Here is a 226,949-nt window from a genome sequence, read left to right on the forward strand (position 1 = left end):
GTCGACTGGTACATGAGCGGCAAGATCGAGATCGACCCGATGATCACCCACAAACTGACATTGGACGAAATCAACCACGGCTTCGAGCTGATGCACCAAGGCAAATCAATCCGCGCCGTCGTGGAGTTTTGATCTAAACCACAACGACGCAAGCTACGGCACCGCTCCCGATGGGGGCGGTGTTTTTCGTTGGTGGTGTTCCATCCTTTTGGCGCAACGTTGACGCAAAGATATCTTTTGCTTCTACTGACTTCGATATTACCTGAATGGCTTATGTCATACTCAACCGCTCTATACGCCCCGGGAGGCCGTCCATGAAATTGACCGTAAATGGGAAAACGCACGAGGTTGATGTCGAAGACGACATGCCGCTGCTGTGGGTTCTACGAGACGAGCTGGGAATAACGGGCCCGAAATACGGCTGCGGCATTGCGCAATGCGGGGCCTGTACCGTCCACGAGGACGGGGTCGCTGTGCGGTCGTGCCAATTGGCGGCGGGCGATGTGGTGGGCGAAATCACCACCATCGAAGGGCTGGGAACGCCGAACACCTTGCACGCGGTGCAGGAGGCATGGATTGATTTGCAGGTTGCGCAATGCGGATACTGTCAGGCTGGCCAGATCATGCAGGCCGCATCGTTTCTGGATCTGAATTCGGAACCCACCGACGATCAGATCGATGCCGCAATGAGCGGAAATTTATGCCGCTGCGGAAGCTATCCGCGGATACGTGAGGCGGTGAAATCCGCAGCAACCAAGCTGAGAAGGGTCTGAGATGGGGCGCGTAAAAACCATTGCCCGTCGTAGTTTCCTGATCGGCTCGGCCGCCATTGCAGGCGGCGTTGCCTTTGGCACCTATCTTTATAAACGCGAGGGCGAGAACCCGTTGCTTGCCGATCTCAAGCCCGGCGAAACCGCGATCACACCTTACGTCAAGATTGACGCCCAAGGGATTACCCTGATCACCCCGCGTGCCGATGTGGGGCAGGGCGCATGGTCAATGCAAGCGCATATGATCGCCGAAGAGCTGGACATTGACCCTGCAACTGCGATCCTGTCGTCGGGGCCTGCCAGTGCAATCTACTACAACGGCGTTGTCGGGGCCGAAGCGATGCCGATTGCCGCCACATCTGACACAATACTGGCCCGCACGGGGCGCGGTGCTGCGGATGTTATGGGCAAATTGATGGGTCTGCACATTACCGGTGGGTCATCGACGGTGCCGGATATGTATGACCGTCTGCGCATGGCAGGGGCCGTCGCGCGCGAAACCCTGATCCGCGCCGCGATGAAGCAAACCGGCCTGCCGCGCAATCAGCTCAGCACGGAAAACGGCTGCGTTGTGCTGCCGGACGGGCTGAAGATCGAATATCTTGATCTCGCGGTTGCTGCGGCAGACATCAAACCGGTTCAGGACGTGACCCTGCGCGATCCGTCGCAATGGCGTTATCTGACCAAGCCGCAAAAGCGTACGGATATGGTGGCCAAATCAACAGGTACGCTGACCTATGGCATCGATATGGTGATGGACGGCATGGTCTATGCCACCACTCGAACCAACCCCGCGATTGGCGGTGGGATCATCGGCTTTGACGCCGAAGCGGCGCAAACGATGCGCGGTGTTCGCGATGTGTTGCCGATCAGCGGCGGCATTGCCGTGGTGGCCGATAACACGTGGCGGGCGTTTCAGGCGGCGCAGGCCGTTGAATGTGACTGGGGCCCGTCGCCTTATATTGGCAACACGGACGAACAGTTTGACGCGGTTGCCAATTCAATGACCGACGATCACCAAGACAGCCGCTTCAAGGATGAAGGTGACGTAACTGCCGCCCTCGATGGCGCTAAGGTGATCGAGGCCGAGTACCGCATTCCCTATCTGGCGCATGCGCCGCTGGAACCCCTGAGCGTTGTCGTGAAGATGACGGACACCCGGTTGGACATCTGGACCGGCACGCAAATCCCGCGTTTCGTGCAGGCCAACATGGCCAAGCTGACTGGCTTGGATGCGGATAATATCCACGTGCATGTCATCATGTCGGGCGGCAGTTTCGGCCGCAGGCTCGAGGATGATTACATCGCCCAAGCTGTCGAAATCGCGATGCAACTGCCCGATACACCGATCAAGATGATCTGGCAGCGCGAAGAAGACTTTACCCATGATTTCCCCCGCCCGCTGGCCATGGCCCGTGCAAAGGGTGCGGTGAAATTCGGCGCGCTGGACGTTTTTGATCTGTCGATCGCGGCACCGTCCGTGGCGGAATCCTCGCTTGCGCGGTTGGGCCAGCCTGCGATTGGCCCTGATGTGGCGATTGTGGCGGGCGCGTGGGATCAGCCGTTTGCCATCCCCAATTATCGCGTCACGGGATACCGCACACCGGCGATGGTGCCGATCAGCTCTTGGCGGTCCGTCGGGGCATCCGGCAACGGGTTCCTACACGAGAGTTTCATGGACGAGCTGTGCCATGTCGCTGGCGTTGACCCGCTGAAAGAACGGTTGCGGCTATGCTGGCACGATCCCTCGCGCAAGGTGCTCGAGGCCGTGGGCGAGATGTCGGATTGGGGCAGCGACCTTGGTCCGAACCGGGGGCGGGGGCTGGCATTCACGCTTGCGTTCGGCGTGCCCGTCGCCGAGGTGGTCGAGGTCACCAGCACGGATGACGGTATCCGCATCGACAAGGTGTTCGTCGCCGCCGATGTGGGCCGCGTGCTGGACCACATGAACTTTGAGGCACAGGTCCAAGGCGGGGTTATCTTTGGTCTGGGGCACGCGATGAACTGCGAACTGACCTATCAAGATGGCGTTGCCGAGCAGGATAATTTTCACGCCTACGAGGGGATGCGTCTGTATCAAACACCCCAGATCATCGTGCGCGGACTTGAGAACGGGGACAAGATCAGGGGGATCGGCGAACCGGCAGTTCCGCCCGCCGCACCGGCGTTGGCGAATGCGATTTTTGCGGCGACCGGCCAGCGGATCCGCGAATTGCCCCTGTCCAAATCGATTGATTTCGTTTGAGGGGCCTCGTTCTTGCAGTGCTGATCGCCGGGCCAGTGACGGCCCAAGATGCCCCGACCAAGGCACAAGGGCTGGCTGCATGGGATGACATCTATGCGGTCACCTCGCATCCGCGCTGCACGAATTGCCACGTGGGGGCGGGCGGCATTCCGATGTGGAACGGCCTGACCTATGGCGCGGATGCGGTTCATGGCATGCGGGTGCAAGCGGGCGAAAACCGCGTAGGGGCGGAAACAATGCCGTGCCGCACCTGTCATATCGGCGTGGCATCGGCCAACGCGATACCCCATGCACCGCCAATGATCGACGACGCGTGGCGACTGCCTCCACCTGAACTGGCGTGGTTGGACAAATCCAGCGAAGACATCTGCGAGCAATTGCGCGACCCCGAAACCAATGACGGTTTTACGATGGATGAATTGGCCACCCATCTTGAAACGTCGGCCTTCGTGGCATGGGGCTTTGACCCTGGTGCTGGGCGCAGTGTCCCGCCGATTGGTTTGGATGAAATGGTCGTCGCGTTAAACTTGTGGGCCGCCGCTGGCACGCCTTGCGCAAGCGATCCGTAGCGTAGCAAAACCCCTTGACCTAACGCGATGCTGATTGTTCGGTAGGTCATGGACATTTTGCACATCACCCGCCCCGCCGCCGTCACTGGTCTTTATGACATTCCCATGCCGTCCGTGGATGCGCAGGCCGCGCAAACGCTGGTCGCACGCTGCCCGGTTGCGGGGGAAACCCCGCTTGTTCAGGCCGAAGCTTTGGCCGTCGAGGCTGGCGTGGCCGAGCTGTGGGTCAAAGATGAACGGGGCCGTATGGGGCTGGGCAGTTTCAAGGCGTTGGGGGCGGCATATGTCATTGCGTGCGACAAGGAACGCGGCGATCATCGCGGGCGCACCTATGTCACGGCCAGTGCTGGCAATCATGGCATGTCCGTGGCCGCAGGGGCGCATGCCTTTGGCGCGAAATCTGTGGTGTATATCTCTGAAACCGTCCCCGAAAGCTTTGCCGCGCGGCTGGCCGATCAGGGCGCGCACGTGGTCCGCGAGGGGGCAACATACGAGGATAGCATGGCCGCAGCGCAAGCCGCCGCAGACGCGAACGGCTGGGCGCTTTTGTCCGATAGTTCGTGGCCCGGATATACCGAACGCCCGCACCGCCTGATGGAGGGCTATCTGGTCTTGATGGCCGAGACGATTGCCCAAATGTCGACCCCGCCCACGCATATATTCTTGCAGGCTGGTGTCGGCGGTCTGGCGGGGGCGTGCGCCGCATTGGCGCGGCAGGCATGGGGTGGCGCGCCGCGTATCATCGTGGTCGAACCCGATGCTGCCGCGGCCTTGCACGGATCAATCAAGGCGGGTGCCCCGACTGAGAGCACCGGACCGGTCAGCGACATGGGGCGACTGGACTGCAAAATGCCATCGCTGATCGCGCTGAAAGGGCTGGCGCGGGATGCCGATGCATTCGCCCTGATATCCGAGGGCGAAGGACAAGCCGGTGCAGGGGCGGCGATGGTTGCCGGACTTCCGTCCAGCCCGTCGGGTGCCGCAGGGATCGCTGGCCTGTTGGCACTGTCGGATGCGCAAAAGGACGATCTGGGGATCACCGCAGCATCGGTTGTCCTGACGGTGCTTAGCGAAGGTCCGGCGATCTGATGCGTGGGTTTGCGCAAAGCGAATACGAACTTCGGCTGGCCCGCGCGCAAAAGCTGATGGCCGCCCATGACCTGTCTGCAATGCTGCTGACGACCGAGGCTGAAATCAGGTATTTCACCGGATTTCTGACGCGGTTTTGGGAAAGCCCGTCACGGGCGTGGTATCTGGTGGTGCCTGCCACGGGCAAACCGGTTGCGGTGATACCGTCGATTGGTGCGGCGCTCATGGCCCAGACATGGGTGGATGACATCCGCACATGGCGCGCGCCCGATCCTGCCGATGACGGCATCAGCCTGTTGGCCGATACCCTGAACGAAATCGCAGGCACAGGCCGCATTGGCATTCCGTCTGGCCCTGAAACATATTTGCGCATTCCTCAATCCGACTGGGGTTGGATCAAGTCTGGGACATTCGGACAGTTTGTGCCCGATAGCGGGATCACGGCCCGTTTACGGGCGGTCAAATCCGACGCGGAGATTTCCAAGATCGAAACCGCCTGCACCATTGCGGGGCGGGCCTTTGCCCGTGTGCCGCAAATCGCGGCGCAAGGCCGGGCGCTGTCCGCGGTCTTTCGCGACTTTCAACGGCTGCTGCTTGAGGAAGGGGCCGATTGGGTGCCCTATCTGGCCGGCGGCGCGGATCGCGATGGTTATGGGGATGTGATTTCCCCCGCAGCAGACAGGCCATTGGCGCAGGGCGATGTGTTGATGCTGGATACGGGCGCGGTGTTTGACGGCTATTTCTGCGACTATGACCGGAATTTCGCCATCGGGCCTGCTTCGGCGATTGCGCGCGATGCCCATGCGCGGTTGATTGATGCGGTGAATGCGGCTGCGGATATTGCCCGCCCGGGCACAACAGCAGCAGAGCTGTTCCATGCGATGGACAAGGTCGTGACCGGCGGGGCAGGTGGATCGGACGCGGGGCGTCTGGGGCATGGGCTGGGCATGCAACTGACCGAAGGCATGTCGCTGATCGCCGCTGACCCGACTGTGCTGGTCGCCGGAATGGTTCTGACGCTTGAGCCGGGGATTGATACGGTTGACGGTCGCATCATGGTGCACGAGGAAAACATCGTGATCACGCCGGACGGCTGCCGGTTCCTAAGCCCGCGTGCGGGCCCCGACATGGTGGTGATCGAATGAGCTATCCCTATCAATCGGTCCCGACGTTACCTCCGGCGCTTGGTTTGATCGTCTTGCAGGCCGACGAAACGCTTGAGGGGGACATGCGCACGATGATGCCACTGGAAACCGCGTTTTACGTCAGCCGTGTGCCCAGTGGCGATGCCGTGACCACGGATACTTTGGCTGAAATGGCCGCGCATTTAAGCCGCGCGGCAGGGCTGCTGCCCCATGCGGCCCGTTTTGCCAGCATCGGCTATGGGTGCACGTCCGGGGCTGCCGAAATCGGGCCTGAACGCGTGGCTGGGTTGATCCGCGCGGGGGCAGACAGCCCGCATGTGACCAATCCGCTGAGCGCGCTGATCGCGGCGTGTCAGCATCTGGGGGTGACACGGCTGGGGCTTTTGTCGCCCTATGTCGCGCAAGTGTCTGCCAAATTGCGCGATGCCCTTGGTCGCGACGGCATTGAAACGCCGGTTTTCGGCAGCTTTGACGAGGCAGAGGAAGCCAAAGTCGTGCGCATCGACGCCGCATCCATTGTCGCAGCGGCGGTCGATCTGGCGTCGCAGGGCGGGACAGAGGCGGTTTTTCTAAGCTGCACCAATCTGCGCACGCTGAATGTGATTGACCGGATCGAACGCGAAACCGGGCTGCCGTGTCTTTCCAGCAATCAGGTTTTGGCGTGGCATATGGCGCAGGCCGCAGGGATCACCGCACTGATACCGGGGCGCTTGGGGCAATCTGAGGCCACGGTGCCCTAGGCCCACGCCTGCACCGACAAAACTAAAAATTGATCTATTTGCGAAAATTGAAGGCCATTCGGGGCATTGATCCACTTGACGATGGTCATGTGTTGGCATACCTCAGACGTCGTTGAGCGGGCGTTGTGTAATGGTTAAGACCTCAGTTTTCCAAACTGAAGATGAGGGTTCGATTCCCTCCGCCCGCTCCAACAGATTATTCCCTTAAATTCAGACTGCTATGATTTGCCGCAAGCGGTGACCCTTTGTCGGGCTTGACCCCATGCGCGGTGCAGGCGATGACACAAGTGTTTGAAAAGGAATTCTGATGGCCCGCACGCCCACGCCCGCACCCGCGCATGAAGAGCGCGAAAAATCCAAGCAGCTTGGCGCTTTGCGTGCCCTTGCCCCTTTTGTGCGGCCTTATCGCGGCCTGATGATTGCGGCGGTTCTGGCGTTGATCACCACGGCGATGATTTCGCTGATGCTGCCACTGGCCGTGCGCCGGGTGATTGATAACTTTGGCAGCGGCGAACAATTGCTGGATCAGTATTTCATCGCCGCCTTGATTATTGCCGCGTTTTTGGCAATCGGGACGGGGCTGCGCTATGCGCTGGTCACGCGGTTTGGCGAACGGGTGGTCGCGGATATTCGCAAGGCCGTGTTCGACCGCGTTATCGGGATGAGCCCGTCGTTTTACGAACGCATCATGACCGGAGAGGTTCTGAGCCGGATCACCACCGATACCACGCTTATTCTGTCCGTGATCGGATCGTCGGTATCCATCGCGCTGCGCAATATGCTGATTTTCAGCGGCGGGTTGATCTTGATGCTGTTTACCTCGGCCAAGCTGACCGGGATGGTGTTGTTGCTGGTTCCGGCCGTGATCGTGCCGATCCTTGTGCTGGGGCGCAAGTTGCGTGTGATCAGCCGCGAAAACCAGGATTGGATCGCGGCCAGTTCGGGCAATGCGTCGGAAAGCCTAAGTGCTGTGCAGACCGTACAGGCCTTTACCCACGAGGCCGCAAGCCGCGCGCAATTCGCGCAAATGACCGAAGCGTCCTATGATGCGGCGCGTCGCCGGATCAAGACGCGGGCGTTGATGACGGTCATCGTGATCTTTTTGGTCTTTGCCGGTGTTGTTGGGGTGTTGTGGATGGGCGCGCGGGATGTGCGGGCGGGCGATATGACGCCCGGTGCGTTGGTTCAATTCGTGATCTACGCGGTGATGGTGGCCGGCGGCGTGGCGGCATTGTCGGAAATCTGGGGCGAATTGCAGCGTGCAGCCGGCGCGACCGAGCGTCTGGTGGAGCTGCTGCAAACCAACGACGACGTACACGATCCGGACACGTCAGCCGAATTGCCCAACCCGGTGGCGGGGCGCATCGTTTTTGAAGATGTGCAATTTTCCTATCCTGCGCGCCCGGGTGTGCAAGCGCTGGATGGCATCAACCTGACAATCAATCCCGGCGAAACCGTTGCCTTTGTCGGCCCGTCGGGGGCAGGTAAGACAACGATCATCCAGATGATCCTGCGGTTCTATGACCCGCAATCGGGGCGGATCACCCTAGATGGGATCGATCTGCGTGATGTGGCGCGCGACGCATTCCGGCGCTCGGTCGCACTTGTGCCGCAAGATCCGGTTATCTTTGCCACCTCGGCGCGCGAGAACATCCGCTTTGGGCGGCTGGACGCGACGGATGCCGAAATCATCGCAGCAGCCGAAGCGGCGGCAGCACATCAGTTCATCAGCGAACTGCCCGATGGCTATGACAGTTATCTGGGCGAACGCGGTGTGATGTTGTCGGGCGGGCAAAAACAACGCATCGCCATTGCGCGGGCAATCTTGCGGGATGCACCTGTGTTGCTGTTGGACGAAGCCACCAGCGCGCTGGACGCGGAAAGCGAACGCGCTGTGCAGCATGCGGTCGATCAACTTAGCGCAGATCGCACGACATTGATCGTCGCGCACCGCTTGGCGACTGTCAAAAAGGCGGACCGTATCGTGGTGCTGGAAGCGGGGCGGATTGTCGACACGGGCACCCATGATGAGCTGGTCGAGCAAGGCGGGCTGTATGCGCGTTTGGCACGGTTGCAGTTCACCGACGGCATTGCTGCTGAATAAAACGCTTGTCTATCTCTGCCTAAGGTGGAAACTATCAGGCGCAAATAAAACCACAGGGAGATGATCATGGGTTTATGGAGTTTCGTTAAAGACGCCGGTAAAAAAGTATTCGGCGGCGACGAGAAAGAAGTTACAGGCGCGGCCTTGCAGGACGAATTGAAAGAACTGGGCCTTGATGCCGAAGGTCTGGACATTCAGGTTGATGGCGACAAAGTTACCGTTTCAGGCAAAGCCGTCAGTCAAGAGATGAAAGAAAAAGTCATTCTGGCCGTCGGCAACGTCGAAGGTGTTGCAGCCGTCGAAGAAGACATGAGCGGCGGTGACGGCGATGGTACGTTCCACACCGTTGAAAAGGGCGACACGCTTTGGGGTATCTCGGCCAAGACCCTTGGCAATGGCGCACGCTACGAAGAGATTTTCGAGGCCAACCGCCCGATGTTGACGCACCCAGACAAAATCTATCCGGGTCAAATGCTGCGTATTCCAGCAAAATAATCACGGCGCGGCCCCAAGCGGGCACGCCAAATCACACGATTATCAAGAGCGGCAGATCACTTCTGCTGCTCTTTTTGCATTTTGCATGGTGAAACTAGGCTGACGCCACGTTCAAAGTCCTCTCAGGCGCTTGCGAATTCTGCATTTAGCTATCATCCTGAGCAACGGGGAATAAATGAATGCGGGCAAACCGCACCATAGGGAGGACTATTATGTCATTTGCCGGAGTCGAAGACCGTAATGCAATCGAGGCAGAAATGCCGTGGGCAGACCGGGACGTCGCCAAAACCATGTGGGGCTTGCTGAGCAATACGGCGGGCAAGTTCCCAAATCACAATGCAATCAGCTATCAGTTGTTTTCCGGCCCGAAAGATTACGCCGAAACAATGACGTGGTCGCAGCTGCACGCGCAGGTCGGGCGGACAGCGAACCTGTTCCGGTCCTTGGGTATCGGACCGACCGATGTGGTGGCCTATGTGCTGCCAAACTGTAACGAGACGGTTATCACCTTGCTGGGCGGCGCGGTCGCAGGGATCGCGAACCCTATCAACCCGCTGCTAGAAGCAGAACAGATCGGCGCAATCCTGCGCGAAACCAACGCCAAGGTTGTCGTGACTTTGCGGCCCTTCCCGAAAACCGATGTGGCACAGAAAACCGCCGAGGCGGTTGCGTTGGCACCAAACGTGAAACATGTGCTTGAGGTGGACCTGTGCCGCTATCTGACCGCGCCGAAGTCGTGGATCGTTCCATTGATCCGGCCCAAGCAGACGGCCAGCAATCAAGCGACCTATCATAATTTCAACGCCGAGATCGCCAAACAGCCCGCTGAGCTGACCTTTGATGATCCGCAAGAAGACCGGGTGGCGTTCTATTTCCACACGGGCGGCACCACGGGCATGCCCAAGGTCGCGCAGCACAAATATTCCGGCATGGTCTATAACGGCTGGATTGGTCACACGCTGTTGTACACCGAAGACGACAACATCATGTGTCCGCTGCCGTTGTTCCACGTATTCGCCTGCCACGTGATCCTGATGGCTGCGGTGACATCTGGCGCGCATGTCGTGTTCCCGACACCCCAAGGGTATCGCGGCGATGGCGTGTTTGATAACTTCTGGAAGCTGGTCGAACGCTGGAAAATCACCTTTATCATTACCGTGCCCACCGCAATTTCGGCCAAGATGCAGCGCCCGGTTGATGCTGATATCTCGACCGTGAAAACCGCGTTTTCGGGGTCTGCGCCTTTGCCGTTGGAACTGTTCCGCCGCTTTGAAAAGGCCACGGGCATCACCCTGATCGAAGGCTACGGCCTGACCGAAGCAACCTGTCTGGTGTCGTCGAACCCGACCGATGGCGTGCGCAAGGTTGGCAGCATCGGGATCACCTTCCCCTATACGGATGTGAAGATTATCAAGGGCACCAATGACGGACCTGTCGAGGCCAAGATAGACGAGATCGGTGAGATATGTATCTCGAACCCCGGCATCTATGCGGGCAACACCTATACCGAAGCGGAAAAGAACAAAGACCTGTACTATTTCGACAAATACCTGCGTACAGGCGATTTGGGCCGCATCGACGAAGACAAGTATCTGTGGATCACGGGTCGCGCCAAAGACCTGATTATCCGTGGTGGTCACAACATCGACCCCGCAGAAATCGAAGAAGCGTTGCTGGGTCACGAGGCCGTCGCCTTTGCCGGTGCGATCGGCCAGCCTGATGCGCACGCAGGCGAAGTACCTTGCGCCTTTGTTGAACTGGTCGGCGGTGCATCGGTAACCGAGCAAGAGCTGATGGACTTCTGCAAGGACAAGGTTCAGGAACGCGCGGCACAGCCCAAGCACATGACGATCATGCCCGAACTGCCCAAAACGGCTGTTGGCAAGATCTTCAAGCCTGATCTGCGCAAAATGGCGATCACCCGCATCTTTAATGAATCGCTTGAGGCCGCCGGGTTACCCGCACGCGTCGCCTCTGTGGTGGATGATAAAAAACGCGGTTTGGTGGCACAGGTCACCATGAACGGCGCGTCCGAGGCCGATGTCGGTAAAACGCTGAATGCGTTCACCTTTGGCTGGGAAGCTGCATGAACCAACCCGACTATGGCGTTTTGCTGGACGATGAAATCTGGGCCTATATGCGGCGATCAGATGAATTCTATCCACCTGACGCGGTCGGGCTGACAATCGAGGACCAGCGCGCAGTCTATAACAAGATGTGCGCTGCTTTTCACCAAACCCACCCCGACGGGGTACAAACATGGGACGTTACCTTTGGTGGCGTCCCATGTCGCCGTTACGAGGTGGGCGCATCCGATATCACCGTCATCTATTACCACGGCGGCGGTTTTGTTGTGGGCGGGTTGGATAGCCATGATGACGTCTGCGCCGAGATTTGCGCAGGCACCGGATACCGCGTGATTTCGGTCGATTACCGCTTGGCCCCCGAAGTGATTTTTCCCGGTTGTTTTAATGATGCCTACGGTGCGTTCGAGGCCATCGCTGCGGGCCACCCCGGTGACATTGTACTGGCCGGGGATAGCGCGGGTGGCAACCTTGCTGCCGCTGTCGCCCATTATGCCCGTGGCCGCGTTGACGGACGTATCAAGGGGCAGGTGCTGATCTATCCGGGGCTTGGCGGGGACCGGACGCGGGGCAGCTATGTCCGCCACGCCAATGCGCCCCAACTGACGGTCGCAGATATGGAATTCTATCAGCAGGTCCGTTCAGGTGGGGAGCCGCCCAAGGGCGATCCGCGATATGCGCCCCTACACGATACGGATTTCACCGGCCTGCCGCCCAGCGTCATGATCACGGCCGAATGTGATCCGCTGTCCAGCGACGGCGAAACCTATCGCGATGCCGTTCTGGCCGCAGGCGGTCAGGCGATTTGGGTCGAAGAGCCGGGGCTGGTGCATGGCTATCTGCGTGCACGTGTGATGTCGCAAAAGGCGGCGGTCAGCTTTGATCGCATCCTACGCGCGATTTCAGCGTTGGGGGCAGGGGATTGGCCTGCCGAACTGTCCTAGCTTAGAAACGATTTTGCCTTCATGGTATCGGCCACAGGTGCGCCCAGACGTCCCAAAATCGTCGGCGCAAGCTGCAACTGGTCGATCACTGTATCCTCGGACGGGCCTTGGGCGTCGCCAAAGTAATATAGCGCTGTTTCCTGCTGCAACGGGCTGCGCCCGCCGTGGTGGCCACGCTCGTCCTGCCCGTGATCGGCGGTCACGATGACCTCGTAGCCCATGGCGCGCCAGCGTGGGATAAAGGGGGCCAGCATCTCGTCCATCACCGCGCAGGCGTGATCCATTTCCTGACAATCGTGAAAGAAACGGTGCCCCATGCTGTCGAGCGTGCAGGTGTGCAGCATCCCGTAATTCAGGTCGAACCTGTGGGCCAGATTGGTCAGGGTGCCGAAGAGATCGACATCAGACGGGGTCATCTGGTTGATCAACCCATAGCCGGTCATGGTGTGAAAACGGCCGTGGTTGATCGTGTCGCTGTCAGGCTCGTCATATTCGATGTCGCGGACATAGTCGAAAGGATGGCGGTTAAAGAACTCTGACCAAAAGGAATGGGCGACAGCGCCTGTCACACCACCAGCCGCGCGGGTTTGGGCAAAGACGTCCTTGTGTTTCAGGCGGAAAACATTGCCATTGCCAGTACAGCCATGCTGGGCCGGGGCCACGCCGGTGTGGATCGACGCATAGCACGAGGCCGAGATGGACGGCAGCACAGCACGCTGCGTCCAGACGCGGGCATCACCGCTGTCCACCCAGCCTTCGAGGTTGCCAAACAAGCGGCGGAAATTGCGGTAGGGGACACCGTCAAGGATGATCAATAGCAGTTTGTTCGTCATGGCCTGATCCTACATCAGCGGAGAGAGACGGAAAATTTCAAATTTTCCGAGCCGGATTTTTTCAAAAAATCCGTTCCCCTCAATTCCCGGCGCTTTCCATACGGCGGTGTTCGATCGTTTCTTCCAGCCAGCCAATTTTCATCTCGGGAACCGAGCTAAGAAGCAGATCGGTATAATCATCAAAGGGCGGTGCCAGCACCTGGCTTTTCGGCCCATAGCGCACAACCTTGCCTTGGTACATCACAGCGATGCTGTCGGCGATAGCACGCACCGTTGCCAGATCGTGGGTGATGAACAGATAGGCGACGTCTTCGATCTTTTGCAAGTTCAGCAACAGCTTGAGAATGCCATCCGCCACCAGCGGATCAAGCGCCGACGTGACCTCGTCGCAGATGATCAGCTTGGGCTTGGCGGCAAGGGCGCGCGCGATACACACCCGTTGCTTTTGACCGCCCGACAGTTCCGCGGGATAGCGGTCTTGGAAACCGTCGCCCAACTCGATCTCGTCAAGCAATTCTTGAATGCGCTTTTGCTTGGCTTTGCCTTTAAGGCCAAAATAAAACTCCAGCGGGCGACCGATGATCGTGCCCACGGTCTGGCGCGGGTTCATGGCAGTGTCGGCCATCTGATAGATCATTTGCATTTCGCGCAGGTCTTCGATGGGGCGCGTTGCCAAGTCAGGGCTCAACACCCGCCCGTCAAAGGTGATCTGCCCGTCACTGGGCGGCAGCAATCCGGTGATCACGCGGGCCAGTGTCGATTTGCCGGAACCGGATTCACCAACAATAGCCAGGGTTTGGCCGGAGTGTATATCGACGTTGATGTTTTTCAACACGTCGAAATTCGTACCCTTATAGCGCGCCGTCACGTTCTCGACCCGCAGCACGGGGGTGTCTGTCGGGGTCTTTTCTTCGTGGTTGATCGACCGCACGGAAACCAGCGCTTTGGTGTAGTCTTCTTTGGGGTTGTTGATGATCTGATCAACGGTGCCGTATTCGACCATATCGCCCTGTTGCAACACCATGATGTGGTCGCTGACCTGCGCCACAACGGCAAGGTCGTGGGTGATGTACAACGCGGCAACACCTGTTGCGGCAATCGCTTCCTTGATCGCGGCCAGCACGTCGATTTGCGTGGTGACGTCCAGCGCCGTTGTGGGTTCGTCGAATACCACCAGATCGGGTTCGGGGCAAAGCGCCAGCGCCGTCATGCAGCGTTGCAGCTGACCACCAGACACCTGATGCGGATAGCGGTTGCCGATGTTCTCGGGGTCGGGCAGGCCCAGCTTGGCAAACAGCTCGACCGCGCGGGCTTCGGCTTCGGCTTTGCTGAATTTGTTCTGGAAGATGGCGGCCTCGGTGACCTGTTCCATGATCTTTTTGGCAGGGTTGAACGATGCCGCTGCGGATTGCGAAACATAGGTCACTTCGGCACCGCGCAAACGCCGCAGGCTGCGCAGGTTTTCCTTGAGGATATCGCGCCCGTTGACCCAGACTTCGCCGCCCGTAATCTCTACGCCGCCACGGCCGTAAGCCATTGCAGCCAGACCGATGGTGGATTTACCGGCACCGGATTCACCAATCAGGCCCAGTACTTTGCCAGCTTCCAGATCAAAATCCACACCGTGCACGATTTTGATCGCGACGGGCTTTTCGCCGGGGGGATAGGCCGTCGCGCCGATTTTCAGCCCGCGTACCTTAAGCAGTGGTTCGGTCATCCCCGGCCCCCTTTCAGCGATGTGGTGCGGTTCAGGATCCAATCCGCAACAAGGTTGATCGAGATGCACAAGGTGGCAATTGCATAGGCAGGATAAAGTGCTGCCTGAATGCCGTAGTTGATGCCTTCTTTGTTCTCTTTCACGATGCCGCCCCAATCCGCTTGGGGTGGTTGAACGCCCAAACCAAGGAACGACAGGGTCGAGACGAACAGAACCGCAAAGATAAAGCGCAGTCCCATTTCCGCGACCAGCGGTGACAGCGCGTTTGGCAGGGTCTCGCGGAAAATGATCCAGCCGATTTTCTCGCCGCGCAGGCGGGCGGCTTCGACGTAATCCATCACGGTGATATCCACGGCGACGGCGCGGGCCAGTCGGTAAACGCGGGTGCTGTCGAGCAGGCCCATCAGGATGATCAGGATCGGCACGGTGGTCGGCATGACCGACAAGACGACCAGCGCAAAGATCAGCGATGGGATCGACATGATCAGATCAACAAAGCGCGACAGCACCTGATCGACCCAACCGCCGGACACAGCTGCAAAGAAACCCATGATTGATCCCAGCGTAAAGCTGAGGATGGTCGCAGCGGTGGCGATAAAGATTGTGGTCTGCCCACCATAAATCATCCGGCTTAGCAGGTCGCGGCCGATGCTGTCGGTGCCAAGCAGGAACTCGGACGACGAGGGTTCCCAGACATCGCCCACGATTTCAGCCATGCCGTAGGGGGCGATCCAAGGGGCAAAGATTGCCATGAGGAAATAGATGCCGGTAAAGAACAGGCCGATCATTGCGGATATTGGGATGTTCTTCATGGGCGAAACCCTTTCGATGACAGGGTTCTAAAGTTCAATGACGATGCGGCGGCCGGGTGTCTTCCCGCGCTTATGCTTGGCAAAAACGCTTGGTCGCGCACAGCGTATTCTTTCGGGGAACAATGCACTGAACTCATTTCGGATGCCTCAGCCTTGGGTTGGCAAGGATCGACACAATGTCAGCCACCAGGTTCAAGCCGATATAGACGGCGGCAAAGATCAGACCGCAGGCCTGCACCACGGGCACATCGCGTTTGCTAACGTGATCCACAAGGTACTGGCCCATGCCGGGATAGGCGAACACCACCTCGACCACGACAACACCGACGACAAGATAGGCAAGGTTCAACATCACCACGTTGACGATGGGCGCGATGGCATTCGGAAACGCGTGCTTGCGAATGATCTTGAGCATGCCGAGACCTTTGAGTTCGGCCGTCTCGATATAGGCGGATTGCATCACGTTCAGGATCGCGGCGCGGGTCATGCGCATCATATGCGCCAGCACCACCAGCGTCAGCACCATCACAGGGATCGCGATGGCGTTCAGCTTTGCCCCAAGGGTCATGCTGTCGTTGATAATGGCGACCGACGGGAACAGGCGCCACTTGATCGCCACCCAATAGATCAAGACATAGCCGATCATGAATTCGGGGATGGAAATAGTCGTCAGCGTCACCGCCGAGATCAGTTTATCCGGCCAGCGGTCTTTGTAGCGCACGGCCAGCAGGCCAAGGAAAATTGCCAGCGGGACCGAGATGGCGGCCGCCCAGAAGGCAAGGAAAAGCGTGTTTTTCAGACGTCCGCCAAGGCTTTCGGCGATGTCGCGGCCATTTGTCAGGGCTGTGCCCAGATCGCCCTGCAACACACCACCAAGCCATGTGAAATAGCGGGTGACGGCGGGTTCGTTCAGACCAAGTTCGCGGCGCATGTTCGCCAACGCTTCGGGCGTGGCAGACTGGCCTAATATGGATTGTGCCACGTCGCCGGGCAAAATCGAGGTGCCTACGAAGATCAGGATCGACGCGGCAAAGAGGAGCAGAAGGCCCAACGCTAAGCGTTGGGCGATCAGTTTCAGTATCGGGTGCATCTACGTGAACCCTTATGCGTCTTTGACCCAGCATTTGATCGGCGCTTTGTTGTTCATCAACTCGGCGTTTGGATCTTCGGTCCAGCCGCCAACGTTGCTGGCAACACCGTCAACAAAGTCGTTGAACATTGGCAGGATCAGGCCGCCTTCGTCACGCAGCGATTGACCCATTGTGGAATAGATCGCTTTGCGTTTGGCATCGTCCAGCTCGGCACGTGCCTCAAGCAGCATCGCGTCGAATTCCGGGCGTTTCCAGCGGGTGTCGTTCCAGTCTGCGGTCGACAGGTATGCTGTCGAATACATCTGGTCCTGCACCGGACGGCCACCCCAGTAGGATGCACAGAACGGCTGCTTGTTCCAGACTTCGGACCAGTAACCATCGTTGGGCTCGCGCTTGATTTCCAGCGGGATACCGGCGGCTTTGGCGGATTCCTGGAACAGCGATGCGGCATCGACAGCACCAGGGAAGGCACCATCAGCAACGCGCAGGATGATCGGGCTGCCGTCGTGACCGGATTTGGCGTAGAATTCTTTCGCCTTCTCGATGGAGTGTTCGCGCTGTGGGATGGACGCATCGAACAACGGATAGGATGCGTTGATCGGCATGTCGTTCCCGATTGTGCCATAGCCGCGTAGGATCTTGTCGACCATTTCTTCGCGGTTGATTGCGTATTTCAGCGCCATGCGCAGATCGTTGTTGTCGAATGGTGCGGTGTCGATATGCGCGATGAACACATAGTGGCCACGACCGGCTACGGATTTCACGCTCAGGTTCGGCGCGCGGTCCAGCAGGGCGGCAACCTTGGGGTCAACGCGGTTGATCATGTTGACCTGACCGGATTGCAACGCAGCGGTACGCGCAGTCGCATCGTTCAGAACCAGCACTTCGTTATAGTCGGTAAAGCCGCGGTTGTCGGCATCCCAGTAGTTTTCGTTGCGCTTAAAGCCGTGGCGCACGCCGGGCTCGTCAACTTCGAGCGTGTAGGGGCCTGTACCGATACCGGCACCGGGGTTGTCCATGCCGCCATCGGGCTGGATCATCAGGTGATAGTCGGCCATCAGATATGGAAGGTCAGCGTTGCCGACTTCGAGTTCGACGATAAAGTTGTCGCCATCGACTTTCATGTTGGAAATGCCGCGCATGATGCCCAAAGCACCCGATTGGCTGTCCTCGTTCGAATGGCGCTGCATGGTTTTCAGCACGTCTTCGGGGGTCATGTCTTTGCCGTTGTGGAACTGGATGCCCTTACGGATTTTGAACGCCCATGTTTTCGCATCGGCGGAGGCTTCATAGCTTTCGGCCATGCGTGGCTCGACCGCGCCGCTTGCGTCGACTTCTACCAGCGATTCATACAGGTGACGCAGGTTGTCCAATGGGACTTCGGATGCGGTCAGTGCCGGGTCAAGCGTGTTGGTCGATTCACCACCCGAAGAACCGATCTTGAGCGAGCCACCGCGAATCGGTGTGCCGTGCGATGCGGCGTCTGCGCTGTTGGCCAGCATTGTGTTTGCGACGGCAGCCGTTACACCTAAAGCAGCAGCGCGGCCTACGAATTCGCGGCGGGTCATCGTGCCCTTGGCCACTTGGCCCGTCATATATTTCAGTTGATCATCCATGATCATGTCTCCCTGTTTTGGTGATTTTATTATGTGTACCTACGTTCAGGCATCGCTATTTTTCTGCCTTTACGTTTGCGCATTTTCATTTGTGTCGCAAGGGTTAATACCTTGAAGTATATGACGGGTTTATTACATGAAGTGTCGCTTAATGCCATCCTCAACGTCGCGTTCATACATCAACTTATCGTCTTCATATGCCTCAAGACGTGCGGTCAGATAAAAGGTCGTGGCATCAGACCACATTTTCGAATGGGTTTCTGTGCGCAATCGAATGCCGTCCCGCTCCAGCTCCTCGGTCCAGTGGCATGTGCCGGTCGCGCTTAGCGGATCTGCGGGGTTGATGGTCCAACGCTCGCGCGCGATCGAACCTGCGATCAAGCCGTGATCGGCATCCCGAACTTTGCCAAAGTCGTCTTCGATCACCAATGATATATCGCCCGTGACCATATCGGTTTCCTGCCGCCGGATGTGGTTTTCGGGGCGCAGGGTTTCTGTTTCCCACGGGGCCGCGGCGGTGGGGGGCGGGAATGTATATTCGTCACCGCCGGTCGTGGGCCGTTGGGGCAGGGCGATTTCACCCGCCGTCAGGGTCAGCGTCGCGGCATCGGGGCTGGGCCAGATCAGCGGCCAATATGCGGTAGAAATTGACACGCGCAAGCTGTGGCCGGCCGGAACGCGGTAGGCGATGTGGTCCAGATCAAAGCTGATGTCCTCGACCTTGCCCGGCTGCATCGAAGCGGGGTGTTCGGCGCTGTTTCGATGGCTCAGGTTCAGCACGCCATAGGTAATGCGCGCACTGGCCCCGTCGGGGTGAATATGGTTCAGCCGCACGGCGATTTGGCCCTGCGGTTTGTCGCAGGACAGCCGCAAAGTGATGCGCGGCGCGCCGACGATATCCATGTTTTCGGTCAGCGGTCCGGTATCAAACACCGTGGACAGCGCATCATCCTGACGCTGGTCGCCGGGCATTTCCGGCCCCAGCCAGATCGCGCAGTATTCACCGGCGCTGGCCCCGCAATGCGCAGGCGATGCGACCGTGGCATTCAGGGGGGCAGGTTCGGCGGCAAGCCCTGCGTCTGTCAGGTGCAGCGACTTGACTGGCAAATGTGATGTGGCACCGGTTTCTTCGGCGATCCAGCGGCCGGGGCGTTCCAGCACCCATGTGGCGGGGCGCATGCCGTCCATCAGATAGGCGCGGTAATCGGGGTCGTCTTCGACGCCGGTATCGATGTCTTTTAGCCAGCGGTCCCACCAGCGCAGCGCCTCTTGCAGGAAACCGATGCGCGGTTCGGGGATCGCGAAATGGGGGTATTTATGCACCCAAGGACCGACGATGCCCTTGGCACCGGGCAGTGCTTCGACCAGTTGGGGCACCGCGTTCTTATAGGCATCGCCCCAACCACCTACAGCCAGAACCTTGGCTTTGATGGCGGTGTAGTCTTCGATTACCGACCCTTGTTTCCAGTAGGCATCACGGGATTGGTGGCGCAGCCACAGGGATGGCAGGAACGGCTCGGCCTTTAGGCGCTCCAGCCACATCTCGCGCCAGTCGGCGCGCAGGGCGGGGTCGGGGGCGCGGCTGGAATAGGCCCACATGGTTGCCCCCCAGCCAAGGTTTTCGTTCAAAAGGCAGCCGCCTTTGTAGTGAATGTCGTCTGCAAAACGGTCTACGGTCGAACACAGGGTAATGACCGCCTTGAGCGGTTCGGGCCCATGCGCAGCGACCTGCAACCCGTTGAAACCACCCCAGCTGATCCCCATCATGCCAACGCTGCCATTGCACCAGTCTTGGGCCGCCAGCCAGTTGATCACCTCGATACAGTCGGATTGTTCTAGGGGGGTATATTCGTCTTCCATCACCCCTTGGCTGTCACCATTGCCGCGCATGTCGACGCGCACGCAGGCATAGCCGCGTTCGGCAAACCACGGGTGGGTCAGCGCATCGCGCGCGGTGGTGCCATCGCGTTTGCGGTAGGGTAGATATTCCAGAATGACCGGCACTGGCGCGCCATCCGAATTCTCAGGCCGCCATATCCGGGCAGAAAGCCTGCATCCGTCTGAGAGTGTGATCCCCAGATCAGGGTCTTCGATTATCGCAAGCGGGGCGTTTGAGCTGGATGTCATGGCGGCAGGGTTGCGGCGGGGCAGCTGCTTGTCAACCGCAGGTGCTGGTGTGAAGTGATCTTTATTACACGCGTAAATAGAACTGCCTATTTTTGATCCTTGGACGGGCGGCTGACAGGGCGAATTGCCCATGCTTAGGGCGAAACTGTGGCGCCGATGCATAGGCGAAATAAGGCAGAAATAAGGCGGTGCTGTTTAAAGTTGAAGTTACATCCGTAATAAATGTAGCGTGGCTACTATCAGTATATTCACCTTAAGGGAGAATTTTTGGAACGCCCCGCACGGATTGGTTTAACGATCTGGCGGACAACAATAATAACCAAGTGATCCGCATAGAACGGACACAGAGGTAGAGCGGTAGTATTATGAAGACGATAGAATTCGTCGTTCGCGATCAAGCGGGTGGAGTGCAACGTGGTGCGGTGGCTGAAGGCACCAATTCCTATGTGATCCATGCGAAAGCTGGTCAAGAAATTTCCCTTAACCTGCGTCAGACTGATTTTCTGTCGCACACACGCGATGGAAGTGATCTGGTTCTGACGTTGTCCGATGAGACAGTCATCAGGATCGGCAATTACTTTAACGAAACAGGCGCGCCAAACCGTCTGTTTGTCTCGTCCGACGGATACCTGAACGAAGTGGGGTTCATCGCGAACGAGGGCGGCGGTCTTTACGCGCAATACGGCCCAACCGAACAATGGGGCAAATGGAGCCCCTCTGACGATCTGATCTATTTCGGTCGCACGGACACGGCAGTCGTTACTGGTGCAATGGCCGGTGACGAGGACGAAGTGTCGATGTTGGCTGCACCCTTGCTGGGCGCAGGTCTGATTGGCGGCGGTGGGGCTGTGACGGCTGCAGTGGTTGCAAGTGGCGCGGCTGTCTTGAGCAGTGGAAGTTCTGGCGGCGGTGCGGCACCATCCCCGGCTGTAGACACGTCCGACATTGCGGTTACCTTTGCCGAAGGCGGCGGTGACCAGCAGGCCACCATCACGGGCACGGGTGAACCCGGTTCTATCATTGAAGTTACTGTCGAGGGCGTCACCCGGACGGCAACGGTTGACGCAGATGGCACATGGTCAGTGAGCTATGACGCTGGCACCTTTGAAAGCGGCGAATACGAAACCGAGGTCACCGTCAAATCGACCGATCAAAGCGGAACAACCGCCACCGTAACCGACACATTGGTTGTCGATACATTGGTCAACGATCTGACCTTTAGCAATCAGGCGGGTGCCGCCGACGCGACCATCAATGCAGCCGAAGCCGCCCAAGGCGTGGTGATGACGGGCACGGTCGAGCCGGGTTCGACGGTTTCGGTTACCATGGGCGATGTCACACATGCTGCCACGGTTGACGCCGACGGCAACTGGACAGTGACCTTTGCACCGGGCGACATTCCCGCCGGTACATATTCCAGCACCATGGTTGCAACCGCAACGGATAAAGCGGGCAACACCCGCACCGTCACGCAATCCGTTTTGGTCGACAGCGAAGCAGGCGCTTTGACAATCAGCGCAGCCCCTGTCGAAGGTGACGATGTCATCAACGCAGCCGAGGCAAGCGACGGCGTGGCCATTTCAGGCACCGCAGATGCCGGGGCCGTGGTGACGGTGACCCTTGCAGGTGTGGTCACGACCGCGCGCGCAGACGCGAATGGCGAGTGGACATCCTATTACGCCGCCGGTGACGTGGCGCAAGGCGTCTATACCGCCGACATTACCGCAAAAATCACGGATGCGGCGGGCAACACCCGCACCGCAACCGATAGCGTGCAGGTCGATACCCGTGTTGATAACCTGTCGCTGAACAGCGTCGAAGGCGACAATATCGTCAGCGGGGCAGAGCGTTTGGCCAATGGCGGCGTTCTGGTCTCTGGCACCTCTGAAATCGGGTCGTCGGTCGCGGTCACGCTGGGGGATGCATCCGCCAATGGAACCGTTGACGCCAGTGGAAATTGGGCAGTGACCTTTGCCCCCGGACAGGTACCCGAGGGCACGATCAACACCACAGCTTTGGTCAAGGCCACGGATGCGGCAGGTAACGTGGCCACGGACAGCCACGCTGTGGTGATCGACACAGTCGTTGATCCACTGAACCTGAACCAGCCCGGCGGCAGCGACAATGTCGTCAGCGCCAAGGAAGCCGCAGCAGGCATCGATCTGAATGGTCAGGTCGAGGTCGGATCGCGGGTCGTGGTCAACTTTGACGGCACGAATTATATCGCCACCGTTGACGCATCCGGTAACTGGGCTGTGACGATCCCGCCAGAAAATATTCGGGCCGGCACCTATGATGCGGATATTTCTATCACGGCGACTGACAGCGTGGGCAACGTCGATTCAATCAGCGATACGCTGGCAATCGACACCTATGCGCCAGAGGGTCCGATGATCGAATCCTATACCCGTGACGGTGAAGGCATCCGCGCCATCTCGGTCGAGCAAAGCGATGATGCGTTGGCCGTGCACCAGATCAGGGCCGACACATCCATCATCGAGGTCGAGGCAAGCACGCTGGACAATGATGTCCTGAACGAGACGAATTTTTACTTCAGCTCGAATGTACCGGACGGATCTGACCTGATCGTGACCGCGACAGACACTGCGGGCAATTCGTCGGGCACATATCTTGCGCTGGATGATGAAAGCGCCAACACCCAGTTGTCGCTGACCAACCCGAACCTGGCCAACTACAACATCGAAACAGTCGATCTTCAGTTCGCAGAGGAAGCGCAACTGACCATCACAGAGGCGGCGTTGATCAATCTATCGAGCAACACCAATACCTTGATTGTAAACGGTCACACCGATGACACGGTCACAATCACAGGTGCAACGCGCACGGGGACCGAGGCCAGAGACGGCCAGACGTATGACATCTATACGCTGGGCAGCGAAGGTACCTTGATGATTGATGACGATATCAGCGTCGTCGTTTGAGCCAAGATAAGGTAGGGCGCGGGGGGCAACGACCATCCCGCGCCGATACAATAATAATCGGGCACGTTAAGGGCAGGCGCATGGGGCAAAAACGACTAAGGGCAGGAGGCATATGCGCGCTGGCGCTGGCTCTGTCCGGCTGCGCGCCTAACATCGGCGGCGGGTTTGCCCCGGCTGATATGGTTGCGCGGTTCAAGACACCCCATGCGTCGCAAGCCGTCAAACCGACCTACGCAGAATAAGTCACCGCAGAAAGCCAGATCATCCAAGGGCTATCCCTGCGGTCTTCGGTATTGCCGCAGGGCGATGTTTCTCGGGTGGTTGCGTCCTCCGTCCTTGCTGCCAACAGCCGCACGGCCGAGGCCGAGTTGCGCGCGGCGACATTACGATCCGAGGCGGCAAGCAAGAACTGGTTGCCCAAGATCGGCCCGCAGATCAGCCTGACGTCGTTGGGGTCTGTGGTGGCCAATCTGGTCGTCGATCAGGTTTTATTCGACAATGGCCGCCGCAAGGGTGAACGTGAATTCGCGGTTGCCGATGTCGAAGTGGCCGCCGTTTCACTGGCACAAGACACCAACAAACGCGTGGCCACAGCGCTTGGCCTCTATACGACTGCTGCCCAAGCCCGCGAAAATGCAACCCTCGGGCAGGCGACCCTCAAGGATATGTCCCATTTCGAATGGGTCATGCAGGAACGGGTCAAGGGTGGTGTGTCAGACATGTCTGATCTGACCATTTTGCGCCAGAAACTCTCGGAGATCCGCGCCGATTACACCGCATCGGTCGAGCGCGAAGCAACATCGCTGTCTGAACTAAACGCCATGTCTATCCAACCGCTGACCGACCTGCGAGGTGTGCCGGATATTCCGGTGACAGCATTTGCGGGCGAACCTTTGATCGTGGTGCGCGCCAAGGCAGAAAGGACCCGCAGCATCGCCGCCGCCAAGGTCGAGCGCGCCGGCAAGTTGCCGGGGTTATCTGCGGGCGGTACCATCGGAGAAGGCAGTACGCTGGGTCTGAATATAGGCTCGGATCAGTTGTTGGGGCTGGGCACCAAAGCGTCGCTGGATGCGACGGCGCTGGCCGGGGAAACCGCGAACCGCAAGCTGCGCCAATCGGTCGAGGATTCGAACCGCGATCTGCGCCGTCTGGAACAGCAGATCAGCGCCAAATCACGCCAAGCCGCCGAGGCCGCAACCCTTGCAACGCAAGCCAAGCGGAACCTGGATATCTTTCAGGAACAATACGATGCAGGGCAGCGGCAGGTCATGGACGTCGTTGGCGTCTACGAGACCTATGCCCGTCAACAGCAGTCCCAGCTGGCGTTGAAATATGATGTTGTGCGCCTGCGCATTGAAATGGCCCAGATACAGGGTGTCTTGGCTGACGGGGGCGCGATTTGACCAGCACGCCGCGCTTTACCCTGACGATCACCAACGGCAATCAGGGCCGTCTTAAAGCTGCGGATGCCATGCCGCCCAAGGCCGAAAACACCAACCGGCCCAAAGACCGCTTGATGGCGCGCGCATCTTTGGCTGCGACCTATGCGGGGGTGTTGGGCGTTGAAACCACCGCCCGCGATTTGTTCGAAACCATCGCCGCGCGCCCGACCAAAGCCGCGCAAGCCGACATTGAGGCAGACGCAATCGCCAAGGCATTGCAAAGCGTAGGTTTGCTGACCCAAGTCAGCCGTGTTGCGGGGCTGACTAAAAACTTGTGGCCCGCGTTGGCCTATATGACATCCGGTCAGGTGTTGCTGGTGATGGGGCAATCGCGCGACGAACTGATTGTGTTTGATACCACCTGCACCGACAACCGCGCCATGGTGCCGATCAGCGATTTTGAGCCGTTCTTTGCGGGGCTCGTCGTACGGGCCGAGGCCTCCCTTAAGACCGTGGCGAACACCCATAAAACCGACAGCATCCGCGCGCATTGGTTCTGGGGGCAATTTCCCCGCTATCGCCGCCAACTGATCGAAGTCGCGATGGGATCGTTTGTGGCCAACCTGCTGGCCGTCGCGGTGGCGCTGTTTTCGTTGCAGGTCTATGACCGCGTGATCCCCCACCAATCCGAGGCAACCTTGTGGGTGCTGGCCATTGGTGCTGGTCTGGCCTTGCTGATGGAATCTTTCCTCAAGATGGCGCGGGCGCGGTTGATGGACGGTGCCGGGCGGCAGATTGAACTGGCGGTCCAAGATACTTTGATGACGCGCCTTTTGGGCATGCGGTCAGACACCCGTGGCCAAGCCCCGAACCAGCTGTTTTCCGCGATGCGCGAATTCGGCTCGGTACGCGAGTTTTTTACCGCGTCGACCATCGGCACAATCGCCGACATTCCGTTTATCTTTGTGTTTCTGTTCCTTGTCGCCAGTATTGCGGGCAACGTGGTGTGGGTGCTGGTTTTGGGGGGCATCCTGATGCTGATCCCCGGTTTCTTTCTGCAAAAGAAAGCGATCCAGTTGACGCAGGAAGCCCAAGGGGCATCCGCAAAATCATCGCGGTTGCTGCACGAGGCGATCTTTGAACTGGACACCGTCAAAACCCAACGCGCCGAAGACCGTATCCTGCGTCTGTGGACCGAGCTGAACACACTGGCGGCAGTCAAATCATCCGAGCAACGCAAACTGGCGTCTTTTCTGACGTTCTGGAGCCAAGGCATCCAGCAGGTGACCTATGTGGCCGCTGTGATCGTGGGCACCTATCTGGTGTTTGCAGGGCAATTTACCGTCGGGTCGATCATCGCTGTGGGGATCCTGACCGGACGCACCTTGGGGCCGCTGACCCAGCTTTCGGGCACGATGGCACGGTGGGGCAATGTCAAAGGGGCGCTGGACGGGCTGGACGCAATTGTTGTCGCCCCCCAAGACACCGCAGAGGGTCGCACCTACCTGCGCCGTGAAAAGCTGCACGGTCAGTTCGAGCTGCGCGATGTTACCTTTCGCTACGAAGAGGACGGCGCGGCGACCCTTGATATCAAAGGTTTGATGATCCCCGCTGGCCAGCATGTGGCCGTGCTGGGGGCCAACGGGTCGGGCAAGTCGTCTCTGCTTAAAATGCTTAGCGGGCTCTACGCGCCGACCGACGGGCGCGTGCTGATTGATGGCACCGAGATGGCCCAGATCGAACCCCGCGACCTGCGCCGTTTGATCGGCTATCTGGGTCAGGACGTGCGTCTGTTTTCGGGCAGCTTACGGGATAACCTGAACCTGACCATGCTGGAACGCGACGATTACCGGCTGTTGGCGGCGCTTGAATTCGCAGGGCTTGGGCCCTTTGTGAAGAACCACCACAAGGGTCTGGACCTTGAGATTAGAGATGCAGGCGCGGGCCTGTCTGTTGGTCAGCGCCAGTCGATCGGCTGGGCGCGGCTGTGGCTGCAAGACCCTGCAATTTGTCTGCTGGATGAACCCACTGCCGCTTTGGATCAACGACTTGAGGCGACGCTGGTGTCACGGTTGCAGACATGGATGGAAGGGCGCACCGCCGTCATCGCGACGCACCGCGCGCCCATTCTGGCCCTCACAACCCGCACGTTGGTCTTGCAAGACGGCCGCATGACGGTGGACGGCCCAAAGGAAAAAGTACTGGCGCATCTGGCCGGTAAAACAGGGCATCTCGGATGAGCGACCCGGGCCCCACGCATTTGGGTGCGCAGATGAATGACACGCTGCGCGGGCCATCGCTGGTGGTCTGGCTGTGCGGTGCCACGGTACTGGTCTTTGTGCTTTGGGCGGCCTTTGCCTGGATAGACGAAATCGTGCGAGCCGAAGGCTCGATGATCTCAAGTTCGCGCCCGCAGATTATTCAAAACCTCGAAGGTGGTATTCTGGCCGAACTTGCCGTGGGCGAGGGCGATATCGTTGAAAAAGGCGATGTTCTGGCGCGGCTGCATGGCACACAGTTCCAATCCTCGGTGGATGAGCTTGAGGATCAGATCAGCGCGTTTGAAATCCGCCGCTTGCGCCTTGAGGCCGAGATGACAGGGTTGTTCGAGTTTGACGTGCCTGACGTGTTCGCGCAGCGCACCCCCGACATTGTCGCGTCGGAACGCGCGCTGCTGAAAGCACGGCAAACCGATTTTGTATCCAGGTCCGACGGGGCAAAGCGCGTGTTGACCGAAGCCGCCAAAGAACGCGAACTGCTGGAAAATATGCTGAAGAAAAAGATCGTGTCGCTGATCGAAGTCACCCGCGCGCGCAAGGTGCATGCGGATGCGCGGATCAAACTGGATGAAATTACGACGGGCACTGAGCTGAACCGCGCGCAGGAATATTCGGACGTTTTGAAAGAACTTGCGACGCTAAAACAGAACCTGAAATCCAGCACCGACCAGTTGAACCGCACCATTCTGACCAGCCCCATGCGCGGGATCGTCAACACCCTGAACGTAACAACCATCGGCGGCGTCGTGCGCCCCGGCGAGGAGATATTGCAGATTATCCCGCTGGACGAAGAACTGTTCGTCGAGGCCCGCGTAAAGCCTGAAAACATCGCAGGCGTGCGCCCCGGTCAAGAGGCGACGATCAAGTTGTCGGCCTATGATTATACGATCTATGGCACGCTCAAGGGTACGGTAAAGTTGATTTCGGCCGATACGTTCAAGGACGAGCGGTCGCGCAGTCCTGATGGTGATCCGCATTACAAGGTCACCTTGCAGGTCGATACCGAACATCTGACACCGCGTCAGGCATCGTTGCAGATCCGGCCGGGGATGCAGTCGAGTGTGGAGCTGCACACCGGATCGAAGACGGTTTTGCAGTATTTGCTAAAGCCGTTGTACAAATCCAAAGAGGCGTTTCGCGAGCCTTGAGGGGCGGACCGGGGGCTGTTTGCCCCCGAGACCCCCGAGGATTTTAGTCCATTTGGAAATTAAGGCTGGGCTGTATCTATCCAGAGCGTGCCGGGCCCGTCATTGGTGAGGGCAACGGACATTTCTGCGCCGAATTTTCCGGTTTGAACGGGGATGCCTTGGGATTTCATACAGGTGATGAAATCTTCGTAAAGCGCCTTGGCGTGTTCCGGTTTGGCGGCGCGTGAAAAACCCGGACGGGTCCCGCGCGATGTGTCCGCGGCCAAGGTGAACTGGCTGACGATCAGCGCGCTGCCGCCGGTCTGGGCAAGGCTTAGGTTCATCTTGCCCGCGTCGTCTTTGAACAGGCGCAGTTTGGCGATTTTCGTGGCAAGGGCAGCGGCGGTGGCGGGGGTGTCATCTGGCATGGCACAGATAAAGATAAGCATGCCTGCTTTGATCTGGCCAATGATCTGCCCGTCCACAGTGACAGAGGCATTGGTGGCCCGTTGAAGCACTGCGCGCATGTCAGGATTTCCAATCGATGATGTCAGTCGGGTCAGCGCGTTCGGTCCGGAACTGGTTGATCGGCGCGTCTGTGTCAGCGTAACCGAAGGAGACCGCGCAGAGGACCAGCCGGTCGTCGGGGATGTCCAGGTGATCGCGCACCAAAGGCGCATAGGCCGCGATCGCTGCTTGGGCGATGGTGGCCACGCCAAGGGCGGTTGCGGCCAGCGTAAAGGCGGTCACAAACCCGCCGCTGTCCATCGCGCCGTAGGGGCCAAGTTCGGTCGGGGCCGTGATAATCGCCACATGAGGCGCATCAAACAGGGCATAGTTGCGTAGCATCTGTGCGGTGCGGCCTTCGCGGTCGGATTTGTCGATGCCCACCGCATCGTAAAGCTGAAAGCCGCAGGTGCGGCGGCGGTCGCCATAGACGCCTGAATACCCCTTGGGCCAGTCCAGATCGGGTTCGGGCACCGCCCCTTGGCTGGCGGCGTCCATCAGGGCGGTGCGAAACCGGTCTGTTGCATCGCCTTTGGTGATGGTGACCTGCCACGGTTGCGCGTTGCACCAGCTGGGCACATGGCGGGCAGTGCGGATGATCCGGGTGATCACATCGTCGGGGACGGGATCGGCCTTGAAGGCGCGGCACGAATAGCGCGCCTGCAAGATGTCGGTGAGTGTGTCGATTTGGGTCATTGTTGCAGCGCCATATAATAGCCGACCACCCCGGCGGCCAAAAGGCCAAGGATCACGGCAAAGGTTATCTTAATCGCGGAATAGGGGCGTTCGCCCTGGACGTTGCCGGTGCGCCCATTGACCACGAAACGGTAGGTCTTGCCGCGGTATTTATAGGCGGCAAGCCAGACGGGCAGCAGGATATGTTTGAACGTCACATCGCTGACCTGTGTTTGCACATTGTGGATGCGCTGCCGGTCGCCGCCGATGTCAAAACGGACGTCGCGTTCAATCATCGCATCCATGTATTGGCGCGCCTCTCCATAGCCATCTTCAAGCGTGACGGAGTAAGCCTCGGCGCGGAAACCGGCCAAGTATTCTGGGGCATAAGGTTCCAGTGCTGACAAATCCCAAGGTGCCAGCGCATCGGTAAATTTCTTGGGCAGGGATTTTGAGGCCAGCACCAGAATGTCATCAAAGAACCGCGCCACCCGGCCCGAAGCGGACCGCCAGCGCACCTTGGGGACTTGACGTTGTTCGCGTTTGCCATCGCGCACCACGGTGACGGTCACGTAGTAGACTGTGCCGCGTTCGCCCGTGTAGCTGGATTTGGTGTCGGCGTCATAGGTCCAGTAGGGGACATAAATGCCCTCCATCCGGCGACCTTTGCGGGCATATTCCTTTAGACCGTTTGGCGCGAACCACAGGTTGCCCAGCCAGTTTGTCATCGCGTCCTTGGCCACGGTTTCCGTCAGCGCAAAGGGCAAGACACCACGGGGTTTTATATGGCGGTTCAGCCCGGTATCGACCACCACGGGGGTCGCGCAGAAGGGGCATTCGGTCGCGTGTTTGTCTTCGTCGAATTCGACCTGTGCCGCGCAATTGGGGCAGGTCGTAACGCGGGTCTGTTCCATTTCCGTCTGCGGCAATGCATGGGCCATGGCCGCGCGAAAATCCAGTTCGGCAATCGTCTGATGCGACCGGTTTCCTGATATGGCTTCGGTATTGCCGCAATGGTCACAGACCAGCTGATATTCAGCCGGATCAAACCGCAGATCCGATCCGCATCTGTCGCAGGGGAACCGGTGTTCTTCTACTGGGGCTGGCGGTGGGGGCGGCGCGGCAAAGGACGGGGTATCAGGCATCACTGCTTCCTGTGGGGTTGCCGGGGGCCGACATTGAGTGAGACCATGCGCAGGTCATTTGCGGGCAGGCTTGGCCGGGGGCAAATGGGCCACAATTCGGAGTTCGATCAAGGCACCGTCGCGGCGCAGGTCGGCGACCTCGACCGCTGTCCACGCTGGCAGGGGCAGGCCCAGCATGTCACGCATGATATGGTCGACCTGATCAAAATGATATTTCAACCCGATGTGATAGCTGGTGATTTCGACGATGCTGTCGGCGTTGCCACCCGCCGCGTCGATGATGTGCAGCGCCTTGCCCAAGGCATTTTGCACCTGCGTGGCAATATCGGGCGGCATCACGCCATCTGCATCCCCGCCCGTCGCACCGGTCAGAAACAGGAAATCCCCCGCGCGCACAGCGGGGGAGAAACCTGTTGCTTCGACAAGCTGGACCAGTTCGGGGGGAGAGACGACGTGCCGCGTCATATCAGCCGCCTTATCCGGCTGGCGGCGGTGGGGGGGGCATGACGGTAAAGAGCTGGGCCAGTTCATCCACATCGTCCGCTTTCTTCCATCCATCCTGACCCGGGGTCCAAACGAATGTTTCGCGGGTCATTGCGCCGTCTGCTGCCATACGGCCAAGGGCTGCCTTTGAAAACGGCCCCTTGGTTTCGCCATTCTCGGCCAGATGCCAGACCTTGTCGGCAATCGGTGGTGGCGGTGGAGTGTGCGCGGTGGTCGGGCGTGGGCCCCAGGGGCCGGCCTGCGCTGCGGCGGCACCGATTTGCATGCCCAATCCGGCACCCAAACCTGCCTGCATCGCCGCACCGGCACCGCCATCACGGCCCAATGCTTCGGCTGCTTGGAACTGGGTGTATTGGTTCAGATCGCCGATCATCCCCATCGAGGACCGTTTATCCAAAACCTGTTCGACTGCGGGCGGCAGGGATACGTTTTCGACGTATAGCTCGGGGATCGACAGACCGTATTCGCCAATCGTCGCGGATATTTCGGTGCTGATCAGCTTGCCCAGCTCGCGGGTGTTGGCGGCCATATCGAGGATCGGAATTTTCGACATGGCAATGCTGCGCGAGAATTCCTGCACGATGATGTTGCGGATCTGATAGCTGATCTCGTCCATGGTGAATTCGCCGTCCGTGCCGACGATCTCGGTCAGGAAATGCGCAGGATCGGACACTTTGACGGAATAGGTGCCAAAGGCGCGCAGCCGCACGGGGCCAAATTCGGGATCACGCAGGATAATGGGGTTTTTGGTGCCCCATTTCAGATCATTGAACCGCGTGGTGTTGACGAAATAAATCTCGGATTTGAAGGGGCTTTTGAAACCGTGATCCCAATGCTGAAGCGATGTCATGATCGGCATATTGTTGGTCTCAAGCATATAAAGACCGGGGGTGAACACGTCGGCAATTTGCCCTTCGTGTACGAACACCGCCGCCTGACCTTCGCGCACGGTCAGCTTGGCCCCGTATTTGATTTCGTGGCCTTCGCGTTCGAACCGCCAGACCATGGTATCACGGGTGTCATCGGTCCAATGGATGACATCGATGAATTGGCCAGACAGGAAATCGAGAATACCCATGGGGTTGGTCCTTTCGGTAAGGTGGCAGCAATCTAAAGGGGGCCGCCGGTAAGTTCGCGGGCGATGGTGCGGACGATTGGCATGGCTTGTTCGGCGCTCATGCCCGCTTTGAGGCGGGGATCATAAAGGATTTTCAGCAGATCCTCGTCGTGATGGGTCAGCAGCGCAAATTCGTCATCATCGTTAAAGATCGACGGGCGCGCCGTGGGGCTGTCATTGGCCAAGCCGAGACCTTGGGCCAGTTCTTCGTGAATACAAGACAAGCGCATCAGCGATGGATTTTCGGCGCGGATCACAGCCACGGCGGCGGTATAGGTGCTGGGATCAGGCCCGCCAGCATAGGCAGCAACGATGCAATAGGTGTCGCGGCGCAGGTTGCGCAGGGCGTTCAGGCTGGCAGGGGTGACGCCGGGAATGCGCTGCGCCGCCTGGACAAGCGCCGCCTCGCGGTCATCATCGCCCGCTATGATCACCATGAAATTTGGGGCACCGCGCAGGGTAACCGGATGGCCGGTGATCCCTGACAGCCGCCCGGCATAGGCGCGCACCGCAGCGCTGTCGGTTTCACGGGTCGAGGGCGGAACGCCGTCACCAAAAACGATCTCCATGCGCACCGGCTGGTCCCAGCGGCGCATCAACGTCTTTTCACCACGGCCGGAAAAGCTGGAATTATATTCGTTGTAAAACGCGATCTGTTCAAAGTTGCGCGCCAGCATTTCAGCCGTATAGGGCGTATCGGGTCCGCCGCCATCACTGCGCAGCAACCCTTGGCTTAACTGCGCTTGCTGCACCTGATTGAAATAGCTCCGCAGCCGCGCGCTTTCTTGGGATGTGGGTTTGGCCACATCAGGGACGGGCAGGGCAAGCGTATGAGGCCGCCCGATAGGCTTGAGGGTCGGGTCAACGCTCGTCTGGAGGGCGCAGGCGCTTAGCAGTAAACCTGCCGCCCCTGTCACCATCCAGCGTTTGAACTGACCGCCCCGCAATGCCATCTACATGCCCTTGTTTTAAGCGGCAGATTTGGATGCCGTGGCCGACGCGAGGGTATCACGCAGTTTGGCTTCCATTTCTTCCAGATCATGTTCGGCAGCGGCACGTTTGGCTTTGCCTTCATCCGCGATCTGCAGCGATTCCTCGATGGTGCCGATCAGATCGGCATTGGCCTGTTTGACCGCTTCGATATCGAATACGCCGCGCTCCATCTCGGTGCGGATGATCTTGTTGCTTTCGCGCAGGTTTTTCGCGTTCGAGGTCAACAATTCATTGGTCAGATCATTGGCTTCGCGCACGGCGACTGCCGCCTCGCGCGACCGCTGGATCGTTACCGCCTGCGCCAGTTGGGTTTCCCAAAGCGGCACGGTGTTCACAAGGGTCGAATTGATCTTGGTGACCAGGGATTTATCGTTTTCCTGAACCAAACGGATCGAGGGAAGCGACTGCATGGTCACCTGACGGGTGAGTTTCAGATCGTGGACACGACGTTCCAGATCGTCGCGTGCAGCGCGCATATCACGCAGTTCTTGTGCCTTGATCACCTGATCGTTCTCGGCGGCGGCCTCTACCGCCGCTTCCATCGCGGGGATGTCGGTGGCATCCAGCTCGGCCATCTTGGCCTCGCCCGCCGCGATATACAGCGCCAGTTCATCATAGAACTGCAACGTCTTTTCATACAGCATATCAAGGGATTTGATGTCTTTCAGCAGCGTGTGTTCGTGGCTCAGCAATTCGTCCGTGACGCGGTCAATCTGACCTTGCACCTTTTCGAACCGGGCTGTGAACTTGGCAAAGGGTGCGGCGCGGCCCAACAGGCGTTCCCACCAGCTGCGGTCGCGGCGAACGTCCAGTTCGGATACGGAAAAACCACGGATGGTGGTGACGATGTTGCGCAGGCTGTCACCGGCGGGGCCGACATCCTTGTTACGCACGTCTTGCAACATTGCCTGGCTGATCTCTTGCAACTCGGCCTGTGCGGCGGACCCGAAAGAGATAATCGACTGGGTCTCGTTCATGTCGATCTCGGCCATGCGGCTTTTGATTGCCGTGCTCATTTTGCCTTTGGCCTTGTCCAGCGGCACAATGGCGTCGGCGGGCGCGGGTTGGGCCAGCACAAGCGCGTTGACCTCGTCAACCAATGCTTCTGTTTGGGTGGCTTTTTCGCGGACTTTGTCGGACATGGGGGTATATCTCTCTATGCTGTGGTGAACGCGCGTTACTTGAGGCGCACGCCTTCTCGGGAAAGCCGCTCGCGCAGCACATCAATCTCAATGTTCAGGTCGGTCTTGTCTTCCAATAGCGATTTTTGCGTCCGCGCGGCAAAGTTTTTGTCCAAATCATCCAGCAGGGCCAGATAATCGGCGCGTGCCTGCGCATCGCGTGTATTGGCATAGATATCAGCAAACTTGAGCGTCGCATCGCGCGCACCTTGCAGATACACCGACAGGTATTTCCGCGCGCCGGTCAAATCACGGGGGTCTTCCTCGACGGTGCGGATCAGGGTGCGCGCGGTTGTCTGGAATTCCGCCAGCCGGTCCGTGACCTGACGGTCGCCCGCGCGTGCAATGGCAACGCTCATGGCTGTCAGGTGTTTTTCGGCTTCTTCGACCACACGGGCAACGCGGCCTTTTTGAAAGCTGTCGATCCCCTCCATCCCTTTGGACGAAAGCGGATCAATGCCAAAAGCCGATACATGCAGACCAAGTGCGGCCAGCCCGTAGATCACAGCGGCAGCAACGCCGGGGTCGTTTTTATAGGCGGCCAAGCCAACGCCGAAACCGGTCAGAACACTCGCGATCATCTTGCGTGGCAGGGCAGGGCGTTCGGCGACCTTGCGGGCGACATAAGCCGCCTCGGCCTTTAGCCCCTCACGCAGCATAAGTGCTGCCCCGGTAAGTGACCCGGCCGCGATCAAGCCCAAGGCCAGCCCCTGAGCGCCATCATTCAGCGACATGAAAACCAGTGGGATCGCGGGGATGAACAGAACATTCGCACGGCCCCCAACCGGGTCAACCTCGACCCGTTTTCCACCGGAGCGGTGCAGGGTGGGCTGGCCGTCGGGCTGTGCCGTGTCGCCGTCCTGACTGTATTTACCGCCGTACCGCTGGCCCATTATAGGCCCCCCAGCCAGCCCGTCGCCACGCCGAACAACAGCACGATCAACGCAGCATAAGTGATCTTTTGGAACGGTGTGGGTACCATCAGGCCCTCTTTGTTTAGTCCGTTAGGGGGTCTCAACATATTCTGCCCTGCACCCAAAATTCGCGTTACGATTGTTAATAATACGTAGCCAATCACAAGGATTAGTACAAACAACACAGCAAATAGAAACAATCGACCCATCTAAAATTCCTTCTGTCCCATATATAGGGACTCTGGTGGCGGGCCGCTAGGGATTCTGGGGGCATGCTTGGTATAACATGCCCACCACAAGCAGAATTCAGGGTTTGCGCGTGCTCTTTACACGGGTGCCGAACTTGCGCGGGGCAGGGCCGTCAGATGCGGGGCGCGCGGGCTTGGACTTGCCGTAACCGGGCTTGGGCTTGCCGGGGATGGTTTTGCCGGTCGCGGTCTTTTCGCCGGGTTCTTTGGGCAGACCGGGGCGACCGGGGCCGGGCATGCCGGGTTTGCGCGGCTTGCGCTTGACGATGTGACTGGGCTTTTTCTTGACTGCGGTGCCGGTATTGTCCTCGATCTCAAGGCCCAACTGGTCGCGCACAACCTTGCGTTTTAGCTCTTCGACTTCGCCGGGTTTCAATTCACCCAACTGGAACGGGCCATAGCTGGTACGGATCAGGCGGTTAACCGACAGATGAACGGCCTCCATCGCGCGGCGGATTTCGCGGTTTTTACCTTCGCGCAGGCCGACTGTCAGCCAGGCATTTGCGCCCTGCTGGCGGTCCAGTGACACCGTCATGGGTTGGAATTCTTCGCCATCGACTGTGATGCCTTTGCGCAAGGGTTCCAGCACCTCCTCGGACGGGCGGCCATTGACGCGAACGCGGTAGCGGCGCAACCAGCCGTTCGACGGCAGCTCGAGCTTGCGCTTTACCTCGCCGTCATTTGTCAGCAGCAGCAACCCTTCGGAGTTCAAATCAAGCCGTCCCACGCTCATCACGCGGGGCATGTCTTCGGGTAGATCATCAAAGATCGTACCGCGGCCTTTTTCGTCGCGGTTGGTCGTCACAAGGCCGGTCGGCTTGTGATACAGCCACATGCGCGGTGGTTCGGGATCGCCCACAGGTTTGCCATCAACGCTGATTTGGTCGGCCGCCGTCACGTTCAACGCGGGCGAATCGATTTGCACGCCGTTGACGCGCACGCGCCCCGCTTCGATCATGCGCTCGGCTTCTCGGCGGCTGGCAAGGCCAGCGCGGGCCAAAACTTTGGCGATACGGTCACCGGCGGGTGTGCCAGCTTGAGGGGGCTGTGTGGGTTTATCTTGGCTCATAATTCAGCGCTTACCTTGTTTCATGCCCTTGCGAAAGGCCTGCATTTGCGGCCAAGTGAGGGGATGGCCTTTACTTCATATATGTCTGCCGCGTTGGAACAAGCCCGCGCAGCCGCCTTGCGCGGCGAGGTGCCTGTGGGTGCCGTGATCGTCGGCCCGCAAGGTCAGATAGTGGCGGCGGCGGGCAACAGAACCCGCGAATTGCACGACCCCACCGCCCATGCCGAGATGCTTGCCATCCGTGCGGCCTGTGATGCTGTCGGGTCAGAGCGGTTGGGGGGACACACCCTTTATGTCACGCTGGAACCTTGCGCGATGTGTGCTGGTGCGATCTCGGCGGCGCGTATTGCGCGGCTGTATTACGGGGCCAGCGACCCCAAATCTGGCGGCGTGGCCCAAGGGGCGCGGGTATTTACCCATCCGCAATGCCACCATGTTCCCGAGGTGTACGACGGCATCGCAGGTCAAGAAGCCGAAACCATGCTGAGCGATTTTTTCGCAGAGAAAAGAAAAGGATAGCCCGATGGCAAGCCGAGATGAGTTGAGCCTTTTCATCCGTGATGCGCTGGTCGCGGGTAAAAGCCGCGCAGATATTACCAGCGCGTTGATCCATGCGGGTTGGAGCGAGCGCGAGATCACCGACGCGTTGGGCGCATGGGCTGAAACAGCATTCACGCCGCCGGTGCCACGCCCCGTGCAAACCGTGTCTGCGCGCGATTTCTTTGTTTATGCGCTGACCTTCGGGATATTGTTGGTCGGTGCCGTCAATCTGGTGATCGTGTTGCAGGTTCTTGTCGATTTGCTGTTCGACAATGACGGCTATGCGGCGGTTGGGCGGATTCGTTTTGGCGTCTCTGTTCTGATCGTCACGGCCCCGTTGTATTTGTGGCTGACGCTGCGCGAACGCCGCAGATTGGCCCGTGACCCTGCGTTGCTCCGGTCCGCAATCCGCAAATGGATGACATATATCGCGCTTTTGCTGGCCGCCGGAACGCTGCTGGGGGATTTGATCGCGACGATCTATGCCCTTTTGACAGGGGATTTCACCACGCAATTTATCCTAAAGGCCGGTATCGTAGGGCTGGTCGCTGGAGGGATATTCCTGTTTTATTATAACGCGATAGGACAAGAGGAACCGGAATGAACCGGATCTTGTTCATCGGGTTTTGTCTGGCTGTCGCCTTTGCGATCGGGGTCGGGCTTTGGGTGGTTGGCGGGCCGGAATATGCCCGCAGGGTCGAACAGGATCGCCAACGCGTGTTTGACCTTGATGTGCTGGCGGATCAGATCACCTGCGTGGGGCAGGTCAAACGCGTCTTGCCGGATAATCTGCAAGGATTGAAGCCTTGCTTTGGCCGGCAGGAAGCAAATCGGAACGATGCTGTAACGAACGCCCCTTATCGCTATACGGTTCTGGGCCCCGATACATTCGAGGTCTGTGCCGATCTTGCCATTGATCCCAAAGCCGCGCGCAGGACGTTGCCGTATAAAAACGATCTGGTCCTGCGCGGCGGCAATACTGTCTGTCTGGAGCGCCGCAAATTTATTGCGGACTAACGATCAAAGCTTGATGGGTTGCATCACCTCTGGTTCGATCACATTCACGCCCGCAAGCCCTGCGATCAGCGCCTCGGCTGATTGTTCAAGCGCGCCGAACGTCCGGTAGTGGCAGGGGATCACGGTCTTGAAATCAAAGTATTTCTTGGCTGCATAGGCCGCCTGCGCCATGTCCATGGTATAAAAACCGCCCGCGCTTAGGATGCCGATATCAGGTTTGTGGTAATCGCCCATCCATTCCATATCGGCCATAATGCCAGTGTCACCAGAGACATAGATTGTGTGGCCTTCGCCTGAAATCATGAACCCGGTTTCGGCACCCATATAAATCGGCATGTTTTCTCCCTCGACCGACGAGGAATGCGAGGCGGGCACCATGGTCACGGCCACCTTGCCGCATGTGATGGAGCCGCCTTTGTTGAAACCTGTCGTGTTTTCGACACCTTGCGCGGCGAAATACCCCATCAATTCGACCATACCCGCAACCGGCGCACCGGTTTTTTCGGCAACCATTTTCAGGTCTTGGGTGTGGTCGAAATGGCCATGTGTCACGAGAATCTGCGTGACGCCGGCAAGTGCGCTAGCGTGGTGTTCATCGCCCAGCATCGGGTTGCCGGTTAGCCAGGGATCAATCAGGATCACTTGATCTTCTAGTTCGATGCGAAAGCTGCCGTGGCCAAGCCAAATGATATTCATGTGTCGTTCCTTTGTTTGATTACCGAGAGTTTAGCGTGTGTTGCCGCTTTGGGGAGCCTCCGGCGGGAGTTTATTTGGCAAAATGAAGCTGAAGCGCAGGGAATGGGCCAATCACGGCCTGCCCAGACTTGCAGGGGGCAGCGGGGGGCGGTAAACGGCAGACAAAGAGATAAGGAGCGCCCATGTCCATTGATGAGACCACCGCCGCACGGGTGGCCAAGCTGGCCCGTATCAAGGTTGAACCAGACGCGTTGCCCGCGCTGGCACAGGAATTCAACAACATCCTTGGCTTTATCGAGCAGCTGAACGAGGTTGACGTTGAGGGTGTTGAGCCGATGACGTCTGTGACGCCTCAGGTTTTGAAGCGGCGCGATGATGTGGTGCGTGACGGGGGCCAGCAGGCCAAGATTTTGGCAAATGCGCCAGATGCACGTGAAGGTTTTTTTGCGGTTCCGAAGGTGGTTGAGTAATGGCTGATTTGAACAAACTGGGCCTTGCTGATGCACGCGATGCGTTGCGCAAAGGGGATGTGTCATCGGTCGAACTGACCAACGCATGTTTGAGCGCGATTGAAGGTGCAGGCGCGTTGAACGCCTTTGTCCACCACACGGCGGATCTGGCGGCAGATCAAGCCAAGGCGGCGGACGCGCGGATTAAGGCGGGTGACGCGCCTGCGATGTGCGGCCTGCCGATCGGCATCAAGGATCTATTCTGTACCAAGGGTGTGCCCTCGCAAGCTGGCTCGCGGATTTTGCAGGGCTTTTTGCCCGAGTATGAAAGCACCGTTTCTCAAAACCTGTTTGACGCGGGCGCTGTGATGCTGGGCAAGCTGAACATGGACGAATTCGCCATGGGATCGTCGAACGAGACGTCCGTTTACGGCAATGCGGTGAACCCGTGGCGGCGTGCTGGCGATGATGCGCAGCTGACACCGGGCGGATCGTCGGGCGGGTCGGCCGCGGCGGTTGCTGCGGATTTGTGTCTGGCGGCAACGGGTACGGATACCGGCGGGTCGATCCGTCAGCCTGCGGCGTTTACCGGCACCGTCGGGATCAAGCCCACGTATGGCCGGTGCTCGCGCTGGGGCGTGGTGGCGTTTGCGTCCTCGCTGGATCAGGCCGGACCTATGACCAAAACCGTGCGCGATGCTGCGATTATGTTGGGTGCGATGGCCGGTTACGACGCCAAAGACAGCACATCGGCCGACTTGGCCGTCCCTGACTTTGAGGCGGCACTAACCGGCGACATCCGTGGTAAAAAGATCGGCATCCCGCGTGAGTACCGCATGGATGGCATGCCCGAAGAGATCGAAAAGCTATGGCAAGACGGCATTGCGATGATGCGCGATGCGGGGGCCGAGATCGTTGATATTTCACTGCCGCACACGAAATACGCGCTTCCCGCCTATTACGTGATTGCCCCGGCCGAGGCGTCTTCGAACCTCGCGCGGTATGACGGTGTGCGCTATGGCCACCGCGCCACGCTTGACCAGGGGGATGGCATCACCGAGATGTATGAAAAAACACGCGCCGAAGGCTTCGGCCCCGAGGTGCAACGCCGTGTGATGGTCGGGACCTATGTGCTAAGTGCTGGTTTTTACGACGCTTATTACAACCGCGCACGCAAGGTACGCACGCTGATCAAGAAAGACTTTGAGGATGCATTTGCCGCCGGTGTGGACAGCATTCTGACGCCCGCAACCCCCTCTGCTGCGTTTGGCTTGGGCGAGATGACAGATGCCGATCCGGTCGCGATGTACCTGAACGACGTCTTTACGGTGACGGTAAACCTTGCCGGTTTGCCCGGGATTGCACTGCCCACGGGCACCAGCACCACGGGCTTGCCGCTTGGGTTGCAACTGATCGGACGCCCGTGGGAAGAGGCCGATCTGCTGTCTACCGCCTATGCGCTTGAGAAGGCGGCGGGCTTTGTAGCCAAGCCAGATAAATGGTGGTAAAAGACTGCCAATAAAGCAGTAAATGAAAAAGCAGGAACAATGATTAAACCTATCTCGCTTGTCACAGCTTTGGGCATGGCCCTGTCTGCGTGCCAACCTGCCATTCCCGACAGCGGGCGCGGTGCCGGGTTCGATGATTTCCAGGCGCAGCAATCCCAGCGTGATGCGGCCTTGGCTGCGCCCCCGCAAGGGGAATTCCCCGCGCCTTCCGCTGTCAGCGCATCTGCGTTGTCCGCGCCAAACGACGGGTCAGCCGCTGCGACAGCGGCGGAAACAGCCCGTATTCTAGATGCGACGCGCCCCGGCGGCCTTGGCAACGACGCTGCAACAAACTCTGGTGTCGTGCCGATCAACGCCAGCCCCGCCAACGCGGCCCCCCCGGTTCTGAACGCCGAAGGGATCTCGCAGGAAAACAACTTTGACGCTGTCGCGGGCGAACGTAGCATCGAAAGCGATGCGGCGCGCATTGCCGCAAACCGCGCGCAGTACCGCGTTGTCCAGCCCGAGGCATTGCCGGATCGTACAGACGCAGGGCCCAATATCGTATCTTATGCCTTGCAGAACAAACACGGCGTCGGGACAGCGGTCTATACCCGTCGGGGATTGAACAAGGAGCGCAAGTTTGTGCGTGCCTGTGCAGAATACAGCCACCCCGACCAGGCCCAAATCGCCTTTCTCAGCGCGGGCGGTCCGGAACGGGATCGCGCGGGCATGGACCCCGATGGCGATGGATACGCCTGCGATTGGGATCCGTCCCCCTACCGTCGGGCAATCGAGGGGTAACCACCAAGCGTGGCTAAAGTGACCAAATACCTCTCTCCAAATCAAGGGCCGCGCCGGGATGGGCTGCGGCCCTCGCTCGTTGTGATCCACTATACCGCGATGCAAACCGCCGCGGATGCGCTGGAACGTCTTTGTGACCCCGCAGCCGAGGTGTCAGCCCACTATCTGATCTCGAGGCAGGGCGACATCATCCAGATGGTCGAAGAAAACAAACGCGCATGGCACGCAGGGCAAGGGGAATGGGCGGGGCAGGGTGACGTCAACTCTCGCTCCATCGGGATTGAGCTGGACAATACAGGCAGCCACCCGTTTCCCGAACCACAAATGAGCGCGCTTGAAACGCTTCTGCGGGGCACATTAGACCGGTGGGATATCCAGCCTGATGGCGTCATCGGTCACTCTGACATGGCACCAGGCCGCAAAGCAGACCCCGGCCCACATTTCGACTGGGCACGCCTTGCAAGGCAAGGCCTCGCAGGCCAAGGCAAACCAAACCCGTCATCTGCAAACCCTTCCGCCGAAACTTTCACGGCTCACGCAAAACAAGCAGGCTTTAGCGCCGACGTGCCGCTTGAGACGCTTTTGACTGCCACACGCCTGCGCTTTGCCCCATGGCGTTCCGGCCCGCTCTGCGCTGATGACATGAACCTCTGCCACATGCCTGCTTCCAAATGGAAATAAATCCCCGCCGGAGGCATCCGAGCCCCGAAACAGATTGACGTCGCACAACGTAAAACGCTAGGCGTGCAGCGCGCGGAAGGCTGGGTGGCCGCGGTCCTGGTAACAGGGTCGAGGAAAGTCCGGACTCCAAGGAAAAACGGTGCCGGGTAACGCCCGGGCGGGGTAACCCGACGGATAGCGCCACAGAAAACAAACCGCCTCCCCGGCGGGTCGGGCAACCGATACCACCGGGGCGGTCAGGGTGAAACGGTGCGGTAAGAGCGCACCGCGGGGGTGGTAACATCTCCGGCACGGCAAGCCCCACCGGGAGCAATGCCAAATAGGGACCGCGTGCTGCGTCTGGCAACAGACAAAGCGGGGCTTTTTCTGCCCCAGCAGGTCCGGGTTGGCAGCTATAGCTCTGCAGGTAACTGCAGGGTCAGAGGAATGGTCATCCCCTGTCTTCGGGCAGGGACAAAATCCGGCTTATAGGCCTTCCGCGCATCTTTTACGGCCCCGATCGGAATTTTTTGAAAATTCCGGTACGGAAAATTCGAATTTTCCGGCTCCTTTCCGCATTGGTGAGGAAATAGCGGTTGACTCGGGGGCTGGCGTGACTAGAACCCAAATCTCAGGATTTCACGAGGCTTGGTCGAAGAGCGGCCTTCTCGTACTTGCAGGAGAACGACTATGGCGAAGCCAACCACGATCAAGATCCGTCTGAACTCGTCCGCGGGCACAGGCCATTTCTACGTAACAAAGAAAAACGCGCGTACCATGACCGAAAAGATGGTCATCAAAAAGTACGACCCCGTTATTCGGAAGCACGTCGAATACAAAGAAGGCAAGATCAAGTAAGATCTGCCCTTTAAACGGATTGCAGGACCGCACCCTTGTGTGCGGTCTTTTGCGTTTCTACCACTGTGCTTTACAGGTGCACCCCGCGCACCCGCATCCAAAGGCGATCTCATGCCCAAAGAAGGCCACTTTATAAACCGGAGCAATTGGTTGCGTGCAGCCGTGCTGGGGGCCAACGATGGCATTGTGTCCATGTCCAGTTTGCTGGTCGGTGTCACATCGGCTGGCATGGCGTCCGGGAATGTGATGCTGACGGGCTTTGCGGGGCTTACCGCTGGGGCGCTGTCGATGGCGGCGGGGGAATATGTTTCGGTGTCCGCTCAGGCTGATGTCGAAGCGGCCGATCTGGAACGCGAACGCATCGCATTGGAAGAAGACCCCGATTACGAGCTTGAGGAACTGGCAGAAGGCCTCGAAAGCCGTGGTGTCGATGCCGTATTGGCCGTCAAGGTAGCGGCCCAGATGACCGACCATGACGCCCTTGGTGCCCATGCCCGCGAGGAGTTGGGCATGTTTGGCCTAGCCGGTCAGGCGAACCCGTTGCAGGCGGCTGGGGCCTCTGCGCTGGCCTTTGGCATCGGCGGTGCATTTCCTTTGGCAGCCGCGCTTTTAGCCCCGCGTGCGGCAGACATTAGCGCAATTGCAGCGGTCGCTGTTCTGGCGCTGGTTCTGCTGGGCGGTGGTGGCGCAAAACTGGGCGGCGCGCCGTTGCGGCCAGGGATCATACGTGCCGTCATTTGGGGCGTCGTGGCGATGCTGTTCACCGCTGGGGTGGGACAGCTTTTCGACAGTGTTGTCTAGCAATTGGCTGGCCTAAAGACGGTATCCCCCTGAAATCGTCAGAACCTCACCAGTCACAAAGCTTGCATCGGCGCTGGCCAGAAACCGTACGGCGCGCGCGATATCTTGGGGCGTCCCGATCCGGCCCAATGCGGTGTCTTTCACAAACAGCTCTGTCAGCGCATCAGGGCGCGGGTTTTCCGCGATGTTGATGGCCCCCGGTGCGACGGCATTAACGCGTATGCCCCGTGGCCCCAGCTCTTTGGCCATGGCGCGCGTCCACAGGTTTAACGCGGCTTTGCTGGCCCCGTAAAGCGCGGCCCCCTTGGGTGGCAGCACCGCATTCACCGATGATATATTCACAACCGCAGCGCCACTGTGCAGATGCGGCAGGGCTGCGGCCAGCAGGTCGGCAGGGGCCAGCACGTTCACGGCCAGCAACGCATGTTGATCTGCCGCGTCAAAGCTATCCAGAGGGGTCGACCGGACAGCGCCGGCGTTGTTGACGATCACATCCAGCTGTCCGAAATGCGCGATCAGCGTTTCCACCATGTCTGCGCAGGCCCCGTCTTGGGTCAGGTCTGCTTGGATCGCGAGGATACTGTCAGGCAGCCCCTGTGGCGGCGACCTGTGCCAGACAATCGCAACGTTATGATCTTGGGCCAGATCATCGGCAATGGCGCGGCCGATGCCGATGGCACCCCCGGTGACAAGGACGGTTCTGGGCATGGGGGGGCGTTCCTTTCATTCAGTTGCTGGCCGTGTGGCCGGTCAGGAAAACATCACTGTTACCGGTCCTGAGGGGCGATATGCTTGGTCTTGGCTGTTTGTCGGGCGATGTCGTCTAAGTCGTACTTCAGGCCGCGCCGCGTGGTCGAGGCGGGCTGATACGCAAGGCTGACCTTGGCACGGCGGTCCAGCGCGGGGCGGATCGGGCGTGGGACAAATCCACCAGCGCAATTGGGGCAGACGTTTTGCAGCACATCCTCGACGCAGCTCGCGCAAAAGGTGCATTCATAACTGCATATCCGCGCGTCAGTGGCGTTTGGCGGCAGGTCTTTGTCACACATCTCGCAATTGGGTCGGAGTTCCAGCATGGTGCGGTCCTTTCTGCGGGTGGGCATGGGGCAAACAAACGCGACAGCTGGAGGGTATGCAAGGGGGCAGGGCATGAAAAAAGGCCCGCCAGATTTCTCTGACGGGCCTTTGTATTCGTAAGTGTGTCGTCGTTTATTCGCGGTTGCCGAACAGTTGCAGCAACATCATGAACATGTTGATAAAGTTCAGGTACAGGCTAAGCGCGCCCATGATACCCGACTTTGCCAGCCACTCTTGGTCGCCGTGTTGGGCGTGCGCAAGGTATGTGGCCTTGATGTTTTGCGTGTCATAGGCTGTCAGACCCGCAAAGATCAGTACGCCGATGGCAGAGATCGCGAAAACCAAGGCAGGCGAGCCCAGGAAGATGTTGACGACAGATGCAACGATCAGACCGATCACACCCATGATCAAGAAGCTACCCCAGCCCGAGATGTCTTTCTTGGTGGTGTAGCCCCACAACGACAGGCCCGCAAAGGCGATCGATGTGATCAAGAAAATCTGAATGATCGAGTAGCCTGTGAAGACCAGGAAGATCGAGCTGATGGAAATACCCATGACAGCGGCAAATGCGTAAAACAGCGTCTGTGCGGTCGCAGCCGAGATTTTATTCATGGCGGCACCAAGGCCAAAGACAAAGGCGAGTGGCGCAAACATGACAACCCACTTGAGTGGCGACATGTACAAGGCTGACCCGAACGAGGTCAGATACTTGTCAGTACCGATCTGCGCCACGGCGGCGGCAGGGTCTGTTGTGACTGCAAGACCGGAAATGGCCCAAGCAGCGGCAAAGGTGATCAACATGCCAATCGACATGGTGCCATACACCTTGTTCATATGGGTGCGCAGCCCCTCGTCGATAGCGGCGGCGCGGGATCCGGCAGCGGACCGGATTGTATTCACGTCGGCCATGAAAGTCCTCCAATTGGTAAAAGAGTTGCGGGATTGGTTTTCCTACCCCGGTATTGCATGGAATATCGGGTGACTGGCGCAGTTTTTCAAGGCTTTTCCGCTGATTATCGGTAAGTGGTTTCAATAATGATAATGGCTTACCTATGCCACGCGGGGCACCACTTGTGCAGCCCAACTGGCGGGGTACCAGTTCCTCTGACCAGAGGGGGCCGGAAACTTGGGTTTTAAATAGCCGATTTTGACGGGGAACCTGCCGGCAAATCAGCCACGACGACAAAAGCCTTGCGCAGCACATCACAATATCTGATGCTTTACATGATTTAATCACGAAAGCATATGGATGAGAAACCTTGATATCACCACGCTTAGGTCCTTTGTTGCCGTGGCGGATTCCGGCGGGGTGACACGTGCCGCGGGCTTTCTGCATCTAACCCAATCCGCCGTCTCAATGCAGTTGAAACGTCTCGAAGACCTATTGGGCCTCGAATTGCTGGATCGGTCGGGCCGCACCATCGCATTGACGGCAAGCGGCGAACAGGTGTTGGCCTATGCCCGCCGCATGATTGCGTTGAATGATGAAATGATTGGCAGACTGACGGATCAATCGCACGAGGGGGTGATCAGCTTGGGCGTGCCCCATGACATCGTCTATCCGGCGATCCCCCAAGTGCTAAAGCAGTTTCATGCGGTTTTCCCGCGGGTTCGGGTGCAGTTGGAATCCTCTTACACCCGTACGCTCAAGGAAAGCTTTGCCAAGGGGGCCTGCGATTTGATCATGACCACGGAAAGCGGTCTTGATACCGGCGGTGAAACGCTATGCGCAAAGCCCCTGATCTGGATCGGGGCACCGGGTGGCGCGGCGTGGCGCCAGCGGCCGTTGAAACTGGCCCTTGGTCGTTTCTGCACGTTCCGCCCCAAGGTGGTCGAGGCGCTGGACCAGCATAAGGTCAAATGGGATTTGATTGTCGAGACAGAAAGCGACCGCACCATCGAGGCGACGGTGAGCGCCGATCTTGCTGTGCATGCGATGATCGACGGCACCGAGCCGCCTCATCTTGAGCGGATACATCACCACGGCGCGCTGCCGGTTCTGCCGGCGCAGAACATCAATCTCTACGGTGCTTTAGCAACGCGGAATATAGTGCACGATTCGTTGGCGGGCATGATCCGCGATATGTTTCGAAAATAACCGAAAGGATAGATGGTACCCCGATTGCACCCTGCAGATACACGGAATTGCACTGTCATCGCCAGCGCAGGTTGACCATACGTCCTTTGGCCGGAGTTTTGAAACGCTGACGTCTGTCAGGTGTTTTCTCAATCAGGGCAGGAATATGATCTTTGCACTCCCGCAATGGGTAGGAGAAGTTTACTGGCGACACATAAATGCCTTTTTTCACATTTAGGTATCGCCGTGGACTCAAATGCACGTATAGGGTGTGTTGTATTTTTAGAGAATATGCACCTGCAAATGTTTAAGTGAGAAATAGAACCCCGATCTTATTAGGGTTTATATGCATTCGGACTTTATTTGTGAGCGTTTAAAGAGTAAATGAGGCCATAAGGCTGCGGAGATGGCGATTTTTAACCATTTCCGTTAGATGTAAAACGTACTGCACATGTCCGTGTGCATGCAACTGGAAAGAGTATAGCGATGCCGCACAAAGTAGATGTTCATGTAGGACAGCGTATCCGTCAACGCCGCTGGTTGGCCGGAATGACGCAACAAAAGCTTGCAGAACTGGTGGGAATAAAATTCCAACAGATCCAAAAATACGAAACGGGTGCGAACCGCGTCAGCGCGTCGCGTTTGTGGGATATTGCGGATGCACTAGGTGTAGAGGTCGCGCATTTCTTTGAAGGGCTCGAGGCTGAAAAAGGCCAGTCTGATACGCCGCTAAGAAATATTCCCGCCGACCTGATTGGCGACAAGGAGGCCATGGATCTGGTGCGTTCGTATTATTCGATCCCGGAACACCAACGCCGCCGCCTTTTTGAACTGGCGCGCGTTTTGAGTGATGTAGCCTGATACTAATCGACCTAGCCCCATAGGGGGGGTCGTCAAGGTTATTGCAACAGTAATAAGTTGATGTCACTGAAAGGGTCATGAAAATTCATGATGACCTTGATCCCGACATCCTTCGTGTCGGCCATTTATTGGCCGATGCCGCCCGAGTAGAGACACTGGCGCATTTTCGAGCGCCGGATTTGTCTGCTGATAACAAACTTTCGCAAGGCTATGATCCTGTCACCATCGCGGACCGCGCAGCGGAACGTGCCATGGTGGACATTCTGGCGCGCGAACGGCCCGATGATGCCATTCTGGGCGAGGAATATGGCGCTGTTGCGGGTACGTCCGGCCTGACATGGGTCTTGGATCCGATTGATGGCACACGGGGGTTCGTCTCTGGGACGCCGACATGGGGCGTGTTGATTGCCGTAGGTGGCAGCGACGGCCCGTTTTTCGGGATCATTGATCAACCTTATATTCGTGAACGCTTTGTTGGCGGCCCGGGTCTGGCAATGGTCACCGGGCCCAGCGGTACGCATCCGCTGAAAACCCGCGACGCGCGCGATCTGTCAGAAGCGACAGTTTTCACCACATTTCCAGAAGTTGGCAGTGCCGACGAAGGGGCAGCCTTTCATCAGGTGGCACAGAAGGCTCGGCTGACCCGCTATGGCATGGATTGCTATGCTTATGCGCTGGTCGCGGCTGGCCAGGTCGATCTGGTGATTGAATCGTGCCTGAATGCCTATGACATCCAAGCCCCTATTGCCGTGATCCAAGCCGCAGGCGGGATCGTTACCGATTGGCAAGGTGGCCCCGCACATCAGGGGGGGCGTGCCGTTGCGGCGGCGAATGCTGAAATCCACGCGCAGGCGCTCGAAATTCTTCGGGCCTGCCCCGCGTGACAGAGATCCTTGTCCGAAACGCTGATCACATCCTGACCATGGACGACACGCGCCGGGAATTGGCCGGTGCAGACATCCTGATCCGGGATGGGGCCATCGCCGAGGTCGGGCATGGATTGACTTGCGAGGGGGAGGTCATCAACGCGGCAGGATGTGTCGTGACGCCCGGCCTCGTGAACACCCATCACCATTTGTACCAGACATTAACCCGCGCTGTGCCGGGCGGGCAGGACGCATTGTTGTTCGGCTGGCTGCGCACGCTCTATCCGATTTGGGCGCGGTTCACGCCAGACCATATGTTCACCTCGGCCCAGATCGGGCTGGCCGAACTGGCCCTGTCTGGCTGCACCCTCAGCTCGGACCACTTGTATCTTTATCCCAACGGATCGCGGCTGGAGGATACCATTCACGCCGCCCGCGAAATTGGCCTGCGTTTTCAACCCACCCGCGGCGCGATGAGCATTGGCGAAAGCGACGGCGGCCTGCCGCCCGACGCGGTGGTCGAGGATGAGGCCACGATCTTGAACGATTGCGTCCGGGTGATCGACGCCTTTCATGATGCCAGCCCGTCATCGATGTGCCGTGTGGCGGTCGCCCCCTGTTCGCCGTTTTCCGTCAGCTGTGATTTGATGCGCGATGCTGCAGTGCTTGCGCGGGACAAAGGGGTGATGCTGCACACCCATCTGGCCGAAAACGATCAGGACATCGCCTATTCCCTAGAGAAATTCGGCTGCAGGCCCGGGCAATATGCCCAAGATCTCGGCTGGGTCGGCCCTGATGTGTGGCATGCCCATTGCGTCAAGCTGGACCAAAGCGAGATTGACCTGTTTGCCCGGACTGGCACAGGCGTTGCGCATTGCCCGTGTTCCAACTGCCGCTTGGGGTCTGGCATCGCACCTGTGCGCAGGCTGCGCGATGCGGGCGTGCGTGTGGGTCTGGGGGTGGATGGATCGGCCAGCAACGACGCCAGCAACCTGATCGGCGAAGCGCGACAGGCCATGTTGTTGCAACGCGTGATGCTGGGCGCTGACGCCATGAGCGCGCGCGAGGCGCTGGAAATCGCCACCCGTGGCGGCGCTGATGTACTGGGGCGCCCGGAATGCGGGCGGATCGCAGTGGGCGCGCGGGCGGACATTGCCATTTGGGATGTCAGCAGGATCGAGAGCGCGGGCAGCTGGGACCCAGCAGCCTTGCTGATGGCGGGTCCGCAGACCGTGCGGGATCTGTTGGTTGAGGGGCGCAGGATTGTCGCAGACGGGCAGGTGCAAACCATCGATCTGCAAGCACAACTGACGCGGCAAAAGACCTTGGTGCAGGGCCTGCAGGCGCAGTTGTAAATCTGTTGAGCGATCAAAAGGCGTGGCTGCGCCACATTATGTTTTTTGCGCCCGCTGAACCGTGAGCCTGCCTGAATGAGCGGCATGGGCGGTGAGGCGTTGGATGCTCCGCAGGGAGTTTATTTTGCAAAATGACTTAGGCCCACATGGTATCGGCTAGGCGCGTTTTTTGCCGCCGACCCAGACGTCCTGGATGGCACGATCATCGCCCATCATGATGGTGGCAAAGAGTTTGTCCCAGATGGTTTCGGCGTTGTCTGCCCGCTGTGCAATGGCAGGGGTGGAAGAAAGGTCGAGCACAGTTATGTCTGCCTCGAACCCCGGGGACAGGCGGCCGATTTTGTCCTGCAGGTGTAGGCTGCGGGCGGAACCGGCGGTGGCGAGCCAGATCAATTGTGCGGCGTGCAGTGGCGTGCCTCGCAATTGGCCGATCTCGTAGGCGGCAGCCATGGTGCGCAGCATCGAGAAAGACGAGCCGCCGCCGGTGTCGGTTGCCAGGCCAATGGGAATATCGCGGGCAGCAAGCCCGGCCATGTCAAACAGGCCAGAGCCGATGAAGGTGTTTGATGTCGGGCAATGGACTATCGCAGCACCGCTGTGCGCAATTTGGTCAATTTCGCGCGGTTCAAGGTGGATCGCATGGCCGAACACCGCACGTTCGCCGACAAGGCCATGCTCTTGATAGGTATCAAGATAATCACGGGCGTGGGGGACCAGATCGCGGACCCATGCGATTTCATCGACCTGTTCGCTGAGATGTGTTTGCATCAGGCAATCGGGTCGCTCGGCCCAAAGTGCGCCGAGAGCTGCCAACTGATCGGGGGTTGAGGTCGGCGTGAAGCGCGGGGTGATCGCATAGCTGGCGCGGCCTTTGCCATGCCAGCGGTCGATCAGGGCTTTGCTGTCGTCATAGGCCGATTGCGCCGTATCGCGCAGCCCGTCCGGCGCGTTGCGGTCCATACAGGTTTTGCCCGCCACGATCCGCTGGCCCCGCATTGCGGCCGCGTCAAAGATCGCATCGACGCTGTGTGGTGCAATTGTTGTATAACTACAGACGGTTGTTGTGCCATGGGCAAGGGTCACGTCCAGATACCGCCCGGCAATCTGGGTGGCGTAATCCGCATCGGACAGGCGCATTTCCTCGGGGAAGGTATAGCGGTTCAGCCAGTCGATCAGCCGCTTGCCCCAGCTCGCGATGATCGCCGTCTGTGGGTAATGGGCATGGGCGTCGACAAAGCCGGGGCAGATCAGCGCATCCCCGTAATCGGTGATCTGTGCGTGTGGATGGGCCTTGCGCAATGTATCTGCCGACCCGACTGCAACGATATGGCCATCCTTGATCAGGACGCCGCCCGCACTGTCGATTGAAACCGCATCCTCCCAAGCTTGGGAGAGGGGATTTCCCGAAAACTGCAGGGTGTGGCCAAGGAGGAGAGTGTGCTGTGTCATTACGCCATCTTAGGCCCTTGTGAGGAGAGGGACAATCGGTCGGATTGGGCTTTTCGCACCATTGTATCCCTGCTTGGCGGCGCTTATTGTTAGCGCAAATCTTTATGGGGGTGCGCTATGTCTGATGAAACGCAAGAATTGGAACTGGCACCCGAAGCAGAAGACGATTCCGAGGCTTACAAGCTGAACAAGAAGGCCGTGGCCTCGATCCTTTATGCGGTCGAGATTGACGATGCTGAGCGGCTGACCGAGCTGATGGAGCCGTTGCACGCGGCGGACATCGCCGACCTTTTGGAACAAATCAGCAGTTTCGAGCGGACCAAGCTGATCCGGCTGTATGACCGCGAGTTTGACGGGGAAATCCTGTCGGAACTTGATGAATCCATCCGCGAGGAAGTCATCGCGATTCTGACGCCGCAGGTCTTGTCTGATGCTGTGCGCGACATGGACAGCGATGATGTTGTTGACCTGATCGAGGACCTTGAAGACGCGCAGGCCGAAGCAATTTTGGGCGCGCTGGAAGATGTCGACCGCGCGGCGGTTGAACAGGCGCTGACCTATCCTGAGTATTCCGCCGGTCGTTTGATGCAGCGCGAGGTCGTGATGGCCCCCGAACATTGGACCGTGGGCGAGGCGATCGATCATCTGCGCAAAACGCCCGAAGAGGATTTGCCGGATCAGTTCTATCACATCGTGATGGTTGATCCGCGCATGCATCCGGTGGGCAATGTGACCTTGGGCAAGCTGATGCGTTCAAAGCGCGCAACGATGCTTAGCGATATTCTGGAAGACACGTTTCAGGTCATCCCCGCCATGCAGCCCGAGGGCGATGTTGCCTATGCATTCAACCAGTACCACCTGATTTCTGCGCCTGTCGTTGACGACGAGGGGCGGTTGATTGGTGTGATCACCATTGATGACGCCATGGCCGTGCTGGACGAGGAACACGAGGAAGATATCCTGCGTCTGGCGGGTGTGGGCGAGGGGTCCCTGTCGGACCGCGTGATCGAGACGACCAAGCAACGCCTGCCGTGGCTGGCGGTCAACCTGCTGACGGCGATTGCCGCATCCATGGTGATTTCCCAGTTCGAGGTCGCTATCGCGCAGATTGTGGCGCTGGCCGTGCTGATGCCGATCGTCGCGTCGATGGGCGGCAATGCGGGTACGCAAAGCCTGACCGTGGCGGTGCGCGCGATTGCAACGCGCGATTTGACCGGATCGAACGTATGGCGCGTGATCCGGCGCGAATGTCTGGTGGGGTTGATCAACGGTGTGATCTTTGCGGTGATCATGGGAATAGTTGGCGTGATCTGGTTCGGCTCGCCCGCGCTGGGCTATGTGATTGCGATAGCGATGGTGATCAATATGGTCGTGGCCGGCTTGGCCGGGACCGGTATTCCGATTGTGCTGGAACGGATCGGCGTTGATCCGGCGCTTGCCTCCGGGGCGTTCGTGACCACCGTGACCGATGTGGTCGGATTTTTCGCGTTTCTGGGCCTTGCGGCGGCTGTGTTGCTGTGACCGATCTGGCGGCCATCAAAGACGCGGCGCGCAAGGCGGGTTTTGCCCGGCGCAAAACGCTGTTTGATGCTGCCAATGATGCGCAAGCCGGTTACCTGAGCGAGGTTCTGGCGGGCTACCGCGGTGTGGCGCTGTCCGGCTTTATGCCGATCCGCACCGAAATCGACCCGGGCCCCGCCATGGCAGAGGCCTCTGCCCATGGGGTGGTGGGTGTGCCCGTTATCATGGGCCCTGGTCAGCCTTTGCAGTTTTCGCGTTGGACACCGCAAGCGGCGATGACAAGCGGCCCGTTTGGCGCGCAAGTACCTGTCCTCGAAGATTTTTTCGAACCGGAAATCCTGATCGTGCCCTTGCTGGCCTTTACCAGAAACGGCGACAGATTGGGCTATGGCGGCGGGTTTTACGATCGGACCTTGGCGCAGCTGCGGGCGCGGCGGGCGACGCTGGCGATTGGCTTTGCATTTGCGGGGCAAGAGGTCGATGACCTGCCGTTGGAACCCACAGATGAGCCGCTTGATCTGATCGTGACCGAAGCGGGCGTGATAGACATCACACGATGACGGACGTCCGGTGCGTCTATTGCGGTGTCTCGTTACGCGGCTAAACGACAACAACGCGGCGTTTCGGCGCTGCGGGCAAAATTCTGGCGCGCTGCCCCTTGCCCTTGGCCGCGTCGCGGCCTAACGCTGGGGGCATGAAAATACTCTTTCTTGGCGATGTCATGGGCCGTTCCGGCCGCCGTGCAATTAGCGAAAATCTGCCCCGTCTGCGCAAGGACTGGAAGCTGGATTTCGTCGTGGTGAATGGCGAAAATGCCACCTCGGGGATGGGGCTGTCTGGCCTGCATGCCAAAACCCTGCTTGACGCAGGGGCCGACTGTCTGACCCTCGGCGATCATGCGTTCGATCAAAAAGACATGCTTAGCTTTATCGAGCAGGAACAGCGCATTATCCGCCCTTTGAATTTCTCGAAGAATGCACCGGGCAAGGGCGCGCGCCTGTTCACGGCGCAGAACGGTCGCAAGGTACTGGTCGTTCAGGCGCTTGGTCAGGTGTTCATGAAGCGCCCCTTTGACGATCCGTTTTCGGCGTTGGAACCGGTGTTGAAAACCCACCCCTTGGGTGGCTTGGCCTCTGCCGTGATCGTCGACATCCATTGCGAAGCCACATCCGAGAAAATGGCCATGGGCCATTGGTGCGACGGGCGGGCTAGCCTTGTTGTCGGCACCCATACCCATGTGCCCACATCCGATGCGATGGTCCTGCCCGGCGGCACGGCTTATCTGACCGATGCAGGCATGTGCGGCGATTATCATTCCGTCATCGGAATGGAAAAAACCGAACCCCTGCGCCGCTTTATAACTGGCATGCCCAAAGACCGCTTTACCCCCGCCAATGACGAGGCAACCCTGTCAGGCGTCTACATCGAAACCGATGATCGTACCGGCAAGGCAACCCGTATCGTTCCGGTGCGCCAAGGCGGTAAGCTGCAACAAAGCGCCCCGTGACACGGGGTCAGGTCGCCTTTTACACCGCGTTCTTGGCGGTGCTGGGGGCGGGCTGGGGCTTTACCCAACCATTGACCAAGATTTCGGTCAGCACCGGGTATCAGCATTTCGGGCTGGTGTTCTGGCAGATGGTGATCGGTGCTGTGTTTATGACGGTGATCAGCACCATACGCCGTCAACGCTTGCCCTTTGGTCCGCTCTATCTGCGGCTTTATCTGATCCTTGCGATTATCGGCACCGTGTTGCCGAATTCAGCATCGTATCAGGCGGCGGTCTGGCTGCCGTCGGGGGTGCTATCCCTGCTGCTTAGTCTTGTGCCGATCTTTGCCTTTCCCATCGCGCTGGCCATGGGGCTGGATCATTTCAGCTATCGCCGCCTGGCCGGATTGGCATGCGGGCTGACGGGGGTGCTGTTGCTGGTGGCACCGGGCGCTGATGTATCCATGGACCTGCCGGCGTTCTGGATCGCGGTCGGGCTGATTGCGGGCCTGTGCTACGCGCTCGAGGGGAATATCATCGCCAAATGGGGCACCCTTGATCTGGGTGCCTTTCAGATGTTGCAGGGTGCCTCTATTGTTGGTGCTGTTCTGACCTTGCCGGTGGCCCTGATGACGGGCCAGTTTATCGATCCGACCCCGCCTTGGGATATCCCGCAATGGGCCCTTGTGGTGTCATCGCTGGTCCATATGGCCGTCTATGCAGGCTATGTGTGGTTGGTCGGGCGGGCAGGGCCGATTTTCGCGGTTCAGGTCAGCTATCTTGTAACGGGGTTCGGACTGCTTTGGGCCAAGGTCATTTTGTCCGAAACCTATGCGCCGACGCTGTGGGCAGCACTTGGGATCATGTTCGCAGGACTGTATCTGGTACAGCCGCGACCCAAAGCCGCGCTTGCTCAAACCGCTTCAATCGGCGAAACTGACGGCTAGCTCGTACCCCTGATAGGCTGGATAAACCCCGAATGGACCTTCTGAACCTGTCGCAAAGCACCTCTGCGACCCTTGCGCTGACGATCGTTGTGGTCATGTTCATCATGTTCCTGCGTGAAACCTTCCCGACCGAGGTGGTCGCCCTGACGGGCGCGGCGCTGATGTTGGCCCTTGGCATTCTGCCATATGATGACGCGCAGGCAGTGTTGCAAAACTCGGCCCCGTGGACGATTGCGGCGATGTTTATTGTGATGGGCGCACTGGTGCGTACCGGCGCGCTGGACGTGTTGACGCGGCTGGCCGAACGCTATGCGAAAACCCATCCGAAAACGGCTGTCGTGGGCGTGATCATTGCCGTCATGGCGGCCTCGGCGATTATGAACAACACGCCTGTGGTGGTTGTGATGATCCCGGTGGTGGTACAGCTTAGCCAGACCTTGGGCACCAAAGCATCCAAGCTGCTGATACCGCTCAGCTATGCCGCGATTATGGGCGGCTCGCTGACCCTGATCGGGACCTCGACCAACCTGCTGGTGGATGGTGTGGCGCGCAGTCAGGGCCTTGAACCCTTTGGCATTTTTGAAATCCTTCCCATCGGTCTGGTCGTCTGCGCATGGGGCCTGATCTATATGGCGATCTTCGCGCCCCGGCTTTTGCCCGCACGCGATAGCATGGCGAATATGTTGTCGGACCGCTCAAAGATGAAGTTCTTTACCGAGGCCGTGATCCCCCCTGACTCCAACCTCTTGGGCCGTGACGTGCTGGATGTGCAATTGTTCAAACGCGAAGGCGTGCGGCTGATCGACGTGGTGCGCGGCGATCAATCCTTGCGCCGCGATCTTGCAGCGGTTCAGCTTCAGGTCGGCGACCGTGTGGTCTTGCGCACGCAGATGACAGAACTGCTCAGCCTGCAAGCGAACAAAGAACTCAAACGTGTCGATCAGGTGTCTGCGGTTGAAACATCAACCGTCGAGGTGCTGATCACACCGGGCTGCAAAATGGTCGGTCGTTCGCTGGGCGCACTGCGCCTGCGCCGCCGCTACGGTGTCTATCCGCTGGCCGTGCACCGTCGGAACCAGAATATCGGGCGTCAGCTGGATGATCTGATCGTCAAAGTCGGCGATACCCTGCTGCTCGAAGGGGCGATGGCCGATATTCAGCGCCTCGCGTCCGACATGGATATGGTCGACGTCTCGCAACCGTCCGCACGCGCCTTCCGCCGTGGGCACGCGCCCATCGCAATTATCGCCCTCGCAGGCATTGTCATCCTCGCGGCCCTTAACGTGGCTCCGATCCTGTTGCTTGCGGTGATCGCCGTGGCGCTTGTGCTGGTCACAGGCTGCATTGATGCAGACGAGGCATTTACCTTTATCGACGGGCGGCTGCTTGCGCTGATCTTTTCCATGCTTGCCATCGGGGCAGGGCTTCAGAACTCAGGCGCGATCAGCCTGATCGTCGACAATATCGCGCCGTTCCTTGGCACGCTGTCGCCGTTCTATGTGATTTTCTCGGTCTTCCTGCTGACAACCATCTTGACCGAGATCGTCTCGAACAACGCCGTGGCTGTCATTATGACCCCCATCGCCATCAGCCTTGGCACCGCCCTTGGCATGGACCCGCGGCCCCTGGTGGTTGCGGTGATGATCGCCGCCTCTTGCGCATTCGCGACCCCCATTGGCTATCAAACCAACACGCTGGTCTATGGCCCCGGCGGCTACCGCTTTACCGACTTCATGCGTATCGGCATCCCGCTGAACCTGACAATGTCCTTGTTGGTTTCCTCGGTCATCCCACTCTTCTGGTAAAACGCTCCGCCCCCCGTTCTCTGGCTCAAAAATATCCCGGGGGTATGGGGGCTGGCCCCCATTTCGCGATGTGTGGAAACCGCACAACACATATTTACAACGGCCAGAACACCAAGATCGCAGGAATGGACACCGCAACCACGATGATCTCAAGCGGCAACCCCATGCGCCAGTAATCCCCAAAGGAATAGCCGCCGGGGCCAAGGATCAACGTGTTATTCTTGTGCCCAATGGGCGTCAGGAACGCACTTGATGCGGCCACCGCAACCGCCATCAAAAAGGGGTCAGGCGAGACGTCCAAGGTCTGCGCCATCTGAATACCGACCGGGGCGGCCACGATGGTGGTTGCCGTGTTGTTCAACACATCAGACAAGGTCATCGTCACAATCATCAAAACGGTCAACACCGCCCATGCGGGCAACCCGCCGGTTAAGCTGACCAAAGCCCCGGCGATAAGCTCGGTCCCGCCGGATGTTTCAAGTGCGGCACCCAAGGGGATCATGGACCCCAGCAACACCACAACGGGCCACTCGATATGGGTGTAAAGCTCGGACAGGGGGACGATCTTGGCCAGCACATAGGCCACCACCACCAACCCCAGGGCAACGGGCAGGTAGATCAGCCCGAAACTGGCGGCGGCGACGGCACCGCCGAACAACCCGATGGCCAGCCACACCTTGCTGTTCTCAGTGACAGCCAGACCGCGGTCGGCAAGGGGGAGCACGCCGAGCCATTCCACCACATGGGCCGCCGTATCGCGCGGCACCAGCAAAAGCAGGATATCACCTGCGCGCAATTCGGTTTTGCGCAGCTGCGCCGTGATCTTTTTACCTTGCCGTGAAATACCCAGCAGCACCGAGCGCTGCCGCCATGCCAAGCCAACCGTCTGGGCCGACCGCCCGTTCAGACGGGAATCGTTGGGGACGACGACCTCGATGATCTCGACCCCTTCGCCGTCTGCGTGCAGCAATTCATGGCGTGTGCTGTCTGCAACCAGCAGGCCAAGGGTGCTGCGAAATTCGTCAAGCGCATCTGGAGTTGCCTCAAGCACCAAAGCGTCGCCGGCCTGCAAGGCCACATTGCGGGCCTGCCCATAGACGCGGGCCCCATCGCGGATCATGCCCAGCATCGCCACGTCGGATTTATCCGCGGTGCCTTGCAGTTCGGCCAGACGTTTGCCGATCTGTTTGCTGCCCGCAGGTACGGTCAGTTCGGCAATATAATGGGACAGGTCCTCGGGTTTGAGGGCACTGTCGTCGCGCGCGGGGATCATGCGCCAGCCGACCAGCGCCACAAACGCCAGCCCCGCAATCGCGGCGATCCCGCCCACCGGCGCAAAATCAAACATGCCAAAGGGCGCGCCCAGCGATTCCTGCCGGATAGATGCGATAATGATGTTGGGCGGCGTCCCGATCAGCGTGGCCATCCCGCCCAGAATTGTCGCAAAGCTGAGTGGCATCAAGCTGAGGCCCGGATTGCGCCCGGCCTTGCGCGCGGTCTGGATGTCGACGGGCATCAGTAATGCCAGAGCGGCGACATTGTTCATGAAGGCGGATAAGACACCGCCGATCAGCCCCATCAGGGTGATATGCGCGCCCAAGCTTCGCGACGCATCGACCAAGGTCCGGGTGATCAGCAACACCGCCCCTGACCGCACCAGCCCCGCCGAGACAACCAACACAAGCGCCACGATCAACGTGGCGGGGTGCCCGAACCCGTCAAAGGCGTTCTTGCTGTCGACCACCCCCAATACCACTGCGATCATCAATGCGGAAAAGGCGACCAGATCATAGCGAAAGCGCCCCCAGAGCAGCATGCCGAAGACGGCGGCGAAAAGGGTGAACAGGATAATCTGGTCTTGGGTCATGGGATGGGTCACTTGAATGGAGGTGTTCGATCAAGCCCTAGCAGCCCGAATGGGGGCTGTCTGCCCCCAAACCCCCGAGGATATTTGAAAGCCAGAGAAGTTGAGCTGTGCAGAAGCGCCGTGGCTTGTTCGTGGGCAAACGCTGGCCTATAAGGCCACAGTTCAGGAATTACGCAGACGAGGTTACCATGGCAGGCCACTCAAAATGGGCAAACATCCAGCACCGTAAAGGGCGTCAGGACAAGTTGCGCGCGAAGGTGTTTTCGAAGATGTCGAAAGAGATCACCGTTGCCGCCAAAATGGGTGATCCTGACCCCGATAAAAACCCGCGTTTGCGTCTGGCGATCAAAGAGGCCAAATCGGTTTCTGTGCCAAAGGACGTGATTGACCGCGCGATCAAGAAATCAACTGCGGGCGAGGGCGAGGATTACGAAGAAATCCGCTATGAGGGGTATGGCCCCAATGGCGTTGCTGTCATCGTCGAGGCGATGACCGACAACCGCAACCGGACTGCATCGGTGGTGCGGTCAACCTTTACCAAAAACGGTGGTAATCTGGGCGAGACCGGCAGCGTCGGGTTCATGTTCGACCGCAAGGGCGAGATCACCTATCCCGCCGAAGTTGGCGATGCGGATACCGTGATGATGGCCGCGATCGAGGCTGGTGCCGAAGACGTCGAAAGCACAGAAGACGGCCATGTTATCTGGTGTCTTGATACCGATCTGAACGATGTTGCCACGGCGCTGGAAGCTGAGCTGGGCGAATCTGACAGCACCAAGCTGGTGTGGCGTCCGACCACCACGACCGAGATGGATCTGGAAGGCATGGAAAAGCTGATGAAGCTGATCGATGCGTTGGAAGATGACGATGATGTACAGCGGGTTACCGCGAATTTTGAAGCATCCGACGAGGTGATGGAGCAGCTTTAAGCCGCGCCTTTCGTATCAGCCTTGCGTTAAGACATAAAAAAGCCGCCCTCCAGTAATCGGGGGCGGCTTTTTGATGGCGGGTTGGTACGTTCTGGGCGTCTAGCCGAACATCCGCGCCATGCTGAAAAATACACCGGGCTGGCGGGGTTTATCCGCCTTTACGTGCGGCTTTTGCTGCCTAATGGTGGACAGCGCGCCTTTGACGTCGTTCAAACGCGCCAAGGCTTTTGCGCCGCCGGCGCTGGCCTGCACGGTTAGTATTTTGGCCTGCGTGTGGAGCGCAGATTCAATAAGCGCCAATTCGCTTTGGCTGATTTCCAGCTTCTGTTTTTCGTCTGACATGACATCTTTCCTTTAATCGATTTGGGTCAGATAGGTATTGTTGTCGGGTTTCGCCAGAGGATACGCATGAGATCACGTATTTGTTTCATGCGTCGTTCGCGAAAAACCGCCGTCAAGGGCGCAAACTTGCTAAGTTGCTTTTCTGTTTGTGTTTTTTTACTGCCGTGTTAGGCAGATATCCTGTTTCAACGAGGGTCTGATGAACGCTTTTTTGCCCGGCTTTGCCCTGAGTTTGACGTTAATCTTGGCGATAGGGGCGCAAAATGCCTTTGTTTTGCGTCAAGGTTTACGCCAAAGCCATGTGTTTTGGGTGTGCCTGACGTGCGCGATTTCGGACGGGATTTTGATCGCGGCGGGCGTTGCGGGCTTTGGCGCTTTGGGGCAGGCAGTGCCATGGTTCGAGCCTGTGATGCGCTATGGTGGGTCGGCGTTTCTGATCTGGTATGGCGTGCAAAATGCGCGGTCCGCGTGGCGCGGCGGCGAGGTGCTTGAGGCCGAAGGTGCCGGCCCGTTAACCTTGCGGCGGACGCTGTTGACGCTGTTGGCGCTGACGTGGCTGAACCCACATGTTTATCTTGATACGGTGGTTTTGCTTGGGTCGATTTCGGCGCAATATGACAATCGGTTGGCGTTTGGGATCGGGGCTGTGACCGCCAGTTTCGTGTTCTTCTTTGGTCTGGGCTATGGCGCGCGTCTGCTTAGCCCGCTTTTTGCCAGACCCCGTAGTTGGCAAATCCTTGACGGATTGATCGCGCTTACGATGTGGGCGATCGCGGCCAAGTTGCTGCTCATGTGATCTTGTGATTACCGCGCCGTTGGGGAATGTAGGGCGCATGGATATCAAACCCCCACAACGGCCCGTCATCGGCATTTTCTGGATGGTCATCACCGGACTGCTATTTATCTGCGTCACGGCGTTGGTGAAATACATGGGGCCGCGGTTGCCCGCAGCCGAGGCGGCTTTCATCAGATATGGCTTTGGGTTGGTGTTCTTGCTGCCTGCCATCGGGGCCTTGCGGGCCGCGCATTTGACCCGCCGCCAATGGGCGTTGTTCAGTGTACGGGGCGGGTTGCACGGGATCGGCGTGATCTTGTGGTTTTTCGCGATGACCCGCATTTCCATCGCCGAAGTAACCGCCATGAACTATCTCGCGCCGATTTACGTCACCATCGGTGCGGCGCTGTTTCTGGGGGAAAAGCTGGCGTTGCGGCGGATGATTGCGGTTGTTCTTGGGCTGGTGGGGGCCGTCGTTATCCTGCGCCCCGGGTTTCGCGAGCTGGCGATGGGGCATTACGCGATGCTGATCGCAGCCGTGGTGTTTGGCGGCGCGTATTTGCTGGCCAAGGTGTTGGCGGACGAGGTGAAGCCATCTGTTGTGGTCGCGATGATGTCGCTGTTTGTCACGCTGATGCTGGCCCCATTCGCACTGCCCGTTTGGATCGCGCCGACGTGGCAGGAGGTTGTTATTCTGGCCGCCGTGGCCTGCTTTGCGACTGCCGGACATTATACCATGACGCTCGCCTTTGCGGCGGCCCCGCTGACGGTCACCCAGCCGGTTACGTTTTTACAATTGGTGTGGGCAACGGCGCTTGGCGCGTTGGTCTTTGCCGAACCGATAGATATCTGGGTGATCATCGGGGGCTTGGTGATCTTGGGCTCTGTCACCTTTATCACGTGGCGCGAGGCGATGCTGAACCGGCACATCACCCCAGCCAGCCCCGCGACCAAGCTTTAGCCAGCGCAGAAATTTACGTGCCCAAAGGCCGGTGAAATCGGTTATTATTGACTCGCGAGTCAATAACCCTACATCTGTTCCAAGAACCGGAATCATCGAGACCGGAAACGTTGAGGAACGATAATGCCTAAACTGGGAATGGAACCGATCCGGCGTGATGCGCTGGTCAAGGCGACGATTGCCGAAATCGGGGCCGCGCAATCGCTGGATGTGACGGTCGACCAGATCGCGCGCCGCGCCGGGATGTCCAAGGCGCTTGCCCACCATTACTTCGGCGGCAAAGACCAAATTTTCCTCGCGGCGATGCGGTTTATCCTGTCGGAGTATTCAGCCGAGGTACGCCGCGAATTGCGCAAGGCCAAAACGCCGGCGGCCCGCGCCGAGGCGATCATCAGGGCCAGCTTTGACGAAAGCTGTTTTGACCCGGCGACGGTTAGCGCGTGGATGACGCTTTATGGATCGTCGCGCACCAATGTTGAAACCTACCGTTTGCTGATCGTCTATCAGGCACGGCTGCGGTCGAACCTGACCCACGCATTGCGCCCGATCTCAACTCAGCCTGAACAGGATGCTGAAACCCTCGCCGCGCTGATTGACGGGCTGTACCTGCGCGCGGCCCTGTCTGACACCGGCAGCGCACCTGCCGCCTGCGCCCAAGCACTGTCCCTTATGAACACCCTGATCGGAAGCAAACCATGACCAAACCCAATATCCTGATCCTGATGGTCGACCAGTTGAACGGCACGCTTTTTCCCGATGGTCCGGTCGATTGGCTACATGCGCCGAACCTCAAGAAACTGGCGGCGCGGTCGACGCGGTTCAAGAATGCCTATACTGCCAGCCCGCTTTGTGCGCCGGGCAGGGCGGCGTTTATGTCGGGTCAATTGCCAAGCGCCACCGGCGTCTATGACAACGCCGCTGAATTTCCATCGAGCGTTCCCACCTATGCGCATCACCTGCGTCGCGCGGGCTATCAGACCTGCCTGTCGGGAAAGATGCATTTCGTCGGCCCCGATCAGCTGCACGGATTCGAGGAACGCCTGACCACCGACATTTATCCTGCCGATTTTGGATGGACGCCCGATTACCGCAAACCCGGTGAACGGATCGATTGGTGGTATCACAACATGGGGTCAGTGACGGGTGCGGGTGTTGCTGAAACCTCGAACCAGATGGAATATGACGATGCCGTCGCGTACGAGGCAACGCGCAAGCTTTATGATCTGTCACGCGGCCTTGATGACCGTCCATGGTGCATGACGGTCAGCTTTACCCACCCGCATGACCCTTATGTGGCGCGCAAGAAATATTGGGATCTGTACAACGACTGCGACCATCTGCTGCCGCAGGTCGGTGATCTGGGCTATGACGCCCAAGATGCCCATTCCAAACGTATCTTTGATGCGAATGACTGGCGCAGCTTTGACATCACCGAGGATAACATCAAACGGTCCCGTCAGGCCTATTTCGCGAACGTTAGCTATCTTGATGACAAGATCGGCGAGATTTTGCAAACCCTAGAGGATACCCGCCAAGAGGCGATTATCGTGTTTGTGTCAGACCACGGCGATATGCTGGGCGAACGCGGCCTTTGGTTCAAGATGAGCTTTTTCGAGGGATCATCCCGCGTACCCATGATGATTGCCGCCCCGCAGATGGAACCCGGTTTGAACGAAACCCCCGTCAGTAATATCGATGTCTGCCCTACCTTATGCGATCTGGCGGGTGTGTCGATGGACGAGGTGATGGAATGGACCACGGGCCAGTCGCTGGTGCCCATGGGGCAGGGGGTTGAACGTACCGAACCTGTCGCGATGGAATATGCCGCCGAAGCATCCTATGCGCCGATGGTATCGCTGCGCTACGGCAAGTGGAAATACAACCGGTGCACGCTGGACCCTGATCAACTGTTCGATCTGGACGCCGACCCCCACGAGCTGACCAATCTAGCCGAAGAGCCCGCCCACCAAGGCACGCGGCAAACCCTGCGCGCCAAGGCCGACGCCCGCTGGGATCTGGCCGCCTTTGACGCCGATGTGCGCAAAAGCCAGGCCCGCCGCTGGGTCGTCTACGAGGCCCTGCGCAAGGGTGGGTATTACCCGTGGGATTACCAACCCCTGCGCAATGCGTCTGAACAATACATGCGCAATCACATGGATCTGAACGTGCTGGAAGAAAACAAACGCTTCCCGCGCGGCGAATAGACACCGAACGAAATTGAAATCCACCCGATAGACCGGCACCGAAAAGCGAGAGACCTATGCAAACCCAACCGACCGCCAGCCATTTTATCAACGGCGCTTATGTCGAAGACACAGCAGGCACACCCATCGACGTGATCTATCCCGCGACCGGCGAAAAGATCGCAACCGTCTATGCGGCAACGCCAGCCATCATCGAACAGGCGCTGACTGCCGCCCGCGAGGCCCAAGCCGCTTGGGCCGCAGTGACCGGCACGGAACGGGGCCGCATCCTGCGCCGCGCAGCCGATATCATGCGTGAACGCAATCACGACCTGTCGATCCTCGAAACCTATGACACCGGCAAACCCTATCAGGAAACATCTGTCGCCGATGCAACCAGTGGCGCGGATGCGTTGGAATATTTCGGCGGTATGGCCGCGACGTTGACCGGCGAACATATCCAACTGGGCGAAGACTGGGTCTATACCCGCCGCGAACCGTTGGGCGTGTGCGTCGGCATCGGCGCGTGGAACTACCCAACGCAAATCGCGTGCTGGAAAGGCGCACCCGCGCTGGCCTGCGGCAATTCGATCATCTTTAAACCGTCCGAGACAACGCCGCTATCTGCCTTGAAAGTGGCCGAGATTTTGTTCGAGGCGGGCTTGCCTGCAGGCCTGTACAACGTCGTGCAAGGCATGGGCGAGGTGGGGGCTGCCTTGGTCACCGACCCGCGCGTCGACAAAGTATCGCTAACAGGATCGGTGCCGACAGGCCGCAAGGTCTATGCCGCCGCCGCAGACGGGATGAAGCACGTCACGATGGAACTGGGCGGTAAATCCCCGATCATCGTCTTCGAAGACGCCGATATCGAAAATGCCGTCAGCGGTGCGATTTTGGGCAACTTCTACAGCTCGGGTCAGGTCTGCTCAAACGGTACACGGGTCTTTGTACATGCCGACATCAAAGAAGCATTCCTTGCGCGTCTGGCAGAACGTCTTGACGGCGCAGTGATCGGCGACCCGATGGACCCCGTCACCAGCTTTGGCCCGATGGTGTCGAAACGTCAGCTGGATATCACGCTTGGCTATATCGAAAAGGGCAAGGCCGAGGGCGCGCGTCTGGTCTATGGCGGCAATGCCATTGACGGCAAAGGCTTCTATATGCAGCCGACCGTTTTTGCCGACGTCACCGACGACATGACCATTGCGCGCGAAGAAATCTTTGGACCGGTCATGTCGGTGCTGGATTTCACCGACGAAGACGACGTTATGGCCCGCGCCAATGACACCGAATTCGGTCTGGCGGCTGGTGTATTCACCCGCGATCTGTCCCGCGCGCACCGCGTTGCGGCCAATTTTCAGGCGGGCACATGCTATATCAACACCTATAACGACGCCCCGGTCGAGGCCCCGTTTGGCGGCATGAAGAATTCGGGCGTGGGGCGTGAAAACTCCAAAGCCGCGATTGAACACTACAGCCAGTTGAAATCAGTCTATGTGCGCATGGGCGATATGGAAGCACCTTTCTGATGGTCGGTTTGCCCGAACCCGAAGCGCAACACCCGCGCATGAACCGGGTTGATGTCCTCAAATGGGTTGCGACTGTCGTCCAACTGGTTGGCTACGGGCTGACCGGAATGGGGCTGCAACCCTGGAACGTGTTCGCATTTTTTGCGGGCATTGTTTTGTGGTTCGCGGTTGGTGTGATGTGGAAAGATCGCGCGATTATGGTGGTGCATGTTGGTGCCTTCCTGTCGCTACTGATCGGATATGTGAGCGCGAATTGATGCAAGCTGAATTTATCATTGTTGGCGCGGGCAGCGCCGGTTGCGCGATGGCGTATCGTTTGGCCAAGGCCGGGCGCAAGGTGTTGGTCATTGAGCATGGTGGCACCGATGCGGGGCCGTTCATCCAGATGCCTGCGGCATTGTCCTATCCGATGAACATGAAAACCTATGACTGGGGCTTTTCATCCGAACCCGAACCGCATCTGGGCAACCGCCGTCTGGCGACCCCGCGCGGCAAGGTGATTGGCGGATCATCGTCGATCAACGGCATGGTATACGTGCGCGGCCACGCTGAGGATTATAACCACTGGGCCGAACAGGGTGCCGATGGCTGGGGCTATGCCGATGTGCTGCCCTATTTTAAACGGATGGAACATTGGCATGACGGTGGCCACGGCGGCGACGCGGAATGGCGTGGCAAGGATGGCCCGCTGCACGTGTCGCGCGGCCCCCGTGAAAACCCGCTGTTCAACGCCTTTGTCGAGGCCGGAAAACAGGCCGGGTACGAGGCGACCGACGATTACAACGGCGAAAAGCAAGAGGGCTTTGGCCCGATGGAGCAGACGGTTTATGGCGGGCGGCGCTGGTCGGCGGCCAATGCCTATCTGCGGCCCGCGCAAAAGACCGGCAATGTCGAGGTGGTTCGCGCGCTGGCACAGCGTGTGGTGATCGAAGGCGGCCGTGCCGTTGGTGTCGAAGTGCTGCGTGGCGGCAAGACCGAGGTGCTGCGCGCAAGTGGCGAGGTCATCCTTGCGGCGTCGTCGATCAATTCGCCCAAGCTGTTGTTGCTGTCGGGCATTGGGCCAGCCGCAGATCTGGCGGAACATGGCATCGATGTGGTCGCGGATCGCGCCGGTGTCGGCCAAAACCTGCAAGACCACCTTGAGCTTTATATCCAGATGGCCGCAAGCCAGCCCATCACTTTGTTCAAGCATTGGAACATCTTTTCCAAGGCCATGATCGGTGCGCAATGGCTGTTCACGAAAACCGGTCTGGGCGCGTCCAACCAGTTTGAATCAGCGGCGTTCATCCGCTCGAAGGCTGGGATCAAATACCCCGATATCCAGTACCATTTCCTGCCCATTGCCGTGCGCTATGATGGCAAGGCCGCGGCGGAAGGGCACGGGTTTCAGGCCCATGTTGGCCCGATGCGGTCGACCTCGCGCGGGGCGGTGTCGCTGCGGTCTGGCGATCCTGCGGATGCGCCGAAAATCGTTTTCAACTATATGTCGCAGGACCGCGATTGGGAGGAATTCCGCAATTGCATCCGCCTGACCCGCGAGATTTTTGCCCAAGAGGCGTTCAAGCCTTTCGTGAAGGGCGAAATTCAACCCGGCACCGATGTGCAAACGGATGATGAACTGGACGCCTTTATCCGTGACCACGCCGAAAGCGCATATCACCCCTGTGGCACCTGCCGGATGGGGCGTGCGGATGACCCTGACGCGGTTGTTGACCCCCAAGGTCGGGTGATCGGTGTTGACGGCTTGCGCGTTGCAGACAGCTCGATTTTCCCTCGGATCACCAATGGCAATCTGAACGGGCCGTCTATCATGGTCGGTGAAAAGATGTCCGATCATATTTTGGGGATCGATCCATTGGCCGCTGCGAATGACGAGCCTTGGATTCACCCTGATTGGGAAACAGCGCAGCGCTAGGCGGACAGTCGTGTTAGGAAAAAGTTAACCGAAGTTAACAAATGCCATTGATTGGGGCGGTCAAACGCTCCAGTCATGGCGCATGTTAAAATTTCGTTCACTTTTGTGCCTCGTGCTTGGCACGGCGATCCTCGGTCTCCCTGCTCAGGCGGCGGGTAAACGCATCACCGGCACCATTCAGGTCATTGACGGCGACACGTTCGACGTGGGCGGGACGCGCGTACGGCTGTTCGGCATTGATGCGCCCGAAGGTGATCAAACCTGCACGGATGCGCGCGGCGATGAACTGCGCTGCGGCAGCTTTGTGACCACGCAGGTACGCGACGCCTATCGGGGCAAGCAGGCGGTGTGCAAACAGATCGATACAGACCGCTATGGGCGCAGCGTGGCGCGCTGTGTTGTCGGCAATGTGGATGTGGGGCAAAGCCTTGTCGCCAGCGGGCTGGCCTTTGCCTTTGCCGAATATTCCCGCGATTACATTGCCGTGGAAAAGGCCGCGATCCGGGCGGGGCGCGGCATTCATGCCTATACGATGGTCCGCCCGTCCGCATTTCGCGCCCAGAAACGCGCCGCACAGACGGCAGCGGTGAAAACACCGGCGCAGGTGGGGCCGAGCGGCTGCACGATCAAGGGGAACATCAGCGCCAAAGGCGTACGCATTTTCCATGTGGCGGGGCAACGAGACTATCAAAGAACGTCGATCCGCACCGACAAGGGCGAACGGTGGTTTTGTTCGGCAAGCGAGGCCCGCGCGGCAGGGTGGCGTGCTGCGCGGCGCTAATCATTCCACCTGATAGGGCAACACATCGCGCAGGTCGGGGTCGACGACCAACTGCCGTTCAAGCGGTGGCACAGACCGCTGGTGGCAGCTTTTACGGTCGCAGATGCGGCAGGAAATCCCGATAGGTTCAAAGGCTGACGCATGGCTAGTGTCCATACCGTCGGCATAGACCATGGCCGCAGCATGGCGCACCTCGCATCCCAGCGATATCGCGTACCGTCGCACCGGCGCGCCAAAACGCCCCGCCGGTTTCGAGATGTCGCGCGCCAGTGAAATATAGCGCACCCCGTCCGGCGTCTCGGCAAGCTGGCGCAGGAAACGGCCCGGCGTTTCGAACGCGCTATGCACATTCCACAACGGGCAAGCGCCGCCAAAGCGGGCGAATTGCAGCCGTGTGGCCGAGTGGCGCTTGGTGATCGTGCCCGCCTGATCGACGCGCACAAAAAAGAACGGGATACCCTTTGATCCGGGGCGTTGCAGTGTCGACAAACGATGGGCGACTTGTTCGATCGACGCGCCGAACTGACCGGCCAGAATTTCCAGATCGTGACGGCAGTCTTGGGCCTTGGCCAGAAACGTCTGATAGGGCATCAGCGCCGCGCCGGCAAAATAGTTGGCGAGGCCAATTTTGGCGATGTCCCTCGCGGCCCCGCTGTGAAAACGTGCCAGATCAAGCGTCGCCTCGAGCAGGCTGTTTTGCCGCGTCATGGCCGTTTGGAACAGCAGCTGAAACAGTTGCGTTTCTTGCGGGGCACGTGACGAGATGTGCAAAATCCCAGCGTCCGGATCATAGCGCCGCAACGCGGCCATATCATCAAAGCTAACCTTGATGCCCACCGCCGTCAGCGCCGTAATCGTTGTTGCTTTCAGCGTTTTACCATCGCTGTTGCCACGGGCGAAATGTTCGGCGGCGCGGTCGACGGCATCAATATAGTTGTCGCAGTAATGAAAGAAATCGCGCACTTCCTCCCATGGGCTGGGCGATGCGCGGGCATCCTCGCGGCCCAATGCCTCGTCCAGATAGGCAAGGCGTTCATGGGTCTGCCGGTGGCTTTGGTGCAGTTTGATAAAGGCGCGCGCCAACCCCGGCGCGTTCGATGCGGCAAGCTGAAGATCGGCCAGCGGCAGGGTATCCCCCTCGAACAGGGGGTCCGCCAAAATTTCGCGCATGTCACTGATCAGGCGTTGGCTGTCACCGCTGGACAGTTCGGTCACGTCCATCCCGAATTCAGACGCAAGCGCCAGAACCACCGTCGTACTGACGGGACGGTTATTATTTTCCATTTGGTTGAGGTACGGGAGGGAAACGCCCAGTTTGGCGGCGAAATCCTTTTGCGTGCTACCAAGTTTGGTGCGCAATTCGCGCAGTTTCGCGCCAGCATACAGCTTTTGGGTCGCCATCCGGATCAGGGCCTTTGCAAATTTGCAGATACCCCTATGCTAGCTTTGCAAAGTGCCGCCGACAAGGCCCGTCATCAGCGAACGCCTGCCGTCAGCTAAGCCCCAGCGTCTTTTCGCGGCGGATCACGACCAATATCGATGCGACCCCCGCCACGGCTGTGCCTAACATGATCCACAGCAGCGGATAGGCCCCGGTTTCCGTGCTCAGCAGGGATCCGGCCAGAATGCTAAGGCCCGCACCGCCGCCAATCATCACAGCACCACCCAAGCCCGATGCAGTGCCCGCAAGATGAGGGCGCACCGATAGCAAACCAGCCGTCGCATTGGGGATGCACAAGCCGTTGCCAAGCCCGACCAGCGTCATCATGCCAAAGAATGATAGCGGGCTGCCATAGCCGGCCAGAAAGATCAGCATCGACACCGCACCGCCGACCGCGTTGGCCAGACACCCACACAGCACCAGCGTATTGACGCCCAACGTGGTGGCCGTGCGCGCGGTGATAAAGTTGCCCACGAAATACCCGATAGCCGGTGCGCCGAAATATATGCCAAGCTCGGCAGGCTGCATACCAAACACTTCGCTGCCGACAAAAGGCGCGCCGCCCAGATAGGCGAAAAATGCGCCCGAACAGCAGGCCGCCGCCATCGAATATCCCCAGAACCGCGGTGATTTTAACAGCTCGGGGTATTCGCTGAATTGCTGGCGCATGGTTTTGCCCGACCGAACGGATGTTTCGCCCAGATCATACCATGTTTGTGCAAAAACGAATGCGCCGACCAAGAACATGGCCCAGAATGTGGCCTGCCAGCCGAATACTTGATCCAACACGCCGCCAATTGCGGGCGTTATCATTGGCACCACTGCCATCCCCATCGTCACATATCCGATCATCGACGCGGCTTTGTCTTGGGAAAACATATCGCGCACGACTGCCCGGCTGAGCACCATACTGACGGCGATGATCGCCTGCGCACAGCGGCAAATCAGGAACACGGCCGTAGTGGGCGCATAAATGCAGCCAACCGTGGCGATCATGTAAATCACCAGCCCCCATAGCAACACATTGCGCCGTCCCAGATTGTCGGACACAGGCCCGATGATCAGCTGCAATCCGGCGCTAAACAGCAGGTAAAGCGGCACAGACAGTTGCATAACGCTGTAATCTGTCTCGAAATATTCGGCCATCGAGGGCAGGCTGGGCAGGAACATGTTCATTGCCAGCGCGCCAATTCCCGACAATAGGATCAGCGTTGAAATATGCGGAGGGCTGGTCTTGTCCAAAAATCGGACATCGTTTTCACTCTTCATGTAATTCAGTTATGCCTGTGGTCTGATATTGTCTATGACGTTCCTCACAGTTTGCATATTTGCGGTTTGCACATGCGTGGCTGAATAAAATTTGCAAATTTGCTAAAAGACGCTTTGGTTGTATCGTCGCACTGGCTAGTATGGCGAAAATCTAAAAGAGGTGCGTCATGAAAGATATCCTGGAACAGCTGGAAGACCGTCGTGAAGAGGCGCGCCTTGGTGGCGGGCAAAAACGCATTGATGCGCAACATGCCCGTGGCAAGCTGACCGCCCGCGAACGGATCGATTTGCTGCTGGATGACGGGTCTTTCGAAGAATTCGACATGTTCGTCACGCACCGCTGCACCGATTTTGGCATGCAGGCGCAAAAGCCCGCAGGCGACGGTGTTGTGACGGGGTGGGGCACCATCAACGGTCGTCTCGTCTATGTCTTCAGCCAGGACTTCACCGTTTTCGGTGGATCGCTCTCCGAAGCGCATGCCCAGAAAATCTGCAAGATCCAGGACATGGCCATTCAAAACGGCGCGCCTGTCATCGGCATCAACGATTCCGGCGGTGCCCGCATCCAGGAAGGCGTGGCCAGCCTTGCCGGCTATGCCGAAGTGTTCCAGCGCAATATCGAAGCGTCCGGCGTGATCCCGCAGATCAGTGTGATCATGGGGCCCTGTGCTGGCGGCGCTGTGTATTCGCCTGCGATGACCGACTTTATCTTTATGGTCAAAGACACGTCCTATATGTTCGTGACCGGCCCCGACGTGGTTAAAACCGTGACCAACGAACAGGTCACGGCCGAAGAACTGGGGGGTGCCTCGACCCATACGCGTAAATCATCGGTCGCTGATGCGGCGTTTGAAAACGATGTTGAGGCTTTGGCCGAAGTGCGCCGCTTGGTCGACTTTTTGCCCGCCAACAACCGCGAAAAACCACCCGTTCGCCCGTTCTTTGATGATCCCAACCGGATTGAATCCTCGCTCGATACGCTGGTGCCAGTGAACGCCAACACGCCCTACGACATGAAAGAGCTGATCCATAAGCTGGCCGACGAGGGCGACTTTTACGAAATTCAGGAAGATTTTGCCAAAAATATTCTGACCGGCTTTATCCGCATCGAAGGCCGCACTGTTGGCGTTGTGGCCAACCAGCCCATGGTGCTGGCCGGCTGTCTGGATATCGACAGCTCGCGCAAGGCCGCGCGATTTGTACGTTTCTGCGATGCGTTCGAAATTCCGATCCTGACCTTGGTTGACGTCCCCGGTTTCTTGCCCGGCACGAGCCAGGAATACGGTGGCGTTATCAAACACGGTGCCAAACTGCTGTTCGCCTATGGCGAGGCGACAGTGCCGATGGTCACCGTGATCACCCGCAAGGCGTATGGCGGTGCCTATGACGTGATGGCGTCCAAGCACCTGCAATCGGATTTCAACTATGCATGGCCCACCGCTGAAATCGCGGTGATGGGGGCCAAGGGTGCAACAGAAATCATCCACCGCGCCGATCTGAACGACCCCGAAAAAATCGCCAGCCACGCTGCTGATTACGAAGCCCGCTTTGCCAACCCCTTTGTTGCGGCAGAACGTGGCTTTATCGACGAGGTCATCCAGCCCAGCATGACGCGCAAACGCATTGCCCGCGCTTTTGCGTCCCTGCGCAACAAGTCCAAAACGATGCCTTGGAAGAAACACGATAACATCCCGCTCTGACTTCTCTGGCTCTTAAATATCCTCGCCGAAGGCATAGAATCTTTGGCGCGACAGGAGAAACGCGTGAAACCGTTCGCTGATCATAGATCATACCCGACGCCCGTCCTGGCTGGGATGGTGGCCAGATGAAACTGGCCGCTGCCCTTTTGCTCGTGGCGACGCCCTTACAGGCGCTTGATGTCCCCTCGGGGCAGCAGGTCGACCTGCAAGAGGTTCTGATTGATCAGATGGGTAATGAGACATGGCTGCGGTTTCGTTTCATAGCCCCTGATATCGCCCGCGACGGGGGGGCAATCACCTATGACGCTGCAGCACCCGATATGAAGGCGCTGTGTGATACGCTGGCCATCCCCTATATCGCACAGTATGCGCTGACGGGCGACGTGATTGTGATTTCCTTGGCGGATAGGGCGGTTGAATTTGGTGCCGTTGACCCAAGCGTAACACAGTTTTTCGAAGCATATCGCCCCGAAAAGGGCATCTGCATCTGGGAGGCATTATGATGCAACCACAATATCTTGCGTGGCGACCTGCCGACACTGGCAGAACTGCGACTTTGGCGACACATTTCCGCCGATTGAAACGCGGCCCGTATGCAACGCGCAGCAACTACAGTAATATTGAGGCAAGGAATACGCAGGTATCCCTTACCTCAAACGTGGGGTCTTATTGGCATGAGGCAGTGCCGGGCCCTTTATGCAATCACAGGAGACTACGATGTCCAAGAGCATCACAATGTTGGCCGCATTCGGCCTTGTCGCAGCTGTTTCAGCATGCGCCCCTAAGCAGGAAGAATATGTTGTTGTCGCACCCGAGCCCATCTCGGTTGAGCCAGTATACACAGGCAAGTACAAGTAAGGCTTGCCGGGGGCAGGCGGCTGCGTCTGTCCCCACACCACCCGCCTTTGTGTCACAAGGCATTGTCCCTGCAGTCTGGGGGGCATCATGCTGAAACATCGCGGTTTTCCGGGGCGTATGCCCGGTTCGGACTTTCAATTCACAATTCGTCGCGCCAACCCCAAAGGGGTCACGCCGCTTACCCGCCGCGAACGTCGTTCGGATCGTAAATCCGTCGACCGGCGCGCGGATACGGCATTCATGGCCGCGCTTTGGGAAAACTTTGGCACTGAACCGTTCGAGCGTGGCAATCTCGACGCGGGCCGTTTGTCCTGGCTGTTTGGCCGCGAGGTTGTTGCGGTCGATGATCCCTTTGATCCCGAAGACTACGAGGCATTGTTGGTGATCAACGAACCGCTTGCCCGTGCGTCTTTTGCCGACGCGTTCGAGGATTGAAACAGATGCCCGCATGGATCACATCAGCGGATAACCGCCCCGTGGCCAGCGGGTTTTTGCCCCTAGATGGCGGCAGCCTGGGCAAACATCTGGGTGCCATGGAACCATTGATCTATAAGCGCGTTAAGCCACGTAATCAAAACGTAGCGTTGAGCAGATCAAAAGGACGCCCACCATGCCCATTAAGAACATCATCCTCGCCCTCACAGCCTGTGCAGGCCTTGCCGCATGCGGCGATAACCTTGGCGAACAAGCCCTTGGCGGCGGTGTCGTTGGTGCCGGTGCTGCGGCGCTCACCGGCGGCGGTTTGCTGCAAGGTGCAGCCATCGGTGCAGGCGCAAACGTGCTTGCTTGCCAATCCGGCGCAGTGCGCTGCAACTAATCTAATCGAAGGTTCTGCCGGCAACGGCAGCCCCTCACTATATCACAATACCGACCCCGCTCAGCCTATGCTGATGCGGGGTTTTTCCGTTTCCTCAAGACCCAAAGGGACAGCCCATGTTCAATAAGATCCTGATCGCCAACCGCGGCGAAATTGCCTGCCGTGTTATCAAGACCGCGAAAAAGATGGGCATCCAGACCGTCGCCATCTATTCGGACGCAGACGCCCAAGCGCTGCATGTTCAAATGGCAGACGAGGCGATCCACATCGGCCCACCCCCTGCGAACCAATCCTATATTGTGATCGACAAGGTCATGGCCGCGATCAAGGAATCCGGTGCGCAGGCCGTGCACCCGGGCTATGGCTTTCTGTCTGAAAACGCCAAATTCGCCGAAGCACTCTCTGCTGCTGGCGTTGCATTTATCGGGCCACCCGTCGGTGCGATTGAGAAAATGGGCGACAAGATCACTTCGAAAAAGATCGCACAAGAAGCAGGTGTTTCCACCGTGCCCGGTTACATGGGTCTGATCGCAGACGCAGATGAGGCGGTGAAAATCTCGAACGAAGTCGGCTATCCGGTGATGCTCAAGGCGTCTGCGGGCGGCGGCGGCAAGGGGATGCGCATCGCATGGAACGACGAAGAAGCCCGCGAGGGGTTCCAGTCCTCCAAGAACGAAGCGGCCAACAGCTTTGGTGATGACCGTATCTTTATCGAGAAATTCGTAACCCAGCCACGCCACATCGAAATTCAGGTGCTGTGCGATGCGCATGGCAATGGCGTTTACCTAGGCGAACGCGAATGTTCGATCCAGCGCCGTAACCAAAAGGTCGTCGAAGAAGCGCCATCGCCGTTCCTTGACGAAGCCACGCGCAAAGCCATGGGCGAACAGTCCGTCGCATTGGCGCAGGCCGTTGGCTATGCGTCAGCCGGGACCGTCGAATTCATCGTGGACGGCGACAAGAACTTCTATTTCCTCGAGATGAACACCCGTTTGCAGGTGGAACATCCGGTTACCGAGCTGATCACCGGCGTTGATCTGGTTGAACAGATGATCCGCGTGGCCAATGGTGAAAAGCTGACGATCACCCAAGACGACGTAAAGCTGACCGGTTGGGCCATCGAAAACCGTCTTTATGCCGAAGACCCGTATCGCGGCTTCCTGCCGTCCATTGGTCGTTTGACCCGCTACCGTCCGCCGATGGAAATCGCGGCAGGTCCGCTGTTGACCAATGACAAATGGCAGGGCGACGCCCCCAGCGGCGACATGGCCGTGCGCAATGATACCGGCGTCTATGAAGGCGGCGAGATCAGCATGTATTACGACCCTATGATTGCCAAGCTGTGCACATGGGCCCCCACCCGCGATCAGGCAATCGAGGCGATGCGCGTCGCCCTTGATAGCTTTGAGGTCGAAGGCATCGGGCACAACCTGCCGTTCCTGTCCGCTGTGATGGATCACCCGATCTTTATCGCGGGTGACATGACAACCGCCTTTATCGAAGAACAGTATCCAGACGGTTTCCAAGGCGTTGAACTGCCAGAACCCGAACTGCGCCGCATCGCTGCGGCGACGGCTGCCATGCACCGTGTCAGCGAAATCCGCCGCACCCGCGTGTCGGGCCGGATGGACAACCACGAACGCAAGGTTGGCACCGCTTGGAATGTCGCCATTCAGGGGCAATCCTATAACGTCGATATTGCCGCCGACCACGCAGGCGCGACCGTGACGTTCGAGGACGGTCATGCCATGCGCGTTGCGGGCGACTGGACGCCGGGCGACCAACTGGCAACGATGACAGTCGATGATGCGCCACTGATCTTTAAGGTGGGCAAAATCTCGGGCGGGTTCCGTGTCCGGGCGCGTGGCGCTGACCTAAAGGTGCATGTGCGCAACCCGCGTCAGGCCGAATTGGCCCGTCTGATGCCCGAAAAATTGCCGCCGGACACATCCAAACTGTTGCTGTGCCCGATGCCGGGTCTGGTCGTGAAAATCGACGTTGCCGTCGGCGACGAGGTTCAAGAAGGCCAGAACCTGTGCACCATCGAAGCGATGAAGATGGAAAACATCTTGCGCGCCGAGAAGAAGGGCACCGTGTCAAAGATCAACGCGAACGCAGGTGACAGTCTGGCCGTCGACGACGTCATTATCGAGTTTGAATAAAGCCAATGATCGCCAGCCCACGCATCAACCCCGCCATCGGATCGGTGTCTTTCACCGCCCCGATGGGCGTGGCGGTGCGCGGGTTTAGGCTAGGCCTTCAGTCAAACAAGTGCTTTGGCGTTTCCTTGGCGTCGCGGATTTCGCGCTGCCGGATGGTCATCTTGTCGATGCTGCGCGAAATTTCGCGGACATCCCAAGGGCGCGGTTTGCGCAGCTTGATGCCACCATCCTTGCCGACCAGCACCAACATAAACCCGCGCGGGCGCATTTTTAGCCGCAATGCACTGCGTGCGGCGGGGTCTGTATCGGTCAGCACGATCACATCACGCTCCAGCAAATCTTCTTGCTGGGCCATCAGTAATTCCATCTGCGAACGGTATGCAGGGTCGTCCGGACTGTCCGCAAAGACCAAAACTGGCCTTTTTATCCAGTGGAATTCACTCAAATCTGCCATATCTGCCGGTGCAAACAGCACTGGGGCGGGTGGTTCTGTGACGGGTTGCGCAGCCGCAAAAGGTGCAAACAATCCAACAAAAACAAGGGCTATCACTGATTTCATTTTTTCTCCTACTGGGTCAGATATAGGGGTTTTACCCAAGATTGCGATGCGCAATTTCTGGCTAACGGCCATTAAGCTTAACGAAACAGGTCATCGGACATGAATAGGGCGGTTCTCTTGAATGGATCGGTTGGGACGGTTCCCTTGTTACGATTGGGCGAAAAGCTGATGGATATTATTCTGCATGTGGGCGCGCACAGAACGGCGACGACCAGCTTTCAAAGGTATCTGAGGGATAATTCCGATGCGATCAGCGCGTCCAAAACCGGTGTTTGGGGGCCATTGCGCACCCGCAAAGGACTGTTTTCAGGTATTTTCCCCGGCCCCAAGATGCAAGGCCGGTCACCCGAACGGGTAAAAGGGCGGGTCGCATTACAAGTGGCACGCGTGCGCGAAACCGGGGTGGCCCGGCTTTTGGTGTCCGAGGAAAACATGATCGGGTCGTCGCGCCACTGCGTGCGCACCGGGTTGCTTTTCCCCGCTGCGGGGGACCGGATGGCGCGCTATTGCGCGGCTTTCGACGGCAAAATTACGCGGATCATACTTAATATCCGGTCACCGGAAACATGGTGGTCTTCGGCGGCGGCATACGCAATTTCACGCGGCCACGGCGTGCCCGATCAATCAAAACTGAACAAGATCGCCACCGCGCAGCGCAGTTGGCGTGATGTAATTACCGATCTGGCCTGCGCCGTACCTGACGCAGAAATCAAGGTCGCCACATTCGAGGAATACGCGGGACGCCCCGATGCCCTGCTGGCCGAGGCGACGGGCGTAACAACCCCTGTTGACCGCGCCTATCATTGGCTTAACCGCGCGCCGGATCTGCCCGCGCTGCGCGCTATTTTGGCCGAACGCGGCCAAGACCCCGATCTGCTGCCCGATCAAACGGGCCGCTGGAAACCCTTTACCGACGCGCAAGCCACCGCTTTGCGTGAAACCTATTCCGATGATCTGTTCTGGCTGACGGCCGGCGCGGATGGTCTGGCACAACTGACAGAAAATAGCGTCCGAGAAAGAGCAGGCAAAAGCCAGCCGTCGGGCGACCCTAAAAAAGGACATCCTCATGACAGCCGACAAAGACACATGGCGCAATCTGGCTGAGGCCGAACTGCGTGGACGCCCCGTTGATGATCTGACCTGGCACACGCTGGAAGGCATCGACGTTAAACCGTTGTATACCGCCGAAGATATCGACGGTCTGGACCACATGGGCGGCATCCCCGGCGAGGCCCCCTTCACGCGTGGTGTGAAGGCGACGATGTACGCCGGCCGCCCTTGGACGATCCGCCAATATGCGGGCTTTTCCACGGCCGAAGAATCCAACGCCTTTTACCGTCGTGCCTTGGCCGCCGGTCAGCAGGGCGTTTCCGTGGCTTTCGATCTGGCGACGCACCGTGGCTATGACAGCGACCACCCCCGCGTCGAGGGCGATGTGGGCAAGGCTGGTGTGGCAATCGACAGCGTCGAGGATATGAAAATCCTGTTTGATGGCATCCCGCTCGACAAGGTGTCGGTGTCGATGACGATGAACGGCGCGGTGATCCCGATTTTGGCGAACTTTATCGTCGCGGGCGAAGAGCAGGGCCATGATAAATCGGTTCTGGCGGGCACCATTCAGAATGACATTCTGAAAGAATTCATGGTGCGCAACACCTATATCTATCCACCGGAACCATCGATGAAGATCATCGGTGACATCATCGAATACACCTCTGACTTCATGCCGAAATTCAACTCGATCTCGATTTCCGGTTATCACATGCAAGAGGCCGGCGCGAACCTGGTGCAGGAACTGGCGTTCACCTTGGCCGATGGGCGCGAATACGTGCGCACGGCCATCGCGGCTGGCATGGACGTGGATAAATTCGCGCCGCGCCTCAGCTTTTTCTTTTGCATCGGCATGAACTTTTTCATGGAGGCCGCCAAACTGCGTGCCGCCCGTCTGCTGTGGTCGCGGATCATGGATGAATTCAAACCGCAAAACCCGAAATCCGCCATGCTGCGCACCCATTGCCAGACCTCGGGCGTTTCGTTGCAGGAACAAGACCCCTATAACAATGTGATCCGCACCGCCTACGAGGCGATGTCGGCGGTCTTGGGGGGCACGCAATCGCTGCACACCAACGCTCTGGACGAAGCCATTGCCCTGCCGACTGAATTCTCGTCACGCATTGCACGCAACACCCAGTTGATCCTCCAAGAAGAAACCGGCGTGACCAATGTCGTCGATCCGCTGGCGGGCAGCTATTACGTGGAAAAACTGACCAGCGATCTGGCCGAGGCCGCGTGGAAGCTGATCGAAGAGGTCGAAGAGCTGGGCGGGATGACCAAGGCCGTGGCGTCGGGCATGCCCAAACTGCGCATCGAAGAAGCTGCAGCCACCCGTCAGGCCAAGATCGACCGGGGCACCGATGTCATCGTCGGCGTCAACAAATACCGCCGCGAAACCGAAGACGCGATTGATATTCTGGACGTTGATAACGTCGCGGTGCGCGACAGCCAGATCAAACGTCTGAAATCCGTCCGCGACACCCGCGACGAGGCCGCCTGCACAGCCGCGCTTGCGGAATTGACGCGCCGCGCAAAAGAGGGCGGCAACCTGTTGGAAGGGGCTGTCGAAGCGGCCCGCGCCCGCGCCACTGTTGGAGAAATTAGCATGGCTATGGAAAGCCAATTCGGCCGTCACCGTGCCGAGGTGAAAACATTGGCCGGCGTTTACGGCGCGGCCTATGAGGGCGACAGCGGCTTTGCCGAAATTCAAAAGTCCGTGGAAGATTTTGCCGAGGCTGAAGGCCGTCGCCCACGGATGTTGGTCGTAAAGATGGGGCAAGACGGGCATGACCGCGGTGCCAAAGTCATCGCGACCGCCTTTGCCGATATCGGGTTTGACGTTGATGTTGGCCCCTTGTTCCAGACCCCAGCCGAGGCCGCACAAGACGCCGTCGATAACGACGTGCATGTCATCGGCATCTCGTCGCAGGCGGCGGGGCACAAGACTCTGGCACCGCAATTGATCAAGGCGCTGAAGGACGCTGGGGCCGATGATATCTTGGTCATCTGTGGTGGCGTAATCCCGCAGCAGGACTATAAGTTCTTGTATGATGCCGGGGTCAAAGCGATCTTTGGGCCGGGCACAAACATCCCCAACGCGGCGCAGGATATTCTGAAGTTGATCCGAGAAGCGCGCGGCTAAGGCCGGAGGGGGCTTTGCTGCACTTTCGATCCACGCTACGTTAAAGAATGAGGGGGCTGTCTGCCCCCTCAAACTCCCCCGAGGATTTAGACCCATTTGGAAGATGAAGTGATGATGGAGTTGGATCACATTGCGATTGCTGGTGAGAGTTTGCCTGAGGCGGTCGCCTATGTTCAAGAAGCCTTGGGCGTGGCCATGCAGCCGGGTGGGGAACATGCGGTGTTTCATACCCATAACAAGTTGTTGGGGTTGGAAGACGGGCTGTATCTTGAGGCGATTGCGGTGAACCCCGACGCGCTTGTGCCGGATCGCGCGCGTTGGTTTGATCTGGACCGGTTCAGCGGGCCTGCGCGGCTGACCAACTGGATTTGCCGGTGTGATGATCTGGATGCAACCTTGCGCGCACTTCCCGATGGATTTGGAGAGCCGGTTCAGCTGCAACGCGGTGATTTAAGCTGGCGTATGGCGGTGCCGCAGTCGGGTATCCTGCCATTTGATAATTGCGCCCCTGCGTTGATCGAATGGCAGGGCGATGCGCACCCCGCGCCGCGGCTTGGGTCGGGGGGCGGCCGTTTGGAGACGTTAGAGGTGCAGCATCCTGATGCCTTGGTACTGGCGGACCTGCTGGTACCATTTTTGCACGACAGTCGGGTTTCATTTGTAGCGGGTGATCCGGGGCTGAAAGCCGCGTTCGATATCGCGGGTCGCAAGGCCGTGTTGAAATGATCCGTGCTGCACTGGCGCAAGACGCAGCCGAGATTGCCGCGATCTGGAACGGCATGATCCGCGATACATTGTTCACTTTTACCACCGACCAAAAGACCGAGACCGGAATTGCCGCCATGATCGCAGACAGGCCGGGGGCCGTTTGGGTCGCGCAGACCGACCGTATCGTTGGCTTTGTGACCTATGCGCAGTTTCGAACCGGGCCGGGGTACCGCACGAGCGTCGAACATAGCATCGTATTGGGCGATGGTGCGCGGGGGCAGGGCGTGGGGCGGGCGTTGATGGATCAGGCGTTTGTATCTGCGGCGCAGCAGGGGCGGCATATCATGGTTGCGGGCATCAGTTCGGCGAATGCAGGCGGGGTGGGGTTTCACGCGGCCTTGGGGTTTGAGCATGTTGGACGGATGCCTGAAATCGCACGCAAAGACGGGCAATGGCTGGATTTGATTTTGATGCAGAAAATGCTGAGCGCCCCCTGACTTCTGCGCTGCGGCGCATTAGGGTAACGCCATGTCGATTTGGTCACGCATCACCGAAGCTTTGTCAGCGCTCACCGCAGGTGAGGGGCTGGCGTCTGTTTTCGACCGCCTGCGCAGCCCGCCAGAGCGGTCGGTCGCCTTTACCATTGCGGTGATCGCCCTTGGCGCAAAGATGGCAAAGGCCGACGGTCAGGTCACCCGCGACGAGGTCACCGCATTCCGTGAAGTGTTCCAAATCGCCGAAGCCGACCAGCAGGGTGCTGCGCGGGTGTTCAATCTGGCCCGGCAGGATGTGACCGGGTTCGAGGATTACGCAAGCCGTATTGCCAGCATGTTCGCAGACCAGCCCGCGATACTGCGCGACCTGATTGAAGGACTGTTTCACATCGCGATGGCCGATGGCATGTATCACCCGAACGAGGACGCGTTTTTGACCCGCGTGGCCGAGATTTTTGCCATGAACGAAAGCGATTTCGCATCACTGCGCGCGCGGTTCGTGCCGGATACATCGCCGTTGCCGCATACGGTTTTAGGGATATCCCCCAATGCGACGCTGGCCGAGGGCAAAGCCGCTTGGCGGCAGTTGGTACGCGAAAACCACCCCGATGCTTTGGTGGCGCGCGGCCTGCCACCAGAGGCGATATCGATGGCGGAAAAGCGGCTGATCGACATTAATCGCGCGTGGGAAACATGGTCAGGCAAGGCGCGCTAATGCGTATCGCGACCTATAATGTCGAATGGTTCACAGGGCTGTTTGACGAGAAAGATCAACTGTTCGACGATGACGCATGGTCGGCGCGGCATAATGTGACCCGAACCCAGCAAACGCAGGCTTTGGGGCGGGTGTTTCGCGCGCTTGATGCGGATGCGGTGATGATCATCGAGGCCCCGGATACAAGTCGCAATCACGCGACCGTGGCGGCGCTACAGAACTTTGCCGCGCATTTCGGCCTGCGTACCACAGACGCGATCATGGGGTTCGCCAACGACACGCAGCAAGAGATTGCGCTGCTCTATGACCCGAGCAAGCTGACGGTCAGCCACAGCCCGGGCGGCGATGAAACCGGGCCGGAGGGGGCAGCAGGAGCGCCGCGTTTTGACGGTGTCTTGCGGATCGATCTGGATATTGACGCCAACGAAGACTTGGTCGTTTTCTCGAAGCCTCCGCTGGAGCTGAGCGTTCAGACCAACACCGGGTTCACGTTCCGGATGATCGGCGCGCATCTGAAATCAAAGGCACCCCATGGTGCCAAGACCCCCGAAGACGTGCTGCGTCTGGGCATTGCCAACCGGCGCAAACAATTGGCGCAGGCGATATGGTTGCGCCGGCGGATCGAGACCCATCTTGAGGCAGGCGATGCGATGATGGTGCTGGGGGATCTAAACGATGGTCCGGGGCTGGATACATTCGAGGATCTGTTCGGGCGGTCGTCGGTCGAGATTGTGATGGGTCACAGGGACGTGAATGCGTTGGTCGACCCACATGCAGAGCGCGCATTGGCGCAACGGATCGGTGCGATGCCCACGACCTCGCGGTTCTGGATAGCACCTGAGAAGCGGTATCTGCAGGCGCTGTTGGATTATATCATGGTCAGCCCTGCGTTTACGCAGCGCAACGCGAGCTGGCGCATCTGGCACCCGCTGGATGATCCCGATTGCTGGGCAGATACCGCATTGCGTGATGCGTTGATCGCGGCATCAGACCATTTCCCCGTGACCATCGAATTTGACGGTTGACCGGCAGATAGCGGTCTATCTTACGTCGGGCGTAAAGATATGCCGCGCCGCAAAACATCGTCTGATCGCGATCTAGGACTTAACGGTTTTAAGCTGAACCTCGGCCCCCAAGGACGCCGCGAGAGAGTTAAGGCGCGCCTCTGCGACCTCGCCAAACAGGGGAAGCATGTCATTGGTGAGCCACAGTTCGAGCTGTTTTTTCTTGGGATACCAACGTATTGAACCGCGGTCTTCATCCTTGTTCATCCACAGCATCGCACCAAAACGCATGGCCTTGCCCAAAATCTCGGCCTCGATACGGGTCTTTTCATCGACCATCTCATAGAGATCTTCAAAACGGGTGTTCTCGCGTTTGTTGGAATAGCGGTGGAGCAGGGCAAGACCTAAAAATATCCGCTCGGAGTGTTTCAGCCCGCCCAGATTGGCGCGGGTGGCATTGTCGAAACAGACCTCGGCGCGGTAATCGGGATGCGCGCGCCAGCTAACATCGTGCAGCAAACAGGCGGCTTTGACCAAGCGTTTGCGCTGTGGCGTGGCGGATTTGTAGAGCGGTAAAATGAAATCGTACAACACCTTGCCGAAACCGGGCATGCGGGCATCTTTGGCCTCGGCAAAGCGGCAGGCTTCGATCAGCGGATCGCGGTCGCGCAGCCGCTGGGGCATCTGTTCGTACAGCATTCCCTCGCGGATACCATAGCTGGAGATGGCGATGTCCTTGGGCTTGAAGGTTTTGACTAGCCGCGACAGGACCTCGGCGGCAAAGGGCACCAACGCCATCCGGCTTGAGGAAACGCCACTGATCTGGCGCAGCTCTTCAAGGTCGGAGTTCTTGATATGCTTGACGGTTTCGCGCACGGATTTGGCGGTCATGCGGTATTCATGAAGCACGTGCAGCGGATAGCCGCGCCGCACCATGTCGATACGGGCAATCGCGCGCCATGACCCACCGACCAGGAACAGGCGATCCCGCTGGGCCCCCATTTTATCGGCCAAGCCTTGCATGATTTCCCGGATATGTTCCTGCCGTGCCTTGGCCCCGCCCTTGATATCGCGCAGTTTGAGCGGCCCAAGCGCCGAGGTGACCCGTTTACCGACGCGGCCTGCGGAAATTTCCGCAAGCTCCATGGACGAGCCACCGATGTCGCAGACCAGACCATAAGCCCCGGGCCAGCCCAACAGCACGCCTTGCGCCGACAGCCTCGCTTCTTCCTCGCCATCGATGACCCAGATTTTGAGGCCGGTTTCGCGTTCGACCTCGTCGCAGAAGTCGCGGCCATCGGATGCATCGCGCACCGCCGCTGTGGCCACCACCGTCAGTTCAGCCAGCTGCATTCCATCAGCGAGTTTTTTGAAGCGTTTCATCGCAGATAAAGCGCGCGCGCGTCCTGGCGGTGAAAGATGCCCGGTTTCAGCCATGCCAGCGCCCAAGGCGCACATGATTTTTTCGTTGTAGAAATAGGCTGGCGATCGGGCGGCCCCGTCAAACACCACCAAACGGACAGAGTTCGAGCCGACATCGACGACACCAACCTTGGCCAATGCGCGGGCCGAGGGGTCTAAAAACAGCGGTTTTCCGAAAAGCCCCAGATCGGCCACGCCGGTTTCAGGGACAGGGGAGGGCGGATTGGTGTCTGGCGTATCTGCCACAAATGCTCCTGCGGGGGCCTTGGTTCGGGTCCAAATTGGCCCAGTTGTGGGGGAAAGGTCAATCGCTAACGGTACGGAGCCTGCTGTAAAAAGGAGAGGGCCTGCGGCCCTCGCGACATTTTTGGCGCGCGCGATGAGGTGGGCCCCCGCGTGGCTGCGGGCGGGATCGGGGAGGAGACATGCGCCTTCGGCGAGAGTTTAATTCGCAAAATGAAAACGAGGTCAGTCTTCGGTATGGGTCAGTTTGGGGACATCTGACGCCCCTGCGCTGCCGCGGCCCGAGAGTGACGGGTTTTCCATGAAGAAACGGTGGCAGTTGAATGCGAATACGCCTTCTTGCAGGGGCGGACGGGTGAAGCTGCCATCGGCGGACATGACCCAGCTTTGCGCCACGTCAGCGAGGTTTGCCGCCATGATCTGGCTGGTGATCTGTGCCTTGACGGTGGGGTTTTCGATTTCCACCAGCGTTTCGACGCGGCGGGTCAGGTTGCGGCCCATCCAATCCGCTGAGGAGATGAAAACGCGGGCCTTTTTATGGGGCAACCCGTAGCCATTGCCAAAGCACACGATGCGTGAATGTTCCAAGAACCGCCCGACGATTGATTTGACGCGGATGTTTTCGGACAGACCTTTGATGCCGGGGCGCAGGCTGCAAATACCGCGCACCACGAGGCTGATTTTGACGCCGGCCTGTGAGGCGGCATAAAGCGCGTCGATCACATCGGCATCGACGATGGAGTTCATCTTCGCCCAAATCTCGGCGGGTTTGCCAGCGGCGGCGTGTTTTGCCTCGGCGGCGATCATGTCGAGCAGACGGGGTTTCAGGGTCAGGGGCGAGATCGCCAGATTGTCCAAGGATTCGGGCTGGGCATAGCCGGACAGGTAGTTGAACACTTTGGTGGCGTCGCGACCCAGCTTTTGATCGCAGGTGAACAGCGACAGGTCGGTATAGATGCGCGCGGTAATCGGGTGGTAATTGCCGGTACCGTAATGCGTATAAGTGACCAGTTGATCGCCTTCGCGGCGCACCACGGTCGAGATTTTCGCGTGGGTTTTCAGGTCGATAAAGCCGTAAACCACATGGGCACCGGCCCGTTCGAGCCTGCGCGACTGGCGGATGTTTGCGGCCTCGTCAAAGCGGGCCTTGAGTTCGACAAGGGCGGTGACGGATTTGCCGTCTTCGGCGGCCTCGCACAGCGCCTCGACGATGGGGCTGTCGCGCGAGGTGCGATAGAGCGTTTGTTTGATCGCCACCACATTGGGATCGCGCGCCGCCTGGGTCAGAAAGCGGACAACCATATCGAAGGTCTCGTAGGGGTGATGCAGCAGCATGTCCTTGGAGCGGATCGCGGCCAGCATATCGCCGTCATGGTCGGTGACCCGTTCGGGCACGCGCGGCGTGAATTGCGGCCACAGCAGATCGGGACGGCTGTCGATGACCAGTTCGGACAGATCACCAACGCCGATCATTCCGTCGATTTCGATGACGTCTTGGGGGCGCACGCCCAGTTCCGCCATCACCACGTTTTTCAGCTTTTCAGGCGCACCTGCAGAGTGGGTCAGGCGTACGACCTCGCCGCGGCGGCGACGTTTCAGGGCGACTTCGAATTCGCGCACCAGATCTTCGGCCTCGTCCTCGACCTCAAGATCGCTGTCACGCAAGACGCGGAATTCAAAGTGGTCTTTCAGTTTGTAGCCGGGGAACAGGCCGGGGACATTCAGCACCAACAGATCTTCGAGCGGGAGGAAGCGCTGGCAGCCTTCGGGGGCGGGAAGAGCCACAAAGCGGTCGATCTTGGCCGGGATGGGCAGCAGCGCCTGTAGGGGGCGCTTGTCCGCCGTCCGTTCCAGTTGCAGCGCAAGCGCGTAGCCGGTGTTGGGGATGAAGGGGAAGGGGTGTGCCGGGTCAATGGCCAAGGGGGACAGGACCGCAAACACTTGGTTCAGAAACACATCTTCGAGATACACCAGATCGGCTTTGTCCAGATCAGCGGCACGTTCGAGCATGATGTTGTGCGCGTCCATCTCGGTCATGAGGTCGACCAGCGTACTTTGCTGGGTCAGCATCAGCTTGCGCGCGTCCTCGTTGATCAGCACCAACTGTTCAGCCGGAGAAAGACCATCAGCGGCGGGGGTCGTATTACCCGCCTGAGCCAATTCGCGCAGGCCCGCCACACGGACGGTGTAAAATTCGTCTAGATTATTGGCTGAAATCGACAGGAACCGCAGGCGTTCAAGCAAGGGGACACGAGGGTTTTGCGCCTCTTCCAGCACGCGCCAGTTGAAACCCAGCCAACTGAGTTCACGGTTATAGAAACGCCCCGGGCCAGACATGTCCAGATCGGGCAATGTTTCAGCTTCGGGGAAGGCGGCCTTGAGGAAATCAGCTTGGTTCATAGCGGCCTTATGGCGTTGGATTACAACAGAATTATGACAAGGGAAGTGGTAAGAGTATCGCGCGGGTTAGGCGCGATTGTCCAGCACTTGTGCAGCAAGGGCACGGGTCACCGGCTTTTTCTGCGCAAGGCTGGCGGCATCAAGGGCAGCAACCAGATCACCGGCTGCGGCAAAGGACCGGTCCATACGGAGCAGCAGATAAGGGATCAGATCGGGTTTAGGGGTCAGTTGCCGATCCGCCAAAAGCTTGGCCAGAACGGCCGTCAGCAGCATGTCGTCGGGCGGATCGAGCGCCGCGGAACCGGCAGCGCCCATGCGGCTGGTCAGGTCCGGCAGGGTCAGGTTCCAGCCGGCAACAGGGGGTGTGCCTGTCATCAGCAGGCTGTGGCCTTCGGCCAGAACCAGATTGTGAAGGTGGAACAGCGCCGTTTCCGCAGCCGCATCGCCTGCGATTGCAGGCACGTCTTCGACGGCGACGCAGCCTTGGGCGAGCTGGGGGATATCGGCATCGGGCAGATCGGCGGCATTGATAATACGCGCGCCGGACATTGCAGCCCACACATGGGTCAGGTGGGTTTTTCCCGAACCGGCAGGCCCCGTCAGCGCGAGTTTATGGCCCGCCCAGCCCTGCCAGCCGTCAATCATTGCCGCCGCAATGGCGTTCGACGGTGCCACAAAGAAATCATCGCGCCCCAGTGCGGTGCGACTGGGAAGCGCAAGGCCAAGCTGTTTTGCCATGTCAGTCGGCCCGTTCGTCCAAGGTGGTTTGCTCAACGCCTTTGTAGAGCACGCTTTCGCGGTATTGTTCCGTCGCAAAGCGCGCGACCACCCCAAGGGCGGCGGCGATGGGCACCGCTGCCAGCATGCCCACAAACCCGAACAGTGACCCGAATACTGACAATGCAAGGATCAGCCAGACGGGGTGTAACCCGACAGAGTCGCCGACCAGTTTCGGGGTCAGAAAGTTGCCTTCGATAGTTTGACCGAGCACGAAAATCGCGGCAACCAGACCGATGGAAATCCAATCGCCCCAGAATTGGAACAAGGCCAAGCCGATGGCCAATACGCCACCCAACACTGCGCCGAGATAGGGGATAAACGTCACCAGCCCGGCGATGAACCCGACAACAAGGCCGAACTGCAACCCGACCAGCATCAGCGCGATGGCATAATATGTGCCCAAGATCAGACAGACAGTGCCCATGCCGCGGATGAAACTGGCGAGGGTCTTGTCGATGTCGCGGGCAAGGCGGCGGATTACAGGCGCGTGGTCGCGGGGCAGCAAGCTGTCGATTTGCGCGACCATGCGGTCCCAATCAAGCAGCAAATAAACGGCCACCACGGGGACGATCACGAACAACAGCAAGATGTTTAACAGCGACGCAGCGGACGCCAAGGCGGTGTTCAGCAATTCTCCGCCGCGTTCTTGGATTGTAGCACCGATGCTTGTGATCGACGTGCGCATGGTTGATCCCTCGACCAGCAAGGCGGGGAAACGGTCGGTCAGGAAATCAATGAAATTGCGGGTGAGCTCGGGGGCGACTTCGATCAGGTTGATCGCTTGGTTGACCAAGGTCGGCACCACCAAAAGCGACATTACGACAAAGATCAATAGAGCCAATAACGTGATCACGGCGGTGGCCATCGCCCGGCTGAGACCCATGGTTTCCAGACGGTCGGCAACCGGATCAAGGAAATACGCAATTGCGGCCCCGATCAGGAAGGGCAGCAGAATATCCCCGGTGAACCAAAGGATCACAAGAAAGACTGCGCCGGCAATCCCCCAGTATTTCAATTGATCTCTGATAGGCAGTGCCATGGGCAACCTCCAAACGCGCGTTCCGTGTTGACATTGCGCACTGCTGCCGGATTTTCAAGGGCCGAGCGCTGCGGTGCCCCCCAAATCACGGTGATGTTTGGCGGATGTGGGGCCTCCGGCGGGGATTTTAGACCATTTGGAAAATGAGCGCCCGAATTGATCTGCGGTTCTTGGGGCTTGAGCTGCTTGACAATGGGGCGGTGGCCATTGCCACTGTGGCCAACAAGGAGACCCGATATGCGCAGTGATTTTGACCGTGAACTTGAACAGCGTTTGGTGCGCTATGCCGCGATTGACAGCCAAAGCGACGAGACCAGCCCGACCAGCCCCAGCACCGATATACAGCTGGATATGTCGCGCCTGCTGGTGGAGGAGCTGGAGGCGATGGGGGCCGCAGATATCGAGCTGACCGACTATGGCGTGGTTCTGGCCACGGTGCCTGCCACGGTCGACGGCGCGCCGGTCATGGGGTGGTGCGCGCATGTGGATACCGCGCCGCAATTTAATGCAACCGGGGTCAAGCCGGTCGTTCATCGCGGGTATAACGGCGGTGATATCACCTTTGCCGACGCGCCAGAGTTAAAGCTGTCACCGGAAGTCGCGCCCTATCTGGCCGAGAAACAGGGCGAAGATATCATCACGGCCAGTGGTACGACCTTGCTGGGCGGTGATGACAAGGCGGGCGTGGCGATTATCATGACCGCCGCGCGGCATCTGTTGGAAAACCCCGAAGTGGCCCATGGCAAGATCAGGCTCGCCTTTACCCCCGACGAGGAAATCGGCCGCGGTGTGGATGCGCGTTTGCCCAAAGATATGGCCTGCGACTTTGCCTATACTTTTGACGGGTCCAAACCCGGTGAGGTGGAGTTCGAGACGTTTTCGGCGGACGCCGCTGTGGTGACCGTAACAGGTGTTTCGGCGCATCCGGGCTGGGCCAAGGATAAGATGGTGAACGCGCTGCATCTGGCGGCGAAGATCCTGATGACCCTGCCGCATGTCACCATGACACCTGAAACGACAGACGGGCTTGAGGGGTTTATCCATGCCTCGACCATCAAAGGCGGGTCGTCCGAAGCGGAGATCAAGTTTATCCTGCGCGATTTTGAGCGCGATGGGTTGGCCCAGAAGGGCGCATTGCTGCAACAGGTGTGTGAAACGGTACGGGCGACGGAGCCGCGCGCGCAGATCACCTGCGAGATCACACCCCAGTATCGCAACATGCGCTATTGGCTGGAAAACGATATGACGCCGGTAACGCTGGCCCATGACGCGGTGCGCGCAGCGGGGATGGAGCCGGTATCGGTTCCCATTCGAGGCGGCACCGACGGTTCGCGCCTGACCGAGATGGGCCTGCCATGCCCGAATATCTTTACCGGTATGCAGGAAATTCACGGACCGCTTGAATGGATATCGGTTCAGGATATGGCCAAGGCATTGCGGGTGGCGCTGGAACTGGCCAAGCGGGCGGTGCCGACCTAGCCATTTGAGGGGCAGGGCGCGCGGGGTGGGGGCGCCATTGGGGCGCTGCCCCAAACCCCGGGATATTTAAGAGCCAGAGAAGACGGGCAGTGTTGGTGATTGTTTCCCTGATGGCTTTGGCATAATCAGGGCCGAAGCCAGTTTGAGAGGATCATCATGCGTCTGTCCCGTTATTTTCTGCCCGTGCTCAAGGAAAACCCGTCTGAGGCGCAAATTGTCAGCCACCGGTTGATGTTGCGGGCGGGCATGATCAAGCAATCCGCTGCCGGGATTTATTCGTGGTTGCCGCTGGGCTTTAAGGTGCTGCGCAAGATCGAGAATATCGTGCATGAAGAGCAGCAGCGCGCTGGGCATATTCCGATGTTGATGCCGACCTTGCAGCCAGCCGATTTGTGGAAAGAATCCGGGCGTTATGACGCGTACGGCCCCGAGATGCTGCGCATCAAGGACCGTCAGGATCGCGATATGCTGTACGGTCCCACCAACGAAGAGATGATCACGGATATTTTCCGCAGCCACGTCGGATCTTACAAGGATTTGCCGCTGACGCTTTACCACATCCAATGGAAGTTCCGCGATGAAATCCGCCCGCGTTTCGGCGTGATGCGCGGCCGCGAATTTCTGATGAAAGACGGCTATAACTTTGATCTGACCAAGGAAGATGCGCTGCATGCCTATAACCGGCATCTGGTCAGCTATCTGCGCAGCTACGAGCGGATGGGTTTGCAAGCCATTCCGATGCGTGCTGATTCCGGCCCCATTGGCGGCGATGATACCCATGAATTCCTGGTTCTGGCCGACACCGGCGAGTCGGAAGTATTCTATGACAGCCAGATCACCGACCTGAAATTTGGCGACCGCAAGATTGATTTTGATTCGGTCGATCAATGTCAGGCCGTGTTGGAAGAATTCACCTCGCGCTATGCACGCACCGACGAAACCCACGACGCCGATCTGTTTGCGCAAGTCCCCGCCGACCGCCAGCGCACCGCGCGCGGCATTGAAGTGGGGCAAATTTTCTACTTTGGTACCAAGTATTCCGACGCCATGGGCGCGACTGTCCAAGGCCCTGATGGTAAATCCACGCCGGTCCACATGGGCAGCCACGGCATTGGTGTCAGCCGTCTGTTGGGCGCGATCATCGAGGCCAGCCATGACGACAAGGGTATCATTTGGCCCGAAGGCGTGACGCCGTTCCATGTGGGGATTGTGAACCTCAAGCAGGGTGACGAAGAGGCCGATGCAGCCTGTCAGGCGCTGTATGATAGCATCACGGCCTTGGGTCTTGAGCCACTGTATGACGACCGTAATGAACGTGCTGGCGGTAAATTCGCGACGATGGATCTGATCGGTTTGCCATGGCGGATCACAGTCGGCCCGCGTGGGTTGAAAAACGGCGTTGTTGAACTCACCTCGCGCCGGACCGGTGAAAGCGAAGAAATGACGCCGGAAGCAGCCGTTGAGAAAATCGCGGCGATCTATCGCGCGATTGCCTAAGGCTGAACGCTGGCTGAATGAAGGGGGGCGGCGGCGCGAGAGCCTGCCGCCCCTTCACCGCTTGACCCGTTGCCTACAAACCAGCAGGTTGCCTGCGACCTACCTGACCGGAGCCCTTTGATGGCGAAACCAGCACAGACCACAGCACCCTTTGCCCCGTTCGAATGGATGATCGCATGGCGATACCTGCGCGCGCGCCGGGCCGAGGGTGGCGTGAGTGTCATGACATGGATCAGCCTGATCGGGATTACCTTGGCGGTGTTCGCGCTGATTGCCACGCTTTCCGTGCGGTCGGGTTTTCGGGCGGAATTCGTTGATACCATTCTGGGCGCCAACGCCCATGTGACGGTCTTTAATATGGCATCGGTTGACGAAAACGGTGTCAGTCAAACCGGGATCACCGATTACGTCGACATGGCGGCGCGGGTGGCACAGGTGCCCGGCGTGACCCATGTGGCCCCCTTGGTGCGCGGTCAGGTGATGGCCAACAAGGGTCAGGCCAACACCGGGATCGAAGTTTACGGCATCGATGGTGCCGATCTGGCCAATCTGCCGCGTATTGCAAACCCTGAAACGGCGCAGGGCGATCTGGCGAATTTCGATCAGGGCATTGCTATCGGGTCCGGCGTGGCGCAGGCGCTGCGGGTTGGGCTTGGCGACCGGATCAAGATCATCTCGCCCAATGGGGTAAAGACCGCCCTTGGCACCAGCCCGCGGATCAACGCCTATGATATCGTGTATATCTTTAGCGCCGGGCGCTATGACATCGACCGCACCCGCGCCTATCTGCCCCTGACCGAGGCGCAGTCGTTCTTTAACCGCGAGGGTATGGCCGACGAGCTGGAAGTCATGGTTGAGGACCCGGATAAGGTTGATAACCTGAGCCAGGCGTTGCTGGCTGCCGCGGGAGACCGCGCGATGGTCTGGACATGGCGCGATGCGTCGGGGGCGTTTCTGGATGCGCTGGATATCGAAGACCGCGTGATGTTCGTGATCCTCAGCATCCTTGTGCTGATCGCCGCGATGAACATCGTATCGGGCTTGATCATGCTGGTGAAAAACAAGGGCCGCGATATTGGCATTTTGCGTACCATGGGCTTGAGCGAGGGGTCAATCCTGCGGGTTTTCTTTATCTGTGGGGCGTTTACGGGCATTATTGGCACCGCCATGGGCGTGATCCTGGGCTGTTTGTTCGCGCTGTATGTCGACCAGATTTTTGGCGTGGTAAACTGGCTGTCGGGCGGCACCGCATGGGATGCATCGGTGCGCGGCATTTATTTCCTGCCTGCCAAGCTGCAATTTGGCGATGTGATGTCAGCCGTCGGCCTGTCGCTGGGCCTGTCGTTCATCGTGACAATCTTTCCCGCGCGCCGTGCTGCGCGGATGAACCCGGTCGAGGCGTTGCGCTATGAATGATCCCGTGTTGCGCCTGTCCGGCATTTCCAAGGCGTATAACGCCGGTCTTCCCAACGAAGTATCGGTTCTGCGCGGCATCGATCTGACCGTCGCCCCGGGCGAGGTCGTGGCGCTGGTCGCGCCATCTGGTGCGGGTAAATCGACATTGCTGCACATTGCGGGGCTGCTGGACACCCCAGACAGCGGGACCGTTGAAATCGCGGGCACCGACATGACCGGCCAGTCTGACCGCAAACGCACGGGCGTGCGGCGGCGCGATGTGGGGTTCATCTATCAGTTCCACCATCTGCTGCCCGAGTTTTCAGCCGTCGAAAACATCGTGCTGCCGCAGTTGGCCAATGGCGTCAGCAAGGACGCCGCCCAGACCCGCGCGCTGCAATTGCTGGATCAGGTGGGTATCGCCCATCGCGCCAGCCACCGCCCTGCCGAACTGTCGGGTGGGGAACAACAACGCGTCGCATTCTGCCGCGCATTGGCGAATGAACCGCGGCTTTTGTTGGCGGATGAACCCACGGGCAATCTGGACCCGGCCACATCGGATCAGGTTTTTGCGGCGTTGATGGAACTGGTGCGCGGCACGGGGCTGTCTGCGGTGATCGCGACCCATAACCTTGATCTGGCCGCACGGATGGACCGCCAGATACGGCTGGACGCAGGGCAGTTGGTACCGCTGTAAGCTATGCCTGCTGGGTCAGCCAGACACCGGCACACATCAGCGCAATGCCCCCCATGCGCGCAGCCCCCAAGGGCGATACCTGCGCCCCGAACAGCCCGAAATGATCAATCGCTGCGGCGCTGATCAACTGGCCCAGCAAAACATAGAACACGGCATTGCCGACGCCAAAATGCGGCGCGATAAACGTGATCGACAGCACGTAAAACGCGACGAACAGCCCGGCCAGAAACAAATGTCGGGGCGCTGCGGGCATCTTGGCAAACCCTTGCGGATTGTGAACGAGCGCGACGATCAGACTGGCCACGAATGCCACGATAAACAGCACCGTCGCCGCCGCCGCGGGCGATCCGATACGCGCCCCCAAAGCCGCATTCAGCCCCGCGAGAATTGGAATGCCGACCCCGGCCAAAAGCATAATGATCGCATAGTAGGCCATGGGAATTCTCAATTTATTCTATCCATTTGACACAGATCATGGCAAAGCATCAGATGAACAGCAAGGCTTAGTCATTGCTATGAAAAGGAAACAAAAATGCGTTTGCCCCTGATGTCGATCATGTTTGGCCCGCTGGCCCTTGCAGCCTGCGTTGAAACCGGCATGCCAGAACGGCCCGAGGGCGCGGCGTTTTTTGCCGATAACTGTACGGCATGCCATGGCACATCCGCACGCGGCGATGGCCCCTTGGCCGGGAACCTGACCACCACGCCGCCTGACCTGACCCTGTTGTCGCGCAACAATGACGGCCGGTTCCCGCAAACCAAAACGCTGGCCTATATCTATGGCGATCCGCAGGAAAACCACCTGACCCGCGTCATGCCCGACTTTGGCAAGGAAATGGCGCTGGATCTGGTGCCTGTCGAACTTGATGGCGCATGGACCCCTACACCGCGCGTGCTGGCAGGGCTGTTGGTCTATCTGGAAAGCATCCAGCGCTAGTCGCAAATCCCGCGCAATTCGACCCCGTCCCACGGCATACGCACCGCATAGGCGCGGCTTTGGGGCAGGGGGGCGACGGGCATGACCTGCGAAATCAGCGCATGCAACCGCTTGGTACGCGGCGCTTGCGGGGCAAGCGCACGGCAACAGACGAATTCCTCGACGATGGCACCCTGTTGTTCAAAGCCAAAGTCGTGGAACTGCGGTTTTGCTTGCAGATCAAACAGATAGGGGTCTGCCATTCCGCCATGTTCAAACGCCGCACGCAGCGGGGAATACCCCGTCGTCGCGCGGTTTTGCCATTGCCACACATGGGTCAGCTCGTGGCTGAACACCATCGTTTCAATAAGGCCGATCTGGTCCGGATAGTCAGGCAGATAATCGTCCAGATACCAATCTTTGTCGAACAGCACGGTGTTGAACGCGGCCATCGCAGCGGGCTTGGTCGTGATGACTTCGCCCACCTTTTCGGGGGGCAGAATACGTTCGCGGCACGTGGTGCGCGGGCGCGCCTTGCGGGTCATGGTAACCGCCTTGGACGGGGCCCCATCATGCAGCCGCACCCGCGCGACATTCAGCGTATCGCCGGTCAGGCTATGGGCAAATGCCGATTCATTATCCGTCAACGGACGCCCGCAAGAGGCAAGGAGCAACAGGAGGATCAGCGCGCGTTTCATGCGCAAACCGTGGGTGAAAGCGGGGCGGCGATCAAGGGGAATTTTTGCGGTGATGGGGGAGGTGTGTGGTTGTGTGCGTGGGTGCGCGCTTGGAGGTCGGGTACGCGTGGGTTTGGGTGGAGGTCGGGTTACGCGGTGGTCGGGTACGCGTGGGTTGCACCCACCCTACGTAGGGTGGGTGCAACCCACCAAAGCCCCATCACCCCACAAACCGGATAATTATTGGATGTGACGACGTCCATTCCCCAACCTCTGTTCCGTCGAAGCCCCTTCCCCATGGGGATGAGCGGCATTGCCGCGAACGTGCGAAGCACATGGAAGGGGCTATGCGCCAAAGGCGCATGGGATACGGTCAGGGATGTGGTTTGTGGGGTGTCGTCGTGTCGACGTGGTATTATTTGATACAGCACTCAAAAATTTGCGGTCACTAATGAGTTCTATTTAATAATATATTCAGGTTTCTCGTAAGGTGATGACATACTTCGCGCGATCACTTTGCTCCACATATTTAATACCGTAAAGTTGACCCGTTATTTCACCATCCCTATCGGTGTATTCAATCACTAGATCCAAGATTCCGTCGAATTTCTCGATCTTGCCATAATGGCGGCTATCAAGAGTACCATCATTTTTGAAATGGACGGCTGAAATAGAGCAAATCTTCTCAGTCCCAGAAACTAAGTTTGCTGAAAAATTTGATACACTTTCACCGGTATTTACAATTCTGAGATCGTGAACGAATCTATTTTGACCGGAAGAACCGCTGTTTTGAAAACTAATCTGAAGCGTTGGCTGCAGAGCCTTTTTACGTTGATTTTCCTTGAAACTAAGTACTTGCCGTTCTTGTTCTAGGGTCTCACGTGTGACCGAAACTAGCTCTTTCTGCTGGGTCACGGAGTTGGCAAGCTCCTTTGCCTGCAATTCAAGAGTCGCTACACTATTTTGCAATTCCCGTCCCTGTTGAAAAAAGCCAAGGACAATCCAGAAAATTGCGAGCGGCCCAAACGCCCCAGCAAGTAAATCCCCAAGTTCGTTCAACGAGATTGGCTTAATTTCAATCGCGCCAAGAGTTCCTAGTAGCGGAACGCCGCCAATAAGAATGATCAAATAGATCCAAGTCGCTGCCAGTCCCCGCTTGGCTAAAATATGTTGTTCTTTGTCACTCAAACATCCAACTCCTCCACAAACTGCGCGTTATCCTGAATATACTGATAGCGCAGTTCGGGCTTTTTCCCCATCAGACGTTCCACCAGATCGCCGGTCTCGCCGGGCACGTCTTCCTGCACTGTCACGCGGATCAGTTTGCGGGTGGCGGGGTCCATTGTGGTTTCTTTCAAATCCTTCGCGTCCATCTCGCCCAAGCCTTTGAACCGTTGCAGGTCGATCTTGCCTTTACCGCCCAGACCTTTTTCCAGCCACAGGTCCTTTTCCGCGTCATCGGATACATAGACGCGTTTGGCCCCTTGGGTCAGACGGTACAGCGGCGGGCAGGCGAGGTACAAATGGCCTGCGTCGATCATCGGGCGCATTTGGGTGTAAAAGAACGTCATCAGCAGCGCCGCGATATGCGCGCCGTCGACATCCGCATCGGTCATGATGATAATTTTATCATAGCGCAGATCGTCCAGCACGAATTCGCTGCCCATCCCGACGCCAAGCGCCTCGCATAGATCGCTGATCTCGGCGTTGGTGTTCAGCTTGCCCGATGCGGCACCCAGCACGTTCAGGATCTTACCCTTCAGCGGCAGCAGCGCTTGGTTCACACGGTTGCGTGCGCCTTTGCCCGATCCGCCAGCCGAATCCCCTTCCACGATGAACAATTCGGTGCCTTCGCGGGTTTTGGAGGTACAATCCGTTAGCTTGCCGGGCAGCCGCAGCTTTTTGGTCGCAGTCTTGCGGGCGGTTTCCTTTTCCTGACGGCGGCGCAGGCGTTCCTCGGCCCGTAGCACAAGGAAATCAAGGATCGCACCGGCGGATTTTGTGTCGGCCGCCAGCCAGTTGTCAAAGTGGTCACGCACGGCGTTTTCCACCATGCGTTGCGCGTCAACAGTGGCCAGCCGGTCTTTGGTCTGGCCCACGAATTCAGGCTCGCGGATGAAACACGACACCAGCGCGCAGCCGCCTGTGATCAGGTCGTCGCGGGTGATGGTGCCGGCCTTTTTATTGCCGACCAGTTCGCCGTATGCCTTGACGCCTTTCAGGATCGCAGACCAGAAACCGGCCTCGTGGGTGCCGCCTTCGGGGGTGGGGATGGTGTTACAGTAAGACTGGATGAACCCGTCGCGCGACGGCGTCCAGTTGATCGCCCATTCGACCTTGCCCGGTGCGTTGAATTTCTCGCGGAAATCCACGGTGCCGCCAAAGGGGGCTTCGGCATAGGTGGTTGATCCGCTTAGAGTTTCGTTCAGGTAATCGGACAGACCGCCGGGAAAGTGGAACGTCGCTTCGGTCGGGGTGTCGCCATCGGTCTGTCCGCATTTCCAGCGGATTTCGACGCCGGAAAACAGATAGGCCTTGGACCGCGCCATCGCGAACAGCCGCGCAGGTTTCAGTTTCAGCGCGCCAAAGATTTCGGGATCGGGGTGAAAGGTCACCGCCGTGCCGCGCCGATTTGGGGCAGCACCGATCTTGGCCAGTGGCCCTTGGGGTTTGCCGCGCGAAAATTCCATCGCGAACAATTCACGGTTACGCGCCACTTCGACCCGCAGGTGGTCGGACAGCGCGTTCACAACGGATGACCCCACACCGTGCAGACCGCCCGATGTCTCGTACGAATCGCCTGAGAATTTGCCGCCTGCGTTCAGGGTACAAAAGATGATCTCGAGCGCGGATTTGCTGGGGTCTTTGGGGTGCGGGTCAATCGGAATGCCGCGCCCGTTGTCGCGCACGGTGACATGGCCGTTCTCGTGCAGCTCAAGTTCGATCCAGGTGGCGTGGCCTGCAACGGCTTCGTCCATCGAGTTATCGACGATTTCAGCGACCATGTGATGCAATGCGCGGTCGTCCTTGCCCCCGATATACATACCGGGGCGCAGGCGGACGTGCTCCATATCCTCGAGCACCTCGATGGATGAAGCATCATATTCCTTGGCCGTGGGCTGCGCACCGGAAAGAAGATCGGACATAAGGGGGGCCTGCCTGTCTATTGCTTTTGTTAGGGTCCTACTATGCCAGAGCCCGCAAGGCGGGGGAAGGGTGGATGATGTCGCGGGTATGCGTTTTCCGGCCTTGTGGCACAGGTTCTGGTGGGCTGATAAGGCGCGCAGGGAATGGTGGTCTGGCTTGCAGCCGGTTTCACAGCCAGTTCAAAATGGCCTCTGCAACCTCGCGCGGCTTTTGATGGTGCAGCCAGTGGTCCGCGCCCTCGATGGCAACACGGGTCAGGTCCGGGGCGTATTCCTCAAGCCCTTGGGTCGATGCGGGCATCAGTGCGGTGTCGTCTTGCCCCCAAACCAGCAGATGCGGGCAGCGCACTTGCAACCGCTCGGGATCAAAGGTCAGCGCGTCGCTGATTGCTTCGCCAGTCTGGCCGATTTTCAACGGGGACGCGCGGTACCAGTTCACCATCCCGCGCAGGCCCGACGCATCGCGCCAGGCGGCTTTGTAGCCCGCAAGCGTCTCGCCCTGCAGCCAATCCATATCCATATGCGCCGAAAACAGCCCCATCAGCTTGGCAAAATCATCGGCGGCCAGAATGTCTTCTGATCCTTCGCGGCGCAGGAAATGGATGTATTGCGACGCGTCGGTTTGTGGCCCGCCTTTGGCAAGTTCGCGCTGGAACGGCGCCGGGTGGACGCCGTTCATAATGATCAGTTTTGACACCAGTTCAGGCCGCCCGATCGTCAGCGCATAGGCCACGGATGCGCCCCAGTCATGGCCCAGCAAGATCACCGGTTCATCGCCGATCAACGCGGCCATATCCGACACCAGTTGCGCTGTTTTATAGTGTTCAACCTCTGCCGGTCGCCAGCTTTGGCCATAGCCGCGCTGGTCGGGTGCAATGCAATGAAACCGCGTGGCCAACAAGGGGGCAAGATCATCCCAAGCCCCTGAGTGTTCTGGAAATCCGTGCAACATCAATAGCTTCGGCGCGTTTTTGTTGCCCCAGTGGCGCACGAAAAACGGATGCCCGTTCAGCGTAACTGTCTCGGTCCAATCGGCTGTCATCTGATATTCTCTCCGCCCGCGGTGATGCTTCGCTGTGGCGCGGGCATATACTCTAGCACGATACCAACTGACGTGCCGGGGTCAAATCCCCGCCATGTCGTGCCGTCAAGATAGGGGAGCATATCCTCGCCGCGTAAATGTATCCCCATAAAGGCGGCGGCGAAATGCTGCGCGATGTTGTTCATGCGCGATGTATCCCACACGGGATCTGCATAGTGCAGAAACGGGGGCCAGCCCAGCACATCCGACATGGCCCAGCTTTCTGCAGGGGCCGGAATAGGAGCGGCGGCATTATGACCCGCGCCTTGAAAACTCAGCAAATAGCGGTCCGCGCTTGCCCTCTCAAAGATGCGGCGCATCGCGCGATAGTTCGATACCTCGTCCGACGTGCCAGCGATCATAAACATCGGCGTGTCCAGCTGCGCCAGACCTGGTGCATCCCACATGCTCTGGCCGTTGCCCCATGGGCCGATGGGCATGATTGCCTTTAGCCGTGGATCACGCAGGGCTGCATGGGTGTCCGACCCTGCCAGATGCCGCGACAACATATTGCCCGACCCCGCCCGCGTGTGGTTCAACGCCGTCGCCGCCAGCCCGGCACCCCCCATGATCAACGCGCCATAGCCGCCCATCGAATACCCGATCAGCCCGACCTTTTCGCAATTGACCAACGCGCCCAACTCGCCGCCCAGCTCTGCCATTCCATCAATCACACCGCGCTGGTCCAGCGGCCGGTGTACCAATGTGACCTCAAACGGTTGCTGGTCCTGATAGGTGCTGCCCGCATGATCGGGGGCGGCCACGACATACCCCTTGGCGGCAAGGCTTTCCGCCAGATGTGCCAGCAAATACCGGTTACCGGGATACCCGTGAGAGATAACGATCAGCGGTGCGATCCCTTGGGCGGGCCGGGCATTGCGGCAGGCAGAGCCGTGCAAAATCGTCGGGGTTACCCCGTCGCGGATCAATGTGTCATAGCCGATGCCGGGCTCTGTATCCGCACGGGCCGGATACCAGATTTCCGTCGTCAATGTCCGGCCAGCATAGATGGTGATATCGTGGGTGGTGACCCCAACCGGATGCTGCCCTCGCGCCGCCAGACTGGGCGCATCAGGACGCACGATATCAATACGGTTATGCACAGTGCCCCCTTTAGTTAGACCCACTACTACGGCGGGAATACTGTGACAAGCGATGTTGCGATAGGCAAGAAGGTGGGCGGTTAAATTAGGTGGGGCAGATGGGTTTTTAACGCGTCAAAAGTATAGGCAATACGGCGCAACCGCGCCTGATCCTCGTGAACAATCAACCAACAAGGCATCATGTGCCGCGTCTCGGGGGACACCCGCACCAGTCCCAGACGCGCGGCCAGTTTGACCTGACATATGCCGACGCCTACCCCCGCGCGCAGATGTGCGATCTGAACCAAGGGATCATCGCTGCGCAAAATGATGTTACGCGGTTCAGGCATACCCGCGGCTGCCATGGCCGGCAGCATCCGGTTTTCACGGTCGTCCGCGATAAACGGCAGATCCTCGATCGGGCGGTCGGACAGGGGCAGCGATGGCGCGGCAAACAGCCCCAGCTCGACGTCCGGCAGACGTTTTGCAATTAACGCCTGCTGGGTGGGCTGCACAAACCGCACCCCGATATCCGCCGCCCGCCGCAGCAGGTTCTCCGTGCTGTCGGTGCCCACCAGCTCGAACCGTAGATCCTGCGCATCGCGGGTGATCCGGCCCAGAATGTCGGGCAGTACAAACCCCGCCAACACCCGGCTACAGGTGATCCGAACGGTCCCCGCCACCGCGTCTTTGTTGCCCGACGCGATGCGGCGCAAGGCTCCGGCTTCCTCAAGCACGGACGCAGCGGCTGGTATCAGGCTATGCGCCATTTGTGTCGGGGTCAGCCCGTTGGCCGAGCGTGTGAACAGTTGTACGCCCAGCTCATCCTCCAATGTTTCGATATGGCGGCGCACCGTGGGATGCGCCAAGCCCAATTGCCGTGCGGCCGCAGACAGGCTGCCGTGGGTCATCACCGCATGAAAACTGGGGATCACATCAAGAGAGGAGAACAAGCTGCTCATCAAATTATGATAGCTGACTGTACGCTTTTGACCAATTTATTTCAGCTGGGGCATATGGGAATGCTGAGGCAGAAACATCAACAAAGGATATGTGACATGCAGGGCGATCCCAAACCACATTTTGCCATTCGATATATTTTGCAAAGCGAAGGGGCGCTGATCGCCATAGCCGGCATCGGTCTGTATGCGCAGCACGGGTTCAGCTGGCTGCTGTTTGCGGTGCTGATTCTCGCCCCCGATCTGGCGATGATCGGGTATTTGCGCGGACCACGTGTGGGGGCATTCTGGTACAACCTTGCCCATAGCTATATCGCGCCGCTGGTCCTGATGGCGGTGGGGCAGTGGGCTGCCAGCGAAACGGCCATGGCGATCGGCCTGATCTGGGGCGTTCACATCGGTGCCGACCGCGCATTGGGATATGGGCTGAAATATCCGGATACGTTTAAATCCACCCATCTGGGCCGGATTTAGAATCTCTTTCCCTTGTGTGGTTGCTGGCCTATGTCATGCAACATGACTTCAAACATGACATATATCGGCCACGCCCGCGCAATTGCGGTGATGGGGCTTCCACTGGTTGGTGGCCATCTGGGACAGGTGGCCATCGGTGTGACGGACACGGTGATGATGGGGTGGTACAGCGTAGAGGCCTTGGCCGCTGTCACCCTTGCCAGCACCTATTTCTTTGTTCTGCTGATTTTCGGGTCTGGCTTTGCGTGGGGCGTGATGCCCATGGTCGCCGCGTTCGAGGCCGAGGGCGATGAAACCAGTCTGCGCCGCGCCACCCGCATGGGGCTGTGGCTGTCGCTGGGCTTTGCCTGTCTGTCACTGCCGTTGATGATCTGGTCGCGTCCGGTGATGGCGCTGATGGGGCAGGAACCGGCGCTGGCCGAGATGGTCGGCCAATATCTGGCGATTGCCGGATGGGGTATTATCCCCGCGCTGCTGGTTATGGTCCTCAAAAGCTATCTGGCGGCGTTGGAACGGACCCAAGTGGTTTTCTGGATCACCATCGTGTCCGCCATCGCGAATGTTCTGGCGAATTACGCCTTTATCTTTGGCAATTGGGGCGCGCCTGAACTGGGTATTCGCGGTGCTGCACTTGCATCGCTTGCCTCGAATTCCGTGGCGTTGCTGGCGGTGGTTTTCTATGTCCTCAAGGCCTTGCCAGAGCATCAGATTTTCGTGCGCCTGTGGCGTCCCGACTGGGATATGCTGGCGCGGGTGTTCCGTCTGGGCCTGCCCATCGGCTTTACTGGCCTAAGTGAGGTCGGTTTGTTTGCCGCCTCTGCTGTGATGATGGGCTGGCTTGGCACCGTGGCGCTGGCCGCACACGGGATCGCCCTGCAACTGGCATCAATGACATTCATGGTGCATCTGGGCATCAGCAACGTCGCCACAATCCGCGCGGGCAACGCCTATGGCCGCCGCGACCCTGAACATCTGGCCAAGGGCGCGATCACGGGCACGGCAATGTCTATCTGTATTGCCGCCCTGACGATTGTCGCCTTTGTGGCCTGGCCGGAACCGCTGATTGATCTGTTCATGCAGAAATCCGAACCGGCGCGTGCCCAAATCCTGGTCGTGGGCACCGGGCTTTTGGCGATGGCGGCGCTGTTCCAGCTTGTGGATGGGGCGCAGGCCGTGGCCCTTGGGTTGCTGCGCGGCGTGCAGGATACCAAGATACCGATGATCCTTGCCGGTATCAGCTATTGGGTGGTGGGTATCCCCGCATCCTATCTGCTGGGCTTCACCTTGGGGCTGGACGGCATTGGCGTCTGGCTGGGGCTGGTCGTTGGCCTAGGCGTGGCCGCTATTTTGCTGAACCTGCGGTTTTGGGGCCCTGCGATGCGGGGCCTGCGCAAGGCCCGCGCGGGTGCTACTGTGCAGACCTAGGGCATCCGGGCTGATTTTTTGCGCACCAGCGTGCTGCGCAGATCATGCATGGCCAGCAACAACGCATCGGTGACCTCTTCCAGCTGTTCGTCGCTGGCCTTGGATTGCACCCACTGGGTGGTCAGGTTCAGATAATCAATCGCGCGGTGGATATCGTCCATATCGCGCTGCGCCACCAATGCGGCGCGTTCTTCCATCCACGCCCGGATATGCGCGATATCCGTATCTGATAATTCCCTGTCACCTTGGGGCTTGATCTCGCCATTGCGAATATTTGCCACGGCGATCTGGTCCATTTCGATCCGGCGCTGACGGTTCGCCGTATCGATCCGAAACACCGCTGCGCCGTTGTCCCGGACGCGGAAATAGTATTCTGGCAATTCGGTTGTCATCTCAGTGGTCCTTTTGTCTGGCGTTGGCACCCCCATACCCACCGAAGGGCTAACAAATGAATACCTTACGGGGGGCAGGGTTGGCTGGCGTGGGGCTAGGTCAGCCCCGCGCAAAACCCTTGTATCCGCGTGCAGGCTTCCTTGAGCGCCGCATCCGAGGTGGCATAGCTGATGCGAAAGTTCGGGCTAAGCCCAAAGGCCGCGCCAAACACCACCGCCACACCGGTTTCCTCAAGCAATGCAGTCGCGAAAACCTCGTCGTCGGTGATCTTGGTGCCCGCCGCCGATGTTTTGCCAATCAGCCCCTTGATCGACGGATAGACATAAAATGCGCCCTCTGGCTTGGGGCAGATCATTCCGTCGATCTCGTTCAGCATATCTACTACCAGATCACGGCGGCGCACGAACATCTTGTTGTTCTCGGGGATGAAATCCTGCGGACCGTTCAAGGCCTCGACAGCAGCCCATTGGCTGATCGAACAGGGGTTCGACGTCGATTGCGACTGAATTTTCCGTATCGCCCCGATCAATTTTTCCGGACCCGCAGCATAGCCGATCCGCCAGCCGGTCATGGCATAGGCCTTGGACACACCGTTCATCGTCAAGGTGCGGTCATACAAGGCCGGCTCCACCTGCGCAGGGGTGCAGAATTTGAAATCATCATAGGCCAGATGTTCGTACATATCGTCGGTCAGCACCCAGACATGGGGGTGACGCATCAACACATCGGTCAGCGCCTTTAGCTCGTCCCAGCTATAGCCCGCACCTGTCGGGTTCGACGGCGAGTTGAAAATGAACCACTTGGTCTTGGGGGTGATCGCCGCTTCCAGCGCTTCGGCCGTCAGCTTGAAGTTGTTCTCAAGAGTTGCAGGCGCAATGACGGGCTCTCCGCCGGCCAGCAAAACCATATCGGGATAGCTGACCCAATAGGGCGCGGGAATCACGACTTCTTCGCCGGGGTTCAAGGTGGCCATGAACGCGTTATACAACACCTGCTTGCCGCCTGTGCCCACGGTGATCTGCGCAGGAACGTAGTCCAACCCGTTGTCCCGTTTGAATTTTTCGCAAATCGCTTGCTTTAATTCAGGAATGCCATCGACGGCCGTGTATTTCGTTTTGCCAGCCTTGATCGCGGCAATCCCTGCCTCTTGGATATTGATGGGCGTGTCAAAATCCGGCTCACCGGCACCCAGACCGATGACATCACGGCCAGCGGCCTTCAGTTCGGCCGCTTTTTGGGTCACAGCAATGGTGGGGGACGGTTTTACGCGGGCAAGAGTCTTGGACAGCAGTTCCATTTCGGCCTCAGTTTGATATGTGTGCGTGACACTCATAGGGCTGACCCCCGCACCGATCAAGCAACAACGGTGCCATACAGGAGAGAACCAATGAACGAGAACACAGATTGGTACGGCCCGGACGTGGCCACCTTTGGGGATCGCGTCGCTGCGGCACGTGAAAATGCCCAGATGACACAGGTCGCACTGGCCAAACGGCTGGGCGTAAAACAATCGACCCTGCGCGGCTGGGAGGACGACCTGTCAGAACCGCGCGCCAACCGTCTTGCCACTTTGGCGGGGGTTCTGGGTGTGTCGATGATGTGGCTGATCAACGGCGAAGGCGAAGGCCTCGATGCGCCCGAAGAAGGCCCCTCCGCAGATGAAAGCGCCATGGACGTGCTGAATGAGTTGCGCGATCTGCGCACCGATATGCTTAAACGGGCAGAGCAGTTGGGACGCCTTGAAAAGCGCCTGCGCAACTCACTACGGGGCACATAAAATGGCGGAACTGCGCGAACACAAGATCAAACGTCTGCACATGCGTTCCATGCGGCGCGGGATAAAAGAGATGGATTTGATTCTGCCGTCTTATGCGTCCACCCGGTTGGAAACCATGGATGATGCGGCGCTGGCGCTGTATGACGACATGCTGGCCGAGAATGATCATGATTTGTATCAATGGGTTACGGGGCAAAAGACACCGCCCGCAGAATTCGCTGCATTGATCGCTGATATCAAGACGCATATCGCGGATAACCCGCTTTAGGCCGATGGGTTAAGCTATTAAATTGCATTCGAAATAAGCATGTAACTGGTTTAACGATATATTTCTCTTTTTTGTTGAGTTTCCGACAAAGCAGTTTTTGTCGGAGAGAGATATGAGTGTCCAAGATCAAATCACCCTGCCGGGATCCCAAAAAGGGTTTATGGTCGGCTACCTCGAGGCGCTCAGCCTTGTGGAACGATTGCACAGGCTTTTGCTGGATGTGATCAAAGATGAATTTGAAAGGGTGGGCGCGCTTGAAATCAATGCGGTGCAGGCGTTGCTGCTGTTCAACATCGGCGACAACGAAGTGACCGCCGGCGAATTGAAAACACGCGGGTATTATCAGGGCAGCAACGTCAGCTATAACCTGAAAAAGCTGGTCGATATGGGGTACATGCACCACCAGCGTTGCGAGATTGACCGCCGTTCGGTGCGGGTGCGCCTCACGGAAAAGGGCCGCAATGTCAGCACCATCGTATCTGAACTATTTGCGCGCCACGCCATCGGGTTGGAAAGCAAAGGTGTGTTGGGCCCCGAAGGCATCGAAGACATCACCCATTCGTTGAAACGGGTCGAACGGTATTGGTCAGACCAGATCAGATATATCTACTGATCAATGATCGTGATGGTATGGCGGTCAAATCGTCATAGCCGTTTCGGGGCCATACTTCTGGACCTCCCCAATTTACTCACACATGATCCCGCTATTCATTTTTTGGGGATCATATTATGCAACCGCTTCGTCTCGCCTCCTTTTCCACCGATAACAAAGGGGGCAACCCTGCCGGTGTGGTGATCGCGCCGCAGCATCCCTCGGACCAAGAGATGCGCCAGATCGCAGCGGATCTGGGATATTCCGAAACAGCCTTTGCCAGTCCACAAGATGATGCCTGGCGCGTGCGGTATTTCTCCCCCGAGAGCGAAGTCCCCTTTTGCGGACATGCCACAGTGGCCTTGGGCGCGGCACTTGCTGCCCAGCATGGCAATGGCGTCTACACGCTGGTCCTGAACGAGACGACGATCACTGTCGAAGGGTATAGCGAAAACGGTCAGATGCGCGCGGCACTGCAATCCCCCGCAACGCACAGCACTCCCGCAGCACCCGAATTAGCCGCCGCAGCATGCGCCTTGCTAGGGCTCGGGGCAGATGATCTTGACCCCCGCTTTACCCCCACCTTTGCCGGGGCAGGGGCCACACATCTTATCCTTGCGCTGAACAGCCGCGATAGATTGGCCGCGATGTCCTATGATCTGGCAGCCGGGCGCGATCTGATGCGTGAACATGGCCTTGTCACAATCATGTTGGTCTGGGTCGAAAACGATCAGCTTTTCCACGTGCGCAACGCGTTTGCCTCTGGCGGCGTACTGGAAGACCCCGCAACCGGGGCGGCTGCCGCTGCGTTTTCCGGATACCTACGTGATATCTCATGGCCGCATGGCGGCAAAATCACCATCATCCAAGGCGAGGACATGGGCGCGAAATCCATCATTACCGCTGAAATCCCCGATGAAAAAGGCGCATCCATCCGCGTGTCAGGCGAGGTGCGCCAAATCTAGCCGGTTTTAGTCGGGGACCAGCTCTGACACCGCCAACATCTCTAACTCGCGCAGCAATTTACGGGTCATTGCGGCTTCGTACGCGTCAAAACCCAATGCCGTTTCCACAAAGGCATCCGGCCCCGTGATCACCTCGGCCTTGAAATACGAGGGCAACCCGCCATTTTCCGGCTGAGGTGGCGCACCGGCAACTGCGCCGATCACCAACGCATTCACGGTAATCCCCCGCGCGCCAATCGCGTCTTTCACATCGCGAGGGCGGGGGCCGAGGTTCGACATCCCATCGCCGGAGATATCCAAGGTCCGTTTCCAGCAGTCGGGCTGTTGATCCAGATACTGCCCGCCCAAGATCATCGCCGTACCCAAAGCCGTACCCGGCGACACATCGCGCCGCGCGGTTTGCAGCAAGGTCTCGATAAATCCGTTCAACGTGGCCGCATCCACAATCGCCGTCCAAGGGGCAATCACCGCCTGATCTGACGGGCCGCTCCACTCGTACACCATGACGGAAACCGGCACGCCCGGCGCAGACAACAGTGCATCACGCACCGCCACATTATCCAGCGCAGCCGCCAAGCCGTTGATCTGCAAGCGATACTCCTGCGCATCGACTGACCCCGACACATCCAACCCTAGCGCCAGCGCCTGACGGCACGCCGCATCCGCCATCCCGGCAAACCCAAGCGCCAATACACAGGCCAGCACCCTGATCATCCCGCATCCACCGGCGCGGTCAGCATGCCAATCGCGGGGGGCGTCAGCTCGCGTTCCAGCTTGATCCGCATGGCCCGCTCGTAATCCTCGAACCCGTTGGCGACGACCAGAAACGCGCCCGGCCCGTGCAACACCTCGGCGCGGTAAAATGCGATCAATCCGACCTCGGCCTCGTAGTCGGCAGCGTTCACCACCAACCCGTTCACCGTGACCCCCTCAAACGGAAAGGCAGCATAGGCATGCTGCGGCCCGAAGCCTTCGTTGTTTTGACCATCGCCCGCCATATCCAGCGTCTTGTATAAACAGCTCGGCGCGCGTTCCAGCAGACCCGCGCCATAGCCCAGCCCGTAACCCATCGCCGTGGGGAAATCATTGTGGCTGCGTTTGCTGCGGGCCACCGTTTCGGCTGCGCGCAGCAAATCATCCAGCGTGCCAATCAACGTCCAATCCAAAATCAGCTGTTGATTATAGCGGCCCGACCATTCGTAAACCGCCAGCGCCACCGGCAAATCACTGGCGAAAAACGCCCGTGCCACCGCGTCCGACACCAGCGCTGACGCCATGCCACCGCGTTGCAAACGGTCCTCAGCGGCATCAACAGAACTGGACACGTCCATGGCCAAAACCAACGCCAGCCGACACCCCGCCGCTGCAACAGCGACAGGGCAAACCAGCAACGCGGTGGCCAAGGACGCGACCCGGAACATCGTGTTTACCAGTGACCGATGTTTTCCATGCTTGTCCAAGGTTCCGCCGGTTCCAGCGCGTCGCCTTCTTGTAGCAACTCGATCGAGATATTGTCGGGGGACCGGATAAACGCCATGCGCCCGTCACGCGGGGGGCGGTTGATCACGATGCCGTTGTCTTGCAGCATTTTGCAGGTGTCATAAATGTTTTCGACCGTATAGGCGAGATGCCCGAAATGGCGGCTGTCATCGGGCAGCGCATCATCGCCATCCCAGTTATAGGTCAGCTCAAGATCCGCATGGCCATCGTCCTGACCGGGCGCGCATAGATACACCAGCGTAAACCGCCCGCCTTCGTGGTCCATGCGGCGGCGCTCTTGCAGGCCAAGAAGTTCATAAAAGGCCATGGATTTTTCCAAGTCCTTAACGCGCACCATCGTGTGAAGATATTTGATCGGCATGGGGGTCCTTCTTTCTGGTCTCTGGCGGACAATGGATCAGGGGTTTTATCCCAATGCGCAGTCCTGGATTTCTTGTCTCAAAACGGGGGGCGTTTGAATGCGCCTTGCCCGCTTTGATCGTGAATTTAGGGGCAAAGCCGCGCGTGTCAAAACCTACCGTCAAATGCGACGCGAAAACGGTTGGTTTTACGCGGCCCCGGGGGCATCCTTCCCACAGGGGCGACCCCAAGATCAACACCACATATGGCAGTGCGCGCCCGAACGGCGCTATATTATGGGGTGCAAACAGTGGTGCAGTCGTATAATTGCCAGTGCAGCACTGCCCAAGGTGTTCACAGCTATTTTAAATGAATGATGGCTCTGGATGTACCTGCGGGGTTCTTTTAGTCTTGGGCAGACGACGATCTATACAGCAGGAGGGATGAGTATGCGGCATCCAGAACACCAGTACCTCGACCTTCTTTCACAAGTTCTTGAAAAAGGGGACGAACGTATCGATCGGACGGGTGTGGGCACGCGGTCGATTTTCGGGGCCATGGTGCGCTTTGATCTGTCTGACGGCACTGTGCCGATCCTGACGACCAAGCGTGTTTATTGGAAAACCGCCGTAAAAGAGATGCTTTGGTTTCTGACCGGCGGTACCAACATCCAACCCCTGCTGCGTGAAAATGTGCGCATCTGGTCCGACTGGCCGCTGGCCGCCTACCGCCGCGAGACAGGCCAAGATATCTCGCAACCAGACTTCGAACAACGGATCGTTGAAGACGATGCTTTCGCCGCACGTTGGGGCGAACTGGGCCCAGTATATGGCAAACAGTGGCGGCGCTGGCTTGGCTCGGACGGTCGCGAGCATGACCAGATTGCCGATCTGGTAAAGACGCTGCGCGAGAACCCTAGCAGCCGACGCATGCTTTTTCACGGCTGGAACGTGGCCGAGCTTGGCTCCATGGCTTTGCCACCGTGTCACATGGTCTATCAGTATCACGTGACCTCTGACGGGCGTCTTAACTGCTTGTTATTCCAGCGGTCTGTCGACCTGCTGCTTGGCGCTGCATTCAACTATGTGGGCGCGACCGCGCTGCAACTGATGCTGGCACAACAAGCGGGCTTGCGCCCCGGCGAACTGGTCTGGGTCGGCGGTGACGTCCATTTGTATCTCAACCATCTTGATCAGGCACGCGAGCAACTCTCGAGGGATCCGCGCCCGTTGCCGAAAATGAAGCTTTTGCGCCACGCGGACAGCATTGACGACTACCGGTTCGAGGATTTCGAGGTCGAAGGTTACGACCCGCACCCCGCAATCAAGGCCGACGTCGCGGTATAGGCTTGTGTCCGGCATCTGGCCGCTGCGCTTGGCATCAGAACCCGCAACCCGAAACGCGTAGCCAGAAAACAGTGCCTCGGCATTATGTGTCGTGAAAATCCACGTCCCGTTCAGAAAGGATACCAGATGCGTTCTCAGGAGATTTACGGCCTTTACGCCGCACAAAATTGCGCAGGCCATTCCAAAGCGAAATCGCGCGTAGACGGAGGTGTCGGATCATGATCACGTTGATCGTTGCCAAAGCGTTAAACGGTGCCATCGGGCGTGACGGCACCATTCCGTGGCAGGTGCCCGAAGACCTGAAATCGTTTCAGCGCGAAACCCTTGGCGGCGCGCTGATCATGGGGCGCAACACATGGGATAGCCTTCCGTTCAGGCCGCTGCCCAAGCGTTTGAATATTGTGGTATCTTCCCGTCCTGATGCCGCTGATATTGTGGTGCCAACTGTGGCAGATGGCATCGCGCTGGCGTCCGAACAGGGGTATGATCGGGTCTATGGCATTGGCGGTGCCGGCATTTACCAAGAGATGCTAGGGCTTGCCGACAGGTTGCTTATTTCCGAAGTCGACGTCGAAATTCCGGACGCCGACACGTTTTTCCCGACCTTCGAGCCAGCGAACTGGCGTGCCGTGAACGACCGTGTGCTGCGCGAGACAGAGCCAAGATGCACCGTACGCGAGTATTTGCGGGCGAGGTAAAACCGCGCGTGAGTTGGCACCCACCCTACGTCCGTACGGTGGGGTAATGATAAATAATCAATTGATAACAGTACCTTAAAGTCACCCATGGGTAACCTTGGGGCATGGCAGTCTATGCTTTGCCGATCGGGTTGGTTTGATTGTGGCCTAAAAGGGGTAGACTTGGCGACCGCCACTGGTCAAAATTGACCTAAATCGGAAAGAAGGAGAGGGTAATATGCGTGTTCCAACAGCACTGATCGCCGGACTCGGCATGATGGGGGCGGTCTGCCTACCCGCTCAGGTCTCAGCCGAAGCCAAGATTTACCCATACCCCTCTAATGTGAATTATTGTCCTGCCGGTCTTCAGCCGGTCACCATGGAGGGTGCTATCAGCTGCGGCACGCCAAACCAGACCATGACCTATCAGCAGGTCAAGGCGCATCCGGTCAAGCAGAGACGCGGCTGGGCGCGGTATTCCTGCTTTCCGGGCGAAAAAGGCTGCAGGTAAGTACCGCAGCCAAACTTGCGTAAAAGGCCCGATGCTGACAGATCGCCGACTGCCTTACAAAAGGCTGAGATCCGTCGCCATTTGACGTCCATCGCGACCTTCAGACAATTCGAATGAAACTTTCTGATTGTCGGCAAGACCGGTCAAACCCGATCCTTCAACGGCTGAAATGTGCACAAACACATCGTTGCCGCCGCCCTCTGGTGCGATAAATCCATACCCTTTGGTCGTGTTAAACCATTTAACGGTTCCTGTTGGCATGTCCTTCGGTGCCTCCTGTTGAGTAGTTCGCAGTGCCGTAGTATTTAGGCGCAACCAAGGTTAATCGGTTGAGCTACATCAAAACATCGTCTGGTTTAGGCAAAAATCAAGAAAATTCCCGGTGTAGTCGTGCTGCGCGGGTGAAAATCTTAAGGAAACGACAAGATATGATCATTTATGGGCTGAAAAACTGCGATACCTGCCGCAAGACTGTCAAAGCGTTGCCAGAGGCCCAATTGGTCGATGTGCGGGCAGAAGGCGTGCCGGATGACGTGATGCAGCGGGCATTCGCGCAATTTGGCGCGGCGCTGTTGAACACGCGGTCGACCACGTGGCGCGGGTTGGACGCGGATGAACGGGACGCCGATCCGCTGGTGTTGATCGCGCAGCATCCTGCGTTGATGAAGCGGCCGTTGATCGACGACGCCGGCACGCTTTATCTGGGATGGACCAAACAGGTTCAGGACGCGCTTGCGGTTTAGCGGCGGCGCATCAGCAATAGTTTATCAAGAGACAGTGGCCCAGCACCTTTGACCAAAAGCGTGACCAGCAGCAGCAACCACAGTGCGCGCTGGTCCAGAATTGCGGCATCTGGGATGCGATCAAACCAGCGACCCAAAGCATCATATTGACCGTGCCCGAAGATGTCGGTCGTCGATTGAAGGGCGACAAACCCGATCATGCCCAAAGCGGCGAAGCGGGTGAACAACCCCGCCACGATCAGCACCGGCAGCAAGAATTCGGCGGCAATGCCCGCAATAACCACCGCGTGGTGGAACAGGCCAAGGGCCGAGGTGTCATAGCCAGCATTTGCGAAGGCTTGCGGGAGAATCTGGATGTAGGCACCCGCACTTGGAGTCAGTACGCCGATGGCACCGTCCCCCAATTTGGTCACACCGGAATTCAGAAAATAGACGGCCAAGACCGCCGCAAACACCAGCCGTGCAAGTGTTGCCAGAAGCCAATCCTGGCGGAACAGTCGTGCGGCGGCACCGTCGTAGACGTTAAGAATTTGTTGCATCTGCGGCCCCTTCATTTGCGCAAAAGGCGTTGCTGGCAAAGGCGATGGTTAATGCGGCACCCAAATCAAATTCGGGGGTTTGCACGACCGTTGCATCATGCGCCTGAACCAAGGTTTTTCCCTGATCGAGATGCTGCAACCAATCGGCGGCACCGGGGGGCAACAGCCTTGGTTCCGGGTCGAATTCGACCCTTGTGATGATCACGTCTTGGGGCTGCATTTGCGGCTTTGGCGCATCCTTGACCATGTTGAAACGCCAGATATCAAACAGAGGCCAAGAAGAGGTTAATATCCGTGTTGAAGGGGCGCGCGTGAGCGTCTGTGCCATCATCGCATCCTGCGGCAACTGCTGAAATGCGCCCAGATCAAACGCGGGTGCATCGGCCGCGTGGTAGGATGCCCGCATCGCCAGATCAAGCCGCGCGCAATCAGGTAGATAACCGAATTTATCAAGCTGTGGCAGCTGCTTGAGGAATGCGGGGAAGGCGTTTCCGTAATGCATCATCAAGGGCGATGTCGGCGGGTGTGCCCGCACATATAGCGGCGCGAGGCTGTCGAAACTTTGCCCGCCCAGTATTTTGCGCACCAAGGGAAATGCGGTTTGCAATGCTGCGATCAGCGAATGGGTGACGTTGTTGCGGTAGACGTCATAGCGTTTGCCAGCGGCGGAACCATCAGGGCCTTCAAGCCCGTCCGGAACGCAAGCCAAAGGGTCAAGCAACCCGGCGCGAAAATCATTCTGGTCTGTCATAGGGCCAGTGCATGGGCGGCGCGCTGTGCCTCGGCCCGCAGGGTGGGCCAATCGGGCACATCATTGTCCCATTCGACCAACACCGGTTTGGGGCCGGTCCGCGCAAGTGTATAATCCAGCAAGGCCCAGACAGGATCAACCACCGGCTTGCCATGGCTATCGATCAGCAGGGGCGCACCGGCATCATCGGTGTCTTCGTCATGGCCGCCGACATGGATTTCGCCGACATGCGCCAGCGGAAAGGCATCTATATATTGCTGTGCTGACAGGCCAAGATTGGTGGCCGAGATAAAGACGTTATTGACGTCCAGCAGCAGCCCGCATCCGGTTTTGCGCACCAGTTCGGCCAGAAAATCGGTCTCGGACAGGGTGGATTCAGCAAAGGCCAGATAGCTGGACGGGTTTTCGAGCAGCATCTGACGGCCAAGGGTGTCTTGGACCTGACCGATGTGGCTGGCGACGCGGTTCAATGTTGCGTCTGTATAGGGCAGCGGCAGCAGATCGTTCAGGAATTCAGCGCCATGGGTCGACCATGCAAGATGTTCGGAAAAACTGGCAGGCTGCGCCCAATCACATAGCTTTTTCAAACGGTTAAGGTGATCGCGGTCCAGCGGGGTTTCGCCCCCGATACTTAGGCCCACGCCATGAACAGAGAGAGCAAAGCGTTTCGACAATGCACGCAGCTGGGCAAGCGGGCGGCCACCATCACCCATATAGTTTTCGGCGTGGATCTCGACCCATTCAACAGGGCCGGGATCATCTTGTAAGTCACTGAAATGTTGGGGCTTATAGCCAACCCCCGGGCTGGCGGGCAGTCGGTCAAAGCGGCGTTGACTGTCCAGCATGACGCGCGCTCCCTTTGGGGGGTTCAAGTGTAAGAAACGCAGGCGGCGATTGCCACCGCCTGCGCCAGATTTAGACTTATGCGGGCAGGTCGCGATCGAGCGCTTCGAGCGAGCCTTTGCGCGCGGAACCGTCGGCCATTTCAGGCAGTTCCATGGATTCGCACGTGCCTGCGTCAACCAGTTTCCAAGAATTACCTTGGTAATCAGTCACGGAGGAACCCGCGCATGTTGTACCCGGACCGGCGGCGCAATCATTGGCACCGGCCAGCGCCACACCATAGCATTTTTCCTTTGCGGCAGCGTCGGCAGGCGTGCTGTGGGCGGCCATGGCTGCGGCAACGGCACCGGCGACGGCGAATGTTTTCATTGTGTTGGACATTTTGTATTCCTCCTGATGGTCTGGTTGGTGTTTTGTATTCGTATCTTAGTTAAGCCCATGTTGATGCGACAAAGCTATTCACGTCAAAGTGTCTCACATGAACGTCAGGAAAACCGCTGTTTTTTTGTAATATTTGGCAGAAAAACACCTAAAACGGGTTTTTCGTTGAAACAAACTGTCACATCCGGGCGGGCATGTTTTGCCGCCCGGATGGGTTTGTTACAGAAAATTTTAGCGCAAATCGGGCGGTGTTGCCTCGACCTTGAGGGCTGCGGCCACATCGGCAAGGGATTGGACAGAGGTCTGTTTTTCCCCAAGGCGGCGCACAGATACGGTTTTCTCTTCGACCTCGCGGGCACCCACAGCAAGGATAACGGGCACCTTGCCGACCGAATGTTCACGGACCTTATAGTTGATCTTTTCGTTGCGAATGTCGGCCTCGGCGCGGACACCTGCGGCGGTCAGGGTTTCAATCACCTCGCGCACGTAATCATCCGCCTCGGAGGTGATGGACGCCACAACGACCTGACGCGGGGCCAGCCAGAACGGCAGCTTTCCTGCGTGTTCTTCGATCAGGATGCCGATGAAACGTTCAAAGGATCCTAAGGTTGCGCGGTGCAGCATGACGGGGCGATGTTTCGCACCATCAGACCCGACAAAGGTCGCGTCCAGCCGTTCGGGCAGCACGAAATCAACCTGATGGGTGCCACATTGCCAGTCACGGCCAATCGCGTCGGTCAGCACGAATTCCAGTTTCGGGCCATAGAACGCACCTTCGCCGGGGTTGATCTCGGGCTCGATCCCGGCTTTGCGGGTCGCAGACAGCAGGGCTGCTTCGGCTTTGTCCCATACCTCGTCCGATCCGGCACGGGTTTCGGGGCGGTCCGAGAATTTGACCTTAAAGTTTTCGAATCCGAGGTCTTTGTAGATCGCGGACAGGAATTCGATGTAGATCAGGGTCTCTTCCTCGATCTGGTCCTCGCGGCAGAAGATGTGACCATCGTCTTGGGTAAAGCCGCGTACGCGCATGATGCCGTGCAACGCGCCCGAGGGTTCATAGCGGTTGCACGAGCCGAATTCAGCCATGCGCAACGGCAGGTCGCGATAGGATTTCATACCCTGGTTAAAGATCTGCACGTGGCAGGGGCAGTTCATCGGTTTTAGCGCGTTCACTGATTTCTCGCGGGCGTGTTCTTCGTCTACTTCGACGATGAACATGTGCTCTTGGTACTTTTCCCAGTGGCCCGATGCTTCCCACAGTTTGCGGTCAACGACCTGCGGGGTGTTCACCTCGACGTAGCCGCCTGCGCGTTGTTTGCGGCGCATGTAATCCTGCAACTGGGTATAGATCAGCCAGCCGTTGGGGTGCCAGAACACCTGACCGGGGGCTTCTTCTTGCATGTGGAACAGGTCCATCTCGCGGCCCAGCTTGCGATGGTCGCGTTTGGCGGCCTCTTCGAGCATGTTCAGATGCGCGCGCAGCTTTTCCTTGCCGGTGAATGCCACGCCATAGATGCGTTGCAACATCGGACGGTCGCTGTCGCCGCGCCAATAGGCACCAGCGATGGACATCAGTTTGAACGCGTCGCCGGGCACTTGGCCGGTGTGTTGCAGGTGGGGCCCACGGCACAAATCTTGCCAGTCGCCATGCCAGTACATGCGCAGCGGTTCATCGCCGGGGATGCTTTCGATCAGTTCGACCTTATAGGGTTCGTTCAGGTCTTCGTAATGCTTGATCGCGCGGGGACGGTCCCAAACCTCGGTACGAACCGGATCGCGGGCGTTGATGATTTCCTTCATCTTCTTTTCGATCGCGCCAAGGTCTTCGGGGGTAAAGGGTTCCTTGCGGTCAAAGTCATAGTACCAGCCGTCCTTGATCACCGGGCCGATGGTGACCTTGGTGTCGGGCCAGATTTCCTGAACGGCGCGGGCCATGATGTGGGCAAGGTCGTGGCGGACCAGTTCGTTGGCCTGATCTTCGTCGGCCATGGTGTGGATCGCGATGCTGGCATCTGCGTCAATCGGCCAGGCCAGATCGAAATGCGCACCGTTCACGGTGGCACTGATCGCCTTTTTGCCAAGGGATTTCGAGATGTCGCTGGCAACCTCGCCCGCAGTGATACCTGCGTCGTAGTGCCGTGCATTGCCATCGGGAAGGGTGAGAGTGATCTGGGCCATTTGGGCCTCCTCGTCGGTTTGGCGCCTACGAGACGCCCGGTTGCGGGTTATGTGCCCGCGTTAGATGGCTGCGTGGGGCGGGGTTGTCAATAACTGCGGCATGTTTTGAAACTTCTTTGCGGGCTTATGCGTTGCGACATAATGACGACGCAAAATATCAGCACGGTGGGAAATGACAGGATGCAGGACGGATTGGCGCGCAGGGCCTTTGAAAAACTGTCAGGGGCACAGGGCGACGCCGACGATCTGACGCAGGGCGCGCAAAAGGCCGAAGCGCCAAACGCGTTGCGCCATGTTGCCAGCCTGTCGATGACCAAGGTCGCGGACGGGCTTATTGACCCCAAACTGATGTTGTCATGGCTGCTGACGTCGTTGGGCGCACCCGCCGTTTTTGCGGGCGCGCTGGTGCCGATCCGTGAAAGTGGTGCGTTGCTGCCGCAGATGTTGCTTGCGTCTTGGGTGCAGGCGATGCAGCGGCGTAAATGGGCGTGGGTGTTGGGCAGCGCGGGGCAGGGCATATTCGCCGCGCTGATCGTGCTGGCGGCCCTGACGTTGGAAGGGTCTGCCGCCGGGTTTGCCATTTGTGCGGCCCTTGGCGGGTTAGCGTTGTCGCGGGCCGCCTGCTCGGTTTCCTACAAGGACATTTTGGGCAAGACCGTCGGCCAGTCGCGGCGCGGGGCGATCACCGGGCTGGCGGGGTCAGTATCCTCTGTGGGCGTTGTAATCCTGGCGCTGTTGCTGATGTCGGGCCTGTTTGAAAGCACGGGCATTGTCATCGCGGCCATCGCATTGGCCGCCTGCCTGTGGGGGGTGGCGGCGCTGCTGTTTTCCACGTTGGATGAAATGAAAAGCGACCCCTCCAATGCGGCGAAGGCCGATTTCAGTATTCTAAAACAAGATGCGAACCTGCGCCGCTTTATTCTGGCGCGGGGGTTGTTGGCGTCAACCGCTTTGGCCCCGCCCTACTTTGTGGTGCTTGCAGGGGGAGAGGAACAATCCGCCCTTGGCCAGCTTGGTGCTTTGGTGCTGGCATCGGCGCTGGCGTCATTCCTAAGCTCGTATATCTGGGGACGGTTGTCGGACCAGTCCAGCCGCAAGGTGTTGATGCTGACCGGGATCGTCGGGGCCTGTGCGATGCTGGGGGCCGTCGCGCTAAGCCTGCTGGGGTTGGCCACGCAAATCTGGGCGATGCCGCTGGTGCTGTTTATCCTGATGATCGCCTATCACGGTGTGCGGCAGGGGCGGTCGACCTATCTGGTTGATATGGCACCCAAAGACCAACGGTCGGCCTATGCGGCGGTATCCAACACGGTGATCGGTGTCTTGTTGTTGATCGCGGGATTTGCGGGCGGCGGTGCGGCGCTGGTCGGGCCAAACGCAACGCTGGTTTTATTTGCAATTATGGCGGTGGGGGCCGCTGTTGTGGCCTTTGGCCTAAGCGAGGTCGAAGCAGTGGATTGAACGTTGGCGCGTCTGCTTTTATGACATGGGGGATGGTACATGCATTCAAAAGGATGGCGAGATGTCCAAACACAACCGCACTTTCGAGCTGACAGTCAGCGATATCGACCTGATCGAGGCAGCCCTGCACATCACCAAGCGTGATCTATCGGCTGACGTCTATAACGGAACCCAAGAGATGCTGCCCGCAGATGAGACAGTGGGATCCCTGCGAAAGATCGACGATCTTCTGGGGCGTCTGCACAATCAAAAGATATTCTATCGCCCCTCCAAGGGCACGTATTTGGGCGGATGACCGTGGCGCAAACCCTCAAGACGCCGCAAGGGCGGACGCTGGCCTATCATCTGACCGATGGCCGTGGGCCTTGTGTGGTGTTTCTGGGCGGGCTGAAATCCGACATGCAAGGCACCAAGGCCGTGTTTCTTGAGGATTGGGCCCGACGCGAGGGGCGCGCCTTTTTGCGCTTTGATTATTCGGGCCACGGCGAATCCTCGGGCGATTTCACCGATGGCTGCATTGGCGATTGGGCGCAGGACAGCCTGGCCGCCGTGACCGCGTTGACCAGGGGCAAGATCGTGCCGGTCGGGTCGTCCATGGGCGGCTGGCAGTCGCTTTTGCTGTGTCGCCCGATACCGGACCGGATTGCCGGATTGGTCACCATCGCAGCGGCACCCGATTTTACCGAAGACGGGTATTGGGCCAGCTTTTCCGACGCGCAAAAACAGCAGTTGGAAGCCGAGGGCCGCGTTGAATTACCATCGGATTATATGGAGCCGTACATCATCACCAAGCGGATGATCGAGGACGGGCGCAAGCAGTTGGTGTTGCGGTCCGCGTTGGGCCTGCCGTTTCCGGTGCGGTTCTTGCAGGGCACAGCGGATACAGCCGTGAGCGTCGCGACAGCGGTGAAGCTGTTGGAGCATGCCACGGGGCCGGACATGCAGTTGCAACTGGTCAAAGACGCCGATCACCGCTTTTCGGATGACCGCTGTTTGGGGCTGATGCAAGCGGCGGTGCAAGAGGTGTTGAGTAAGGCGGCGGATGCGTAAACCCGCCAGCATGTGGAGCCTTGAAACCGTCGGGCGGGTGCGTCTGTCGAAACATTTCTATATGCGCGATTTTCTGTATTCCGAGATTGGCGGCTTTCACGGGATCCCCAACATCCCCGACGACCCAGATCTGGCGATTGAAAACGGGCGGGCATTTTGCACCGCGCTGCTGGACCCGCTTGAGGAAACATTTGGCCGGGTCGCGGTGCGGTCGGGGTATCGGTCGCGGACGCTGAATGATTACGGCAACGCCAACAAGCTGAACTGTGCCGCCAGCGACAACCCCGGCGAATGCCATATCTGGGATCGCGGCGCGGGTGATGCGGCGATTGCGGGGGCGTCTGTTGTGATCCCGTGGTTTGCCGATCAATATGATCAGGGCCGCGACTGGCGCGATCTGGCGTGGTGGGTGCATGATCATCTGCCCTATTCCGAGATGTGGTTTTTCCCCAAGCTGGCGGCGTTCAATCTGGTCTGGCGGCCCATGCCTTTGCGCACGATCTCGAGCTATATTGCGCCCAAGGGCATGTTGCTGCGTACGGGGCATACCCCGTCCGAGGACGCAGCGCAGCGCCGTGCGCGATACGCCGATTTTCCGCCCTTGCGCGGCATTGCCTATCCATGATGATCTACGCATCAATCCGGCTGAAACGCGCAATGCAGCCTTGGGCTGATAGGATGAAATATGGCTGAACCGCTTGTTTTTTTGCCGGGGCTGATGTGTGACGCTCGGGTGTTCTGGCCACAGATTGCGGAACTCTCTGCGACGACAGCTGTGACCGTGGCCCCCATCACCCAAGGGGAACGGATCGATGAAATCGCATCGGGTTTGCTGGATATTCTACCGATGAAATTTGCGCTGACAGGGCTGGGGCTGGGCGGCATGGTCGCGCTGGAGATCGTGCGGCGCGCACCGAACCGTGTCACGCGTCTGGCGCTGATGGACACCAGCCCGCTGGCAGGCACACCCCAAGCATCGGCCATGCGCGAACTGCTGATCGTCAAGGCCAAGTCGGGGCGTTTGGAAGATGTGATGCGGTCGGAAATACCGCTGGCGGCCCTTGCCCAAGGGCCAAACCGCGCGGCGGTGATGGAGATTTTGCTGGATATGGCCGACACGCTGGGGGTCGAGGTCTATCTGAAACAGGCCCGTGCGTTGCAACGTGCCCGCGATCAACAGGCGGTCTTGCGCAAGCTGCGGTGCCCGACCCTTGTGATGTGCGGAGAGGCGGACACGATCAACACCGTCAAGCGCCACAGCTTTATGGCCGAACTGATCCCCACCGGGTTTTTGCGGGTGATCGAAGGGGCAGGGCATGTGCCAACGTTAGAGCAGCCTCAGGCCGTGACCGACGCGCTGATCCAGTGGATGCAGATGTCTGCCGCGCCGGCAATGGCGCGTTAGCGGCGCGACGGCAGGCGGCTTAGCGCAGCCGGGCACCAATTTCGCTGCGCTTGGCCTTTGGCACAACATGGACTTCGCGGATGGGCGCAAGTGTGTCGGCGTCGAAAAATGCCGTGTCTTTCCAACGGCCTGTCATGCGTGCTGCAATTCCGCGGCTCAACACACCCCAGACGAAACGCGACATGCCTTTGTGTCGGGGCTTTTCGCCGGGCTGCTGCAAAAACGCCTTGGTCGTGACCGGGCCAATGGCATCGGTGTCGACCAGCACCGAGGTGCGGATGCTGGAAAATGCGATCTTGGGATTGCGCAAAGTGTTGCCAATCACAGACCCGCAACATGTGGCGTGCCAGCGCAGTATATTCTTTTCACCAAAGGAAAACACCGCCAGCTGGTCAAGACCCTGATCGAATTTGATCCGGTCCGGGGTGGTCTGGAACATGGCGACAGAGGTGGTGTCGGGTTGGCCCGAAAACACCTCGGCTGCGCGGCAATCCTTGCAGAAACATTCAAGATGGTTGCCGACAGCGGGTGACGCGCCAAGCAATGTTCCGGTCACGGTGCCACAGGCACAGCGAAAGGCGACATCTTTCGGCTTTTTGAACATCACGCCGCTGCGTTATCGTTGGCCGGCTTCTTGGTTTTTGCCTTTGCCTGGGGCTTTTCCGCGTTGCGTGGGTTTGCATCAATGAATTGCAGCACCAGCGGGCGGATATTGTTGCGCCAGCTTTTGCCCGCAAAGATACCATAGTGACCTGCGCCGTCTTCTAGATGGCTGGCCTTTTTACTGTCAGGCAGGCCGGTGCACAGACCAAGAGCGGCGACACATTGGCCGGGGGCCGAAATGTCATCCTTGGTCCCTTCGACGGTTTTGACAGCGACGGTTGTGATCTTGCCGATGTCGACCTTTTTACCCGCAATGGTAAAGTTGTTCTTGCCGATTTCGTTGTTTTTAAAGATCCGCTCGACCGTGGAGAGATAGAATTCGGCGGGCATGTCCATGACGGCCAGATATTCGTCATAGAATTTGTTGTGTTTGTCGTGATCGCCAGCCTCGCCTTGGACAACGCGCGTGATCTGGTCACTGAATGCTTTGGCATGGGTTTCGCTGTTCATCGAGATGAAGGAATTCAGCTGCAACAGCCCCGGATATACCTTGCGGCCAACGCCGGGGTATTTAAAGCCGACCTGCTGGATCGACATTTCCTGCAAATGGCCCATGTGTACACGGTCGCCAAAATCGGTGACCTCGGTCGGGGCGGCATCGGGGTCAATCGGACCGCCGATCAGGGTTAGGGAACTGGGCTGCGCGCTTGGGTCTTCCTCGGCCAGATAGGCGGTGGCGGCAAGGGCCAGCGGGGCAGGTTGGCACACGGCAATAACATGCACGTCGGGGCCAAGATGGCGCATGTATTCAACCAGATGCAGGGTGTAATCCTCGACGTCGAACTTGCCCGCGCTGACGGGAATTTCGCGGGCATTATGCCAATCGGTGATATACAAATCTGTGTCGGGGATCAGGCTGATCACGGTCGACCGCAGCAAGGTGGCATAGTGGCCCGACATAGGCGCGACCAGCAGCACTTTGCGTTTTGGCGCTTCGCGGTTCTGCACTACGAAATGCAGCAGGTCGCCAAACGCGCCTTTGATCTCTTTTTCGATGGAAACGGGGTGGTCGGCCTCGTCTTCGCCGACAACGGCGGGCAGGTTCCAATCGGGTTTGGCAACCATGCGCGCAAAGCTGCGTTCGGTGACTTCGCCCCAAGCGGCCATCCAATCCATCGCGGGATTGGGGAAGGCGGAAAATACGGGATACGATGCAAATGCCTGCGCCGTCGCACCAAGCCATTGATTGGTGTTACGCATTGTTTCCATTAAATCGTAAGATGCCATATACTTCATGAGGGGTCTCCTGTTGGTTGGCCCTGTGCTTGGGCACTCCGCCGGTCCCCTCCCAGATAGGGCGGCGCGATGCTGCAAGTGCAAACATAGGGAGGAACCGTTAAGATGACAACAAAAACGAATGAGCCCTTGGAACCCGATGCCGCTGCGCTGGCGCGGATGACAGAGAATATGAATAAAGTTGAAGCATTGGGGGCTCGGCTGTCACAGATTATGGTGAACCGGGAAGGGCACCAAGCCGCCCTAGACGGGCCGAATCAAGAGCTGTTCGCCAAGGCCGCGCAATCCTATTGGACCGAGGCGGTGCACAACCCAGCCAAGCTGATCGAGCAACAGGTGTCATTCTGGACGAAATCCGTCTCGCATTTTGTCGAGGCCCAAAAGGCGCTGGCAAAGGGCAAGCTGGAAGCGCCCGCCGATACCACGCCCAAAGACCGGCGCTTTGCCAACCCGCTGTGGGAAAGCCACCCCTATTTCAACTATGTGAAACAGCAGTATTTGATCAACGCGGAAACCCTGCACCAAGCGATTGCCGATGTGTCCGACCTTGCACCGCGCGAAAAGCAGCGGTTGGAATATTTCAGCCGCCAGATCATCGACCTGATGAGCCCGACAAATTTTCTGGCGACCAACCCTGATGCGCTGGAACGTGCGGTTGCCACCGAAGGCGAAAGCCTGATCAAGGGGCTGGAAAACCTGATTTCGGACCTTGAGGCCAACAACGGCGAAATGATCGTGCGGCTTGCGGATGAATCCGCGTTCGAGCTGGGCCGCAATATAGCCACGTCACCGGGCAAGGTGGTGTTTCGCAACCGCATGTTCGAGCTGATCCAATACACCCCCACCACCGAAAAGGTACATGAAACGCCGATCGTGATCTTTCCGCCGTGGATCAACAAATTCTACATTCTGGACCTGAAAGAACAGAACAGTCTGGTGAAATGGATTGTGGATCAGGGGCACAGCCTGTTCATGGTGTCGTGGGTCAACCCCGACAACACCTATCGCGACGTTGGCATGGGCGACTATATCGAAGACGGGTTTGTTGCGGCCATCGAAGAGGTCAAAAAGATCACCGGTCAGGATCAGGTCAACGCGGTGGGCTATTGCATTGCGGGCACCACGCTTTCGCTGACGCTGTCCTTGCTGAAGCAGCGCGGCGACACATCGGTGCGATCGGCGACGTTCTTTACCGCGCTGACAGATTTTTCGGATCAGGGTGAATTCCAGCCCTTCCTGACGGATGATTTTATCGATGGGATCGAAGCCGAAACCAAGGACAAAGGGATATTGCCGTCGTCCATCATGGCGCGGACGTTCTCGTTTCTGCGGTCAAACGATCTGGTGTATGGCCCTGCGATCAAAAGCTATATGCTGGGCGATACGCCGCCTGCGTTTGACCTGCTGTATTGGAACGGGGACGGGGCGAACCTGCCGGAACGTATGGCGATGGAATATCTGCGCGGGCTTTGCCAGCAAAACAAACTGGCCGAGGGCGGGTTTGACCTGATGGGGCATCACCTTGAGCTGGGCGATATCGAGGTGCCGCTGATCGCCATCGGCTGCGAGACCGACCACATCGCGCCGTGGAAAGACAGCTATCGCGGCATTCAGCAGATGGGGAGCAAAGACAAAACGTTTATCATGACCCAGTCGGGCCATATTGCAGGCATCGTAAATCCGCCCAGCAAAGGTAAATACGGTCACTATACCAATGATGACATGTCACTGGATTACAAAGACTGGCTGGCGGGGGCAGCGTTTCACAAAGGCTCGTGGTGGCCCCGCTGGGGAAGCTGGCTTGAGAATCACTCGGGCGGGTTGGTCGAGGCGCGTATTCCGGGGGCGGAGGGCCAAGAAATTTTGTGCGATGCGCCCGGAACCTATGTGACACGCAAAGCAAGAGGCTGATCCGATTGCTCTTTTCCCCTAGGTCAACTTTCGTATGCTGCAGTGCAGAATATACTTGAAATGCCGCGCCGCAGCATATAGATATCCCTTATACCAGAACGAGCAGGCTGTTGCCGCTCTCAACTGAAAGAGGAAAAGACTATGACAAAGACACCTGATATCGCCGCCATGATGAAAGACGTTATGGGCGCATTCCCAGTTGATACAACTGCGCTGAACGACGCGTTCAAAACAACAGCCACTCTGAACGAAAAACTGTCCGGCGTTGCGCTGACAGCCGCCGAGAAATCCGCCGAGATTTCCAGCAAATGGCAAAAAGAAACACTGTCCAAGCTGGCAGAAATGTCCAAAGCCAAGTCCGAGCCTGCTGACTATGCAAAAGCAATGACAGATTTCACATCTGCATCTGCCGAAGTCGCAGCCGAGCACATGGCCGCATTCGCCGAAATCGCAAAATCCGTTCAAGCGGATACAGTTGAACTGATGATGGCCGCGGGCAAAGACATGTCCGCAGAAGCAACAGCAGCCGTTCAAAAGGCGACAGCTGAAGCAACAAAAGCCACGAAAAAAGCGACAGCAAAATAATTCGCCGCAAGGCAAAGACGTTTTCATGAGTGATAGGGCAGGCTTGAAAAAGTCTGCCCTTTCTTTGTTGGGAGGCTCTTTCTTTTTGAATCGCGCTCCCCTAAGCTGCGATGCAGCGCGAAATTTGGGAGGGATCCATCGTGGCCGACACAGACAAGCCTCTGCTGATCAAGCGTTACGCCAGCCGGCGACTATATAATACCGAAACAAGCGACTACGTTACGCTTGAGGATATCTCGGGGTTTATTCGGGATGGGCGCGAAGTTCAGATTATGGATTTGAAATCCGGCGACGATCTGACCCGTCAATATCTTTTGCAGATCATTGCAGATCACGAAAGCCGCGGTGAATCGGTTTTGCCGGTTGATGTGCTGAACGATCTGGTGCGCAGCTATATGTCACCGGGTGCAAGCGTTGTGCCACAGTTTTTGAAAGCGTCCTTTGATATGCTGCGCGACGGCCAGTCGCGGGTGTTAGAGAACATGAACACCATCAACCCGATGTCGAAAATGCCGGGGTTTGATGTGATGCAAGCCCAGCAAGAAGCATTCATGAAAGCCATGACGGGAAATATGCCCGCCGCCTGGCCGGGCATGACCAAGCCCGAGGCCGAGACAGCGGCGAAAGCGGATAAGTCCGACAAAAAACAAGACGAGAGTCTGGACGCGATCAAGCAGCAATTGGCCGAATTGCAGGACAAGCTTTCCAAGCTCAAGTGATCCAGCGGCCGCACTGACGTGCGATTGTTTTATGTGATCCAGATGATGCCCGAGCCCACCCCGTTTACTGGGTGGGCTTTTTCGCATGTGTCGGATGCCTCCGGCGGGAGTTTATCTGGCAAAATGAAGGGGCTGGGTTAAGCGGCCTTGGTACCTGTGGCGGCCTGAACCGCGCCGAGCAGCACGTTGATTACGGCATCAAGATCGCTGAGTTCAAGGTGCACGGGCAGGCGCACATCGCAGGCGGTCATCAGCATTTTGCGGGTTTGCGGCAGGTCAGGCAGGTTTTCGATAAATTGCCAGTTCCAGAATGCGCGGGCGTTGTCGGTGCTTTGGCCGAAGACTTGAACCTTGACCCCTGCGGCGGCACTGGCGTCGGCAAAAGCACGGGTCGCCTCATCGTCTAGCCCTGCCATATTAAACTGGATTGAATCCGGTGCGCGGGTTTCTGCGGCCAGTGGGGCAGGGACATTGATATACGGCGATGCGTTCAGTTTGGCGGCGACATAATCGTGGTTGCGCAGCCCATCGGCGACGCGGCGGGGCAGTTCAGCCAATTGCGGGCGTACGAGCGCGGCGGACAGGTTGCCCAGGCGCAAGTTGTACAGGGGCAGTTTGTTTTGCCAGCGGGCACAGGCGTCAGCGATGCTGGGGTGTTTCTTCCAGTTATGTTCATAGGCACCAGACATGATGATTGCGCGGGCGATCAGGTCGGCATCATCGGTAATCATGATCCCGCCTTCACCGGCATTGATCATCTTGTAGGATTGGAAGGAAAAGCAACCGATTTTGCCAATCGTGCCAATTTTCTTGCCGTGCCAAAGCGTGCCAAGCGAATGCGCCGCGTCTTCGATGACAGGGATGTTTGCCGCGTCACACAGGGCCATAATGGCATCCATGTCAGAGGTATGGCCGCGCATATGGCTGATAATAACGGCATCAACGGTGGGCAGCTTGGCCTCGAAGTCATTGATATCGATACGGTAGTTATCACCGACCTCACAGAGTACCGGCTGGCAGTTGGCGTGGATCACAGAGGATGGCACCGCTGCAAAGGTAAACCCGGGGATCAACACGCGTGCGTCTTTTGGCAGGTCCAGCGCCATGAGCGACAGGAATAGTGCAGCCGAGCAGGAAGACACCGCAAGGGCGTAGCGGCTGCCCATCATCTGGGCGAATTCGGCCTCGAGCAGGGAGACAGGGGCATCGCTGGCAGCCGTATAGCGAAACAGGTCGCCGCTTTGCAAAAGCCGCTCAATCTCGGCGCGGGCCGCGTCTGGGATCGCTTCGGCGCGGTGCATATCTGGCAGGGACATATTTCAAAATCCTGAATATTGGTTTTCAGAATGGTAAAACAAGCCTTCGCAATCGCCAAGCTATTTCAGGCGCGTGAAACGTTAAATATTTGTGACTACACTCCGAGCCTGTCGCGCAGGCTGTACCAACTCATCGCGAGGGCCAGCAAAGGTGTGCGCATCGCCGCGCCGCCGGGAAAGGGGTTGGTGGGGATGCTGCGCATCACATCAAACCCGTCACTGTCGCCGATAATCGCGCGGGCCATCAGTTGCCCTGCGTGGGTGGCAGTGCCGACACCGTGACCGGAGTATCCCGATGCCGACAGGATGTTGGATGCGACGCGGGCAAGATAGGGCAGACGTTTCATGGTGATGGCAAGGGTGCCGCCCCACGCGTAATCTATCGCCACGTCTTTGAGCTGGGGAAACACGACGGACATGGGGGCACGCACCTTGGCGGCAATGTCGCGCGGGAACTTGTAACCATAGCTTTCACCACCGCCAAACAAGAGCCGCCCATCGTGGCTGAGCCTGAAATAATTAACGACAAATCGGCTGTCGGCCACGGCAACGTCGCGGGGCAGCACATCGCGGATGCGGTCGCCCAAGGGTTCAGTGGCCACGATAAAGTTGTTGATCGGCATCACGCGCGCGGCAACCTTGCGGTTCAATCCGCCCATATACCCGTTGCAGGCCAGCACGGCATGACCGGCTGTGACACGCCCGCCGTCGGTTTGAACAACAACCTTCGCGCCTTCTTGGATGTTGTGCACGGCAGAACCTTCGTAGATCCGAACGCCGGCCTTTTGCGCGGCACGTGCCAACCCCAGTGCAAGGTTGAGAGGGTGCAGATGTGCGGCACCCATATCAAGGATACCGCCCTTGTAATCGGGCGAGGGGCATACCGACTGCAGGGCGTCGTGGTCCAGCACCTCGATCTGGTCATAGCCATAGCGGCTTTGCAGATGGCGGGCATAGTCGTGCAAATGGCGCAGATCACCGGCCGAGGATGCGGTCCAGGCGACGCCCGGTTTCAGGTGGCAGTCAATCTCGTGCTCGGCAATCAGGCTTTTGACCAATGCTTTTGCATCTTCGCCCAAATCCCACAGCCTGCGCGCGTGATCCACGCCCAGCATCTTTTCCAACCCATCCTGTTCGACCCGCTGACCACCACCCAACTGGCCGCCGTTACGTCCAGACGCACCAAACCCCACCCGCTGCGCATCAAGCAACACAACATCGCGGCCCGCCTGGGCCAGATGCAGCGCTGCAGACAGGCCAGTATAACCGCCCCCGACCACGCAAACATCTGCCTTTATGTCACCTTTGAGGGGGGCGAAACTCTCGGTCGGGGTGGCCGTTGCGGCGTACCAGCTGCGCGGATAAGCACCTTTTTCGTCATTTGCATAAAGCAGGTTCATCGCAAAAAGGGCTCCTGTCCCGGCTTCCAAATGGTTTTAAATCCTCGCCGAAGGCATCCGCGATCGGCTGCTGGATCAAACGTTCATCAATAGGTGCTCGCGTTCCCAAGGCGAGATAACCTGCAGGAACTCATCATATTCAGCGCGTTTGACGATGGCATAAACCCGGGCGAAATCGGGGCCCAGAACATCGTGCAGACTGGTGGCTTCCTCGAACAAATCCAGCGCGGATCCCAGAACTTGGGGGATGTCACCCTCGCCTTCATAGGCGTCGCCCTTGAATTCGGGCTTGGGCTTTTTCTTGTCCATCAGGCCCAGATAGCCACATGCAAGCGATGCGGCGATGCCCAGATAGGGGTTACAATCCATCCCGGCCAACCGGTTTTCAACCCGGCGCGAATTCGGCTTGGACAGGGGCACACGAATGCCCGTGGTGCGGTTGTCGCGGCCCCATTCCAGATTGATTGGTGCTGCGTGGTCTTTGACGTAGCGGCGATAGCTGTTCACATAAGGGGCCAACACGGCCAGCGCGTCGGGCATATGGTTTTGCATACCAGCGATAAAGTGGAAAAACGCGTCGGTTTCTCCGCCTTCTGCGTCGGAAAAGATGTTCTGGCCGGTTTCAATATCAAGCACCGAATGGTGCATATGCATGGCGCTGCCGGGCTCGTCCTCGATCGGTTTGGCCATAAAGGTGGCATAGCAATCGTGGCGCAGGGCGGCTTCGCGGATCAGACGTTTGAAATAGAACACTTCGTCCGCCAGCCGGACGGGATCACCATGGATCAGGTTGATCTCTAGCTGTCCTGCTCCGCCTTCTTGGGTGATGCCGTCGATCTCGAACCCTTGGGCTTCGGCAAAATCATAGATGTCGTCGATCACCGGGCCAAATTCATCCACGGCGGTCATCGAATAGGCTTGGCGTGCGGCGGCGGGTCGACCAGAACGGCCCATCATCGGCTTGATCGCATGGGCCGGGTCCAGATTGCGCGCGACCAGATAGAATTCCATTTCCGGTGCTACAACAGGTTCCCACCCTTGCTGACGATACAGTTCGACGACGCGTTTCAACACGTTGCGTGGGGAATATTGCACCGGCTCGCCATCGCGATCATAGGCGTCGTGGATCACCTGAAGCGTCCAGTCCGCCGTCCAGGGGGCGGCGGTGGCTGTTGCCATATCGGGCCGCAGGATCATGTCTTTTTCGATGAACCCGTCGGCACCCGCTGCTTCGCCCCATTCACCAGTGATGGTCTGGTAAAAGATGCTGTCGGGCAGGTGGAAATATTCCTGACGCTCGAATTTCTTGGCGGGCACGGCTTTGCCTCGGGCGATGCCGGGCAGATCGGGGATGATGCATTCGACTTCATCCAGTCGTTTACCTGACAGGTAATCTCGGGCGGCTTCGGGCAGGTCGTCAATCCAGTCGGACATTAGGGTCTCTCTTTCTTGAAGAAATCGGCAATATAAGCCGCAATATCAGCGTTGTTGGTAGGGGCATCCAGCCGCGTGGTGGCCGCGGCAAGTTGATCGTCAGGCACGACGCCTTTGCCGCGGGTGCGGATCAGCCCGTCGATGAAATCGGCGCTGAATTCGGGATGGGGTTGGATCGTCCAAATCTGATCATCATACAGCAGTGCAGCATTGGCACAAAAATTCGATGACCCGACGACTTTGGCCCCTTTGGGCAGGGCAGTGACCTGATCCTGATGCCATGCGTTCAGCGCCATCGGTTGTCCGTTAACGGTATATTCCGTGCGCCCGACCGACCAGCCGCCGCCGAATTTTTCGACCTTACCGCCAAGCGCTTGGGCGATGATTTGGTGGCCAAAGCAAATGCCAACCAAGGGTCGTCCCGTTTCGCGAATGGCCAGGATCAACTGTTCCAGTTGCGGGATCCAGTCGTGATCTTCGTAGGCACCGAACTTGGATCCGGTGATCAGCCATGCGTCGGCATCCACCGCCGAGGCGGGGAATTCACCGTCCACAACCGACCAGATCTGAAAGTCGAAATCATGCCCGCCCAGCAGTTTGGTGAACATCTCGCCGTAATCGCCCAACTGGTCTTTCATGTTGTCGGGGGAATGGCCGGTTTGAAGTATGCCTATTTTCATCACGGTGCCCTTATACGGTCTCGAGATAGATCTCGACCTGTTCCTGTGGGGTAAGCTCTTGCATGTAATGCAGCTCTTGGCGTTTCGTCAGAACAAAATTGCGGATCAGTTCGGGGGCGAAAATACGCGCCACCTCGGGGGAGGCTTCGAACGCATCAATCGCGGTTTTCCAGTCGTCGGGGATTTGCGGCAGATCGGCGGCATAGGCGTTGCCGGTAATCGGGGGGGGCGGGTCAATCGCGTCTTCGATTCCGTTCATCGCCGCACCCAAGACGGCTGCCAGCATCAGATAGGGGTTCACATCGCCGCCCGATACACGGTGTTCAATCCGCCGCGCCTTGTGGCTGCCGGATGGTACACGGATCGACGAGGTGCGGTTTTCATAGGCCCAGGAAATACCCGTCGGGGCGTGGGCACCCGGCACCATCCGGTCAAAGCTGTTGGCGTGGGGCGCGAAAATCAACGCAGAGCCGGCCATCGCATTCATGCAGCCTGCAATGGCGTGGCGCATGATCGCTGTCCCGTCAGGGCCACCATCGTCAAAGACGTTGTTGCCGTTTTTATCCAGCACCGAAAAATGCGTGTGCAGGCCGGAACCGGGGTAATCCTCATAGGGTTTCGCCATAAAGCTGGCGGCAAAACCGTGGCGGCGGGCAAGGCCCTTGACCAACATCTTGAAGAACCATGCATCATCGGCGGCGCGCAGGGCGTCGTCGCAATGCATCAGGTTGATCTCGAACTGGCCCAATCCGGCCTCTGAGATGGCGGTATCTGCGGGAATGTCCATTTCTTCGCAGGCGTCATAGAGGTCGGTAAAGAATTCATCGAACTGGTCCAGCGCACGGATCGACAGGGTTTCCGCCGCTTTCCGCCGTTTGCCCGATCGTGGCGAGACAGGAACCTGCAGCTTGCGGCCCGAATCGTCGATCAGAAAAAACTCAAGCTCGACTGCGCAAACGGGCGTCAGGCCGCGATCCTTGAAACGGTCCAAGACGGCGCGCAGCGCATGGCGCGGATCGCCGGGGTAGGGCGTGCCATCCTCGCGGAACATCCAGATCGGCAAAAGGGCCGAGGGGGAATCAAGCCATGGCATCGGCAGAAAGCCCCGTTCGGTGGGGAATAACACCCCGTCGGCATCGCCGGATTCAAACACCAGCGGGCTGTCGTCGATGTCTTCGCCCCAGATATCAAGGTTCAGGACAGACACGGGGAAACGTGTGCCATCCTCGACGATTTTATCCGCGAAACGCGTGGGGATGCGTTTACCGCGGGCCTGACCGTTCAGGTCAGCGGCGGCCACACGGATTGTGCGGACCTGAGGATGTTTACGGAGCCAATTTTTCATAACGCACCTTGTAAGCGGCGGGCATGAAACGGGGTCTTCAAGTAGCGAAACCCGGGGTCGGCGCCCACGCGCCAAATAATTTGATCAAAAGATGGATACTACCGTATCAGATTAGGACGCAAGCGAATTTTCCGAATTTGCGTTTGCGGCAGGTGCTTGTTCAGGCGGCGATTTATCAGACCGAACACGCCAATAATGACCAGTGTCAGCATGACGAAATACATCGCCAATATCGGATAGGGGATAAACGGGTTGAATGTTTTGTCCGCGAAATAGCTGGCGTAGTACAGCGCATCGCCACGTTGTTGCAGCGCCGGAAACCCTGTGAAGAACACCAAAGTTGTGGCGTGAAACAGGAAAATAGCCTCGTTTGTATAGGCGGGCCACGCCAGACGCAGCATGGTGGGCCAGATCACGCGCTTGAACCGGTGCCAGCCGGACAGGCCGTAAGCGTCCGCCGCTTCGGTGTCGCCCTTGGGGATGGATTGCAGCGCGCCATAGAAGATTTCGGCGGAATAGGCCGAGGTGTTAAAGAACAAAACCACCAGTGCCCCCAGCCAAGCAGAGGTGAATGCATCAAAAAACGGATGCACAGATTTTAAGCTAAGGAACAAAAAATAGCCAAAGAAGAACTGGATAAACAGCGGCGAGCCACGGAAAAGGAAGATGAACCATTCCGCAGGTTTGCGCAGCCACGGGTTTGGGTTGGCCTTGGCCACCGCAAGGGCAGTCGCCAGCAGAAAGCCCGAGACCAGCGCGAAGAACCCGAAATAGACGTTCCAGATCATACCCGACCCGATCAGGGTGAATTGATCACACAGCGTAAAATCACTGCGCGGCAACAACCGTTCGCCAATGCCAAGCGACCGCAATCCGTAAGCTTGGACAGTTTCCCAGCAGGTCATGTCAGCGCCTTTCGCTGGGCTTCGCCGCCCGCTGTGGCCTGCCCGTGTGTCAGCCGCCGCATGATGCGGTCCAGCGCAATTTCAGACAGGCGCGTAAAGCAAAGGTAGAACACCAGCAGCGCCAGAAAATACCACATCCGCCAATCGGGGTGCGGATAATCGGTAAAGCGCGGCGTTTTGGCCCCGCCCAGATCACGCGCCCAATAGACGATGTCTTCGACGCCCAGCAGGAACAACAGCGGCGTGGCCTTGATCAGCACCATCCACAGGTTGCCCAAACCGGGCAGGGCATACACCCACATTTGCGGCACCAACACGCGCCAAAAGGTCTGGCGGGGCGACATGCCGTAGGCTTCGGCTGTTTCAAGCTGGGCACGGGGGACGGCGCGCATGGCACCATAAAGCACGTTGGCGGCAAAGGCACCGAACACGATGGCAAAGGTCAGAACGGCCAGCGAAAACCCATAGGCTTCGTGGATCCATTGTGGCGAATTTCCGAGCGGCATTTTAGCCGCCTGACAGACAATAAAATCACTGCCCTGCCGGATCGGTTCGTCCCAATCGGGGCATTTTATTTTGTGACGCAGGTATTCGATGCCCTGATCCAGGGCGATCACAAAGAACAGAAAGAATGCAATATCAGGCACGCCGCGCACAATGGCGATATAGCCACGGCCCAGCCATGACAGCGGCAACACCCGCGACCGCGCGGCCATCGCGCCGCCAAAGCCAAAGATCATTGCCGCAGGGGCCGTCACGGCCAGCAACAACAGCACGGTGCCAAAGGCCCCGTAGAACGCCAGATGCTTGCCCGTGGTCAGGTAGCACAACAGCCAAGACAGGCCAGATAGCGTTTCAGGATCGGTACAGGCAAAAATAACGAGATGTCCCCGGTGGCAGCGCCCTTAATGGGCGTCTTGAATATGGGAAAAGGGGCGGGTGTGACGCCGCCCCCCTAAGATCAGATGTTCGCGATCAGAAGGTTTTCGAACCTTCGCCGAACCATTTGATGATCAGCTTGTTCAGGCTGCCATCGTCCTTCATGGACTGGATCGCGGCGTTGAATTTCTCTTTCAGCTCGGTGTCGCTTTCGCGCAGGCCAAGGCCGATGCCGCCGCCCAATGGCACGTCGTCGCCAACAAACACCAGCTCGCCGCCGGATTCTTCGACGGTGGGGGCCAGCGCGTCTTTGTCAGCGAATACGGCGTCAGCTTCGCCATTGTTCACGGCTGCAACGGTTTCGTCATATGTCGCGAATTCCAGCAAAGTCGCACCGGATTCGGCAACATGACCCGCTTGGATCGTGCTGGTTTGTGCTGCAACAACACCGCCTGCGATGTCTGCACCTTCAGATTTCGCCACATAGGCCGAGGCCGCTGGCGGGAAGTAGTTCTGTGTGAAATCGATGACTTCTTCACGCTCATCAGTGATGCTCATGCCAGCAATGATCGTGTCATAGTTGCCGGATGTCAGGTTCGGGATGATGCTGTCCCATTCGTTTGTGACCCATTCACAGGTCAGTTCAGCGCGTGCGCACAGCTCGTCGCCGACTTCGCGCTCGAAACCGTCAACTTCGCCCGCATCATTGAGGAAGTTATAGGGAGGGTATGCACCCTCGGTCCCCATGCGGATTGTTTTGCCGTGGCTGTCTGCCAGTGCGAAACCGGTGCTCAGCGCGACGGCGGCTGTCGCCAAAAGTAGTTTCTTCATTTTGTAGTCTCCCAACGTTTTTTGTTGATATTACGACACGTGACCTGCTGACAGGAATCCACGCAGACGTTCCGATTTTGGTGCACCGAACAGTTGGTCCGGTGCCCCTTGTTCTTCGATCAGCCCTTGGTGCAGGAACACGACATGGTCGGACACATCAGCGGCCAGTTTCATGTCATGGGTCACGATCAGCATCGTGCGCCCCTCGGTTGCCAGATCTTTGATAACTTTGATAACTTCTTGCTCCAGCTCGGGGTCCAGCGCCGACGTGGGTTCGTCGAACAACAGGGCCTCGGGCTCCATGCACAGGGCGCGGGCGATGGCCGCACGCTGTTGCTGGCCGCCAGACAGCTGGGCGGGATAGACGTCGCATTTGTCGCCAATGCCGACCTTGTCCAGATAGGCGCGGGCAGATTTTTCGACCTCGGCGCGATCGCGGCGCAGGACGGTCAGCGGGGCCTCCATCACGTTTTGAAGGATCGTCATATGGGCCCACAGATTGAACTGTTGAAATACCATCGACAGATTGGTGCGAATGCGCAGCACCTGTTTTGGATCGGCGGGGCGGCGGTTATGGTCGTGGCCCTTCCATGTTACCGGCTCCCCGTTAAAGATCAGATCGCCTTGCTGGCTGTCCTCAAGCAGATTGCAGCAGCGCAGCAGCGTCGATTTACCAGACCCCGACGACCCGATCAGCGAAATCACATGCCCCTTGGGTGCCGTCATCGACACACCTTTCAGCACCTCCAAAGCGCCATAGGCTTTGTGTAGGTTTCTGATCTCAATCACAGGGGGCTGTTGGGTCACGAGGCATCCTTGTTGCGCTGGCTCAAGCGATTAAAGGTTATTCTAAGGGGCGTTTGCAATCCAGAACTTGGTTTTTGCCTAAATAAACGGCATTGACCCGGCGTAATAAGGGGGAAATGCGGCTAAATTAGCCGCGCTCTTCGATCCGCTGACGGGCCATTGCGCTGTCGGTATCTGTCACGCCCAAAAGGTTGGTCACCAACCGCAACAGCGCGTTTTCTTCGTCAGAGCGCGTGCCGTCAGCCAGCACGACTTCCCACAACGCCTCGATCACGCCAAGGCGCGCGTCATAGGGCACTGCGTCTTTGATGGCGCGGGTGAAACGGACGGTATCGGGGGCTTCGGCTTCAAGCTGTTCTGCGTCGGCACGCAGGGATTTTACGCCAGTAGAATCAAGGCCGTAACGCTTGGCTGTGATCTGATCAATGCGGGCCTTTTCGGCCGGGGCGTATTCGTTATCCGACTTGGCGATGCGCACCAAAAGGGCGGTCAAAGCCAGACGCGCATCGGCATCGGGCATTTGTGCGGGTTCAGGCTGTGTCAGCCGTTTTAGAAAATCTGCAAACATGGGTGTGATATAGAGCCGCTGCGCGCAAAGGCCAAGCTCACAATGCCTTGAGCGCGGTTTCGCGGGCCGCTGCCATGTCCTGATCCGTCAGACCAAGGGCAGTTTCGATGGCAAGCAGTTGAATTTCTTCGCTTTCGCCGCGTCCGCCATCGGCCAGCGCCACCGACCACATCGCATCGCCAAGCGCCTTGCGGTCCGCATAGGGGACTTCTTCGCGTAGGATGGTGGCGAATTCGGGGGTGCCGGGGGCATGGCGTTCCAACGCTTCGCAGGTGGCGCGCAGTTTGGCGGCCTCAAGCGGCTTGAGGTTGAACGTCCGCGCAAGGATACGGTCGATTTGGCTTACTTCGGCCACTTGGTAGCTTTTATCGGCAAAGGCCACGCGCACCAAAAGCGCCCCCAAAGCCAGCTGCGGCGTGGGTTGGGGCAGGGGTTTTGGGTCAGGTTTACGACGTGGGAACAGGCGTTCAAACATGGGCACTCACTAGATGATTTCTTACAGCGTATTTAACACTGATTATGGCAATCTGTTCCGAAAGAAACAGCGATGCTATGTGACTGATGTATAAAGGACGCAGCGCCTAAGCGTCGTAGCCTTCGATGATAACCAGCGTGCCGTCTGACACGGTTGAACGGATGTCTTTGGCGGCTTGATAGTCGGCGCTTTCATAACAAGCGACGGCATCTGCAAGGCTGGGAAATTCGATCACGACGATGCGGGACCGCGAGGTGCCTTCGCGCACATCGGCTGGGGCACCACGCACCAGAAACCGGGCACCGAAATCTGCAAATGGTTTCGCATTGGCCGCGCGGTATTGATCGTAAACGGCGGCGTCACGCACTTCGACATTGGCGATCCAGTATCCTTTGGGCATCGTTTTTCCTTATCTTGGCAAAGATTTGAATTTCCCGGCCAGCTTAGCGGCTTCTTCTTTCAGGCCGAAGGGCGGATTGATCACGAAGATCCCCGATCCGACCATGCCATGGCCCGGACGGGCAGGGGCGAATCCAACCTCGTGACGCAGTGCATCAGGATGCGCCCCCATCAGCGCGCTGAGCATCGGCTGGTGCAGTTTCGACGTCAGGATCGGATACCAAAGGGCGATCACACCGACGTTCCACGCCTTGGCTAGCTTGCCAATGTGGCGGGGGATATCAACGTAGTCGGTCTTGATCTCGAAGCTGGGGTCGATCAGCATGATCCCGCGCCGCGGGGTGGGCGGCGTCAGGGCAAAGGCCATGTCAAACCCGTCGCTGTGATGGCATTTCACATTATAGGGCGACATCGCCAGATCAAGCGCGCTGAATTCACCCGGATGCAGATCGGCCAGATGGATATTGTCAGTCTCGCGCAGCAATTTGGCAGCAATCAACGGCGATCCGGGATAGGAATTCGGCCCGTGATCCTGCGCAACAGCATCCAACACGCGGGTATAGGGATGATTTTTGCCGAACCATCCACGCGCGCGCCCGATACCCTGCACGGCCTCGCCAGTCTTGAGCGCAGCGGTATCCGACAGATCATACAGCGCGCGACCCGCATGGGTTTCCATATAGGTCAGCGGCTTTTCCTTGCGGGTCATATAGTCCAACATCCACGCAAGCAGGCTGTGTTTATGCACATCAGCCAGATTGCCCGCATGGTAAATATGTTGATAGCTCAGCATGAGGGGCTGCCTTTGATCGGGTTAGACGAGCCGCGAAATCTCTTTGGCCGCGCGGACAAAATCCTTGAACAAGGGGTGCGGATCGAACGGCTTGGACTTGAGCTCGGGGTGGAACTGCACACCGATGAACCACGGATGATCCGCCCATTCAACAATCTCGGGTAGCTTGCCATCAGGGGACATGCCCGAAAACACCAGACCGGCTTTCTCAAGCTTTTCACGGTAGGCCGTATCGACCTCGTAGCGGTGGCGGTGGCGCTCATCAATCGAGGTTTTGCCGTAAATCTTGGCCACATGTGACCCTTCTTTCAGCGTCGCGTCATAGGCCCCCAAACGCATGGTGCCGCCTTTGTCATCGCCAACTTTGCGTTCGACCTTGTGATTGCCCTGCACCCATTCCTTGAGGTGATAAACAACCGGTTCAAAACGCTTTTTGCCGGTGGATTCGTGATCGAATTCCTCGGAGCCGGCGGTGGCCAGACCTGCAACATTCCGCGCGGCCTCGATCACGGCCATTTGCATGCCCAGACAGATGCCCAGATAGGGAACCTTGTGCTCGCGTGCGTATTGCGCAGCCTTGATTTTGCCCTCGGTGCCGCGTTCGCCAAAGCCACCGGGCACAAGGATCGCGTGATAGCCTTCGAGATAGGGGGCGACGTCTTCGGCCTTGTCGAACACCTCGGCATCGACCCATTCGACCTTGACCTTGACGCGGTTGGCCATGCCACCATGGGTCAGCGCTTCGGCGATGGATTTATAGGCGTCTTCAAGCTGAGTGTATTTGCCGACGATGGCGATGGTTACTTCGCCTTCGGGGTTGTGAACGCGGTCGGATACATCGCGCCAGACCGTCAAATCAGGCTTGGGCGCAGGCGAGATTTGGAATGCGTCCAGCACGGCCTGATCCAACCCTTGGGCGTGATAGGCAAGCGGCGCATCGTAAATGGTTTTCAAGTCATAGGCTGCCACAACGGCGTCTTTGCGCACGTTACAGAAGAGGGCGATCTTTTCGCGCTCTTTTTCGGGGATCGGATGTTCGGACCGGCATACCAGAATGTCCGGCGCGATCCCGATGCTTTGCAGCTCTTTAACCGAGTGTTGGGTGGGCTTGGTCTTCAACTCTCCGCTGGCGGCCAGATAGGGCAGCAGGGTGAGATGCATAAAGATACACTGGCCGCGCGGCTTGTCATGGCTAAACTGACGGATCGCTTCAAAGAAGGGCAAGCCTTCGATGTCGCCCACGGTGCCGCCGATCTCGCAGAGCATGAAATCAACCTCGTCATCACCGACATGCAAGAAATCTTTGATTTCGTTGGTGACGTGGGGAATGACCTGAATGGTTTTGCCCAGATAATCGCCGCGGCGCTCTTTCTCGAGGACTGTAGAATAGACACGGCCCGAACTGATCGAATCCGTCTTGCGCGCCGCCACGCCGGTGAAACGTTCGTAATGGCCCAGATCAAGGTCGGTCTCTGCGCCGTCGTCGGTCACGAATACTTCGCCATGTTCAAACGGCGACATCGTGCCGGGATCAACGTTCAGGTAAGGATCAAGCTTGCGCAGGCGTACCGAAAAGCCGCGTGCTTGCAGCAATGCGCCCAAGGCGGCTGATGCCAGCCCTTTGCCAAGGCTGGAAACCACACCGCCCGTGATGAAAATATAGCGTGCCATGTGATCGAAGACCCCCGTGAAGTTCAAATTTGATGTGGCAAAAGCCAGCCAAATGAGCTGCGGAAAACCGCAGCACCACGGGACTAAAGCCTAACAGAATTATGGTGGATAAGGCAAGGCCAAGTCGCAACATCCTGTTGCGAATCTTGGCCTGACCTCAAGCTGTTGTGGAAACTGGATTAATCCGCTGTTGGAACCTGCGGCGTGTTGTCTGCCGGTGTTGGTGGCAACAAGCTGTCGCTGTCTGGCAGCACTGGCGCTTCGTTTAGCGCGGGCGGTGTGGCACCGAGACGGTCAATCACGGATGATCCTGCGGATTTTTCTGCCGCGATGATGGTCAGCGTAATTGAAGTGATGATGAAAAGCGTGGCCAGTACCCAAGTGATCTTGCCCATGGCCGTTGCGGCGGATCTGCCAGAGACCGCACCGCCGCCTCCGCCGCCCATACCAAGGCCGCCGCCTTCGGACCGCTGTAGCAAGACAACGGCAATCAGGCCGAGGGCCAGAATGAGATGGACGATCAGGACAACGTTTTCCATGAGTACCTACGGGCTTTGGTTCTAACTTTGCAGGTATCTAGGCATGTTTGCCCATGGGGGCAAGTAAGGATTGGCCCGCGCGGCGCGGATCATGGGATGGATGGCCTTGGCGCGCTTGGCCCTGCGGCCAAGACGCCCCGCCCGCTATCCCATTCAGTTTGTGTTTATTCCTCTACGTCATCCATATCGGCTTGGCCTGATACAGCACGACGTACGATGCTCCAGCTGAGACCGATACCCAGCACGAAGCTAAGGGCCAGTAGGCCAAGCCAGACGTTGAAATCCTTATTCTCCAAGCTGAGCATGCCATAGTCAAACAGTACCCAAAGGCCTGCGCCAACAACCGCGAGAACCAAAAACATGCCGAATCCGCCGATAGAGCGCAGCGTGGCACGCAGATAGATTACGTAGCCGATAAACAAGAGCAGCCCGAGCAGCACGGCGATGGACATGTTCATGTGTCCGTAATCACGCACCCAAGTGATGTAATTATACTGCGTAGGGTTAAAGCTGACCGTAAGCAGGGCCAAGGCGCACAGCCATCGTATGATAAAACCCATTCAGTTTGTTCCCCTGCTTCTCTGGCTTTCAAATATCCTCGCCGAAGGCATAAAAGTCTATGGGTGCTCCAAAAGATTTCGCCGTTGGCGAGGATATTTTCGAGCCAGAGAAGCGAAGATGTCATTTTGCAGTTTCGGTTCGGTGCGCGCGCGGCTATACCGACGCGGGTTTGCACCGTTAAAGGAATATCATCATGGCCAATGTTGTTGTCGTAGGCGCTCAGTGGGGCGATGAAGGAAAAGGCAAAATTGTCGACTGGCTGAGCGAGCGCGCCGATGTGATCGCGCGGTTTCAGGGCGGGCATAATGCCGGGCACACGCTGGTCATTGACGGCAAGGTGTTTAAGCTGAGCTTGCTGCCATCGGGAATTGTGCGTGGCGGAAAGCTGTCGGTCATTGGCAATGGTGTTGTTTTGGATCCATGGCATTTGGTCAAAGAGATCGCGATTTTGCGCGAGCAGGGCGTGGAGATCACCCCTGAGACGTTGATGATTGCCGAGAATACGCCGCTGATCCTGCCCATTCATGGTGAACTTGACCGCGCCAGAGAAGACCAGACCAGCGTTGCCAAGATCGGCACAACGGGTCGCGGTATCGGGCCGGCATATGAGGATAAAGTCGGTCGTCGGTCGGTTCGGGTTGCCGATCTGGCTGATGACGCCACGCTTGAGCTGCGTGTAGACCGGGCGTTGGTGCATCATGATGCGTTGCGTCGTGGGCTGGGTCTTGAGCCGATTGACCGCGATGCCTTGCTTGCGGCCCTGCGCGAAATCGCGCCATCGGTGTTGGAATATGCTGCACCGGTTTGGAAAGTGCTGAATGAACAGCGCAAAGCCGGCAAACGGATCTTGTTCGAGGGCGCGCAGGGCGCGTTGCTGGACATTGATTTTGGGACATACCCTTTTGTGACCTCCTCGAATGTGATTGCGGGTCAGGCGGCAACCGGTACCGGGATCGGGCCGGGATCTATCGATTTCGTCTTGGGAATCGTCAAAGCCTATACCACCCGTGTTGGCGAAGGCCCGTTTCCTGCGGAATTGCATGATGCGGATGGTCAGCGGTTGGGTGAACGGGGGCATGAATTTGGCACCGTAACCGGGCGCAAACGCCGCTGTGGTTGGTTTGACGCGGTTCTTGTGCGCCAGACATGTGCAACATCCGGTGTGAACGGAATCGCCTTTACCAAGCTGGACGTGCTTGACGGGTTTGAGACGCTCAAGATTTGTACGGGCTATGAACTGGACGGCGCTATGCTGGAGTATTTGCCAACAGCGGCAGATCAACAGGCGCGGTGCACGCCAGTTTATGAGGAAATGCCAGGATGGTCCGAATCGACCGAAGGCGCGCGCAGCTGGGCGGATTTGCCTGCTAATGCGATCAAATATGTGCGCCGGGTTGAAGAGCTGATCGGTTGTCCGGTTGCGTTGCTGTCCACCTCGCCCGAGCGCGAAGACACGATCTTGGTGACGGACCCCTTCGCCGATTAGGTTTGACTTTGGGCGCTGCGACATCCGCTGACGGGATGTGCCGCGCAACAGGAGAGTGGCAATGGCATTGAGTTACAAGGCACGGCGTCGCTGGTCGCTGGTTATTTTATTGGTTGGTTTGCCCGCCTATATTATTGCCGCGGTTGTTGTGATCGGTCAGTTTGACCGGCCGCCCTTCTGGATCGAACTTGCGATCTATGTGGGCCTTGGCATTGTCTGGGCGATACCGTTCAGGTTCATGTTCAAGGGAATCGGCCAGGCCGACCCCGAAAATACCGACAGTTAGAAATAGAAAACGGCCCCTGATGCGGGGCCGTTTTTTAGTTCAGGCAGGGGCCGCGGTGTTTAGCCGACGGCGCGTTCTTCTGGTTGATAGCCGATGTCGTTGGACGCTTTGAAGCGGCCGCCATCCAGCTTGATCAACTTACCGGAGCGCAGCAGCTGCCCAAAGGCGCGCAGGCCCTCTTCACGGCTAAAGTCGCTTTGCTCTACCTGACGCAGAGTTTGCATCAGCTGTGGTCTTGAGAACTGATCAACCCCTTCGACAAAGGACAGGTAGGCGGCAGCGGCTTCCAACAGCTCGGATAGTGTTTCGGCACCCATGTCGGATGCGAATTCGGTAAACCCACCATCAACCGGTGCAGTGGTGGCTGGTGTCGGGACCACGGCGGCCACACGGCGCGGGCGCACCGGGTCTGTGGTCGGTTTGACATAATTGATGTCGATCCGCTGCTCTGCCACCAGTTTCAACGGGGCGGGGCGTGGTTCGGATGGGCGGTCTGTACGGGCGGCGCTGCTGGCGGGGCGGCGCGGTTTAACCACCTCGGCCAGATCGCTGCGGTATGCTGTGCCATCGTCTTGGCCCGTGTCGGTGTTTCCCATAGCCATGTCGGCTTTTTTGGCGGCAACGGCAGCCCGCAGATGGGCAATGGCGTCGCGGCGCACTGTGCCTTCTGGATCGTCCATTTGGTTGTCGGTTTCGGCCAAAAGGCGGCTCATGTCAGCGCCTTGTCCGTCACCCAGCGATGGCAACGTGCGGCGTGGTTCGGCATCCAGCTCTTTTTCTGCCACGGCTACGTCGTCAGCGGCTTCCGCTGCTGCGTCATCTTCTGCTGTATCCACGACGGCATCGTCATCCGCGAAATCGGCTTCGACTTCGGCCAGTTCGCGGGCCAGTTCGTCCTCTTCTTCGGCAGACAGGGAGGAACGGCTGGGGGTGTTAACGACGGTTTCAGGCAGGCGTTCTTCCATGCTGTCGGGCTGATTGGCCGCGGCTGCATTGTCGTCTTCGGTGTATTCTTCCAGATTGCCACGGGCGATAGCATTGGTCAGATCGGCGCGCTTTACCTTGACCACACGGCCGCGTGGCGCGGTGGACGGTTCTGCGGCTGCAACGGGTGCCTGCGTCTCTTGGCTCTCGAACAGGTTTTCGGCGGCCACGTCTTCTTCGGCACTGCTGTCGTCGATCGCAAAATCTTCGTCACGGGCAATGTCTTGTGTGGGCAGGTCATCGGTTCCGGTTTCCGCAAGAAGACGGTTCTGCTGCACGCTGGCTGCACCCTCGTCCGTATCAGAGCTTTCGGTTTCAACGGCATCATCGGCAACCAGAGCGGTTTCGATATCGTTGATCGCATCTGCGACAAAACCGTTGCTCACGGACGTGCGGGCGGGGTTTTCGTCGGCATGTTCGTCTTCGGTATAGTCGGCATCTGCCGTATCTACATCCTGACGGGAGACGACAGACCGGATGCGCTGCAATTTGGCAGCGATGCTGCTGTTTTGCGATGCCTTGGTGGGCGCGCTTGCAGGTGCATCCGCAGCGGTCGCGTCGGATTGTTCGTCAAAGAATGCCTTGATCTCATCGTCTTGCTGACCGGGAACGATGTCGACCTCGGCCAGATCGATCTGGGGCTGCTCTTGGGCTGTCAGGTCGCTCTCGGGGGCGGATTCTGGCAGGGTATGCAGCTTGTACGCATCGTAATATCCCGAAAGTTCGGTCGCGCGGCGCGGCGCAAAAGACGTGGCGACGTAAGATGTGTTGTCCATAGCGGGGGACGGTTGCGCATCAGGGGCAGACTGTTCCACGGGCGCGGCAGTGTCCTCGCGGGCTTTCAGGACGATCTGGCCGTCTTGCTGATAGCCGACAACTTTGCGCGACATTTCTTTCTGGGCGATATGGGCCAGCATTTCTGCGTCAGGCTGAGGAGGTTCTGCACCGAAGTACCGGTCCTCTGACGCCAAGTCGCGAAAGTACTCTGCGATGGCCTTCATTGTGCCGAATGAATCTTCGAAACCCTCTAACGTACACGAAAATGTGCCGTATGAGACCGTCAGAATTTTGTTGTTATTCATCATCTGATGCTCGTCCTCTGCCGTTTTGCAGCTTACTGTTTACCATGACGTTCAAGACTAAAGCGGTCCGAATCTGTGCCGCGCTGGGTATCATTTGGTGTCATCATTGTGACTAGGTTTCCCAAAAGGGGGTAAAAAGACATTGAAACGCCACATTGTATCCAGTTCTGATCCAATTACCCTTATAGGTGGTGGTGATGCTGAGGTCTCGCAGCTTACAGAGGCATTAAATATCGCGCCGATATGTGTTGCCGCCGATAGTGGAGCAGAGCTGGCCCGGCGCGCGAATGTGCCGCTTAGGGCCGTAATCGGTGATATGGATTCCATCTCGGCAGATACTCTTTCGCAGATCCCCCAAGACCGGCAAATTATAGTAAGTGAACAGGAAACCACCGATTTTGACAAGGCCCTACGCTATATAGAGGCCCCACTGGTTATTGGCCTTGGCTTTCTGGGCGGGCGCATTGATCACCAGATGCACGCGTTGCACGTCTTGGCGCTGCACGCCGACCGCCCCTGTATCCTGATTGCGCAGACCGAAATTGTGTTGATTGCGCCCCCGGCAATCGCGCTGCCCGCAGAACCGGGCGATGTGGTTTCGATCTTTCCGCTTGGTCCGGTGACGGGACGCAGTCAGGGGCTTGAGTGGCCAATCGAAGGTCTTGCGTTTGATACTTTGTCTAAAGTCGGCACGTCGAACCGCGCGACAGGGCATATCACGCTTGAGATGTCAGCGCCGAATGCGGTGCTGGTACTGCCACGCCGACTTCTTCAGCCGGCTGCCCACGCGATTGTGTCTGCCGCCGCCGCTGGATGGCCCCCTCGCGCAGGATAATATACAGGCCCGCGCTGATGGTGATCACGATGCCGACTGTGGCAAGTGGATCGGGCAGATCGTTAAAGACCAGAAAGCCGATCATGGTGGCAAATGGTATTTCCAGATATTGCATGGGGGCAAGCGTCGCCGACGGCGCATAGCGCAACGACCATGTCATCAGCAGGTGCGCCAAGCTGCCCAGCAGACCGAGCGCCAGCAAAAGCGACCACTCGGCCAAGCCGGGGCTGATCATTTCAAGGGCTGTGATGTTCAGCTTGGGCCCGATCCAGACCAGCGGAAGCATCAACGCAACGGCCATGGCACCACTCACGGTTTGTAGGCCAATCGGGTCTGTCTGTTTGGCGATCTTGCGGGTGACCAGCATAAAGACCGAAAAATTCGCGGCCACGAATACCGGCAAAAGCGCGGGCCAGCCGACCTCGGCAAAACTGGGCTGTACCACGAACAATGTCCCCACGAACCCGACGATGCAGGCCATAAGCCGTCTGCTGCCGACCTCTTCTGCCAAAACATATTTGCCAAGGATCAGCATGAAGAAGGGCATCACGAACGCAATCGCGACCGCATCGGCGAGGGGCAGATAGATCAACGCCGTAAACATGGCCGCAATGCCCAAGATATGCAGCACGGTCCGCAGGAAGGTCAGCCAAAGCGTCATGCCGGACATACGCCATGTGCGTTTGGTCAGATACACAATGGGCATGAGCAAGATCACCTGAACGGCAAATCGCACCAAAACCACCTGCGCAAGCGGCACAGAGCTGCCCAGCAGTTTCGCCACGGCATCGCCGATCGGGGCTACGATGCAAAAGCCAAGCATCAGCATAATCCCAACCAAGGGTCTATCGCTATCGGTCATGGGGTATTCCAAATAGTACAAACAACTTAAAGGTGAATAATCCCGACTTCGAGTGGGATTTCAAGGTATTACTTCACATAAAACTTGGCGTGCCGGTCATATGGCGAAAAAACTAGGCAGCGGGCCGCCCCAGCAAAACGCGGTTTCGCCCTTTGTTCTTTGCAGCGTACAGTGCCTTGTCTGCCCAATCAATTGCGGACAATGAAATGTCACACCCCGTCAGATCAGCACGAGAGATCATGCACAAACCGATGCTGATCGTAACGGTAAAGGGTTCGGCAATGCCAGGGATCACGAACGGGGTATGTTCAAATGTCTTGCACAACCGGTTGGCCACGGCCGTGGCGGTGGATTCCCAAGTCGCGGGCAATAACAACAAGAATTCTTCGCCGCCCATCCGCGCGACCATATCGCGGGGGCGCAGATGTGACCGCAGACGGCGCGCAGTTTCAACCAGCACGGCATCCCCCTTGGCATGGCCATATTGATCGTTGATCCGCTTAAAGTGATCCATATCCGCCATCATCACCGCAAACGGCAGATCATCCGATTTTGCCTCGCTGGTTTGGCGGGTCATCTCGGCCAGGCCATAACGCCGGTTGTAAAGGCCCGTGAGCGGGTCAAATATCGCCTCGCGCAGGCCCAGATCAACGCTGGCCCGAATGCGGTCGATTTGCGTCTTGCGTTCCAGTAACGCGGTCAGGCGCAGGTGCAGTTCTTCTAGGTTGAAGCCCTGCGGCATCAAATCATCCGCGCCCATATCAAGTGCATTTGCCGCGACATCCGGGTCCGCCGTGGTTTGCACAACAATAATACCGCAATAACGCGTGCGCGCATTAGAGCGGATCGAGGAAATCAGGTGCATCTGGCGGGTAACCGCAGCGGGATCACGTGTCAGTACAAGGACGAAAACATCAGGTATCCCATCGCCCGACAACCCTTTCATGGCATCCTCGGGGGCTGCGAGTGAAATTTTATGTGGCGTGTCGCGGCGCAACTGACCTGCCCAGATATGGTTCAGGCCCTTATCCGACCCGACCAACTGAACATGGCCTGCCGCCTGAAACCGTGCCGGGGGATCGGAAAGGCCAAACACACGGCTGGTTTCCGCGCGGACGTGCCATTCTTCGTTCGCATGGTACAGCCGGATCAGGCTTCTTACTCGGCTAAGCAGCAGGGAATCTGCAAGGGGTTTGACCAATACATCGCGTGCGCCGCGCGACAGGAATAACTGGCGCAGGGCCGCGCTTTCGTTTTCGCCAATGGCAATGACAGGGATACGGCGGCGGCTTTGGCCGCGGGCAAGCCCGTCAAGCATGGCCGTCGCATCAGCATCAGTGAGCTGAAATGCGGTGATCACAAGGTCGGGCGGATCTTGCTTGGCTTGATCCAATGCATCTGCAACAGAGGTTGCCTGCCGCACATCATAGAATGCCGGCCCCAGCTTGGTTTTCAGCATAATTCTATTCGTAGCGATTGGATCAACGATGAGGATCTTGCCCAGCATTTGTCTTCCTTTCCCGCGAAAAATAGACCAAAACCATAAGAATATGGGCTCACTTGTTGACCGAATTGGTTAAAAAAGCGTTGCCAAGAAATTTCACGATGGGGAAATGTGAATGCGTAAGCAGGAAGCTGCCGAAGCCTTGGGGTTGCAAGCGTTGGCATGGTTGGTGGCCAACGAAGACTTGCTGCCAGTGTTTATGGATGCCAGCGGGGTCGGTGCCGATGATCTGCGCGCACAGGCCGCTGATCCGGGGTTTCTGGGCGCTGTTCTTGATTTTCTGATGATGGATGATGCGTGGGTGATTGCGTTTTGCGATACCATTCGGGCACCCTATGAAAGCGTAATGCAGGCCCGGCAGGCATTGCCCGGCGGGGAACAGGTGAATTGGACATGACAGTGATCAAAGGAATTCTTTTCGACAAGGATGGCACGCTGTTCGATTTCGCCACCACCTGGGAGGCATGGGCCCATGCGTTTCTGACCCGATTGACCAACGAAGACATCCCTCGTGCGACGACAATCGGTGCTGCAATCGGGTTTGACTATGGTGCCAAAAGCTTCTCCGCTGACAGCGTGGTGATTGCGGGCACACCCAAAGACGTCGTTATGGTGCTGGATCAATATTTTCCCGAATACTCGCAAGAGGCGTTGATCGACCTGATCAACGAAGAGGCCGGCAGCGCCCCCCAAATAGAAGTGACCCCTTTGGTACCGTTCCTGACGGCGCTTAAGGCGCGGGGGCTGCATCTGGGCGTGGCGACAAATGACGCCGAAGAACCTGCCTTGGCGCATTTGGACAGCGCAGGTGCCACGCATCTGTTCGATTTTGTCGCCGGTTTCGACAGTGGGTTTGGCGGGAAACCAGAGCCGGGGCAGTTGATCGGTTTCGCGCAGCATGTGGCGCTGGACCCCGCGACAATCGCCATGATCGGCGACAGCACCCATGATCTGTTGGCAGCCAAAGCGGCGGGCATGCTGCGTGTTGCTGTGCTGACCGGGATGGCCTCAGCCGATGATCTGGCACCTTTTGCCGATGTGGTTTTGCCAGACATCAGCCATCTGCCAGATTGGCTTGACGGTTGGAACGCACAGCGCGGCTAGGCCGCTCGGGCGCGAAAAACGACATTTACCGTCGGTAATGGAAACGATCCGGTCGCGGGGATGATGCCTTCTGAGTTAGACTTTCAGGAGGTTCACATGCCAGACACCGATCAAAAACGCAGAACACGCAGCGGTGGGCGTGCGGGTGCCAAGACGCGGCGCGGCACATCTGTGATCGAACAGATGCCATGGAATCCACCGATCAATATAGACCGCCCCACCGAACCGCTCACCCCCGAGGGGGTAGAGGCGATCCATGACGGTGCCATGCGCATCCTCGAAGAGATCGGGATCGAATTCCTGAACCATGAGGCGCTTGAGATATTGCGCAAAGCGGGCTGTACGGTGAACGGTGAAAACGTCCGTATGGGGCGTGATTTCGTGATGGAATGGATCGGCAAAGCGCCGTCGCAATTCACCATCACACCGCGCAACCCCGACCGCCAGATCACCATGGGCGGCAAACATTTGCTGTTCGGCAACGTGTCATCGCCGCCAAACTACTGGGACATGTCGATTGGCACCAAGGTCCCCGGGACCCGCGCCATGTGTCAGGATTTGCTGAAGCTGACGCAGTATTTCAACTGTATCCACTTCGCGGGCGGCTATCCGGTGGAACCCGTCGATATCCATGCCTCTGTCCGCCATTTGGATGTGCTTTACGACAAGCTGACGCTGACCGACAAAGTCATGCATGCCTATAGTCTGGGCAAGGAACGTGTCGAAGACGTGATGGAGATGGTGCGCATCGCGGGCGGTTTGACCCACGAAGAATTCGACGCCACCCCGCGTATGTATACCAACATCAATTCGACCTCGCCGCTTAAACACGACATTCCGATGTTGGACGGCTGGATGCGGCTGGCGCGGCGCGGGCAGGGGTTGGTCGTGACACCCTTTACGCTGGCCGGTGCGATGGCACCCGTGACAATGGCAGGTGCCGTGGCGCAATCGCTGGCCGAGGCACTGTGCGCCGTGGTTTTGGCGCAGATCATCAACCCCGGTGCGCCATGCGCGATCGGCACGTTCACATCGAATGTGGATATGAAAACCGGCGCGCCCGCCTTTGGGACGCCTGAATATATGCGCGCGACCCAGATGACCGGACAATTGTGCCGCTTCTATAACCTGCCGATGCGATCATCAGGCGTCTGTGCGGCCAATGTGCCTGACGGCCAAGCGATGTGGGAAACCTCCAACAGCCTGTGGGCCGCCGTGCAATCGGGCACCAACATGGTCTATCACGCGGCTGGCTGGCTCGAGGGCGGGCTAATCGCATCGCCAGAGAAGTTCATCATGGATTGCGAGGTTCTTCAGCAAATACAACGCTATATGGATCCGGCGATTTGCGCGACGGGGCCGGACGAAGTTGCCTTGGACGCGATTAAATCTGTCGGCAATCAGGGGCATTTCTTTGGCATTCAACATACCCAAGACCGCTATACCGACGCGTTCTATCAACCGTTTCTAAGTGATTGGAAAAACTACGAAGGATGGGAGGCCGCAGGTGCCGTTTGGACGCCCGAGCGCGCGCACATCATGTTCAAAGAGATCGTCGCCAATTTTGAAGCGCCACCAATGGACAGTGCCATTCACGACGAACTTGCTGATTTTGTCGCCCGTCGCAAAGCCGAAGGTGGGGCACCGACGGATTTCTGAATTCCCTATCTGGCGCGGTTTCGTCGAAATTTATCGCTAATTGCAATGTATTTGGAAGGGCGCGGGGCATGTGTAATGGGACCGGTTTTTGCCAAATATTAATGGTCTTTTCCGATGGTCCTTTTGATCAATCGGAAGGGTTCAGATGCACGGACTTATTAATCGCAGTGTCCAGAATTATGTCTGTGACACGTTTGGGCACGACGTCTGGGGCCAGGTGACCGGCAGCGCTGATTTGGGTTTTACCGAAATCGAGGCGATGATGACCTATGAGGATGATGTAACGACACGCCTTATTGATGCGTTGTCGCTGGTCACGGGACGGCCAAGGGACGACCTGCTGGAAGACATCGGTACCTATCTTGTCTCGACCCCGAAACTGGAAGGGGTGCGGCGTCTGCTCCGGTTTGGCGGTGTCACCTTCGAGGAGTTCTTGCTGTCTTTGGATGATCTGCCCGATCGGGCAAGGCTGGCGGTCGCTGACCTCGATCTGCCGGAACTGGAAATGGATGAACGCGCCAGCGGGTGTTTTGAACTGCACTGCCGCAGCGCGGTGTCTGGGTTCGGCTTTGTCTTCGTGGGTATGCTGCGTGTGATTGCAGATGATTATGGCGCGTTGGTTTTGCTGGATCACGAGACGGGCAAAAACGGCATCGAAAAGGTATTCATCACACTGGTAGACAAGGATTTTGCCCAAGGGCGGCAGTTTGACCTTGGGGCGCGTGTCGGATGAATAATGCGCAGATGAACGCGATGATGGACGTGCTGTGCCCCATGCATGTGTTGGTCGAAAAAGACGGTACGATCAGCCACGCCGGGCCGACCGTGCAAAAAATCTGCCCGCCTGACAGTTTGGTCGGGTACAGCTTTTTTGAACGGTTTGCGGTCAAACGTCCCAAGGGTATCCGCAACATCGAGGGGCTTAGGAAAAGGGCGGGCAGCAAGCTGCATATCTCGTTGCTGGACGAGCCGGACAGCGATCTTAAGGCCGTGTTGGTGCCCTACGACGCCGATAACGGCAAAGTGGTGATCAACCTGTCTTTTGGGATTTCGATCCTTGATGGCGTTCGAACCTATGCGCTGAGCAACGCGGATTTTGCAGCGACCGACCTTGCCATTGAAATGCTGTATCTGATCGAGGCGAAGTCCGCCGCGATGGACGCGTCACGCCAACTGAACCTGCGTCTGCAAGGGGCGAAAATTGCAGCCGAAGAACAGGCGTTTACCGACACGCTGACGGGTCTAAAAAACCGGCGCGCATTGGATCACGTGCTTGCGCGCCTTGTCAGCACAGGGGCCAGTTTCGCCGTCATGCAAATTGATCTGGATTTCTTTAAGGCCGTCAATGACACATATGGCCATGCCGCCGGGGATCATGTTTTGCAAGCCGTCGCGCAAATCATGGTCGAGGAAACAAGAAACGCCGACACCGTCGCCAGAGTAGGCGGGGATGAATTTACGTTGATCTTGCCCAATGTCGCGTCAGAACAGATGCTTTTGTCTATTGGGGACCGAGTTATTGAGCGGCTTCAGAAGCCGATAAACTTTCAGGGCAACGCCTGCAATGTTTCCGCAAGTATCGGTACTGTCTGGGTTAAAGAAGGCCACATGATGAATGCCAAAGACATTCTATCAGACGCCGATATGGCCCTGTACCAATCGAAAAATTCCGGTCGCTCGTGCCAAACGCTCTTCGAAGACACGGATCAAAATGCGGATAGTGACGCCCAATCCACCTGGGAGGTTTCAAATCCTAAACCGACACCCATCCGGCTACGATCGGCCAGGCGCGTCAACTTCGATTCGTTCTAGAATATCCTTTGATACGACGCGGCCAAGTTCGTCGCAGTTGGGCAGGCCCTGAGAAAACGGGTGCAGTTGCAAAACCTGCGGCATCGACAGGCAATAAACGGCCCCCGTGGTCTGGGTAGACAGGTCAAGCTTGAACGGTTCGGTCAGATCATCTTTGGTGTCGGCCAACCGGCTGACCAAATTTGGAAACGGCAGTTCAGATAGCACAGCCGCTGCCTGCCCACGCGCGTCTATCAAGGCTTCGAATTCGATCTCGCCATCAATCGTCTTGACCACGACACCGCCCGCTGCGTTGTTTTTGAATGATGAATCCGCGCCGGTCGGGATAATTTGTAGCACTCCGGCATCGTATAATGCCAACACGCGCCGGACCGAGATATGGGGGATCGCAGCGTAACAATCCCCAAAGACCGGCATCAGTTTTTCGTTAAAGGTTTTCCAACCCTCGTCGCTTAGATGCTCTTGGATCATCTCGAAATTCTCGTGCCCGCGCAAAAGGGCATAGCGGTGGTGTTGTGTTTCTTTATCCTCTTTGGATTTGATCGCGGCAGTCAAGGTTTCACGCAAAGCGCGCAGTCCGCCGACGGTTTCACGATGTCTGAAATAGGCTTCGGAAAATCCGTCAATCGATTGCGCATCGGGGCCCAGACTTTCCATATACTCAGGTGCCGCGTCGTTCAGTTCGGACAGAAGCAATGCGAAAACCCGTTCAAGCAGCCCGTCCGTGCCTTTGTCCATTTCGGCTGAAATCGCCTCGGGGTTTACGTGTTTCAGCCTTTCGTAGGGGTAGGGATAGTAAAAGTCAGGTTCGGGCATGATACCCTTATGCGACACCATTGTGATGGACAGCGCTTCCCGCTCCGGGTTGCTGATCCAGCTGACTTTCCCACCTTCTTCGATGAATGTGCCGTGTTCTTTGCCCAACGCTACGATCACATCAATCGCCGACAAGGATGACCCCAGCACCCCGATCTGACCCGCAGGCAGGTCGGTAATATTCGTATAAGGCCAAGGTGACACCAGATCGGCCTGCCCAAGTTTGGGCGAAGCGGGCCAGTCATGCCCCGTCGCCAATACCACCTGGTCGAACGGAAAAGATGACCGCCCATCCGGTGTCAAAACGTCGACCTGGATGGTGCTTTCTGTTGGAATAACATCGATTACGTTGTGGTTCGGCAAAATGCGCAGGATGTGGCCGGCGTTTCGACCCGCTTCACACAACTGATTAAACTCCGACTTCATATATTCGCCAAGCAGGACGCGTGGATAGAAATCGCGTGCGTCGATGTCTTCACGCGCAATATTCCACGCGTTTAGAAATGCGTCGTCCTGATCATGCAGCCACGACACAAGCGGCTGGGTAATCGACGGAATTTCCCGACTAAAGGCGTTACAATACATGTAATCCGCGTTCATTCCCGCGCGGTATGGAATGCCACAGCCGATCTGATCGGTGGCGTCAAAGATGGTTAATTCGATGGGAACGTCGCCATGCAGCAGACCTTTGGCGGTGTAGATCGCCATTGGCCCCGCGCCAACGATTGCGATCTTTTGCGTAACACTCATGTTTGAACCGTCCACATTATGCGCCTTCATTTGGTGAGGTGCATCCGTGCCCACCCCCGACGTTGAAACCATCTGTGTGGATCAAGACAACCGCACAGCCTGTTAAGCATAGTAGCGGTCTGCCCATGCCGCTCCTCAGCTGTCGTAAAACAATTCAGGCCGCAAAAAGTTCCGCAAGGTGCATGCAATCGAGCCAGGAAAATCATTCGCTAACAGGCGGGGCCGCGACCAACCGGAAACGGGAAATGCGCACGTCTCACGGGGCCGATGCCCCGTCGATTGCGCCCATTTCAGGGGTGGCTTGACCGAATTTCAAAACAGTTAGAAGCTGTAAAGGGGGGCTATTTCACGGAAATTTTAGGATGAAAGGAAAATTAATGTTTTTTGAACATGTGAAGAAACTTAACAAAACCTTTATTATGCTGGGTGTTTCCGCAGCAACTTTATTGGCTGGATGCGGTGATGTGCAAAGCGTTAATACGCTTGACGGAATGACGTCCAGCACCGGTTTTGATGGCATCTATCGAAAGCCGGTGAATTTGAACTATCCAAGCCAGACACGGTTCCTTGTGTCCAACGGTTTGCTTCCGGTCAACGGCCCGGGGGATACCTGCCTTGCCAGCGGCCATCGTCCAGCCAGCGGTTTTTTATGTTTCAGTCCTACAGGCAGGACGGAAGTGTCGGTCCGGTCGTTTGCCTTTAGCGGGGATGCTAATACGCTGAAAGCGATCCGCGATGCGCTGACGAAATTGCAGGTGGATATTGTTCAGCTCGCGTTGACGGATGCCACGACCAAAGAGGACGCGACACCGCAAGAGAAGGCCGACGTTGAGAAAAAAGCGAAAGCCATCAAGACGCAGGTTGAGCTGGTTGATAGCAAGCTTAGGGCCAATAACTTCTTTATTTTCCGGTGGGGCGGCAAGGATAAGTTTGGCGGCGACGGCTCTCTTGGGTCAACATTGTCGGGCAGCGCGGCAGCAGAGAGCGAAGAATCCGGGCGTGTGATTGTGGGTGGCCTGACGGTCGCAAATCTGCGTATCGGGCTGAGTGATGCGCCTGATTTACTTAGGCAATATCCCAAGTCTGCCAAAATCGCGACCTACACCTTGGGGGCAGAGCATCTGCTGTATTTCTCGGGACTTAAGTTTAGTGCGGCGCTGCAAGCAAAACTGGACGGTAGCGTTGATGACCTGAAGAAGCTGTCGCCCGAGACAAAGGCAGTGCTAAGCGCATATGCATCTTTGGGGCGGGCTTATGAGACCGAGGGCGCGTTCTCAGCCACCAGCGTGGAGAGTTTGCCATTGGCTGAATATAACCAAAAATACGGCAAGCAGCATGTCTTTTATTCAACAATGACTGATGTGGAGACGCTGATTAAATCGATCGAGTGAACGGCCTGCGCATCTGGGTTGCCTGCATATCGATACTGTGGTGCGCATCAAAACCAATTGCGCATCTCGTTTACAAAGACCCGCCGGGATATCGAAACGGCCGCTCACCTGGCGAGATTTCGTGTTGAACGAGGTGAGCAAGCCGCGCAGGCACAAGGTTTCCCACGTCATGAAAACCGTGGGACACCTGAACGTAAGGTGTCAGTAAACAGATACTTCGGAAGACAAGTGGCAGCCCGTAGGGGAGTCGAACCCCTCTTTTCAGGTTGAAAACCTGACGTCCTAACCGATAGACGAACGGGCCACTTAGCTTGTGAGCGGTTCATTAGGCAATCGCGCGAAAGGGCGCAAGTGGAAATTACCCCTAATGTGAAAAAGTTTTACGCAGGGGCTGCATCTTCCAGTCGAAGTTGCACTGTTTGCCGTCCGCGCCAGCTATTGATGTCGAGCCGACCAGCCAAATGAAACCGTGCGCCGCCGTGGTTTTCAAGGGCCGGGCCAAGCGGTCCGTCAAATGCACCAAAGGCGATGGCGTCGAGTTTCGTGCCAGCACCGCCGCCATCGCCAAAACTGATTTTCAGATGGCTTTCACCGACGCGCTTGGCAAAGCGAATCTGCATATCCGCGAAAACATAACGCGGGGCAGGGGCACCGGCACCAAAAGGGCCCGCCTGTTCGACTTGTTCGGCCAATTCGACCGTGGCAGCGGCGGGCATCAGCATGCCGTCCAGGCGCAGATCGGCGGCACCGGCCAGATGGGCACCCTGTTTCTCCAGCAGTTCGGCCAATCGCGCCATGGCGGCGTCCAGCTTGTCTTCGGCGACGGTCAGGCCAGCGGCCATCTTGTGGCCACCGCCCTTGATCAGCAACCCTTCGGCCGCGAGCCGTTGGATTGGCGCGCCTAAATCGATGCCGGATACGGATCGCCCTGATCCCTTGCCAATGCCGTCTTCGAACCCGATCACGATTGACGGACGGTTTGATGCTTCCTTGAGGCGCGAGGCGACGATGCCCACCACGCCGGGATGCCAGCCCGCACCCGATGCCCAGACCAGCGGGGCGTCAAAGCCGCGCGCCTCGGCCTGATCCAGCGCCACAGCGCGGACAGCGTTTTCGACATCGCGACGTTCCGTGTTGAGCGTATCAAGCCGTTCGGCCAAGGCGGCGGCCTCGTGAGGGTCATTGGTGGACAACAGGCGCGCGCCCAGATCGGCCTGCCCGATGCGCCCGCCCGCATTGATGCGCGGCCCCAGCAGAAATCCCAGATGATAAGAGGCAGGGGCCGTGTCCATCCGCGCGATGTCAGCAAGTGCAGCCAAGCCGACGCGGTCGCGCCGTGCCATCACCCGTAGCCCTTGGCGTACAAAGGCCCGGTTCACACCGATCAACGGTGCCACATCCGCGACGGTGGCAAGGGCGACCAAATCCAGCAGGGCCATCAGATCGGGGCCTTTGGTGCCCGCCTCGCGCAATTGGCGGCCAGCCTCTACCAGCATCAAGAACACCACACCAGCGGCGCACAGATGGGCCAGCGCGCCGTCCTCGTCCTGCCTGTTCGGGTTCACGACCGCGACAGCATCCGGCAGGGTTTCAGCGCCAAGGTGGTGATCCAGCACGATCACATCCGCGCCCACAGCGGCAGCAATCGGCCCGTGTGACAGCGTCCCACAGTCGACACAGATGATCAGATCATGCTTGGCGGCCAGTGCGGCCATCGCCTCGTCATTGGGGCCGTACCCTTCGTCGATGCGGTCGGGGACGTATAGCGTCGCCTGACAGCCCATGTCCCGCAGCCAGACCAGCAGCAGGGCGGCGGAACTGCCGCCATCCACGTCATAATCAGCAAATACAGCTATGCGCTGGCGGGCTTTGACGGCGGCCAGAAACCGCGTGGCGGCTTTTTCCATGTCACGCAAGCTGCGCGGGTCGGGTAGCAAGTCGCGCAATGAGGGGGAAAGAAACTGCTCGGCCTCGTCGGCGCTTACGCCGCGGCGGGCCAGCACCTGACACACGGCTTGGGGCAGTTCGGTTTGCTGCAACAGCACCTGCGTGGCACGCTCGACCTCGACCCCGGGGCCGACCCATTTGCGCCCGGTCAGGGACGCATCAACACCTAAAAAGCTCATGCGTCCCTCGTTCTTGTTATGTTGGGTAAGTCATCCAGTGATCTACGCGCCTGTCCTGTTTAGCTGCTCGTCGGCGTGCGGTAATTGATCCGCCGCACCGAACCGGATTTCGACCGCATGATCAGCGTTTCAGTTGTCAGCCAGCCGGGTTCACGCTGGACGCCCGGCAACAATGTGCCGCCGGTCACGCCGGTTGCGGCAAAGATAACGTCTTGGGTCACCATTTCATCGCGCCCGTAAATACGGTCAAGATCGGTAATTCCGGCCTTGGCTGCGCGGCCACGTTCATCATCATTGCGGAACAACAGACGGCCATACATCTGCCCGCCCATACATTTCAAAGCGGCCGCGGCCAGCACGCCTTCGGGGGCACCGCCCGATCCCATATACATGTCGATGCCGGTGCCGGGTTCCGAACAATGCATCACGCCGGCCACATCGCCATCAGAGATCAACCGGATCGCCGCGCCGGTTTCGCGGACCTGAGCGATCATTTCCTCGTGGCGGGGGCGTTCAAGGATACACACGGTGATGTCTTGCGGGGTGCAGCCCTTGGCGGCGGCAAGCGCTTGCACACGTTCGGCGGGCGTCATGTCCAGCGTGACCACATCGGCTGCGTATCCCGGCCCGATGGCCAGCTTGTCCATATAGACGTCAGGCGCATGCAGCATGGATCCGCGCGGCCCCATGGCGATAACCGTCAGGGCGTTTGGCATATCCTTGGCCGTCAGGGTGGTCCCTTCCAGCGGGTCCAGCGCGATATCCACACCGGGGCCGTTGCCGGTGCCGACTTCCTCGCCGATGTACAGCATCGGTGCTTCGTCCCGTTCGCCTTCACCGATGACCACAACGCCCGCAATATCCAGCAGGTTCAACTGTTCGCGCATCGCGTTAACAGCCGCTTGATCCGCTGCTTTTTCGTCGCCGCGCCCGATCAGCTTGGCCGATGCCAATGCAGCGGCTTCGGATACGCGGGCAAGGCCCAGTGACAACATGCGGTCTTTGAATTCAGCGGAAGAGGTCATATTTAGCGGTCCTTATAGAAATCAGTCTGGTTGAAACGGGCTCAAAGGTCTTCGATCCGCAAAGCAACGGGATCAGTGGCCAAAACGCCCGTGCCCGCCATCGCGGCCAAGGCTTCATCCAATGCCTTGCGGGTTGTTTTATGTGTCACGATCAACACCGGGGCGTGGTCGGTTTGGTGTTCAGTTTGGCGCATCCGGTTAATGCTAATGCCAGCCTCGCCCAGCACGGTGGCCACCTTGGCCAATGCACCGGGTTTATCCAGCAGACCCATGCGCAGATAGAACGCCGCCGGGGCCTGTGACATGGCGGATTTTGCATCGGTCAGGGTGCTGGCCTTTTGACCAAACACCGGCCCCTGCCAGCCACGGGCAAGATCGCAGATGTCAGACAGAACAGCACTGGCCGTGGGGCCTTCGCCTGCACCGGGGCCGCGCAGCACGATCTGGCCCACGGCATCGCCCTCAAGCACGATCATATTCGTGCCGCCAGACAATTGCCCCAAAGGCGACGTATCGGGCACAAGGCAGGGCTGCATGCGTTGCTCAAGACCGCGACCGGTCATCTGGGCCACGCCCAGCAGTTTGATCTTGTACCCCATGCCAGCAGCGGCGCGGATGTCTTCGATGCTGACCCGCTCGATCCCCTCAAGGTCGATACCGTCGAAATCAACGCGTGATCCGAACGCAATCGACGATAGAATCGCCAACTTATGCGCGGCATCAATCCCGCCCACATCCAGCGCCGGATCAGCCTCAAGATAGCCAAGCCCGTCGGCCTCGGCGAACACGTCGGCATAGGGCAGGCCCGCGTCTTCCATGCGGGTCAGGATATAGTTGCACGATCCGTTCATCACGCCCATCACACGGGTGATCTGGTTGCCTGCCAAGGCTTCGTTCAAAACCTTGATCACAGGAATGCCGCCCGCGACCGCCGCCTCATAGCGGATATGACGGCCAGCGGCCTCGGCCTGTTCGGCCAGTGCTTGGCCGTGGATGGCCAGCATCGCCTTGTTCGCGGTTACGACATCTTTGCCAGCGGCCAGTGCCGCCTCGGTTGCGTCTTTGGCCGGACCTTCGTCGCCGCCGATCAGTTCGACAAACACATCGACATCATCGCGCTTGGCAAGGGCGACGGGATCGTCCTCCCATGCGTAGCCCGACAGGTTGACGCCGCGGTCTTTATCTTTGCTGCGTGCAGACACCGCCGAAATGGTGATCGCGCGGCCGGTGCGGGCCTCAAGCAGATCGGCCTGTTTGCGCAAAATGCGGACAACGCCCACACCCACCGTACCCAATCCCGCAATCCCAAGACGAAGTGGCCCAGACTGAAGCGGATGTGACATGTGCATTTCCTTTAAAACGGTGCGCGGAGGCGACGAGATTATTCTATGGCCGCGATGTAGCGGGTTCAAACCCTACGTGCAACGCAGCCAATCGAAAATCGTTTATTGCAAGCCTTCGCCCAACCGCTGCTTTTCGCTGCCCGTCAGGACCGATCCGCGCAGCCGGGCCGCACGGGCCTGCAAACCCGCGACCCGGGCGTTCATGCTGTTCTCGGTCTGGTCAGCGTTAATCTGCCCTGCAGTGGCCTGCGCCAAAAGCGGATCAACGGGGACAAGGGCGGGATATTCGGCCGCCAGCATTTCAGGCGTTGTGCGGCTATCTAGCGCCGGAAACTGCGTACAAGCGGCAGGCAGCAGCAGGGCAAGGGCGCAAAGGCCTGAAAGGGCGTGATGTGTCATGGGGCAATTCATGCACTAGCCACGGATTTCGTGCAAGCGGGGTTTGCCTTTGAACGAGCGTTCAATTAGCGTTTGTATATGGCACGCACCACTGGTTCACATTCTGACATTACCGGCCCCAAGGTCCGCGAGGCAGCATTGCGCTTGTTTGCGCAAAACGGATTTGCCGCCGTGTCCATGCGTGCCATCGCAAGCGAGGTCGGCGTGCAGGCGGGGGCGCTGTATAATTATACGCCCGATAAACAAACGCTGCTTTTCAATCTGCTTTGCACCCATATGGAGCAACTTTTGGCGGCGTTTAGCGACGACACGAGCCTTGCGCCGGTGGATAGGCTACGCCGCTTCGTGGATTTCCACATCAGGTTTCACGCCGACCGCCCCGACGAGGTTTTTATATCGTACATGGAGCTGCGCAATCTGACGCCCGACAATTTCGGCGCGGTGGAAGCCCTGCGCCGCCAGTACGAAGACCGTCTGGAAACCATTTTGCAAAGCGGTGCTGATGCGGGTGATTTTGACATTGCGGATACAAAGATCGCGACCCTTGCCGTGATCGCGATGCTCACCGGTGTGAACACGTGGTTTCGGGTCGGGGGGCGGCTTTCACTTGATCAGGTGATTGCGCAATACTGGGATATGGTGCGCAAATCGGTGGTGTCGGGGTAGGATCGCCTGTGGCAGTATAATGTCTTCTGGTCGGTCTTTTGTCCCTGAACCAGAAGGCCCGTTGATCCTGTCGAAGTCGGAGTATATGAATTTTAGAATATTATTATATTTCAGTGTCTTGCGGATTGTTTCCTGTCGCGGGATCAGAGGGCGCAACCGGCCATAAAACACTGGCAGATGGGTTCCCCAAGAACTGACGGACGAGGAACCTCAATAACGCGGCTAAGAAGTCGCTGCGCGTTCATCTTCGTAAATGCTAAGGTGCTGGGATAGGTACGCCGCACAAGGCCCTGGTCTTGCTGAGTTTTCGCTCGTTTCAGCCCGGCTGGAGCGGAGCTGTCGCAGTCAAAAGTGTTAACAAACGCAACGCCGCGCAAGATGCCCTTAACGATATCTTAGGCAAATATTCACCTTGATTACGACTGAGAGGCAGCGTGAGGTTTTGCGGATATCTTCTTGGGAAGAGGAGGAATTCCGGGCGATCAGCATATGAAAACCGCCCGGAAACACGCAATATATGGTTAATCAGGCTGAGCCACGATTTCAGCCGTCAAAGCCCACGAACCGCGCCACAGCGTCCACGGGGCGGCGCACCGATTTGACGTCATTCGCGGAAAAGCTGTCGTCGGGCCAGCCAAGCGCCACGCAGGTCATGATCACCTGATCGTCAGGGATTTGGGCATGTTCGCGCACGACGGGCGATTGCATGATCCCTTGGCCGTTGATGACCGACCCCAGGCCTTTGCTCCAGGCGGCAAGGACCAGACCATAGGTGACGGCCCCCAGATCAAAATGCGCGATGGTGCCGTTGTCATCCAGCGATTTGTCGAAACAAACAACGATGGACACGGGCGCGTCAAACTGGCGGAACCCGCGCATCACCCAATCCTGACGGCGCTCTTTGTCTTCGCGTTCAATCCCCATGGCGGCGAACAATTGCTTGGCGATGTCGACCTGCCGTTCGCGGTGCACGCCCGCATAGGCCCCGTGATCGTTGATCTCGCGGACCGGCGGCACACCTTGCAACATGCGGGTCGAATTCCCCTCGCGGACGTTCTCAAGCGGTTGGCCGGTAAGAACGTGAAAATGCCACGGCTGGGTGTTCATCGACGAAGGCGCGCGGTTGGCCAGTTCAATGATCTCTTCCAGCAGGTCGCGCGATACGGGGTCTTTGGTAAAACCCCTGATGCTGCGACGCCCCAACATTGCCTGTTCCAGTTCCATGATGTCCCTCCCGACGTTTCCTGACAGACGTCAGCGTCTTTCAAAGGCGGGGCGGGGTCAAGCGCCGCTTTGCGCGGTGCCGCTGCGTCAGATCAGCAGTTGGGAACGTTGACGGCCAAGCCACCCAGCGAGGTTTCCTTGTATTTCTCGGACATGTCCGCGCCGGTTTGGCGCATGGTTTCAATGCAGGCATCCAGCGGCACCAGATGCGTGCCATCGCCGCGCAGGGCCAGCGACGCTGCCGACACCGCCTTGATCGCGCCAAGTCCGTTGCGTTCGATGCAGGGCACCTGCACCAAGCCACGCACAGGATCGCAGGTCATGCCAAGGTGATGTTCCAGCGCAATTTCGGCAGCATTTTCGATCTGCTCAGGCGAGCCGCCCATAACGGCGCATAGTCCGGCGGCAGACATCGCTGCGGCGGACCCGACCTCGGCCTGACAGCCTGCTTCGGCACCCGAGATCGAGGCGTTGAATTTCACCAGCCCGCCAATGGCAGCGGCGGTCAAAAGGAAGTCTTCGATATGCGCCTCGGACGCGCCGGGCACGTGATCAAGATAATAGCGCAGGGTCGCGGGCATCACGCCGGCGGCACCGTTGGTGGGGGCCGTGACGACCTGACCGCCAGCGGCGTTTTCCTCGTTGACGGCCATGGCGTAGACGCTCATCCAGTCGTTGATCGTGTGCGGCGCTTGCTGGTTCAGGCCACGTTCTGCGAGCAGCGCATCATGTATGCCTTTGGCGCGACGTTTCACATTCAACCCGCCGGGCAGGATGCCGTCGGTTTCCAGCCCGCGATCGATACAATCGTTCATCACCTGCCACAAACGTTTGGACCCGTCGCGCAGATGTGCCGCGCCGCCGCGCGATTCTTCGTTGGCGCGTTTCATGCCTGCGATGGTTTTGCCCGAGGCGCGCGACATCTCAAGCATCTCGGCGGCTGATTTGAAGGGGTAGGGGACGGGCGCGCCCTCATCGCTGTCTTTGCCTGCTGCCAATTCGGCCTCGGTCATCACAAAGCCGCCGCCGATGGAATAATATGTTTCGCGCAAGGTCACGTCGCCTTGGGCATCGGTGGCCATTAGCATCATGCCATTGGCGTGGCCGGGCAGCTTCACATCATAGTCAAAGATCATATCCGTCTTAGGGTTGAAGCTGAGCGCGCCGAAATCCGGCAGGGTGATCTGGTTGCTGGCGTCAATCTCGGCCAGCACGCTTTCGGCTTTGGCGTGGTCATAGTCTTGGGGGGTAAAACCCGCGAGGCCAAGGATCGTCGCGCGGTCGGTGGCGTGGCCTACACCGGTGAACGCCAGACTGCCGTGAAGCGACGCGCGCAAGCCCGCGAATTTGAACGGCGACGCGCGCATCAGGTCCAGAAACCGTGCCGCAGCAACCATCGGCCCCATGGTGTGGGACGACGAAGGGCCGATGCCGACCTTGAACATATCGAAGACAGAGAGAAACATCAGGTGGCACTTCCTTGGGGAGGGGTGGCATAGCGCGGGGATGAAAATGGCGTGGGCCCAAGCCCTTCGGCGGTTTGCGCCGCGGCGGTGCAGGGTAGGGTCTCGAGCGTTAGGCACATCTGTTTGAGATAGGGGTAGTCGTCAAGGTTAAACCAGTTCCGGTCTTTTTGCACAGGGTACAGCACAGACCAGCGCAGCAAAGCGGCAAGGTAAAACTGGATCGCCAATGGAATTGGCCGCAGGGCCGCCCGCGCATCGAGCGTCGCCAGATGACGTTTTAGCGCGTCCTGCATGGTCAGACGCAGCGCGGCTTGATGGGCGGGATCGGGGCCTGCGTATTTCTCAGGATAGAATGTCATACGCAGCGCAGAATGAACGGTGTTCGAGGTGAAAAACAACCACTTGAGGAAATCCGCACGCTGCGGGCTGTCAGCTTGCGGGGCAAGCGTTCCGTACCGATCTGACAGCCAAAGCAGGATCGCGCCTGTTTCAAAGATCGGGCCATCGGGGGTTTCCAGCACGGGAATAAGCCCATGCGGATTGAGCTTTAGATAGGGCGGCGATTTATGTGCAGCCGCTTTGCGGTCAACCAAGACTGTGCGATAGGGCTGGCCCAACGCTTCGAGCGCCAAGCGGATGATAAGCGACGCGTTATCGGGGGCATAGTGAAGTGTGTAGCTGTTCATATTGCCGTGTTATCCGATTGCAGCGGGTCTGGGCGATTGAAAACGACATGTTCGCGCACATAGCGAAACGACAGGCGGAAAAGCGGCCGGTTCGGGCAAAATTCGCGCCTGTATGCCGCGTAACCGCGTGTCCCGAAAACATGATTTACGGCACCGCGCGAACTTGCAGCGCAGCGGGTGGTTTTGAGGGGTCGCACCCACCGTCCGCAGCGTCTATAAGGGCATCGATCAATCAGGAGTCGCTATTATGGCCGGAGAACTGTCACCAATTGACAAGGCAAAATTTGTAGCCGCGAAACGTGCCGCGCAGTTTGTTGAAGACGGCATGCGCGTTGGGCTGGGTACCGGATCAACCGCTGCGTGGTTGGTGCGTTGTTTGGGCGAAATGGTCCGCGACGATGGGTTGCGCATCAAGGGTGTGCCAACCTCGACCCGTACCGCGCAGCTGGCCCGCGAGGTCGGTATCGAAGTTATCAGCCTGGACGAGGCGAAGTGGCTGGATCTGACCATTGATGGTGCCGACGAATTCGACGGTGAACTGAACCTGATCAAGGGTGGCGGCGGTGCGCTGTTGCAAGAAAAGATCGTGGCGACCGCATCTGACCAGATGGTCGTGATTGCTGACATCGGTAAAGAGGTCGAAACGCTGGGCGCGTTCCCGCTGCCGATCGAAGTAATCCCCTTTGGCTGGCAAACCACCCAAGCCTTGGTCGAGGAAACGCTGATCTCGATGGATGTGCTGGGGCGGACATCGACCTTGCGGATGAATGGCGAAGTGCCGTTTATCACGGACGAGGGCAATTATATCATGGATTTGCACCTGAACCGGATCGGGAATCCGCGCCAATTGTCGCTGGTGATCAACCAGATGCCCGGTGTTGTTGAAAACGGATTGTTTATTGATATCTGTGACGCAGTGGTCATCGGCTTTGGGGATGGGCGTGTCGAAGTGCGCGATATCAACGAAGGTACGATCGACCGTGATCGCGTTGATTTTGTCGAGTCAGACAATGTGTTTTCCGACCTGTCCGACTGAAACTAGAAAGGCCCCAATCCAATGAGTGAATTTGACTTTGATCTGTTTGTAATCGGTGGCGGTTCGGGCGGTGTGCGCGCTGCACGGGTGGCTGCCAGCGAACATGGCGTCAAGGTCGGGTTGGCCGAAGAAGACCGCTATGGCGGGACCTGCGTAATCCGGGGCTGTGTGCCGAAAAAGCTAATGGTGTTCGCATCGGGCTATTCCGGCATGGCAGACGAGGCGCAAGCCTATGGTTGGGATATCAAACCGGGCACGTTTGATTGGCATTCTTTCCGCAAGCGCCTGCATGGTGAGCTGGACCGCCTTGAGGCCGTGTACCGCAAACTGCTGGCAGGATCCGGGGTTGAGACATTTGACGCCCGCGCCACAATCAAAGACGCGCACACGGTTGAACTGTCTACCGGCGAGGTGAAAACCGCCAAGCATATTCTGGTCGCAACCGGCGGCCGCCCTGTGCGCCCTGATCTGCCAAACGCGGATCTGGGAATTGTGTCGGATGACCTTTTCCACCTCGAAAAGCTGCCTAAATCGATCCTGATCATTGGTGGCGGCTATATCGCCTGCGAATTTGCCTGCATCTTGCAGGGGCTCGGTGTCGAGGTGACCCAATATTATCGCGGCGCGCAAATCCTGCGCGGCTTTGACGACGAGGCCCGCGGGCTGGTCGCGGAATCGATGCGCGAAAATGGTATCGAAATCCACACGGGCACCAACATCGTTGAAATGGCGCTGGAGGCGGACCGCGGCAACGCTGACGCGCTCAGCAATTCTGACGCCGCGATGGGTGCCACCGTTAACCAAGCAGGCGAGCTGAACCGTCACAACGAGGCTGCGCGTCAGGGATCGCAGGGGCCGATCTGGGTGAAGTCCACCAATGGCGGCGAAAAGGTCTTTGATATGGTGCTGTTCGCGACGGGCCGCACGCCGATGACCCAAGACATGGGTCTGGAAGACGTCGGCGTTAGCTTGGGCCGTGGGCAGGAAATCGAGGTAAATGAATATAGCCAGACCGGCGTGCCGTCGATCTATGCCATTGGCGATGTGACCAACCGCGTAAACCTGACGCCGGTTGCGATCCGTGAAGGCATGGCTTTCGTGCAAACAGTCTTTGCCGCAAACCCGACACCAGTGGACCATGACCTGATCCCGTCGGCGGTCTTTACCCAGCCCGAAATGGGCACGGTGGGCCTAAGCGAAGAACAAGCGCGCGACGCGGGACCCGTCGAAATCTACGCGACATCGTTTCGGCCCATGCAAACAGCCTTTGCGGAACAGAACCAACGTGTGATGATGAAGCTGATCGTGTGTCGCGATACCCGCGTTGTTCTAGGGTGCCACATCGTCGCACCGAATGCGGGTGAATTGATCCAACTTGTGGGCATCGCGGTCAAAGCGCGGCTGACAAAAGAACAGTTTGATGCGACCTGCGCGGTGCATCCGACCATGTCGGAAGAACTGGTTACGATGCGCGCACCAACGCGCACAGCTTGAAATCCGGGCAGTTATGCCCAAGTTTGAACGAGACGAGACCGCAAAGGCGGTCGTAACAGGGAAGAGTTAATGGCTGGAAATACAGGCGGCCCTTGGGGCGGCGGAGGAAACACAGGCGGTGGAAATTCTGGCGGTGACCAGAACAAGCCAAATGGCAACCGACCAAGCGGCGGTGGCCGTGGCCCCGGTGGCGACAAACCACAAATCCCGGAAATTGATGATCTGGTGAAAAAAGGCCAGGAACAGCTGCGCGTTTTGATGGGCGGCAAAAGCGGTGGCCGTGGTAACGGTGCCGGCGGTGGAAGCAGCGACAGCAACGGCCCGCGTTTCACGCGCGGCACGATCGGTCTGGGCGCGTTGGCCGCTGTCGTTCTTTGGGGCATGACCAGCTTTTACACTGTGCGTCCTGAACAGCAGTCGATTGAACTGTTCCTTGGCGAATTCTCGGGCATCGGCACCGAAGGTCTGAACTTTGCGCCGTGGCCCTTTGTCACTGCCGAAGTGTTTGACGTGACAACCAACCGCGCCGAAACCATCGGCGCTGGCCGCACGGGCGGCGACAACGAAGGCTTGATGCTGACGACAGATGAAAACATCGTCGACATCGACTTTCAGGTGGTTTGGAACGTGAAAAACGCGCAGGATTTCAAATTCTCGCTGCGGGACCCGACCGCGTCTGTGCGTGCGATCTCGGAATCGGCGATGCGCGAAATTATCGCGCAATCCGAACTGGCACCGATCCTGAACCGTGACCGCGCCACAATCGAGGCAAACGCACGCGAACTGATCCAGTCAACGTTGGACAACCGCCAGACTGGTATCAACATCATCCGCGTCAACTTTAACAAAGTGGACCCGCCGAGCCAGACGGTGACCGTCACGGACGACAGCGGTCGGGTCTCGCAAGAGTCCGTTATTGACGCCTTCCGCGACGTTCAGGCAGCTGAGCAGGAACGTGACCGGGTTGAACGTCAGGCTGACGCCTATGCCAACCAGCGCACCGCCGAAGCGCGCGGTCAGTCCGCGCAGCTTTTGGAAGCAGCCGAAGGCTACCGTGCGCGCGTTGTGAACGATGCTGTCGGTGAGGCAAGCCGTTTCGAGGCTGTTTTGATCGAATACCAAGCCGCACCCGAGGTCACGCGCAAGCGTTTGTACCTTGAAACCATGGAAAAGGTTCTAGGCGACGTGGACAAGATTATTCTTGAGAATAACCAAGATGGGGGCGGGCAGGGCGTTGTGCCGTATCTGCCGCTTAATGAACTGCGTTCGAACCGGGGGTCAAACTGATGGGTAAGCTAAATATCATTATCCCCGTTATCGTGATTGCGGTGGTTGGCGTACTGTCGTCGATCTTTATCGTTGATGAACGTGAAAAGGCATTGGTTCTGCGCTTTGGCCAGATCAAGCAGGTGCGCGAAGACGCAGGCATCGGGTTCAAAATCCCGTTGCTGGATGAAGTCGTGCGTTATGACGACCGTATCCTGTCGCTTGAAACCCCGATGATCGAAGTCACGCCAGCCGATGACCGTCGTTTGGAAGTGGATGCCTTTGTACTGTACCGCATCGTGGACGTGCGTCAGTTCCGTCAGGCTTTGGGCACCGATGGGGCCCGTCAGGCTGAAATCCAGCTGAACGGTATCCTTGATGGTCAGATCCGTGCGGTTCTGGGTTCGCAAGGTGTCACATCGAACACCATTCTGTCGCCTGAACGGTCGGCGCTGATGGATCAGATCCGTGAACGGTCTGATGCACGTGCGCAGGCTTTGGGTCTGGATGTGGTCGACGTGCGTTTGCGCCAGACCAACCTGCCAGAGCAGAACTTTGACGCGACATTGCAGCGCATGATTGCTGAGCGTGCCCGCGAAGCGACCGATGAACGCGCCCGTGGCCGCGAGGCTGCGCAACGTGTCACGGCCCTTGCGGATCGTACCTATGAGGAAATTCTGTCAGAAGCCCGCCGTGATGCCCGCATCACCGAAGGTGAGGCAGACGCCGCGCGCAACAAAATCTTTGCCGAGGCCTATTCCAAGGATGCAGAGTTCTTTGAATTCTACCGCTCGCTAAGCGCGTATGAAGAGGCGCTGAAGGGAGAGAATTCGACCATGGTGATGTCACCGGATAGCGAATTCTTTAACTATCTGGGGTCGGATCAGGGCAGCCGCGCGACTGAGGGCGCAGGAAACTAAACCCTTCTGACGGTTTGCGATTACAAAGGGCTGGCCACTGCGCCGGCCCTTTTTGCGTTTTGGCTTTAATTCACGGGGTGTCCGCATCTAGTGGGTGAACGTCGGAACGCAGACATCATGGCAAGGTTGATTGCCCTATGCACATTTGAGCGTGCTTTTGCTTGCAATGGCCGTTCAAGATTACCAGCACACCATAATGACCATGCTTATGCTATGGTCGTGCGTCGATAAACAGGGACGTTTAGAACAAGATGTTCAAACCACCCGGATCAGGGCGAGACAGATGGCAAAACCGTTGTTTCTTGGACCGTAAGGACCGGGTAGGCAGTTTTAAACTGCTGCATCACATCGCTGGATAGGTCGGGGAAAATTGTACTGATATCTTCGCGCGCATCGTCAGTCAGTGTTCCGTAGGACCACGCCCCCAAGGCAAAGCTCTCGGCCTCTATGCCGTCAACATATACGATTTCATGTCCATCAAACAGAAGATGCACATATTCGACGGTGGCAATCTCGTGATCAATCGTAATGGTCTCATCGTTGACGAGGCCTTTGGCGGGCACAAGCAGATGAGATTCAGCAAACAGCATCTCGTTACGCTGATCACTGATTAACAATCGGTGTTGTTGGGACAGGTACATATCCCGACAAGGTTTGCCCGGACCAAATGCATTTTCTGCGATTTTCACAGGTCGCAAATTCGGGTTCTCGGCCATCTCGTGTTGAGAAATAACGCGTTTGTAAACCCAGAGGAGCTTTTGAAAACCATTGTCGCGCGTATGAATACGCATGCCTGGCTCAAGATCGCAAATCTGGACCATTGCCTCATCTGTTTTGATGTAGGAGCTTGATGTAAAGCAAATAGCGCCTTCAATATCTGAATACTGAGAGTCGTTTGAAGGAGTAGTGTTCGATGATGAGAATGAATATGTTACCCCGGGGACAAGCGGGGCAGACGGCAGGTAGCCAATGAAAATACCGTTGCCAGAACTTGAATTCGGATCTGAATCCATCTCCATATAATACAGGGTGATTGTGCTGCCATCTGATCCCGAGAGCTCGTACTGTAACTCGGAGTATACCGTTGTTGTTGCGCCCCCGGAAATATAGGTCCCGCTTAAGTCCGTCAGCACACCGAATTGATTGCTATCGTTGCCATCTTCGTTGTTGTAAAGATCGCCTTCCAAGACACTATCATCGTCGGTGATTGTCAGCAGCACATCTGTTGTTTCATCGTATGTGTTGGAAAGGCTTAACGATCCCCCACCAAAGTTGAGCGCACCCGCTGTATACATTTGAAACGTAGTTGTGGGCATGACGTGCCTCCCGGATGTACTGACTCAGAATTTCAACCTGTTAGGTACTTATTGTAAGTTAGGAAATTGTACCCTTTCCAAAATGTTTATCTCTAATATTGAAAAAATGCTAGAGGGGGGCCGTTTTCGCCTTATAAGCGCAACATTGTGTGCCCCGGTGCAGAGACATCCCCCTTGCCACCACTGTGCAAAGCCCGGTTTCTGCAAGCTGACATCGGTGAATGTCACGTCGAAATCCGGCGCGCGGCTGTTATGTGGGAACATCACTCGCCGTACAAATGCCGCATAGCGGACCACCATAATACGCCGCCACCCGCTAAAAAAGCAGATTACTTGACCTGCCAAGGGGCGATGCCCGTTGACATGCGCGTGAACGATCACATCTTTCACCTTGCAGCACTGGCATTGCGGATGCACTCTGATGTCAGAAATTTTGGGTGCTCTGCTGTGCCCCTTTGTTCAGGAGATTGTGAATGCCGCCCAAGGCCGTATCCGTGTCGAAAACAACCACCTCGCCTGTTTGGGTTCAGTGGCTCATGATGGGCATGCTGGCCTTGGTATTTGTCGTGATGCAGGCCGTCATGGCCTATGCCAAGCCCGAAAGCCTGGCCCCGCTGGCTGAGAAAATCAGCCCGTCGGTGGTGAACATCACGACATCGACTGTGGTCGAGGGGCGTACCGGCCCGCGCGGTATCGTGCCCGAGGGATCCCCCTTCGAGGACTTCTTTCGCGAATTTCAGGACCGCAATAATAACGGCCAATCCGATCCCTCTCCGCGCAAGTCATCGGCGCTTGGGTCTGGCTTTGTGATTTCCGAAGACGGCTATGTGGTGACGAACAACCACGTGATTGAAGGCGCCGATGAAATCACGATCGAATTTTTCTCGGGCGAGGAACTGATCGCCACGGTCATCGGCACCGACCCCAACACGGATATTGCCCTGCTGAAAGTCGAGGCCCCGACGCCGCTGCCATTCGTCAAGTTTGGCGACAGCAATGCCGCGCGTGTGGGCGATTGGGTCATCGCGATGGGCAACCCGCTGGGGCAGGGGTTTTCTGTCTCTGCGGGGATCGTGTCGGCGCGCAACCGTGCGCTGTCGGGCACCTATGACGATTACATTCAGACAGATGCTGCGATCAACCGCGGGAATTCTGGCGGGCCATTGTTCAATATGGATGGGTCTGTGATCGGGGTGAACACCGCGATCCTTTCGCCCAATGGCGGCTCGATCGGGATCGGTTTTTCTATGGCCTCCAACGTGGTGACACGTGTGGTTGATCAGCTCAAGGAATATGGCGAAACCCGCCGGGGCTGGCTTGGTGTGCGCATTCAGGACGTGACGCAAGACGTGGCCGATGCGATGGGGCTGGCCAAAGCAACTGGCGCTTTGATCACCGACGTGCCCGAAGGCCCCGCCAAAGAGGCCGGCCTGCAAACAGGTGACGTGATCATGAGCTTTGCCGGTGTCGAGGTCGAAGACACCCGCGGCTTGGTCCATCAGGTGGGTAACAGTGCCGTAGGTGCCGCCGTGCGGGTCACCGTGCTGCGCGACGGGAAAACGCAAACGCTCAAGGTGACCCTTGGACGGCGCGAAGACGCGGATGACACCAGCCCCGCTGCCACGCCGCAGGATGATGCCACGCCGGAAGCCCCCGAATCAGCATCGTTGCTGGGCCTGACCCTGACGCCACTGACCGATGACATGCGCGAGGAATTCGGCGCGGATGAAACCACGAACGGTTTGGCCGTCACCGAGGTTGATGAAATGTCCGAAGCGTTTGAAAAGGGCCTGCGCCCGGGGGACGTGATCACAGAGGCGGGTCAACAAAGCGTCGCCACCATCGCGGACCTTGAGGACCGGGTCAGCGAAGCCCAAGACGCAGGGCGCAAATCGCTGTTGTTGCTGATCCGCCGCGCTGGTGACCCACGCTTTGTCGCGCTTGGGATCGAAGAGTAATCAGCGCCTTTCAGGTCGACTGAACCGATGACCCGCCTTTGCCATGCGCAGGGGCGGGTTTTCTTTGATTTACGCGCGTAGCTTCTTTGTTGTTTCACATATCGAAAGTCGATAGGTTTCTTCAAACAAAGGAAGCCTTGATGCCCGAAACGACGCCCGCGAACGTGTACCCAGAACGTCTTCATGCCCTGCGCACGCAGATGCTGGCCGAGGCAGACATCACCAGCGTTCAAAACCAAGAGCTGATCCAAAGCCGCCGCGAACAGATTTGCGATGCCGCGCTTGAGCTGTTTTTGGAAAAGGGTTTTGCCGCCACAACCGTGCGGGACATTTGCGCGCGCTCTGGCGTCAATCAGGCCAGCATCTATGATTACATCGCCAACAAGAACGACATCTTGCGGCGGCTTTTGAACCAGCTTTGGTTCCGCGAAGACGTGCCGACCCTGTCGGTGATCTTGCAAGACCAGTCCCTGTCGCTTGAGGAAGCGATTGAGCAGTATTTCCGCGAAAGCTGGGTCCATAAACGCAAGGGCACGCTGCTGGCCTATCGCTGTGTGCCGCATATGCAGCCCGAGGATCGCCAAGCACTGCACGCCCGCGAATATGCTGCGATGAAGGACCTTGCCGACCAGCTTAGCTTGCGGTTGGGGATTGGTACCGAAGACCGCCGTCTGGATATCGTGGCGAACCTGATGGTGTTTCTATCGGCCTTCGGGCCCATGCGCGATTGGCTGAACCGCGATATTCCAAATGATCAAATCCTGCGTGCCGTTGCCGTTGGCGCGGCGGCGATGGTGCGATCACTAGAGGATGACAGCACCAAGTAAGCCGGATCAGGTTTTGCGGGCGCGGATCACCGTATGGTGGCTGACGATGTGATAGCCCAGTTCGGCCGCGACCCTGCTCATCAGCTCGGCGATTTCGGTGCCGGGGATTTCGATCAAATCACCGCTGTCGATGTCAACCAGATGATCGTGATCCGTATGGGGCATCATTTCATAGCGGGCAGGGGCGTCATCCATCACCAGTTTGCGCACCAGACCTGCGTTTTCCAGCACTGACATGGTGCGGTAAACCGTCGCGACCGACACTGTATCATCCAGCGCGCGCGTTTTTTCATACAGCTCTTCGACATTGGGGTGATCATCGGTTTCCGACAGGATCGTTATAATCGACGCGCGCTGTGGTGTGACCCGCAGCCCTGCATCGCGCAGCATTTGCCTGTAGTCGGAATCATTTTCCAAATCGGTCACCATCCTTGTGTTGCCCTGACTTTATGCAAGTTTCACCTTGCCTGCAAGTTTTTGCGATCTATTCTCATTCGCATGTTTGACATTTGCGAATAATTCGCATTTACATGTAGGCGACCCTCTTCGGGTAAGGAGGCTTTGGTGAGAAATTCTTTGTTAGCGACAGTTGCTGCGACGGTCATGATGGCAGCAGCCCCCGTTTGGGCCGCCGATTTCAAGGTGGTGACGACCTTTACCGTCTTGGCAGATATGGCGCAGCAGGTGGCAGGGGATGCCGCCGAGGTGGTATCGATCACCAAGCCGGGTGCAGAAATTCACGGCTATGAACCGACCCCGCGCGATATCGTCGGGGCGGTCGATGCCGATCTGATTTTATGGAACGGCCTTAATCTTGAACTGTGGTTCGAACAGTTCCTGTCAAATCTTGGCGATATCCCATCTGTGACTTTAACCGATGGCATCGACCCGATTTCGATCGCTACCGGCGATTACGAGGGCAAGCCGAACCCGCATGCGTGGATGGGGCTCGATAATGCGCGGATCTATGTGGACAATATCGCGGCGGCCTTTGCGCAGTATGATCCCGAGAATGCAGAGACCTACAAAGCCAATGCTGAACGGTACAAGGGCGAAATCCGCGATACGATCACCCCGTTGCGTGACCGCGTGGCGCAGATACCCGAGGACAAGCGGTGGTTGGTGTCATGCGAAGGCGCGTTCAGTTATCTTGCCCGTGATTTCGCCATGAAAGAGCTGTATCTGTGGCCAATGAACGCCGACCAGACAGGCACACCGCAGCAAGTGCGCAAAGTCATCGACGAAGTCCGCGCCAGTGATATTCCTGTCGTATTCTGCGAAAGTACCGTCAACACGTCGCCCGCCAAACAGATTGCGCGCGAAACCGGCGCGGCCTTTGGCGGGGTCTTGTATGTTGATAGCCTCAGCACGTCCGAAGGGCCGGTGCCCAGCTACCTCGATCTGCTGCGGGTGACATCGCAGACCATCGCGGACGGGCTGACTGAGAACTTGAAGTGATCGGAATTGAGATATGAAAAACGCTGAAATCCAACATGATGCCGAACATTTCGCGGCCCAAGACAGCGGTATCTCGGCCCATAACGTGACGGTGACCTACCGCAACGGCCACACGGCGCTGTATGACGCAAGCTTTGAAATCCCGCGCGGCACGATCACTGCGCTGGTGGGGGTGAACGGCGCGGGGAAATCCACGTTGTTCAAGGCCATCATGGGCTTTGTGCCCGCCGCCGCAGGCGAGATCAGGCTGCTGGGAAAAACGGTCCGCGAGGCCCTGCGCGAAAACCTTGTCGCCTATGTTCCCCAATCCGAGGAAGTCGATTGGGCCTTTCCGGTGCTGGTGCAGGACGTGGTGATGATGGGGCGTTACGGTCATATGGGTTTCCTGCGTCGTCCCAAAGCCGCAGATCACGCCGCGGTGGACCAGGCATTGCGCCGCGTAAACATGACCGATTTCCGCAACCGCCAGATTGGCGAGCTGTCCGGCGGTCAACGCAAACGCGTCTTTCTGGCCCGCGCATTGGCCCAAGATGGCCGCGTGATCTTGTTGGACGAACCCTTTACCGGTGTGGATGTTAAAACCGAAGACCAGATCGTCGCGCTGCTGCGCGAATTGCGCGACGAAGGCCGGGTGATGCTGGTATCGACCCATAACCTTGGCTCTGTGCCCGAATTTTGTGACCGCACCGTGTTGGTCAAGGGGACGGTCCTTGCCTACGGCCCGACTGAAACGGTCTTTACCCACGACAACCTTGAACTGGCATTCGGCGGGGTGCTGCGTCACTTTACCCTTGGTGGCAGTGATCTGCATGACGATGATGATGGCCGCGAGCTGCGGATTATCACCGACGACGAACGCCCCTTTGTCCACTACGGAGAGGCGCTGGCCAAGGGCGAGGACGACAAATGATCGAGCTGCTGCTAGAGCCGTTCGGCTACGGCTATATGTTCAACGCCATGTGGGTGTCGGCCATGGTCGGCGCGGTCTGTGCGTTTCTGTCCTGTTATCTGATGCTGAAAGGCTGGTCGCTGATCGGCGACGCGCTTAGCCACTCGGTCGTGCCCGGTGTGGCAGGGGCCTATATGCTGGGCCTCCCCTTTGCGCTTGGCGCTTTTGCGGCGGGCGGATTGGCTGCGGGGGCGATGTTGTTTCTGTCGGGGCGGTCCGGTCTCAAGATCGACGTGATCATCGGGATCATCTTTACGTCCTTTTTCGGGCTTGGCCTGTTCATGGTGTCGCTGTCGCCCATGTCGGTCAGTATCCAGACCATCATCATGGGTAATATTCTGGCCATCGCCCCGTCCGACATCATTCAGCTGGCGATCATCGGGGTGGTTTGCCTGACGGTCCTGCTGCTGAAGTGGAAAGACCTGATGGTCACGTTTTTTGACGAAAACCACGCGCGGTCTATCGGGCTGAAGCCGGATCTGTTGAAGGCGATCTTCTTTATGTTGCTGTCTGCTGCTGTTGTGGCCGCGATGATGACGGTGGGTGCGTTTCTGGTGATTGCGATGGTCGTCACCCCCGGTGCCACGGCCTATCTGCTATGCGACCGGTTTCCGCGTCTGATCATCGTGTCGGTGATCATTGGTACGCTCACAGGGTTTCTGGGGGCTTATGCCAGCTATTTCCTGGACGGTGCGACGGGCGGCGTGATTGTTACGCTCCAGACCGCCATTTTCCTCGCGGCCTTTGTGTTTGCCCCTAAACACGGCGTACTGGCCGCGCGGCGCAAGGCGGCACAGGCGTTGCGGTCCTTGCGAGACGAGGTGCCATCATGATCGAGACATTGCTGTTTCCGTTTCAATTTCCATTCATGCAAAACGCATTCTGGATTATTCTGCTGGTCGGCCCACCCACGGCATTGCTGTCGTGCTTTCTGGTGCTGAAAGGCTGGGCGCTGATGGGCGATGCTGTCAGCCACGCGGTGCTGCCGGGGGTGGTACTGGCTTGGATCACGGGCATACCGCTGATCATCGGGGCCTTTGCCGCGGGCATGTCCTGCGCATTGCTGACCGGATACCTAAGCCATAACAGCCGGATCAAACAGGACACCGTGATGGGGGTCGTGTTCTCGGGGATGTTTGGCATTGGCATCATCATGTACACGTCGATTTCGACCAACCAGCATCTGGATCACATCCTGTTCGGCAACATGTTGGGGGTGGGCCCGCAAGACCTATGGACCGCTGGCATTATATCGGTCTTTGTGACGGCGTTTATGGTCCTGAAATGGAAAGACCTGCTGTTGCACGCCTTTGATCCGGCCCAAGCGCAGGCCAGCGGTTTGCGCACCGATCTGTTGCACTATGGTTTACTTGCGGTGCTGTCGTTGACCATCGTGGCGACCCTGACGGCGACGGGGCTGATCCTTGCTGTTGCCTTATTGGTGACACCGGGTGCGATCGCATTTTTGCTGGTTCGCAGCTTTGGCCCGATGCTGATTGTGTCGGTTGCGGTGTGCACTGTGTCGATGTTTGCGGGCACCTACCTTAGCTTTTTCATCGACAGCGCGCCGGCACCTACAATCGTTTTGATCCTCACGGCGGTGTTTGTCGCGGCCTTCGTTAACCGTCTTTACGCCACGCATAAAGCATCACGGATCTCAGGGGACGCAGCGGCAAACGGGCTTGATGTCGGGTAAAAATCGCGATGACCTTTCGACCATTCGCAACCCCTGATCGGTCTCCATTTTTTGGGAAGGGTCTGGCGCGGTTTCGAACGGCAGGTAGGTCGGATTACTTTGGGTTGAGCGAATTTTCGCCGCAATACCTAAGGCTGTTATATAGGCCCTTGATTAATCGTGCAGAGCCTCGCTTTAGGGCACCTTTTCGGCGTATTCTTGCATGTGTTTCTAATTACTAAATGAATCGAGATGCTCGCGAATCGCGGTGGCAGATGATTCGTCGAGAATGAGGCGTTTCGTTTGGATTTAGTAAACAAATGGTTAATTTTATTTCCATTGGTTCCTAATTTTGAGCATTACTCCAAAAAAAATGGCAGAAATTTGCCTCTAGTTTACGTAGGGTCAATTGTTTCAAATACCGACACAGTAAGGCTGCCGAATTAACTTCTTGCAAGGGGCCATGCTGGTTTTCTTCAATGTTTCATAATCTTAACGCCGGTGCGGTCTAAGCGGCTCCGAAACAATAGACACCCATAAGCTGTACCGGTGCTTAAAAACTCCCCCGAAAAATGGCGTAAACGCGGCGTTTCGTTTACTTGTTATGGTAATTTTCCCTTCTCGGAATGGCGCGGTGCGGCTATCGATTAGATGCCCAACTGGGGGGCAAAGTCTGTAGGTCACGGGGGCGACCGCATTGAACGCGTACTGGTTTGTACGGGATAGATGTGTTCGTCGCGCTACTAAGTTGTCGAATATAATACCGGTCTTTTTACGGCCAGGTTAAGTCGCTTGCGGCTTGTCATCCCTTCAAGCGGGCCAAGGTTCACTGTGCGTCGTCGTTCGACCGTCAGAGTGCGCTCTTGGGTCTATTGTGTTTACCGCATCTGCGGTCCGTCTGTCTGGCGGTTGAAGGAGAAAAAGATGAACAGGTCTGAAAATACCGGGATGTCTAACGCACGCATGGCATCAACCGAACCGGTGCGCAGCAACGCGGGCAGGGCGGACGATCTTTTACCTTTATGTCGCCACAATCGGATCAAATCCCTACCACAAATTGGCTCTATCAAGGCGTTAGGCGGCTCATTTTTGGCACGCCATTTCGCAAGACTAATAAAGAAAGTTTTTTTACGGCCATTAGCTGCCGGCCTCGGGGACTTCCCTCGGTCGCGCAGCGAGATTGAACACGGCCCCGGCCGCGGGTTGAGCTAATTACGGTTCGCCCGACATCGGGCATTTAGTGATTTGAGGCGCACCGCACATGCCTCACCAGTATTTTGGAGACGACAGACATGACATTTTTCCTCGGAAGCCTACTGAGTATGTATTCAGGGTCCAAGAGCGGCTCTACAAGCTCCACCGGTTCCACAAGCAGTAAAGACGGCATTGTTGAGGGGACGGGTAAGGGTGACCTGATCAACACAGCCTACACGGGCGATCCGAACGGTGACCGGGTCGATGCAAATGATGCCGTCCTTGGAAATATTGGTTCTGACGACGATATTATCTTGGGCCGCGGTGGGGACGACACCATTTTGGCCGGTGACGGAAACGATACCGTGCTGGGCGGTTCGGGCGACGACAGTATTCTGGGCCAGGACGGGAACGACGTTCTGTTCGGCGACGCCGGTGTTGCAGCCACCGGAACTGCGCCGCGCGAAAGCTTTGAGTGGTCCAAGGCACCGGATCCCAGCGGCGACGGCACAGCCATCGACGAAGATGACAACCTCAAGGCGGGCTTTGTGCAAAACACGGGCACCGTCAATGTGACATTCGAATTGAAGTCGTTTTCGCCCGACAAGAACGCCCATCAGGAATACACAGCCGACAATCAGAATATTAATGGCATTGTCGGTGACAGCAGCGGTGTGAACAAGAACAGCGCATTCGAGTCCTTCGCCAACAAATCCGGTGAAACTGCCTTTTCTCTGAAGTTTGACACCGAAGTTGATAATGTTTCGTTTAATATCAACGATATCGACAACAGTGGTGCCGTTAAAATCATCGCTTACGACGCGGCCGGGAACAAGCTTGATGTCGATCTGACAGGCGGATCCTGTGTCGAGCTAAGCAGCTCTGGCAACGTGTATCTGGCGAAAAGCAAGGGCGGCGACGAAGAGGCGGACGGGTCCAAATATTCGGTGAATGTTTCGATCGACGGCCCCGTGTCGCGGATCGAATTTGTCCACACCGGATCCACTTGCGGTAACTCGGGCATTAACGTGACGGATGTCTTTTTCGACAATCCGGCCACGTTCATCATCGACGACACCTCCATGGGCGATGATACCATTCATGGCGGCGAAGGTGACGACCTTATCTTTGGCGACAGCGGCAACGCACCGGCAACTGTGCGCGAAAACTTTGAGTGGGAAGGTGTTACCGACCGCCAGATCGACAATGGATTTACCCAAGATACCGGCAATGTCACTGTCAAGTTTTCGCAGGTTATCGACACGGGCAACCACGCGGCCGATGCATCAACGGCCCAGCTAAACACCACCGGTGTTATCTCGAACGGGGATCCGGTTGATGACAACAGCTCGCTCCAATCCGTCACGCATGGCAAGGGCAACACGGGCCAGTTCCAATGGGAATTCTCGGATCCGGTGGCGAATGTTTCGTTCAACATCAACGACCTGGATTATGACGGTATCGTCAAGGTCGAAGCCTATGATCTGAGCGGCAACCTGATCAAAGTGGACCTGACCAGTGGCTCAGGCATAACACTGTACGACAATGATGCGGCACCCGGCTATGACACGGCAGACAGCAAGGGCGGCGGCGGAAGTGTGGATTCCACCAAATACACAGTGAATGTCAGCATTCCCGGCCCTGTGTCCCGTATCGTTTTGACCCACAGCCAAGACGGCCACAACAATTCGGGCATTAACGTGACCGAAATGTACTATGACACGTCCATTGGTCCAGTTACGCCCGGTACCGAGGGTGGCGATGACGTCATCACCGGTGATGCAGGCAATGACACGATCTATGGCGAAGGTGGCGACGATTCCATCGATGGCGGTGCGAACGACGACTATATCGAAGGCAACAACGGTGACGACACCATCGCGGGTGGCAGCGGTAATGACACCATCTATGGTGACACGCCGGGCGCTGCACCTGCCCTAGCGGCGGCGACGCTTCGCACTGCGGTCGCTGCGACCAGCAGTGCCGGTGCCGGGAACGATTCCATCATGGGCGGTGCTGGCGATGATGTTATCGACGGCGGCGCAGGCAACGACACCATTCGCGGCGAGGCTGGCAATGACAGCATGCGCGGCGGTGACGACGAGGATCTGTTCCTTGACGTGAACGGTGGCGATACCATCGACGGTGGTTCCGGCCCGCTCGCGACCGACTATGACGTGATTGATCTGACTGGATCGCTGAATGGTGGCAGTTACCGCCTTGAGAACCTGCGCGGCGATACGGATGCTGGCGACAGCGTCGACGACGGCAGCCGCAACGATGGTCAGGACGGTACAATCGTATTTACCGATGCGGCTGGCAAGGAAACCGGCCGTCTGGATTTCACCAACATCGAAAGCATCGTGCCGTGCTTTACGCCGGGCAGCTTGATCGCGACGGCAAAAGGCCAGCGCCGGGTCGAAGACCTGCAACCGGGTGACATGATCATCACGCGCGATAACGGGTTGCAGGAAATCGCATGGGTCGGCCAAAGATCTTTGACGCAAAAGGATTTCATCCGGCGGCCAGAGCTGAAACCGGTGCTGATCAAGGCGGGATCACTGGGTGAAGACATGCCAGAGCGTGATATCATGGTGTCGCCAAACCACCGGATGCTGATCGCGGACAAAGGGGTGTCGATGTATTTCGACGAACCCGAAGTTCTGGCCGCTGCCAAACATCTGGTCGGCAAAGACGGGATCAGCCACGTGGACGTGCCCGAAACGAGCTATATCCACTTTATGTTCGAGCGCCACGAGGTTGTGCTGTCGGACGGTACCTGGACAGAAAGCTTTTACCCTGGCGATTACACGATCGACGGTTTGGGATCGGATCAGCGGGACGAGATTCTAACGCTATTCCCCGAGCTTGAGACCGAAATGGGCATCAAGAACTACCGGACCGCCCGTCCTACGGTCAAAAAGTACGAAGCCAAGCTGCTGTTTAGCTAAATCCAGATTTAGGCCCGCTGATATTGGGGGGCTGCGGCTATATTAACCGGGGTGCAGGGTAATCTCTGCGCCCCGGTTTGCATTAGATATATGCGTTTGAGTACAAGTTGGCGCAAATGCGTTGTTGCTTGTCCGAATGAAAGTATTAACCTGCCGTTTAGATCGTCGAAAACGCCGCACGCTGCGAGAGTTTTCGAACGATCACTCTGGGAGGAGAAAATATGACGGACAAAACAAACATTAACCGGCGTTCTTTTCTAACGAAATCCGCCGTTGCTGGCGGCGCTGCTGCTGGCGGTATGCTGGCTGCACCTGCTGTGCTTGCGCAAGCGCCGATCGTGATCAAGATGCAGACATCGTGGAATGATGCCAACATCTGGCAGGATTTTGCGCGCGACTATGCAACCCGCGTCGAAGAAATGTCGGGTGGGCGCCTTAAGGTTGACGTTCTGCCAGCCGGTGCTGTTGTTGCCGCATTCCAGGTGCTGGACGCGGTAAACGACGGTCTGATTGATGCCGCACACTCTGTGCCTGTTTACTGGTACGGCAAAAACAAAGCGGCGTCGTTGTTCGGCACGGGCCCTGTTTTCGGCGGCTCTGCAACAACCATGCTGTCGTGGTTCTATGAAGGCGGCGGTCAGGCACTGTACAACGAATTGACCCAAGACGTTATGGGTCTTGATGTCGTTGGCTACATGGGCTTCCCGATGTTTGCACAGCCCTTTGGTTGGTTCAAAGAAGAAGTGAACAGCGTCGCGGACTTGCAAGGCTTTAAGTATCGCACAGTTGGCCTTGCGGCTGATCTGATGGCCAAACTTGGCATGTCGGTGGCACAGCTGCCCGGCGGCGAGATTGTTCCCGCGATGGAGCGTGGCGTGATCGACGCGTTCGAGTTTAACAACCCATCGTCGGACAAGGATTTTGGCGCGCAGGACGTTGCCAAGAACTACTATCTGTCTTCGTATCACCAGGCGTCTGAAAGCTTTGAATTCCTGTTCTCCAAGACCTTCTTGGAAGATCTGGATCCTGATCTTCAGGCCATCTTGAAATATGGTGTCGAAGCGGTATCGACCGCGAACACAGCCAAAGCGATGAACCGGTATTCTGCGGATCTGCAGTTCTTGCAGAACGATGCAGGCGTAAACGTGCGCCGCACTTCCAAGGAAATCTTGGACGCGCAGCTCAAGGCATGGGACGAGCTGATTCCGGAACTGGAATCGGATCCGTTCATGAAGAAATGTCTCGACAGCCAGCGTGACTGGGTCAGCCGTGTGTCTTACTACGAGCTGATGAACTCGCCTGACTACGGGTTGGCTTACGAGCACTACTTCCCCGGCAAAATCCAGCTTTGACCGCATAGGTCAGTGTAAAGAAACGAGCCTCGGCATTTTTTGTGCCGGGGTTCTTACGCGCAGTAAGGGAACACCATGTTATCCATTATCCGCTTTGCCGATAACCTTTCGGCTTGGTTCGGCAAGTCATTCGCGTGGCTTATTTTGTTGATGTCGATCGGCACGGGCTACGAAGTTTTCGTGCGCTATGTAATGAACAACCCAACAGCTTGGGCGTTGGATGTATCTTTTATCATGTATGGCACACTGTTCATGATGGGCGGTGCCTATACGCTGTCTCGGGGCGGGCATGTTCGGGGCGATTTCCTGTACCGGCTTTTGCAGCCGCGGACCCAAGGCAAGATTGATCTGGTGTTGTACATCCTGTTCTTCTTTCCTGGTGTTACGGCCCTTATTCTGGCCGGTTGGAAATACGCTGCCCGATCATGGCAATACGGCGAGGTGTCGGTAAACAGCCCGGCAGGTGTGCCGATTTATCAGTTCAAAGCAGTAATCGTTGCTGCAGGTATCTTGTTGTTTGTCCAAGGTATCGCACAGGTATGCCGATGCATCATCGCCATCCGCGATAACTATTGGGTGGAACCGGACGAAGACGTGTTCGAGACCGAAGACCTGTTGATGCAAGAGGCCAACAAGGCCGAGAAAGACCATATCACATGACCGATCCGCAAATTGCCCTGATGATGTTGGGCCTGTTCATCATCTTTGTTTTCCTTGGCTTTCCGATTGCATTCACGCTGATGGCGATGGGCATTGGCTTTGGATATTATGCCTATTTCGACGCGCGCCGCATGTGGCGCAGCTTTGACCGATTAGACGAAACTGCGGGGCAGTGGGACCAATGGTCGACCTGGTTCGAGGGGTTTTATAATAACCGAATATTCGACTTATTCGTGAACCAGACCTTTACGGTTATGTCGAACGAAGTTCTGACCGCCGTGCCGTTGTTCTTGTTCATGGGTTATATCGTCGAACGCTCCAACATCGTGGACCGTCTGTTCACCACCTTGAATGTCGCGTCCAAAAACGTGCCGGGCTCGATGGGTGTTGCGGCACTGATCACTTGCGCCTTGTTTGCGACAGCCACAGGTATTGTGGGCGCGGTTGTGACCTTGATGGGTCTGCTGGCGCTGCCAGCGATGCTCAAAGCGCGCTATGACCCGTCATTTGCGGCAGGCATCATTTGCGCGGGCGGTACGCTTGGTATCTTGATCCCACCGTCGATCATGCTGATCGTTTATGCTGCGGCAACCAACGTATCTATCGTGCGTCTCTATGCGGCGGCGTTGTTGCCGGGCCTTACGCTTGTGGGTCTCTATCTGGTCTATATCGTTGGCCGGTCGCTGATCCAGCCATCCTCGGCCCCGAAACCCACGGATGACGAAGTGCCAGACATGCCGATGGGCAAACTGGTGTGGATGATCATCACCTCCTTTGTACCGCTCGCCTTTTTGATCTTTGCGGTTCTTGGATCGATCCTGTTTGGTCTTGCCACCCCGACCGAAGCAGCATCCATCGGTGCCTTGGGCGGCATCTTCCTTGCCTTTATCTATCGGGCAATGACGTGGCAGCGGATGCGCGAAAGCGTCTATCTGACCGTGCGTACAACGGCGATGGTGTGCTGGCTGTTTGTCGGGTCCTATACCTTCTCGGCGGTGTTCTCGTATCTTGGCGGCGAACATGTGATTTCCGAGTTCGTTCAAGGCATGGACCTCACGCCCATCCAGTTCCTGATCCTTGCCCAACTGATCATCTTCTTGCTTGGCTGGCCGCTGGAATGGTCCGAGATCATCATCATCTTCGTGCCGATCTTTCTGCCGCTTCTGGCCGTGTTCGAGATCGACCCGCTGTTCTTTGGGATATTGGTGGCGCTCAACCTGCAAACCAGTTTCCTAACGCCGCCCATGGCCATGTCGGCCTATTACCTCAAGGGGATCGCGCCGCCCGAACTTCGGTTGACGCAGATTTTCGCGGGCGTGATGCCGTTCCTGTTCTGTGTGATCCTGTCGATGGTACTGATGTATGTCTTCCCGTCGATCGTGTTCTACCTGCCGGAAATGTTCTATGGACGATAACGCCCCACACGCCGATCACTTGGTCGCGTCGCCTAGCGTGACGTTACTGCGTGATCGGCTGGCATCCGGTGCGCTGGATGCCATTGTCTTGGTCGAAAGCTATATCAAACGGATCGAAGCCCGCGAGGCCGAGGTCGGCGCGTGGGCTTGGTTCGATGCAGATTTCGTGCGCGCGCAGGCCAAAACGCTGGATGCACAGCGCCGTGCGGGGCTGCCGTTGGGCCGTCTGCACGGGCTTCCAGTAGGGTTGAAAGACGTCATTGATACCCTGCGCATTCCGACAGAAAACGGATGCGCGGGCGATGCAGGGCGGGTGCCACTGCGCGACGCTTTTATCGTTGAGCGCCTCAAGAAAGAGGGCGCGATCATCATGGGCAAGACGGTCACGACCGAACTTGCCTTTATGCACCCGGGCAAAACCGCCAACCCGCATAATCTGGCCCATACGCCGGGCGGATCATCGCAAGGGTCTGCTGCCGCAGTGGCCGATGGCATGGTCCCTTTGGCCATTGGCACGCAAACCGGCGGGTCCATAATCCGGCCTGCATCGTTTTGTGGCGTGACCGGATACAAGCCGACATTCGGCGCGATCCCGCGACGTGGGGTTTTGACCCAATCGCCAACGCTGGACACCATCGGTGTTTTCGCCAGCGATCCCGCAGGGGCCGCATTGCTAGCAGAGGTTTTGTTCGGCCATGACATCGACGACCCGGCAACCACATTGGCCCCCACACCTGCGCTGCATGCGGCGGCGGTGTCAAAGCCACCTCTGCCGCCGGTGTTCGGTTTTATGCGCCCCCCGGGCTGGGACGATCACGCTGAGCCGCAGTTGAAAGAAGCCTTTAACGAACTGATTGCAGCACTTGGCGATCAGGCGTTTGAATTGCCGCTGCCATCTGTGTTCCAATCCGCCGCCGAGCAGCGCAAAATGATCAATTTTGCGGAAATGGCATATCACTATTACCCCTACGCCCGCGATATGGGCGATCAGTTGGGGCAGGTGACGCGGGATGCGATCACCGAGGGGAACGCGGTTCTGGCCCGCGATTACCAATCAGCCTGCGATATGCCCAAGGTGTTGAATGCAGCACTGGATGAATTACTGACCCGCTGCGACGCTTTGATTTGCCCGTCGGCAACCGGGCCCGCACCGCGCGGCCTTGAAACAACCGGCGATCCGATTTTCAACGGTCTTTGGACATTCTGCGGCACACCTTGCATCAGCCTGCCGCTTCTCACCTCGCACGAGGGGCTGCCAATGGGCGTCCAGCTTGTCGGGGAACGTGGCAATGACGCGCGTCTGATGCGCACGGCGCAATGGCTTTTCGACTGGGTCGATGGCGCAACACAATAAGGAATGAAATGACATGAACCGCATACTTGCCCTTTTCGCATTCGCCACGCTTGCTGTATTTTTGCTGATTTTAGCTGTCAAAGTGCCAAGCCCTGATCTGGTGATTATTGTCGTCGTGACCCTCGGGTTCGTAGGTTATGATTTTGCCACCTCAAGCAAAAACAAGCGAGATTAACCTCATGCCCAAGCCGGTTATCTGGATTACGCGCACTCTCTCTGACGCCACCCTGACCCGTGCCCGCCGCGACTACGAAGTCATCTGGGACCCTGCAGATACACCGGGCAGCGCGGATGATATCATCGCGATGAGCGCAAAGGTCGACGGCGTCATTCCGTGCCATTCCGAACATTTCAGCGCCGATGTCGTGGCCCGACTTGATCCACGTCTTAAGATTGTCGCGAACCATTCTGTCGGCGTTGATCACTGCGATCTGCCCGCGCTTGCGGCCAAAGGGATCACCGTCACCAACACGCCCGGCGTGCTATCGGATGCCACGTCTGAACTGGCGATGATGCTGATGCTGGGGGCCGCACGTCACGCGGTCGAGGGGGATCGCACAGTGCGGTCCGGTGAATGGAAAACCTGGTCGCCGGGCTTTTTGGTGGGCAAACAAGTCACCGGCGCGCGGCTGGGGATTATTGGCATGGGCGGCGTCGGCCGCGCCTTTGCCCGCAAGGCGCGTGGCTTTGATATGGAAATCCATTATCACAACCGCAGTCGCCTTTCGCCCGAGGACGAGGCCGGCGCGATCTATCATGAAAACCTTGATGATCTGTTGGCGGTTGCCGATTTTCTGTCATTGCACTGTCCCGCAACGCCGGACACGACCGGATTGCTGAACGCCAACCGGATGGCGCAATTGCCCAAGGGCTGCGTGGTGGTGAACACGGCGCGGGGCGCATTGGTGGATGAAGATGCATTGCTGAAGGCCGTTGAAAGCGGCCATGTCGGCGCGGCTGGGCTTGATTGTTTTGTCACTGAACCCGGTGGCAATCCGGCTTTGGCACAGCATGAAAACATCATGATGATGCCCCATGTCGGCAGCGGCACGATCACGACGCGTAATGCCATGGGGTTCAAAGCACTGGATAATCTGGACGCGTTTTTCCGCGGCGATACGCCACCCGACAAGCTCTGATTACCTTAGCGTCGCGGTGCCTTTCAGCTGTTGAAATTCGCCATAAGCTGGTGGAATTTCTCGCCTTGGACGGCCACGTGCCGGCGCAGGACTGCGGCGGCTTTTTCAACATCTCCGGCCTCGAGCGCTGCGACGATCTCGCGGTGTTCTGCCATCGATTGCCCCATGCGCCCGCGAAACCGCAGTTGCATTTTGCGGTAGGCCCGTAGCTTGCTTTGCAATCTCAACGCTTGTTTTTCCAGATAACCGTTTGCGGACCCGCGATAGATGATCTGGTGGAATTTCTCGTTCTCGGCATAGTATTGCGCGTGATCATTCTGGTTGATCGCCTCTTGGCAGCGGATGTTGGCCTCGGCCAGTTGTTGCAATCCCGCTTCGGTAATGCGGGACGCTGCCAACCTGCCACAAGACGATTCCAGTTCGGCCATCATCTCGAACATCTCCATCAGTTCGACAGGGCCGGGCAGACGTACAAACACCCCCCGCCGCGGGATTTGTTCGGCAATACCGGTCGCAACTAGCACCTGAAGCGCCTCGCGCACGGGGGTCCGGGAAACGCAGAACTGATCCGCCAGCTTTAGCTCATCCAGCCGTTCGCCATCACGGTATTTGCCAGCAAACACATGCTGTTCCAAGGTTTCGGCGATCTTGTCTGCGCGTCTTATTTCCATGACGGCAATTTAGCAGTGGTCGAAATATAATGCAATGCACGTCAGATTGTATACAAGATGTTTGACTTGGGATGCAGGACGTGGAAAGCATTGTTCCGTAGAACCGGGGCTTTTGACCTTGGTCGCATTCTGGGAGGAATATATGAAAATGACTGCACTCAAGGCAGCGGCGACGCTTGCCTGCTTTACACTCGGCTCTGCCGCTTACGCCGAAACCCTGCGCCTGTCGCACCAATGGTCCAACAAAGACGTACGCCATCAGGTTGCACAGATGGTCGCAGATGATGTTGCGGCGGCGAATGTCGATCTGGAAATCCAGATTTTCGGGTCCAAGTCGCTGTTTAAACCACGCGAGCAATATCGCCCCCTCAGCGGTGGCCAGCTGGATATGACAGTGCTGCCCCTTAGCTATGCCGGTGGCCAACAGCCTGCGTTTAACCTGACATTGATGCCCGGCATGGTGAAAAACCACGATCACGCTGCCCGGCTTAGCGCGTCGCCCTTTATGGCCGCGCTCGAAGAGAAAATGGCCGAAGATGATGTTATGGTCTTGGTCCACGGATATCTGGCGGGTGGTTTTGTCGGCAAAGACAAATGCATCACCAAACCCGAAGACGTGAAAGGTCTGCAAACCCGCGCGGCTGGTAAGGCGTTTGAACAAATGTTGGCAGGGGCAGGGGCGTCGATTGCGTCCATGGCATCCTCCGAGATTTACAACGCCATGCAAACCGGCGTTCTGACAGCTGCGAACACATCGTCGTCGTCTTTCGTGTCGTACCGGATTTACGAACAGGTTGCGTGCTATACCCCTGCGGGCGATGTCGCGTTGTGGTTCATGTATCAGCCTCTGTTGATGAACAAATCCAAGTTTGACGGCCTGACAGCTGATCAGCAAAATGCACTGCTAGAAGCATCCGCCAAAGCACAAGCATTCTATCTGGAAGAAGCCAAAAAGCAGGATGCTGAATCCGAGCAGGTGTTCCGTGACGCGGGCGTGGAAATCGCGCAGATGACGCCGGCAGACTTTGACGCCTGGCGTGCCCTGGCACAGGAAACATCCTACAAAGCGTTCGTAGCAGATGTGCCAGACGGTCAAGCGCTGCTCGATATGGCGTTGTCGGTCGAATAATCCAACTAAGGAAGGCTGCAGATATGTGGCCTTCCTTGCACATGTGACAATCTCAAACTTCTAAGGATGGTGTTATGGCGGGCCAAAGCTCGGCCGTCGCTGCGCGGACAGGGGATAATCTGTTCTTGCGTGTTGTGGCTGCTCTTTCAACGGTAGCAGGGTGGTGTTCAGCGGCGATGATCGTCGCGGCGGTGGCCATTACCTGCCAGATGATTTTTATCCGCTTCGTGCTGAACGGGTCGACCATCTGGCAAACCGAAGCGGTGATTTATCTGGCAATCGCGTCAACGCTGGTGGGGCTGCCCTATGTGCAGCGTCTGCGTGGGCATGTGAACGTCGATCTGGTCCCGATCTCGCTGGGGCCGCGTGCGCGTTACATCATGGCGATTTTCACCTTGTCGCTGTCCACCGTCATGGTCGCGATCATGCTGTGGTACGGCTATGAATTCTGGCACCTCGCCTTTGAGCGCAACTGGAAATCCGACACCATTTGGGGCGTCCGCCTGTGGATACCCTATGCCGCGCTGCCCATCGGTTTTGCGTTGTTCTTGTTACAGTTGATTGCTGATCTGATCGCGGTCGTTTTGAAAATTGATAAGCCGTTCGGCTTGGAGGATAACTAGTGGATCCGCTTACACTTGGTGCGTTTGTCGCCTTTAGCACGATTATCGTTCTGTTTTCCGGTGTGTCGGTGGCGCTTGGCCTGCTGATCGTATCTACAGGGTTTTTGATGATCTTTGACGGGATGCGGTCGCTTGAGCTGTTGCCCGAAATCCTGTTCGGCAAGCTGGACAACTTTGCGCTTTTGTCGATCCCGATGTTCATCATCATGGGCTCGTCTATTGCATCCACACGGGCAGGGGCCGATCTTTATGAGGCACTAGAGCGCTGGCTGACCCGTGTGCCGGGCGGGCTGGTGATTTCCAACCTCGGGGCCTGTGCGCTGTTCGCGGCTATGTCCGGATCCAGCCCTGCCACTTGTGCCGCGATTGGCAAGATGGGCATCCCCGAGATGCGCAAACGTGGTTATCCCGACGGTGTGGCAGCTGGGTCGATTGCGGCGGGCGGTACCTTGGGTATTTTGATCCCGCCGTCGGTGACAATGATCGTGTACGGCATTGCCACTGAAACCTCGATCGGGCGTCTGTTTTTGGCGGGTGTGATCCCCGGCTTGCTGCTGGTTGCGCTGTTCATGGCGTGGTCGCTGTATTCCACATGGAAATCGGGAAACCGTGAATTGCTGGCGACGGGCAACTATACGTGGAAGGAAAAGTTTGAAATCCTGCCGCGCGTGTTGCCGTTCCTGTTCATCATTCTGGGTGTGCTGTACGCGATGTATGGCGGTGTTGCGACGCCGTCTGAAACTGCGGCTGTGGGCGCGCTTTTGTGTCTGCTAATCGCCATGGTGATCTACAAGCTGTGGAACCCGCGTGACCTGTGGGTCGTGCTGCGTGACAGCACCAAAGAAAGCGTGATGATCCTGTTCATCATCGCCGCGGCGGGTGTGTTTTCCTACATGCTGTCCAGCCTTTATATCACGCAATCCATCGCCAACTGGATTGGCACCTTGGATGTGAACCCGTGGGTGTTGATGGGCTTTGTGAATGTGTTTTTGCTGATTGCGGGCTTCTTTTTGCCGCCCGTTGCGGTGATCTTGATGGCGGCACCGATCCTGTTGCCGATCATTACGACGGCGGGCTTCGATCCGATCTGGTTCGCGGTGGTGCTGACGATCAACATGGAAATCGGGCTGATCTCGCCTCCGGTGGGGTTGAACCTTTATGTGATCAACGGCATCGCGCCTGATATCTCGTTGAAAACCATTCTGATGGGATCGCTGCCTTTCGTCGCCTGTATGGTGCTGGCGATCATCCTGCTATGCATCTTTCCGGGGCTGGCCACGTGGTTGCCCGACGCGGTGATGGGTGTCGCGATATGAGCTTTATCTCGGGCCTTCTCGCTTCGGTTTTCGAGCGCAGCTATCGCAGGGCGATCTCGGACGAGGCCGAGGGGCACACCACAAGCGAGCTGTGTCGCCAATTGCTTGGCAGCCATGGCGAAGTGTCCGGCAGCACCTTGGCCCGGCTGATCTTTGACCGCTACGGCGCGATGAACAGTGATGAAAAACAATCGTTTTTCGAGTTCATGACGACCAGTCTAGAGATCGACCCCCAAGCGGTTCGGGACACGCTCAAGGCCTATAGCGATGCCCCGTCCAAGAAAAGCTATCGCGCGTTTGCCCGCGCCTGCGAGCCCCAGCGTCAGGAATTGGCGCGCCGATTAAATCAGGTGCCGGGCGGTACGGGGCAGTTGGTCGCGATGCGCAAAGACCTATTGGCCATGCTACGCGATCAGCCCGCGCTTGAGCCGCTGGACGTGGATTTCCAGCATTTGTTTGCCTCGTGGTTTAACCGCGGCTTTCTGGTGCTGCGCCCGATCAATTGGTCCAGCCCCGCAAATATTCTGGAGAAAATCATCGCCTACGAGGCAGTGCATGCCATCGACAGTTGGGATGATCTGCGCCGCAGGGTGCAGCCTGCCGACCGGCGGTGTTTCGGTTTTTTTCACCCTGCCATGCAAGACGAGCCGCTAATTTTCGTCGAAGTCGCCCTGACCAAGGGCACCCCGAATTCCGTTCAGGCCTTGCTGGCCGACGGGCGCGACGCCATCAGCGCTGATGACGCCGATACCGCGGTTTTCTATTCGATTTCGAATTGTCAGGCGGGGCTTGCGGGGATTTCCTTTGGCAACTCGCTGATCAAACAGGTGGTAGCCGATCTGTCACGCGACCTGCCGAACCTCAAGACCTTCGTCACGCTGTCCCCGATCCCCGGTCTGAACAAATGGCGCGCGGCAGCTGATCCTGCGATCGCGGCAGGGCCTGATGACACAGCCGTAGCCGCGCATTACCTGATCGAGGCCAAGCGCCCCGGCGGCAATCCCCTTGACCCGGTCGCACGGTTCCATCTGGGCAATGGTGCCATGGTACACGCCGTTCACGCAGATGCCGATGTGTCCCCGAACGGGATGAAGCAATCGAATGGTGTGATGGTCAACTATCTGTATGATCTGTCGCAAATATCAAAGAACCACGAACAGTTCGTCAGCGAAAAAACGGTTGTTGCATCCTCAGAGGTACGCGCGCTAAGCGCTTCCTGTGGATCTGAAGTATAGGAATTTGAAGTATGGCTAATCCGCTTTTTGATAGTCTTTTTGGGAAACACGCAGGCAAATCGCAGGTGTTTTTGCAGTTGGCTGACGGGCAGACGATCACCTATGCGGATTTTCTGCGCATGGCTGCACAATATGCCAACGCCCTGACCAAATTCGGGTTGGTTCCCGGTGACCGTCTGGCCGTGCAAATTGCCAAATCCCCGCAAGCCTTGGCCGTCTATGCCGCTTGCGCACAGGCTGGCGTTATTTTCCTGCCGCTGAACACGGCCTACACCCCCGAAGAGGTGTCGTATTTCGTTGAAAACAGCGGCGCGCGGTTGGTGTTGTGCGATCAGGCCAAACACGCAGGCATGGCTCCCGTGGCCAAGGCATGCGGCGCTGAGCTGGCGACGATGAATGCCGATGGGTCAGGCACGTTTGCCGATGTGGCAGCGGGCATGCCCGACAGCTTTGCAACCGTTGACCGGACACTCGATGATCTGGCCGCGTTCTTGTACACTTCGGGCACCACGGGCCGGTCCAAAGGGGCAATGCTGAGCCAAGGCAACCTGCTGTCGAATGCGGAAACATTGGTCAGTGAATGGCAGTTCACCAAAGACGATGTTTTGCTGCACGCCTTGCCGATTTTCCACACGCACGGACTGTTTGTTGCGTCGAACATCATATTGCTTACGGGCGGTCAGATGATTTTCCTGCCGGCCTTTGACGTCGACCAGATCATTGAAAACCTGCCCAAATCCACATCGCTGATGGGCGTGCCGACGTTTTACACGCGGCTTCTGGGCGACCCACGCTTTACCAAAGAACTGGTCGCGCATATGCGGCTTTTCGTATCCGGCAGCGCGCCGCTGTTGGCTGAGACCCATGTGCAGTTTGAAAAGCTGACCGGGCTGCGTATCCTTGAACGCTATGGCATGACCGAGACCAATATGAACACCTCGAACCCGTATTCGGGCGAACGGCGTGCGGGCACTGTCGGCTTTCCATTGCCGGGGGTAGAGCTGAAGATCACCGACAGCAAAACCGGCGAGACCTTGCCCCAGGGTGAGATCGGCGAGATCGAAGTCCGCGGACCGAACGTGTTCAAAGGCTATTGGCAGATGCCGGAAAAGACCGCCGAGGAACTGCGTGAGGATGGTTTCTTTATCACTGGCGACTTGGGGCAAATCGACGACGACGGCTATGTTCATATTGTCGGGCGCAACAAGGATATGATCATTTCGGGCGGCTACAACATCTACCCCAAAGAAATCGAGCTGCTGTTGGACGAGGAAGAAAACGTGCTGGAATCCGCTGTGATCGGCGTGCCGCATCCGGATTTCGGGGAAACTGTCGTGGCGATCTTGGTGCCTGCGCCCACGGGTCAGCCCGATGTCGACGCGATCAAGGCAAATATCGCAACCTCGCTGGCGCGGTTCAAACATCCGCAAAAGATGATTATCATGCCCGAACTGCCCCGCAATACGATGGGGAAGGTGCAGAAAAAGGCACTGCGCGATCAGTTCAAAGACCTGTTCGCGGGCTAAACCAAGGGGGATGCCCTAAAGGGCGTCCGCCAAAATCCCGACCAGTTCTGACTGTGACAGGGCAAAGGGGTTCCCTTTCATCGACGACGCCCCGGCCGAGGCTTGCGCGATGTCATCAAGATCGGCCTTGGTGACGCCCATGTCGGCCAGCCCCCGCAGACCCATCTTGCGCGACCATGTTTTCAGCTGCGCCAGACCCGTGCCATCTGTGCCGTCACCAAGCTGGCGGTCGATCTGATCCAAGACCCAGACCAAGCGGCTGTGAACCTCTGTCCCTGCGTCCGCCTTGCGCATGTGGGATGCCAGAACCGCAGGCAAAAGCGCGCCGCAGATTTCGCCGTGGGGCGCGTTGGTTCTGCCGCCAATCACGCCAGCAAAACCGTGCACCGCCCCCAAACCCGCATTGGCCAAGGCCAACCCGCCCCAAGTGCTGACCCGCGCCATGTCATCCCACGCAGCGGGTGCATCGTTCTCAACCACGTCCCTGATCGCGCCAAGCCCGGTTGGGATGGCAGCCACACACAGCGCGTCAGTCATCGGGTTTGCCTTGATCGAAAGATAGGGCTCAATCACTTGGGTGATTGCGTCCAGCCCCGCCGCCAGCGTGACGCGGCGCGGTGCGCCTTGCATCAGGTCCGCATCAACGATGGCGATGTCGGGGATCATGCGGGGATCGCGCAGGCTGACCTTGATGCCATGTTCAGGCACCGTAATCACCGCGTTTTTTGTGACCTCGGCACCCGTCCCGGCGGTGGTCGGCAGGGCGATTAGCGGCAGGGGGGCGTGGTCAAGCGGACGGCCGGTACCCACGACCTCAAGGTATTCTTGCGGCGGGGATGCACAGGGGATGAGGGCGGCCAAAGCCTTGCCAAAGTCGATGACCGCGCCGCCACCCAAAGCGATGACGACATCGGGGTTGAACCCTTTGATCTGTGCCAATGCCTGTTGGATATCCGGCAAGCTGGGTTCGTTCTGACAGCCAAGCGTATGCACCGTCATTCCGGCATCCGTGCAGGCCTTTACCAACCAATCGGCACGTCGCGCATTTGCGCCATGGACCAGCAGAACGTTGCTGCCGAACGCACGGGCAAGGCTGGGGGCTTGTGCGCTTTGACCACGGCCAAAATGGATGGCTTGGGGGCTAAAGAATGAAAACATATCCGGTTCCTTGCGCTTTTGGGGCTGGTAACTCAGACGCTCAGTGTCGCCTGAACGGCCCTTTTCCATCCGTCGTATTTCTGGCCGCGCAGGGTTTCATCCATATGCGGTGAAAACTGGGTTTCGCGCGCCCATGCTGCGGCAAACCCCTGTTGATCAGGGTATAGACCCGCCCGCATCCCTGCCAGCCACGCGACCCCCAAGGCGGTGGTTTCGTGGTTAACGGGGCGGTCCACAGGGGCCGCGATAATATCCGACAAAAACTGCATCGCCCAATCATTGGCCGCCATGCCACCATCCACCCGCAAGGTGGGCTGCACGCCAGTGGCTTTCCAGTCTGCCGACATCGCTTCGAGCAGGTCACGGGTCTGATAGCCGACGCTTTCAAGCGCTGCTTTGGCCATTTCAGCGGGCCCGGTGCCACGGGTCAGCCCAAAGGTGGCCCCACGGCAGTCGGGGTTCCAATAGGGCGCGCCAAGCCCGACAAAGGCGGGGACTAGGATCACGTTCTGATGTGGATCGGCCTGTTCGGCCAGCGCTTGGGTCTGTGCCGCGTCCGAGATGATTTTCAACCCGTCGCGCAGCCATTGCACCACCGCACCGGCCACAAAAATCGACCCCTCAAGCGCGTAGGTGGGTTTGCCGTCCAGCTGATAGGCGATGGTCGTCAGCAAGCGGTTGTTCGATTGCACAGGCGTGTCACCGGTATTGAGCAGTGCAAAACATCCGGTGCCATAGGTTGATTTCAACATGCCGGGCTCAAAGCAGGCCTGCCCGATGGTCGCTGCCTGCTGATCGCCCGCAACGCCATAGATCGGGACAGGGCTGCCAAGGAGATCGCTTTGCGTCTGGCCAAAATCAGCGGCGCAATCCTTGACCTCGGGCAGCATTTCCATAGGGATGTTCAGCAGACCGCATATGGTCTGGCTCCACCGGCCTTTGTGAATGTCATACAGCATGGTGCGGGCGGCATTGGTGGCGTCAGTGGCATGCACGGCCCCGCCGGTCAGCTTCCAGATCAGGAAACAATCGACGGTGCCAAACAGCAGCTCGCCCTTGGCGGCGCGGTCGCGGGCACCTTCAACATGGTCTAGAATCCAGCCCAGTTTGCTGGCAGAAAAATAGGGGTCCAGCAAAAGGCCGGTGCGGGCGGTGATCATCGGCTCGTGACCGGCATCGCGCAGGGTCCGACAGGTGTCGGCTGTGCGGCGGTCTTGCCAGACGATGGCGTTGTAAACGGGATCGCCCGTTGTCTTGTCCCAGACAATGACGGTTTCGCGCTGGTTGGTGATGCCGATGCCGGAAATATCCGACGCCTTAATACCCGCGCTTTCAATCGCATCGCGGCAGGTGGCAACTGTGGTGTCCCACAGGTTCACGGGGTCATGTTCAACCCAGCCCGATTGCGGGAAATGCTGGGGGAATTCTTGCTGCGACTGCGCCGTGACGGCCATCGCGCCATCAAAAACAATCGCGCGGGTCGAAGTTGTGCCCTGATCAATTGCAAGAATATAGGTCATATGGATCCCCGTAGCGTTAAGTGAAAAAGCGGCCACCTTGAGGGGCAGCCGCTGATCTGAACTTTAGGCACATGGCCCGATGGTTCAAGAGTTAGGAAAATCCGGGGCCTGATGCCAAGCCCCGGAAAGGTCGTTTACTGCCAGGATTTGATCAGCTCGTCATAAGCGATGGTCACTGGCGTTTCGTCTTCGTTGGCCAGTTTCGCTTTGGGCGAACCGGGCTGCGACAGCCAGTACTCTGGGTCCATTTCTTCGTTCATGACCGGGCCATATTCGCCCTGAACACCGGCACGCTCCAGACGGATCAGAACTTTTTCCTGATCTGCGCAAAGTGCATCAAGCGCTTCTTGTGGGGTTTTCGCACCGGACATTGCGTCGCCGATGTTCTGCCACCACAGTTGGGCCAGCTTTGGATAGTCAGGAACGTTGGTGCCTGTTGGCGACCACTGAACCCGTGCTGGGGAACGGTAGAATTCAACCAGACCACCCAGTTTCGGCGCACGCTCGGTAAAGCTTTCGTGCTGGATCGTGGATTCACGAATGAATGTCAGACCAACATGGCTTTTCTTCACGTCCACAGTCTTGGATGTCACGAACTGCGCATAAAGCCACGCGGCTTGTGCACGGTCCACAGGTGTGGATTCCATCAGCGTCCAGGAACCGGCATCTTGGTAGCCGATCTTGGTGCCTTCGGTCCAATATGCACCGTGTGGGGAAGGGGCCATGCGCCATTTTGGCGTGCCGTCTTCGTTCATCACGGGCAGATCAGGCTCAACCGATGCTGCGGTAAAGGCAGTGTACCAGAACATCTGCTGGGCAACGTTACCTTGGGCAGGGATTGGTCCCGCTTCAGAGAATGTCATACCGGCAGCGGCAGGCGGGGAGTATTTTTCCAACCATTCGATTGCTTTGGTCACGGCGTAAACAGCTGCTGGTCCGTTTGTGGCACCACCACGCGCAACGCAGGACCCGACGGGCTGCGATTTCTCGTTAACGCGGATACCCCATTCGTCGACGGGCAGACCGTTTGGTTCGCCCACGTCACCGGCACCAGCCATGGACAGCCACGCGTCAGTGTAACGCCAGCCAAGCGACGGGTCTTTCTTGCCATAGTCCATGTTACCAAAGACTTCGCCTTCGACGCCAAGACGCGATAGATCGCGACCGGTGAAGAATTCAGCGATGTCCTCGTAAGCGGACCAGTTGACTGGAACGCCCAGATCATAGCCATATTTCGCTTTGAAATCAGCCTTGTTCTGTTCGTCGTTGAACCAATCGTAGCGGAACCAATATAGGTTCGCGAACTGCTGGTCGGGCAGTTGGTAAACCTTGCCATCGGGACCTGTTGTAAAGGACAGACCGATGAAATCTTGCAGATCAAGGTTTGGGTTCGTGACAGCCGCACCTTCGCCCGACATCCAGTCGGTCAGGTTGCGCGCCTGCTGGTACCGCCAGTGCGTCCCGATCAGATCGGAGTCGTTGATATAGGCGTCATAGATGTTTTCGCCCGACTGCATTTGTGTTTGCAGCTTTTCAACAACGTCACCTTCGCCGATCAGGTCATGGGTGACCTTGATGCCGGTGATGGCCTCGAACGCCGGGGCCAGAATGTTGGATTCATATTCGTGGGTGCCGATTGTCTCGGAGACCACATTGATGGACATGCCTTGGTAAGGCTGTGCTGCATCTACAAAGAATTGCAGTTCAGCTTCTTGATCGGCGCGTGACAGCGTCGAAAGATCGCCGATCTCGCTATCAAGGAATGCCTTGGCGGCATTCATGTCTGCGAACGCTGGCGCGCCAAGCATGCAAGCAGCAAGCCCGATGGCAGTCGTTCCTTTTAGTCGCAAGTTCATGGTTGTTCCTCCCTAAATTAGAACAGTGAAAGCAGCCCCGGTTCTTGCACGCCGGGGTACCTGATCGACTACACCCAGCGGAAAACCGCGATGGCGTAGAAGAAACACACAATCAGTGCCCCCCATTGGGGCGCGCTGAGCAGCCCAAGCCAGGCCAGATTGATAAAGGCCGACCCCAGCAATGTGATGAAAAGACGGTCACCACGGGTTGTTTCGATCCCCAAAACGCCATTGCGCGGCGTTTCCGGAAATTTGATGGCCAGCACGGTGAAGGTCACCAGCGTGGCCGCAATGATTGCGAAGAATATGGCGGTCGGCCATGTCCATGCCATCCATTCCATGAGCTTTCTCCCTTATACGCGCCCAAGGGCAAAACCCTTGGCGATGTAGTTGCGAACAAAATAGATGACCAAGGCACCCGGTACGATCGTCAGAACCCCCGCAGCGGCGAGAACACCCCAATCGATGCCTGACGCGCCCACGGTACGGGTCATGGTGGCGGCAATCGGTTTGGCGTCGACGCTGGTCAATGTGCGGCTCAGCAGCAGTTCAACCCACGAGAACATGAACAAGAAAAACGCCGTCACCCCGATGCCGGAGGCGACCAGCGGCGTGAAGATCTTGATGAAGAACCGCGGAAAGGAATAGCCGTCGATATAGGCCGTTTCGTCGATTTCCTTGGGTACGCCGCGCATGAACCCTTCGAGGATCCACACCGCCAGCGGCACATTGAACAGACAATGCGCAAGGGCCACAGCGATATGCGTGTCAAACAACCCGACAGAGCTGTAGAGCTGGAAAAACGGCAGAGCGAAAACCGCAGGCGGGGCCATCCGGTTGGTCAGCAGCCAGAAGAACAGGTGCTTGTCGCCCATAAAGGAATAGCGGCTGAACGCATAGGCAGCAGGCAGTGCAACCGCCAGCGAGATCACCATGTTCATCACCACATAGGCCATCGAATTCAGATAGCCTGTGTACCACGACGCATCGGTCAGGATCGTCAGGTAGTTGTCGAACGTCAGGTCGCGCGGCCACAGGGTAAAGCTGTTGAGGATCTCTGTATTGGTCTTGAGGCTCATCATCACCAACCAATAGATCGGCAACAAAAGAAACAGCAGATACAGGCCCATCACCACGGCGCTGCCATTCACGGACGGCAGGCCAAACCCGCGTTTCTGGGGGGACTGGATAAAGTCGGACATCAGTTGCCATCCCTTTTATCAAGGTTCGTCATGACGGTGTAGAACACGTAAGACACCAGCAGGATCACAAGGTAATACATGATCGAGAACGCCGCCGCCGGGCCAAGGTCGAACTGACCCAGGGCCATCTTGACCAGATCGATCGACAGGAATGTCGTCGCATTGCCTGGGCCACCGCCCGTGACCACAAACGGTTCCGTGTAGATCATGAAGCTGTCCATAAACCGCAGCAGAATGGCGATCATCAGCACGCCCATGATCTTGGGCAGTTCGATAAAGCGGAACACTTTCCAACGGCTGGCTTGGTCGATTTTCGCGGCTTGGTAATAGGCGTCGGGAATTGATTGCAGACCGGCATAGGCCAGCAGGGCCACCAGCGACGTCCAGTGCCAGACATCCATCACAATGACGGTAATCCACGCGGCGGTGGGGTCTTGAGTGTAGTTATAGTCAATCCCAAGCGCGGCCAGCGTATGCCCCAACAGGCCGATATCGACGCGGCCAAAGATTTGCCAGATCGTGCCGACCACGTTCCACGGGATCAGCAGCGGCAGGGACATCAACACCAGACAGAGCGACGCCCAAAAGCCTTTCTTGGGCATGTTCAGCGCGACGAAAATGCCCAACGGAATCTCGATGGCCAGAATGATCAGCGAAAAGACGATTTGACGCCCTAAAGCATCCCACATCCGTTCTGATGCAAGCATTTCCTCGAACCATTCAAGCCCGGCCCAGAAGAACTGGTTGTTGCCAAAGGTGTCTTGGACCGAATAATTCACCACGGTCATCAGCGGGATAACGGCGGAAAAGGCGACCAGCACCAGCACGGGCAGAATTAGAAACCATGCTTTTTGATTGACTGTCTTGTTCATGATCAAGCCACCTTTGGCGCGATGCGCCAGCTGTTGGAATACACGTTCACACCTGCGGGATCGAACACGATGCGGTTCATACCCGGCGAGATTTCGGAACCTTCGGCGGCGATCACGTTGATCTCGGTGCCTTGGAAATCGGCGCGCACGATCTTGTGGCGGCCCACGTCTTCGACCCGTTTGATGGTGACGGGCAGGCCGCTGTCGCCGGCTTGCAGTGACGTGAATTCGGGCCGCACGCCCAGTTCGACCTTGCCCGCGGGGGTGCCAAAACCCTTGCCCAATGCGATCTCGACGCCGCCGATCACGGCTTTGTCGCCTTTTACGGTGGCTTCCATCAGGTTCATACCGGGCGAGCCGATGAAATAACCGACAAAGGTATGTTCGGGCGTTTCGAACAATTCCTGCGGCGTGCCCATTTGGACGACGCGGCCATCATACATCACAACGACCTTATCGGCAAAAGTCAGCGCCTCGGTCTGGTCATGGGTCACGTAAATCATCGTGTGACCGAATTCGTGGTGCAGCGATTTCAGCTGCGTGCGCAATTCCCATTTCATATGGGGGTCGATCACGGTCAGCGGCTCGTCAAACAGCAGCGCGTTCACGTCTTCGCGCACCATGCCACGGCCAAGGGATATCTTTTGCTTGGCATCCGCCGTCAACCCGCGCGCCTTGCGGTTTAACGTGTCTTCCATCCCGATCATCGCGGCGATCTGTTGCACGCGGTCTTGGATATAAGCCGGATCAGCGCCACGGTTGCGCAGCGGAAAGGCCAGATTGTCGCGCACGGTCATCGTGTCGTAGACCACTGGAAACTGGAACACCTGCGCGATGTTGCGCTGTGTGGTGGGGGCCATTGTCATGTCTTTATCGTCAAACAGGATGCGCCCCTGACTGGGATGCAACAGACCAGAGATGATGTTCAGCAAGGTGGATTTGCCGCAGCCCGAGGCCCCCAGCAGCGCGTAGGCCTCGCCGTCGGACCAATCAAGGTTCAGTTCCTTGAGCGCAAAATCGTCTTCGGTGACGGGTTTGGGCAGATAGGAATGTGCCAGATTATCGAGGGTGATTTTTGCCATGTCGTGCTCCCTCAGGCTGCTGTTGCATAGGATGCAGCGGCGACCGACGTGCCGTCTTCTGCAAAAATATAGACGTGGGCGGGGTCCAGATAGACATCCAGCGTGGACCCGATCTTGAGGTTTTTGACCCCGTGGATCAGCCCAACCCAGTTTTCCCCGTGGTGATCCAGATGCACGAATGTTTCTGATCCGGTGATCTCGGTCACGTGCAGCTTGGCGCTAAAGGTCAGGGCAGTTGGCGTTGGTTTTGTCAGCTCAAGATGGTTGGGGCGGAACCCGGCAAGGTAATCACCATCGCCAAGCGACGCGAACGTGTCTGTCGCCGGGGCGGTTTGACCGTCGCCAAAGGACAGGCGGTCGCCGGATTTCCGGACGCTGACGAAGTTCATCGGCGGGTCAGAGAAAACGCGGGCGGTCGTCGCATCGACCGGCTGGCGGTACACAATCGGGGTGCGGTCGAACTGGGTAATCCGGCCTTCCCACATCGCGGCGGTATTGCCGCCCAGCAACAATGCCTCTTCGGGTTCGGTCGTCGCGTAGACAAAGATCGAGCCGGCTTCCTCGAATATCTTGGGGATTTCGGCACGCAGTTCTTCGCGCAGCTTATAGTCAAGGTTGGCCAGCGGTTCATCCAGCAAGACCAATCCGGCATCCTTGACCAAGGCGCGGGCGAGGGCGCAACGCTGTTGTTGCCCGCCGGAAAGTTCCAACGGCTTGCGGTCCAGAAACGGGGTTAGTTTCATCAGCTCGGCGGCCTTTTTGACGGCCTGATCGATCTGGTCTTTCGTTTTGCCCAACAGACGCATCGGGCTGGCGATGTTGTCATAGACTGACATCGACGGATAGTTGATGAACTGCTGGTACACCATCGCCACGCCACGGTCCTGCACCCGCAAACCGGTCACATCCTTGCCATTCCAGATCACCTTGCCGGTGTTGGGCACATCAAGACCTGCCATCAATCGCATCAGGGATGTTTTGCCAGCGGATGTTGGCCCCAGCAGCACGTTCATCGTACCGGCGCGCAGCTCTAGGCTGGTGGCGTGGATATGCGTTTGGCCGTTCACGACCTTTGACACACCCTCAAGAACGAGTGACATTAACCTCTCCCTTTTCGCAACGCAGGCTGCGGTTCGCCGGTGGTTTGCACTGTGTTTTCAACCATCCAAACGTCCAGCATTTCAATTTCTTGCGCCGTCATCCGAAGACCCAGTTTGGACCGCCGCCAAACCACGTCATCCGCCTTGCGCGCATATTCATTCTTGATCAACCACAGCACTTCTTGCGCGGTCAAGTTCGATCCGAAATTCTGGCCCAAATCGGTTTGCGATGTGGCACCTTTCAACATCTCGAACGCGTCCGTCCCATATGCCTTGATCAGGCGGGTGGCCCACGCGGGCGTTAAAAACGGGAACTGCGCCGCAAGCTTTGCTGTTAGATCCGCAACACCGTTAACGGGGAAATCACCGCCGGGCAGGGGAACGCCCGCTGTCCAAGGCCCCTCGGTATCGGGAAAGAACGGCGCGATCTTTTCCAGCGCCGTTTCGGCCAGCCTGCGGTAGGTTGTGATCTTGCCGCCAAACACGTTCAGCATGGGCGCGCCTGCGGTTTCATTCACCTTTAGCACATAATCCCGTGTCGCCGCCGTCGCCGATGTTGCCCCGTCATCATACAAGGGGCGCACGCCGGAATAGGTCCAGATGATGTCATCCGTCGACACCGGTTTCTTAAAGTAGTTGGACGCGAAATTGGCGAGATAGGATTGTTCTTCGGGCGTGCAAACGGGCTTGGTGCCCACGTCTTTATGTTCGGCGTCCGTGGTCCCGATCAGGGTGAAATCCGTCTCGTAGGGGATGGTGAAGATGATCCGCCCGTCTTCGCCCTGGAAGAAATAGCATTTGCCGTGATCATACAGCTTTGGCACCACGATATGGCTGCCCCGCACCAGACGCACGCCTTCGGTGGAATTGATGCGCACGGTGTTGCGGATGACGTCTTCGACCCACGGACCGCCTGCATTCACCAGCATCCGCGCCCGCACGACACGCTGCGCGCCGCCGTCTTGGGCCTCAAGCGTGATGTGCCAAATACCGTCTTTTTGTTCGGCGGATACAACTTTGGTGCGGACATTGATCTTGGCCCCGCGCGCCTCGGCGTCGCGGGCGTTCAGGACAACCAAACGGCTGTCTTCAATCCAGCAATCGGAATATTCATACGCCTGTTCAAAGCGGTCTTGCAGCGGGGCCCCTTCGGGGGTGCCGCGCAGATTTAGCGACGTTGTCCCCTTGAGGATCTTTCGACCGCCCAGATTGTCATACATGAACAGGCCCAGCCGGATCAGCCACGCGGGCCTGCGCCCTTTCATCCAGGGCATAACGACATTCAGCAGTTTCGATGTAGGTGTATCACCTTCGAACCGCATATCGGGATGATAGGGCAGAACGAACCGCATCGGCCACGAGATATGCGGCATGGCGCGCAACAGGGTTTCGCGTTCGATCAACGCCTCGCGCACAAGGCGGACTTCCCAATACTCAAGATACCTCAGGCCGCCGTGAAACAGCTTGGTCGACGCAGAGGAGGTCGCCGAGGCCAGATCGTGCATCTCGGCCAGTTCGACACTAAAGCCACGACCCGCAGCATCGCGCGCGATGCCACATCCGTTGATGCCACCACCGATGACAAACAAATCGACCATGTTTTGGTGTTCGTGCTGGCTCAATGAAGCCTCCCCGCATTCATTTTGCTCCGCAGCCTTTCGGCGTGCGACTGGCGACAAAGGAACACCTAATCCACCAGAAACGCAATAACGAATGTTCGTTTATGTTCGTTATTGCGGAATTATTAGAAAACGCGCGCTTTTGGGCTGGATTTTCTTTCCGTATTGGGTGGACTGTTTGCGTTAACCGCGATTCGAGGACTTGACCCTTCGCACAGACTGCTGATTGTTGCGCGGGCGGTTTTCGAGGCGGGTCAGGTCCGGGCCGCGTCACGCGTATGCACCACGGGAGGGCGCAATGGTTTCAAATTTCAGGCAAAAAGAGATACTTGAGCTTGCGCGCAAGGATGGCAGGGTCACTGTCGATGGCCTGGCCTTACAGTATGACGTGACCGTTCAGACCATTCGCCGCGATCTGTCAGATTTGGCTGAAACGGGGCAGCTTGAACGGGTGCATGGCGGCGCAGTGGTCCCGTCGGGGGTGGTTAATATCATCTACGAAGAACGGCGGCGGCTGAATGATGCGGGGAAAAAGGCCATCGGCGTGAAATGCGCGCAATCCATTCCGGCAGGTGCATCCGTTTTCATGAACATCGGCACCACGACCGAGGCGGTCGCGCGAGAGTTGTTGAGCCACGAGAACCTGTTGGTGGTGACGAATAACCTGAACATCGCGAATATTCTGGCCGCAAATCACAGTTGTGAAATCATCCTTGCGGGCGGTGTTTTACGCCGCGCGGACGGCGGGATTGTCGGTGGAATGACCGTGGATATGGTGAAGCAGTTCAAGTTTGATTACAGCGTTCTGGGCTGTTCGGCCATCGACGCGGATGGGGATATTCTGGATTACGACGGTCAGGAAATCATGGTTAGCAGCACGGCGATCCAACGGTCGCGCAAGGTGATGGTGGTTGCCGATCACCTGAAATTCCAGCGTACCGCCCCGCTGGCCATCGCCACATTGGGCGACGCCGACGTGTTGTTCACCGACGGTGGGTTATCGCCCGAGCTTAAGGCGCATTGCGCCGGATGGGACACCGAGGTTGTGATTGCATAGCCTGCAATCAGGCCAGCAAGACGCGGAGCGGGCATGAAAAGTCGCGACAACACCGGTTGGATTTTTGTGCTGCCCGCCGCGCTGGTTCTGGGCCTTGTGGGGCTGATCCCGCTGATGACCGTGGTGAATTATTCATTCTTCGAGATTTTCATTCTGGATGCGCGGTTTTGGGTCGGTCTTGAGTGGTACGCGGACATCATTACCTCGGGCCGCTTCTGGGCCAGCTTTGGCCGCAGTACCCTGTTTTCAATGTTGATCCTGACGGTTCAGATTCCGCTGGGCATCGCCATCGCGCTATGCATCCCGCAGCGTAAAACATGGGTGGGGATCAGCCTTGCGGTGGTGGCACTGCCGCTGCTGGTGCCGTGGAATATGATCCCGTCCTTGTGGCTGGCGCTGATGAACCCCGATAGCGGCATTTTGGGCCGGATGCTCGGCGGGCTGGGCTGGCCTGTCGATTGGAAGCTGTCGATCCCACACACATGGGCCGTGGTGATCGCGATGGATGTCTGGCACTGGACCAGCCTTGTTGTGATCTTGTGCTACAGCGCGCTGACGACCATTCCGCAGTCGCATTATCAAGCTGCCGCAATCGACGGGGCAGGGCCATGGCAGGTGTTTCGTCATATCCAGTTGCCGCAGCTTTATCATGTGCTGCTGATGGCGGTTTTGCTGCGGTTCATGGACAGCTTCATGATCTATACCGAGGCGTTTCCCATCAACGCAGGCGGGCCGGACGGGGCCACGATGTTTCTGGCGGTGGATCTGGGCGAAGAGATCAAGGCCTTTAACTATGGCCCCTCTGCCGCCCGTTCGGTGATCTATTTCTTGATCGTGCTGATGGTCGCCTATAGCTTTAGCAAGGCGCAATCCAAGCTAAGTGATAGGCAGCCAGCATGAGAAATAGCGCGCCCATGTGGAGGGTTGTCAAAGCCGTGGCGCTGGCCGCGTTCGTGGTGTTTGTCAGTCTGCCGCTGGTGCAGATGACGATGATCAGCTTTGTCGCGACGTTGGCGCATCCCGATACGCCGCTGGGCGCGGTTACCTTGCGAAACTACAGCGCCATCCTGACCGACCCAAACCTGCGATCCGCATTTGCCAATTCAATCGCCTATGTGGTGATCAATATTTGTATCACGGTGCCGGTTGCGATCCCCGCGGCTTACGCGTTTTCGCGGCTTTCATTTGTGGGCGATAAACATTTGTTTCTGGCGTTCATCGCGTTTCGGATCACCCCGCCAGTGGTGCTGACCTTGCCGATCTTTCAGCTGTTTTCGTCCCTAGGCATTGTGAATTCTGTCTTTGGCATCGCGCTGGCGCATTGCCTGTTCAACCTGCCCATTTCAATCTGGATCATGCAGGGGTTTATATCGGCCGTGCCAAAGGAAATGGACGAAACCGCCTTTCTGGATGGTTATTCGCGCCGCGGGTTTATCTGGAAAATCCTGCTGCCCCAGATCGCACCGGGCATCGCGGTCACGGGGTTCTTTTGCTTTATGTTCTCATGGGTCGAAGTCGTATTTGCGCGGATTCTGACCACCACCAACGGCAAGCCGATTTCGATGGCGCTGAACGCGTTGTTCGGGTTTCAGACCGATATCGGGCTGGTGATGGCGGTCACGGTCGCGTCCATGTTGCCGGGGGCGGCGCTGTTGTTTGCGATGCGCGGCCACCTGTCACGCGGGTTCAAGGTCGGTCAGGTTTAGCCTTTAGGTGATTACATCGGGTGTGGTGTTGCCGATGATTTCAGCCATATCGCTGACCTCTTGCGCGGCGGCCCATACGCGGGCGAGGGCGGCTTGGGTGTCTTGCGTGGTGTCGCCGTCGGTGCCCGAATATTGCTCAAGATACAGCCGGATAGTTGCCCCTTCGGTGCCGGTGCCCGACAGTCGAAAGACAGCGCGTGCGCCGCCGTCGAACCCGATCCGCACCCCTTGGTTCTTGCTGATCGACCCGTCTACCGGATCGAGATAGGAAAATTCATCCGCCGCTGCCACCGTCAGCCCGGCCAGGGTTTTACCGGGCAGGTCTGGCAGTTGATCGCGCAGGTGATCCATCAGGCGGTTCGCCTTGTCCGACGCCACAGCTTCGAAATCATAGCGGGAATAATAATCACGGCCGTAGGTTTTCCAGTGCTCGGCCAGAATTCCTGCCACGGATTGTTTGCGCACAGCCAAGATATTTAACCACAACAGCACCGCCCAAAGCCCGTCTTTCTCGCGCACATGGTTTGACCCGGTGCCGGCGCTTTCTTCGCCACATAACGTAACCTTGCCCGCGTCCAGAAGATTGCCGAAGAATTTCCAACCCGTAGGGGTCTCATAGGCGGCGATGCCCAGCTTTTCCGCGACGCGATCACTGGCTGCACTGGTGGGCATCGACCGCGCGATGCCTGCCAATCCGCCGCGATAGGCCGGGGCCAGATGCGCATTGGCGGCCAGAACGGCAAGGCTGTCGGACGGGGTCACATAGACGCCGCGCCCCACGATCATGTTGCGGTCGCCATCGCCGTCAGACGCGGCACCCAAATCCGGCGCATCCCCTGACATCATCAGATCCATCAAGGGTTTTGCCCAAATCGGGTTGGGGTCCGGATGGCCCTTGCCAAAATCCTCAAGCGGGATGCCGTTGACCACGGTGCCGGGTGCCGCACCCAATGTGCCCTCCAGAATGGCCGTGGCATAGGGGCCGGTGACCGCATGCATGGCGTCAAATTGCATCGTGAACCCGCTGGCAAACAGCGCGCGGATTGAATCGAAATCAAACAGATCAGCCATCAGCGTCTGATAGCTTTCGACCGGATCAACCACGCGGATCACCATATCACCATGGCGGGTTTCGCCCAGTTGGCTAAGGTCCACATCATCAAAATCAGCGATCTTGTAGCGGCTGATGGTTTGGGTGATCTCGAATATCTGCGCAGTTAGTTTTTCGGGGGCAGGGCCGCCGTTGCTGGCATTGAACTTGACGCCGAAATCTTCGTCGATGCCGCCGGGATTATGACTGGCCGACAGAATAAACCCGCCGTCGCATGCGTTCAGCCTGATCAGGTGCGACACGGCAGGCGTTGACAGGATGCCGTTTTGCCCGACGATGACCTCGGCTGCGCCATTGGCCGCGGCCATTTTCAGGATCGTCTGAATGGCCTCTTTGTTAAAGAAACGCCCGTCACCACCCACGATATAGCGGCCGCCATCTCCTCCTCCGATTGCGTCAAATGTTGCTTGGATGAAATTCTCAAGATAGTTGGGGCCCATAAAAACGCGGGTTTTCTTGCGCAGCCCCGATGTGCCGGGCATCTGCCCTTGGATCGGCGTGGTCGGGGTGATCTGGCGTGTCATCTTGTCGTCCTTGGTTTGGCAATATCTGAGGCACACTGCGCACCACAGCGACCTTGGGGTCAAGGCTTGCCATGTGGTTAATTCGGTCTAGCTGAACAGTCTATTGCCACGTTGTTCAAGGGCCTGCAGATGGAACAAGACCATCTGCGCGCCCCTAACCATGGAAATTGGGGGACGTCTGGGCGGAAATACGCTATGAAGTTAATATATTAATAATATGAAGGAGGACATCTGATGACAGATGTGACGACGCCGGGAATTCCGACCCCGGATGGCGCGGCCGATGTGATCGACACCGATTACACCATTGGTCAGGACAACGTAGAGGGCAACGTCGGGCCGTTCGGCTTTGACATTCACAACCCGGTTTTCATGATCTCGGGGATCTGCATCGTCGCGTTTGTATTCTATACGCTGGCCCTGCCCGAACAAGCAGGCGCAGTTTTCAGCTGGTTGTTTTCATCAGTCACCAAAGGGTTCGATTGGTTCTTTATCTCGGCCGGTAACATTTTTGTTCTGTTTTGCCTGATGTTGATTGTCACGCCGCTGGGCAACGTCCGTTTGGGCGGCGCATCTGCGGTGCCCGATTATAACTATCTGGGCTGGTTTTCGATGCTGTTCGCGGCGGGTATGGGCATCGGCCTGATGTTCTATGGCGTGTCTGAACCCTTGTCGCATTTCTCAAGCTCTCTTGGTGGCACGGCGATGGGCGATGACGGGGTGCGCAGTGACTGGGCCCCCTTGGGTGCCGCCGCCGGTGATCAGGCCGAGGCGATCCGCCTGGGCATGGCCGCCACGATCTATCACTGGGGTTTGCACCCTTGGGCGATCTATGCGGTGGTTGGTTTGTCCCTTGCATTGTTTAGCTATAACAAGGGGTTGCCGCTGACTATTCGTTCAGCTTTCTATCCTTTGCTGGGCGAACGGGTCTGGGGCTGGCCGGGGCATGTCATTGATATTCTGGCGGTCTTTGCGACGCTGTTCGGCTTGGCGACGTCGCTGGGCTTTGGCGCGACACAGGCGAATGCCGGCCTGAATGAACTTTTCGGCGTTCCTATCGGATCGACTGCACAGGTCTTGTTGATTTCGGGCATTACCGCAGTGGCAACGATTTCTGTGCTGCGGGGCTTGGACGGCGGTGTGAAAATCCTGTCCGAATTGAACATGGGCCTTGCGTTTCTATTGCTGGCCTTTGTTTTGCTGGTCGGTCCGACGCTTTTGATCCTTAAAACCTTTGGGTCGTCGCTGTTGGCATATGCTGAATATCTGCCGGCTCTTTCCAACCCGATCGCGCGCGACGATGTGAACTTTAGCCAAGGGTGGACATCGTTCTATTGGGCGTGGTGGATCAGCTGGTCACCTTTCGTAGGCATGTTCATCGCCCGCGTCAGCCGTGGCCGGTCGGTGCGTGAATTCGTAACCTGTGTGCTGCTGATCCCCAGCCTTGTTTGCGTCTTATGGATGAGCGTCTTCGGTGGCGTTGCGATCCAGCAGGTCGTGCAAGACGGCTATACTGCCGCCCAAGAGGCCGAGCTGCCACGCCAGCTGTTTGCGATGCTTGATGCGCTGCCTTTGGCGGGGATCACATCGATGATCGGGATCATTCTGGTCATCGTGTTCTTCGTGACCTCGTCGGATTCAGGGTCGTTGGTGATTGATACGATCACTGCCGGCGGCAAGGTCGACGCACCGTTGCCACAACGCGTGTTCTGGTGTGTGTTCGAAGGTGCGGTCGCAATGGTGTTGCTGCTGTCGGTCGGGGGGCTGTCGTCGCTCCAGTCGATGGTAATCTCGACCGGGTTGCCGTTTACCGTTGTTCTGCTGGTGATGTGCTACGCCATCTACAAAGGCCTACGGTCCGAGTTGAAGAACACCTAAGCTTTTGACATAAGCTTTTGACATAAAATCATAAACGCCCCGCTGTCTAACAACGGCGGGGCGTTTTTTTTAGGGCGCGCAATATGAAAAGTCGTTGGACCAAAACCGCTAGAAGCGGCCGCAATCGACTTTCATCTTATCGCCCGTGATGGCCGAGCTTAGATCGCTGGCGTAATACAGCGCCGCGCGGCCGACTTCCTCTGGTGTTACCCAGCGTTTGAGGGCGGCCACATCGGTGTAATTCTCGCGCTCGATCTCTGGCGCGGGGCGGCCTTCGGCTGCGGCGCGGCGGGCAAGGATACGGTCCATGTTTTCGCCTGATACCGCACCGGGCATCAACGCATTGACGCGCACACCGACGGGGCCAAGTTCGCGCGCCATGGTTTCGGTGATGCCGATCAGGGCGAATTTTGACGCCACATAGGCCGACCGCATCGGATAGCCCTGAATGCCCATCAGCGACGACATGTTGATGATCGATCCGGATCCTTGGGCGGTCATGATCTTGGCGGCCTCTTGCAGGCAATACATCGCACCCACGAGGTTGATGTTCATGCAGCCCACCCAGTCGGTCATGTCGACCTCGGCCACCGGCGCGATGGGGCCGGGGCCACCTGCGTTGTTCAGCAGGACATCAATGCGGCCCGTGATTTTGCGCGCCTTGGCAAACAGGGCACGAACGTCGTCTTGGTCAGAGACCTCACAGGTGATGGCATGCCCGCCGATGGCTTTGGCGACCTTTTCCAGCGGCGCTAACCTGCGCCCTGCGACCACGACGGTTGCGCCTGCTTGGGCAAAGACATGGGCCGTTGCCTCGCCAATACCGCTGCCACCGCCGGTGATCACGGCCAGTTTTCCGTCCAGTCGGGCGGGGTCTTGTGTCATATCATGTCCTTTTCAAAATCACGTCCCGGATCGAACAGGGGCATTTCAGGCTCTCGCCCCAGAATAGCATCGCCCATCAATTGCCCGATATAAGGGCCGATGGTGTAACCGCCGCGCACGCAGCCCAGCACAAAGGCGTCTGGCACGCCGGGCAGGGCACCCGCCAGCGGGTAAAAGTCCGGCACATTCGCCTCGAACCCTGTCCAGCTGCGCGTCACGCGGGCTGCACCAAGTGCGGGCACCGCGTATTGCGCCAAGGCTAGATTGGGCCGCACGGTTTGCGCGTTCACAGTGCCGCGCCCGTCTTGCGGGGTGCCAAGCCCCTGCCAGCCACCGCCGATCAACACCGTGCCGTTGACCTTTTGCTTCATGGTAAGCAGACCCGTCGCATGGCCGATGACGCTGCTTATCAGGGGGGGCATACGTTCGGTCACCGATACGGTGTTGACCCGCGCATTAACGGGAAGATCCACATCCAGCAGGGCCGCGAGGGGTTTCAACCATGCACCTGCGGCCAGCAAAATCCGTTTCGCGCGGATTGTCCCTTGGGGTGTGGTCAGGGCAAAACCGTTGGTCCGGTCAATCGCCGTGACCTTGCAGCCCTCGCGATACTGGATGCCGGCGTCGCGCAGGCGGCCTCGGTAATACTGCCCGGTAAGCGCGGCATTGGCATAGCCATCCTCGGGGCAAAAGCTGGCTGCTTCGACCTTGTGGGTCAGGTTCGGTTCGGCGGCACGCAAGCGGTTGTTTGATACGAATTCGATGGGCGCGCCTGCCTGCGTCTTGAGGGTCTGCCGTTCGTGCAACATCTCGGCCTCGCGGGCGTTGAAGGCCAATGTGTAGCCGCCGGTTTTGGCAAAGCCGACGGCATCGCCCATTTCTGCCCACAGATGATGCCCCTTCAGCGCATAGGGCATCAGTTTCACGCGTTTGATTTGCAGGCTCAGCGTGCCCGCGTTGACGCCGGAAGCGCCTTGGCCAAGGTCGCCCTGATCCAGAACGATCACCGACATGCCGCCCGCCGCGACGCGCAGCGCGGTTGCGCAGCCCATGATCCCGCCGCCGATAATGGCGATGTCATATGCTGTGTCAGCGGTCATAGGGGTGCCGGTTTTGGAATGGGCAGATCGTCATAGTCAAAATCACCCACGGCCTGCCCAAGCGGCAAGGGGCGCAATGGCGAACGCGGCGTGGGCGGCGGCACGTCCGCAATGGCCTTGCCCATTTGTGCGGCGATCAGACCCGCGATGGCGGTCTGGCAATATTTACCGCCGCAGGGGCCCATGCCCGCCCGCAGTCCTGATTTGACAGCGTTGGCGCTGGCAGCCCCGGTTGTGATCTCGGCGGTGATATCGCCGCGGCGCAGGCTTTCGCAGCGGCAGATGATGGTGTCTTGGGTTGTCAGTGCTTGCACCTCGGGGCGCGGGTGGCTGAGCGCTGTCATCGCTTGGCCAAACCGCGCGGCCCGCTGCCATTGCCGCAGCGATGGCGTGGGGGCGGATTTCCCCAGATCGCGGGCCACGCGCGCGCCCGTTAATGTGCCTTGCAGACCAGCCGCGACCGCGCCCCGAATACCGCAGCCATCGCCGCTCAGATACAAGCCTTCGACATTTGTCGCTCCGTCGGGTTCGGCTTCGGGCACCCAACCGCCCAAGCTTGCAACATGGCGTATAGGCACCCCAAGCATTTGTGCGGCTTCAATATTCGGCACCAATCCGTGGCCGAGGCACAGGCTGTCCGCTGCAAATTCGGTGCCTGTCAAACTATTACGCAGATTGCGGGTCTTGACGCCTGTGACGTGGTCTGTACCCAACACGTCGGACACCGCATGGCCCCACAAGATTGGTACCCGCGCCAGCATCAGATCGGCTAACCACACGGCCCCCCGTGCCAACAGTTTCGGCTGGCCCAGCATCGCAGGCACAGCACGCGCCCAATCCGCGCGGCTGTTCGGTGTGACGATGGCCGCGACCGTGCCGCCCAGACGGCGGATTTCGCTGGCCACATAGAACACCAAGGGGCCTGTCCCGCTGACGACGGTGCGATTGCCGGGAAGCGATAGGGAGTGCTTGAAAAGAGCCGTGGCACCCGCCAGCCCGATCACGCCCGGCGTCGTCCACCCCGGTACAGGCTGCACGTATTCGCGCGCTCCGGTGGCGAGGATCAGCGTGCGAGCGGTGATCTCCAGCGAGGTATTATCGCGCAGGATTTGCAGGGTCCATGCGCCAGCCTGACGCCGGATATCCCAGACACGGGTGCTGGCCCGTAATGTCACCTCGCTTGCCCCTAACGCGCTGCGCAATGCGTCGCCTGCGCTGCTTTCTGGTGTTGTAGGGGCAGCGATGATGCTGGCGGACTTGGCCCGCCAAACCTGCCCGCCGGGCGCGGGTTGTTCATCCAGCAGCACAACCCGCAACCCCCTGCGCGCGGCTTGCAGTGCGGCGTTACCACCCGCAGGGCCTGCGCCGATCACGGCAGTATCATAGTGTTCATCCATCAGACCCGCCCGACCACAAGGCCCGCCGCCACACCCGTGCAGCAGGCTTCGACGACCTGACCGTGTATCACCACAGCGCATTCCTGACACAGCCCCATGCAGCAGAACGCGCCACGTGGGGCGTTGTCGTTTGGGGCGTGACGCAGGTTCAGGTGGCCCGCGCGCAGCAGGGCCGAGACAAGGCTTTCGCCGCTGTGCCCCTCGACAGGCATACCATCAAAGGTAAAGGTCACCTGTTCGGAACGCCGGATCTGCGCGGCTTGGTTTGCAACCAGCCGGATCATGAGTACGAGATGCCGAGATCGTCGAATGTGCGTTTGATCTTGTCGATATCGGCCTCGGCCAAGGGCAGCACCGGATCGCGCGGCACACCGGCTGGCTGGCCGATCAGGTTCAGCGCGGCCTTGAAGGCAGCAGGCCATGTGCCGGTGCCCATCAAGACCTCATACAGGACCGTCAACTGGTGGTGGGCGTGGCGATAGGTGTCATCCGGTGCCGCAGTGCCCACGGTGGCCATGTCCGACGGCAGTAGGTCGGTAAACTCTGGCCCTGTCGCGATAAAGCCTTTTGCGCCAAGGGCAAAGGCGGGCAGGATATAATGGCAGGGGCCAGTCATTACCGACATGCGGTGGCCAAGGCGGTGCAACAGGTGGGTGTGATAGAAAAAGTCCCGCTGGCTTTCCTTGATCCCGATGACGTTATGATTGTCCAACAGGCGTTCGGTCTGGTCGATGGTCAGGGAAAACCCCATACGGCGCGGCGAATTGTACAGCACCAGCGGCAGTTTGGTGGCCGCTGAAACCTTGTCGAACCGCGCCATCAATTCGGCATCCGAGGCTTTAAGAACATAGGTCTGCGGCATCGACAGCAGCACGTCGGCACCGTTGTCTTCGGCCGTGCGGATATAGGCCAATGAGGCGTCAATTGTGGGGGCAGACACGCCCATCATTACAGGCACGCGCCCCTTGGCGGTGTCTTTCGCCAGCCGGACAAGACGCCCGCGCTCATCTGCATTCAGCGCCCAGCTTTCACCGTTATCGCCCGCGATGCAAATGCAGCTTGCCCCCCGTGACAGCAGGAATTCGAACAGATCGACAAAAGCATCCTCCATAATCTCGCCGCGGTCGTCGAAGGGGGTCGCGATGGCAGGCACATAGCCGTGAAGGTCGTCTTTTTGCATGGGGTCAGGTCCTTGGCGTCGGAATGTGGCAGGTGAAGACGCCGCCATATTGGGCGTCTACGATAATCAGGCGGTGCGGGTCGGCGGGATCAAAGGTGACCGATGTGGTCCACAATCCACGTGGCAGGCGCACGTCGGCGATCAGATCGCCAAGCGCATCAAACACATAGGCGCGGCCTGCTTGGGCTTGGGCGACCGCCAGCCAGCCGTGGGGGTTACAGGCCAACCCGTCAGGGCCAAGCCCGCCGGACAGATGCAGATAGGTGCCGACCATAGGCGCGCCATCCGCTGGCAGGCGGGTCGAGAATTTCCAGACCTGATTGGCGCGCGTCGCGGCCACATAGACCCATGCGTTGTCAGGCGATACGGCGATGCCGTTGGAATAGGGCACGCAGTCCAGCACCAGACGCAGATTGCCATCCTGCCAACGATACACCCGCCCGTGCGGGTCGCTTAGGCTGGTGCGCCCGCTGTCTGTGAACCAAAGCGCGCCGTCAGGGCCATAGGTCATATCGGACAGGCCAAGGAACGGAGCAACTCCCCCGGTGCTGAGCACATCAAACGTGGTGTCGCCGGTCAGTTCGATCAGCCCGTGCCGGTAGTCGACCGCAATGCGGCGTCCATCGGGGGTAATGCGCATCGCGTGGGGTTCGCCATCAATCTGGTGCATCTGTGTCCAAGTGCCGTCTGGCGAGACGCGGAATACCCGCCCGTATGGGACATCGGACAGCCACAGATTGGCATCTGCGTCAAAGAACGCGGCCTCCAGAAACGAATGCATCGGCTGGCCGGGGCGGGTCATTTTGGCCCAGGCAGACGGCTCACCGCCATGATGCAGCTGATCTGGCAGTTCTGTCCAAAGGGTCGCAGTCAGTCGGGTCATGTGACGATCCCTGCATCGTAAAGCTGACTGATCTGCTGCTCGCTTAGCCCCATTTCGGCGAGAACCGCATGGGAGTGCTGGCCGAGCATTGGGGGCGCTTGATCAATTGTGGCCGCTTTGCCGCCCATGTGGAAGGCTGTCGTGGGTAACGGTATGTCCGCGCCCATAGGGCTGGGTTGAAAATAGCCACGCGCAGCGAGTTGCGGCAAAGTGACGGCCTCGGCCAAGGTTTTGATCCGCTCTGCCGGGAGATCGGCCGCCCGCAGGCGGGTCACCCATGTGTCCGCGTCTGCCGTCAGGAATATGTCACACAGGGCGTTTTTGGTTGTCTCGGGCAGGGCCCAAACGTCGGACCACGTCTTTATCTGCGCCAATGCGGGCAGGGGGTGGCCCAACCCGCCCAAAAGCGTGGCCAGCTTGCGGTATTGCGCCGGATGAAACGCCCCCAACATCAGCTGGCCCTCTTGGGTATCATAGCTGGCGATGCCCGGTTCCTTGCTGCGCGTGGCAGATGCGGGGCGCTGGGCGGCGGCGGCTTCGGGGGCCATCATTTGCATCGCGACCTCAAGCATGGAGACTGAAATATGCGTGCCGCGTCCGGATTGCGTGCGCCCGTTAAGCGCTGCAGTCACGGCAAAGGCGGCGGCATATCCCGTGGCATAATCGACAAAGGACACAGCCGGTTTGACACCGCCGCATTGGCTTATGGTGCCGCTGGTGGCCTGAATGACATTGTCATAGGCACCGTGTTCGGCCTGCGGCCCGCTGTCGCCATATCCCGTGATAGAGCAATGGATTAGGCACGGGTTGATTGACGCTAGCACATCATAGCCCAGACCAAGTGCGGCAAATGCGCCAGTGGTATAATTCTCGACGATGATATCTGCAGTTTCAGCGAGAGCCTTTAGAAGCGCGGCCCCCTCGGCGCTGCGCAGGTTCATTGCGAGGCTACGCTTGTTCCCGCCCTGCACCTGATAATTCAGCCCAAGCCCTGCGGCGTTCAGCGCATCATCCGGCCCGCGCCCGCGTGCGCAATCCGGATTGGACGGGTCTTCGATCTTGATCACATCCGCGCCCAAAAGCCCCAATTGATAGGTGCAAAACGGCCCCGCCAGCACATGCGTCAGGTCCAGCACCTTCACGTTGGTCAATGCGCTTGTCACTTCAGTAAAACCTTGTGATCTGAATTTGTGTCTAATATACAAAACATACGTTTACATACAAGACATAATGATGTGAGAGCCATGGCCCAAAGCAGCGTCTTCCACCGCGACCTGAATTCTGACCTTCCTGTGGTCGTTGCCGGGGATGGCAATTACCTTATTGATGCGTCGGGGCGGCGATATCTGGATGGATGTGGCGGGGCGGCGGTGTCTTGCATCGGCCACGACCACCCCAAGGTCCGCGCGGCGATCAAGGCGCAGGTCGATCAGTTGGCCTTTGCCCACACGGGATCATTTACCAACCAACCGGCCGAGGATCTGGCCGCGTATCTTGTGGCGCGGGCACCGACAGGGACCGGCGATGGCAGGGTGCTTTACCTTGGCTCCGGCTCCGAAGCGATGGAGGCTGCGCTCAAGCTGGCGCGGCAATACTGCATCGAGAAGGGCGAGCCCGAGCGCCACCGGATCATTGCACGCAAGCCAAGCTATCACGGCAATACATTGGGGGCCTTGGCCACGGGTGGCCATGCGGGCAGACGCGCGCCCTTTGCGCCATTGCTGATCGACGTCACGCATATCGACGCGCCGTACCCTTACCGTTTGCAGCATGACAAAGAGAGCGAGGCCGATTTTGCGCAGCGCATGGCCAACCTGCTGGAGGAAGAGATTAAACGCTTGGGGCCCGAGAGCGTGATGGCCTTTGTGGCGGAACCCGTTGTGGGCGCGTCCTTGGGCACGCAACCTGCGCCAAAGGGGTATTTCAAACGTATCCGCGAAATTTGCGACCAGCACTGTGTTCTGTTGATCGCCGACGAGGTGATGAGCGGCATGGGCCGGACCGGCACGACCTATGCGCTAGCGCAAGAAGGCATTGCCGCCGATCTGACCACAATGGCCAAGGGGCTCGGGGCAGGATACCAGCCGATTGCGGCGGTTTTGGCCGCGCAAAGCGTGGTTGATGTGATCAAAGCGGGCAGTGGTAAACTGTGGAACGGGCATACCTATATGTCCCACGCGATTGCCACGGCGGGCGCATTGGCGGTGCAAAACGTGATCGAGAATGAAAACCTGTTAGACAATGTGATTAAGCGCGGCGCGCAGCTTGAGACCGCGTTGCGGGCTGCATTTGCCCAGCATCCACATGTGGGCGATATCCGCGGGCGCGGGCTGTTTTGGACGGTTGAGCTGGTTGCCGACCGCGATACCAAAGCGCCGTTTGATCCCGCCGAAAGCATCGCCATGAAAATCGGCGCGGCGGCCAAGGCGCGCGGCGTGATGATCTATCCGGCGCAGGGCTGCATTGACGGGGTTCACGGCGATCACGTCTTGCTGGCACCGTCCTATACCTCGACCGGGGCAGAGATCGCGCTGATCGTTCAGACGCTTGTCGCCGCCGTGTCGGATGTGTTGGAGCAATAAGGTGGCGCGCAAGACAATCCTGACCGCCGCGATCACCGGCAATCTGATGACGCCAGAGATCAGCCCGCATTTACCCGTCACCCCCGAACAGATCGCGCGCCAAGCGCTGGACGCCGCAACGGCGGGTGCCGCGATTGTGCATCTGCATGTGCGTGATCCGGAAACCGCCAAAGGGTCCATGCGGCTTGATCTTTATGAGGAACTGGTGGCGCGTATCCGTGCCGAAAACAGCGACGTGCTGTTGAACCTGACAACGGGCGAGGGCGGGCGGTTTATCCCGTCTGACGATGATCCACAGATCGCCGCGCCCGGTTCGACCCTATGCGCACCAGAGAAACGCGTGGCCCATGTCGAGGCTTTGCAGCCCGATATTTGCACGCTGGATTTCAACACCATGTGGTCGGGTCAGGCGTCGGTCATCAATTCGCCGCGCAACCTCGAGATTATGGCGGGCCGTATCTACGACGCCGGGGTCAAGCCCGAGATCGAGGTTTTCGACAGCGGTGATCTGCACATGGTCAAGGATTTCGTCGCGCGCGGTGTTTTACGCACGCCGCTGATGGTGCAAATGGTGCTGGGCGTGCGCTTTGGTGCGGTCGCCAATCCGGCCACCATGGCCTATCTTGTCAGCCAACTGCCCGAAGGCACCGAATGGGCCGCCTTTGGCATTGGCCGCGCGGCGTTTCCGATGCTGGCGCAGGCGTGGTTGCTGGGCGGGCATATCCGCATCGGCATGGAAGACACGGCCCATATTGCCAAGAGCCAGCATTGTGAAAGCAACGCGCAGTTGGTGGATAAAGCGGCGCGGATCATCGGCGATCTGGGCGGCGCGCTTGCCACCCCGGACGAGGCGCGCGCCATTCTGGGCATTACGCGATGAACCTAGCTGTCCTGATACCCCAAAGCGCGCGAGATTTGCAGCGCCGCGTCTTGGGTTTTGGGCAGGTAAAAGCTTTCTACCCGGTCGAAATCATACCCGCTGTCGGGGCCGGACAGGTTCACGCAGGCCACGATCGCGCCGCTATTGTCGCGCACTGGCACGGCGATGCTCGACCCGCCTGCTTCGCGAAAACCACGCGACACAACAAAACCAGCTGTGCGCGCCTGCGCCACGCGGACGGCAAGGCTGGCCGCATCCATCGGCGTGTGTTGCGTATAGCGATGCCAGTTCTGGGTCTCGGCAAAGGCGCTGAGTTCAGCGTCGGTCTTGTCGCCCAGCAAACACCAGCCAATCGCCGACGCATAGGCCTGCGTGCGGGTGCCGGTGCGCATGTTCGACACATATCCCGACCGGGCCTGATGGCTGACAAGGTACAAGACATCGTCGCCCTCAAGCACGCTGAGATGCGTGGAAACGCCCGTTTCGTCGCGCAGGGTTGCAAGAATGGGGCGGGCAATCGCGGTGATGGGTTGCTGGTTCAGATAGGCAAAGCCAAGGTTCAGAACACGCGCGCCAAGGGTAAAGGTATTGGCCTGCTCCGCCTCGCGGATGAATTCCATCTGCCGCAAGGTATAGACCAGACGAAACGCGGAACTCCGGCTCAGCTCCATCGCGCGGGCAATATCGCTCAGCGACATGGGCGTTTCTGCCGCGCCCAGAATTTCGAGAACCCGAAGACCCCGATGCAGGCCGGGAACGAAATAGACATCATGATTGGACGCTTTGGTCATGGGCGACTGGTTTCCGTATTGCGTTCCTTGGTGTTTAATATGCAAAACGGACCAAAGACAATGGAGGACAGGCGATGACCGATCCGGCATCCAACCTTTTACCAGCCACGAATGAAGACACCTGCGGGCCGTATTTCCCGATCTATTTCGCCGATCCCGCGCTCGAGGATCTGACCCGCTTTCCCCCCGGTGTCGTGGGCGCGGCCGAGGGCACGCGGATCATCTTGCGCGGCCGTGTTCTAGACCGCCACGGCGAACTGGCCAATGGTGCCGTGCTGGAGTTTTGGCAAGCCAACGCAAAGGGCGTCTACCGCACGCCTGCGACCCAAGGGGACGCGGGGATCGACCCGTGGTTCGACGGCTATGGCCGGTTGCGTACAGCGTCGGGTGCTTATGAATTCCGCACCATCTTGCCGGGGGCTGCACCGGGGCGCGCGCCAAACATCACGATCACGATCTTTTCCGACGGGATCAGCCGGATCGTCACGCAGGTTTTCTTTGACGGGCAGGCGGGCAATGACGCCGATCCCGTTCTGCAATCGGTTGGCAATGACGCGCCCAAGCTGATTGCACGCCATGATGGGCGCACCGCCAGCGGGGCCGAGGTCTATGTCTTTGACGTCGTCATGGCGGGCCCCGGTGAAACCCCATTCTTTGACGATCTGGAGAGCTGAACCATGGCCAAGCAAGGACGCATTCTGGGCATTGGCCCGACCGATAACACGTCAGATCAACGCACCCCGCGCCAGCCGCTGCGCCTGATCCCCGACATCGCACGGGCCAGTTTTGTCCCCGTCGTGCCCGCACGCTATGCGACGAACCCGCATGAATGGGACATGACCCGCACAGCACCGGACCGCCCCCGCGCCGATGGCGTTCCGATCGAAGTGACAGGCCGGGTGCGCAGTGCATCGGGCCGTCCCGTGGCGGGCGCACTGCTCGAGGTTTGGAGCGCCAACCACTATGGCCGCTACCGCCATGTCGAGGATCATTCCGGCCTGCAGCTGGACGACAACCACCTTGGGATGGGGCGGGTGCTGACTGATGGGGAGGGGCGATATAGGTTCTGGGCGATCAGCCCGGGTGCCTATCTGGCGCGGCCCGATATCGGACGGTGGCGGCCCAAACATATCCATATGTCCATCAGCGGCGGATCATCGCGACTGATCACCCAGATGTATTTCCCGGGCGAGCCGAACAACGCCAGTGACCCTATGGCGATCCTCATGGGCGACGCGTTCGAGCGCAATATTGGCAGGCTGCGTGACCCGCAAACGGCAGGGGTAGAAGAGGCCTATGACTTTGATATCGTCGTAGGTGGACGGAGCGCGACGTTCTTTGAATAACGTAGGGTAGGGCGGCTGATTGCAGAGCGGCCCAAGCAGACCTCAAGCACGCTGAAGCCGCGGGGGGAGAGCGCCCCGTTCCCGAAAGGTATTTGACATCAAGCGTCTATGGCATGTGCCCCAAGCGTTGGGGGCTTACGAGCTGTCGGACGTCAACGGCATTTCAAGCAGGACCGAAGAAAGGCATTTGCCGTGGGCGTCCAGTGCCAGCGATCTTGTCACCCCGCCCTTGAGGGCACCCTTAAGGACAAAATTCATCGCGCAGAGCTGGGGCAGAACATAGCGCGTGACGGCACCGGCTGGCTGGTTGAGATGCGCGGCGACACGTTCGGGAGTAATCTCGGCAAGCAAACGGTCAAAATCCTTCGCATGATAAGCGATAACGGAGATGTTGGAGGTGTCGCCTTTATCTCCGGTTCGGCCGTGGGCAAGATCATGTAGCTTCATTGTTTGCTCCCAGAATATCAGAGCGCAAAATGACCCTGTTGGACGGCACCAATGTCGAAGCAATGGCGATGATTTCCCGCACCGATTTCGAAACACCGCCGCCTGCAGCGGGTCCGCATAGATAAAGCGATTCCACTTCTTCGCCGATCAAACGGGCCGTGGCGGCGCTGGTGCAGCGGGCGGTGTAGCGCAGGCGGGTATCCTCTGCGCTGCCGATCAGGTGGCTCAGTCGCTCGTCGATGTCGGCGGCATCAATCCGTTGGTCCAGAATTGATCTGGCCAGTTCGGCGCGGGTGCGGGCATTCACACCCATGTATGAAATCTGTCCCTCGCCTTGCCATCCGTCGCGATAAGCAACCGAAACCTTGAGCTGTCCGGTGGGGGGCTGGCCCGTCGCGCCGCGCACGGCCACGCGGTTCTTGCCGATAGCTTCGAACGTGACCTTTGAAAAATCTGCCACAACGTCGGGCTGTAAGTAGCGCGCAGGGTTGTGGATTTCATAAAGCAGTTGTTCGGTGCAGGTCGCGGGCGTGACGATCCCGCCGGTGTTCTCAAGCTTGGTTATGACGGCGTTGCCATCTGCCGTCACGTCGGCAAAAGGAAAGCCGATATGGGCAAGGTCAGGCACGTCCTTGACGCCGGGGTCCGCAAAGTACCCGCCTGTAATTTGCGCTGAACACTCAAGGAGGTGCCCGATCAATGTACCGCGCCCAAGCTTTTCGTAATCGTCCATTGCCCAGCCAAAGTGATGCACCAAAGGTGCCAAGAACAGCGCAGGATCGGACGCACGTCCACATATAACGATGTCGGCCCCCTGAGCGAGCGCCTCGACGATGCCGGAAATGCCGATGTAGGCATTTGCCGAAACCATGCGCTGCCCCAGGGCCGAGGCGGGTTGACTGGTCTCGTCCAGGATGTACCCAGCGATCTGGTCGGAAACATCGTCGCCGGTCACCATCGCGACTTTCAACGATAGACCAAGGTCGGCCACAATGGCGCGCGCTTTTTCCGCAGCGGCGCGCGGGTTGGCTGCGCCCATGTTCGTGATAATTTTGGTGCCGTGTCTTGCACAGCCCGGCAAGGTCGCGCGAAGGCGGCGCTCAAGTAGTGGGTCATAACCTCCGGTGGGATCGTCAAGCCGTGCCTTTTGCGCCAGTGCAATGGTGCGTTCGGCCAGACATTCAAAGACCAGCACATCCAACGCCCCGCGATTGGCGAGATCGGCAGCCGGTTCGATCCGGTCCCCTTGAAATCCCGCGCCACAGCCAATTCTGAACGGTTTCATGCCAAAACCTCCTTGTGCCTTTGGCCCAGCTTGCGCGCGCCGAAATACACGGCAAAGGCAAGGATAGGGGTGATTGGGTGCGGCCAGACGGCCAGAACGATCACAGCAACAAGCAAAGCCGTGTCGATCAGCCGGTTTCCGACAAGAGGCGACCCTGTAAGCAACATCGGTACCGCAATCACAAGCACCGTCCCCGCCAAGATCGCTTCGGCTATTGCCACTGGACCGCCCTGAAGCAGCATGCCGGGAAAGAGCAGCAGCAAGAATGGCACAAGATATGTCACCGCTCCGAGGCGAACAGCATGGCCGGCGGCGGGCAGCCAGTTTGTGTTAGCGATACCAGCACCGACAAAAACGGCCACGCAGACGGGCGGCGTGATCACGGAAATCGTGGCAAAATAGAAGACAAAAAGATGCGCGGCCAAGGGGTCAACACCCACGGCAGTCATGGCGGGTGCCAGCACGGCTGCAACCAGAACATAGGCGGCGGTCGTCGGCAGGCCCATGCCCATGATCAGGCAGACAAAGCCCACGATGAACGCAACCATCGGCACGCTATCACCAGCCATCGATACGATCAGCGATGACAACGTGACGCCAATGCCGGTGAGATTGATCATCGACACCAGCACCTGCGCACCCGCCAAGAGCACGCCGATGATGACCATGCCTTTTCCGGCATCTTCCAACCCGTTGATGATCTTGCCGATCATGTCACGGGGCGACAGTCTGCCCGCTTCGGTCGCAACAAATGCGATCAGCAGACCAATGACGCCGTAAAATGCAGCCGTCGCAATAGAGCGCCCAAGCCAGATGCCGATACCCAGCCCGCCAAGCGCACAAAGGATCGGTGCCACGCGACGCGGTGACACGATTGTGGCCCATGCGGGCAGCTCGTCCTCTGGGACAACGGCCAGACCACGGCGCAAAGCGACAAAATGCACGGTGACGAAGACTGATGCATAGAACAGGATCGCAGGGATGATCGCCCCGAGGATAATTGTGGTGTATGGCAGGCCCAAAATTTCGGCCATGACAAAGGCCGCAGCCCCCATGATTGGCGGCGCTATTTGGCCGCCTGTTGATGCCACGGCCTCGACCGCAGCGGCGAATGGTCGGGGATAGCCCAACCGGATCATCATAGGGATGGTAAAGTTGCCCGTGGTCGCGACATTCGCCACCGCAGAGCCCGAGATCATCCCGAACAATCCGCTTGCAATCGTTGCGATTTTGGCCGCCCCACCGGGCTGACGACCGCCAAGGCGCATGGCAAGATCCATAAACGCCTGCCCACCGCCTGTGTGCAGCAACAGCGCCCCGAACAAGACAAAGGCCGCGATGACCGTTGCCGCCACGCCCGTTAACATGCCCCAGATCCCGAGATCCCCAAGAAAGATCGTTTCGGTAACAAAGGCAGTGTCGAAACCACGATGGCGCAAGGCACCGGGCAGCAAATTGCCGAACAATGCATAGCCTAGCCCTAGCATAACGAGGACTGGAAAGATCAAACCTACGGTGCGCCGCCCAAGCTCAAGCACTGCCAGAACAAGCCCTACGGTCAGCGCCTTGTCTAGGGTCGTGGCCCAAGGCAGGGATGTCATGATGTCGTCGTAGTTCCAGACGACATAGCCGCAAGCGATCAGGACTAGTGCACAAAGCGCGAGATCAATTGCGATGCCGATCGGACGCCAGCGGCTGCCAGCGCCCAACGGGTAAAGCGCGAAACCCAAAGAGGACACAAGCGCAAGGAAAAGAGCGCGCTGGATCAGCCCTTCGAAAGGGCCGCTTGCCGCTGTGTAGAAAACGAAGGCTCCTACCAATATGGCAAGCGCTTTTTGGATATTCGCGAGGGTCATTTTAGTTGGCTTTCAGCTTGGCAGGGATTTTCATGCCCTGTTCTTCGAACCAGCGCGCAGCACCCGGATGCAGGGGAACCGTGCCATAGTCCAAAGTCATCTGAGCCAAGTTGGCACCTTTTAGCGCAGCCATCGCATTGGCCTGTGCCGTATCGTCGGCCATGATGGCGGAAACGATTTGGTATGCCGTTTCATCGTCCATTGATGCAGGTGCGGCAACACCAACCCCAAATGCCCAAGTGCTGTAAGCAGGGATGCCATCAGCAGCGCCTGCTGGAATGTCTACGACGGAAATGTCCGGCATCTTTGCGCGCAGCGTTTCGGCCTGTTCCGGGCTTAATCCAAGAACCGAAATATCTGTCGAAACCGCGATATCCATGGTCGACCCGTCAAGCTTGAGCCCCGAGCCGGATTTGACATAGCCCACAAGGCGGTTGTCCTTGATTGCACCTACAATATCCGTTGTTGACCCGCGCACATAATCGGCGCTGAGGCCAAGGGTGTTGAACACCGCTTCGGTCGTGGCTTCGGTGGAACCGCCCTTGATGCCGGGATTGAAACGTTTTCCTGCCAGCCCCTCAAGACTGTTCACATCCGTATCAGCGCGGACAACGACGTTTTGTGGCGCGTTGGTATATACCCACAGCAGGCGCAGGTCTTGGGCATTGCCTTCGAATGCATTGGTGCCTGATACGGCGTGCTGCACGGCATTTGTGGTCACCAGACCCAGATCGATCTGACCACGCCCCATGCGGCGGATGTTGTCCAGCGTCGCGCCTGTCTCGACAACCGAGGCTTTCAGCCCTTCGGTGTTTTCGTTGATCAATTGGCCTACCGCAACGAAATATCCGTAGTGGCTGGACGACGCCGAGGTCGACCCAATCAGTAGGTCAGTTTCCTGCGCGGCCAGTGGCGACGCGAGCAAAGTTGCGCCCAAAAGCGCGGCGATTGTATGTTTCATGATTTCCTCCCTTGGATGCCCTATCGGGGCCCTGCGATCATGCAATGGATTACTTGTTGCGAAAATGGTTGAGTTTGGGATAATTGATGCATGAAACGCAATAATATGTCTCTGTCTGATTACACGGC

Annotated in this window: 220 protein-coding genes, 2 tRNA genes, 1 other RNA gene and 1 pseudogene (1 of these 224 running past the window's edge); 122 read left to right on the forward strand and 102 right to left on the reverse strand. The window is 58.2% G+C overall.

Annotated elements, in window-relative coordinates:
* The 12 genes and pseudogenes from KZZ06_RS14010 to KZZ06_RS14065 all read left to right on the forward strand — a co-directional run.
* Window positions 1–132 (forward strand): annotated as a pseudogene (locus tag KZZ06_RS14010) (S-(hydroxymethyl)glutathione dehydrogenase); the annotation flags it as partial.
* Window positions 133–314: 182 nt separating this feature from the next.
* Window positions 315–773 (forward strand): (2Fe-2S)-binding protein, encoded by a 459-nt coding sequence (locus KZZ06_RS14015; RefSeq protein ID WP_219580750.1) that lies wholly within the window; start codon window positions 315–317, stop codon window positions 771–773.
* A 1-nt stretch (window position 774) separates the two neighbouring features.
* A complete protein-coding gene (locus KZZ06_RS14020; protein ID WP_219580751.1) occupies window positions 775–3,015 on the forward strand; it encodes a xanthine dehydrogenase family protein molybdopterin-binding subunit in 2,241 nt (746 codons plus the stop codon).
* Window positions 3,012–3,584 carry a hypothetical protein gene (locus tag KZZ06_RS14025; protein ID WP_219580752.1) on the forward strand — a complete coding sequence of 191 codons (573 nt, stop codon included), beginning with the start codon at window positions 3,012–3,014 and terminating at the stop codon, window positions 3,582–3,584. Before KZZ06_RS14020 ends, KZZ06_RS14025 begins: the two co-directional genes overlap by 4 nt.
* A 48-nt stretch (window positions 3,585–3,632) precedes the next feature.
* Window positions 3,633–4,673, forward strand: a complete 1,041-nt coding sequence (locus tag KZZ06_RS14030) for a pyridoxal-phosphate dependent enzyme (RefSeq protein ID WP_219580753.1) — start codon at window positions 3,633–3,635, stop codon at window positions 4,671–4,673.
* Window positions 4,673–5,818 carry a Xaa-Pro peptidase family protein gene (locus tag KZZ06_RS14035; RefSeq protein ID WP_219580754.1) on the forward strand — a complete coding sequence of 382 codons (1,146 nt, stop codon included), beginning with the start codon at window positions 4,673–4,675 and terminating at the stop codon, window positions 5,816–5,818. The genes KZZ06_RS14030 and KZZ06_RS14035 overlap by 1 nt, the downstream gene beginning before the upstream one ends.
* Window positions 5,815–6,558 carry an aspartate/glutamate racemase family protein gene (locus tag KZZ06_RS14040; protein WP_219580755.1) on the forward strand — a complete coding sequence of 248 codons (744 nt, stop codon included), beginning with the start codon at window positions 5,815–5,817 and terminating at the stop codon, window positions 6,556–6,558. Before KZZ06_RS14035 ends, KZZ06_RS14040 begins: the two co-directional genes overlap by 4 nt.
* 116 nt (window positions 6,559–6,674) lie before the next feature.
* Window positions 6,675–6,749 (forward strand) — tRNA-Gly (locus KZZ06_RS14045).
* A 116-nt stretch (window positions 6,750–6,865) separates the two neighbouring features.
* On the forward strand, window positions 6,866–8,662 hold the full coding sequence (locus tag KZZ06_RS14050; protein ID WP_219580756.1) for an ABC transporter transmembrane domain-containing protein: 1,797 nt from the start codon (window positions 6,866–6,868) through the stop codon (window positions 8,660–8,662).
* Window positions 8,663–8,728: 66 nt separating this feature from the next.
* Window positions 8,729–9,157, forward strand: a complete 429-nt coding sequence (gene lysM, locus KZZ06_RS14055) for a peptidoglycan-binding protein LysM (protein ID WP_219580757.1) — start codon at window positions 8,729–8,731, stop codon at window positions 9,155–9,157.
* A 212-nt stretch (window positions 9,158–9,369) separates the two neighbouring features.
* Entirely contained in the window at window positions 9,370–11,247 is a 1,878-nt protein-coding gene (locus KZZ06_RS14060; protein WP_219580758.1) for an acyl-CoA synthetase, read from the forward strand.
* Window positions 11,244–12,185 carry an alpha/beta hydrolase gene (locus tag KZZ06_RS14065; protein ID WP_219580759.1) on the forward strand — a complete coding sequence of 314 codons (942 nt, stop codon included), beginning with the start codon at window positions 11,244–11,246 and terminating at the stop codon, window positions 12,183–12,185. Before KZZ06_RS14060 ends, KZZ06_RS14065 begins: the two co-directional genes overlap by 4 nt.
* Here KZZ06_RS14065 and KZZ06_RS14070 read toward each other — a convergent pair.
* The 6 genes from KZZ06_RS14070 to KZZ06_RS14095 all read right to left on the reverse strand — a co-directional run bounded on the left by KZZ06_RS14070 (window position 12,182) and on the right by KZZ06_RS14095 (window position 20,381).
* Window positions 12,182–13,018 (reverse strand): alkaline phosphatase family protein, encoded by an 837-nt coding sequence (locus KZZ06_RS14070; protein ID WP_219580760.1) that lies wholly within the window; start codon window positions 13,016–13,018, stop codon window positions 12,182–12,184. The genes KZZ06_RS14065 and KZZ06_RS14070 overlap by 4 nt on opposite strands.
* A gap of 79 nt (window positions 13,019–13,097) precedes the next feature.
* Window positions 13,098–14,735, reverse strand: a complete 1,638-nt coding sequence (locus tag KZZ06_RS14075) for an ABC transporter ATP-binding protein (protein ID WP_219580761.1) — start codon at window positions 14,733–14,735, stop codon at window positions 13,098–13,100.
* Complete coding sequence (locus KZZ06_RS14080; protein WP_219580762.1) at window positions 14,732–15,547, reverse strand: ABC transporter permease; 816 nt, start codon at window positions 15,545–15,547, stop codon at window positions 14,732–14,734. The genes KZZ06_RS14075 and KZZ06_RS14080 overlap by 4 nt, the downstream gene beginning before the upstream one ends.
* Before the next feature lie 133 nt (window positions 15,548–15,680).
* Window positions 15,681–16,637 (reverse strand): ABC transporter permease, encoded by a 957-nt coding sequence (locus tag KZZ06_RS14085; RefSeq protein ID WP_219580763.1) that lies wholly within the window; start codon window positions 16,635–16,637, stop codon window positions 15,681–15,683.
* 12 nt (window positions 16,638–16,649) lie between these two features.
* Window positions 16,650–18,254, reverse strand: coding sequence for an ABC transporter substrate-binding protein (locus KZZ06_RS14090; protein WP_219580764.1), 1,605 nt, complete (start codon window positions 18,252–18,254; stop codon window positions 16,650–16,652).
* Window positions 18,255–18,386: 132 nt separating this feature from the next.
* On the reverse strand, window positions 18,387–20,381 hold the full coding sequence (locus KZZ06_RS14095) for a CocE/NonD family hydrolase (RefSeq protein ID WP_219580765.1): 1,995 nt from the start codon (window positions 20,379–20,381) through the stop codon (window positions 18,387–18,389).
* 365 nt (window positions 20,382–20,746) lie between these two features.
* On the opposite strand from KZZ06_RS14095, the gene KZZ06_RS14100 reads away from it, so the two are divergent.
* From KZZ06_RS14100 to KZZ06_RS14115, 5 genes are all read left to right on the forward strand, one after another.
* Window positions 20,747–23,323, forward strand: coding sequence for an Ig-like domain-containing protein (locus tag KZZ06_RS14100; RefSeq protein WP_219580766.1), 2,577 nt, complete (start codon window positions 20,747–20,749; stop codon window positions 23,321–23,323).
* 80 nt (window positions 23,324–23,403) lie between these two features.
* Window positions 23,404–23,565 carry a hypothetical protein gene (locus tag KZZ06_RS22535; protein ID WP_257884369.1) on the forward strand — a complete coding sequence of 54 codons (162 nt, stop codon included), beginning with the start codon at window positions 23,404–23,406 and terminating at the stop codon, window positions 23,563–23,565.
* A gap of 75 nt (window positions 23,566–23,640) precedes the next feature.
* Window positions 23,641–24,726 (forward strand): TolC family protein, encoded by a 1,086-nt coding sequence (locus KZZ06_RS14105; protein ID WP_308340021.1) that lies wholly within the window; start codon window positions 23,641–23,643, stop codon window positions 24,724–24,726.
* Window positions 24,723–26,945: an ATP-binding cassette domain-containing protein gene (locus tag KZZ06_RS14110; protein ID WP_219580767.1), complete on the forward strand. Its 2,223-nt coding sequence runs from the start codon at window positions 24,723–24,725 to the stop codon at window positions 26,943–26,945. The genes KZZ06_RS14105 and KZZ06_RS14110 overlap by 4 nt, the downstream gene beginning before the upstream one ends.
* Entirely contained in the window at window positions 26,942–28,132 is a 1,191-nt protein-coding gene (locus tag KZZ06_RS14115) for an HlyD family efflux transporter periplasmic adaptor subunit (protein ID WP_219580768.1), read from the forward strand. The genes KZZ06_RS14110 and KZZ06_RS14115 overlap by 4 nt, the downstream gene beginning before the upstream one ends.
* Window positions 28,133–28,191: 59 nt before the next feature.
* On the opposite strand, the gene dtd is transcribed toward KZZ06_RS14115, so the two are convergent.
* From dtd to KZZ06_RS14165, 9 genes are all read right to left on the reverse strand, one after another.
* Window positions 28,192–28,638 (reverse strand): D-aminoacyl-tRNA deacylase, encoded by a 447-nt coding sequence (gene dtd / locus KZZ06_RS14120; RefSeq protein WP_219580769.1) that lies wholly within the window; start codon window positions 28,636–28,638, stop codon window positions 28,192–28,194.
* Window position 28,639: 1 nt separating this feature from the next.
* Window positions 28,640–29,314, reverse strand: coding sequence for a nitroreductase (locus KZZ06_RS14125; protein ID WP_219580770.1), 675 nt, complete (start codon window positions 29,312–29,314; stop codon window positions 28,640–28,642).
* On the reverse strand, window positions 29,311–30,438 hold the full coding sequence (locus KZZ06_RS14130; RefSeq protein WP_219580771.1) for a TFIIB-type zinc finger domain-containing protein: 1,128 nt from the start codon (window positions 30,436–30,438) through the stop codon (window positions 29,311–29,313). The genes KZZ06_RS14125 and KZZ06_RS14130 overlap by 4 nt, the downstream gene beginning before the upstream one ends.
* Before the next feature lie 54 nt (window positions 30,439–30,492).
* Window positions 30,493–30,903 (reverse strand): Rid family hydrolase, encoded by a 411-nt coding sequence (locus tag KZZ06_RS14135; protein ID WP_219580772.1) that lies wholly within the window; start codon window positions 30,901–30,903, stop codon window positions 30,493–30,495.
* A 10-nt stretch (window positions 30,904–30,913) separates the two neighbouring features.
* Window positions 30,914–32,020: an SPFH domain-containing protein gene (locus KZZ06_RS14140; protein ID WP_219580773.1), complete on the reverse strand. Its 1,107-nt coding sequence runs from the start codon at window positions 32,018–32,020 to the stop codon at window positions 30,914–30,916.
* A gap of 32 nt (window positions 32,021–32,052) precedes the next feature.
* Complete coding sequence (locus tag KZZ06_RS14145; protein ID WP_257884371.1) at window positions 32,053–33,012, reverse strand: DUF2927 domain-containing protein; 960 nt, start codon at window positions 33,010–33,012, stop codon at window positions 32,053–32,055.
* A 15-nt stretch (window positions 33,013–33,027) separates the two neighbouring features.
* Window positions 33,028–34,194, reverse strand: coding sequence for a toxic anion resistance protein (locus tag KZZ06_RS14150; protein WP_219580774.1), 1,167 nt, complete (start codon window positions 34,192–34,194; stop codon window positions 33,028–33,030).
* A gap of 35 nt (window positions 34,195–34,229) precedes the next feature.
* On the reverse strand, window positions 34,230–35,126 hold the full coding sequence (locus tag KZZ06_RS14155; RefSeq protein WP_219580775.1) for a 5-bromo-4-chloroindolyl phosphate hydrolysis family protein: 897 nt from the start codon (window positions 35,124–35,126) through the stop codon (window positions 34,230–34,232).
* Window positions 35,127–35,453: 327 nt separating this feature from the next.
* On the reverse strand, window positions 35,454–36,464 hold the full coding sequence (locus tag KZZ06_RS14165; protein WP_219580777.1) for a pseudouridine synthase: 1,011 nt from the start codon (window positions 36,462–36,464) through the stop codon (window positions 35,454–35,456).
* Between the two features lie 63 nt (window positions 36,465–36,527).
* On the opposite strand from KZZ06_RS14165, the gene KZZ06_RS14170 reads away from it, so the two are divergent.
* Genes KZZ06_RS14170 through KZZ06_RS14180 form a run of 3 tightly spaced genes read left to right on the forward strand, consistent with a single transcriptional unit; the run spans window position 36,528 to window position 38,021 of the window.
* Window positions 36,528–36,983 carry a nucleoside deaminase gene (locus KZZ06_RS14170; RefSeq protein ID WP_219580778.1) on the forward strand — a complete coding sequence of 152 codons (456 nt, stop codon included), beginning with the start codon at window positions 36,528–36,530 and terminating at the stop codon, window positions 36,981–36,983.
* Between the two features lie 4 nt (window positions 36,984–36,987).
* Complete coding sequence (locus tag KZZ06_RS14175; RefSeq protein ID WP_219580779.1) at window positions 36,988–37,608, forward strand: DUF5671 domain-containing protein; 621 nt, start codon at window positions 36,988–36,990, stop codon at window positions 37,606–37,608.
* Window positions 37,605–38,021 carry a hypothetical protein gene (locus KZZ06_RS14180; protein ID WP_219580780.1) on the forward strand — a complete coding sequence of 139 codons (417 nt, stop codon included), beginning with the start codon at window positions 37,605–37,607 and terminating at the stop codon, window positions 38,019–38,021. The genes KZZ06_RS14175 and KZZ06_RS14180 overlap by 4 nt, the downstream gene beginning before the upstream one ends.
* Window positions 38,022–38,024: 3 nt before the next feature.
* On the opposite strand, the gene KZZ06_RS14185 is transcribed toward KZZ06_RS14180, so the two are convergent.
* A complete protein-coding gene (locus tag KZZ06_RS14185; RefSeq protein ID WP_219580781.1) occupies window positions 38,025–38,717 on the reverse strand; it encodes a metal-dependent hydrolase in 693 nt (230 codons plus the stop codon).
* A gap of 182 nt (window positions 38,718–38,899) precedes the next feature.
* On the opposite strand from KZZ06_RS14185, the gene gatC reads away from it, so the two are divergent.
* The 7 genes from gatC to KZZ06_RS14220 all read left to right on the forward strand — a co-directional run bounded on the left by gatC (window position 38,900) and on the right by KZZ06_RS14220 (window position 43,776).
* A complete protein-coding gene (gene gatC / locus KZZ06_RS14190) occupies window positions 38,900–39,187 on the forward strand; it encodes an Asp-tRNA(Asn)/Glu-tRNA(Gln) amidotransferase subunit GatC (RefSeq protein WP_219580782.1) in 288 nt (95 codons plus the stop codon).
* Window positions 39,187–40,674 carry an Asp-tRNA(Asn)/Glu-tRNA(Gln) amidotransferase subunit GatA gene (gene gatA, locus KZZ06_RS14195; protein ID WP_219580783.1) on the forward strand — a complete coding sequence of 496 codons (1,488 nt, stop codon included), beginning with the start codon at window positions 39,187–39,189 and terminating at the stop codon, window positions 40,672–40,674. Before gatC ends, gatA begins: the two co-directional genes overlap by 1 nt.
* A gap of 39 nt (window positions 40,675–40,713) precedes the next feature.
* Window positions 40,714–41,457 (forward strand): hypothetical protein, encoded by a 744-nt coding sequence (locus KZZ06_RS14200; protein ID WP_219580784.1) that lies wholly within the window; start codon window positions 40,714–40,716, stop codon window positions 41,455–41,457.
* A gap of 9 nt (window positions 41,458–41,466) precedes the next feature.
* Window positions 41,467–42,138, forward strand: coding sequence for an N-acetylmuramoyl-L-alanine amidase (locus KZZ06_RS14205; protein WP_219580785.1), 672 nt, complete (start codon window positions 41,467–41,469; stop codon window positions 42,136–42,138).
* A gap of 72 nt (window positions 42,139–42,210) precedes the next feature.
* Window positions 42,211–42,622, forward strand: an RNA gene (rnpB, locus tag KZZ06_RS14210) — RNase P RNA component class A.
* A gap of 185 nt (window positions 42,623–42,807) precedes the next feature.
* Window positions 42,808–42,975 (forward strand): 50S ribosomal protein L33, encoded by a 168-nt coding sequence (gene rpmG / locus KZZ06_RS14215; RefSeq protein WP_005852281.1) that lies wholly within the window; start codon window positions 42,808–42,810, stop codon window positions 42,973–42,975.
* 111 nt (window positions 42,976–43,086) lie between these two features.
* Window positions 43,087–43,776 carry a VIT1/CCC1 transporter family protein gene (locus tag KZZ06_RS14220; protein ID WP_219580786.1) on the forward strand — a complete coding sequence of 230 codons (690 nt, stop codon included), beginning with the start codon at window positions 43,087–43,089 and terminating at the stop codon, window positions 43,774–43,776.
* Window positions 43,777–43,788: 12 nt separating this feature from the next.
* Here the strand turns inward: KZZ06_RS14220 and KZZ06_RS14225 are convergent, their stop codons facing one another.
* From KZZ06_RS14225 to KZZ06_RS14235, 3 genes are all read right to left on the reverse strand, one after another.
* The gene (locus tag KZZ06_RS14225) at window positions 43,789–44,484 is read right to left on the reverse strand and encodes an SDR family NAD(P)-dependent oxidoreductase (RefSeq protein ID WP_219580787.1); all 696 of its coding nucleotides are present in this window, start codon (window positions 44,482–44,484) and stop codon (window positions 43,789–43,791) included.
* 59 nt (window positions 44,485–44,543) lie between these two features.
* Window positions 44,544–44,852, reverse strand: a complete 309-nt coding sequence (locus KZZ06_RS14230; protein ID WP_219580788.1) for a DUF1272 domain-containing protein — start codon at window positions 44,850–44,852, stop codon at window positions 44,544–44,546.
* A gap of 133 nt (window positions 44,853–44,985) precedes the next feature.
* A complete protein-coding gene (locus KZZ06_RS14235) occupies window positions 44,986–45,762 on the reverse strand; it encodes a Bax inhibitor-1/YccA family protein (protein WP_219580789.1) in 777 nt (258 codons plus the stop codon).
* A gap of 340 nt (window positions 45,763–46,102) precedes the next feature.
* On the opposite strand from KZZ06_RS14235, the gene KZZ06_RS14240 reads away from it, so the two are divergent.
* From KZZ06_RS14240 to KZZ06_RS14255, 4 genes are all read left to right on the forward strand, one after another.
* Window positions 46,103–46,951, forward strand: a complete 849-nt coding sequence (locus KZZ06_RS14240; RefSeq protein WP_219580790.1) for a LysR family transcriptional regulator — start codon at window positions 46,103–46,105, stop codon at window positions 46,949–46,951.
* A 465-nt stretch (window positions 46,952–47,416) separates the two neighbouring features.
* On the forward strand, window positions 47,417–47,791 hold the full coding sequence (locus tag KZZ06_RS14245; protein WP_219580950.1) for a helix-turn-helix domain-containing protein: 375 nt from the start codon (window positions 47,417–47,419) through the stop codon (window positions 47,789–47,791).
* Between the two features lie 77 nt (window positions 47,792–47,868).
* Entirely contained in the window at window positions 47,869–48,675 is an 807-nt protein-coding gene (gene hisN, locus KZZ06_RS14250) for a histidinol-phosphatase (protein WP_219580791.1), read from the forward strand.
* Complete coding sequence (locus tag KZZ06_RS14255) at window positions 48,672–50,012, forward strand: 8-oxoguanine deaminase (protein WP_219580792.1); 1,341 nt, start codon at window positions 48,672–48,674, stop codon at window positions 50,010–50,012. Before hisN ends, KZZ06_RS14255 begins: the two co-directional genes overlap by 4 nt.
* 156 nt (window positions 50,013–50,168) lie before the next feature.
* On the opposite strand, the gene guaD is transcribed toward KZZ06_RS14255, so the two are convergent.
* Window positions 50,169–51,461: a guanine deaminase gene (guaD, locus tag KZZ06_RS14260; protein WP_219580793.1), complete on the reverse strand. Its 1,293-nt coding sequence runs from the start codon at window positions 51,459–51,461 to the stop codon at window positions 50,169–50,171.
* Window positions 51,462–51,578: 117 nt separating this feature from the next.
* Here guaD and mgtE point away from each other — a divergent pair, with 117 nt between their 5' ends.
* The 5 genes from mgtE to KZZ06_RS14285 all read left to right on the forward strand — a co-directional run bounded on the left by mgtE (window position 51,579) and on the right by KZZ06_RS14285 (window position 57,220).
* Window positions 51,579–52,982 (forward strand): magnesium transporter, encoded by a 1,404-nt coding sequence (gene mgtE / locus KZZ06_RS14265; protein WP_219580794.1) that lies wholly within the window; start codon window positions 51,579–51,581, stop codon window positions 52,980–52,982.
* Window positions 52,979–53,542 (forward strand): 5-formyltetrahydrofolate cyclo-ligase, encoded by a 564-nt coding sequence (locus KZZ06_RS14270; RefSeq protein ID WP_219580795.1) that lies wholly within the window; start codon window positions 52,979–52,981, stop codon window positions 53,540–53,542. The genes mgtE and KZZ06_RS14270 overlap by 4 nt, the downstream gene beginning before the upstream one ends.
* 134 nt (window positions 53,543–53,676) lie before the next feature.
* Entirely contained in the window at window positions 53,677–54,489 is an 813-nt protein-coding gene (locus tag KZZ06_RS14275; RefSeq protein WP_219580796.1) for a TIGR00282 family metallophosphoesterase, read from the forward strand.
* Window positions 54,486–55,415: a DMT family transporter gene (locus tag KZZ06_RS14280; protein ID WP_219580797.1), complete on the forward strand. Its 930-nt coding sequence runs from the start codon at window positions 54,486–54,488 to the stop codon at window positions 55,413–55,415. Before KZZ06_RS14275 ends, KZZ06_RS14280 begins: the two co-directional genes overlap by 4 nt.
* Window positions 55,416–55,447: 32 nt before the next feature.
* On the forward strand, window positions 55,448–57,220 hold the full coding sequence (locus tag KZZ06_RS14285) for an SLC13 family permease (RefSeq protein ID WP_219580798.1): 1,773 nt from the start codon (window positions 55,448–55,450) through the stop codon (window positions 57,218–57,220).
* Between the two features lie 94 nt (window positions 57,221–57,314).
* Here KZZ06_RS14285 and KZZ06_RS14290 read toward each other — a convergent pair whose 3' ends face one another.
* Entirely contained in the window at window positions 57,315–59,087 is a 1,773-nt protein-coding gene (locus KZZ06_RS14290; protein ID WP_219580799.1) for an SLC13 family permease, read from the reverse strand.
* Between the two features lie 188 nt (window positions 59,088–59,275).
* On the opposite strand from KZZ06_RS14290, the gene KZZ06_RS14295 reads away from it, so the two are divergent.
* Entirely contained in the window at window positions 59,276–60,016 is a 741-nt protein-coding gene (locus KZZ06_RS14295; protein ID WP_219580800.1) for a YebC/PmpR family DNA-binding transcriptional regulator, read from the forward strand.
* 99 nt (window positions 60,017–60,115) lie between these two features.
* Here KZZ06_RS14295 and KZZ06_RS14300 read toward each other — a convergent pair whose 3' ends face one another.
* Window positions 60,116–60,358, reverse strand: a complete 243-nt coding sequence (locus KZZ06_RS14300) for a hypothetical protein (RefSeq protein WP_219580801.1) — start codon at window positions 60,356–60,358, stop codon at window positions 60,116–60,118.
* A gap of 199 nt (window positions 60,359–60,557) precedes the next feature.
* On the opposite strand from KZZ06_RS14300, the gene KZZ06_RS14305 reads away from it, so the two are divergent.
* The 8 genes from KZZ06_RS14305 (at window position 60,558) to KZZ06_RS14340 (ending at window position 68,502) form a co-directional block, all read left to right on the forward strand.
* Window positions 60,558–61,154: a LysE/ArgO family amino acid transporter gene (locus KZZ06_RS14305; RefSeq protein ID WP_219580802.1), complete on the forward strand. Its 597-nt coding sequence runs from the start codon at window positions 60,558–60,560 to the stop codon at window positions 61,152–61,154.
* 37 nt (window positions 61,155–61,191) lie between these two features.
* On the forward strand, window positions 61,192–62,094 hold the full coding sequence (locus KZZ06_RS14310) for a DMT family transporter (RefSeq protein ID WP_219580803.1): 903 nt from the start codon (window positions 61,192–61,194) through the stop codon (window positions 62,092–62,094).
* Between the two features lie 123 nt (window positions 62,095–62,217).
* A complete protein-coding gene (gene betI, locus KZZ06_RS14315; protein WP_219580804.1) occupies window positions 62,218–62,793 on the forward strand; it encodes a transcriptional regulator BetI in 576 nt (191 codons plus the stop codon).
* Complete coding sequence (betC, locus tag KZZ06_RS14320) at window positions 62,790–64,298, forward strand: choline-sulfatase (RefSeq protein ID WP_219580805.1); 1,509 nt, start codon at window positions 62,790–62,792, stop codon at window positions 64,296–64,298. The genes betI and betC overlap by 4 nt, the downstream gene beginning before the upstream one ends.
* 56 nt (window positions 64,299–64,354) lie before the next feature.
* Complete coding sequence (gene betB, locus KZZ06_RS14325; RefSeq protein WP_219580806.1) at window positions 64,355–65,806, forward strand: betaine-aldehyde dehydrogenase; 1,452 nt, start codon at window positions 64,355–64,357, stop codon at window positions 65,804–65,806.
* Window positions 65,806–66,063, forward strand: coding sequence for a DUF6552 family protein (locus tag KZZ06_RS14330; RefSeq protein WP_257884372.1), 258 nt, complete (start codon window positions 65,806–65,808; stop codon window positions 66,061–66,063). Before betB ends, KZZ06_RS14330 begins: the two co-directional genes overlap by 1 nt.
* Window positions 66,063–67,721 (forward strand): choline dehydrogenase, encoded by a 1,659-nt coding sequence (gene betA / locus KZZ06_RS14335; protein ID WP_219580807.1) that lies wholly within the window; start codon window positions 66,063–66,065, stop codon window positions 67,719–67,721. Before KZZ06_RS14330 ends, betA begins: the two co-directional genes overlap by 1 nt.
* 82 nt (window positions 67,722–67,803) lie before the next feature.
* Complete coding sequence (locus KZZ06_RS14340; protein WP_219580808.1) at window positions 67,804–68,502, forward strand: thermonuclease family protein; 699 nt, start codon at window positions 67,804–67,806, stop codon at window positions 68,500–68,502.
* Here KZZ06_RS14340 and KZZ06_RS14345 read toward each other — a convergent pair whose 3' ends face one another.
* Together KZZ06_RS14345 and KZZ06_RS14350 are read right to left on the reverse strand one after the other, a co-directional pair.
* Window positions 68,503–69,903, reverse strand: a complete 1,401-nt coding sequence (locus KZZ06_RS14345) for a short-chain fatty acyl-CoA regulator family protein (RefSeq protein WP_219580809.1) — start codon at window positions 69,901–69,903, stop codon at window positions 68,503–68,505.
* Window positions 69,904–69,994: 91 nt separating this feature from the next.
* The gene (locus tag KZZ06_RS14350) at window positions 69,995–71,212 is read right to left on the reverse strand and encodes a multidrug effflux MFS transporter (RefSeq protein WP_219580810.1); all 1,218 of its coding nucleotides are present in this window, start codon (window positions 71,210–71,212) and stop codon (window positions 69,995–69,997) included.
* A 167-nt stretch (window positions 71,213–71,379) separates the two neighbouring features.
* Here KZZ06_RS14350 and KZZ06_RS14355 point away from each other — a divergent pair, with 167 nt between their 5' ends.
* The 6 genes from KZZ06_RS14355 (at window position 71,380) to KZZ06_RS14380 (ending at window position 76,749) form a co-directional block, all read left to right on the forward strand.
* On the forward strand, window positions 71,380–72,912 hold the full coding sequence (locus KZZ06_RS14355) for an acyl-CoA carboxylase subunit beta (protein ID WP_219580811.1): 1,533 nt from the start codon (window positions 71,380–71,382) through the stop codon (window positions 72,910–72,912).
* A 125-nt stretch (window positions 72,913–73,037) separates the two neighbouring features.
* Window positions 73,038–73,415 (forward strand): DUF6497 family protein, encoded by a 378-nt coding sequence (locus KZZ06_RS14360; RefSeq protein WP_219580812.1) that lies wholly within the window; start codon window positions 73,038–73,040, stop codon window positions 73,413–73,415.
* A 214-nt stretch (window positions 73,416–73,629) separates the two neighbouring features.
* Window positions 73,630–73,770, forward strand: coding sequence for a hypothetical protein (locus tag KZZ06_RS14365; protein ID WP_175498451.1), 141 nt, complete (start codon window positions 73,630–73,632; stop codon window positions 73,768–73,770).
* An 87-nt stretch (window positions 73,771–73,857) separates the two neighbouring features.
* Window positions 73,858–74,205: a hypothetical protein gene (locus KZZ06_RS14370; protein ID WP_219580813.1), complete on the forward strand. Its 348-nt coding sequence runs from the start codon at window positions 73,858–73,860 to the stop codon at window positions 74,203–74,205.
* Between the two features lie 175 nt (window positions 74,206–74,380).
* Window positions 74,381–74,587, forward strand: a complete 207-nt coding sequence (locus tag KZZ06_RS14375) for a hypothetical protein (RefSeq protein WP_219580814.1) — start codon at window positions 74,381–74,383, stop codon at window positions 74,585–74,587.
* Window positions 74,588–74,703: 116 nt separating this feature from the next.
* The gene (locus KZZ06_RS14380; protein WP_219580815.1) at window positions 74,704–76,749 is read left to right on the forward strand and encodes an acetyl/propionyl/methylcrotonyl-CoA carboxylase subunit alpha; all 2,046 of its coding nucleotides are present in this window, start codon (window positions 74,704–74,706) and stop codon (window positions 76,747–76,749) included.
* 97 nt (window positions 76,750–76,846) lie between these two features.
* On the opposite strand, the gene KZZ06_RS14385 is transcribed toward KZZ06_RS14380, so the two are convergent.
* Entirely contained in the window at window positions 76,847–77,308 is a 462-nt protein-coding gene (locus KZZ06_RS14385) for a DUF4174 domain-containing protein (RefSeq protein ID WP_219580816.1), read from the reverse strand.
* 99 nt (window positions 77,309–77,407) lie between these two features.
* Here KZZ06_RS14385 and KZZ06_RS14390 point away from each other — a divergent pair, with 99 nt between their 5' ends.
* The 6 genes from KZZ06_RS14390 to KZZ06_RS14415 all read left to right on the forward strand — a co-directional run bounded on the left by KZZ06_RS14390 (window position 77,408) and on the right by KZZ06_RS14415 (window position 83,446).
* On the forward strand, window positions 77,408–78,412 hold the full coding sequence (locus KZZ06_RS14390) for a hypothetical protein (protein ID WP_257884373.1): 1,005 nt from the start codon (window positions 77,408–77,410) through the stop codon (window positions 78,410–78,412).
* Window positions 78,375–80,504 carry a methylmalonyl-CoA mutase gene (gene scpA, locus KZZ06_RS14395; protein ID WP_219580817.1) on the forward strand — a complete coding sequence of 710 codons (2,130 nt, stop codon included), beginning with the start codon at window positions 78,375–78,377 and terminating at the stop codon, window positions 80,502–80,504. Before KZZ06_RS14390 ends, scpA begins: the two co-directional genes overlap by 38 nt.
* 111 nt (window positions 80,505–80,615) lie before the next feature.
* Complete coding sequence (locus KZZ06_RS14400; RefSeq protein ID WP_219580953.1) at window positions 80,616–81,230, forward strand: VOC family protein; 615 nt, start codon at window positions 80,616–80,618, stop codon at window positions 81,228–81,230.
* Window positions 81,227–81,709, forward strand: coding sequence for a GNAT family N-acetyltransferase (locus tag KZZ06_RS14405; RefSeq protein ID WP_219580818.1), 483 nt, complete (start codon window positions 81,227–81,229; stop codon window positions 81,707–81,709). The genes KZZ06_RS14400 and KZZ06_RS14405 overlap by 4 nt, the downstream gene beginning before the upstream one ends.
* Before the next feature lie 31 nt (window positions 81,710–81,740).
* A complete protein-coding gene (locus tag KZZ06_RS14410; protein ID WP_219580819.1) occupies window positions 81,741–82,421 on the forward strand; it encodes a molecular chaperone DjiA in 681 nt (226 codons plus the stop codon).
* Complete coding sequence (locus KZZ06_RS14415; protein WP_219580820.1) at window positions 82,421–83,446, forward strand: endonuclease/exonuclease/phosphatase family protein; 1,026 nt, start codon at window positions 82,421–82,423, stop codon at window positions 83,444–83,446. The genes KZZ06_RS14410 and KZZ06_RS14415 overlap by 1 nt, the downstream gene beginning before the upstream one ends.
* 72 nt (window positions 83,447–83,518) lie before the next feature.
* Here the strand turns inward: KZZ06_RS14415 and ppx are convergent, their stop codons facing one another.
* From ppx to KZZ06_RS14435, 4 genes are all read right to left on the reverse strand, one after another.
* On the reverse strand, window positions 83,519–85,093 hold the full coding sequence (gene ppx, locus KZZ06_RS14420) for an exopolyphosphatase (RefSeq protein WP_308340023.1): 1,575 nt from the start codon (window positions 85,091–85,093) through the stop codon (window positions 83,519–83,521).
* A gap of 222 nt (window positions 85,094–85,315) precedes the next feature.
* Complete coding sequence (locus KZZ06_RS14425; RefSeq protein WP_219580821.1) at window positions 85,316–87,490, reverse strand: RNA degradosome polyphosphate kinase; 2,175 nt, start codon at window positions 87,488–87,490, stop codon at window positions 85,316–85,318.
* Window positions 87,491–87,556: 66 nt separating this feature from the next.
* Window positions 87,557–88,228 (reverse strand): chromosomal replication initiator DnaA, encoded by a 672-nt coding sequence (locus tag KZZ06_RS14430; RefSeq protein ID WP_219580822.1) that lies wholly within the window; start codon window positions 88,226–88,228, stop codon window positions 87,557–87,559.
* Between the two features lies 1 nt (window position 88,229).
* Window positions 88,230–89,309: an AI-2E family transporter gene (locus KZZ06_RS14435; protein ID WP_219580823.1), complete on the reverse strand. Its 1,080-nt coding sequence runs from the start codon at window positions 89,307–89,309 to the stop codon at window positions 88,230–88,232.
* Window positions 89,310–89,546: 237 nt separating this feature from the next.
* On the opposite strand from KZZ06_RS14435, the gene pepT reads away from it, so the two are divergent.
* The 4 genes from pepT to KZZ06_RS14455 all read left to right on the forward strand — a co-directional run bounded on the left by pepT (window position 89,547) and on the right by KZZ06_RS14455 (window position 94,377).
* Entirely contained in the window at window positions 89,547–90,788 is a 1,242-nt protein-coding gene (gene pepT, locus KZZ06_RS14440; protein ID WP_219580824.1) for a peptidase T, read from the forward strand.
* Between the two features lie 156 nt (window positions 90,789–90,944).
* Window positions 90,945–92,285 (forward strand): proline--tRNA ligase, encoded by a 1,341-nt coding sequence (gene proS / locus KZZ06_RS14445; RefSeq protein ID WP_219580825.1) that lies wholly within the window; start codon window positions 90,945–90,947, stop codon window positions 92,283–92,285.
* Between the two features lie 168 nt (window positions 92,286–92,453).
* Window positions 92,454–93,701: a lipoprotein-releasing ABC transporter permease subunit gene (locus KZZ06_RS14450; protein ID WP_219580955.1), complete on the forward strand. Its 1,248-nt coding sequence runs from the start codon at window positions 92,454–92,456 to the stop codon at window positions 93,699–93,701.
* Window positions 93,694–94,377, forward strand: coding sequence for an ABC transporter ATP-binding protein (locus KZZ06_RS14455; protein WP_219580826.1), 684 nt, complete (start codon window positions 93,694–93,696; stop codon window positions 94,375–94,377). Before KZZ06_RS14450 ends, KZZ06_RS14455 begins: the two co-directional genes overlap by 8 nt.
* A gap of 1 nt (window position 94,378) precedes the next feature.
* On the opposite strand, the gene KZZ06_RS14460 is transcribed toward KZZ06_RS14455, so the two are convergent.
* Window positions 94,379–94,813 carry a DMT family transporter gene (locus KZZ06_RS14460; protein WP_219580827.1) on the reverse strand — a complete coding sequence of 145 codons (435 nt, stop codon included), beginning with the start codon at window positions 94,811–94,813 and terminating at the stop codon, window positions 94,379–94,381.
* A 96-nt stretch (window positions 94,814–94,909) separates the two neighbouring features.
* Between KZZ06_RS14460 and KZZ06_RS14465 the strand changes: the two genes are divergently transcribed.
* A complete protein-coding gene (locus KZZ06_RS14465; RefSeq protein ID WP_257884374.1) occupies window positions 94,910–95,314 on the forward strand; it encodes a cytochrome c in 405 nt (134 codons plus the stop codon).
* Here the strand turns inward: KZZ06_RS14465 and KZZ06_RS14470 are convergent.
* The 6 genes from KZZ06_RS14470 to KZZ06_RS14495 all read right to left on the reverse strand — a co-directional run bounded on the left by KZZ06_RS14470 (window position 95,311) and on the right by KZZ06_RS14495 (window position 102,241).
* Window positions 95,311–95,991: a hypothetical protein gene (locus tag KZZ06_RS14470; RefSeq protein WP_219580828.1), complete on the reverse strand. Its 681-nt coding sequence runs from the start codon at window positions 95,989–95,991 to the stop codon at window positions 95,311–95,313. The genes KZZ06_RS14465 and KZZ06_RS14470 overlap by 4 nt on opposite strands.
* Window positions 95,992–96,444: 453 nt before the next feature.
* On the reverse strand, window positions 96,445–97,158 hold the full coding sequence (locus KZZ06_RS14475; protein WP_219580829.1) for a hypothetical protein: 714 nt from the start codon (window positions 97,156–97,158) through the stop codon (window positions 96,445–96,447).
* On the reverse strand, window positions 97,155–99,116 hold the full coding sequence (locus tag KZZ06_RS14480) for a type IIA DNA topoisomerase subunit B (RefSeq protein WP_219580830.1): 1,962 nt from the start codon (window positions 99,114–99,116) through the stop codon (window positions 97,155–97,157). Before KZZ06_RS14480 ends, KZZ06_RS14475 begins: the two co-directional genes overlap by 4 nt.
* Before the next feature lie 169 nt (window positions 99,117–99,285).
* Window positions 99,286–100,158 carry an alpha/beta fold hydrolase gene (locus KZZ06_RS14485; RefSeq protein WP_219580831.1) on the reverse strand — a complete coding sequence of 291 codons (873 nt, stop codon included), beginning with the start codon at window positions 100,156–100,158 and terminating at the stop codon, window positions 99,286–99,288.
* Window positions 100,155–101,300, reverse strand: coding sequence for an alpha/beta fold hydrolase (locus tag KZZ06_RS14490; protein ID WP_219580832.1), 1,146 nt, complete (start codon window positions 101,298–101,300; stop codon window positions 100,155–100,157). The genes KZZ06_RS14485 and KZZ06_RS14490 overlap by 4 nt, the downstream gene beginning before the upstream one ends.
* 80 nt (window positions 101,301–101,380) lie before the next feature.
* Complete coding sequence (locus tag KZZ06_RS14495) at window positions 101,381–102,241, reverse strand: LysR family transcriptional regulator (RefSeq protein WP_219580833.1); 861 nt, start codon at window positions 102,239–102,241, stop codon at window positions 101,381–101,383.
* A gap of 96 nt (window positions 102,242–102,337) precedes the next feature.
* Between KZZ06_RS14495 and KZZ06_RS14500 the strand changes: the two genes are divergently transcribed.
* Both KZZ06_RS14500 and KZZ06_RS14505 read left to right on the forward strand, forming a co-directional pair.
* Window positions 102,338–102,712 (forward strand): DUF4260 domain-containing protein, encoded by a 375-nt coding sequence (locus tag KZZ06_RS14500; protein WP_219580834.1) that lies wholly within the window; start codon window positions 102,338–102,340, stop codon window positions 102,710–102,712.
* Window positions 102,713–102,754: 42 nt separating this feature from the next.
* Window positions 102,755–104,137: an MATE family efflux transporter gene (locus KZZ06_RS14505; protein ID WP_219580835.1), complete on the forward strand. Its 1,383-nt coding sequence runs from the start codon at window positions 102,755–102,757 to the stop codon at window positions 104,135–104,137.
* Here the strand turns inward: KZZ06_RS14505 and KZZ06_RS14510 are convergent.
* Both KZZ06_RS14510 and KZZ06_RS14515 read right to left on the reverse strand, forming a co-directional pair.
* Window positions 104,134–104,529 carry a hypothetical protein gene (locus tag KZZ06_RS14510; protein WP_219580836.1) on the reverse strand — a complete coding sequence of 132 codons (396 nt, stop codon included), beginning with the start codon at window positions 104,527–104,529 and terminating at the stop codon, window positions 104,134–104,136. The genes KZZ06_RS14505 and KZZ06_RS14510 overlap by 4 nt on opposite strands.
* Before the next feature lie 95 nt (window positions 104,530–104,624).
* Complete coding sequence (locus tag KZZ06_RS14515) at window positions 104,625–105,827, reverse strand: pyridoxal phosphate-dependent aminotransferase (RefSeq protein WP_219580956.1); 1,203 nt, start codon at window positions 105,825–105,827, stop codon at window positions 104,625–104,627.
* A gap of 90 nt (window positions 105,828–105,917) precedes the next feature.
* Between KZZ06_RS14515 and KZZ06_RS14520 the strand changes: the two genes are divergently transcribed.
* The 4 genes from KZZ06_RS14520 (at window position 105,918) to KZZ06_RS14535 (ending at window position 108,132) form a co-directional block, all read left to right on the forward strand.
* Entirely contained in the window at window positions 105,918–106,307 is a 390-nt protein-coding gene (locus KZZ06_RS14520) for a helix-turn-helix domain-containing protein (protein WP_219580837.1), read from the forward strand.
* Between the two features lies 1 nt (window position 106,308).
* The gene (locus KZZ06_RS14525) at window positions 106,309–106,575 is read left to right on the forward strand and encodes a succinate dehydrogenase assembly factor 2 (protein WP_219580838.1); all 267 of its coding nucleotides are present in this window, start codon (window positions 106,309–106,311) and stop codon (window positions 106,573–106,575) included.
* Window positions 106,576–106,687: 112 nt separating this feature from the next.
* The gene (locus KZZ06_RS14530) at window positions 106,688–107,188 is read left to right on the forward strand and encodes a MarR family winged helix-turn-helix transcriptional regulator (protein WP_219580839.1); all 501 of its coding nucleotides are present in this window, start codon (window positions 106,688–106,690) and stop codon (window positions 107,186–107,188) included.
* Window positions 107,189–107,304: 116 nt separating this feature from the next.
* Complete coding sequence (locus KZZ06_RS14535; RefSeq protein WP_219580840.1) at window positions 107,305–108,132, forward strand: PhzF family phenazine biosynthesis protein; 828 nt, start codon at window positions 107,305–107,307, stop codon at window positions 108,130–108,132.
* A gap of 6 nt (window positions 108,133–108,138) precedes the next feature.
* Here the strand turns inward: KZZ06_RS14535 and KZZ06_RS14540 are convergent, their stop codons facing one another.
* Genes KZZ06_RS14540 through KZZ06_RS14550 form a run of 3 tightly spaced genes read right to left on the reverse strand, consistent with a single transcriptional unit; the run spans window position 108,139 to window position 109,993 of the window.
* Window positions 108,139–108,846: a DUF1194 domain-containing protein gene (locus KZZ06_RS14540; protein WP_219580841.1), complete on the reverse strand. Its 708-nt coding sequence runs from the start codon at window positions 108,844–108,846 to the stop codon at window positions 108,139–108,141.
* Window positions 108,843–109,553 (reverse strand): DUF1194 domain-containing protein, encoded by a 711-nt coding sequence (locus tag KZZ06_RS14545; RefSeq protein WP_219580842.1) that lies wholly within the window; start codon window positions 109,551–109,553, stop codon window positions 108,843–108,845. Before KZZ06_RS14545 ends, KZZ06_RS14540 begins: the two co-directional genes overlap by 4 nt.
* 5 nt (window positions 109,554–109,558) lie before the next feature.
* Window positions 109,559–109,993, reverse strand: a complete 435-nt coding sequence (locus KZZ06_RS14550; protein ID WP_219580843.1) for a VOC family protein — start codon at window positions 109,991–109,993, stop codon at window positions 109,559–109,561.
* Between the two features lie 427 nt (window positions 109,994–110,420).
* Here KZZ06_RS14550 and thyA point away from each other — a divergent pair, with 427 nt between their 5' ends.
* From thyA to KZZ06_RS14565, 3 genes are all read left to right on the forward strand, one after another.
* Entirely contained in the window at window positions 110,421–111,317 is an 897-nt protein-coding gene (gene thyA, locus KZZ06_RS14555; RefSeq protein ID WP_219580844.1) for a thymidylate synthase, read from the forward strand.
* 218 nt (window positions 111,318–111,535) lie between these two features.
* Window positions 111,536–112,015, forward strand: a complete 480-nt coding sequence (locus tag KZZ06_RS14560; RefSeq protein WP_219580845.1) for a dihydrofolate reductase — start codon at window positions 111,536–111,538, stop codon at window positions 112,013–112,015.
* Window positions 112,016–112,232: 217 nt separating this feature from the next.
* The gene (locus KZZ06_RS14565; RefSeq protein ID WP_219580846.1) at window positions 112,233–112,505 is read left to right on the forward strand and encodes a hypothetical protein; all 273 of its coding nucleotides are present in this window, start codon (window positions 112,233–112,235) and stop codon (window positions 112,503–112,505) included.
* A gap of 54 nt (window positions 112,506–112,559) precedes the next feature.
* Here the strand turns inward: KZZ06_RS14565 and KZZ06_RS14570 are convergent, their stop codons facing one another.
* Entirely contained in the window at window positions 112,560–112,766 is a 207-nt protein-coding gene (locus KZZ06_RS14570) for a cold-shock protein (protein ID WP_219580847.1), read from the reverse strand.
* 167 nt (window positions 112,767–112,933) lie between these two features.
* Here KZZ06_RS14570 and KZZ06_RS14575 point away from each other — a divergent pair, with 167 nt between their 5' ends.
* Window positions 112,934–113,248: an arsenate reductase family protein gene (locus KZZ06_RS14575; RefSeq protein WP_219580848.1), complete on the forward strand. Its 315-nt coding sequence runs from the start codon at window positions 112,934–112,936 to the stop codon at window positions 113,246–113,248.
* Here KZZ06_RS14575 and KZZ06_RS14580 read toward each other — a convergent pair.
* The 5 genes from KZZ06_RS14580 to thrS all read right to left on the reverse strand — a co-directional run bounded on the left by KZZ06_RS14580 (window position 113,245) and on the right by thrS (window position 117,940).
* Window positions 113,245–113,787 (reverse strand): DoxX family membrane protein, encoded by a 543-nt coding sequence (locus tag KZZ06_RS14580; protein WP_219580849.1) that lies wholly within the window; start codon window positions 113,785–113,787, stop codon window positions 113,245–113,247. The two genes, KZZ06_RS14575 and KZZ06_RS14580, sit on opposite strands and share 4 nt — an antisense overlap.
* Window positions 113,771–114,538 carry a DNA-binding domain-containing protein gene (locus KZZ06_RS14585; RefSeq protein ID WP_219580850.1) on the reverse strand — a complete coding sequence of 256 codons (768 nt, stop codon included), beginning with the start codon at window positions 114,536–114,538 and terminating at the stop codon, window positions 113,771–113,773. The genes KZZ06_RS14580 and KZZ06_RS14585 overlap by 17 nt, the downstream gene beginning before the upstream one ends.
* Window positions 114,535–115,383, reverse strand: a complete 849-nt coding sequence (locus KZZ06_RS14590; RefSeq protein ID WP_219580851.1) for a DUF692 family multinuclear iron-containing protein — start codon at window positions 115,381–115,383, stop codon at window positions 114,535–114,537. The genes KZZ06_RS14585 and KZZ06_RS14590 overlap by 4 nt, the downstream gene beginning before the upstream one ends.
* A gap of 76 nt (window positions 115,384–115,459) precedes the next feature.
* Window positions 115,460–115,762 (reverse strand): DUF2282 domain-containing protein, encoded by a 303-nt coding sequence (locus KZZ06_RS14595; protein ID WP_219580852.1) that lies wholly within the window; start codon window positions 115,760–115,762, stop codon window positions 115,460–115,462.
* A gap of 231 nt (window positions 115,763–115,993) precedes the next feature.
* The gene (gene thrS / locus KZZ06_RS14600; RefSeq protein WP_219580853.1) at window positions 115,994–117,940 is read right to left on the reverse strand and encodes a threonine--tRNA ligase; all 1,947 of its coding nucleotides are present in this window, start codon (window positions 117,938–117,940) and stop codon (window positions 115,994–115,996) included.
* Between the two features lie 180 nt (window positions 117,941–118,120).
* Between thrS and KZZ06_RS14605 the strand changes: the two genes are divergently transcribed.
* The 5 genes from KZZ06_RS14605 to KZZ06_RS14625 all read left to right on the forward strand — a co-directional run bounded on the left by KZZ06_RS14605 (window position 118,121) and on the right by KZZ06_RS14625 (window position 121,856).
* Window positions 118,121–119,401: an MFS transporter gene (locus KZZ06_RS14605; protein WP_219580957.1), complete on the forward strand. Its 1,281-nt coding sequence runs from the start codon at window positions 118,121–118,123 to the stop codon at window positions 119,399–119,401.
* Window positions 119,402–119,462: 61 nt separating this feature from the next.
* Window positions 119,463–119,696, forward strand: a complete 234-nt coding sequence (locus tag KZZ06_RS14610; protein WP_219580854.1) for a hypothetical protein — start codon at window positions 119,463–119,465, stop codon at window positions 119,694–119,696.
* Entirely contained in the window at window positions 119,693–120,451 is a 759-nt protein-coding gene (locus tag KZZ06_RS14615; RefSeq protein WP_219580855.1) for a carboxylesterase, read from the forward strand. Before KZZ06_RS14610 ends, KZZ06_RS14615 begins: the two co-directional genes overlap by 4 nt.
* Before the next feature lie 10 nt (window positions 120,452–120,461).
* Window positions 120,462–121,076, forward strand: coding sequence for a hypothetical protein (locus KZZ06_RS14620; RefSeq protein WP_219580958.1), 615 nt, complete (start codon window positions 120,462–120,464; stop codon window positions 121,074–121,076).
* Window positions 121,077–121,136: 60 nt separating this feature from the next.
* Window positions 121,137–121,856: an alpha/beta fold hydrolase gene (locus KZZ06_RS14625; protein WP_219580856.1), complete on the forward strand. Its 720-nt coding sequence runs from the start codon at window positions 121,137–121,139 to the stop codon at window positions 121,854–121,856.
* Window positions 121,857–121,875: 19 nt separating this feature from the next.
* Here KZZ06_RS14625 and KZZ06_RS14630 read toward each other — a convergent pair whose 3' ends face one another.
* Window positions 121,876–122,460 carry a DUF6151 family protein gene (locus KZZ06_RS14630; RefSeq protein WP_219580857.1) on the reverse strand — a complete coding sequence of 195 codons (585 nt, stop codon included), beginning with the start codon at window positions 122,458–122,460 and terminating at the stop codon, window positions 121,876–121,878.
* Window positions 122,460–123,755: a polyhydroxyalkanoate depolymerase gene (gene phaZ / locus KZZ06_RS14635; protein WP_219580858.1), complete on the reverse strand. Its 1,296-nt coding sequence runs from the start codon at window positions 123,753–123,755 to the stop codon at window positions 122,460–122,462. The genes KZZ06_RS14630 and phaZ overlap by 1 nt, the downstream gene beginning before the upstream one ends.
* Window positions 123,756–123,860: 105 nt before the next feature.
* On the opposite strand from phaZ, the gene KZZ06_RS14640 reads away from it, so the two are divergent.
* The 3 genes from KZZ06_RS14640 (at window position 123,861) to phaR (ending at window position 126,970) form a co-directional block, all read left to right on the forward strand.
* On the forward strand, window positions 123,861–125,666 hold the full coding sequence (locus tag KZZ06_RS14640; RefSeq protein WP_219580859.1) for an alpha/beta hydrolase: 1,806 nt from the start codon (window positions 123,861–123,863) through the stop codon (window positions 125,664–125,666).
* A 141-nt stretch (window positions 125,667–125,807) separates the two neighbouring features.
* Window positions 125,808–126,251: a phasin, PhaP gene (locus KZZ06_RS14645; RefSeq protein ID WP_219580860.1), complete on the forward strand. Its 444-nt coding sequence runs from the start codon at window positions 125,808–125,810 to the stop codon at window positions 126,249–126,251.
* A gap of 140 nt (window positions 126,252–126,391) precedes the next feature.
* A complete protein-coding gene (gene phaR, locus KZZ06_RS14650) occupies window positions 126,392–126,970 on the forward strand; it encodes a polyhydroxyalkanoate synthesis repressor PhaR (protein WP_219580861.1) in 579 nt (192 codons plus the stop codon).
* A gap of 137 nt (window positions 126,971–127,107) precedes the next feature.
* Here phaR and KZZ06_RS14655 read toward each other — a convergent pair whose 3' ends face one another.
* From KZZ06_RS14655 to KZZ06_RS14730, 16 genes are all read right to left on the reverse strand, one after another.
* Window positions 127,108–128,286: a DegT/DnrJ/EryC1/StrS aminotransferase family protein gene (locus tag KZZ06_RS14655; RefSeq protein WP_219580862.1), complete on the reverse strand. Its 1,179-nt coding sequence runs from the start codon at window positions 128,284–128,286 to the stop codon at window positions 127,108–127,110.
* 95 nt (window positions 128,287–128,381) lie between these two features.
* Entirely contained in the window at window positions 128,382–129,686 is a 1,305-nt protein-coding gene (locus KZZ06_RS14660) for an FAD-binding oxidoreductase (RefSeq protein ID WP_219580863.1), read from the reverse strand.
* Window positions 129,687–129,761: 75 nt separating this feature from the next.
* Complete coding sequence (locus KZZ06_RS14665) at window positions 129,762–131,120, reverse strand: glutamine synthetase family protein (RefSeq protein ID WP_219580864.1); 1,359 nt, start codon at window positions 131,118–131,120, stop codon at window positions 129,762–129,764.
* Window positions 131,120–131,800 (reverse strand): type 1 glutamine amidotransferase, encoded by a 681-nt coding sequence (locus tag KZZ06_RS14670; RefSeq protein WP_219580865.1) that lies wholly within the window; start codon window positions 131,798–131,800, stop codon window positions 131,120–131,122. Before KZZ06_RS14670 ends, KZZ06_RS14665 begins: the two co-directional genes overlap by 1 nt.
* A 10-nt stretch (window positions 131,801–131,810) precedes the next feature.
* Window positions 131,811–133,145 carry a glutamine synthetase family protein gene (locus KZZ06_RS14675; RefSeq protein ID WP_219580866.1) on the reverse strand — a complete coding sequence of 445 codons (1,335 nt, stop codon included), beginning with the start codon at window positions 133,143–133,145 and terminating at the stop codon, window positions 131,811–131,813.
* Between the two features lie 98 nt (window positions 133,146–133,243).
* The gene (locus tag KZZ06_RS14680) at window positions 133,244–134,050 is read right to left on the reverse strand and encodes an ABC transporter permease (protein WP_219580867.1); all 807 of its coding nucleotides are present in this window, start codon (window positions 134,048–134,050) and stop codon (window positions 133,244–133,246) included.
* Entirely contained in the window at window positions 134,047–134,853 is an 807-nt protein-coding gene (locus KZZ06_RS14685) for an ABC transporter permease (protein ID WP_257884389.1), read from the reverse strand. Before KZZ06_RS14685 ends, KZZ06_RS14680 begins: the two co-directional genes overlap by 4 nt.
* 172 nt (window positions 134,854–135,025) lie before the next feature.
* Window positions 135,026–135,760, reverse strand: a complete 735-nt coding sequence (locus KZZ06_RS14690) for a transporter substrate-binding domain-containing protein (RefSeq protein ID WP_219580868.1) — start codon at window positions 135,758–135,760, stop codon at window positions 135,026–135,028.
* A gap of 30 nt (window positions 135,761–135,790) precedes the next feature.
* Window positions 135,791–136,567, reverse strand: coding sequence for an ABC transporter ATP-binding protein (locus tag KZZ06_RS14695; RefSeq protein WP_219580869.1), 777 nt, complete (start codon window positions 136,565–136,567; stop codon window positions 135,791–135,793).
* A gap of 127 nt (window positions 136,568–136,694) precedes the next feature.
* Window positions 136,695–137,135, reverse strand: a complete 441-nt coding sequence (locus KZZ06_RS14700; protein WP_219580870.1) for a TerB family tellurite resistance protein — start codon at window positions 137,133–137,135, stop codon at window positions 136,695–136,697.
* A gap of 37 nt (window positions 137,136–137,172) precedes the next feature.
* Window positions 137,173–137,610: a TerB family tellurite resistance protein gene (locus KZZ06_RS14705; protein WP_219580871.1), complete on the reverse strand. Its 438-nt coding sequence runs from the start codon at window positions 137,608–137,610 to the stop codon at window positions 137,173–137,175.
* A 106-nt stretch (window positions 137,611–137,716) separates the two neighbouring features.
* Window positions 137,717–138,010 (reverse strand): DUF1330 domain-containing protein, encoded by a 294-nt coding sequence (locus tag KZZ06_RS14710; protein ID WP_219580872.1) that lies wholly within the window; start codon window positions 138,008–138,010, stop codon window positions 137,717–137,719.
* Between the two features lie 9 nt (window positions 138,011–138,019).
* Window positions 138,020–138,802, reverse strand: coding sequence for a 23S rRNA (adenine(2030)-N(6))-methyltransferase RlmJ (gene rlmJ, locus KZZ06_RS14715; protein ID WP_219580873.1), 783 nt, complete (start codon window positions 138,800–138,802; stop codon window positions 138,020–138,022).
* A gap of 21 nt (window positions 138,803–138,823) precedes the next feature.
* The gene (locus KZZ06_RS14720; RefSeq protein WP_219580874.1) at window positions 138,824–140,473 is read right to left on the reverse strand and encodes a CTP synthase; all 1,650 of its coding nucleotides are present in this window, start codon (window positions 140,471–140,473) and stop codon (window positions 138,824–138,826) included.
* 179 nt (window positions 140,474–140,652) lie between these two features.
* Window positions 140,653–141,012, reverse strand: coding sequence for a preprotein translocase subunit SecG (secG, locus tag KZZ06_RS14725; RefSeq protein ID WP_219580875.1), 360 nt, complete (start codon window positions 141,010–141,012; stop codon window positions 140,653–140,655).
* A 164-nt stretch (window positions 141,013–141,176) separates the two neighbouring features.
* Window positions 141,177–141,572 (reverse strand): DUF6524 family protein, encoded by a 396-nt coding sequence (locus KZZ06_RS14730; RefSeq protein ID WP_219580876.1) that lies wholly within the window; start codon window positions 141,570–141,572, stop codon window positions 141,177–141,179.
* A gap of 194 nt (window positions 141,573–141,766) precedes the next feature.
* Here KZZ06_RS14730 and KZZ06_RS14735 point away from each other — a divergent pair, with 194 nt between their 5' ends.
* Complete coding sequence (locus KZZ06_RS14735; protein WP_219580877.1) at window positions 141,767–143,059, forward strand: adenylosuccinate synthase; 1,293 nt, start codon at window positions 141,767–141,769, stop codon at window positions 143,057–143,059.
* Between the two features lie 61 nt (window positions 143,060–143,120).
* The gene (locus tag KZZ06_RS14740; protein ID WP_219580878.1) at window positions 143,121–143,345 is read left to right on the forward strand and encodes a DUF2842 domain-containing protein; all 225 of its coding nucleotides are present in this window, start codon (window positions 143,121–143,123) and stop codon (window positions 143,343–143,345) included.
* A gap of 59 nt (window positions 143,346–143,404) precedes the next feature.
* On the opposite strand, the gene KZZ06_RS14745 is transcribed toward KZZ06_RS14740, so the two are convergent.
* Window positions 143,405–145,414 carry a hypothetical protein gene (locus tag KZZ06_RS14745; protein WP_219580879.1) on the reverse strand — a complete coding sequence of 670 codons (2,010 nt, stop codon included), beginning with the start codon at window positions 145,412–145,414 and terminating at the stop codon, window positions 143,405–143,407.
* A 139-nt stretch (window positions 145,415–145,553) separates the two neighbouring features.
* Between KZZ06_RS14745 and KZZ06_RS14750 the strand changes: the two genes are divergently transcribed.
* A complete protein-coding gene (locus tag KZZ06_RS14750; protein ID WP_219580880.1) occupies window positions 145,554–146,246 on the forward strand; it encodes a thiamine diphosphokinase in 693 nt (230 codons plus the stop codon).
* On the opposite strand, the gene KZZ06_RS14755 is transcribed toward KZZ06_RS14750, so the two are convergent.
* Window positions 146,128–147,108, reverse strand: coding sequence for a DMT family transporter (locus KZZ06_RS14755; protein ID WP_219580881.1), 981 nt, complete (start codon window positions 147,106–147,108; stop codon window positions 146,128–146,130). The genes KZZ06_RS14750 and KZZ06_RS14755 overlap by 119 nt on opposite strands.
* Window positions 147,109–147,220: 112 nt before the next feature.
* Complete coding sequence (locus tag KZZ06_RS14760; protein ID WP_219580882.1) at window positions 147,221–148,615, reverse strand: diguanylate cyclase; 1,395 nt, start codon at window positions 148,613–148,615, stop codon at window positions 147,221–147,223.
* Between the two features lie 112 nt (window positions 148,616–148,727).
* Between KZZ06_RS14760 and KZZ06_RS14765 the strand changes: the two genes are divergently transcribed.
* From KZZ06_RS14765 to KZZ06_RS14785, 5 genes are all read left to right on the forward strand, one after another.
* A complete protein-coding gene (locus KZZ06_RS14765; protein WP_219580883.1) occupies window positions 148,728–149,009 on the forward strand; it encodes a DUF3572 domain-containing protein in 282 nt (93 codons plus the stop codon).
* Window positions 149,006–149,716 (forward strand): HAD family hydrolase, encoded by a 711-nt coding sequence (locus KZZ06_RS14770; protein WP_219580884.1) that lies wholly within the window; start codon window positions 149,006–149,008, stop codon window positions 149,714–149,716. Before KZZ06_RS14765 ends, KZZ06_RS14770 begins: the two co-directional genes overlap by 4 nt.
* A 96-nt stretch (window positions 149,717–149,812) precedes the next feature.
* Complete coding sequence (locus KZZ06_RS14775; RefSeq protein WP_219580885.1) at window positions 149,813–151,375, forward strand: trimethylamine methyltransferase family protein; 1,563 nt, start codon at window positions 149,813–149,815, stop codon at window positions 151,373–151,375.
* 145 nt (window positions 151,376–151,520) lie between these two features.
* Entirely contained in the window at window positions 151,521–152,108 is a 588-nt protein-coding gene (locus tag KZZ06_RS14780; protein ID WP_219580886.1) for a heme NO-binding domain-containing protein, read from the forward strand.
* Window positions 152,105–153,187: a GGDEF domain-containing protein gene (locus KZZ06_RS14785; RefSeq protein WP_257884376.1), complete on the forward strand. Its 1,083-nt coding sequence runs from the start codon at window positions 152,105–152,107 to the stop codon at window positions 153,185–153,187. The genes KZZ06_RS14780 and KZZ06_RS14785 overlap by 4 nt, the downstream gene beginning before the upstream one ends.
* Here the strand turns inward: KZZ06_RS14785 and KZZ06_RS14790 are convergent.
* Window positions 153,149–154,753, reverse strand: a complete 1,605-nt coding sequence (locus tag KZZ06_RS14790) for an FAD/NAD(P)-binding protein (protein WP_219580887.1) — start codon at window positions 154,751–154,753, stop codon at window positions 153,149–153,151. The genes KZZ06_RS14785 and KZZ06_RS14790 overlap by 39 nt on opposite strands.
* A 377-nt stretch (window positions 154,754–155,130) precedes the next feature.
* Between KZZ06_RS14790 and KZZ06_RS14795 the strand changes: the two genes are divergently transcribed.
* Window positions 155,131–156,144 carry a hypothetical protein gene (locus KZZ06_RS14795; protein WP_219580888.1) on the forward strand — a complete coding sequence of 338 codons (1,014 nt, stop codon included), beginning with the start codon at window positions 155,131–155,133 and terminating at the stop codon, window positions 156,142–156,144.
* Window positions 156,145–156,373: 229 nt separating this feature from the next.
* Here the strand turns inward: KZZ06_RS14795 and KZZ06_RS14800 are convergent.
* From KZZ06_RS14800 to KZZ06_RS14820, 5 genes are all read right to left on the reverse strand, one after another.
* Window positions 156,374–156,448 (reverse strand) — tRNA-Glu (locus KZZ06_RS14800).
* 76 nt (window positions 156,449–156,524) lie between these two features.
* The gene (recJ, locus tag KZZ06_RS14805; protein WP_219580889.1) at window positions 156,525–158,270 is read right to left on the reverse strand and encodes a single-stranded-DNA-specific exonuclease RecJ; all 1,746 of its coding nucleotides are present in this window, start codon (window positions 158,268–158,270) and stop codon (window positions 156,525–156,527) included.
* A 59-nt stretch (window positions 158,271–158,329) separates the two neighbouring features.
* Window positions 158,330–159,295 (reverse strand): class II fructose-bisphosphatase, encoded by a 966-nt coding sequence (gene glpX, locus KZZ06_RS14810; RefSeq protein WP_219580890.1) that lies wholly within the window; start codon window positions 159,293–159,295, stop codon window positions 158,330–158,332.
* Window positions 159,296–159,336: 41 nt separating this feature from the next.
* Window positions 159,337–160,638, reverse strand: coding sequence for a homoserine dehydrogenase (locus KZZ06_RS14815; protein WP_219580891.1), 1,302 nt, complete (start codon window positions 160,636–160,638; stop codon window positions 159,337–159,339).
* Window positions 160,639–160,740: 102 nt separating this feature from the next.
* Window positions 160,741–161,037 (reverse strand): hypothetical protein, encoded by a 297-nt coding sequence (locus KZZ06_RS14820; RefSeq protein ID WP_219580892.1) that lies wholly within the window; start codon window positions 161,035–161,037, stop codon window positions 160,741–160,743.
* Between the two features lie 78 nt (window positions 161,038–161,115).
* On the opposite strand from KZZ06_RS14820, the gene KZZ06_RS14825 reads away from it, so the two are divergent.
* On the forward strand, window positions 161,116–161,703 hold the full coding sequence (locus KZZ06_RS14825; RefSeq protein ID WP_219580893.1) for a TetR/AcrR family transcriptional regulator: 588 nt from the start codon (window positions 161,116–161,118) through the stop codon (window positions 161,701–161,703).
* Between the two features lie 543 nt (window positions 161,704–162,246).
* Here the strand turns inward: KZZ06_RS14825 and KZZ06_RS14830 are convergent.
* The 3 genes from KZZ06_RS14830 to KZZ06_RS14840 form a co-directional block, all read right to left on the reverse strand.
* On the reverse strand, window positions 162,247–162,927 hold the full coding sequence (locus tag KZZ06_RS14830) for a nitroreductase (protein WP_219580894.1): 681 nt from the start codon (window positions 162,925–162,927) through the stop codon (window positions 162,247–162,249).
* A gap of 92 nt (window positions 162,928–163,019) precedes the next feature.
* Complete coding sequence (locus tag KZZ06_RS14835; protein ID WP_219580895.1) at window positions 163,020–164,393, reverse strand: L-serine ammonia-lyase; 1,374 nt, start codon at window positions 164,391–164,393, stop codon at window positions 163,020–163,022.
* Complete coding sequence (locus KZZ06_RS14840; protein ID WP_219580896.1) at window positions 164,393–165,079, reverse strand: glutathione S-transferase family protein; 687 nt, start codon at window positions 165,077–165,079, stop codon at window positions 164,393–164,395. Before KZZ06_RS14840 ends, KZZ06_RS14835 begins: the two co-directional genes overlap by 1 nt.
* 247 nt (window positions 165,080–165,326) lie before the next feature.
* On the opposite strand from KZZ06_RS14840, the gene rpiA reads away from it, so the two are divergent.
* The 4 genes from rpiA (at window position 165,327) to hflC (ending at window position 169,795) form a co-directional block, all read left to right on the forward strand.
* On the forward strand, window positions 165,327–166,115 hold the full coding sequence (gene rpiA / locus KZZ06_RS14845) for a ribose-5-phosphate isomerase RpiA (protein ID WP_219580897.1): 789 nt from the start codon (window positions 165,327–165,329) through the stop codon (window positions 166,113–166,115).
* A 21-nt stretch (window positions 166,116–166,136) separates the two neighbouring features.
* On the forward strand, window positions 166,137–167,609 hold the full coding sequence (locus KZZ06_RS14850) for an FAD-dependent oxidoreductase (protein ID WP_219580898.1): 1,473 nt from the start codon (window positions 166,137–166,139) through the stop codon (window positions 167,607–167,609).
* Window positions 167,610–167,678: 69 nt separating this feature from the next.
* Window positions 167,679–168,896, forward strand: a complete 1,218-nt coding sequence (gene hflK, locus KZZ06_RS14855; RefSeq protein WP_219580899.1) for an FtsH protease activity modulator HflK — start codon at window positions 167,679–167,681, stop codon at window positions 168,894–168,896.
* On the forward strand, window positions 168,896–169,795 hold the full coding sequence (hflC, locus tag KZZ06_RS14860; RefSeq protein ID WP_219580900.1) for a protease modulator HflC: 900 nt from the start codon (window positions 168,896–168,898) through the stop codon (window positions 169,793–169,795). The genes hflK and hflC overlap by 1 nt, the downstream gene beginning before the upstream one ends.
* Window positions 169,796–170,064: 269 nt before the next feature.
* Here hflC and KZZ06_RS14865 read toward each other — a convergent pair whose 3' ends face one another.
* Window positions 170,065–171,111 carry a Hint domain-containing protein gene (locus KZZ06_RS14865; protein ID WP_219580901.1) on the reverse strand — a complete coding sequence of 349 codons (1,047 nt, stop codon included), beginning with the start codon at window positions 171,109–171,111 and terminating at the stop codon, window positions 170,065–170,067.
* A 473-nt stretch (window positions 171,112–171,584) separates the two neighbouring features.
* On the opposite strand from KZZ06_RS14865, the gene KZZ06_RS14870 reads away from it, so the two are divergent.
* Together KZZ06_RS14870 and KZZ06_RS14875 are read left to right on the forward strand one after the other, a co-directional pair.
* On the forward strand, window positions 171,585–173,069 hold the full coding sequence (locus KZZ06_RS14870; RefSeq protein WP_219580902.1) for a Do family serine endopeptidase: 1,485 nt from the start codon (window positions 171,585–171,587) through the stop codon (window positions 173,067–173,069).
* A gap of 140 nt (window positions 173,070–173,209) precedes the next feature.
* Window positions 173,210–173,896: a TetR/AcrR family transcriptional regulator gene (locus KZZ06_RS14875; protein WP_219580903.1), complete on the forward strand. Its 687-nt coding sequence runs from the start codon at window positions 173,210–173,212 to the stop codon at window positions 173,894–173,896.
* A 6-nt stretch (window positions 173,897–173,902) separates the two neighbouring features.
* Here the strand turns inward: KZZ06_RS14875 and KZZ06_RS14880 are convergent, their stop codons facing one another.
* Window positions 173,903–174,322 (reverse strand): Fur family transcriptional regulator, encoded by a 420-nt coding sequence (locus tag KZZ06_RS14880; RefSeq protein ID WP_308340025.1) that lies wholly within the window; start codon window positions 174,320–174,322, stop codon window positions 173,903–173,905.
* Window positions 174,323–174,460: 138 nt separating this feature from the next.
* Here KZZ06_RS14880 and KZZ06_RS14885 point away from each other — a divergent pair, with 138 nt between their 5' ends.
* The 12 genes from KZZ06_RS14885 (at window position 174,461) to KZZ06_RS14940 (ending at window position 188,043) form a co-directional block, all read left to right on the forward strand.
* Window positions 174,461–175,354 (forward strand): metal ABC transporter substrate-binding protein, encoded by an 894-nt coding sequence (locus KZZ06_RS14885; RefSeq protein ID WP_368858721.1) that lies wholly within the window; start codon window positions 174,461–174,463, stop codon window positions 175,352–175,354.
* 13 nt (window positions 175,355–175,367) lie between these two features.
* On the forward strand, window positions 175,368–176,264 hold the full coding sequence (locus KZZ06_RS14890; RefSeq protein ID WP_257884377.1) for a manganese/iron ABC transporter ATP-binding protein: 897 nt from the start codon (window positions 175,368–175,370) through the stop codon (window positions 176,262–176,264).
* A complete protein-coding gene (locus KZZ06_RS14895) occupies window positions 176,261–177,136 on the forward strand; it encodes a metal ABC transporter permease (RefSeq protein ID WP_219580905.1) in 876 nt (291 codons plus the stop codon). Before KZZ06_RS14890 ends, KZZ06_RS14895 begins: the two co-directional genes overlap by 4 nt.
* Window positions 177,133–177,999, forward strand: coding sequence for a metal ABC transporter permease (locus KZZ06_RS14900; protein WP_257884378.1), 867 nt, complete (start codon window positions 177,133–177,135; stop codon window positions 177,997–177,999). Before KZZ06_RS14895 ends, KZZ06_RS14900 begins: the two co-directional genes overlap by 4 nt.
* 903 nt (window positions 178,000–178,902) lie before the next feature.
* Window positions 178,903–179,190 (forward strand): hypothetical protein, encoded by a 288-nt coding sequence (locus tag KZZ06_RS14905; protein ID WP_219580906.1) that lies wholly within the window; start codon window positions 178,903–178,905, stop codon window positions 179,188–179,190.
* Between the two features lie 80 nt (window positions 179,191–179,270).
* Window positions 179,271–182,123 carry a Hint domain-containing protein gene (locus tag KZZ06_RS14910; RefSeq protein ID WP_219580907.1) on the forward strand — a complete coding sequence of 951 codons (2,853 nt, stop codon included), beginning with the start codon at window positions 179,271–179,273 and terminating at the stop codon, window positions 182,121–182,123.
* A gap of 221 nt (window positions 182,124–182,344) precedes the next feature.
* Window positions 182,345–183,475: a TRAP transporter substrate-binding protein gene (locus KZZ06_RS14915; RefSeq protein ID WP_219580908.1), complete on the forward strand. Its 1,131-nt coding sequence runs from the start codon at window positions 182,345–182,347 to the stop codon at window positions 183,473–183,475.
* Between the two features lie 75 nt (window positions 183,476–183,550).
* Window positions 183,551–184,135: a TRAP transporter small permease subunit gene (locus tag KZZ06_RS14920; RefSeq protein WP_219580909.1), complete on the forward strand. Its 585-nt coding sequence runs from the start codon at window positions 183,551–183,553 to the stop codon at window positions 184,133–184,135.
* Complete coding sequence (locus tag KZZ06_RS14925) at window positions 184,132–185,550, forward strand: TRAP transporter large permease subunit (protein WP_219580910.1); 1,419 nt, start codon at window positions 184,132–184,134, stop codon at window positions 185,548–185,550. Before KZZ06_RS14920 ends, KZZ06_RS14925 begins: the two co-directional genes overlap by 4 nt.
* Window positions 185,540–186,904, forward strand: a complete 1,365-nt coding sequence (locus tag KZZ06_RS14930; RefSeq protein ID WP_219580911.1) for an amidase — start codon at window positions 185,540–185,542, stop codon at window positions 186,902–186,904. The genes KZZ06_RS14925 and KZZ06_RS14930 overlap by 11 nt, the downstream gene beginning before the upstream one ends.
* Before the next feature lie 13 nt (window positions 186,905–186,917).
* On the forward strand, window positions 186,918–187,079 hold the full coding sequence (locus KZZ06_RS14935; RefSeq protein ID WP_219580912.1) for a hypothetical protein: 162 nt from the start codon (window positions 186,918–186,920) through the stop codon (window positions 187,077–187,079).
* A gap of 4 nt (window positions 187,080–187,083) precedes the next feature.
* Window positions 187,084–188,043 carry a D-glycerate dehydrogenase gene (locus KZZ06_RS14940; RefSeq protein WP_219580913.1) on the forward strand — a complete coding sequence of 320 codons (960 nt, stop codon included), beginning with the start codon at window positions 187,084–187,086 and terminating at the stop codon, window positions 188,041–188,043.
* A gap of 23 nt (window positions 188,044–188,066) precedes the next feature.
* Here KZZ06_RS14940 and KZZ06_RS14945 read toward each other — a convergent pair whose 3' ends face one another.
* The gene (locus tag KZZ06_RS14945) at window positions 188,067–188,714 is read right to left on the reverse strand and encodes a GntR family transcriptional regulator (protein WP_219580914.1); all 648 of its coding nucleotides are present in this window, start codon (window positions 188,712–188,714) and stop codon (window positions 188,067–188,069) included.
* 142 nt (window positions 188,715–188,856) lie between these two features.
* Between KZZ06_RS14945 and dctP the strand changes: the two genes are divergently transcribed.
* The 5 genes from dctP to KZZ06_RS14970 all read left to right on the forward strand — a co-directional run bounded on the left by dctP (window position 188,857) and on the right by KZZ06_RS14970 (window position 194,543).
* Window positions 188,857–189,843: a TRAP transporter substrate-binding protein DctP gene (dctP, locus tag KZZ06_RS14950; RefSeq protein ID WP_219580915.1), complete on the forward strand. Its 987-nt coding sequence runs from the start codon at window positions 188,857–188,859 to the stop codon at window positions 189,841–189,843.
* Window positions 189,844–189,917: 74 nt separating this feature from the next.
* Window positions 189,918–190,466 (forward strand): TRAP transporter small permease, encoded by a 549-nt coding sequence (locus KZZ06_RS14955; RefSeq protein WP_219580916.1) that lies wholly within the window; start codon window positions 189,918–189,920, stop codon window positions 190,464–190,466.
* Window positions 190,466–191,782 (forward strand): TRAP transporter large permease, encoded by a 1,317-nt coding sequence (locus KZZ06_RS14960; RefSeq protein ID WP_219580917.1) that lies wholly within the window; start codon window positions 190,466–190,468, stop codon window positions 191,780–191,782. Before KZZ06_RS14955 ends, KZZ06_RS14960 begins: the two co-directional genes overlap by 1 nt.
* Window positions 191,779–193,017 carry a malonyl-CoA decarboxylase gene (locus tag KZZ06_RS14965; RefSeq protein WP_219580918.1) on the forward strand — a complete coding sequence of 413 codons (1,239 nt, stop codon included), beginning with the start codon at window positions 191,779–191,781 and terminating at the stop codon, window positions 193,015–193,017. The genes KZZ06_RS14960 and KZZ06_RS14965 overlap by 4 nt, the downstream gene beginning before the upstream one ends.
* A gap of 11 nt (window positions 193,018–193,028) precedes the next feature.
* Window positions 193,029–194,543 (forward strand): malonyl-CoA synthase, encoded by a 1,515-nt coding sequence (locus KZZ06_RS14970; RefSeq protein WP_219580919.1) that lies wholly within the window; start codon window positions 193,029–193,031, stop codon window positions 194,541–194,543.
* Window positions 194,544–194,558: 15 nt separating this feature from the next.
* Here the strand turns inward: KZZ06_RS14970 and KZZ06_RS14975 are convergent, their stop codons facing one another.
* The 9 genes from KZZ06_RS14975 to glpD form a co-directional block, all read right to left on the reverse strand.
* Window positions 194,559–195,701, reverse strand: coding sequence for an iron-containing alcohol dehydrogenase (locus KZZ06_RS14975; RefSeq protein ID WP_219580920.1), 1,143 nt, complete (start codon window positions 195,699–195,701; stop codon window positions 194,559–194,561).
* Window positions 195,702–195,733: 32 nt separating this feature from the next.
* The gene (gene glpK, locus KZZ06_RS14980; protein WP_219580921.1) at window positions 195,734–197,221 is read right to left on the reverse strand and encodes a glycerol kinase GlpK; all 1,488 of its coding nucleotides are present in this window, start codon (window positions 197,219–197,221) and stop codon (window positions 195,734–195,736) included.
* Window positions 197,222–197,355: 134 nt separating this feature from the next.
* The gene (locus KZZ06_RS14985) at window positions 197,356–199,077 is read right to left on the reverse strand and encodes an ABC transporter substrate-binding protein (RefSeq protein ID WP_219580922.1); all 1,722 of its coding nucleotides are present in this window, start codon (window positions 199,075–199,077) and stop codon (window positions 197,356–197,358) included.
* 68 nt (window positions 199,078–199,145) lie between these two features.
* Window positions 199,146–199,418: a DUF2160 domain-containing protein gene (locus KZZ06_RS14990; protein ID WP_219580923.1), complete on the reverse strand. Its 273-nt coding sequence runs from the start codon at window positions 199,416–199,418 to the stop codon at window positions 199,146–199,148.
* A 12-nt stretch (window positions 199,419–199,430) separates the two neighbouring features.
* On the reverse strand, window positions 199,431–200,279 hold the full coding sequence (locus KZZ06_RS14995) for a carbohydrate ABC transporter permease (protein ID WP_219580924.1): 849 nt from the start codon (window positions 200,277–200,279) through the stop codon (window positions 199,431–199,433).
* The gene (locus tag KZZ06_RS15000; protein WP_219580925.1) at window positions 200,279–201,151 is read right to left on the reverse strand and encodes a carbohydrate ABC transporter permease; all 873 of its coding nucleotides are present in this window, start codon (window positions 201,149–201,151) and stop codon (window positions 200,279–200,281) included. Before KZZ06_RS15000 ends, KZZ06_RS14995 begins: the two co-directional genes overlap by 1 nt.
* Before the next feature lie 2 nt (window positions 201,152–201,153).
* The gene (locus KZZ06_RS15005) at window positions 201,154–202,233 is read right to left on the reverse strand and encodes an ABC transporter ATP-binding protein (protein ID WP_219580926.1); all 1,080 of its coding nucleotides are present in this window, start codon (window positions 202,231–202,233) and stop codon (window positions 201,154–201,156) included.
* 11 nt (window positions 202,234–202,244) lie between these two features.
* Window positions 202,245–203,333: an ABC transporter ATP-binding protein gene (locus KZZ06_RS15010; RefSeq protein WP_219580927.1), complete on the reverse strand. Its 1,089-nt coding sequence runs from the start codon at window positions 203,331–203,333 to the stop codon at window positions 202,245–202,247.
* Complete coding sequence (gene glpD, locus KZZ06_RS15015) at window positions 203,333–204,955, reverse strand: glycerol-3-phosphate dehydrogenase (protein WP_257884379.1); 1,623 nt, start codon at window positions 204,953–204,955, stop codon at window positions 203,333–203,335. Before glpD ends, KZZ06_RS15010 begins: the two co-directional genes overlap by 1 nt.
* A 295-nt stretch (window positions 204,956–205,250) precedes the next feature.
* Here glpD and KZZ06_RS15020 point away from each other — a divergent pair, with 295 nt between their 5' ends.
* The 3 genes from KZZ06_RS15020 to KZZ06_RS15030 are packed head-to-tail and all read left to right on the forward strand — an operon-like array spanning window position 205,251 to window position 207,715.
* Window positions 205,251–206,009: a DeoR/GlpR family DNA-binding transcription regulator gene (locus KZZ06_RS15020; RefSeq protein WP_219580928.1), complete on the forward strand. Its 759-nt coding sequence runs from the start codon at window positions 205,251–205,253 to the stop codon at window positions 206,007–206,009.
* Window positions 206,010–206,042: 33 nt separating this feature from the next.
* Complete coding sequence (locus KZZ06_RS15025; protein WP_219580929.1) at window positions 206,043–206,909, forward strand: carbohydrate ABC transporter permease; 867 nt, start codon at window positions 206,043–206,045, stop codon at window positions 206,907–206,909.
* On the forward strand, window positions 206,906–207,715 hold the full coding sequence (locus KZZ06_RS15030; RefSeq protein ID WP_257884380.1) for a carbohydrate ABC transporter permease: 810 nt from the start codon (window positions 206,906–206,908) through the stop codon (window positions 207,713–207,715). The genes KZZ06_RS15025 and KZZ06_RS15030 overlap by 4 nt, the downstream gene beginning before the upstream one ends.
* A gap of 3 nt (window positions 207,716–207,718) precedes the next feature.
* Here the strand turns inward: KZZ06_RS15030 and KZZ06_RS15035 are convergent, their stop codons facing one another.
* Complete coding sequence (locus KZZ06_RS15035; RefSeq protein WP_219580930.1) at window positions 207,719–209,350, reverse strand: alpha-D-glucose phosphate-specific phosphoglucomutase; 1,632 nt, start codon at window positions 209,348–209,350, stop codon at window positions 207,719–207,721.
* A gap of 234 nt (window positions 209,351–209,584) precedes the next feature.
* Here KZZ06_RS15035 and KZZ06_RS15040 point away from each other — a divergent pair, with 234 nt between their 5' ends.
* The gene (locus tag KZZ06_RS15040; RefSeq protein ID WP_219580931.1) at window positions 209,585–211,228 is read left to right on the forward strand and encodes a BCCT family transporter; all 1,644 of its coding nucleotides are present in this window, start codon (window positions 209,585–209,587) and stop codon (window positions 211,226–211,228) included.
* A gap of 108 nt (window positions 211,229–211,336) precedes the next feature.
* On the opposite strand, the gene KZZ06_RS15045 is transcribed toward KZZ06_RS15040, so the two are convergent.
* Genes KZZ06_RS15045 through KZZ06_RS15075 form a run of 7 tightly spaced genes read right to left on the reverse strand, consistent with a single transcriptional unit; the run spans window position 211,337 to window position 217,836 of the window.
* On the reverse strand, window positions 211,337–212,113 hold the full coding sequence (locus tag KZZ06_RS15045; protein WP_219580932.1) for an SDR family NAD(P)-dependent oxidoreductase: 777 nt from the start codon (window positions 212,111–212,113) through the stop codon (window positions 211,337–211,339).
* Complete coding sequence (locus KZZ06_RS15050) at window positions 212,110–213,213, reverse strand: FAD-binding oxidoreductase (protein ID WP_219580933.1); 1,104 nt, start codon at window positions 213,211–213,213, stop codon at window positions 212,110–212,112. Before KZZ06_RS15050 ends, KZZ06_RS15045 begins: the two co-directional genes overlap by 4 nt.
* Window positions 213,210–214,610, reverse strand: a complete 1,401-nt coding sequence (locus KZZ06_RS15055) for an NAD(P)/FAD-dependent oxidoreductase (RefSeq protein ID WP_219580934.1) — start codon at window positions 214,608–214,610, stop codon at window positions 213,210–213,212. The genes KZZ06_RS15050 and KZZ06_RS15055 overlap by 4 nt, the downstream gene beginning before the upstream one ends.
* Window positions 214,610–214,894: a (2Fe-2S)-binding protein gene (locus tag KZZ06_RS15060; protein ID WP_219580935.1), complete on the reverse strand. Its 285-nt coding sequence runs from the start codon at window positions 214,892–214,894 to the stop codon at window positions 214,610–214,612. Before KZZ06_RS15060 ends, KZZ06_RS15055 begins: the two co-directional genes overlap by 1 nt.
* Entirely contained in the window at window positions 214,891–215,790 is a 900-nt protein-coding gene (locus KZZ06_RS15065; protein ID WP_219580936.1) for a dihydrodipicolinate synthase family protein, read from the reverse strand. The genes KZZ06_RS15060 and KZZ06_RS15065 overlap by 4 nt, the downstream gene beginning before the upstream one ends.
* Before the next feature lie 4 nt (window positions 215,791–215,794).
* Window positions 215,795–216,673 carry an SMP-30/gluconolactonase/LRE family protein gene (locus tag KZZ06_RS15070; protein WP_219580937.1) on the reverse strand — a complete coding sequence of 293 codons (879 nt, stop codon included), beginning with the start codon at window positions 216,671–216,673 and terminating at the stop codon, window positions 215,795–215,797.
* A complete protein-coding gene (locus KZZ06_RS15075; RefSeq protein ID WP_219580938.1) occupies window positions 216,670–217,836 on the reverse strand; it encodes a CaiB/BaiF CoA-transferase family protein in 1,167 nt (388 codons plus the stop codon). The genes KZZ06_RS15070 and KZZ06_RS15075 overlap by 4 nt, the downstream gene beginning before the upstream one ends.
* A gap of 81 nt (window positions 217,837–217,917) precedes the next feature.
* Here KZZ06_RS15075 and KZZ06_RS15080 point away from each other — a divergent pair, with 81 nt between their 5' ends.
* Both KZZ06_RS15080 and KZZ06_RS15085 read left to right on the forward strand, forming a co-directional pair.
* A complete protein-coding gene (locus KZZ06_RS15080) occupies window positions 217,918–219,255 on the forward strand; it encodes an aspartate aminotransferase family protein (RefSeq protein ID WP_219580939.1) in 1,338 nt (445 codons plus the stop codon).
* A 1-nt stretch (window position 219,256) separates the two neighbouring features.
* On the forward strand, window positions 219,257–220,135 hold the full coding sequence (locus KZZ06_RS15085) for a 3-keto-5-aminohexanoate cleavage protein (RefSeq protein ID WP_308340024.1): 879 nt from the start codon (window positions 219,257–219,259) through the stop codon (window positions 220,133–220,135).
* 2 nt (window positions 220,136–220,137) lie between these two features.
* Here the strand turns inward: KZZ06_RS15085 and KZZ06_RS15090 are convergent, their stop codons facing one another.
* Window positions 220,138–220,926 (reverse strand): IclR family transcriptional regulator, encoded by a 789-nt coding sequence (locus tag KZZ06_RS15090; protein ID WP_219580941.1) that lies wholly within the window; start codon window positions 220,924–220,926, stop codon window positions 220,138–220,140.
* A gap of 74 nt (window positions 220,927–221,000) precedes the next feature.
* On the opposite strand from KZZ06_RS15090, the gene KZZ06_RS15095 reads away from it, so the two are divergent.
* Together KZZ06_RS15095 and KZZ06_RS15100 are read left to right on the forward strand one after the other, a co-directional pair.
* Window positions 221,001–221,600 carry a hypothetical protein gene (locus KZZ06_RS15095; RefSeq protein ID WP_219580942.1) on the forward strand — a complete coding sequence of 200 codons (600 nt, stop codon included), beginning with the start codon at window positions 221,001–221,003 and terminating at the stop codon, window positions 221,598–221,600.
* 3 nt (window positions 221,601–221,603) lie between these two features.
* Window positions 221,604–222,272: a protocatechuate 3,4-dioxygenase subunit beta gene (locus KZZ06_RS15100; protein ID WP_219580943.1), complete on the forward strand. Its 669-nt coding sequence runs from the start codon at window positions 221,604–221,606 to the stop codon at window positions 222,270–222,272.
* Between the two features lie 135 nt (window positions 222,273–222,407).
* Here KZZ06_RS15100 and KZZ06_RS15105 read toward each other — a convergent pair whose 3' ends face one another.
* Genes KZZ06_RS15105 through KZZ06_RS15120 form a run of 4 tightly spaced genes read right to left on the reverse strand, consistent with a single transcriptional unit; the run spans window position 222,408 to window position 226,821 of the window.
* Window positions 222,408–222,719, reverse strand: a complete 312-nt coding sequence (locus KZZ06_RS15105; RefSeq protein WP_219580944.1) for a hypothetical protein — start codon at window positions 222,717–222,719, stop codon at window positions 222,408–222,410.
* Complete coding sequence (locus tag KZZ06_RS15110) at window positions 222,706–224,004, reverse strand: acyclic terpene utilization AtuA family protein (protein WP_219580945.1); 1,299 nt, start codon at window positions 224,002–224,004, stop codon at window positions 222,706–222,708. The genes KZZ06_RS15105 and KZZ06_RS15110 overlap by 14 nt, the downstream gene beginning before the upstream one ends.
* Window positions 224,001–225,860 (reverse strand): TRAP transporter fused permease subunit, encoded by a 1,860-nt coding sequence (locus KZZ06_RS15115; RefSeq protein WP_219580946.1) that lies wholly within the window; start codon window positions 225,858–225,860, stop codon window positions 224,001–224,003. The genes KZZ06_RS15110 and KZZ06_RS15115 overlap by 4 nt, the downstream gene beginning before the upstream one ends.
* Window position 225,861: 1 nt before the next feature.
* Window positions 225,862–226,821: a TAXI family TRAP transporter solute-binding subunit gene (locus KZZ06_RS15120; protein ID WP_257884381.1), complete on the reverse strand. Its 960-nt coding sequence runs from the start codon at window positions 226,819–226,821 to the stop codon at window positions 225,862–225,864.
* Window positions 226,822–226,911: 90 nt separating this feature from the next.
* On the opposite strand from KZZ06_RS15120, the gene KZZ06_RS15125 reads away from it, so the two are divergent.
* On the forward strand, window positions 226,912–226,949 hold the beginning of the coding sequence (locus KZZ06_RS15125; RefSeq protein WP_219580947.1) for a LysR family transcriptional regulator. It continues 904 nt past the right edge of the window; only the first 38 of its 942 coding nucleotides appear in the window; the start codon lies at window positions 226,912–226,914; its stop codon lies beyond the right edge, outside the window.

The organism is Sulfitobacter sp. CW3 (assembly GCF_019392245.1).
Taxonomy (GTDB): domain Bacteria; phylum Pseudomonadota; class Alphaproteobacteria; order Rhodobacterales; family Rhodobacteraceae; genus Sulfitobacter.

Excerpts from the sequence above, each read along its gene's own strand:
- KZZ06_RS14405 (WP_219580818.1), top strand. The coding sequence starts at position 81,227 with ATGATCCGTGCTGCACTGGCGCAAGACGCAGCCGAGATTGCCGCGATC.
- KZZ06_RS14565 (WP_219580846.1), top strand. The coding sequence starts at position 112,233 with ATGCGTGTTCCAACAGCACTGATCGCCGGACTCGGCATGATGGGGGCG.
- KZZ06_RS14890 (WP_257884377.1), top strand. The coding sequence starts at position 175,368 with ATGAAAAACGCTGAAATCCAACATGATGCCGAACATTTCGCGGCCCAA.
- KZZ06_RS14135 (WP_219580772.1), bottom strand. The coding sequence starts at position 30,903 with ATGACGCGGCACGTCGTCTCTCCCCCCGAACTGGTCCAGCTTGTCGAA.
- KZZ06_RS14905 (WP_219580906.1), top strand. The coding sequence starts at position 178,903 with ATGAACAGGTCTGAAAATACCGGGATGTCTAACGCACGCATGGCATCA.
- KZZ06_RS15050 (WP_219580933.1), bottom strand. The coding sequence starts at position 213,213 with ATGACCGCTGACACAGCATATGACATCGCCATTATCGGCGGCGGGATC.
- KZZ06_RS14290 (WP_219580799.1), bottom strand. The coding sequence starts at position 59,087 with ATGACCCAAGACCAGATTATCCTGTTCACCCTTTTCGCCGCCGTCTTC.
- KZZ06_RS15090 (WP_219580941.1), bottom strand. The coding sequence starts at position 220,926 with ATGACCAAAGCGTCCAATCATGATGTCTATTTCGTTCCCGGCCTGCAT.
- KZZ06_RS15040 (WP_219580931.1), top strand. The coding sequence starts at position 209,585 with ATGACAGATGTGACGACGCCGGGAATTCCGACCCCGGATGGCGCGGCC.
- KZZ06_RS14350 (WP_219580810.1), bottom strand. The coding sequence starts at position 71,212 with ATGAAGAGTGAAAACGATGTCCGATTTTTGGACAAGACCAGCCCTCCG.
- KZZ06_RS14780 (WP_219580886.1), top strand. The coding sequence starts at position 151,521 with ATGCACGGACTTATTAATCGCAGTGTCCAGAATTATGTCTGTGACACG.
- KZZ06_RS14540 (WP_219580841.1), bottom strand. The coding sequence starts at position 108,846 with ATGATCAGGGTGCTGGCCTGTGTATTGGCGCTTGGGTTTGCCGGGATG.
- KZZ06_RS14535 (WP_219580840.1), top strand. The coding sequence starts at position 107,305 with ATGCAACCGCTTCGTCTCGCCTCCTTTTCCACCGATAACAAAGGGGGC.
- KZZ06_RS14875 (WP_219580903.1), top strand. The coding sequence starts at position 173,210 with ATGCCCGAAACGACGCCCGCGAACGTGTACCCAGAACGTCTTCATGCC.
- KZZ06_RS15095 (WP_219580942.1), top strand. The coding sequence starts at position 221,001 with ATGACCGATCCGGCATCCAACCTTTTACCAGCCACGAATGAAGACACC.
- KZZ06_RS14370 (WP_219580813.1), top strand. The coding sequence starts at position 73,858 with ATGCTGAAACATCGCGGTTTTCCGGGGCGTATGCCCGGTTCGGACTTT.
- KZZ06_RS15070 (WP_219580937.1), bottom strand. The coding sequence starts at position 216,673 with ATGACCCGACTGACTGCGACCCTTTGGACAGAACTGCCAGATCAGCTG.
- KZZ06_RS14765 (WP_219580883.1), top strand. The coding sequence starts at position 148,728 with ATGCGTAAGCAGGAAGCTGCCGAAGCCTTGGGGTTGCAAGCGTTGGCA.
- KZZ06_RS14020 (WP_219580751.1), top strand. The coding sequence starts at position 775 with ATGGGGCGCGTAAAAACCATTGCCCGTCGTAGTTTCCTGATCGGCTCG.
- scpA (WP_219580817.1), top strand. The coding sequence starts at position 78,375 with ATGACAGCCGACAAAGACACATGGCGCAATCTGGCTGAGGCCGAACTG.
- betA (WP_219580807.1), top strand. The coding sequence starts at position 66,063 with ATGCAAGCTGAATTTATCATTGTTGGCGCGGGCAGCGCCGGTTGCGCG.
- rpmG (WP_005852281.1), top strand. The coding sequence starts at position 42,808 with ATGGCGAAGCCAACCACGATCAAGATCCGTCTGAACTCGTCCGCGGGC.
- KZZ06_RS22535 (WP_257884369.1), top strand. The coding sequence starts at position 23,404 with ATGGGGCAAAAACGACTAAGGGCAGGAGGCATATGCGCGCTGGCGCTG.
- KZZ06_RS14070 (WP_219580760.1), bottom strand. The coding sequence starts at position 13,018 with ATGACGAACAAACTGCTATTGATCATCCTTGACGGTGTCCCCTACCGC.
- KZZ06_RS15045 (WP_219580932.1), bottom strand. The coding sequence starts at position 212,113 with ATGACACAAGACCCCGCCCGACTGGACGGAAAACTGGCCGTGATCACC.
- KZZ06_RS14610 (WP_219580854.1), top strand. The coding sequence starts at position 119,463 with ATGTCCAAACACAACCGCACTTTCGAGCTGACAGTCAGCGATATCGAC.
- betB (WP_219580806.1), top strand. The coding sequence starts at position 64,355 with ATGCAAACCCAACCGACCGCCAGCCATTTTATCAACGGCGCTTATGTC.
- KZZ06_RS14660 (WP_219580863.1), bottom strand. The coding sequence starts at position 129,686 with ATGAACCTGCTTTATGCAAATGACGAAAAAGGTGCTTATCCGCGCAGC.
- KZZ06_RS14675 (WP_219580866.1), bottom strand. The coding sequence starts at position 133,145 with ATGAAAAATTGGCTCCGTAAACATCCTCAGGTCCGCACAATCCGTGTG.
- KZZ06_RS14185 (WP_219580781.1), bottom strand. The coding sequence starts at position 38,717 with ATGAATATCATTTGGCTTGGCCACGGCAGCTTTCGCATCGAACTAGAA.
- KZZ06_RS14165 (WP_219580777.1), bottom strand. The coding sequence starts at position 36,464 with ATGAGCCAAGATAAACCCACACAGCCCCCTCAAGCTGGCACACCCGCC.
- KZZ06_RS14775 (WP_219580885.1), top strand. The coding sequence starts at position 149,813 with ATGCCAGACACCGATCAAAAACGCAGAACACGCAGCGGTGGGCGTGCG.
- KZZ06_RS14720 (WP_219580874.1), bottom strand. The coding sequence starts at position 140,473 with ATGGCACGCTATATTTTCATCACGGGCGGTGTGGTTTCCAGCCTTGGC.
- KZZ06_RS14630 (WP_219580857.1), bottom strand. The coding sequence starts at position 122,460 with ATGTTCAAAAAGCCGAAAGATGTCGCCTTTCGCTGTGCCTGTGGCACC.
- KZZ06_RS14355 (WP_219580811.1), top strand. The coding sequence starts at position 71,380 with ATGAAAGATATCCTGGAACAGCTGGAAGACCGTCGTGAAGAGGCGCGC.
- KZZ06_RS14975 (WP_219580920.1), bottom strand. The coding sequence starts at position 195,701 with ATGTTTTCATTCTTTAGCCCCCAAGCCATCCATTTTGGCCGTGGTCAA.
- KZZ06_RS14520 (WP_219580837.1), top strand. The coding sequence starts at position 105,918 with ATGAACGAGAACACAGATTGGTACGGCCCGGACGTGGCCACCTTTGGG.
- KZZ06_RS14375 (WP_219580814.1), top strand. The coding sequence starts at position 74,381 with ATGCCCATTAAGAACATCATCCTCGCCCTCACAGCCTGTGCAGGCCTT.
- KZZ06_RS14300 (WP_219580801.1), bottom strand. The coding sequence starts at position 60,358 with ATGTCAGACGAAAAACAGAAGCTGGAAATCAGCCAAAGCGAATTGGCG.
- KZZ06_RS14785 (WP_257884376.1), top strand. The coding sequence starts at position 152,105 with ATGAATAATGCGCAGATGAACGCGATGATGGACGTGCTGTGCCCCATG.
- KZZ06_RS14090 (WP_219580764.1), bottom strand. The coding sequence starts at position 18,254 with ATGGATGATCAACTGAAATATATGACGGGCCAAGTGGCCAAGGGCACG.
- KZZ06_RS14480 (WP_219580830.1), bottom strand. The coding sequence starts at position 99,116 with ATGTCCGATCTTCTTTCCGGTGCGCAGCCCACGGCCAAGGAATATGAT.
- KZZ06_RS14085 (WP_219580763.1), bottom strand. The coding sequence starts at position 16,637 with ATGCACCCGATACTGAAACTGATCGCCCAACGCTTAGCGTTGGGCCTT.
- KZZ06_RS14140 (WP_219580773.1), bottom strand. The coding sequence starts at position 32,020 with ATGGGTATTCTCGATTTCCTGTCTGGCCAATTCATCGATGTCATCCAT.
- KZZ06_RS14525 (WP_219580838.1), top strand. The coding sequence starts at position 106,309 with ATGGCGGAACTGCGCGAACACAAGATCAAACGTCTGCACATGCGTTCC.
- KZZ06_RS14585 (WP_219580850.1), bottom strand. The coding sequence starts at position 114,538 with ATGACAGACCAGAATGATTTTCGCGCCGGGTTGCTTGACCCTTTGGCT.
- KZZ06_RS14840 (WP_219580896.1), bottom strand. The coding sequence starts at position 165,079 with ATGAACAGCTACACACTTCACTATGCCCCCGATAACGCGTCGCTTATC.
- KZZ06_RS14760 (WP_219580882.1), bottom strand. The coding sequence starts at position 148,615 with ATGCTGGGCAAGATCCTCATCGTTGATCCAATCGCTACGAATAGAATT.
- KZZ06_RS14035 (WP_219580754.1), top strand. The coding sequence starts at position 4,673 with ATGCGTGGGTTTGCGCAAAGCGAATACGAACTTCGGCTGGCCCGCGCG.
- KZZ06_RS14450 (WP_219580955.1), top strand. The coding sequence starts at position 92,454 with ATGATCGCATGGCGATACCTGCGCGCGCGCCGGGCCGAGGGTGGCGTG.
- KZZ06_RS14460 (WP_219580827.1), bottom strand. The coding sequence starts at position 94,813 with ATGGCCTACTATGCGATCATTATGCTTTTGGCCGGGGTCGGCATTCCA.
- KZZ06_RS14970 (WP_219580919.1), top strand. The coding sequence starts at position 193,029 with ATGGCTAATCCGCTTTTTGATAGTCTTTTTGGGAAACACGCAGGCAAA.
- KZZ06_RS14060 (WP_219580758.1), top strand. The coding sequence starts at position 9,370 with ATGTCATTTGCCGGAGTCGAAGACCGTAATGCAATCGAGGCAGAAATG.
- KZZ06_RS15120 (WP_257884381.1), bottom strand. The coding sequence starts at position 226,821 with ATGAAACATACAATCGCCGCGCTTTTGGGCGCAACTTTGCTCGCGTCG.
- KZZ06_RS14740 (WP_219580878.1), top strand. The coding sequence starts at position 143,121 with ATGGCATTGAGTTACAAGGCACGGCGTCGCTGGTCGCTGGTTATTTTA.
- KZZ06_RS14945 (WP_219580914.1), bottom strand. The coding sequence starts at position 188,714 with ATGGAAATAAGACGCGCAGACAAGATCGCCGAAACCTTGGAACAGCAT.
- KZZ06_RS14150 (WP_219580774.1), bottom strand. The coding sequence starts at position 34,194 with ATGTCCGACAAAGTCCGCGAAAAAGCCACCCAAACAGAAGCATTGGTT.
- KZZ06_RS14815 (WP_219580891.1), bottom strand. The coding sequence starts at position 160,638 with ATGTCACATCCGCTTCAGTCTGGGCCACTTCGTCTTGGGATTGCGGGA.
- KZZ06_RS14145 (WP_257884371.1), bottom strand. The coding sequence starts at position 33,012 with ATGGCATTGCGGGGCGGTCAGTTCAAACGCTGGATGGTGACAGGGGCG.
- phaZ (WP_219580858.1), bottom strand. The coding sequence starts at position 123,755 with ATGAAGTATATGGCATCTTACGATTTAATGGAAACAATGCGTAACACC.
- KZZ06_RS14925 (WP_219580910.1), top strand. The coding sequence starts at position 184,132 with ATGACCGATCCGCAAATTGCCCTGATGATGTTGGGCCTGTTCATCATC.
- thrS (WP_219580853.1), bottom strand. The coding sequence starts at position 117,940 with ATGGCCCAGATCACTCTCACCCTTCCCGATGGCAATGCACGGCACTAC.
- dctP (WP_219580915.1), top strand. The coding sequence starts at position 188,857 with ATGAAAATGACTGCACTCAAGGCAGCGGCGACGCTTGCCTGCTTTACA.
- rlmJ (WP_219580873.1), bottom strand. The coding sequence starts at position 138,802 with ATGCTGAGCTATCAACATATTTACCATGCGGGCAATCTGGCTGATGTG.
- KZZ06_RS15115 (WP_219580946.1), bottom strand. The coding sequence starts at position 225,860 with ATGACCCTCGCGAATATCCAAAAAGCGCTTGCCATATTGGTAGGAGCC.
- mgtE (WP_219580794.1), top strand. The coding sequence starts at position 51,579 with ATGTCTGATGAAACGCAAGAATTGGAACTGGCACCCGAAGCAGAAGAC.
- KZZ06_RS14825 (WP_219580893.1), top strand. The coding sequence starts at position 161,116 with ATGGCACGCACCACTGGTTCACATTCTGACATTACCGGCCCCAAGGTC.
- KZZ06_RS14470 (WP_219580828.1), bottom strand. The coding sequence starts at position 95,991 with ATGAAACGCGCGCTGATCCTCCTGTTGCTCCTTGCCTCTTGCGGGCGT.
- proS (WP_219580825.1), top strand. The coding sequence starts at position 90,945 with ATGCGTCTGTCCCGTTATTTTCTGCCCGTGCTCAAGGAAAACCCGTCT.
- KZZ06_RS14285 (WP_219580798.1), top strand. The coding sequence starts at position 55,448 with ATGGACCTTCTGAACCTGTCGCAAAGCACCTCTGCGACCCTTGCGCTG.
- KZZ06_RS14545 (WP_219580842.1), bottom strand. The coding sequence starts at position 109,553 with ATGTTCCGGGTCGCGTCCTTGGCCACCGCGTTGCTGGTTTGCCCTGTC.
- KZZ06_RS14670 (WP_219580865.1), bottom strand. The coding sequence starts at position 131,800 with ATGAAAATAGGCATACTTCAAACCGGCCATTCCCCCGACAACATGAAA.
- KZZ06_RS15060 (WP_219580935.1), bottom strand. The coding sequence starts at position 214,894 with ATGATCCGGCTGGTTGCAAACCAAGCCGCGCAGATCCGGCGTTCCGAA.
- KZZ06_RS14605 (WP_219580957.1), top strand. The coding sequence starts at position 118,121 with ATGCAGGACGGATTGGCGCGCAGGGCCTTTGAAAAACTGTCAGGGGCA.
- KZZ06_RS14640 (WP_219580859.1), top strand. The coding sequence starts at position 123,861 with ATGACAACAAAAACGAATGAGCCCTTGGAACCCGATGCCGCTGCGCTG.
- KZZ06_RS14510 (WP_219580836.1), bottom strand. The coding sequence starts at position 104,529 with ATGACAACCGAATTGCCAGAATACTATTTCCGCGTCCGGGACAACGGC.
- KZZ06_RS14075 (WP_219580761.1), bottom strand. The coding sequence starts at position 14,735 with ATGACCGAACCACTGCTTAAGGTACGCGGGCTGAAAATCGGCGCGACG.
- KZZ06_RS14595 (WP_219580852.1), bottom strand. The coding sequence starts at position 115,762 with ATGTCCAACACAATGAAAACATTCGCCGTCGCCGGTGCCGTTGCCGCA.
- KZZ06_RS14965 (WP_219580918.1), top strand. The coding sequence starts at position 191,779 with ATGAGCTTTATCTCGGGCCTTCTCGCTTCGGTTTTCGAGCGCAGCTAT.
- KZZ06_RS14245 (WP_219580950.1), top strand. The coding sequence starts at position 47,417 with ATGCCGCACAAAGTAGATGTTCATGTAGGACAGCGTATCCGTCAACGC.
- KZZ06_RS14220 (WP_219580786.1), top strand. The coding sequence starts at position 43,087 with ATGCCCAAAGAAGGCCACTTTATAAACCGGAGCAATTGGTTGCGTGCA.
- KZZ06_RS14040 (WP_219580755.1), top strand. The coding sequence starts at position 5,815 with ATGAGCTATCCCTATCAATCGGTCCCGACGTTACCTCCGGCGCTTGGT.
- KZZ06_RS14730 (WP_219580876.1), bottom strand. The coding sequence starts at position 141,572 with ATGGGTTTTATCATACGATGGCTGTGCGCCTTGGCCCTGCTTACGGTC.
- KZZ06_RS14575 (WP_219580848.1), top strand. The coding sequence starts at position 112,934 with ATGATCATTTATGGGCTGAAAAACTGCGATACCTGCCGCAAGACTGTC.
- KZZ06_RS14655 (WP_219580862.1), bottom strand. The coding sequence starts at position 128,286 with ATGTCCCTGCCAGATATGCACCGCGCCGAAGCGATCCCAGACGCGGCC.
- KZZ06_RS14910 (WP_219580907.1), top strand. The coding sequence starts at position 179,271 with ATGACATTTTTCCTCGGAAGCCTACTGAGTATGTATTCAGGGTCCAAG.
- betI (WP_219580804.1), top strand. The coding sequence starts at position 62,218 with ATGCCTAAACTGGGAATGGAACCGATCCGGCGTGATGCGCTGGTCAAG.
- KZZ06_RS14580 (WP_219580849.1), bottom strand. The coding sequence starts at position 113,787 with ATGCAACAAATTCTTAACGTCTACGACGGTGCCGCCGCACGACTGTTC.
- KZZ06_RS14530 (WP_219580839.1), top strand. The coding sequence starts at position 106,688 with ATGAGTGTCCAAGATCAAATCACCCTGCCGGGATCCCAAAAAGGGTTT.
- guaD (WP_219580793.1), bottom strand. The coding sequence starts at position 51,461 with ATGACACAGCACACTCTCCTCCTTGGCCACACCCTGCAGTTTTCGGGA.
- KZZ06_RS14515 (WP_219580956.1), bottom strand. The coding sequence starts at position 105,827 with ATGGAACTGCTGTCCAAGACTCTTGCCCGCGTAAAACCGTCCCCCACC.
- KZZ06_RS14755 (WP_219580881.1), bottom strand. The coding sequence starts at position 147,108 with ATGACCGATAGCGATAGACCCTTGGTTGGGATTATGCTGATGCTTGGC.
- KZZ06_RS14310 (WP_219580803.1), top strand. The coding sequence starts at position 61,192 with ATGGATATCAAACCCCCACAACGGCCCGTCATCGGCATTTTCTGGATG.
- KZZ06_RS14175 (WP_219580779.1), top strand. The coding sequence starts at position 36,988 with ATGGCAAGCCGAGATGAGTTGAGCCTTTTCATCCGTGATGCGCTGGTC.
- KZZ06_RS14700 (WP_219580870.1), bottom strand. The coding sequence starts at position 137,135 with ATGTTTGCAGATTTTCTAAAACGGCTGACACAGCCTGAACCCGCACAA.
- KZZ06_RS14125 (WP_219580770.1), bottom strand. The coding sequence starts at position 29,314 with ATGACCCAAATCGACACACTCACCGACATCTTGCAGGCGCGCTATTCG.
- KZZ06_RS14690 (WP_219580868.1), bottom strand. The coding sequence starts at position 135,760 with ATGAAGAAACTACTTTTGGCGACAGCCGCCGTCGCGCTGAGCACCGGT.
- glpK (WP_219580921.1), bottom strand. The coding sequence starts at position 197,221 with ATGACCTATATTCTTGCAATTGATCAGGGCACAACTTCGACCCGCGCG.
- KZZ06_RS14550 (WP_219580843.1), bottom strand. The coding sequence starts at position 109,993 with ATGCCGATCAAATATCTTCACACGATGGTGCGCGTTAAGGACTTGGAA.
- KZZ06_RS14385 (WP_219580816.1), bottom strand. The coding sequence starts at position 77,308 with ATGAAATCAGTGATAGCCCTTGTTTTTGTTGGATTGTTTGCACCTTTT.
- gatC (WP_219580782.1), top strand. The coding sequence starts at position 38,900 with ATGTCCATTGATGAGACCACCGCCGCACGGGTGGCCAAGCTGGCCCGT.
- KZZ06_RS14915 (WP_219580908.1), top strand. The coding sequence starts at position 182,345 with ATGACGGACAAAACAAACATTAACCGGCGTTCTTTTCTAACGAAATCC.
- KZZ06_RS14495 (WP_219580833.1), bottom strand. The coding sequence starts at position 102,241 with ATGAGCAGCTTGTTCTCCTCTCTTGATGTGATCCCCAGTTTTCATGCG.
- KZZ06_RS14400 (WP_219580953.1), top strand. The coding sequence starts at position 80,616 with ATGATGGAGTTGGATCACATTGCGATTGCTGGTGAGAGTTTGCCTGAG.
- KZZ06_RS14830 (WP_219580894.1), bottom strand. The coding sequence starts at position 162,927 with ATGGAACTGGAACAGGCAATGTTGGGGCGTCGCAGCATCAGGGGTTTT.
- KZZ06_RS14920 (WP_219580909.1), top strand. The coding sequence starts at position 183,551 with ATGTTATCCATTATCCGCTTTGCCGATAACCTTTCGGCTTGGTTCGGC.
- KZZ06_RS14410 (WP_219580819.1), top strand. The coding sequence starts at position 81,741 with ATGTCGATTTGGTCACGCATCACCGAAGCTTTGTCAGCGCTCACCGCA.
- betC (WP_219580805.1), top strand. The coding sequence starts at position 62,790 with ATGACCAAACCCAATATCCTGATCCTGATGGTCGACCAGTTGAACGGC.
- KZZ06_RS14015 (WP_219580750.1), top strand. The coding sequence starts at position 315 with ATGAAATTGACCGTAAATGGGAAAACGCACGAGGTTGATGTCGAAGAC.
- KZZ06_RS14590 (WP_219580851.1), bottom strand. The coding sequence starts at position 115,383 with ATGCTGGACAGTCAACGCCGCTTTGACCGACTGCCCGCCAGCCCGGGG.
- KZZ06_RS14835 (WP_219580895.1), bottom strand. The coding sequence starts at position 164,393 with ATGTTTCTCTCTGTCTTCGATATGTTCAAGGTCGGCATCGGCCCTTCG.
- KZZ06_RS14430 (WP_219580822.1), bottom strand. The coding sequence starts at position 88,228 with ATGGCAAAACAGCTTGGCCTTGCGCTTCCCAGTCGCACCGCACTGGGG.
- KZZ06_RS14615 (WP_219580855.1), top strand. The coding sequence starts at position 119,693 with ATGACCGTGGCGCAAACCCTCAAGACGCCGCAAGGGCGGACGCTGGCC.
- KZZ06_RS14900 (WP_257884378.1), top strand. The coding sequence starts at position 177,133 with ATGATCGAGACATTGCTGTTTCCGTTTCAATTTCCATTCATGCAAAAC.
- secG (WP_219580875.1), bottom strand. The coding sequence starts at position 141,012 with ATGGAAAACGTTGTCCTGATCGTCCATCTCATTCTGGCCCTCGGCCTG.
- KZZ06_RS14080 (WP_219580762.1), bottom strand. The coding sequence starts at position 15,547 with ATGAAGAACATCCCAATATCCGCAATGATCGGCCTGTTCTTTACCGGC.
- KZZ06_RS14115 (WP_219580768.1), top strand. The coding sequence starts at position 26,942 with ATGAGCGACCCGGGCCCCACGCATTTGGGTGCGCAGATGAATGACACG.
- KZZ06_RS14790 (WP_219580887.1), bottom strand. The coding sequence starts at position 154,753 with ATGAGTGTTACGCAAAAGATCGCAATCGTTGGCGCGGGGCCAATGGCG.
- pepT (WP_219580824.1), top strand. The coding sequence starts at position 89,547 with ATGCGCAGTGATTTTGACCGTGAACTTGAACAGCGTTTGGTGCGCTAT.
- KZZ06_RS15030 (WP_257884380.1), top strand. The coding sequence starts at position 206,906 with ATGAGAAATAGCGCGCCCATGTGGAGGGTTGTCAAAGCCGTGGCGCTG.
- hisN (WP_219580791.1), top strand. The coding sequence starts at position 47,869 with ATGAAAATTCATGATGACCTTGATCCCGACATCCTTCGTGTCGGCCAT.
- KZZ06_RS14505 (WP_219580835.1), top strand. The coding sequence starts at position 102,755 with ATGACTTCAAACATGACATATATCGGCCACGCCCGCGCAATTGCGGTG.
- KZZ06_RS14155 (WP_219580775.1), bottom strand. The coding sequence starts at position 35,126 with ATGGGCCAGCGGTACGGCGGTAAATACAGTCAGGACGGCGACACGGCA.
- KZZ06_RS14620 (WP_219580958.1), top strand. The coding sequence starts at position 120,462 with ATGTGGAGCCTTGAAACCGTCGGGCGGGTGCGTCTGTCGAAACATTTC.
- KZZ06_RS15035 (WP_219580930.1), bottom strand. The coding sequence starts at position 209,350 with ATGACACGCCAGATCACCCCGACCACGCCGATCCAAGGGCAGATGCCC.
- KZZ06_RS15065 (WP_219580936.1), bottom strand. The coding sequence starts at position 215,790 with ATGCAAAAAGACGACCTTCACGGCTATGTGCCTGCCATCGCGACCCCC.
- KZZ06_RS14415 (WP_219580820.1), top strand. The coding sequence starts at position 82,421 with ATGCGTATCGCGACCTATAATGTCGAATGGTTCACAGGGCTGTTTGAC.
- KZZ06_RS14465 (WP_257884374.1), top strand. The coding sequence starts at position 94,910 with ATGCGTTTGCCCCTGATGTCGATCATGTTTGGCCCGCTGGCCCTTGCA.
- KZZ06_RS14820 (WP_219580892.1), bottom strand. The coding sequence starts at position 161,037 with ATGACACATCACGCCCTTTCAGGCCTTTGCGCCCTTGCCCTGCTGCTG.
- KZZ06_RS14570 (WP_219580847.1), bottom strand. The coding sequence starts at position 112,766 with ATGCCAACAGGAACCGTTAAATGGTTTAACACGACCAAAGGGTATGGA.
- KZZ06_RS14745 (WP_219580879.1), bottom strand. The coding sequence starts at position 145,414 with ATGATGAATAACAACAAAATTCTGACGGTCTCATACGGCACATTTTCG.
- thyA (WP_219580844.1), top strand. The coding sequence starts at position 110,421 with ATGCGGCATCCAGAACACCAGTACCTCGACCTTCTTTCACAAGTTCTT.
- KZZ06_RS14170 (WP_219580778.1), top strand. The coding sequence starts at position 36,528 with ATGGCCTTTACTTCATATATGTCTGCCGCGTTGGAACAAGCCCGCGCA.
- dtd (WP_219580769.1), bottom strand. The coding sequence starts at position 28,638 with ATGCGCGCAGTGCTTCAACGGGCCACCAATGCCTCTGTCACTGTGGAC.
- KZZ06_RS14795 (WP_219580888.1), top strand. The coding sequence starts at position 155,131 with ATGTTTTTTGAACATGTGAAGAAACTTAACAAAACCTTTATTATGCTG.
- KZZ06_RS15000 (WP_219580925.1), bottom strand. The coding sequence starts at position 201,151 with ATGAACAAGACAGTCAATCAAAAAGCATGGTTTCTAATTCTGCCCGTG.
- KZZ06_RS15025 (WP_219580929.1), top strand. The coding sequence starts at position 206,043 with ATGAAAAGTCGCGACAACACCGGTTGGATTTTTGTGCTGCCCGCCGCG.
- KZZ06_RS15005 (WP_219580926.1), bottom strand. The coding sequence starts at position 202,233 with ATGGCAAAAATCACCCTCGATAATCTGGCACATTCCTATCTGCCCAAA.
- KZZ06_RS15105 (WP_219580944.1), bottom strand. The coding sequence starts at position 222,719 with ATGAAGCTACATGATCTTGCCCACGGCCGAACCGGAGATAAAGGCGAC.
- KZZ06_RS14180 (WP_219580780.1), top strand. The coding sequence starts at position 37,605 with ATGAACCGGATCTTGTTCATCGGGTTTTGTCTGGCTGTCGCCTTTGCG.
- gatA (WP_219580783.1), top strand. The coding sequence starts at position 39,187 with ATGGCTGATTTGAACAAACTGGGCCTTGCTGATGCACGCGATGCGTTG.
- KZZ06_RS14345 (WP_219580809.1), bottom strand. The coding sequence starts at position 69,903 with ATGGCGACCCAAAAGCTGTATGCTGGCGCGAAACTGCGCGAATTGCGC.
- KZZ06_RS15020 (WP_219580928.1), top strand. The coding sequence starts at position 205,251 with ATGGTTTCAAATTTCAGGCAAAAAGAGATACTTGAGCTTGCGCGCAAG.
- KZZ06_RS14330 (WP_257884372.1), top strand. The coding sequence starts at position 65,806 with ATGGTCGGTTTGCCCGAACCCGAAGCGCAACACCCGCGCATGAACCGG.
- KZZ06_RS14680 (WP_219580867.1), bottom strand. The coding sequence starts at position 134,050 with ATGACCTGCTGGGAAACTGTCCAAGCTTACGGATTGCGGTCGCTTGGC.
- KZZ06_RS14340 (WP_219580808.1), top strand. The coding sequence starts at position 67,804 with ATGTTAAAATTTCGTTCACTTTTGTGCCTCGTGCTTGGCACGGCGATC.
- KZZ06_RS14735 (WP_219580877.1), top strand. The coding sequence starts at position 141,767 with ATGGCCAATGTTGTTGTCGTAGGCGCTCAGTGGGGCGATGAAGGAAAA.
- KZZ06_RS14225 (WP_219580787.1), bottom strand. The coding sequence starts at position 44,484 with ATGCCCAGAACCGTCCTTGTCACCGGGGGTGCCATCGGCATCGGCCGC.
- hflC (WP_219580900.1), top strand. The coding sequence starts at position 168,896 with ATGGGTAAGCTAAATATCATTATCCCCGTTATCGTGATTGCGGTGGTT.
- recJ (WP_219580889.1), bottom strand. The coding sequence starts at position 158,270 with ATGAGCTTTTTAGGTGTTGATGCGTCCCTGACCGGGCGCAAATGGGTC.
- KZZ06_RS14200 (WP_219580784.1), top strand. The coding sequence starts at position 40,714 with ATGATTAAACCTATCTCGCTTGTCACAGCTTTGGGCATGGCCCTGTCT.
- KZZ06_RS14930 (WP_219580911.1), top strand. The coding sequence starts at position 185,540 with ATGGACGATAACGCCCCACACGCCGATCACTTGGTCGCGTCGCCTAGC.
- rpiA (WP_219580897.1), top strand. The coding sequence starts at position 165,327 with ATGGCCGGAGAACTGTCACCAATTGACAAGGCAAAATTTGTAGCCGCG.
- glpX (WP_219580890.1), bottom strand. The coding sequence starts at position 159,295 with ATGACCTCTTCCGCTGAATTCAAAGACCGCATGTTGTCACTGGGCCTT.
- KZZ06_RS14990 (WP_219580923.1), bottom strand. The coding sequence starts at position 199,418 with ATGGAATGGATGGCATGGACATGGCCGACCGCCATATTCTTCGCAATC.
- KZZ06_RS14295 (WP_219580800.1), top strand. The coding sequence starts at position 59,276 with ATGGCAGGCCACTCAAAATGGGCAAACATCCAGCACCGTAAAGGGCGT.
- KZZ06_RS14455 (WP_219580826.1), top strand. The coding sequence starts at position 93,694 with ATGAATGATCCCGTGTTGCGCCTGTCCGGCATTTCCAAGGCGTATAAC.
- KZZ06_RS14305 (WP_219580802.1), top strand. The coding sequence starts at position 60,558 with ATGAACGCTTTTTTGCCCGGCTTTGCCCTGAGTTTGACGTTAATCTTG.
- hflK (WP_219580899.1), top strand. The coding sequence starts at position 167,679 with ATGGCTGGAAATACAGGCGGCCCTTGGGGCGGCGGAGGAAACACAGGC.
- KZZ06_RS14985 (WP_219580922.1), bottom strand. The coding sequence starts at position 199,077 with ATGAACTTGCGACTAAAAGGAACGACTGCCATCGGGCTTGCTGCTTGC.
- KZZ06_RS14095 (WP_219580765.1), bottom strand. The coding sequence starts at position 20,381 with ATGACATCCAGCTCAAACGCCCCGCTTGCGATAATCGAAGACCCTGAT.
- KZZ06_RS14955 (WP_219580916.1), top strand. The coding sequence starts at position 189,918 with ATGGCGGGCCAAAGCTCGGCCGTCGCTGCGCGGACAGGGGATAATCTG.
- KZZ06_RS14870 (WP_219580902.1), top strand. The coding sequence starts at position 171,585 with ATGCCGCCCAAGGCCGTATCCGTGTCGAAAACAACCACCTCGCCTGTT.
- KZZ06_RS14130 (WP_219580771.1), bottom strand. The coding sequence starts at position 30,438 with ATGCCTGATACCCCGTCCTTTGCCGCGCCGCCCCCACCGCCAGCCCCA.
- KZZ06_RS14995 (WP_219580924.1), bottom strand. The coding sequence starts at position 200,279 with ATGTCCGACTTTATCCAGTCCCCCCAGAAACGCGGGTTTGGCCTGCCG.
- KZZ06_RS14435 (WP_219580823.1), bottom strand. The coding sequence starts at position 89,309 with ATGGCACTGCCTATCAGAGATCAATTGAAATACTGGGGGATTGCCGGC.
- KZZ06_RS14390 (WP_257884373.1), top strand. The coding sequence starts at position 77,408 with ATGAATAGGGCGGTTCTCTTGAATGGATCGGTTGGGACGGTTCCCTTG.
- KZZ06_RS14850 (WP_219580898.1), top strand. The coding sequence starts at position 166,137 with ATGAGTGAATTTGACTTTGATCTGTTTGTAATCGGTGGCGGTTCGGGC.
- KZZ06_RS15055 (WP_219580934.1), bottom strand. The coding sequence starts at position 214,610 with ATGGATGAACACTATGATACTGCCGTGATCGGCGCAGGCCCTGCGGGT.
- KZZ06_RS15100 (WP_219580943.1), top strand. The coding sequence starts at position 221,604 with ATGGCCAAGCAAGGACGCATTCTGGGCATTGGCCCGACCGATAACACG.
- KZZ06_RS14365 (WP_175498451.1), top strand. The coding sequence starts at position 73,630 with ATGTCCAAGAGCATCACAATGTTGGCCGCATTCGGCCTTGTCGCAGCT.
- KZZ06_RS15080 (WP_219580939.1), top strand. The coding sequence starts at position 217,918 with ATGGCCCAAAGCAGCGTCTTCCACCGCGACCTGAATTCTGACCTTCCT.
- KZZ06_RS14050 (WP_219580756.1), top strand. The coding sequence starts at position 6,866 with ATGGCCCGCACGCCCACGCCCGCACCCGCGCATGAAGAGCGCGAAAAA.
- KZZ06_RS14235 (WP_219580789.1), bottom strand. The coding sequence starts at position 45,762 with ATGGCCGACGTGAATACAATCCGGTCCGCTGCCGGATCCCGCGCCGCC.
- KZZ06_RS14625 (WP_219580856.1), top strand. The coding sequence starts at position 121,137 with ATGGCTGAACCGCTTGTTTTTTTGCCGGGGCTGATGTGTGACGCTCGG.
- KZZ06_RS14865 (WP_219580901.1), bottom strand. The coding sequence starts at position 171,111 with ATGCCCACAACTACGTTTCAAATGTATACAGCGGGTGCGCTCAACTTT.
- KZZ06_RS14645 (WP_219580860.1), top strand. The coding sequence starts at position 125,808 with ATGACAAAGACACCTGATATCGCCGCCATGATGAAAGACGTTATGGGC.
- KZZ06_RS14770 (WP_219580884.1), top strand. The coding sequence starts at position 149,006 with ATGACAGTGATCAAAGGAATTCTTTTCGACAAGGATGGCACGCTGTTC.
- KZZ06_RS14065 (WP_219580759.1), top strand. The coding sequence starts at position 11,244 with ATGAACCAACCCGACTATGGCGTTTTGCTGGACGATGAAATCTGGGCC.
- KZZ06_RS15110 (WP_219580945.1), bottom strand. The coding sequence starts at position 224,004 with ATGAAACCGTTCAGAATTGGCTGTGGCGCGGGATTTCAAGGGGACCGG.
- KZZ06_RS14230 (WP_219580788.1), bottom strand. The coding sequence starts at position 44,852 with ATGCTGGAACTCCGACCCAATTGCGAGATGTGTGACAAAGACCTGCCG.
- KZZ06_RS14485 (WP_219580831.1), bottom strand. The coding sequence starts at position 100,158 with ATGACAGCCGATTGGACCGAGACAGTTACGCTGAACGGGCATCCGTTT.
- KZZ06_RS14560 (WP_219580845.1), top strand. The coding sequence starts at position 111,536 with ATGATCACGTTGATCGTTGCCAAAGCGTTAAACGGTGCCATCGGGCGT.
- KZZ06_RS15010 (WP_219580927.1), bottom strand. The coding sequence starts at position 203,333 with ATGTCACTCGTTCTTGAGGGTGTGTCAAAGGTCGTGAACGGCCAAACG.
- KZZ06_RS14935 (WP_219580912.1), top strand. The coding sequence starts at position 186,918 with ATGAACCGCATACTTGCCCTTTTCGCATTCGCCACGCTTGCTGTATTT.
- KZZ06_RS14705 (WP_219580871.1), bottom strand. The coding sequence starts at position 137,610 with ATGTTTGAACGCCTGTTCCCACGTCGTAAACCTGACCCAAAACCCCTG.
- KZZ06_RS14240 (WP_219580790.1), top strand. The coding sequence starts at position 46,103 with ATGAGAAACCTTGATATCACCACGCTTAGGTCCTTTGTTGCCGTGGCG.
- KZZ06_RS14940 (WP_219580913.1), top strand. The coding sequence starts at position 187,084 with ATGCCCAAGCCGGTTATCTGGATTACGCGCACTCTCTCTGACGCCACC.
- KZZ06_RS14710 (WP_219580872.1), bottom strand. The coding sequence starts at position 138,010 with ATGCCCAAAGGATACTGGATCGCCAATGTCGAAGTGCGTGACGCCGCC.
- KZZ06_RS14895 (WP_219580905.1), top strand. The coding sequence starts at position 176,261 with ATGATCGAGCTGCTGCTAGAGCCGTTCGGCTACGGCTATATGTTCAAC.
- KZZ06_RS14380 (WP_219580815.1), top strand. The coding sequence starts at position 74,704 with ATGTTCAATAAGATCCTGATCGCCAACCGCGGCGAAATTGCCTGCCGT.
- KZZ06_RS14100 (WP_219580766.1), top strand. The coding sequence starts at position 20,747 with ATGAAGACGATAGAATTCGTCGTTCGCGATCAAGCGGGTGGAGTGCAA.
- KZZ06_RS14360 (WP_219580812.1), top strand. The coding sequence starts at position 73,038 with ATGAAACTGGCCGCTGCCCTTTTGCTCGTGGCGACGCCCTTACAGGCG.
- KZZ06_RS14500 (WP_219580834.1), top strand. The coding sequence starts at position 102,338 with ATGCAGGGCGATCCCAAACCACATTTTGCCATTCGATATATTTTGCAA.
- KZZ06_RS14030 (WP_219580753.1), top strand. The coding sequence starts at position 3,633 with ATGGACATTTTGCACATCACCCGCCCCGCCGCCGTCACTGGTCTTTAT.
- lysM (WP_219580757.1), top strand. The coding sequence starts at position 8,729 with ATGGGTTTATGGAGTTTCGTTAAAGACGCCGGTAAAAAAGTATTCGGC.
- KZZ06_RS14275 (WP_219580796.1), top strand. The coding sequence starts at position 53,677 with ATGAAAATACTCTTTCTTGGCGATGTCATGGGCCGTTCCGGCCGCCGT.
- KZZ06_RS14425 (WP_219580821.1), bottom strand. The coding sequence starts at position 87,490 with ATGAACCAAGCTGATTTCCTCAAGGCCGCCTTCCCCGAAGCTGAAACA.
- KZZ06_RS14665 (WP_219580864.1), bottom strand. The coding sequence starts at position 131,120 with ATGTCCGACTGGATTGACGACCTGCCCGAAGCCGCCCGAGATTACCTG.